This is a genomic window from Halobacillus sp. Marseille-P3879 (assembly GCF_900240285.1).
Taxonomy (GTDB): Bacteria; Bacillota; Bacilli; order Bacillales; family Halobacillaceae; genus Halobacillus_A.
Window position 1 is genome coordinate 747,299 of the sequence record NZ_OESS01000003.1, and the last position, 198,132, is coordinate 945,430.

The 198,132-nt window shown below is 40.9% G+C and carries 203 protein-coding genes, 1 tRNA gene, 1 rRNA gene, 4 pseudogenes, 1 riboswitch and 1 other annotated feature (1 of these 211 running past the window's edge); of the genes and pseudogenes, 142 read left to right on the forward strand and 67 right to left on the reverse strand.

The window, feature by feature from the left end; all coding sequences use genetic code 11:
* Positions 1 to 64 carry the 5' end (the start) of a rod-share determining protein MreBH gene (gene mreBH / locus C1A12_RS18005; protein WP_101846112.1) on the reverse strand. It extends 944 nt beyond the left edge of the window, so only the first 64 of its 1,008 coding nucleotides appear in the window; it begins with the start codon at positions 62 to 64; its stop codon lies beyond the left edge, outside the window.
* A 166-nt stretch (positions 65 to 230) separates the two neighbouring features.
* On the opposite strand from mreBH, the gene C1A12_RS18010 reads away from it, so the two are divergent.
* The 4 genes from C1A12_RS18010 to C1A12_RS18025 are packed head-to-tail and all read left to right on the forward strand — an operon-like array spanning position 231 to position 2,683.
* Positions 231 to 977 carry a YkgJ family cysteine cluster protein gene (locus tag C1A12_RS18010; protein WP_101846114.1) on the forward strand — a complete coding sequence of 249 codons (747 nt, stop codon included), beginning with the start codon at positions 231 to 233 and terminating at the stop codon, positions 975 to 977.
* Positions 967 to 1,608 carry an MOSC domain-containing protein gene (locus C1A12_RS18015; RefSeq protein WP_101846116.1) on the forward strand — a complete coding sequence of 214 codons (642 nt, stop codon included), beginning with the start codon at positions 967 to 969 and terminating at the stop codon, positions 1,606 to 1,608. The genes C1A12_RS18010 and C1A12_RS18015 overlap by 11 nt, the downstream gene beginning before the upstream one ends.
* A 6-nt stretch (positions 1,609 to 1,614) precedes the next feature.
* On the forward strand, positions 1,615 to 1,989 hold the full coding sequence (locus tag C1A12_RS18020; protein ID WP_373420485.1) for a DUF1992 domain-containing protein: 375 nt from the start codon (positions 1,615 to 1,617) through the stop codon (positions 1,987 to 1,989).
* Positions 1,990 to 2,017: 28 nt separating this feature from the next.
* Positions 2,018 to 2,683, forward strand: a complete 666-nt coding sequence (locus C1A12_RS18025) for an SOS response-associated peptidase (protein WP_101846120.1) — start codon at positions 2,018 to 2,020, stop codon at positions 2,681 to 2,683.
* A gap of 114 nt (positions 2,684 to 2,797) precedes the next feature.
* Here C1A12_RS18025 and C1A12_RS18030 read toward each other — a convergent pair whose 3' ends face one another.
* Positions 2,798 to 4,177, reverse strand: coding sequence for a sodium:alanine symporter family protein (locus tag C1A12_RS18030; protein ID WP_101846122.1), 1,380 nt, complete (start codon positions 4,175 to 4,177; stop codon positions 2,798 to 2,800).
* 235 nt (positions 4,178 to 4,412) lie between these two features.
* Here C1A12_RS18030 and C1A12_RS18035 point away from each other — a divergent pair, with 235 nt between their 5' ends.
* Genes C1A12_RS18035 through C1A12_RS18045 form a run of 3 tightly spaced genes read left to right on the forward strand, consistent with a single transcriptional unit; the run spans position 4,413 to position 6,061 of the window.
* Positions 4,413 to 4,889: a low molecular weight protein-tyrosine-phosphatase gene (locus tag C1A12_RS18035; protein ID WP_101846123.1), complete on the forward strand. Its 477-nt coding sequence runs from the start codon at positions 4,413 to 4,415 to the stop codon at positions 4,887 to 4,889.
* Positions 4,889 to 5,218, forward strand: coding sequence for a hypothetical protein (locus tag C1A12_RS18040; RefSeq protein ID WP_101846125.1), 330 nt, complete (start codon positions 4,889 to 4,891; stop codon positions 5,216 to 5,218). Before C1A12_RS18035 ends, C1A12_RS18040 begins: the two co-directional genes overlap by 1 nt.
* A gap of 21 nt (positions 5,219 to 5,239) precedes the next feature.
* On the forward strand, positions 5,240 to 6,061 hold the full coding sequence (locus C1A12_RS18045) for a YihY/virulence factor BrkB family protein (RefSeq protein ID WP_101846127.1): 822 nt from the start codon (positions 5,240 to 5,242) through the stop codon (positions 6,059 to 6,061).
* Positions 6,062 to 6,173: 112 nt separating this feature from the next.
* On the opposite strand, the gene C1A12_RS18050 is transcribed toward C1A12_RS18045, so the two are convergent.
* Positions 6,174 to 8,087 carry a heavy metal translocating P-type ATPase gene (locus tag C1A12_RS18050; RefSeq protein WP_101846129.1) on the reverse strand — a complete coding sequence of 638 codons (1,914 nt, stop codon included), beginning with the start codon at positions 8,085 to 8,087 and terminating at the stop codon, positions 6,174 to 6,176.
* Between the two features lie 217 nt (positions 8,088 to 8,304).
* Between C1A12_RS18050 and C1A12_RS18055 the strand changes: the two genes are divergently transcribed.
* Both C1A12_RS18055 and C1A12_RS18060 read left to right on the forward strand, forming a co-directional pair.
* Positions 8,305 to 9,177, forward strand: coding sequence for a transporter substrate-binding domain-containing protein (locus C1A12_RS18055; RefSeq protein WP_101846131.1), 873 nt, complete (start codon positions 8,305 to 8,307; stop codon positions 9,175 to 9,177).
* A gap of 12 nt (positions 9,178 to 9,189) precedes the next feature.
* A complete protein-coding gene (locus C1A12_RS18060; protein WP_101846133.1) occupies positions 9,190 to 9,885 on the forward strand; it encodes an amino acid ABC transporter permease in 696 nt (231 codons plus the stop codon).
* Positions 9,886 to 9,926: 41 nt separating this feature from the next.
* Here the strand turns inward: C1A12_RS18060 and C1A12_RS18065 are convergent, their stop codons facing one another.
* Together C1A12_RS18065 and C1A12_RS18070 are read right to left on the reverse strand one after the other, a co-directional pair.
* On the reverse strand, positions 9,927 to 10,829 hold the full coding sequence (locus C1A12_RS18065; RefSeq protein ID WP_159462224.1) for a TIGR03943 family protein: 903 nt from the start codon (positions 10,827 to 10,829) through the stop codon (positions 9,927 to 9,929).
* A gap of 11 nt (positions 10,830 to 10,840) precedes the next feature.
* The gene (locus tag C1A12_RS18070; protein ID WP_235001658.1) at positions 10,841 to 11,836 is read right to left on the reverse strand and encodes a permease; all 996 of its coding nucleotides are present in this window, start codon (positions 11,834 to 11,836) and stop codon (positions 10,841 to 10,843) included.
* Between the two features lie 172 nt (positions 11,837 to 12,008).
* Here C1A12_RS18070 and C1A12_RS18075 point away from each other — a divergent pair, with 172 nt between their 5' ends.
* From C1A12_RS18075 to C1A12_RS18090, 4 genes are all read left to right on the forward strand, one after another.
* The gene (locus C1A12_RS18075) at positions 12,009 to 12,785 is read left to right on the forward strand and encodes a metal ABC transporter ATP-binding protein (protein ID WP_101846137.1); all 777 of its coding nucleotides are present in this window, start codon (positions 12,009 to 12,011) and stop codon (positions 12,783 to 12,785) included.
* A complete protein-coding gene (locus tag C1A12_RS18080) occupies positions 12,785 to 13,642 on the forward strand; it encodes a metal ABC transporter permease (protein WP_101846139.1) in 858 nt (285 codons plus the stop codon). Before C1A12_RS18075 ends, C1A12_RS18080 begins: the two co-directional genes overlap by 1 nt.
* The gene (locus tag C1A12_RS18085) at positions 13,639 to 14,049 is read left to right on the forward strand and encodes a Fur family transcriptional regulator (RefSeq protein ID WP_101846141.1); all 411 of its coding nucleotides are present in this window, start codon (positions 13,639 to 13,641) and stop codon (positions 14,047 to 14,049) included. Before C1A12_RS18080 ends, C1A12_RS18085 begins: the two co-directional genes overlap by 4 nt.
* Positions 14,050 to 14,183: 134 nt before the next feature.
* Entirely contained in the window at positions 14,184 to 15,203 is a 1,020-nt protein-coding gene (locus C1A12_RS18090) for a metal ABC transporter solute-binding protein, Zn/Mn family (protein ID WP_101846143.1), read from the forward strand.
* 242 nt (positions 15,204 to 15,445) lie between these two features.
* Here C1A12_RS18090 and C1A12_RS21455 read toward each other — a convergent pair.
* The 3 genes and pseudogenes from C1A12_RS21455 to C1A12_RS18105 form a co-directional block, all read right to left on the reverse strand.
* Positions 15,446 to 15,754, reverse strand: a pseudogene (locus C1A12_RS21455) (transposase); the annotation flags it as partial.
* Positions 15,755 to 15,990: 236 nt separating this feature from the next.
* The gene (locus C1A12_RS18100) at positions 15,991 to 16,191 is read right to left on the reverse strand and encodes a hypothetical protein (protein ID WP_101846145.1); all 201 of its coding nucleotides are present in this window, start codon (positions 16,189 to 16,191) and stop codon (positions 15,991 to 15,993) included.
* A gap of 110 nt (positions 16,192 to 16,301) precedes the next feature.
* The gene (locus C1A12_RS18105) at positions 16,302 to 17,471 is read right to left on the reverse strand and encodes an MFS transporter (RefSeq protein ID WP_101846147.1); all 1,170 of its coding nucleotides are present in this window, start codon (positions 17,469 to 17,471) and stop codon (positions 16,302 to 16,304) included.
* A 160-nt stretch (positions 17,472 to 17,631) separates the two neighbouring features.
* On the opposite strand from C1A12_RS18105, the gene C1A12_RS18110 reads away from it, so the two are divergent.
* From C1A12_RS18110 to C1A12_RS18120, 3 genes are all read left to right on the forward strand, one after another.
* Positions 17,632 to 18,024 (forward strand): OsmC family protein, encoded by a 393-nt coding sequence (locus C1A12_RS18110; protein WP_101846149.1) that lies wholly within the window; start codon positions 17,632 to 17,634, stop codon positions 18,022 to 18,024.
* Positions 18,025 to 18,160: 136 nt separating this feature from the next.
* Positions 18,161 to 18,775: a YitT family protein gene (locus tag C1A12_RS18115; RefSeq protein WP_101846151.1), complete on the forward strand. Its 615-nt coding sequence runs from the start codon at positions 18,161 to 18,163 to the stop codon at positions 18,773 to 18,775.
* 54 nt (positions 18,776 to 18,829) lie between these two features.
* The gene (locus C1A12_RS18120; protein WP_101846153.1) at positions 18,830 to 19,624 is read left to right on the forward strand and encodes a YfkD famly protein; all 795 of its coding nucleotides are present in this window, start codon (positions 18,830 to 18,832) and stop codon (positions 19,622 to 19,624) included.
* Here C1A12_RS18120 and C1A12_RS18125 read toward each other — a convergent pair.
* Positions 19,616 to 20,470 carry a mechanosensitive ion channel family protein gene (locus C1A12_RS18125; RefSeq protein WP_101846155.1) on the reverse strand — a complete coding sequence of 285 codons (855 nt, stop codon included), beginning with the start codon at positions 20,468 to 20,470 and terminating at the stop codon, positions 19,616 to 19,618. The genes C1A12_RS18120 and C1A12_RS18125 overlap by 9 nt on opposite strands.
* A gap of 161 nt (positions 20,471 to 20,631) precedes the next feature.
* On the opposite strand from C1A12_RS18125, the gene C1A12_RS21265 reads away from it, so the two are divergent.
* The 10 genes from C1A12_RS21265 (at position 20,632) to C1A12_RS18170 (ending at position 30,373) form a co-directional block, all read left to right on the forward strand.
* Entirely contained in the window at positions 20,632 to 20,778 is a 147-nt protein-coding gene (locus C1A12_RS21265; protein WP_200816613.1) for an SE1561 family protein, read from the forward strand.
* A 117-nt stretch (positions 20,779 to 20,895) separates the two neighbouring features.
* Positions 20,896 to 22,212, forward strand: a complete 1,317-nt coding sequence (locus tag C1A12_RS18130) for a Na+/H+ antiporter family protein (RefSeq protein ID WP_101846157.1) — start codon at positions 20,896 to 20,898, stop codon at positions 22,210 to 22,212.
* 88 nt (positions 22,213 to 22,300) lie between these two features.
* Entirely contained in the window at positions 22,301 to 23,074 is a 774-nt protein-coding gene (gene pdaA, locus C1A12_RS18135; RefSeq protein WP_101846159.1) for a delta-lactam-biosynthetic de-N-acetylase, read from the forward strand.
* A gap of 66 nt (positions 23,075 to 23,140) precedes the next feature.
* A complete protein-coding gene (locus C1A12_RS18140; RefSeq protein WP_101846161.1) occupies positions 23,141 to 24,007 on the forward strand; it encodes a DNA-3-methyladenine glycosylase in 867 nt (288 codons plus the stop codon).
* Between the two features lie 155 nt (positions 24,008 to 24,162).
* Positions 24,163 to 26,028: an ATP-binding protein gene (locus C1A12_RS18145; protein ID WP_235001679.1), complete on the forward strand. Its 1,866-nt coding sequence runs from the start codon at positions 24,163 to 24,165 to the stop codon at positions 26,026 to 26,028.
* Between the two features lie 444 nt (positions 26,029 to 26,472).
* On the forward strand, positions 26,473 to 27,321 hold the full coding sequence (locus C1A12_RS18150; RefSeq protein ID WP_101846165.1) for a YitT family protein: 849 nt from the start codon (positions 26,473 to 26,475) through the stop codon (positions 27,319 to 27,321).
* A 120-nt stretch (positions 27,322 to 27,441) separates the two neighbouring features.
* Entirely contained in the window at positions 27,442 to 29,016 is a 1,575-nt protein-coding gene (gene mbcS / locus C1A12_RS18155; RefSeq protein WP_101846166.1) for an acyl-CoA synthetase MbcS, read from the forward strand.
* Between the two features lie 10 nt (positions 29,017 to 29,026).
* Positions 29,027 to 29,452 (forward strand): GNAT family N-acetyltransferase, encoded by a 426-nt coding sequence (locus C1A12_RS18160; RefSeq protein WP_101846168.1) that lies wholly within the window; start codon positions 29,027 to 29,029, stop codon positions 29,450 to 29,452.
* A gap of 139 nt (positions 29,453 to 29,591) precedes the next feature.
* Positions 29,592 to 30,020: a hypothetical protein gene (locus tag C1A12_RS18165; RefSeq protein ID WP_101846170.1), complete on the forward strand. Its 429-nt coding sequence runs from the start codon at positions 29,592 to 29,594 to the stop codon at positions 30,018 to 30,020.
* Positions 30,021 to 30,115: 95 nt separating this feature from the next.
* Positions 30,116 to 30,373 carry a hypothetical protein gene (locus tag C1A12_RS18170; RefSeq protein ID WP_101846172.1) on the forward strand — a complete coding sequence of 86 codons (258 nt, stop codon included), beginning with the start codon at positions 30,116 to 30,118 and terminating at the stop codon, positions 30,371 to 30,373.
* Positions 30,374 to 30,409: 36 nt separating this feature from the next.
* On the opposite strand, the gene C1A12_RS18175 is transcribed toward C1A12_RS18170, so the two are convergent.
* Positions 30,410 to 30,682, reverse strand: a complete 273-nt coding sequence (locus C1A12_RS18175; protein WP_101846174.1) for a hypothetical protein — start codon at positions 30,680 to 30,682, stop codon at positions 30,410 to 30,412.
* Positions 30,683 to 31,096: 414 nt separating this feature from the next.
* Between C1A12_RS18175 and C1A12_RS18180 the strand changes: the two genes are divergently transcribed.
* A complete protein-coding gene (locus tag C1A12_RS18180) occupies positions 31,097 to 32,722 on the forward strand; it encodes a BCCT family transporter (protein WP_101846176.1) in 1,626 nt (541 codons plus the stop codon).
* A gap of 46 nt (positions 32,723 to 32,768) precedes the next feature.
* Here C1A12_RS18180 and C1A12_RS18185 read toward each other — a convergent pair whose 3' ends face one another.
* Entirely contained in the window at positions 32,769 to 33,467 is a 699-nt protein-coding gene (locus C1A12_RS18185) for a DUF5694 domain-containing protein (RefSeq protein ID WP_101846178.1), read from the reverse strand.
* 18 nt (positions 33,468 to 33,485) lie between these two features.
* Positions 33,486 to 34,427: a TIGR03571 family LLM class oxidoreductase gene (locus tag C1A12_RS18190; RefSeq protein ID WP_101846180.1), complete on the reverse strand. Its 942-nt coding sequence runs from the start codon at positions 34,425 to 34,427 to the stop codon at positions 33,486 to 33,488.
* A gap of 621 nt (positions 34,428 to 35,048) precedes the next feature.
* Between C1A12_RS18190 and C1A12_RS18195 the strand changes: the two genes are divergently transcribed.
* Both C1A12_RS18195 and C1A12_RS18200 read left to right on the forward strand, forming a co-directional pair.
* Positions 35,049 to 36,842: a M3 family oligoendopeptidase gene (locus C1A12_RS18195; protein WP_101846182.1), complete on the forward strand. Its 1,794-nt coding sequence runs from the start codon at positions 35,049 to 35,051 to the stop codon at positions 36,840 to 36,842.
* A 5-nt stretch (positions 36,843 to 36,847) separates the two neighbouring features.
* A complete protein-coding gene (locus tag C1A12_RS18200) occupies positions 36,848 to 37,144 on the forward strand; it encodes a 4a-hydroxytetrahydrobiopterin dehydratase (protein ID WP_101846184.1) in 297 nt (98 codons plus the stop codon).
* A 33-nt stretch (positions 37,145 to 37,177) separates the two neighbouring features.
* On the opposite strand, the gene C1A12_RS18205 is transcribed toward C1A12_RS18200, so the two are convergent.
* On the reverse strand, positions 37,178 to 38,110 hold the full coding sequence (locus tag C1A12_RS18205) for an RluA family pseudouridine synthase (RefSeq protein ID WP_101846553.1): 933 nt from the start codon (positions 38,108 to 38,110) through the stop codon (positions 37,178 to 37,180).
* A 254-nt stretch (positions 38,111 to 38,364) separates the two neighbouring features.
* On the opposite strand from C1A12_RS18205, the gene typA reads away from it, so the two are divergent.
* The gene (typA, locus tag C1A12_RS18210; protein WP_101846186.1) at positions 38,365 to 40,206 is read left to right on the forward strand and encodes a translational GTPase TypA; all 1,842 of its coding nucleotides are present in this window, start codon (positions 38,365 to 38,367) and stop codon (positions 40,204 to 40,206) included.
* A 199-nt stretch (positions 40,207 to 40,405) separates the two neighbouring features.
* Here typA and C1A12_RS18215 read toward each other — a convergent pair whose 3' ends face one another.
* The 3 genes from C1A12_RS18215 to C1A12_RS18225 all read right to left on the reverse strand — a co-directional run bounded on the left by C1A12_RS18215 (position 40,406) and on the right by C1A12_RS18225 (position 43,002).
* Positions 40,406 to 41,158, reverse strand: a complete 753-nt coding sequence (locus tag C1A12_RS18215) for a FixH family protein (RefSeq protein WP_159462225.1) — start codon at positions 41,156 to 41,158, stop codon at positions 40,406 to 40,408.
* Positions 41,159 to 41,267: 109 nt separating this feature from the next.
* Positions 41,268 to 41,948, reverse strand: a complete 681-nt coding sequence (gene bshB2 / locus C1A12_RS18220) for a bacillithiol biosynthesis deacetylase BshB2 (RefSeq protein ID WP_200816614.1) — start codon at positions 41,946 to 41,948, stop codon at positions 41,268 to 41,270.
* A 64-nt stretch (positions 41,949 to 42,012) separates the two neighbouring features.
* Positions 42,013 to 43,002 carry a TrkA family potassium uptake protein gene (locus C1A12_RS18225; RefSeq protein ID WP_159462226.1) on the reverse strand — a complete coding sequence of 330 codons (990 nt, stop codon included), beginning with the start codon at positions 43,000 to 43,002 and terminating at the stop codon, positions 42,013 to 42,015.
* Positions 43,003 to 43,138: 136 nt separating this feature from the next.
* On the opposite strand from C1A12_RS18225, the gene nadE reads away from it, so the two are divergent.
* Both nadE and C1A12_RS18235 read left to right on the forward strand, forming a co-directional pair.
* A complete protein-coding gene (gene nadE / locus C1A12_RS18230; RefSeq protein WP_101846192.1) occupies positions 43,139 to 43,888 on the forward strand; it encodes an NAD(+) synthase in 750 nt (249 codons plus the stop codon).
* A gap of 6 nt (positions 43,889 to 43,894) precedes the next feature.
* A complete protein-coding gene (locus C1A12_RS18235) occupies positions 43,895 to 44,455 on the forward strand; it encodes an isochorismatase family cysteine hydrolase (protein ID WP_101846194.1) in 561 nt (186 codons plus the stop codon).
* A 61-nt stretch (positions 44,456 to 44,516) separates the two neighbouring features.
* Here the strand turns inward: C1A12_RS18235 and C1A12_RS21550 are convergent, their stop codons facing one another.
* From C1A12_RS21550 to C1A12_RS18250, 4 genes are all read right to left on the reverse strand, one after another.
* Positions 44,517 to 44,651, reverse strand: coding sequence for a hypothetical protein (locus C1A12_RS21550; protein WP_255408430.1), 135 nt, complete (start codon positions 44,649 to 44,651; stop codon positions 44,517 to 44,519).
* A gap of 177 nt (positions 44,652 to 44,828) precedes the next feature.
* Positions 44,829 to 45,143, reverse strand: a complete 315-nt coding sequence (locus tag C1A12_RS18240) for a multidrug efflux SMR transporter (RefSeq protein ID WP_101846196.1) — start codon at positions 45,141 to 45,143, stop codon at positions 44,829 to 44,831.
* A 3-nt stretch (positions 45,144 to 45,146) separates the two neighbouring features.
* A complete protein-coding gene (locus C1A12_RS18245; protein WP_101846556.1) occupies positions 45,147 to 45,497 on the reverse strand; it encodes a multidrug efflux SMR transporter in 351 nt (116 codons plus the stop codon).
* Between the two features lie 3 nt (positions 45,498 to 45,500).
* Positions 45,501 to 46,091 (reverse strand): TetR/AcrR family transcriptional regulator, encoded by a 591-nt coding sequence (locus C1A12_RS18250; RefSeq protein ID WP_101846197.1) that lies wholly within the window; start codon positions 46,089 to 46,091, stop codon positions 45,501 to 45,503.
* Positions 46,092 to 46,269: 178 nt separating this feature from the next.
* Between C1A12_RS18250 and C1A12_RS18255 the strand changes: the two genes are divergently transcribed.
* The 3 genes and pseudogenes from C1A12_RS18255 (at position 46,270) to C1A12_RS18265 (ending at position 48,042) form a co-directional block, all read left to right on the forward strand.
* On the forward strand, positions 46,270 to 46,491 hold the full coding sequence (locus C1A12_RS18255; RefSeq protein WP_101846199.1) for a hypothetical protein: 222 nt from the start codon (positions 46,270 to 46,272) through the stop codon (positions 46,489 to 46,491).
* A gap of 453 nt (positions 46,492 to 46,944) precedes the next feature.
* Positions 46,945 to 47,103: pseudogene (locus tag C1A12_RS18260) on the forward strand (IS5/IS1182 family transposase); the annotation flags it as partial.
* A gap of 195 nt (positions 47,104 to 47,298) precedes the next feature.
* Positions 47,299 to 48,042, forward strand: a complete 744-nt coding sequence (locus tag C1A12_RS18265) for a PAS domain-containing protein (RefSeq protein WP_159462227.1) — start codon at positions 47,299 to 47,301, stop codon at positions 48,040 to 48,042.
* A gap of 35 nt (positions 48,043 to 48,077) precedes the next feature.
* On the opposite strand, the gene C1A12_RS18270 is transcribed toward C1A12_RS18265, so the two are convergent.
* A complete protein-coding gene (locus C1A12_RS18270; RefSeq protein ID WP_101846203.1) occupies positions 48,078 to 48,560 on the reverse strand; it encodes a hypothetical protein in 483 nt (160 codons plus the stop codon).
* A 149-nt stretch (positions 48,561 to 48,709) separates the two neighbouring features.
* Between C1A12_RS18270 and C1A12_RS18275 the strand changes: the two genes are divergently transcribed.
* A complete protein-coding gene (locus C1A12_RS18275; RefSeq protein ID WP_101846205.1) occupies positions 48,710 to 49,114 on the forward strand; it encodes a GNAT family N-acetyltransferase in 405 nt (134 codons plus the stop codon).
* A gap of 106 nt (positions 49,115 to 49,220) precedes the next feature.
* Here the strand turns inward: C1A12_RS18275 and C1A12_RS18280 are convergent, their stop codons facing one another.
* On the reverse strand, positions 49,221 to 49,991 hold the full coding sequence (locus tag C1A12_RS18280; protein ID WP_101846207.1) for an SDR family oxidoreductase: 771 nt from the start codon (positions 49,989 to 49,991) through the stop codon (positions 49,221 to 49,223).
* A gap of 369 nt (positions 49,992 to 50,360) precedes the next feature.
* Here C1A12_RS18280 and trpE point away from each other — a divergent pair, with 369 nt between their 5' ends.
* Genes trpE through C1A12_RS18315 form a run of 7 tightly spaced genes read left to right on the forward strand, consistent with a single transcriptional unit; the run spans position 50,361 to position 56,896 of the window.
* A complete protein-coding gene (trpE, locus tag C1A12_RS18285) occupies positions 50,361 to 51,869 on the forward strand; it encodes an anthranilate synthase component I (RefSeq protein WP_101846209.1) in 1,509 nt (502 codons plus the stop codon).
* On the forward strand, positions 51,866 to 52,888 hold the full coding sequence (gene trpD / locus C1A12_RS18290; protein ID WP_101846211.1) for an anthranilate phosphoribosyltransferase: 1,023 nt from the start codon (positions 51,866 to 51,868) through the stop codon (positions 52,886 to 52,888). The genes trpE and trpD overlap by 4 nt, the downstream gene beginning before the upstream one ends.
* On the forward strand, positions 52,881 to 53,642 hold the full coding sequence (trpC, locus tag C1A12_RS18295; protein ID WP_101846212.1) for an indole-3-glycerol phosphate synthase TrpC: 762 nt from the start codon (positions 52,881 to 52,883) through the stop codon (positions 53,640 to 53,642). Before trpD ends, trpC begins: the two co-directional genes overlap by 8 nt.
* Entirely contained in the window at positions 53,642 to 54,298 is a 657-nt protein-coding gene (locus C1A12_RS18300; RefSeq protein ID WP_101846214.1) for a phosphoribosylanthranilate isomerase, read from the forward strand. Before trpC ends, C1A12_RS18300 begins: the two co-directional genes overlap by 1 nt.
* Positions 54,279 to 55,472 (forward strand): tryptophan synthase subunit beta, encoded by a 1,194-nt coding sequence (gene trpB, locus C1A12_RS18305; RefSeq protein WP_101846215.1) that lies wholly within the window; start codon positions 54,279 to 54,281, stop codon positions 55,470 to 55,472. The genes C1A12_RS18300 and trpB overlap by 20 nt, the downstream gene beginning before the upstream one ends.
* A gap of 1 nt (position 55,473) precedes the next feature.
* Positions 55,474 to 56,274, forward strand: a complete 801-nt coding sequence (trpA, locus tag C1A12_RS18310; protein WP_101846217.1) for a tryptophan synthase subunit alpha — start codon at positions 55,474 to 55,476, stop codon at positions 56,272 to 56,274.
* 25 nt (positions 56,275 to 56,299) lie between these two features.
* The gene (locus C1A12_RS18315; protein ID WP_101846219.1) at positions 56,300 to 56,896 is read left to right on the forward strand and encodes an aminodeoxychorismate/anthranilate synthase component II; all 597 of its coding nucleotides are present in this window, start codon (positions 56,300 to 56,302) and stop codon (positions 56,894 to 56,896) included.
* A gap of 103 nt (positions 56,897 to 56,999) precedes the next feature.
* Here C1A12_RS18315 and C1A12_RS18320 read toward each other — a convergent pair whose 3' ends face one another.
* Complete coding sequence (locus C1A12_RS18320; RefSeq protein WP_101846221.1) at positions 57,000 to 57,341, reverse strand: general stress protein; 342 nt, start codon at positions 57,339 to 57,341, stop codon at positions 57,000 to 57,002.
* Between the two features lie 148 nt (positions 57,342 to 57,489).
* On the opposite strand from C1A12_RS18320, the gene C1A12_RS18325 reads away from it, so the two are divergent.
* Positions 57,490 to 57,562 (forward strand) — tRNA-Ala (locus tag C1A12_RS18325).
* Positions 57,563 to 57,915: 353 nt separating this feature from the next.
* Here C1A12_RS18325 and C1A12_RS21715 read toward each other — a convergent pair.
* A complete protein-coding gene (locus C1A12_RS21715; protein WP_101846223.1) occupies positions 57,916 to 58,050 on the reverse strand; it encodes a hypothetical protein in 135 nt (44 codons plus the stop codon).
* Positions 58,051 to 58,551: 501 nt separating this feature from the next.
* On the opposite strand from C1A12_RS21715, the gene C1A12_RS18335 reads away from it, so the two are divergent.
* The 9 genes from C1A12_RS18335 to C1A12_RS18375 all read left to right on the forward strand — a co-directional run bounded on the left by C1A12_RS18335 (position 58,552) and on the right by C1A12_RS18375 (position 68,726).
* Positions 58,552 to 59,607: an endo-1,4-beta-xylanase gene (locus C1A12_RS18335; RefSeq protein ID WP_306417020.1), complete on the forward strand. Its 1,056-nt coding sequence runs from the start codon at positions 58,552 to 58,554 to the stop codon at positions 59,605 to 59,607.
* A gap of 454 nt (positions 59,608 to 60,061) precedes the next feature.
* On the forward strand, positions 60,062 to 60,754 hold the full coding sequence (locus C1A12_RS18340; protein ID WP_235001659.1) for a FadR/GntR family transcriptional regulator: 693 nt from the start codon (positions 60,062 to 60,064) through the stop codon (positions 60,752 to 60,754).
* A 19-nt stretch (positions 60,755 to 60,773) separates the two neighbouring features.
* Positions 60,774 to 61,703 (forward strand): 5-dehydro-4-deoxyglucarate dehydratase, encoded by a 930-nt coding sequence (gene kdgD / locus C1A12_RS18345; protein WP_101846227.1) that lies wholly within the window; start codon positions 60,774 to 60,776, stop codon positions 61,701 to 61,703.
* A gap of 35 nt (positions 61,704 to 61,738) precedes the next feature.
* Positions 61,739 to 63,205 (forward strand): alpha-ketoglutaric semialdehyde dehydrogenase GucD, encoded by a 1,467-nt coding sequence (gene gucD / locus C1A12_RS18350; RefSeq protein ID WP_101846229.1) that lies wholly within the window; start codon positions 61,739 to 61,741, stop codon positions 63,203 to 63,205.
* 89 nt (positions 63,206 to 63,294) lie between these two features.
* Positions 63,295 to 64,335, forward strand: a complete 1,041-nt coding sequence (locus C1A12_RS18355) for a tripartite tricarboxylate transporter substrate-binding protein (protein ID WP_145997064.1) — start codon at positions 63,295 to 63,297, stop codon at positions 64,333 to 64,335.
* A gap of 72 nt (positions 64,336 to 64,407) precedes the next feature.
* Positions 64,408 to 64,812, forward strand: coding sequence for a tripartite tricarboxylate transporter TctB family protein (locus tag C1A12_RS18360; RefSeq protein WP_101846233.1), 405 nt, complete (start codon positions 64,408 to 64,410; stop codon positions 64,810 to 64,812).
* Between the two features lie 18 nt (positions 64,813 to 64,830).
* A complete protein-coding gene (locus C1A12_RS18365) occupies positions 64,831 to 66,333 on the forward strand; it encodes a tripartite tricarboxylate transporter permease (protein ID WP_101846235.1) in 1,503 nt (500 codons plus the stop codon).
* Between the two features lie 27 nt (positions 66,334 to 66,360).
* Positions 66,361 to 67,710, forward strand: coding sequence for an enolase C-terminal domain-like protein (locus tag C1A12_RS18370; protein WP_373420487.1), 1,350 nt, complete (start codon positions 66,361 to 66,363; stop codon positions 67,708 to 67,710).
* A gap of 254 nt (positions 67,711 to 67,964) precedes the next feature.
* On the forward strand, positions 67,965 to 68,726 hold the full coding sequence (locus C1A12_RS18375) for an ion transporter (RefSeq protein WP_101846237.1): 762 nt from the start codon (positions 67,965 to 67,967) through the stop codon (positions 68,724 to 68,726).
* Positions 68,727 to 68,788: 62 nt separating this feature from the next.
* Here the strand turns inward: C1A12_RS18375 and C1A12_RS18380 are convergent, their stop codons facing one another.
* Genes C1A12_RS18380 through C1A12_RS18390 form a run of 3 tightly spaced genes read right to left on the reverse strand, consistent with a single transcriptional unit; the run spans position 68,789 to position 70,305 of the window.
* Positions 68,789 to 69,295, reverse strand: a complete 507-nt coding sequence (locus C1A12_RS18380) for a hypothetical protein (protein WP_101846239.1) — start codon at positions 69,293 to 69,295, stop codon at positions 68,789 to 68,791.
* Positions 69,292 to 69,765, reverse strand: coding sequence for a hypothetical protein (locus tag C1A12_RS18385; RefSeq protein WP_101846240.1), 474 nt, complete (start codon positions 69,763 to 69,765; stop codon positions 69,292 to 69,294). Before C1A12_RS18385 ends, C1A12_RS18380 begins: the two co-directional genes overlap by 4 nt.
* A gap of 60 nt (positions 69,766 to 69,825) precedes the next feature.
* Positions 69,826 to 70,305 (reverse strand): hypothetical protein, encoded by a 480-nt coding sequence (locus C1A12_RS18390; RefSeq protein ID WP_101846242.1) that lies wholly within the window; start codon positions 70,303 to 70,305, stop codon positions 69,826 to 69,828.
* Between the two features lie 307 nt (positions 70,306 to 70,612).
* On the opposite strand from C1A12_RS18390, the gene C1A12_RS18395 reads away from it, so the two are divergent.
* The 19 genes from C1A12_RS18395 (at position 70,613) to C1A12_RS18485 (ending at position 96,056) form a co-directional block, all read left to right on the forward strand.
* Positions 70,613 to 71,416 (forward strand): DUF2935 domain-containing protein, encoded by an 804-nt coding sequence (locus tag C1A12_RS18395; RefSeq protein WP_101846244.1) that lies wholly within the window; start codon positions 70,613 to 70,615, stop codon positions 71,414 to 71,416.
* A gap of 108 nt (positions 71,417 to 71,524) precedes the next feature.
* Entirely contained in the window at positions 71,525 to 72,133 is a 609-nt protein-coding gene (locus C1A12_RS18400) for a YpjP family protein (protein WP_101846246.1), read from the forward strand.
* 388 nt (positions 72,134 to 72,521) lie between these two features.
* Positions 72,522 to 74,024 (forward strand): tagaturonate reductase, encoded by a 1,503-nt coding sequence (locus tag C1A12_RS18405; RefSeq protein WP_101846248.1) that lies wholly within the window; start codon positions 72,522 to 72,524, stop codon positions 74,022 to 74,024.
* A gap of 15 nt (positions 74,025 to 74,039) precedes the next feature.
* Positions 74,040 to 75,464: a glucuronate isomerase gene (uxaC, locus tag C1A12_RS18410; RefSeq protein WP_101846250.1), complete on the forward strand. Its 1,425-nt coding sequence runs from the start codon at positions 74,040 to 74,042 to the stop codon at positions 75,462 to 75,464.
* A gap of 24 nt (positions 75,465 to 75,488) precedes the next feature.
* Positions 75,489 to 76,979: a UxaA family hydrolase gene (locus C1A12_RS18415; RefSeq protein ID WP_101846252.1), complete on the forward strand. Its 1,491-nt coding sequence runs from the start codon at positions 75,489 to 75,491 to the stop codon at positions 76,977 to 76,979.
* Positions 76,980 to 76,996: 17 nt separating this feature from the next.
* The gene (locus tag C1A12_RS18420; protein ID WP_101846561.1) at positions 76,997 to 77,632 is read left to right on the forward strand and encodes a bifunctional 4-hydroxy-2-oxoglutarate aldolase/2-dehydro-3-deoxy-phosphogluconate aldolase; all 636 of its coding nucleotides are present in this window, start codon (positions 76,997 to 76,999) and stop codon (positions 77,630 to 77,632) included.
* Positions 77,625 to 78,614, forward strand: a complete 990-nt coding sequence (locus C1A12_RS18425) for a sugar kinase (protein ID WP_101846254.1) — start codon at positions 77,625 to 77,627, stop codon at positions 78,612 to 78,614. The genes C1A12_RS18420 and C1A12_RS18425 overlap by 8 nt, the downstream gene beginning before the upstream one ends.
* 76 nt (positions 78,615 to 78,690) lie before the next feature.
* Complete coding sequence (locus C1A12_RS18430) at positions 78,691 to 79,551, forward strand: sugar phosphate isomerase/epimerase (RefSeq protein ID WP_101846256.1); 861 nt, start codon at positions 78,691 to 78,693, stop codon at positions 79,549 to 79,551.
* Between the two features lie 48 nt (positions 79,552 to 79,599).
* Complete coding sequence (locus C1A12_RS18435) at positions 79,600 to 83,721, forward strand: bacterial Ig-like domain-containing protein (RefSeq protein ID WP_101846257.1); 4,122 nt, start codon at positions 79,600 to 79,602, stop codon at positions 83,719 to 83,721.
* Positions 83,722 to 83,791: 70 nt separating this feature from the next.
* A complete protein-coding gene (locus C1A12_RS18440) occupies positions 83,792 to 85,105 on the forward strand; it encodes a multi antimicrobial extrusion protein MatE (RefSeq protein ID WP_101846259.1) in 1,314 nt (437 codons plus the stop codon).
* A 92-nt stretch (positions 85,106 to 85,197) separates the two neighbouring features.
* Positions 85,198 to 86,919 (forward strand): sensor histidine kinase, encoded by a 1,722-nt coding sequence (locus tag C1A12_RS18445; protein ID WP_101846261.1) that lies wholly within the window; start codon positions 85,198 to 85,200, stop codon positions 86,917 to 86,919.
* A gap of 6 nt (positions 86,920 to 86,925) precedes the next feature.
* The gene (locus C1A12_RS18450; RefSeq protein ID WP_101846263.1) at positions 86,926 to 88,488 is read left to right on the forward strand and encodes a response regulator; all 1,563 of its coding nucleotides are present in this window, start codon (positions 86,926 to 86,928) and stop codon (positions 88,486 to 88,488) included.
* A gap of 188 nt (positions 88,489 to 88,676) precedes the next feature.
* Positions 88,677 to 89,975 carry an ABC transporter substrate-binding protein gene (locus C1A12_RS18455; RefSeq protein ID WP_101846265.1) on the forward strand — a complete coding sequence of 433 codons (1,299 nt, stop codon included), beginning with the start codon at positions 88,677 to 88,679 and terminating at the stop codon, positions 89,973 to 89,975.
* A gap of 80 nt (positions 89,976 to 90,055) precedes the next feature.
* Positions 90,056 to 91,042, forward strand: coding sequence for a carbohydrate ABC transporter permease (locus C1A12_RS18460; protein ID WP_101846267.1), 987 nt, complete (start codon positions 90,056 to 90,058; stop codon positions 91,040 to 91,042).
* 17 nt (positions 91,043 to 91,059) lie between these two features.
* Positions 91,060 to 91,899 (forward strand): carbohydrate ABC transporter permease, encoded by an 840-nt coding sequence (locus C1A12_RS18465; protein ID WP_101846269.1) that lies wholly within the window; start codon positions 91,060 to 91,062, stop codon positions 91,897 to 91,899.
* A 24-nt stretch (positions 91,900 to 91,923) separates the two neighbouring features.
* On the forward strand, positions 91,924 to 93,045 hold the full coding sequence (locus tag C1A12_RS18470) for a glycoside hydrolase family 105 protein (protein WP_101846270.1): 1,122 nt from the start codon (positions 91,924 to 91,926) through the stop codon (positions 93,043 to 93,045).
* 36 nt (positions 93,046 to 93,081) lie between these two features.
* On the forward strand, positions 93,082 to 94,374 hold the full coding sequence (locus C1A12_RS18475; protein WP_101846272.1) for a Gfo/Idh/MocA family protein: 1,293 nt from the start codon (positions 93,082 to 93,084) through the stop codon (positions 94,372 to 94,374).
* 48 nt (positions 94,375 to 94,422) lie between these two features.
* Entirely contained in the window at positions 94,423 to 95,058 is a 636-nt protein-coding gene (locus C1A12_RS18480) for a YesL family protein (RefSeq protein ID WP_101846274.1), read from the forward strand.
* Positions 95,059 to 95,135: 77 nt separating this feature from the next.
* Positions 95,136 to 96,056 (forward strand): AEC family transporter, encoded by a 921-nt coding sequence (locus C1A12_RS18485; RefSeq protein ID WP_101846276.1) that lies wholly within the window; start codon positions 95,136 to 95,138, stop codon positions 96,054 to 96,056.
* On the opposite strand, the gene C1A12_RS18490 is transcribed toward C1A12_RS18485, so the two are convergent.
* Together C1A12_RS18490 and C1A12_RS18495 are read right to left on the reverse strand one after the other, a co-directional pair.
* A complete protein-coding gene (locus C1A12_RS18490) occupies positions 96,032 to 96,739 on the reverse strand; it encodes a rhamnogalacturonan acetylesterase (protein WP_101846278.1) in 708 nt (235 codons plus the stop codon). The two genes, C1A12_RS18485 and C1A12_RS18490, sit on opposite strands and share 25 nt — an antisense overlap.
* A complete protein-coding gene (locus C1A12_RS18495; RefSeq protein WP_101846279.1) occupies positions 96,736 to 97,734 on the reverse strand; it encodes a LacI family DNA-binding transcriptional regulator in 999 nt (332 codons plus the stop codon). The genes C1A12_RS18490 and C1A12_RS18495 overlap by 4 nt, the downstream gene beginning before the upstream one ends.
* Positions 97,735 to 97,941: 207 nt before the next feature.
* On the opposite strand from C1A12_RS18495, the gene kduD reads away from it, so the two are divergent.
* Genes kduD through C1A12_RS18510 form a run of 3 tightly spaced genes read left to right on the forward strand, consistent with a single transcriptional unit; the run spans position 97,942 to position 100,686 of the window.
* Complete coding sequence (kduD, locus tag C1A12_RS18500; RefSeq protein ID WP_101846281.1) at positions 97,942 to 98,697, forward strand: 2-dehydro-3-deoxy-D-gluconate 5-dehydrogenase KduD; 756 nt, start codon at positions 97,942 to 97,944, stop codon at positions 98,695 to 98,697.
* A gap of 58 nt (positions 98,698 to 98,755) precedes the next feature.
* A complete protein-coding gene (gene kduI / locus C1A12_RS18505) occupies positions 98,756 to 99,589 on the forward strand; it encodes a 5-dehydro-4-deoxy-D-glucuronate isomerase (protein WP_200816615.1) in 834 nt (277 codons plus the stop codon).
* A gap of 23 nt (positions 99,590 to 99,612) precedes the next feature.
* Positions 99,613 to 100,686 (forward strand): dienelactone hydrolase family protein, encoded by a 1,074-nt coding sequence (locus tag C1A12_RS18510; RefSeq protein ID WP_101846283.1) that lies wholly within the window; start codon positions 99,613 to 99,615, stop codon positions 100,684 to 100,686.
* Positions 100,687 to 100,730: 44 nt separating this feature from the next.
* Here C1A12_RS18510 and C1A12_RS18515 read toward each other — a convergent pair whose 3' ends face one another.
* The 9 genes from C1A12_RS18515 to C1A12_RS18555 all read right to left on the reverse strand — a co-directional run bounded on the left by C1A12_RS18515 (position 100,731) and on the right by C1A12_RS18555 (position 110,219).
* Positions 100,731 to 101,750, reverse strand: coding sequence for an ABC transporter ATP-binding protein (locus tag C1A12_RS18515; RefSeq protein ID WP_101846285.1), 1,020 nt, complete (start codon positions 101,748 to 101,750; stop codon positions 100,731 to 100,733).
* Positions 101,747 to 102,694, reverse strand: a complete 948-nt coding sequence (locus C1A12_RS18520; RefSeq protein ID WP_101846287.1) for a C40 family peptidase — start codon at positions 102,692 to 102,694, stop codon at positions 101,747 to 101,749. The genes C1A12_RS18515 and C1A12_RS18520 overlap by 4 nt, the downstream gene beginning before the upstream one ends.
* A gap of 12 nt (positions 102,695 to 102,706) precedes the next feature.
* Complete coding sequence (locus C1A12_RS18525) at positions 102,707 to 103,810, reverse strand: dipeptide epimerase (RefSeq protein WP_101846289.1); 1,104 nt, start codon at positions 103,808 to 103,810, stop codon at positions 102,707 to 102,709.
* Between the two features lie 21 nt (positions 103,811 to 103,831).
* Positions 103,832 to 104,752, reverse strand: coding sequence for an LD-carboxypeptidase (locus tag C1A12_RS18530; protein WP_101846291.1), 921 nt, complete (start codon positions 104,750 to 104,752; stop codon positions 103,832 to 103,834).
* A gap of 70 nt (positions 104,753 to 104,822) precedes the next feature.
* Positions 104,823 to 106,454 carry a peptide ABC transporter substrate-binding protein gene (locus tag C1A12_RS18535; RefSeq protein ID WP_101846293.1) on the reverse strand — a complete coding sequence of 544 codons (1,632 nt, stop codon included), beginning with the start codon at positions 106,452 to 106,454 and terminating at the stop codon, positions 104,823 to 104,825.
* 40 nt (positions 106,455 to 106,494) lie between these two features.
* A complete protein-coding gene (locus C1A12_RS18540) occupies positions 106,495 to 107,490 on the reverse strand; it encodes an ABC transporter ATP-binding protein (RefSeq protein WP_101846295.1) in 996 nt (331 codons plus the stop codon).
* Between the two features lie 4 nt (positions 107,491 to 107,494).
* On the reverse strand, positions 107,495 to 108,448 hold the full coding sequence (locus C1A12_RS18545; protein ID WP_373420488.1) for an ABC transporter permease: 954 nt from the start codon (positions 108,446 to 108,448) through the stop codon (positions 107,495 to 107,497).
* Between the two features lies 1 nt (position 108,449).
* Positions 108,450 to 109,382 carry an ABC transporter permease gene (locus C1A12_RS18550; protein WP_101846298.1) on the reverse strand — a complete coding sequence of 311 codons (933 nt, stop codon included), beginning with the start codon at positions 109,380 to 109,382 and terminating at the stop codon, positions 108,450 to 108,452.
* A 12-nt stretch (positions 109,383 to 109,394) separates the two neighbouring features.
* Positions 109,395 to 110,219, reverse strand: a complete 825-nt coding sequence (locus C1A12_RS18555) for a M55 family metallopeptidase (RefSeq protein ID WP_101846299.1) — start codon at positions 110,217 to 110,219, stop codon at positions 109,395 to 109,397.
* A gap of 297 nt (positions 110,220 to 110,516) precedes the next feature.
* Between C1A12_RS18555 and C1A12_RS18560 the strand changes: the two genes are divergently transcribed.
* Complete coding sequence (locus C1A12_RS18560) at positions 110,517 to 111,212, forward strand: phosphatase PAP2 family protein (RefSeq protein ID WP_101846301.1); 696 nt, start codon at positions 110,517 to 110,519, stop codon at positions 111,210 to 111,212.
* 18 nt (positions 111,213 to 111,230) lie between these two features.
* Positions 111,231 to 111,398 (forward strand): YqaE/Pmp3 family membrane protein, encoded by a 168-nt coding sequence (locus tag C1A12_RS18565; protein ID WP_101846303.1) that lies wholly within the window; start codon positions 111,231 to 111,233, stop codon positions 111,396 to 111,398.
* Positions 111,399 to 111,449: 51 nt separating this feature from the next.
* On the opposite strand, the gene queE is transcribed toward C1A12_RS18565, so the two are convergent.
* From queE to queC, 3 genes are read right to left on the reverse strand one after another with little or no spacing between them, the layout of a single operon-like run.
* Complete coding sequence (queE, locus tag C1A12_RS18570; RefSeq protein ID WP_235001660.1) at positions 111,450 to 112,178, reverse strand: 7-carboxy-7-deazaguanine synthase QueE; 729 nt, start codon at positions 112,176 to 112,178, stop codon at positions 111,450 to 111,452.
* Positions 112,171 to 112,638 (reverse strand): 6-carboxytetrahydropterin synthase QueD, encoded by a 468-nt coding sequence (gene queD / locus C1A12_RS18575; protein ID WP_101846307.1) that lies wholly within the window; start codon positions 112,636 to 112,638, stop codon positions 112,171 to 112,173. The genes queE and queD overlap by 8 nt, the downstream gene beginning before the upstream one ends.
* Positions 112,638 to 113,303: a 7-cyano-7-deazaguanine synthase QueC gene (gene queC, locus C1A12_RS18580; protein WP_101846309.1), complete on the reverse strand. Its 666-nt coding sequence runs from the start codon at positions 113,301 to 113,303 to the stop codon at positions 112,638 to 112,640. Before queC ends, queD begins: the two co-directional genes overlap by 1 nt.
* 85 nt (positions 113,304 to 113,388) lie before the next feature.
* Positions 113,389 to 113,433: riboswitch (PreQ1 riboswitch) on the reverse strand.
* Positions 113,434 to 113,712: 279 nt separating this feature from the next.
* On the opposite strand from queC, the gene C1A12_RS18585 reads away from it, so the two are divergent.
* The 10 genes and pseudogenes from C1A12_RS18585 (at position 113,713) to C1A12_RS18630 (ending at position 125,319) form a co-directional block, all read left to right on the forward strand.
* On the forward strand, positions 113,713 to 116,763 hold the full coding sequence (locus tag C1A12_RS18585; RefSeq protein ID WP_101846311.1) for an efflux RND transporter permease subunit: 3,051 nt from the start codon (positions 113,713 to 113,715) through the stop codon (positions 116,761 to 116,763).
* A 180-nt stretch (positions 116,764 to 116,943) separates the two neighbouring features.
* Complete coding sequence (locus C1A12_RS18590) at positions 116,944 to 117,561, forward strand: NUDIX hydrolase (protein ID WP_101846313.1); 618 nt, start codon at positions 116,944 to 116,946, stop codon at positions 117,559 to 117,561.
* Positions 117,562 to 117,738: 177 nt separating this feature from the next.
* Positions 117,739 to 118,647 (forward strand): branched-chain amino acid transaminase, encoded by a 909-nt coding sequence (locus C1A12_RS18595; protein WP_101846315.1) that lies wholly within the window; start codon positions 117,739 to 117,741, stop codon positions 118,645 to 118,647.
* A 222-nt stretch (positions 118,648 to 118,869) separates the two neighbouring features.
* The gene (locus tag C1A12_RS18600; protein ID WP_101846317.1) at positions 118,870 to 119,481 is read left to right on the forward strand and encodes a metallophosphoesterase family protein; all 612 of its coding nucleotides are present in this window, start codon (positions 118,870 to 118,872) and stop codon (positions 119,479 to 119,481) included.
* 403 nt (positions 119,482 to 119,884) lie between these two features.
* A complete protein-coding gene (locus C1A12_RS18605; RefSeq protein WP_306417021.1) occupies positions 119,885 to 120,166 on the forward strand; it encodes a DUF4870 domain-containing protein in 282 nt (93 codons plus the stop codon).
* 274 nt (positions 120,167 to 120,440) lie between these two features.
* Entirely contained in the window at positions 120,441 to 121,658 is a 1,218-nt protein-coding gene (locus C1A12_RS18610) for a CHAD domain-containing protein (RefSeq protein ID WP_101846320.1), read from the forward strand.
* Positions 121,659 to 122,041: 383 nt separating this feature from the next.
* Positions 122,042 to 122,276 (forward strand): annotated as a pseudogene (locus C1A12_RS21460) (transposase); the annotation flags it as partial.
* Positions 122,277 to 122,604: 328 nt separating this feature from the next.
* On the forward strand, positions 122,605 to 123,426 hold the full coding sequence (locus C1A12_RS18620) for an ABC transporter permease (protein WP_235001662.1): 822 nt from the start codon (positions 122,605 to 122,607) through the stop codon (positions 123,424 to 123,426).
* A gap of 6 nt (positions 123,427 to 123,432) precedes the next feature.
* Complete coding sequence (locus C1A12_RS18625; protein ID WP_101846321.1) at positions 123,433 to 124,215, forward strand: ABC transporter ATP-binding protein; 783 nt, start codon at positions 123,433 to 123,435, stop codon at positions 124,213 to 124,215.
* Between the two features lie 12 nt (positions 124,216 to 124,227).
* Positions 124,228 to 125,319, forward strand: coding sequence for an ABC transporter substrate-binding protein (locus C1A12_RS18630; RefSeq protein WP_235001663.1), 1,092 nt, complete (start codon positions 124,228 to 124,230; stop codon positions 125,317 to 125,319).
* Positions 125,320 to 125,705: 386 nt separating this feature from the next.
* Here C1A12_RS18630 and C1A12_RS18635 read toward each other — a convergent pair whose 3' ends face one another.
* Complete coding sequence (locus C1A12_RS18635) at positions 125,706 to 127,256, reverse strand: AbgT family transporter (RefSeq protein ID WP_101846323.1); 1,551 nt, start codon at positions 127,254 to 127,256, stop codon at positions 125,706 to 125,708.
* A gap of 464 nt (positions 127,257 to 127,720) precedes the next feature.
* Here C1A12_RS18635 and C1A12_RS18640 point away from each other — a divergent pair, with 464 nt between their 5' ends.
* Both C1A12_RS18640 and C1A12_RS18645 read left to right on the forward strand, forming a co-directional pair.
* On the forward strand, positions 127,721 to 128,293 hold the full coding sequence (locus tag C1A12_RS18640; RefSeq protein WP_101846325.1) for a GNAT family N-acetyltransferase: 573 nt from the start codon (positions 127,721 to 127,723) through the stop codon (positions 128,291 to 128,293).
* On the forward strand, positions 128,290 to 128,592 hold the full coding sequence (locus C1A12_RS18645) for a hypothetical protein (RefSeq protein ID WP_235001664.1): 303 nt from the start codon (positions 128,290 to 128,292) through the stop codon (positions 128,590 to 128,592). Before C1A12_RS18640 ends, C1A12_RS18645 begins: the two co-directional genes overlap by 4 nt.
* Positions 128,593 to 128,901: 309 nt before the next feature.
* On the opposite strand, the gene C1A12_RS18650 is transcribed toward C1A12_RS18645, so the two are convergent.
* Positions 128,902 to 130,122, reverse strand: coding sequence for a dicarboxylate/amino acid:cation symporter (locus tag C1A12_RS18650; protein WP_101846327.1), 1,221 nt, complete (start codon positions 130,120 to 130,122; stop codon positions 128,902 to 128,904).
* A 217-nt stretch (positions 130,123 to 130,339) separates the two neighbouring features.
* Here C1A12_RS18650 and C1A12_RS18655 point away from each other — a divergent pair, with 217 nt between their 5' ends.
* The 3 genes from C1A12_RS18655 (at position 130,340) to C1A12_RS18665 (ending at position 131,766) form a co-directional block, all read left to right on the forward strand.
* Positions 130,340 to 130,711 carry a VOC family protein gene (locus tag C1A12_RS18655; protein ID WP_101846329.1) on the forward strand — a complete coding sequence of 124 codons (372 nt, stop codon included), beginning with the start codon at positions 130,340 to 130,342 and terminating at the stop codon, positions 130,709 to 130,711.
* Positions 130,712 to 130,744: 33 nt separating this feature from the next.
* On the forward strand, positions 130,745 to 131,380 hold the full coding sequence (locus tag C1A12_RS18660) for a FusB/FusC family EF-G-binding protein (protein WP_101846330.1): 636 nt from the start codon (positions 130,745 to 130,747) through the stop codon (positions 131,378 to 131,380).
* 77 nt (positions 131,381 to 131,457) lie between these two features.
* Positions 131,458 to 131,766 carry a hypothetical protein gene (locus tag C1A12_RS18665; protein WP_101846332.1) on the forward strand — a complete coding sequence of 103 codons (309 nt, stop codon included), beginning with the start codon at positions 131,458 to 131,460 and terminating at the stop codon, positions 131,764 to 131,766.
* Positions 131,767 to 131,843: 77 nt separating this feature from the next.
* Here the strand turns inward: C1A12_RS18665 and C1A12_RS18670 are convergent, their stop codons facing one another.
* Positions 131,844 to 132,779 (reverse strand): alpha/beta hydrolase, encoded by a 936-nt coding sequence (locus C1A12_RS18670; protein WP_101846334.1) that lies wholly within the window; start codon positions 132,777 to 132,779, stop codon positions 131,844 to 131,846.
* A gap of 110 nt (positions 132,780 to 132,889) precedes the next feature.
* Between C1A12_RS18670 and C1A12_RS18675 the strand changes: the two genes are divergently transcribed.
* The 9 genes from C1A12_RS18675 to C1A12_RS18710 all read left to right on the forward strand — a co-directional run bounded on the left by C1A12_RS18675 (position 132,890) and on the right by C1A12_RS18710 (position 141,037).
* Positions 132,890 to 133,798 carry an NAD(P)/FAD-dependent oxidoreductase gene (locus C1A12_RS18675; RefSeq protein WP_235001665.1) on the forward strand — a complete coding sequence of 303 codons (909 nt, stop codon included), beginning with the start codon at positions 132,890 to 132,892 and terminating at the stop codon, positions 133,796 to 133,798.
* Between the two features lie 27 nt (positions 133,799 to 133,825).
* Positions 133,826 to 134,221 carry a VOC family protein gene (locus C1A12_RS18680; RefSeq protein ID WP_101846337.1) on the forward strand — a complete coding sequence of 132 codons (396 nt, stop codon included), beginning with the start codon at positions 133,826 to 133,828 and terminating at the stop codon, positions 134,219 to 134,221.
* Complete coding sequence (locus tag C1A12_RS18685) at positions 134,214 to 134,924, forward strand: GntR family transcriptional regulator (protein WP_101846339.1); 711 nt, start codon at positions 134,214 to 134,216, stop codon at positions 134,922 to 134,924. Before C1A12_RS18680 ends, C1A12_RS18685 begins: the two co-directional genes overlap by 8 nt.
* Before the next feature lie 79 nt (positions 134,925 to 135,003).
* Positions 135,004 to 136,218 carry a Xaa-Pro peptidase family protein gene (locus C1A12_RS18690; protein ID WP_235001666.1) on the forward strand — a complete coding sequence of 405 codons (1,215 nt, stop codon included), beginning with the start codon at positions 135,004 to 135,006 and terminating at the stop codon, positions 136,216 to 136,218.
* 226 nt (positions 136,219 to 136,444) lie between these two features.
* A complete protein-coding gene (locus C1A12_RS18695; protein WP_101846341.1) occupies positions 136,445 to 137,833 on the forward strand; it encodes an FAD-binding oxidoreductase in 1,389 nt (462 codons plus the stop codon).
* Entirely contained in the window at positions 137,833 to 138,822 is a 990-nt protein-coding gene (locus C1A12_RS18700; protein WP_101846343.1) for a bile acid:sodium symporter family protein, read from the forward strand. Before C1A12_RS18695 ends, C1A12_RS18700 begins: the two co-directional genes overlap by 1 nt.
* A gap of 104 nt (positions 138,823 to 138,926) precedes the next feature.
* Positions 138,927 to 139,790, forward strand: coding sequence for a manganese catalase family protein (locus tag C1A12_RS18705; protein ID WP_101846345.1), 864 nt, complete (start codon positions 138,927 to 138,929; stop codon positions 139,788 to 139,790).
* Between the two features lie 259 nt (positions 139,791 to 140,049).
* Complete coding sequence (locus C1A12_RS21720) at positions 140,050 to 140,127, forward strand: putative holin-like toxin (protein WP_371925972.1); 78 nt, start codon at positions 140,050 to 140,052, stop codon at positions 140,125 to 140,127.
* Positions 140,128 to 140,374: 247 nt separating this feature from the next.
* Positions 140,375 to 141,037: a diphthine--ammonia ligase gene (locus C1A12_RS18710; protein WP_159462230.1), complete on the forward strand. Its 663-nt coding sequence runs from the start codon at positions 140,375 to 140,377 to the stop codon at positions 141,035 to 141,037.
* 330 nt (positions 141,038 to 141,367) lie between these two features.
* On the opposite strand, the gene C1A12_RS18715 is transcribed toward C1A12_RS18710, so the two are convergent.
* Complete coding sequence (locus C1A12_RS18715; RefSeq protein WP_235001667.1) at positions 141,368 to 141,925, reverse strand: DUF4396 domain-containing protein; 558 nt, start codon at positions 141,923 to 141,925, stop codon at positions 141,368 to 141,370.
* Positions 141,926 to 142,028: 103 nt separating this feature from the next.
* Positions 142,029 to 142,376 carry a YrhK family protein gene (locus C1A12_RS18720; RefSeq protein WP_101846351.1) on the reverse strand — a complete coding sequence of 116 codons (348 nt, stop codon included), beginning with the start codon at positions 142,374 to 142,376 and terminating at the stop codon, positions 142,029 to 142,031.
* Between the two features lie 220 nt (positions 142,377 to 142,596).
* Between C1A12_RS18720 and C1A12_RS18725 the strand changes: the two genes are divergently transcribed.
* Both C1A12_RS18725 and C1A12_RS21465 read left to right on the forward strand, forming a co-directional pair.
* Complete coding sequence (locus C1A12_RS18725; RefSeq protein ID WP_101846353.1) at positions 142,597 to 142,725, forward strand: YpzI family protein; 129 nt, start codon at positions 142,597 to 142,599, stop codon at positions 142,723 to 142,725.
* Positions 142,726 to 142,832: 107 nt separating this feature from the next.
* Positions 142,833 to 142,925: a putative holin-like toxin gene (locus C1A12_RS21465; protein ID WP_235001668.1), complete on the forward strand. Its 93-nt coding sequence runs from the start codon at positions 142,833 to 142,835 to the stop codon at positions 142,923 to 142,925.
* A gap of 5 nt (positions 142,926 to 142,930) precedes the next feature.
* Here C1A12_RS21465 and C1A12_RS18730 read toward each other — a convergent pair whose 3' ends face one another.
* The 4 genes from C1A12_RS18730 to ectA form a co-directional block, all read right to left on the reverse strand.
* Positions 142,931 to 143,350, reverse strand: a complete 420-nt coding sequence (locus tag C1A12_RS18730) for a VOC family protein (protein ID WP_101846355.1) — start codon at positions 143,348 to 143,350, stop codon at positions 142,931 to 142,933.
* 110 nt (positions 143,351 to 143,460) lie between these two features.
* Entirely contained in the window at positions 143,461 to 143,856 is a 396-nt protein-coding gene (locus tag C1A12_RS18735; protein WP_101846357.1) for an ectoine synthase, read from the reverse strand.
* A gap of 41 nt (positions 143,857 to 143,897) precedes the next feature.
* Positions 143,898 to 145,178, reverse strand: coding sequence for a diaminobutyrate--2-oxoglutarate transaminase (gene ectB, locus C1A12_RS18740; protein WP_101846359.1), 1,281 nt, complete (start codon positions 145,176 to 145,178; stop codon positions 143,898 to 143,900).
* 52 nt (positions 145,179 to 145,230) lie between these two features.
* Positions 145,231 to 145,749 (reverse strand): diaminobutyrate acetyltransferase, encoded by a 519-nt coding sequence (gene ectA, locus C1A12_RS18745; protein ID WP_101846361.1) that lies wholly within the window; start codon positions 145,747 to 145,749, stop codon positions 145,231 to 145,233.
* Positions 145,750 to 146,283: 534 nt separating this feature from the next.
* Between ectA and C1A12_RS18750 the strand changes: the two genes are divergently transcribed.
* The 7 genes from C1A12_RS18750 to C1A12_RS18780 all read left to right on the forward strand — a co-directional run bounded on the left by C1A12_RS18750 (position 146,284) and on the right by C1A12_RS18780 (position 155,332).
* Positions 146,284 to 147,756 (forward strand): PTS mannitol transporter subunit IICB, encoded by a 1,473-nt coding sequence (locus C1A12_RS18750; RefSeq protein ID WP_101846362.1) that lies wholly within the window; start codon positions 146,284 to 146,286, stop codon positions 147,754 to 147,756.
* Positions 147,757 to 147,945: 189 nt separating this feature from the next.
* Positions 147,946 to 150,045 carry a BglG family transcription antiterminator gene (locus C1A12_RS18755; protein WP_101846364.1) on the forward strand — a complete coding sequence of 700 codons (2,100 nt, stop codon included), beginning with the start codon at positions 147,946 to 147,948 and terminating at the stop codon, positions 150,043 to 150,045.
* 14 nt (positions 150,046 to 150,059) lie between these two features.
* Entirely contained in the window at positions 150,060 to 150,497 is a 438-nt protein-coding gene (locus tag C1A12_RS18760; protein ID WP_101846366.1) for a PTS sugar transporter subunit IIA, read from the forward strand.
* Entirely contained in the window at positions 150,498 to 151,637 is a 1,140-nt protein-coding gene (locus C1A12_RS18765) for a mannitol-1-phosphate 5-dehydrogenase (RefSeq protein WP_101846368.1), read from the forward strand. It abuts the gene before it with no gap.
* Positions 151,638 to 151,776: 139 nt separating this feature from the next.
* Positions 151,777 to 152,490, forward strand: coding sequence for a metallophosphoesterase (locus C1A12_RS18770; protein ID WP_101846370.1), 714 nt, complete (start codon positions 151,777 to 151,779; stop codon positions 152,488 to 152,490).
* A 27-nt stretch (positions 152,491 to 152,517) separates the two neighbouring features.
* The gene (locus C1A12_RS18775) at positions 152,518 to 153,330 is read left to right on the forward strand and encodes a DUF692 family multinuclear iron-containing protein (protein WP_159462231.1); all 813 of its coding nucleotides are present in this window, start codon (positions 152,518 to 152,520) and stop codon (positions 153,328 to 153,330) included.
* A gap of 358 nt (positions 153,331 to 153,688) precedes the next feature.
* On the forward strand, positions 153,689 to 155,332 hold the full coding sequence (locus C1A12_RS18780; RefSeq protein ID WP_101846373.1) for an aryl-sulfate sulfotransferase: 1,644 nt from the start codon (positions 153,689 to 153,691) through the stop codon (positions 155,330 to 155,332).
* A gap of 54 nt (positions 155,333 to 155,386) precedes the next feature.
* On the opposite strand, the gene C1A12_RS18785 is transcribed toward C1A12_RS18780, so the two are convergent.
* The gene (locus tag C1A12_RS18785; protein ID WP_101846375.1) at positions 155,387 to 156,802 is read right to left on the reverse strand and encodes an MDR family MFS transporter; all 1,416 of its coding nucleotides are present in this window, start codon (positions 156,800 to 156,802) and stop codon (positions 155,387 to 155,389) included.
* A gap of 1,118 nt (positions 156,803 to 157,920) precedes the next feature.
* On the opposite strand from C1A12_RS18785, the gene C1A12_RS18790 reads away from it, so the two are divergent.
* The 4 genes from C1A12_RS18790 to C1A12_RS18805 all read left to right on the forward strand — a co-directional run bounded on the left by C1A12_RS18790 (position 157,921) and on the right by C1A12_RS18805 (position 161,805).
* On the forward strand, positions 157,921 to 158,250 hold the full coding sequence (locus C1A12_RS18790; RefSeq protein WP_101846377.1) for a four-helix bundle copper-binding protein: 330 nt from the start codon (positions 157,921 to 157,923) through the stop codon (positions 158,248 to 158,250).
* Between the two features lie 219 nt (positions 158,251 to 158,469).
* Positions 158,470 to 158,685, forward strand: a binding site (T-box leader).
* Between the two features lie 62 nt (positions 158,686 to 158,747).
* Entirely contained in the window at positions 158,748 to 159,986 is a 1,239-nt protein-coding gene (locus C1A12_RS18795) for an argininosuccinate synthase (protein WP_101846379.1), read from the forward strand.
* Positions 159,979 to 161,349 carry an argininosuccinate lyase gene (gene argH / locus C1A12_RS18800; RefSeq protein WP_101846381.1) on the forward strand — a complete coding sequence of 457 codons (1,371 nt, stop codon included), beginning with the start codon at positions 159,979 to 159,981 and terminating at the stop codon, positions 161,347 to 161,349. Before C1A12_RS18795 ends, argH begins: the two co-directional genes overlap by 8 nt.
* 114 nt (positions 161,350 to 161,463) lie before the next feature.
* Entirely contained in the window at positions 161,464 to 161,805 is a 342-nt protein-coding gene (locus C1A12_RS18805; RefSeq protein WP_101846383.1) for a hypothetical protein, read from the forward strand.
* A gap of 73 nt (positions 161,806 to 161,878) precedes the next feature.
* Here C1A12_RS18805 and C1A12_RS18810 read toward each other — a convergent pair whose 3' ends face one another.
* Positions 161,879 to 163,066, reverse strand: coding sequence for a M14 family metallopeptidase (locus tag C1A12_RS18810; RefSeq protein ID WP_101846385.1), 1,188 nt, complete (start codon positions 163,064 to 163,066; stop codon positions 161,879 to 161,881).
* 116 nt (positions 163,067 to 163,182) lie between these two features.
* Between C1A12_RS18810 and C1A12_RS18815 the strand changes: the two genes are divergently transcribed.
* The 8 genes from C1A12_RS18815 to C1A12_RS18840 all read left to right on the forward strand — a co-directional run bounded on the left by C1A12_RS18815 (position 163,183) and on the right by C1A12_RS18840 (position 169,158).
* Positions 163,183 to 164,352: a DEAD/DEAH box helicase gene (locus C1A12_RS18815; RefSeq protein WP_101846387.1), complete on the forward strand. Its 1,170-nt coding sequence runs from the start codon at positions 163,183 to 163,185 to the stop codon at positions 164,350 to 164,352.
* A 315-nt stretch (positions 164,353 to 164,667) separates the two neighbouring features.
* Entirely contained in the window at positions 164,668 to 165,309 is a 642-nt protein-coding gene (locus C1A12_RS18820) for a class I SAM-dependent methyltransferase (protein WP_101846389.1), read from the forward strand.
* A gap of 3 nt (positions 165,310 to 165,312) precedes the next feature.
* Positions 165,313 to 165,771: an S-ribosylhomocysteine lyase gene (locus C1A12_RS18825; protein WP_101846391.1), complete on the forward strand. Its 459-nt coding sequence runs from the start codon at positions 165,313 to 165,315 to the stop codon at positions 165,769 to 165,771.
* Between the two features lie 22 nt (positions 165,772 to 165,793).
* Positions 165,794 to 166,711, forward strand: a complete 918-nt coding sequence (locus C1A12_RS18830) for a PLP-dependent cysteine synthase family protein (protein WP_101846392.1) — start codon at positions 165,794 to 165,796, stop codon at positions 166,709 to 166,711.
* A gap of 5 nt (positions 166,712 to 166,716) precedes the next feature.
* A complete protein-coding gene (locus tag C1A12_RS18835) occupies positions 166,717 to 167,853 on the forward strand; it encodes a bifunctional cystathionine gamma-lyase/homocysteine desulfhydrase (protein WP_101846394.1) in 1,137 nt (378 codons plus the stop codon).
* Positions 167,854 to 167,976: 123 nt separating this feature from the next.
* Positions 167,977 to 168,156 (forward strand): hypothetical protein, encoded by a 180-nt coding sequence (locus C1A12_RS20960; RefSeq protein WP_145997065.1) that lies wholly within the window; start codon positions 167,977 to 167,979, stop codon positions 168,154 to 168,156.
* Positions 168,157 to 168,218: 62 nt separating this feature from the next.
* On the forward strand, positions 168,219 to 168,371 hold the full coding sequence (locus C1A12_RS21165) for a hypothetical protein (protein WP_159462232.1): 153 nt from the start codon (positions 168,219 to 168,221) through the stop codon (positions 168,369 to 168,371).
* Between the two features lie 139 nt (positions 168,372 to 168,510).
* Positions 168,511 to 169,158 (forward strand): TraR/DksA C4-type zinc finger protein, encoded by a 648-nt coding sequence (locus C1A12_RS18840; RefSeq protein ID WP_101846396.1) that lies wholly within the window; start codon positions 168,511 to 168,513, stop codon positions 169,156 to 169,158.
* Between the two features lie 36 nt (positions 169,159 to 169,194).
* Here C1A12_RS18840 and C1A12_RS18845 read toward each other — a convergent pair whose 3' ends face one another.
* Positions 169,195 to 169,554, reverse strand: coding sequence for a Lin0512 family protein (locus C1A12_RS18845; protein WP_101846398.1), 360 nt, complete (start codon positions 169,552 to 169,554; stop codon positions 169,195 to 169,197).
* A 134-nt stretch (positions 169,555 to 169,688) separates the two neighbouring features.
* On the opposite strand from C1A12_RS18845, the gene C1A12_RS18850 reads away from it, so the two are divergent.
* The gene (locus C1A12_RS18850) at positions 169,689 to 170,543 is read left to right on the forward strand and encodes a VOC family protein (protein WP_101846400.1); all 855 of its coding nucleotides are present in this window, start codon (positions 169,689 to 169,691) and stop codon (positions 170,541 to 170,543) included.
* A 208-nt stretch (positions 170,544 to 170,751) separates the two neighbouring features.
* Here the strand turns inward: C1A12_RS18850 and C1A12_RS18855 are convergent, their stop codons facing one another.
* Positions 170,752 to 171,567 (reverse strand): GNAT family N-acetyltransferase, encoded by an 816-nt coding sequence (locus C1A12_RS18855; protein WP_101846402.1) that lies wholly within the window; start codon positions 171,565 to 171,567, stop codon positions 170,752 to 170,754.
* Between the two features lie 142 nt (positions 171,568 to 171,709).
* On the opposite strand from C1A12_RS18855, the gene C1A12_RS18860 reads away from it, so the two are divergent.
* On the forward strand, positions 171,710 to 172,375 hold the full coding sequence (locus C1A12_RS18860) for an RsiV family protein (protein ID WP_101846403.1): 666 nt from the start codon (positions 171,710 to 171,712) through the stop codon (positions 172,373 to 172,375).
* A gap of 17 nt (positions 172,376 to 172,392) precedes the next feature.
* On the opposite strand, the gene C1A12_RS18865 is transcribed toward C1A12_RS18860, so the two are convergent.
* From C1A12_RS18865 to C1A12_RS18875, 3 genes are all read right to left on the reverse strand, one after another.
* Positions 172,393 to 172,944: a GNAT family N-acetyltransferase gene (locus C1A12_RS18865; protein ID WP_101846405.1), complete on the reverse strand. Its 552-nt coding sequence runs from the start codon at positions 172,942 to 172,944 to the stop codon at positions 172,393 to 172,395.
* Positions 172,945 to 173,424: 480 nt separating this feature from the next.
* Positions 173,425 to 174,543: an amidohydrolase gene (locus C1A12_RS18870; RefSeq protein ID WP_101846407.1), complete on the reverse strand. Its 1,119-nt coding sequence runs from the start codon at positions 174,541 to 174,543 to the stop codon at positions 173,425 to 173,427.
* Positions 174,544 to 174,636: 93 nt separating this feature from the next.
* Positions 174,637 to 175,542 carry a TIGR01777 family oxidoreductase gene (locus tag C1A12_RS18875; protein WP_101846409.1) on the reverse strand — a complete coding sequence of 302 codons (906 nt, stop codon included), beginning with the start codon at positions 175,540 to 175,542 and terminating at the stop codon, positions 174,637 to 174,639.
* 96 nt (positions 175,543 to 175,638) lie between these two features.
* Here C1A12_RS18875 and recX point away from each other — a divergent pair, with 96 nt between their 5' ends.
* A complete protein-coding gene (gene recX, locus C1A12_RS18880; RefSeq protein ID WP_101846411.1) occupies positions 175,639 to 176,451 on the forward strand; it encodes a recombination regulator RecX in 813 nt (270 codons plus the stop codon).
* A gap of 115 nt (positions 176,452 to 176,566) precedes the next feature.
* Here recX and C1A12_RS18885 read toward each other — a convergent pair whose 3' ends face one another.
* Positions 176,567 to 177,358, reverse strand: a complete 792-nt coding sequence (locus C1A12_RS18885; protein WP_101846413.1) for an HAD family hydrolase — start codon at positions 177,356 to 177,358, stop codon at positions 176,567 to 176,569.
* Positions 177,359 to 177,545: 187 nt separating this feature from the next.
* Here C1A12_RS18885 and glcT point away from each other — a divergent pair, with 187 nt between their 5' ends.
* The 3 genes from glcT to C1A12_RS18900 all read left to right on the forward strand — a co-directional run bounded on the left by glcT (position 177,546) and on the right by C1A12_RS18900 (position 180,962).
* Positions 177,546 to 178,388, forward strand: a complete 843-nt coding sequence (gene glcT / locus C1A12_RS18890; RefSeq protein WP_101846415.1) for a glucose PTS transporter transcription antiterminator GlcT — start codon at positions 177,546 to 177,548, stop codon at positions 178,386 to 178,388.
* 251 nt (positions 178,389 to 178,639) lie between these two features.
* Positions 178,640 to 180,679, forward strand: a complete 2,040-nt coding sequence (ptsG, locus tag C1A12_RS18895) for a glucose-specific PTS transporter subunit IIBC (protein ID WP_101846417.1) — start codon at positions 178,640 to 178,642, stop codon at positions 180,677 to 180,679.
* A gap of 16 nt (positions 180,680 to 180,695) precedes the next feature.
* Complete coding sequence (locus tag C1A12_RS18900; RefSeq protein WP_101846419.1) at positions 180,696 to 180,962, forward strand: phosphocarrier protein HPr; 267 nt, start codon at positions 180,696 to 180,698, stop codon at positions 180,960 to 180,962.
* Between the two features lie 265 nt (positions 180,963 to 181,227).
* Here C1A12_RS18900 and C1A12_RS18905 read toward each other — a convergent pair.
* Both C1A12_RS18905 and C1A12_RS18910 read right to left on the reverse strand, forming a co-directional pair.
* A pseudogene (locus C1A12_RS18905) lies at positions 181,228 to 181,500 on the reverse strand (transposase); the annotation flags it as partial.
* Between the two features lie 182 nt (positions 181,501 to 181,682).
* Positions 181,683 to 182,342: an SDR family oxidoreductase gene (locus C1A12_RS18910; RefSeq protein WP_101846423.1), complete on the reverse strand. Its 660-nt coding sequence runs from the start codon at positions 182,340 to 182,342 to the stop codon at positions 181,683 to 181,685.
* Positions 182,343 to 182,439: 97 nt separating this feature from the next.
* Here C1A12_RS18910 and C1A12_RS18915 point away from each other — a divergent pair, with 97 nt between their 5' ends.
* On the forward strand, positions 182,440 to 182,778 hold the full coding sequence (locus C1A12_RS18915) for a YfhH family protein (RefSeq protein ID WP_101846425.1): 339 nt from the start codon (positions 182,440 to 182,442) through the stop codon (positions 182,776 to 182,778).
* A gap of 31 nt (positions 182,779 to 182,809) precedes the next feature.
* On the opposite strand, the gene C1A12_RS21555 is transcribed toward C1A12_RS18915, so the two are convergent.
* Both C1A12_RS21555 and sspK read right to left on the reverse strand, forming a co-directional pair.
* Positions 182,810 to 182,941: a hypothetical protein gene (locus C1A12_RS21555; protein ID WP_255408431.1), complete on the reverse strand. Its 132-nt coding sequence runs from the start codon at positions 182,939 to 182,941 to the stop codon at positions 182,810 to 182,812.
* Position 182,942: 1 nt separating this feature from the next.
* A complete protein-coding gene (gene sspK, locus C1A12_RS18920) occupies positions 182,943 to 183,107 on the reverse strand; it encodes a small acid-soluble spore protein K (protein ID WP_101846427.1) in 165 nt (54 codons plus the stop codon).
* Positions 183,108 to 183,216: 109 nt separating this feature from the next.
* On the opposite strand from sspK, the gene C1A12_RS18925 reads away from it, so the two are divergent.
* Positions 183,217 to 183,483, forward strand: a complete 267-nt coding sequence (locus C1A12_RS18925) for a YfhJ family protein (RefSeq protein ID WP_101846429.1) — start codon at positions 183,217 to 183,219, stop codon at positions 183,481 to 183,483.
* 30 nt (positions 183,484 to 183,513) lie between these two features.
* On the opposite strand, the gene C1A12_RS18930 is transcribed toward C1A12_RS18925, so the two are convergent.
* The gene (locus tag C1A12_RS18930) at positions 183,514 to 184,515 is read right to left on the reverse strand and encodes a metal-dependent hydrolase (protein ID WP_101846431.1); all 1,002 of its coding nucleotides are present in this window, start codon (positions 184,513 to 184,515) and stop codon (positions 183,514 to 183,516) included.
* 62 nt (positions 184,516 to 184,577) lie between these two features.
* Between C1A12_RS18930 and mutY the strand changes: the two genes are divergently transcribed.
* Complete coding sequence (gene mutY, locus C1A12_RS18935) at positions 184,578 to 185,663, forward strand: A/G-specific adenine glycosylase (protein WP_101846433.1); 1,086 nt, start codon at positions 184,578 to 184,580, stop codon at positions 185,661 to 185,663.
* Here mutY and C1A12_RS18940 read toward each other — a convergent pair.
* Positions 185,660 to 185,884 carry a cytosolic protein gene (locus C1A12_RS18940; RefSeq protein WP_101846434.1) on the reverse strand — a complete coding sequence of 75 codons (225 nt, stop codon included), beginning with the start codon at positions 185,882 to 185,884 and terminating at the stop codon, positions 185,660 to 185,662. The two genes, mutY and C1A12_RS18940, sit on opposite strands and share 4 nt — an antisense overlap.
* A gap of 325 nt (positions 185,885 to 186,209) precedes the next feature.
* Between C1A12_RS18940 and C1A12_RS18945 the strand changes: the two genes are divergently transcribed.
* From C1A12_RS18945 to C1A12_RS18960, 4 genes are all read left to right on the forward strand, one after another.
* Complete coding sequence (locus tag C1A12_RS18945) at positions 186,210 to 187,286, forward strand: C40 family peptidase (protein WP_101846436.1); 1,077 nt, start codon at positions 186,210 to 186,212, stop codon at positions 187,284 to 187,286.
* A 177-nt stretch (positions 187,287 to 187,463) separates the two neighbouring features.
* Positions 187,464 to 187,643 (forward strand): gamma-type small acid-soluble spore protein, encoded by a 180-nt coding sequence (locus C1A12_RS18950; protein ID WP_101846438.1) that lies wholly within the window; start codon positions 187,464 to 187,466, stop codon positions 187,641 to 187,643.
* A 177-nt stretch (positions 187,644 to 187,820) separates the two neighbouring features.
* Positions 187,821 to 188,348, forward strand: coding sequence for a DUF402 domain-containing protein (locus C1A12_RS18955; protein WP_101846440.1), 528 nt, complete (start codon positions 187,821 to 187,823; stop codon positions 188,346 to 188,348).
* 66 nt (positions 188,349 to 188,414) lie between these two features.
* Positions 188,415 to 190,187: an ABC transporter ATP-binding protein gene (locus tag C1A12_RS18960; protein ID WP_101846441.1), complete on the forward strand. Its 1,773-nt coding sequence runs from the start codon at positions 188,415 to 188,417 to the stop codon at positions 190,185 to 190,187.
* A gap of 37 nt (positions 190,188 to 190,224) precedes the next feature.
* Here the strand turns inward: C1A12_RS18960 and C1A12_RS18965 are convergent, their stop codons facing one another.
* Entirely contained in the window at positions 190,225 to 191,295 is a 1,071-nt protein-coding gene (locus tag C1A12_RS18965) for an aromatic acid exporter family protein (RefSeq protein WP_101846443.1), read from the reverse strand.
* A gap of 160 nt (positions 191,296 to 191,455) precedes the next feature.
* Positions 191,456 to 192,754: a glutamate-1-semialdehyde 2,1-aminomutase gene (locus tag C1A12_RS18970; RefSeq protein ID WP_101846445.1), complete on the reverse strand. Its 1,299-nt coding sequence runs from the start codon at positions 192,752 to 192,754 to the stop codon at positions 191,456 to 191,458.
* A gap of 139 nt (positions 192,755 to 192,893) precedes the next feature.
* Here C1A12_RS18970 and C1A12_RS18975 point away from each other — a divergent pair, with 139 nt between their 5' ends.
* The 5 genes from C1A12_RS18975 (at position 192,894) to perR (ending at position 196,037) form a co-directional block, all read left to right on the forward strand.
* Entirely contained in the window at positions 192,894 to 193,304 is a 411-nt protein-coding gene (locus C1A12_RS18975) for a potassium channel family protein (RefSeq protein ID WP_101846446.1), read from the forward strand.
* A 64-nt stretch (positions 193,305 to 193,368) separates the two neighbouring features.
* Positions 193,369 to 193,839 (forward strand): thioredoxin-dependent thiol peroxidase, encoded by a 471-nt coding sequence (bcp, locus tag C1A12_RS18980; RefSeq protein ID WP_101846448.1) that lies wholly within the window; start codon positions 193,369 to 193,371, stop codon positions 193,837 to 193,839.
* A gap of 126 nt (positions 193,840 to 193,965) precedes the next feature.
* Positions 193,966 to 194,916, forward strand: coding sequence for a D-2-hydroxyacid dehydrogenase (locus C1A12_RS18985; protein WP_101846450.1), 951 nt, complete (start codon positions 193,966 to 193,968; stop codon positions 194,914 to 194,916).
* A gap of 2 nt (positions 194,917 to 194,918) precedes the next feature.
* On the forward strand, positions 194,919 to 195,476 hold the full coding sequence (locus tag C1A12_RS18990) for a cob(I)yrinic acid a,c-diamide adenosyltransferase (protein ID WP_101846451.1): 558 nt from the start codon (positions 194,919 to 194,921) through the stop codon (positions 195,474 to 195,476).
* A gap of 117 nt (positions 195,477 to 195,593) precedes the next feature.
* The gene (perR, locus tag C1A12_RS18995; RefSeq protein ID WP_101846453.1) at positions 195,594 to 196,037 is read left to right on the forward strand and encodes a peroxide-responsive transcriptional repressor PerR; all 444 of its coding nucleotides are present in this window, start codon (positions 195,594 to 195,596) and stop codon (positions 196,035 to 196,037) included.
* A 54-nt stretch (positions 196,038 to 196,091) separates the two neighbouring features.
* On the opposite strand, the gene C1A12_RS19000 is transcribed toward perR, so the two are convergent.
* The gene (locus C1A12_RS19000; RefSeq protein ID WP_373420490.1) at positions 196,092 to 196,472 is read right to left on the reverse strand and encodes a YgzB family protein; all 381 of its coding nucleotides are present in this window, start codon (positions 196,470 to 196,472) and stop codon (positions 196,092 to 196,094) included.
* A 132-nt stretch (positions 196,473 to 196,604) separates the two neighbouring features.
* Here C1A12_RS19000 and C1A12_RS19005 point away from each other — a divergent pair, with 132 nt between their 5' ends.
* Both C1A12_RS19005 and C1A12_RS21270 read left to right on the forward strand, forming a co-directional pair.
* On the forward strand, positions 196,605 to 197,486 hold the full coding sequence (locus tag C1A12_RS19005) for a nucleotidyltransferase-like protein (RefSeq protein WP_101846457.1): 882 nt from the start codon (positions 196,605 to 196,607) through the stop codon (positions 197,484 to 197,486).
* A gap of 567 nt (positions 197,487 to 198,053) precedes the next feature.
* Positions 198,054 to 198,132, forward strand: a 16S ribosomal RNA gene (locus tag C1A12_RS21270); the annotation flags it as partial.

The window sequence follows — 198,132 nt, forward strand, 5'->3', positions numbered from 1 at the left end:
TCTTCGAATAAATAAGGATATTAGCTGTACCTAAATCAATTCCTATTTCTGCAGTTGATAACATGTAAGTCGTACCTCCAAAGATGACAGATTCTTATACATCTTTCTATCATACTACTTATTTTCTGGGGGTTATAGCAAGAGGAATTTTATGGGCTTTCCTGCGGGTAGTCGATAAGCCTTACTGATGTGTATAATGGTTATAATCAGGTCATTAAGGAGTTTTCTGAATGAACAGGTATTTAACACACCAGGAAATAATCGATAAATCGAATAGAATAAATGAATCTTATGAACTAGATTCTGAAGTGTTTGAGACGATCGTAGATGATTTGCTTAATAGTGAAGCAGATACTGAAGAAGTGATTCTCGATGGATTTCAACGGCTGCTGGCCGAAATTAACCATGAGATCGGACGCATGGAAGACCATGTGTCTATGACGCCCAGCTGCTTTAAAGGCTGTGCCTTCTGCTGCTATTTTCCCATCATCATCAGTAAAATGGAAGCAAAAATGCTGTTTCGCTCCATTGAGTCCTTTCCCGACGAACGTAAAGAACGTATTTATGATCATTGGGCTGACTATTATTCTACCCAATCCGGAAAACTAAATAAAGCTTTGAAAATGGATCACACCGAGGAATCAATTAAATTTGATTACAAACGGTTAAATCTTCCATGTCCTATGCTGGATCCCAAAACGCAAGCCTGCATGGCTTATGAAGTCAGACCCGTTCCGTGCCGGACTTATTTAAATTATGCCGACCCCAATGTTTGCGCGGAGAATCATTTACCAAAAGAACCATTCAGCTATGAATTTCTTTATAATCATTACTTTGGTGCACTAAATGAGCTCATTCAGTTTTTATATGAAAATGGAGAAGAATTATTTGTAGATTACCCGTCCGATGCCTGGAGTTATGATTTCCTGCCGGCTTGGGTACAAAAGTGGAGAGAGGGGACGTTGGATGAATTATAAGCTGCTATCTTTAAATGTTGGGAAACCGGAAGTGTATGAAACGGATAAGGGGGAGTTGGAAAGCGCTTATCGAAAAAAATCGGTTAGTGGACCTGTTTATTTAAGCAGGCTGAATTTTCAAGGGGATGAACAAGCGGATAAGAAAAATCACGGGGGGATCGATCAAGCTGTGTGTCTCTATCCTGCACGACATTATCGTTACTTCGAGGAAGTTTATGGACGTTCTTTTTCATTCCCTTCATTCGGAGAAAACATTACAGTGGAAGGAATCGATGAACAGACAACCAATATAGGCGATATATTTTCAATTGGCCAAGCAGAAGTTCAAGTGACAAAGCCCCGTAAACCTTGTTACATCATTGCCAGAACCCATAGTATTGATGATTTTCCTAAGCGCGTGCAGAAAACCGGTTTTACAGGTTTTTATTTGAGAGTAGTGAAAGAAGGCTTCGTACAAGCGGGGGATGGGATGGTTCTTACAAAGAGGGATCCACATGGAGTTACAGTAGCGGATGTAAATGACGTAAAGTATAACCATCCTCATGACCAGGAAAAGATAAAGCGGATCCTTCAAGTAGAGGCTTTTGCAGAAGAAGACCGATTATCTTTAGAGCGTCGCTTATCTAAATAAAAGGAGATGAGGCCGGTGGATTTCGGTCATTTAACTGAAGAGAAGATCAAGCAATCGATTAAACAGGGAGATTTCGATAACCTTCCGGGAAAAGGAAAGCCGCTTCCGAAAGATGAACTATCTTACGTACCTGATGAGTTGCGAAACAGCTATCGTATTTTAAAAAATGCGAATATGCTACCTGAAGAGATGCAGCTTAAGAAAGAGATTATTCAGCTCGAAGAATTGATCGAAGAGAAAGGGGATGCCTCCTTAGATGAGAAACAACAACTAACGGAAAAAAAGATTAGGTTTAACGTGCTGATGGAAAAAAGGAAAATGCAGAGCAGCCCGGCTTTTAAACGGTACAGTAGTAAGGTTCACAGAAAATTGGGATGGTAGATTTTTTAGAAGGGGAGGGCGTGGAACGATGTGTGGAAGGTATACATTGACGGCACCTGAAGAGGAAATCATGAAGCAGTTTAATTTAAAAATGCCTATTCCTGATTACACTCCAAGATATAATATAGCTCCCGGACAAAAAGTATTAGCTGTGATTGATAATGGAGAACAGCGGCGGGGTGGTTATATGTATTGGGGACTTGTCCCTTCCTGGGCAAAAGACCCTAAAATAGGCTATAAGATGATAAATGCCCGAAGCGAAACTGCCCATGAAAAACCAAGTTTCAAAAAACTAATGACGGCGAAAAGATGCTTAGTCATTGCAGACAGCTTTTATGAATGGAAGAGAGACGGTAAAGAAAAGATTCCCTTTCGGATTAAGTCAAAAAACCGTAAATTGGTTGCATTTGCCGGCTTGTGGGATCAGTGGAGGACTGAAGAAGAAGAACGCTTTACATGTACAATTTTAACGAAAGCCGCTGACGATTTTATGGAAAGCATCCATCACCGCATGCCCGTGATTCTGCCAAAAGATCAGCAGGAAGAATGGATTAAACCAGTTAAATGGCAGCCGGAGGCCGCTGCACAATTTATAGAGAGTTGCGGAACGGAAGAACTTGAAGCAGACCAGGTGAGCACTTTTGTTAACTCTGCGAACAACGAAGGTCCTCAGTGCATTGAGTCTCTTACGTAAAAGATAAGCCGGTTTCTTCCCGGGCGGTGGACAGTTCAGCCGTCTTTTTTTACTTCTATATAGAAAAATAAAAATAACGCCCATCGGCTAAACAAGACCGACGGGCGTTATGTGTTATTGACTATTGTAACGTGCGCGTTTTTCTTCTTCTTTTTCTTGTTTAGCAACCTTTAGGAATTTGTTCGTTTCAGCCGCTACAACTCCGGATAATAGTAGAAGTCCGATTAAGTTTGGAAAGGCCATTAAGCCATTCATAACGTCTGCAAACAACCATACTGTGTCAAGCTGTGCTACCGCGCCCACAAGTACAAATAATACGAAAATGATCTTGTAAAAGGGGATGCCGCGGTCTCCTGTTAGATAACCAAAGCATTTCTCGCCGTAATAGGACCACCCTACAATGGTGGAGAAGGCGAAGAAAATTACGCCGAATGTAACAATATACATCCCAATATCTCCTAAGAAAACCTGGAAAGCGCTCGTCGTTAAATCTGCTCCGTCTCCTGCATAATCTGTACCAAACGCCATAACGATCGTTAAACCTGTCATTGTACAAACTAAAATAGTATCGATAAATACCTGGGTCATAGACACTAATGCCTGACGGCCGGGATAATCTGTCCGGGCAGCTGCAGCCGCAATTGGAGCTGAACCCAGCCCTGCCTCATTGGAAAATACACCACGGGCTACCCCGTATCGAATAACGGTACCAAGAAGACCTCCTCCAACAGCATTAGCAGAAAAGGCATCAGAAAAGATAGTTCCAAACGCGGTTCCAACTAAGTCAAAATTTAAGAAAATAATAATAAGTGCGCCAAGCACATAAAAGATAGCCATGATAGGTACAAAAAACGCCGTAACTCTTCCGATTCCTTTAATTCCACCTATAATAACGAGGGCGGCGAAAACCGTCAGAAGCACGCCTGTTACCCATGGATTGATGTTAAATGTTGAATCCATAACATCCGATACTGTATTGGACTGAACCATGTTACCAATACCAAAGGCTGCACACGCTCCAAATAGTGCAAACAGTACACCCAGCCATTTTTGTTTAAGACCTTTCTCTAAGTAGTACATGGGACCGCCCGACATTTTTCCGTTTTTGTCTGTTACACGGTACTTAACTGCTAAAATTGCTTCAGCATATTTAGTGGCCATTCCAAACACAGCAGTAATCCACATCCAGAACACTGCACCGGGACCACCGAGAACGACTGCGGTTGCAACCCCGGCAATGTTCCCTGTACCAATTGTTGCAGCCAGGGCCGTGGTTAACGCCTGATAATGTGAAATGTCTCCTTCTTCATTCTTTTGCTCTTTGCCTGGTTTGAAAGCCAGCCTGAGTGCATAAGGTAAAGTTTTAAATTGAAGAAATCCAAGTCGGAGGGTTAAATAAATCCCTGTACCCACTAAAAGAATCAGCAGTACAGGCCCCCAGACAAACCCGCTTGCAGCTTCTAAAAAGCTGTGAATTGCACCTAACTGTCCCATCTTAATCCCCCTTTTTTCATAGTTATAAAAGCATGTATATATAAAATATTCCGAAAATTCACGTAAAATGTCAAGTTAAATTCCAAATGTTACTACAAATAATTGGTTTAAAGGAAAAAGATTTAGGATAATCAATATTATAATGCTGACGATAGGTCAGAAATGGTCAATAAGTTTGTTTTCGTTCATGATATAATGGAGTGAAAGGATTTAGGAATGATGGGGGAAGATAAAGATGATTAAAGTTCTTTTCGTATGTCTCGGAAATATTTGCCGTTCGCCTATGGCAGAAGCTGTACTTAGAAAGCTTTTAACAAATGAAGGGCTTGAAGATAAAGTTATTGTTGATTCAGCAGGAATTGGCCATTGGCACATAGGCAAAGTCCCTCACGCGGGGACTCGAAATATACTGGATACAAATCAAATTGCTTATGATGGTATGACTGCCCGGCAGGTCGAGAATTCTGACTGGGACCGCTTTGATTACATTATTGCCATGGACCAGCAGAATATGGCTGACTTAAATGGGATTCGTGAGAAAAATGATGTGGAGATTAAGTTGTTTATGGATTTTGTCAATGAAGAAAGTGCAAAAGACGTACCTGATCCCTATTTTACGGGGAATTTTGATTATGTTTATGAGTTAATTTATACCGGCTGTAAAAACCTATTAGAGGAAATAAAACAAACCAAACTTAAGGAGGAATTATAATGGCGGAGAATAAATTGTTGAAAGGTATTGTGGCAGGAGCACTTATAGGAGGAGCCGTTATGCTGTGTGATAAGAATACCCGACGCTACGTAACCGGCAAATCTAAAAATGCAGCCGTCTGCTGTCGAAGTTATATCGACCAGCCTTCAGAAGCTATTCATGAGATAAGAGTGAGTTATGAATCATTTTCTAATAAATTGAATAATGGAATTGATAATTTATTGGTACTTCTAAAGAAGACTGAGGAAGCATTAACTAAGATAGGGGAGCTGGACGAGAAAGTGAATAATAAACTGGAATCAGTAGACAATTCTAAAGAAGCCTCATAAACCTCACAAAGGGGGGAGAACTTGAAACGTTTTATTAAAGAGCTGTTCAAACAAATAGGAGAGAATGACGTCCCTGGTGCGGCAGCTCAATTATCATACTTTTTTCTGCTATCACTCTTTCCATTTATGATTTTCCTTATTACACTACTGGGTTACTTAAACATTGATGAAGAAAGAGTACTGATATTATTAAGCACGTATGCTCCCCCTGATACTTATGAAATGATTTCCGAAAATCTTACTGCTATATTAAGTGACCGAAACAGCGGGTTATTGTCTGTAAGTATACTGGGTACTTTGTGGGCTGCTTCAAACGGGGTTAACACTTTGATTAAAGCTTTTAACCGGGCTCACCATACACAGGAAAAGCGGTCTTTTCTCGTCTCGAGACTTATTTCGATTTTATTAACAGTGGCCATGATTATTGTGATTGGGATAGCTTTCTTACTTCCTGTCCTTGGTAATGCGATTGGCTTTTATGTGTCTTCATTCTTTGGTTTATCGGAAGATTTTCTACAAGTGTGGGATACTTTGAGGTGGATCATTTCGTCTGTTGTCTTCTTTCTGGTTTTGTCCTTTTTATATTTCATGGCTCCGGATCAGCCTATAAGAATAAAAGAAATTACTCTCGGTGCACTTTTTGCCACAGTAGGCTGGCAATTAGTATCTCTGCTTTTCTCCTTTTATGTAGAGAATATAGGTAATTACTCTGCTGCATATGGAAGCCTGGGTGGTGTAATTGTCTTAATGATCTGGTTTTACCTCTCAGGAGTGGTCATCCTGGTCGGTGGAGAAATTAATGCCCTTGTTCATAAAAAACATAAAGGACGGTTTCCTTATTAATTAAGGGCAGCCTCTAAAAATGAAGTACTTTTGACGAAGCCGGGAGTGCTATATAGAAAGCCCCGATTAAATTCGAATGAATTTTTCGGGGCTCTTGCGCTTTGTTTCAATCTTATTTTAATAACCGCAGTCCATTTAAAATAACTAAGATGGTACTGCCTTCATGACCTATAACACCTAATGGAAGATCCAGCACTTGAAGAAAGTTACTGGTAATAAGAAGTAGAATGACAAGTAATGAAAATATAATATTTTGTTTAATAATCCGATTCATCCGGCAGGAAAGGTTAATGGAATCAGTAAGCTTGGATAAATCATTTTTCATCAACACAAGATCGGCCGTTTCTAATGCCACATCTGTACCCTGCCCCATGGCAGCTCCTATGTCGGCAGCAGCTAAAGCCGGCGCATCATTTACACCGTCACCAACCATAGCGATTTGGTTGTGTTTTTGCTTTAAAATCTGAAGTTCCCGGACTTTATCTTCGGGTAAACACTTTGCGGCATAATCATCAATCCCGAGTTCTGAGGCAATTGCTTGTGCGGTTGAAGAATGATCTCCAGTAAGCATAACTGTATAAACGTTATTATTCTTTAACTTTTTAATTAATTCAGCTGCCTCTGGTCTGATGGTATCTTTTAATGCGAATAATCCGACTGTTTCTTTGGAGTCAGCAGTAAAGACAACGGTTTTGCCTTCTTCTGAAAAACGTTTTGCTTTCTCGGCGATTGTTTCGTCAACTCCTACAAAGTCAGCACTCCCTACTTTCCAAATTTCTCCGTTTATCTCTGCTTCAATTCCTTTTCCAGGTATATCTTTAGTTTGCTGAAAAGATACGCTGCTAAGATTATGCTGACTAAGGTAAGAGACAATGGCTTTTGCTAACGGATGATTCGATTGCTCCTCTATAGATGATGTGATTGAAAGAACCATGTCAAGGTCAGTATTCTCCTTGAACCAGGTATCAGTAACTTCTGGAGTACCTTTCGTCAACGTCCCCGTTTTATCAAAGGCAATTGCTTTTATAGACGATAAACTCTCTAAAAACATGCCTCCTTTAAACAGCACACCATTTCGCGCGCTCGAGGAAATCGCAGATAAAGCAGCTGGCATTATAGAAGCGACCAAAGCACAGGGTGAAGCCACGACTAATAAAATCATAGCGCGATAAATGGTCTCGGTCCAAGTCCAGTCAAATAAGTAATGAGGGAGAAACATCATCAAACTTACTGTAATCAATACTGCTTTTACATAGGTGCCTTCAAAACGTTCTATAAAAAGCTGAGTATGAGACCTTTCGTTTTGAGCTTTCTTTACCAGTTGAATGATCTTTTGGAAGAGTGTATCGCCGGGAACCTTGGTTATTTCTACAAAAAGACTTCCGTTTACATTGACTGTTCCCGCAAACACCTCATCTCCTGTTTTTTTATTTACAGGAATAGATTCACCTGTGATGGCACTTTCGTCCACCGTTGTATCCCCTTGGGTAATTATCCCATCTGATGGAATTCTTTCTCCGGCTTTAATAAGAATAAAGTCTCCAATATTTAAGGAGACGGTTTCCACCTGGGTAATTGTATCGTCTGTAACTTTCCAGGCTGTGTCTGGCTGTAAATCCATAAGAGCCGTTAATTCTTTATCACTTTTATTCATTGTATAAGTTTCAAGTGCACCGCTTAATGCAAAGATAAATATTAATATGGCACCCTCTGACCAATAACCAATCGAAGCACTTCCTATTGCTGCAAAGATCATTAACAGTTCTACATTTAATCGCTTCTCCTGGATCGTTTCTGTAATCCCTTCTTTTGCTTTAGCAAATCCCCCAATGATAAACGCGATAATGTGAAGAGTAATATAGACGGCAGGACTTAATGCACTCGAGAAGATCGCTGCGCCAAGTAAAAGGCCTCCACTGATTAAAGCCGCAGTCAGCTCCAATACAGGAAGAAATGCAGGCGAAATGATAGCGCGTCTTGGTACAAGACTTAATTTGACCTTATCAGAGAGGCTGTTCACAGCCATAAGCTCAACTCCTTTTTACAAAAATCTAAAATATTTTTTAAATAATAATAATTATAATTTAATATATGTTATTATATTAGCACAAGTGGTGTGAAAGTCAATAAAGTTCTCAAAACCAAGTCAAACGAAGTATATTAAATCAGGCAGGAAGGTTGATATTAAGGTTGAACTGTTGCTATATTGGTTAAGTATGAATTTAAGAAAGGTGGACACAAGTATGCGTAAATGGCTTTTATCAATACTTATTCTTACGTTGGCTGTTGTTCTAATGGCTTGCGGTTCAGATGATAATAATGAGTCTTCAAATGAGGACAAAACATCTGATGGTTCAAAATGGGATGAAATTAAAGAAGAAGGAGAAATTGTTGTAGGTACATCGGGTACGCTATATCCAGCGTCCTATTATCCTGAGGATTCAGATGAACTGACGGGTTATGATGTTGAAATCATGAAGGAAATAGCTGATCGTCTTGACCTGGAGATTTCATTTGAAGAATATGGAGTAGACGGGCTTCTTTCCGCTATTGACAGTGGAAGGATAGACGTGGCAGCGAATGACTTAGAGGTTACAAACAGCCGGGACGAAGGCTTTGACTTTAGCGACCCCTATAAGCATTCTTATGCTACAATGATTGTTCGTGAAGACGACTTATCGGGAATCGAAACACTTGAAGACTTAGAAGGTAAACTTCATGGTGGTGGAGCTACGACGATTTTTGCTCAAATAGCGGAGCATTATGGAGCTGAAATCGAGTCTTATGGAAATGTGGCAAATGATGTTTATCTTCGTGATGTTGAAACGGGACGTACGGATTTAATTATTAATGATTACTATCTGCAGTCTCTTGCTCTAGAAGCGCTACCTGATATCGAAGTGACTCAGCATCCAGATCTCCAGTTTCACCCAAGCGAAACAGCAGTAGTTATGGGGGAAGGAGAAGATGAACTAAAAGAGAAATTGGACGAAACTTTGAGTGAAATGCGTGAAGACGGAACCTTGACAGAGTTGTCCGAGGAGTTTTTCGGTGGAAAGGATGCATCGCAAGAGCCTGAAGAAGAAGTAGAAGAGATTGAAGGACTTGATTTATAAGGGTGTCATTTCATGTTTTCCATGGATGTAAGAGAAATAAATATTGAAAAACTTTTTGTACCTGAACGAGCATGGGAGAATCTTCCCTTTGTATTAGAAGGTGTGCCTTACACTGTGCTGGTCGCCATTATAAGCATGGCGGTCGGACTTGTATTAGGTTTTTTTCTAGCATTGGCCCGGCGTTCGAGTTCGCGTATACTTCGCTGGCCGGCACGATTGTATATCTCCTTTATGCGAGGAACCCCTATACTGGTTTATTTATTTGTACTATATTTCGGCCTGCCTGTATTGGGGATTACTTTTTCAGGCCCTGCAGCTGCGATAATTGGATTTGGAACAAACAGTGCGGCTTATATTGCAGAAATTAATCGGTCCTCGTTAGCTAGTGTGGCTCGAGGTCAATGGGAATCGGCAAAAGCTTTAGGTTTCACCTACTGGCAGACGATGAGGAGAATAATTGTTCCTCAAGCAGTTCGAATTGCGATTCCTCCGCTTGCAAATGTGTTCCTTGATTTGTTGAAAGCAACATCCCTTGCGGCTATGATCGCCGTGCCTGAAATCCTGAATAAAGCGCAAATTGTAGCTGGTCGCACAAATGATTCCATGACTCTTTATATTCTTGCAGCGATGATTTACTGGCCGTTAACCATGGTGTTCTCTGCTGTTCAGGATTATTTAGAACGAAGATCCAATCGATATTTGCAATAAAAGAAGCAAGCTGCCCGACTTAAAGGGAAGCTTGCTTCTTTTTAACCTGCAAATTCAAATTCTTCATATACATATGGTTCGTTAGGAATTTCAATTTTATTTATTTCTGTTGGTTCAATCATAGGAAGGTCCCAATTGTTATGTTCAATTTTCTTAATCGTCCCTGTTATCTCCACCCAGGTGTCATCTTTATATTGATTAAAATCTTTTTCATTGCTTTGAACAAGAATTCCATAAACTCCTCCATCAGCAACACAACAGCTGATGCCGAATCGGCCGACAACCATCCTGTCCTCAGGAAATCCATCTTCACGGAAGACAAAGCCGGTCATCGTTATTTCCTTCCCTACATAGTCATCAGCAGACTCCTCTAATAATGAAACAGCTCCGATAAAATTATCCTCGTTTAACGTAAAACTTTCTTTGGAGGAGAGTTCCTTATAAAGGTTCGGATAACGGTCCGTTGTTGATAAAACGGCTGATTCATCTAATTCTTCTTGTTCATGAACGTTCTCTGAAGTCTCGCCGTCGGTTGCTGGTTCTTTAACTTGTGAACGGACGTCATCACTGTTGGCTGAGGCAGATCGGAGTTCATATTTGAAGCCTTTATTTGCTGCCTGCGAGCTGCCAAGTACATGGTCTGAGAAAAGCATCCCTGATACGATAGGAATAATAAATAAGGAATAGATGAGCAGCGAACGGAATATAGAGGAGGAATAATCATGATTGTGACCGCAGTTGCATTCAGTCTCTTCCTCTGTGTCACTTTTAAAGAATTGAATTAGAGCTAGTATCGCGATGACGCCTAAAGCGAAATACATATAAGGCATCATTCTGGGGGCTATAAACTTTTGAATATCCCCTGAAATCACTAGCTTTATAATAAAGAGCCCAAAACCTAATAAGATAACGCTTCGGATGAAGTAATGTGTGTTTTTAGTCAAAATAATCCCTCCTACAAGTAGAGCAAGTCAAATAATATAGTGATGAAATAAGCTGTAATGGTAACTATGGCAACAAATGCAACTACAAATCTCTTTTTGAAGTAGGCAGCCATTAATATGGTATTTTTTAAATCGGTCATAGGACCATACACGAGGAACCCTAAGATGGAGCTGCTTGAGAACAATCCATTAAAGGATGAGGCCACAAATGCATCAGCTTCTGAACAAAGTGACAGGAAGTAAGCAAGCCCCATCATGACCGCTGGACCTGTGAAGAATCCGCTTCCTACTCCTACAAGCAGTTCCCGGTCCATGAATGTTTGAATGACACTCGCAAGCAGAGCTCCAATAATTAAGAACTTACCCATTTCAAAGAATTCGTCACTGGCATGATAAAAGGTTTCAGCAATTTTATTTCGATGATGATGTTCATCGGAGTGGAGCCTACTGCCTTTAGCTTCTTTCAACTGCCAGCTGTTTTTAAATCTGGCATATACTACCGCTCCTACGACTATGGCTACGACAAAAGCAAGCCCCATTCTTGCCCAGGCCACAGTAAGATCTGTCTGGAAGGCGTAAAAAGTGGACAAAAATACGATTGGGTTTAATACTGGAGCTGAAACCATGATGACAATTCCGACATGAAGGGGCATTCCTTTTTGAATGAGCCGTCTGACGATCGGAACAATAGCACATTCGCAAACAGGGAATACGGCTCCAATTGCAACCGCTGGAAACAGAGCCAGAACAGGGTTTGAAGGGATAAAACGTTCGAGTGTTTCTTCTTTTACAAAGGACTGAATTAGAGCTGAAATGAATACGCCTAAAAGTACGAAGGGAATAGCTTCCAGTACAATACTTAGAAAGATAGTGTTCATATCCAGCAGGGAAGGCATGAATTCAGTAATCAGCGCAGCAGGAACAAGGTCCCCATATATAAACAATAGAAAAAACAGGAAAAGTAATATGTAGCCCCATTTGTAGTTGAAAGCTTTCTCTTGATACAAAGCTTGTCCTCCTTTATTATATAGATAGTTGATATTTAATCGTAATAATTACTATTTATTCTATAAACTATTTTTGACGGATTCATTTAAAAAGTCAATAGGTGTTTTACTTCACTATATGTGCGTATTATAATTTAATTCGTAATCATTATTGTTTTGAGAGGAAAATTATATGAAATCAAATAAAATCATAGATATGGAGCAAGTCTCCTTCAAATACGAGAAAGAGTGGGTCGTGGAAAAGGTAGACTTAGTGATTGAACGCGGCCAGTTCTTAGGGCTTGTCGGTCCGAACGGATCAGGAAAATCGACGTTGATAAAGCTGATGCTTGGGATTATCAAACCTGATAGGGGCACGGTTAGATTATTCGATCAGCCCATTAAGCAATTCAACCAATGGCAGGAAGTAGGATTTGTGTCCCAGAAAGCGAACAGTTTTAATTCCGGGTTTCCTGCTACTGTATTGGAAGTAGTGAAAACCGGACTTGTCTCTCGCATTGGAGCCTTTAAATTCTTTAATCGGAAGCATAAAGAAAAAGCTTTAGAAGCTTTAAAGACTGTAGAGATGGATGAATATGCAAATAGTAACATTGGGGAGCTGTCGGGCGGCCAGCAGCAGCGGGTTTTTATTGCACGGGCTCTGGTGAGCGATCCTTCCTTGCTTATATTAGATGAACCGACAGTTGGAGTTGATGCGAAGCACGTGACAGCTTTTTACGATTTATTAAGGAAGCTTAATAAGGAGAAGGGGATTTCTCTTCTAATGGTTACCCATGATATTGGAACAATAACCCAGCATGCCACTCATGTTGTTTGTATGAATAAGACCGTACACTTTCATGGGGCTTCTGAAGAATACAAAGAGTTTGATGACCAGGATCTTAATCGATTATATGGCCATTCTGTGCAGCAGCTGACACATAATCATGAGCACGGGGTGAGCCAATAATGATTGAAAGCTTTTTACGATACGAATTTTTACAAAATGCAGCGATCACAGGGATTCTAATTGGAATCGTTGCGCCGTTACTAGGTGTATTTATTGTAGTCAGAAGACTCTCCTTAATAGCGGATGCATTGTCCCACATTACATTAACCGGGATTGCAGCCAGCCTTTTATTAGAAAAAAGAGTAACAGGCATCAATGAGTTAAATCCAGTTTATATGGGAATGGTCTTTTCTGTTGGGGGAGCTGTTTTAATAGAGAAGCTTCGTAAGCTGTATAAACACTATGAAGAATTGGCGATTCCCATTATTCTTTCTGGCGGGATAGGTGTTGGTGTTATCCTTATCTCTCTCGCTGATGGTTTTAATACGGATTTATTCAGTTATCTCTTTGGCAGTGTAACAGCTGTGAGCAGTTCTAATATGTGGACCGTGTTTTTTATTACCATCGCTGTATTAACCATTGTTGTTTTATTTTATAAGGAATTATTCGTTCTATCCTTTGATGAAGAGCATGCTTCGATTGCAGGAGTGAACAGCCGGTGGATTCATTTATTATTTATTGTCATGGTGGCACTGGTCATTGCGTCATCCATGCAGGTGGTGGGGATCCTGCTTGTCTCTGCACTTATGACGCTGCCTGTTGCCGCTGCTCTACGTATCGCTTCAAGTTTTAAGCAGACCATTGGATTATCGATTGCCTTTGGAGAATTTTCCGTTATTCTAGGTTTAATTTCTTCTTATCAATTAAGTGTGCCTCCTGGAGGAACAATTGTTGTGATTGCTATAGTAATTTTAATTATGACGATTCTTTATAAAAAGGTAAGAAACCATCTTTATGTAAAGGGTGAAACAGTATGAATCTTGAAACTGCGATTCAGCGATTAAAGGAAAAAGGATATAAGAAAACACGCCAAAGGGAACGAATCCTTGAGATCTTTGTAAATCAGGACCAATATATTGCAGCTAAATCTATTTTAAAGCAAATTCAGGAAGATTTTCCTGGTGTAAGCTATGACACGATTTACCGCAATTTGTACCTGCTGACCGAAGAGGAGATACTGGAATCTACAGAACTCAGCGGTGAGAAGCACTTTCGATTGGGCTGTGATACACACGGCCATCACCATCATTTTATTTGTACAGATTGTGGGAAAACAAAGCCAATTGACTTCTGTCCAATGGAAAGCATAAACGAAAATTTACAAGGGTACGATATTGAAAATCATAAATTTGAGATTTACGGAAAATGTCCTGTTTGTAATTGAGGGACAGGACAAGGGTCTAATGCAACGCCAAAGACCCTATTTTCTTTTTATTTTTTAAAATGTAATGATTACCGTTTACAATTAGTAATCATTACTATATACTTTTTTATCGAAGAGCAAGGAGGAGAGACGACGTGAAAAGAACAACGGGACTGATATTATTTGTACTTATTCTTATATTAGGAGCCTGCGGAACGCAGGATAAGGAAGAAGAAACAGGCAGTGAACAGGACGCTTTGACAATTAATACGACGGTTTATCCGCTTCAGTATTTCACAGAGCGTATAGCTGGTGATGCTGCAGAGGTGGAAACCATTCTGCCGCCGGGATCGGATGCTCACAACTATGAGCCATCAACGAAAGAAATGGTAGAATTGGCGGAAGCAGATGCATTTATTTATAATGGAGCAGGACTTGAAACGTATGCTGAAAAAATATCGAACTCGATCGAATCAGAGGATGTTGAAATTGTGGAAGCCGCAAGTGGAATCGATCTCTCACCGGGTTCACATGGACACTCTGAAGAAGAGGACCATGAAGAGGAAGAACATTCCGACCACGAGCATGAGAACGAGGAACATTCTGAGGAAGAAGAGGCTCATCAAGAAGGTGATGGCCATAACCATGGAGAGGAGGACCCTCACATCTGGCTTGATCCTGTACGTTCTGTTCAAATCTCTGAAAATATTAAGAATAAATTGATAGAATTACAACCCGAGTCCGAAGAGCAATTTGAAGAGAATTTCAATGAATTAAAAACTGAACTGGAAGCCCTTGATCAGGACTTTCATGAGCAGGTAGAAGAGCAGGAAAAGAAAGAAATTATTGTTTCCCATTCTGCGTATGGGTACTGGGAAGAAGCTTATGGTATTGAACAGATTGCTGTTTCCGGCTTAAGCCCTTCGAACGAACCTTCTCAAAAGGATTTAGAAAGAATTGTTGCTACAGCAGAAGAACATGAGATCAATCACGTATTATTCGAGCAGAATATCACCCCAAAAGTATCTGAAGTCGTTCAAAACGAAATCGGAGCTGAAGCTCTGCGTGTCCACAACCTGTCTGTTCTGACAGAAGAGGATATAGAGAACGGAGAGGATTACTTCAGCCTGATGGAGCAGAACTTAGAAGTGCTTAATAAAGCCCTCACTGAATAATACAAAAAGAGCTGCGTACATGGGTACGCAGCTCAGCTTGTAGAGAAACCCCGTGTTTTTCTGCAAGCTTTTTTTGTGTGCACGGGCGGGCGAATACCACTCACTTTCCGCGGACGAACGCCTAAGCCTCCTCGTGAAACCCACACTGCGTGGTCTCGGATCGCCCGTTTTTCCGCAGGAGTCTCGCAGTATTCGCCCACCCGTAATTGAAAAAGACTCTCCTTCACCTGGCTAACCCTGACCAGGTGAAGGGCAATCTTTTTCATGTTCTGACAGGCAGTTGTCAGTAATGCCTGTTCCCGGACATTTCCTTTCCACGCAAACGACAATAACGCAGCTCATGCAGTTCTTTGGAACCTGCGAAGCTACGCTCAATTTTCTCTTTTCTCATTCCTCATTCTATAAATCCATTTGACCTCATTGGATAATCGGTTCAAGCGAACTTGTTCTTTAGCTCCTTCCCAAACGTGACGTGTGATGGTCTTCTAGTGTTTTGTATTTTGGGTACATGTCTGAAGTAAGGGACAGGTCACACATATTGAAGGGTTTGATTGACTAACACCGCCTTAGAGAGTTCTTACCTATAGTGTAACGCGGTGTAAAATGAAAGTTCCAGAAGAAATAAAGACTGTCGAGACTTTCTCGACAGTCTGAGCTGCGTACACGGGTACGCAGTTCTTTTTTGGTAAAAAACACCGAATGAAAAGGGATAAAAGCAGCAACTGTAAGAATCAATGCTATAAAGAGTTTTTAAAGAAATGGCCCTAAACAAAAAATAGGGTACCCACTAAACCAAATCCGAGAGCACCGTATAACCATAAGCCAGAGTCATTTCGTTTTCAACAAACTTACGGATCGCACGGATGACGAACGAACCGCGGACAACAGCAAATAAATATTCCCCGTTCAATAACCCGGCGAAATACGTAACAACCGCACCGAGAATAACTACAAGATAAGCTTTATCGATGAGCTCGATGATTTTCATTTGACTTCCCTTCTTTCTTGTATGGAACTTGACTATTCAAACATACATCTCTAAAAAATAAGAGAGATTTCTCACTTGATAACAGGGTTTGGATTTGAAAAATCAAAACACTATCCTTCGACGTGAGACGATTGAGGAAGTGACTTGAAAATAGTAGCAACCAGAACGGTTACCAACAATAAGACAATTGTGTAAAAGAGAGATACACCTGGAAAGAGGTCAATTACAATTCCTGTTAGAAAAGGACCACCAATACTTCCTATACTAAAGCTCATCCCACATAATATATTTCCAGCAGGGAGAAGGTCCTTTGGCAGCAGGTCTGTCATAAATGAAATCCCTAAGGAATAGAGCGAACCGACACATAGACCTCCAACGGTAAAAGTTACAAACAGGCCGATAATGGATGATTCCACGAATGCTGCTCCTGTAAATGCTGCGATACCTCCAGCGACTACAGCGCTGACAATTTTCTTCCTCCCAAAATGATCACTAAGGATACCAAGGGGAATCTGTGATAATAGGCTGGCAGCTGCAAAAGTCGGAATAACAAACGAAAGCAGATTTACTTCATGGCCAATCCTCATTCCATAAACAGGAAAGATCCCATGTAAGGTGGCTTCTAGAAATCCGTAAGTCATAGGAGGGAGAAATGCTACCCACCCTATTTTAACAGCAGAACCAAACCTCTTTATGGAGCTTGTACCATGAGCGGTGGTGTACTCTTTAGGAGGCATTTCATTGCGAACCCACCACATCAGCCCCCAGACCGTCATGCTTAGAAATGCGGATAGAACAAAGGGTAAATAGATGCTGATAGAAAGAAGATTAGTCATTAACGGGCCGAGTGTAAATCCTACGCTAAAAAACAGCCCATAGTATGCAATACTCTTCCCTCTTGTTTTTTCTTCAGCGGTAGCAGTAATCCATGTCTGGGTACCGAAATGTAATATCTGGTCTCCTATGCCGATCATCATGCGTAACATGAACCAGAACCACAGGGACTGCCAAATGGGAAAGAAAGCAAGAGAGATAAAAACCAGAGCTCCTCCTGCGATAATAACAGGCTTGTATCCAAATTTCTGTAGGGGTTTCTCCATAAAAGGCGATGAAATCAGAATTCCTATGTATAAAGCCGTAGCATGCAAACCATTTATCGACGAAGAAACTCCATTTTGCTCAAGGATTACGGCGAGTAATGGAAGTAACATTCCTTGTGAAAAACCAGAAATTGTGACAAGGCCGATGAGTATCCAAAATCGGGTTCCCTTTGATACCATATAAAGACCTCCCCGAACCAATAATATGAATCACACCCTTTTTATCCTAAACGATGACAAGAACTTCTAGCAACAAATATGAGGAATAGGTTAAACTGGAGTGGAAAACGGTTACAATAAACATAAGGGGACGAACTAAGACTAAAGGAGGGGTTAGGGTATGGACTTTTACATTAAAGAAGAAGGTGTACGCACATCCTTTGAATATGGGCAGCTGGACATATCAGGAGATGAAACATTTGGCTTTCGGCCGTATCAGCTTATGGTTGCGTCTGTAGCAGGGTGCAGCGCAGGAGTTTACAAAAAAATTCTCGATAAGCAGAAAGTCCATTACGAAGATATTAAAGTAACAGCTGAAGTTAAGCGTAATCCAGATGAGGCAAACCGGATTGAACGCATTCATCTGCATTTTGTCATTAAAGGTTACCGTCTTAATCAGGACAAAATGTTGAAAAACTTAGATATATCCAGTAAAAACTGCTCAATGGTGCAATCCGTTAAAGACAGTATTGAAGTTGAAGAAACGCTTGAGTGTATCGAATTAAGCAAGTAAAATAATAGAGCATCCCCTGCCAAATGGGGCCATGCTCTTTTTTTTATTGATAATTACGGATGTGCTGAAGATGGTGTCCTACGTCTGCTGCCTTGCTGTAACCGATTGAAAAATTACATAAAACAGGAGGCTTCATATGAAAGCTTTTGCGATTAAAGGATTCTTCTATTTCCTTGGTTTAATTATTATTTCACTGGGGGTCTCATTAACGATCAAGGCAGAATTAGGCGCTGGAGCCTGGGATGCGGTGAACGTAGGATTAACGGAAACCTTTGGCCTTACTGTCGGTAACTGGGTAATTATTATCGGTGCTGTGCTGATTGTGACTAATGCACTAATTGCTTCTGAGCGTCCTGATCTATTGGCGATTATCACGATTATCGTCGTCGGGAAAATGATCGATTTTTGGTTGATTACTGCTTTTGAAACTATGGTAATTGATGGACTGATTTATCAAATTCTTACACTGATAAGCGGGATATTTACCATTGCAGTTGGAGTTGCCCTGTATTTACAGCCGAAATTTTCTTTGAATCCAATTGACAATTTTATGGTTGCTTTGCAGAAACGATTTGGGTTCAGCCTTACAGTGGCTAAAACGTTAACGGAAACCTTTGCTTTTATATTGGCTCTCCTATTCGGCGGACCAATTGGGCTGGGAACAATTATTATACTTTTATGTATAGGTCCTTTCATCCAATTTCTGGATCCCAAAGCAGAAAAAGTTATGAACCGATTGCTCTCCTCTTAAGAATAGATATGACCATTTTTCACAAGATAAAGAAAAAGAAAGGTGGTCAACACTATGAGATTGAAATGGATAGGACTTATTGTATTTATTAGTATCTTCACAGCTGGTGGATCTTTAACAAGTTCAGCTGAGAATAAAGAAAATAAAATACAATCTGAAATTCCTAGTCACGTTCTCAATATATCGAAAGATAACACGTACCCTAATTCAACTGAAGATCAGGAAGTACTGGAGGCAGAGGAACTTACCGACGAATTAATTAACGATTCCGATGTCAGGATTTCAAATCCTGAACTCATTGAGATGCTTAATGAAACATCGATTCGTCCCTCCCCATTTGCAGTAGGCTACCGTGGAGAAATCTTCCTTGGAAGGTGGCCGCTGTCTTATGAATCAAAAGAAAGCAATACGAACTGGGAGTACCAGGAGATCAATATTAACGAACTAAATAATCAAGGCGGGCAGAACACGGAAGAGATGAGTTATGAACAAAAAGAGGAAAAGCACGTAAAAGGTGGATTAACAACAAAAGCAACCCACAGCGATCAAATGATGAAGCTGATTCTTCTTGAAGCTCAGAGTAAAACAAAGCTCCCTTTGTCTTTTCAAAGCGTAATTGGAAGAGGGACAAAGCAGAATAATAAATACTCCGTCCCTGTTAATAAAGTCGGCCAGTTAAAAGCATATGCGCCTGCTATTAATGAAAAAGGCGAAGTGGCATTCGGTGACGTTTATATCCAGTTAAAAGGATCTAAAATGAGTATTGACGTAAAAAACGTAACAAGACAAGGGATTGGAGCCTGGATTCCTATTCAGGACCACGTAAGTTTTTCTTTTGATTTACGATAAGTCTTCCTTTGAATTCAATTCAACGCGCTGCTCTGCCATAGCAATTTTGTGGTCATACATTGCTTCGGCCAGAATGTAGCGCGTTTCCTTTGAAGCTGTCCAATATACCAGATCATGAACCAATCCGATAACTGTGTATTGATACCCGCGGTGTTCATCATTTAATGATGACATGCCATAGACTTGAAACGGCTCGATAATTTCTCCTTTCAAGTCTTTTTTTAAGTACTCATGGAGCTCTTCGTTTAATCTAACGCAGGCTTCCTCGAGTACTTGTACAACTTTACGAGGATCTTCATTAAAATTGGTCGTAATGTGCTCGATCACACGCATGTGTTCAAAATTATAGTTTTCAATCGTGTTGATTTGGCCGTTGCTGATCGTTAACAGCTTACCGCTCCATTCTCTGATTTTTAAAAAACGAAGTCCGATATCTTCCACAATTCCATGATGGTCATTATTAAGAGTTATGAAATCCCCTTTGTGGAGCTGCTTTTCATAGAGCAGGAACAATCCTGAAAAGAAATCCTTAATCAGGCTCTGGGCGCCAAAACCAACGATAATACCAAGGACACCTGCCCCTGCTAAAATTCGTCCAATTTCTATCCACTCTGACAGAACGATAAAAATGAAACTAAGGACAGCAGCATAATTAATAAACGAATACAGCATCGCTTCCATTGTATTCACTTTACGGGCTTCGATAAAAGATGCTTTAGAAAAGAAAGTGTGCAGTAACTTTCTTAAAAGAAAAACTACTATGATAATTGTCACGGCAGCCAGGAGTATTGTACGAACAGGCGGCTCTATTATATAAGAAAGAAATTCAGTTTTAAAAAAATCCAAAATGAAACCTCCTCACTAACTCAGTCGTATTATAGCAATTCTTGTTAAAAAATGCAGTGAAACAATGCAGTGAAACAATAAAGGATAGACAGGAATTGTCCTTTATACTATGATAGGCAAGGTGGAAACAAACGATACCTTTATAAAGGAGTGTCATGCGCTTGTCACAGCAAGAAAAAATGATTGACTTAAAAGCTAAGCTTTCTGCTTTTATGGATCGCTTAGATCAAATAGAACCTGAAGATACATCAGTAGAGGATGTAGATGAATTGATTCGAATGCTGGAAGAGCTGGAACGAAAAATATAGAGGGTAAAAAAGGAAAACTCTCATTGCAAAATGAGGGTTGATTTTTTTGAAATAATCCTTTATTATGGTAAATCGCTAATGTGATAAAAAGAGTTTAACTTGAGAGGAGATTATAGTATGGCACTAGCTGTCATTGTGTCAGTACTTGTACTGATCATATTAAGTTTGGCAAGGGTAAATGTTATCATTGCTATTCTAGCTGCAGGCTTAACAGCAGGCGTGATGAATGGGCAGTCGATTGTTGATTCCCTTGATTTATTAGTGGATGGTATGGGGAAACAAGCTAGTGTAGCGTTAAGCTACATCTTGCTCGGTGCATTTGCGGTAGCCATTACCCATTCCGGGATAACGAGCATTCTTGTTGGATATCTGCTTCGTGTGTTGAAAGATATGCGTACGTTAACCGTTCTTGTTATAGCGGGCGTAGCCAGTTTGTCGCAAAACGTTATCCCTGTCCACATTGCTTTTATTCCTATTTTAATACCACCATTACTTCAATTATTTGACCGGATGAAGTTAGATCGACGTGCTGTAGCGACAGCTTTAACGTTTGGGCTGAAGGCACCCTACATTATGCTTCCGATAGGTTTTGGTTTGTTGTTTCATGAAACAATTCAGGAATCCATGGAAACAAACGGGGTAACCTTATCAATTGGAGAAATTGCTCAATCCTTAATAATTCCTGGGTCAGGCATGATAGTGGGACTTCTTATTGCTGTTTTTGTAACCTACCGGAAGAAAAGGGAACCAAAAGAAAGTGAGGCCGGACATGAAATCAAGTTCGGAGACTCTTTAGAACGGTTAAAAAACACTTCTTTCACCTATAAACACGGATTAACTTTAGCTGCTATTATTGTAACTTTATTTATTCAGGCCTATTATGAAAACTTAGTATTAGCTGCTTTGGCAGGTCTTATCTTAATGTTTATATTTAAAGTCGTCCCATTTAAGTCAGGTGATAAAGTCGTTGCTGACGGTATTGCCATGATGGGCACGATTGCTTTTGTTATGCTGATTTCAGGCGGGTATGCTAACGTTTTAACTGAAACAGAATCCGTCTCAGCTTTAGTGGACGCCAGTTCTAAATATCTGGGCTCAAATCAGCCTGCTATTGCATTTGTATTACTGTTAGTAGGTTTAGTTGTAACCATCGGGATCGGGTCTTCCTTCGCAACGATTCCAATATTAGCAGCTTTATTTGTACCTCTTTGTATAGGAGCTGGATTTTCCCCTATGGCTACTGCTGCTTTAATTGGTACTGCCGGTGCTCTTGGTGATGCAGGTTCCCCAGCTTCTGACAGTACATTGGGGCCTACCTCTGGGCTGAACGCTGATGGACGTCACCATCACATTTGGGACACATGCGTACCAACGTTTATCCATTTTAATATTCCGCTTTTTATTTTTGGGTGGATTGCGTCATTAATGCTTTAATTAGGAAGACGTGCGGTTTTAAAAACCGTGCGTCTTTTTTTATAGCAATTTTTATTATGAACATACTAAGAAAAAGTAGGTGATCTTAATGAAAAAATGGATCTTGTTAATGTCGGTTCTATTAATGTGCTCACCTTTACAGGCTAGTGCAGAAGGCTGGGGGTTTGAAAAAAATAAGCAGGGCGGTATTCCTGATGTGGGTCGTTACGGTCCAATGATAGAGAAGCATGATGGTTTTTACGTTGATCAATCTGGAGAAAAAACGATTTACTTTACCTTTGATAATGGGTATGAACAAGGGTATACTGATGACGTACTCGATGTTTTGAAAGAACAAGAAGTGCCTGCTGCTTTTTTTGTTACCGGACATTACATTAATAGTGCACCTGATCTTCTTAAGCGTATGGTTAAAGAAGGTCATACGGTTGGGAATCATTCCTGGTCCCATCCTGACTTCACAACAAGCTCAAAAGAAAAAATAAAACAGGAGCTCGATAAAGTGGAATCAGCTGTTGCCGATATCACAGAGCAAAAAACGATGACATTTCTCCGGCCCCCAAGAGGGACCTTCAATTCAAGGACGCTGGAATGGACGAGAGAGCTGGGTTATATTCATGCCTTTTGGTCCATTGCTTTTGTAGATTGGGAAACGAATCAACAAAAAGGCTGGGAATACGCATTTGACAATGTGATGGAACAGGTACATCCAGGAGCCGTTATTTTATTACACACGGTGTCTAAAGATAATGCGGAAGCTTTAGAACAGTTAATTATTGAACTCAGAAAACGCGGATATCAATTCGGAAGCTTAAATGATTTATTAGTGAAAAAATTACTTCCGTTTCCAATTGTAAGCTTATAGGTTTCACACAACTAAGATTCGGCTATCGTAATAGAAGCCGGGTCTTTTTTTAATGAGGTGGAATAAATGTGGGAAGAAACGATCAAGTCCGTTCCTGAATATAACTTTGACTACACGCTGTTAAGGTGGTCGTATGACCCGCTGACAAAGTTAAGTTTAGAAGACAGGTGGGTGGAGGTCCCTGTAAAAAGGGACCGGGAATCCTATGTGGTCCGCGTTGAAGCTTTAGGTACTACTGAACGTCCGGTTTTTAAACTTAGCAGTACAGATGAAAACAGGAAAGAAGAACTCATTGAGCACCTTTACTCCTTATTCCAATGGGGGAGAGATTTAACGGAAGTTCAGCATCATTTTCAACGTACGAATTTAAAAGAGTTGTTCACCACTTTTGCCGGCACGCCTATTGTAAAAGATTTTCATCTTTATGATTGTCTGATGAAAGTAATCATTCACCAGCAGCTTAATATGAAATTTGCCTACACGCTTAGTACAAGGTTCGTGAAGGCTTTCGGGTATGAACGAGGTGGAGTTTGGTTTTACCCTTCACCAGAAACCACGGCAGCTTTGCACTATTCTCAGTTAAGAGAGCTGCAGTTCAGCCAAAGAAAAGCTGAATATGTCATTGATACTTCCCGGTTGATTGCAGAGGGAGAGATTAACTTAAAGGAGTTGTCACTTCGGTCAAACCAGGAAGTCATAAATAACCTGACGAAAATTAGAGGGATCGGGGCCTGGACAGCGGAAAACTGGCTGATGTTCGGGGTAGGACGGGAGAATTTACTTCCTAAAGCAGACATCGGTATCCAGAATGCACTGAAAAAATATTTAAATATGGATCGCAAACCAACAATTGAAGAGATGGAATATTTCAGCACAGGGTGGGATCCCTTTAAAAGCTATGCTTCATTGACTTTATGGAGAAGCATCGAGTAGGTGAAATTCAATATAGCTGTGGTGAAAGAGGGGTAATTCTACAATTTTTTCAAGAAAGAAAATGTAATATAATATTCAAAAACTTTCTAATTTACGTTATAATGAAACCCACATTGGAAAATATTGAATAGAATAGAAATGAGGTCATAATTTTGGTGATAAAAGAAAGGTATTCCGATCATCTTTATAGCGGAGAATTGCTTGCCATTCTGGAGGTTAGTAGTACTCCAGCGTGTCTTCTAGATGTTCATCACCAGACCGTTACACTTAATCAAACGTTATCAGCAGAACTCAAGATTGGTGAAACTAAACTTCATCTTTCGAATTGGCTTTCCCTGTTTCAAATCCATAATCGTGGTGAAATTTATCGCATTATTCATCAGTCTTCGGCATGGAATGAGACGGAGTTAAGTGTGTCTATTCAAGTAAGTAACCAGTCAAAAGTGTTCTCGTGTAAGATGCTTCATTTATCCAACGGGAATATTGCCGTCATTTTTTCCTCACCCACCAATAAAACTAATAAATCTTCACAAAGATCTTATCAAGATACAAATACCCAAAATCCTTTACCTTCCAGCAGCGTACTAAATATGACAGAGGCTTTTAACACCCGGGCCAGTACCACAAGGACTTCCCAGGTAAAAGAACGCTTAGTTCAAGCTGCAGATTATTTTCCTTATGGCTTAGCGATGCTGAACAGTAATTGGGAAGTAATTTATGCAAACCCTAAGATGGAGGAAATGGTAGGCTTAAAGCTGTCTGACTATTATCGGAAAAAGCTATGGGAGTTATTTCCTGTAGATGAGTACAATAACTTTTTTCAGCATTACTTAAGAGCGATGGAAACCCAGGAGCCCGTAGACTTCCACGGTCACTTGTACAAAACAGGAATTGAGATGGACATAACAGTTGTACCAAGTGAACAAGGAGCTACGATTATTGCTAAAGATATCAGCCGGTATAATAAACAGCTGGAATCGATGAGGAATGCCGAAGAGCGTTTTAATTTACTGTCAGGTAATATTAAAGAAGCATGCTGGATCTGCTCACCTGACCTAGGAGAGCTGCATTACCTCAGTGACGCATTTACTAATATTTACGGATTAGACAAACAGGTCATTATGGATAATCCTGGTGCGTTCTATGAGCTTATCGACGATGAATATTTGGAAATAGTCAAAGAAGCCGGTATTATCATGACTCAGAAAGAGCATCAGGTGGAATATACCATTACTACACCGGCAGGCGAGAAAAAATGGATCCGCATGAGGGGGTTTCCTGCCGAAGATCAAGGCAGGAAGTATGTTGTTGGAATCGATGAAGAAATTACTAAAATTAAAGAGATGTCTTTACTTGAAGAGAAGTCCCGACAGCTTTCTACTATTACTCAAATGGCAGCAGGCGTAGCTCATGAAATTAAAAACCCTCTCACAGCGATCAAAGGGTTTTTGCAAATAGGCGCAGCTAATCCGGATTTAAGAGACAGTTATCATGATATTATTCTAGATGAAGTGAATAGAATTGAATCTATTGTTCAGGATTTTATGATGCTCTCCAAGCCGAAGTCTTCCGTACAGCTGGAGTATGTAAATTTAGAAGCAATTATTTCTTATGTCAGCCGTTTACTAGACCCTGATTCAAGCAGTAAGGAAGTCATGATTCATTATACGTGTGATTCAAATTTAAAAGGTTTTTACAGTGAACCGAAGAGACTTAAACAGATCCTCATTAACTTAGTTGCTAATGCGATGGAAGCTCTGGGAGAAGACGGTGAAGTACAAATAGAAGCCGTTATCCATCAACAGGAACTGATCATTTCTGTTATCGATAATGGTCACGGCTTATCGGAACAAGAGCTTTCTAAATTAGGCGAGCCATTTTATACCACCAAGGAGAAAGGTACAGGTTTAGGCATAATGGTTACTAAGAAGATGATTGATGATTTAGATGGCGAAATTAACTATCAAAGCAGTAAAGGAGAAGGAACTTGTGTAACTGTCCGGCTCCCATATCGAACGTAAAGAACATAAACCACTGTTCGCGGCTTGTAGAGATACTTTAGTTCTCTGCAAGCTTTTTTTCTGTTCACCCAGGTAATTCAACAGAAACCTTGAGCAAGACTGAGAATATTGCGGGCAGGGAAAGTGGAATTGGAAGTCGTCAATAACTTCATAGTATGCGATAGAGCGTTATAACTAAGGAACAAGCCCAAAATAGAATACGGATCTGGTTTAGCTTTGCTATTTTGGGGTTTGCGTGGGAAATTATAAGCTAATGTTGATAATTATGCATAAATGATCTTTGGTAATATTTGCACTAATCTGTTATCAACCGCTTACATCGCAGTATTTCAAAATTTTTATTTATAATGGTTTACAAGTGCCTAAAAGCCTTCTATAATCCCATATGTCCTGTTTGAGAATCGGATGTATAAACGAATTATATTTATAGAAGGAGGCTTACTGATGACAAATAAACTATTATCATTTCTACTTATGAACCTTGGTGCATTTGCGGTAGCTGTAAACGTCCACTTTTTCCTATCTCCTAATGATTTAGCAACTGGCGGCGTGAGTGGTCTATCAATCGTACTAAACAAATTATTTCCAGAATTGACCCTGGGGACACTTATGATTCTTCTAAATATTGTATTGTTTATTGTTGGTTTTATATTTTTAGGATTTCAATTTGGAACGAAAACAATTTATGCAAGCTTTGCCCTGTCTTTTATGGTATGGGGTCTGGAAACATTCTTTCCGATGCAGCAAGCGTTGAGCGATGATCTCCTTATTCAATTAATTATTGGACAAATCATTGCTGCTTCAGGGATGGCGATAGTTTTTCACCAGGGAGCTTCCACAGGTGGTACTGACGTCATCGCGATGATTCTAAATAAATACTTTTCTATCGAGGTAGGTAAAGGGGTTCTATTTTCCGACATTGCTATTGCTGCTTCTTCTATATTTATTTTTGGCCCGGCCGTAGGAATGTATGCCTTCTTTGGGGTTTTATTGAACGGTTTAGTCATTGATTATGCTCTTCAGCAATTTGATCACAATAAAGAAGTAGTGATCATCAGCCGAGAAAGTGAACAAGTCCGTGAATTTATTGTAGATAACCTGGGGAGAGGTGCCACTATTCACTTTGCAAAAGGCGCCTTTAACCAGGAAGACAAAGAAGTCATCACAACGATTATGAATCGAAAAGATTTTTCAAAATTAAAGAAGTATATGCAGGCTGTAGACGAGCAAGCCTTTATAACGGTGCATTCTATGAATGAGATTCTTGGTCAAAACTTTAAACGGTTAGCGTAAGATTAAAACCCATCAGACTCCTGTCTGATGGGTTTTATAGTATAAATTATAATTTTAATAATTTTCAAAATTTGTTATAATACTCTTAGTGTAAATCGAAAGCAGTAGGAGGAATCGTTCATGAACCGTGAAGAGTTAATAGCACCAGAGCAATATAATATCGTACAAGAAATTGAGAAGTTTACAAAAGATCCAGAGCTAAAAGCATTAAAGTGGCTCGACAGCAATGGGAGAAAAGCAGAAATTACATATGCAGAATTAATGACGAAAGCAAATAAAGTAGGAGAGGCTCTATTAAACAGCGGGCTTGAGAAAGGGGATAAAGTACTGGTTATGATCCCCAGACTGATCTCTGCTTATGAAGTTTATTTAGGAGCTCTTAAAGCAGGTTTAGTTGTTATACCAGGTTCTGAAATGCTGCGTCCCAGGGATTTGTCCTATCGCTTATCCCACGGAGAAGCAAAAGCGGTCATATGCTACCAACCATTTACGGATCAATTTAAAGAAGTTGATGAAATGAATAATGTAACCGCTTTCTCTATTGGGGGTGCTAAGGAAGGTTGGGTAAGTCTTGATGATTTAAAGGAAGAAGAACCAGGCGAGTTACAAATGGCAGACACCACTCATGATGAAATGGCGTTTTTATCTTATACATCCGGAACTACAGGGAATCCAAAAGGAGTCGTCCATACTCATGGCTGGGGTTTTGCACATTTAAAAACAGCAGCTGATCAGTGGCTGGCTATCGAGGATAAGGATATTGTTTGGGCGACTGCTGGACCAGGCTGGCAGAAGTGGGTTTGGAGTCCGTTCCTTTCAGTGCTTGGTACGGGAGCAACCGGGTTCATTTATAATGGAAAGTTCGAACCGAAAACTTATTTGAATTTATTGAACGAGTATAAGGTCAATGTATTATGCTGCACCCCTACCGAATACCGCTTAATGGCGAAAGTGGACGACTTGGAGAACTATAACTTAGATGCACTCCACAGCGCCGTATCAGCCGGGGAACCTTTGAACCGGGAAGTAATCTCTACTTTTCAGAAATATTTTGATGTCACTGTACGGGATGGGTACGGCCAAACGGAAAATACTCTATTAGTAGGAATTATGAAGGACATGGACGTAAGGCCTGGATCGATGGGACGTCCTACACCCGGAAATACAGTAGAAATTATAAATGAATTGGGAGAACCTGTGGAGCCGGGAGAAGTAGGAGATATTGCCGTCCATCTTGAAACTCCTGCGTTGTTTAGAGAATATTACAAAGATCCTGAACGTACGAAAATGGCCCAAAGAGGGAATTATTACATTACCGGGGATCAGGCGTCGAAAGACAATGATGGGTATTTCTGGTTTGAGGGGCGAAGTGATGACATCATTATCAGCTCTGGCTATACGATCGGACCTTTTGAAGTGGAAGATGCATTAGTTAAGCATTCAGCCGTCCAAGAATGTGCAGTGGTAGCCAGTCCTGACGAGGTAAGAGGGAACGTTGTTAAGGCCTTTATTGTTCTGCAGGAAGATGTTAAAGGTGACGAAAAATTAATTCAAATTCTTCAGGAGCATGTGAAGAACCTTACTGCTCCATATAAGTATCCCAGAAAAATTGAGTTTGTGGAGACACTTCCTAAAACAACGTCAGGAAAAATTCGAAGAGTGGAACTAAGAAAACAGGAACAGAGCTTAATATAGGGTAGAGAAAATGATAAGAGAAGCAGTAATAAATGATTCTGATCAAATGACCCGGCTTATGAACACACTAGGTTATCCTACTAGTTCAACTTCGTTGGAAAGAAGGCTCGAGGCAATTATTCCAGATGGTATTTATCAAACTTACGTTTATGAGCAACAAGGTATGCTTGAGGGCATGATCGGGATGATGCATTGTAAAGCTTATCATACCGAAGACACTCATGTCCGAGTTATTGCCTTTGTAGTAGAGCAGCATGCACAAGGCCAGGGAATAGGCCGCCGTTTGATGGACAAAGCCGAGCAGTGGGCAAGAAAAAGGGGAGCAAATAGGATTACGCTGAACAGCGGGAATCGGGAAGAACGCAATCAGGCCCACTCTATTTATGAACACTTAGGTTTTATAGGAAAAGCAACCGGATTTTATAAAGAAATTTAAATTGAACATTCCCTGAGCCTATTTGCTCAGGGATTTTTTTGACAACAGATGTAATATAAGCAAAATATTTGAAAATTAATTGAAACTATCTCCAGTTGTTGGTCGTATATATAAAGAGAGATTAAATAGAGGTGAGGTAATGAAGAAGAAAAGTATTTTTATTATACTATCGATGACTGCACTAATCGCATTCGGGCTCTTTTACATAAACCAGCACTTTTTCTTTAACCCGGTCACTTTTGAACAAGACCAAATTATACACCATGACTGGAGCGATTATGAGAGACCGTTGGAAATTAAACTTTACTCCTTTGAAGATGAAAGAAAAAGCGAAACAATAGATGAAGAGGAAACTATACAGGAAGTACTAACAGAGTTAAAGGAAAGTCCGGATACAGAAGACGCTGAAGCTCCTGCAACGGACGTGAGAGGAGGATTAACACTAACAGCCAATGACCGGACATTATTAGAAGTGCTGTTTTACCCTGAACATTGGGAAGTTCTAAAAACGGACGGTCCTGCTTTTGAGATAACAGATTCTTTAAGAAAGTTAGTGGATCGATTCTAAGTGACCAGATGGCAGCAAAACCATCTGGTTACTTCCCTTTTAATTCCCATTTCTGATATACTTGTTTTTGTTGAAAACAAAAATGAGGTGACGAAATGAATCATCGCCGCTTTACCCACATTTTTAATATATTAGTTGGCGTACTTCTATTTATTGAAGGCGGAGTATATATCTTTATGAATAACAAGGAAGGGGATTTGCATTTACAGAGCATTATTATGACCATTGTTCTGTTAATTGCCTGGGGCATTTCCTATCGTAAACAGACTACAAGTGAGAAGCAGAGTGCATGGCTGATCTTTACCATGATTGTTATGATCCCCATGATTCTGCCGTTCCTTTTCTTTATTTAGTGTTATTTACGAGCAGCACGTACTCTTTTTAGAGTTTTACAGCAACCACCGTATAAGGCCGGAAGCAGCCAGTAGAAGCCCTGCAGTCATATAGAGGTAACCGAAGAATTGATGTTTTCCTTCCTCGCTGCTGATTTCTACTGAGCCTGTGAAAATTAGAAACATAATAACCAGGAAATAGAGAGCTAAGTAAGTACTCTGCCAATTATGATTGAAAAACAGCAGCCACGCTCCAACAGGCAGGACGGTGAACGAAGGCAGATATAATGGATCCATGTCCGGCATTGCCTCTTTAATTTTTTTGAACATAAAAGTCTCCCCTTTTAGATTAAGCGTAACTCCCATGGAGTTGCGCTTTTATTTATGAGCGAATTCGTTACTTCTATCTTAAAGGAATTAAGCTTAAGAATTAAACGACTTTTTTCTGTATCGGAAAACCTATTTTGCCTCATCTTATAAATAGAACCATGAGAGCAAATACTGAATCGGAAGTTAAGTCGTGTAATATGTCATATTTTCTAGATAATTGTCGAAAAGACCGATAGTTTTGATGCGGATAGGGTATTATACTTACTAAGTTAGTTTGTCCTCTGTATTTACATTTGTTATACTTTCACATTGTGTTTGCCTACATCCTCCGGAAATCCTGCATCATTCCCCGTTAAAAAACTAAACAGATTAAATTATTTTTAAAAAAAGAGAAAAAAGAAAGGGACGATTTGGTTGAATACAAAACTTATTGATTGGGGCACGTTTATAGGTGCACTCATTCTCTTATTAGGTGTTACCATTCCACTGATTATCTTTCCTGAGGCTGGTAAGGAAATGGTAAATGAAGCCAATACATTTGTGAGTGGTAATTTTGGTGTTATGTATATGTTTATGGGACTACTTATTTTTGCATTTTTAATTTTTGTAGCTTTTAGTAAAAATGGTCAGGTTAAACTGGGTGATGAAGGGGAAGAACCTGAATTTAATACCTTTTCCTGGGCAGCCATGCTGTTTGCAGCCGGTATTGGGTCGAGTATTTTATATTGGGCGGTTATTGAATGGGCCTATTACTATGAAGGGCCTCCATTTGGTGTAGAGGGTGGTTCACAAGAAGCAATTCAATGGTCCACGGCTTATGGTATATTCCACTGGGGGCCGATAGCGTGGGCTATTTATACACTGCCTGCATTACCTATTGCTTACTTTTATTATGTGAGAAAAAAACCTGTACTTAAGGTAAGTGAGGCGGTCCGTCCTGTACTGGGCCGAAGAGTTGAAGGACCGATCGGTACAATTATTGATGTCCTGTTTATGTTTGGTTTAATGGGTGGGGCTGGAACAACTTTAGCTCTTGGTACACCTATGATCGCAGAGGGGATTAGTGATCTTACAGGCCTGGAAGTTACCTTAGGGATGCAAGCGGTTATTATGTTAATTTGTACCACGATTTTTGCTATTAGTGCTTACTCTGGACTCCGCAGAGGTATTAAAGTATTAAGTGATATTAACCTCTGGCTTGCTATCTTCTTATTGGCTTTTATATTTATAGTGGGTCCTACTAAATTTATTAGTGAAACGACGTTTAATTCATTAGGAATTATCCTGGATAATTTCTTTAAAATGGCAACCTGGATGGAGCCTTTCGCTAATACAGGCGATTTCGGTGAAACGCTATTCCCGGAATCCTGGACAGTTTTCTATTGGGCATGGTGGCTGGTGTACGCTCCGTTTGTCGGGTTGTTCGTAGCGAGGATTTCCCGTGGCCGGACCATTCGACAAATGATACTTGGAACTATGATCTACGGTACACTAGGTTGTATTCTTTTCTTCGGAATAATGGGGAACTTTGGGCTATACATGCAGATAACAGGCCAGTTTGATGTCATAGGGTTCCTTGATACCAATGGAGCGCCTGCAACTATAATTGAGATAATGAATCAACTGCCGTTAGCGAAGTTTATCGTATTAATATTTACTGTGTTAGCGATTATTTTCCTGGCTACTACATTTGATTCTTCTTCCTATATTCTGGCAGCCGTTGTACAGAAGAAAGTAGAAGGAGAGCCGTTGCGCTGGAACCGTTTATTCTGGGCGTTTGCCCTATGTATTATGCCTTTGACCTTAATGTTCCTGGGAGGACTTGAGACGCTGCAGACAGCAAGTATCGTAGGTGGGTTCCCGCTTGTTTTCATTATGCTGCTGCTAGCCTGGTCATTCATGAAAGCGTCGAATACTGATATTAGAGCTTCGGATAATTACGAAACTCCTACCATCCACATCGACCGTTGGAAGAAAAAAGGCAGGAAGAAGAAGCGTTCAGCATTAGAAGTATTAGAAGATCGTAAAGACGAAGATTAATTCTTTTAAAAAAGCAGTCCTTAGCAAAAGGACTGCTTTTTGTTGTTTAAGGAGCATACTGTAGGTAAGAGGATAAGGTGAAATCCTGACTATCATATAAAAACTGCTTGATTAAGTGCAGATGATCTGAGCCAATGATAAGTAGAATTTTATCGTTGGCTTCAGCCAGACGTGACAAATTGGCGGTAATGGCTAAGTCACGTTCATGCCACTGTTTTAACCATTTAACTCCAACCTGGTGCTGCCTGTCACCAACACGCGTTAATTTCATATAAACCCGTTGTAATTGAGAAATATAATGAGGGTCGTTTATTGATTGAAGCGTTGCTGACAATGAAGAGGTGTCTTCTATCTGTTTTAAGTCCTGCTGGATTTTAAGAATTTCTTTAAACAGGGAAGGCTGATGTTCCTTCGCCCATTCAAATACCTGATTTAAAGAAGGACTGGACATATCAACGATTTCATCAACAGGGTAGACAGCTGGATGGTCAAAGTGGTGAGCTAATGGAAAAGCAAATTGTTCAACCTCGTCATAACTTGGGATAAGATCACCTTTTTTATACTGTTGGAACTTGCGAGCTAGTTCCTCTTCAATAAGGAAAGATTTCTCTACCGCGATTTTTGTAGGTTTAAACTCTTTAAGTGCCTCTACTACCTGCTGTATTTGATCCTTCTGATGATTGACGATATCCGGATCCATTGATAAATGCAGAGTGCCCATAAGAAGGATCTCTGGTTTATTCATTGTTTCATACCACCTTTGTTATTGAAAATGAGGAATGACTTCTTTCCCAAATTCGTCTATTACTTCTTCCGTATCCCTGGAGCTTGCTGATAAATTGAACATGACGTGGTTCACACCGGCTAAACGATACTGCTCTAATATTTTAATCAGCCCGAGCCTGCCTGTCCGGTAGCCGGCAGGTATTTTTTGAATAGGCGCGTGTCTGTCTTCCTCAAGGTTAATAGGAAGTGGCATAAGAAAAGGTCGAAAAGCTTTTCCATGGTAATGCTGGACTTTTTTACGATAATGAGTAATAAGTTTCTGTTGTTGAGCCGGCTTTTGAGGATAAAACATCCATCCGTCCCCATGTTCAGCCACCCAGTCAAGCGTCTGTTGACAATACCCTGTCATAAGCATAGGAATTCTTTGATTCGGTTTTGGTACGAGGTTTACTTGTTTCATAGTTCCGTACCTCGAACTGTATTCTGGAAACTCATGATAGAGCGCGGTATTTAAGTCCTGAAATGCATCACGAAACCATTCACTGCGTTCCATAATCGGGATATCCAGTCCTTCAAAGTCCTTGCGCCGGTCTCCTGAGGATATTCCAAGCAAAAATCTGTCCGGGAAGAGACGATCGATACTTGCTGTTTCTTTTGCTGTTCTTAGTGGATGCCTCAAAGGTAAAACTGTAGCCGCCGTCCCGATATTGATCGTTGATGTATGGCTTGCTAAATAAACAGCATAAATGAAGCTGTCAAAGATCTGGCCGGTAGCCGGGTCTTCAAATGTTGGATCCTCCAGCAAAACATCCTGCAGCCAAAGGGCTTGAAATCCAAGTTTTTCCGCCAACCGTGCCCGTTTAATTTGCTGTTCCATAGATGGTACTTGCTTGTGATAATTTTCTATAGGTATAGTCAGTCCGAAACTGATTTTGTTTTCCTGGAAAGCTGTTGTATATCCTTTGTGGTATTTTATCATTTGATCACCTCATTTCGTTCAGTATAGAGGACTGAATTGTAAAACAAAAGTTATTGAATTGTTACATGAAAAAACCCATTTCCTGCTTAAAAGGAAATGGGTTTAAATATGGTGAGTATTTTTTATTAGACAATATAGATTAGTACGTATAGCAGGCCAGTGAGAAATGCGGAACCACCTAAACCATAGATAAAATCTGTAGAATCATATTCAGCTCTGTTTTTCATTTAAAAAAGCCCCTTTCTATGGAAGATTTCCTACTAAGCTAGTGACGGTTGTACTAAAAAAATTCCCCGGTGAAAATGTTCTTAAACTGAAAGACTCATTTTTTTCTTAACTACTTAATAGTCGACAAATTGTTACAAAAATTTCATTTATGTAACTTTAATGTTTCAATTATGTTACAAACTTAGTGTAACACAACTGTGAAAACAAAAAAAGTGTTTTTTTGAGGCTTTTTTGGTACCGGGTACACAACAATGACTTTTGTGTACCCGGTACCCAGAGAAAAAAGAAAAAAAGTAGTCTAGATACTCATGATCAAAAAGGCATGTGAGATATCGATCTTATGGAAAATTCTGATACAATCGAGGTAGTACATAATGAAAAGAGGAATTAAAAATGAATACATACGACCCGACGTGGGACCTTGAAGTTATATTTTCAGGCGGAAGTCAGTCAGAAGAGCTTCGAAACTATATAGGTGTAATAGAGGATAAGCTTGTTGATTTACAAAGCTTAGTGGAAAGATTTATGCCTCCTAAAATTCCTGAACAATCCTCTGATTTAACATCATTGGTAAATCGGATGGAGGATGTTTCAATGAGAATTAGGCAGTTCAGTGCTTTTGTCAGTTGTTTAACGGCTCAGGATACTAATGATAAGCATGCTTCACGCTTGACTGCAGTGCGGAGTGAGATAGGAGCAAAGTTTAAGAATATTCAAACTCAATTTGACCAAAAGCTCGTCCAAATCGAGGAAAGCACCTGGAAATCGCTTCTCCTGGACCTTACCTTATCTGAAATCGCATTTGTATTAGAGGAACGAAGAGAGAAAGCTAAAGACAAACTGGACATTGAGCAAGAGTCAATTATTAATAATCTCGCAGTCGATGGATATCATGGATGGGGTCAAATGTATGATACGATCGTCGGCAAAATGAAAATTGAGCATAAAGGAGAAGAGTTATCGATTGGGCAGGCTTCTAACAAGCTGAATGCTGCAAGCCGTGCGGAGAGAAAAGAAATGTTTGATAAATGGCAGGAGGCCTGGGAGGCACAATCGGATTTATTCAGTGAAACTTTAAATCACCTGGCTGGTTTCAGGCTGCAGACGTATAAGCACCGTGGGTGGGATAACCCATTAAAAGAACCCCTGGAATACAATCGAATGAGTGAAAAGACGTTAAACACCATGTGGGGTGTGATTACAAAATATAAACCTTACTATAAAAAATTTCTCAAGGAAAAGGCTCACTGGCTTGGAGTGGAGAAGCTTAGCATTTATGATGTACATGCACCTATAGGTCAGTCCGAGCAGACGATGGACTACAGCGAGGGAGCTCGTTTTATCATTGATCAATTTAAGGAATTCAGTCCTCTTATGGCTCAATTTACAGAGCAGGCCTTTGAGAAACGGTGGATCGAAGCTGAAGATCGTCCGGGCAAACGTCCTGGGGGCTTTTGTACAAGCTTTCCTCATAGTAAAGAAACTCGTATATTTATGACGTATTCAGGTACACTTTCGAACGTGGCTACGTTGGCCCATGAGCTGGGCCATGCCTATCACCAGCATGTAATGAATGACCTGCCGATACTCAATCAGGGTTATGCGATGAACGTAGCAGAAACGGCTTCCACATTTGCTGAAATGATCGTAGCTGACGCAGCTGTGAAAAAAGCTCAAGATCCTCAGGAAAAATTAACCCTCCTTGAGGATAAAGTTCAGCGCAGTGTAGCCTTCTTCATGAATATCCATGCACGCTATCTATTTGAACTGCGTTTTTATAATGAAAGAAAATCGGGTACAGTATCTAAAGAGCGCCTTAATGAGCTGATGGTGGAAGCACAGGAAGAGGCTTATCAAGATATACTTGAAGAATATGATCCGACGTTCTGGTCGTCAAAATTACACTTTCATATTACGGGTGTTCCTTTTTACAATTTTCCGTATACGTTTGGATATCTTTTCAGTCTTGGTATTTATGCCGAGGCATTGAAAGAGGGGGAGGGATTCGAAGAAAAGTACATTGCTCTGCTGCAGGATACGGGAAGTATGAAGGTAGAAGACTTGGCAATGAAGCACCTTAAGGTAAACCTTGAAGAAGAAAAGTTTTGGGATCAGGCTTTGCAGCAGTGCTTAGCAGATGTAGATGAATTTATCGAACTTAGCAAACATTTAAGAGCCGGGGAGTGATTCAAATGGCGGAAAGAATTCCAGAAGAGAAGAAACGAGAACGAGTGGATTCACTGGATAATTGGAAGCTCGAGGACGACAAATTTATAGTAAAACGGTATCGTTTTAAAGACTTTTTAAAAGGAGTAGAATTTGTAAACAAAGTAGCTGAATACTCAGAAGAAATTCAGCATCATCCTTTTATCAGCATCGATTATAAAATGGTGACAATGAAACTGACCTCTTGGAGTGCCAAAGGGTTGACCGAGCTCGATATTAAATGTGCAGGAAAATACGATGAATTTTACAATCAAATGGATTAAAAAAGTGAGCCGCTCCAGTCAGCGGCTCACTTTTTACGATCCCGAAAGAGACTGAACATGTTCATTGAAAAATAAGGGTGAGTCTTCAGGCGGCGGTGCTAAACATTCGATTTGTTCTTCCGTGAAAGGATGGACAAAGGTAAGTTTAGCCGCATGCAGGGCCTGCTTATAGGATACATCCTCTTTCCCGCCATATAAAACATCTCCTAATAAAGGGTGGCCTATGTAGGCAAGATGAACACGGATTTGGTGTGTTCTGCCTGTGTTAAGCTGAAGTTTAAGGAGCGAGGCTTTCCGTTTAGGGTCATATTGTATTACTTCAAAAAGGGTTTCAGCGGCTTGTCCATTCGTGGATACTCTTCTCCGGACAGGATGATGCCGGTCTTTTCCAATCGGTTTGTTTATCGTACCTTTTGTACGTTTAATCGAGCCGTGTGCCCAGGCGAGATAAGTTCGCTTAATATCTCTGTCCTTTAGCTGCTGTCCCAGTACAGCGATAGCAAGTTCGTGCTTGGCAAAAAGAACTGCCCCCGATGTGTCTCTGTCCAGCCGGTGAACGTATTTAGGGGAGGCTTCAATCCCATTCATTTGAAAATAAAAAGCGACCGCATTTACAAGTGAATTCGTCTCCCCTGGCTGATTGGGGTGGGTATCAACGCCGACGGGTTTGTTTACCACTAAAAGATGGTCATCTTCATAAATTACATCTATATCCATATAAGCAGGTGTTACTTCGAGTTCCTGTGGAGCGAAAACTCGAATTCTCAGCACGTCTCCCGCTTTGACAAAAGTTTGCTTCCAATGCTTTGATTCCTTATTGAGTGTTACGCTGCGCTCTGTGCGGTATTTGTGAAGAAGCTTTCGCGGTACGAGAAGCTCCTTTTTCATGATCCGTTCGATTGAGTAGGCATCCCATTTTTCAGGAATAATAAGTTCAAGCCATTCTCCCGTTCGTTTAGTCTTCATGCAGGCTTCCTTTCTTCGTTCAGGCAATTAGCAGGTTGCTCCTGCTGTATTCAGGGCCCTTCGTGTGTTGGTGCAATTATCCATATTGTACAAGGTTCGTCCAAGGAACAAAAGGAATTGTCTTATCTAATGGTATGTTTTACTGATTGTGTGTAAAAAATGACAAATAAGTGTACATTACCTATTGTTATCTTTTTAATTATGTTATACTAGATAAGTTGAATAATTAGCATTGTGAAAGAGGTGTGTGCTTCATGCAACACAGAAACGATATTCGTAACATCGCGATCATCGCACACGTTGACCATGGAAAAACAACGTTAGTGGATCAGATGCTTCACTATTCCGGTACTTTCCGTGAAAACGAACATGTCGATGAGCGAGCAATGGACTCTAATGATTTAGAAAAAGAACGTGGAATTACTATTTTAGCAAAAAATACCGCCATCAATTATAACGATGCGCGTATTAATATTCTAGACACACCGGGTCACGCCGACTTTGGTGGAGAAGTAGAGCGTATTTTAAAAATGGTGGACGGCGTACTTCTCGTTGTAGATGCGTATGAAGGCTGTATGCCGCAAACGCGTTTTGTTTTGAAAAAAGCCCTTGAACAGAAGCTTACACCAGTCGTTGTGTTAAATAAGATTGATCGTCCAAATGCTCGTCCGGAAGAAGTAGTGGACGAAGTGCTGGATCTATTTATTGAGCTTGGAGCCGATGATGAGCAGCTTGATTTCCCAGTTGTATATGCTTCAGCATTAAATGGAACCTCAGGTGACGAGCCAGAAGAACAAACTGAAACAATGGACCCAATCTTTAAGCTGATCATGAACAATATTCCTGCGCCTGTAGATACGAAGGAGGAGCCTTTGCAGTTTCAGGTAACATTACTGGACTACAATGATTACCTCGGACGTATTGGAGTTGGACGGGTGTTCCGCGGCAGCATTAAAGTCGGCCAGCAGGTATCACTAATGAAAAAAGACGGAAGTGTGAAGAATTTCCGTATTTCCAAGCTGTTCGGTTTTATTGGCTTGAAGCGGATTGAAATTGAAGAAGCACAAGCAGGAGATATCATTGCGATTGCTGGATTAGAAGACATTAACGTTGGGGAAACAGTCTGTCCGACAGACCATCAGGAAGCGATGGAAATTCCTCGAATTGATGAACCTACACTTCAGATGACGTTCTTAGTTAACAACAGTCCTTTTGCCGGACGGGAAGGTAAATATGTAACAGCTCGTCAAATTGAAGAGCGCTTGCTGACTCAACTGGAAACAGACGTAAGCCTGCGGGTAGAACCTACTGATTCACCAGACGCATTTATAGTTTCTGGGCGTGGGGAACTTCACTTGTCAATTCTTGTGGAGAACATGCGCCGCGAAGGCTTCGAATTGCAGCTATCCAAGCCGAAAGTTATCCTGAAAGAAATAGACGGAGAAACATGTGAGCCGGTAGAATACGTGCAGATTGATACACCTGATGAATATCAAGGGGCCGTAATGGAATCCATCGGACTTCGTAAAGGTGAAATGCAAGACATGGTGAATGATGGAAATGGCCAAGTCCGTCTCGAGTTTCTTGTGCCTTCCCGTGGTTTAATCGGCTATTCAACTGAATTTATGACTCAGACACGCGGCTACGGAATTTTAAACCATACTTTCCATGGCTATGCACCAGTAACTAAAGGTCAAGTGGGAGGACGCCGTCAAGGAGTTCTTGTTTCTCTTGATAAAGGAAAAGCTTCCACTTACGGAATTATGAACCTTGAAGATCGTGGAATTATCTTTGTAGAACCAGGAACAGAGGTTTACGAAGGAATGATCGTAGGGGAACACAATCGTGATAACGATCTAACAGTAAACATTACGAAAGAAAAACACTTAACAAACGTACGTTCAGCTACTAAAGATAATACGACTACTATTAAGAAAACACGTCAGCTCACACTCGAGGAAGCGATCGAGTATTTAGATGACGATGAGTATTGCGAAGTTACACCTGAAACTGTTCGTCTTCGTAAGAAATTCCTAAATAAAAATGAACGTGAAAAAGCGGCCAAGAAGAAAAAACTTCAAAATGCCGACGTTTAATAAAGAAGCAGACTGCTAGCTACAGGCGGTCTGCTTCTTTTATACTTTAGGAATGATTCACCTTGTTATGGACCTAAGAACGGCGCTTTCCACGATGGACTTAATGGTAAGCAGCTAATGAAGAACTATAGGACTAGAGGCAGCATTTGTGAAAACTACCCATTAAACTCGATTATAAAAAAACTGACCGTCATTACGGTCAGTTCACTTGAATTTCTTCTTCTTTATGTCCATGAATTTCTTCCTGGGGTTTTTCGTAATGGATATTGATGAGGTAATCTCCACTCTCAGGAAAGTCAAAATCTGCCTGATATGCTCCCGGTTCAACTTCTTCTGCCTCTATAAATTCATTCTTGTCTAATTGACTGGAGCTGATTTCAAAGCTGATCTCTCCGCTTTCAAAAGGTTCACCGTTCTGTTCTATATGAGTTGTTAATTCAGCTTCTTCCTCACTGCTGAATTCCTCCTCCTGCACGAGGTGGACAGTGAACTCTCCATCTCCATGGTCATGAGACCCTTCTGCGTCTTCACCATGTTCGTGACTGTGCGAGTCACCTGCCTGTACTTCTACCTGCGGCATCGTATGAACCCCTTTAGCCTGGGTATGTGCAATAACTTGATAAGTACCCTCGTCTTTAAAATTATACATGATTTCATAGGCACCATCTTCAGTATAATCGGCCTCGATCGTTTCAGAAGCTTCTTCTCCTTCTGCTTCATTCCAAATTTCAAAATCTACATATTCCGCATCCTCAATTGGCTCCCCCTCCGCTGTCACGATGGCTTGGACGGGGGTTTTCTCATCTACAGGCAGCGGTTCCTCTTCAAAAACCACCTCAACTTCAGGCTGTATAACTTCTTCTGTTTCCGGGGAACTCGAGTCATTATTCTCATTAGTTCCACACGCCGTCAAAAAAATTATTCCTAGAACAATAAATAGTTTTTTCTTCATATACATTCTCCTTTTGCTTCACTAGGAATAGAGTATCATGTTTTTAACCTCTTCGCATAGAACGCAGCGGTGGCTATTTAATGACAATAAAAAAAGCCGACTAATATAGTCAGCTTTCATCACCCCATTTATACGTATAGAAATTTTCATAGTGTACCCATTTTAAGGCTTCAGGGTCATCACGCTCGATTCCTTCTTCTAACATTTCAAGCATCCGGGCGGTTTGTGAAATGTGGGCCCGCATAGCATTTAACTTATCTTCCTGCACATGGCGGATATCATGTATAACATCAGGTTTTCCTAAATCTTCTTCTGTGTTGTTGGCAAACGCAACAGCATGCAGTGTCGGACGAATGTCGGGTTCAATTTCACCTAATGCCTCAACGACCGCACGGGCTGTAGCTTCGTGGTCCGGATGGACGGCATATCCAGGGTAAAAGCTGATGACGAGAGAAGGTTTGAGTTCATCGACTAAATCAGCGACAAGCTGCTTCATATCTGCGTCATCTTCAAATTCAAGCGTTTTATCACGTAACCCCATCATGCGGAGATCTTCAATTCCCATTACTTCCGCTGCTTTTTTTAATTCTTTTTTTCGAATAGAGGGCAGGCTTTCCCTGGTGGCGAAAGGGGGCATGCCAAGATTCCTGCCCATTTCTCCTAGGGTTAAACAAGCGTAAGTAACAGGGGTCCCCTGTTTAATATAAGAGGTGATTGTCCCTGAAACACCAAAGGCTTCGTCGTCAGGGTGAGGGAAAACCACTAGTACGTGCTGTTCATTATCAATCATGTAAGGTCACTCCTTGAGAACGGTTCTACCTTCCATTATTACGCAAATAATTTGTTAATGAAAGCTATTTGTTTTTCTTCATAAAACGTTCGATGTCCGTTTTATCCCCAAATAAAATAAGCACATCGTCTGCCTTTAGTGTCTCATCAGCATCTGGGTGATGAATAAAATCCTCGTTGTGCCTTTGAATTCCTAATAAAGTAAGGTCGAATTCTTCTCTAAGCTGCAGGTCATCCACTGTATTTCCTTCTAAATCTTGTTTTATGTGATAATCATCTAATTGAAAAGACTCATTTTCAGCGTGAATCATAGTATCTATATAATTCATACTTACCGGTTTTATCAGGGAGAGAGCCATTCTTCGACCTCCGAGGTCAGAGGGGTTAACGACCTGGTCAGCACCTGCGCGTTTTAATTTTTTTTCAGTCTCATTTTGTTCTGCACGAGCCGTAACTTCTACGTCTGCATTGATCCCTTTTGCTGTTAAGGTAATAAAAAGGTTTAAAGAATCGTCTGATGTAGTAGCGACGACTCCTTTAGCACGGTTGATACCCGCTTTTTCCAGCACATGATTTTGTTTGGCATCATCGATGATATAGGGGACATCTTCAGGAATTCTCTCAGTTACACCCTCATCAGTATCAATGACTACTACCTCGTATTCATGAGTTATAAATTCCTTTAATACTTCTTCTCCGACCCGCTCGTAGCCGCAGATAATATAGTGGTTTTTCATGGAACTGATTTGTTTGTTCATTCTCTTTCGCTCCCATTTATTTGTTAAGTTTCCTTCGATTAAGATCGATGCTAAATAAGTTAGTAAATACGAGCTTAATCCCAGTGTGATGGGAATAAGAATCATTGCTGTAATCTTTCCGCCATTTGTATTAGGAACATAATCTCCATATCCTACACCTAATATTGAAATGATGGTCATGTATAAACCGTCGAATAACGGAAGGTTTTCTGTCCACATTAGTCCAATCAGGAATATAATCACAAAAAACAGTAGAACCGAAGAAAAAATCAATATACTTTTATTTCTTTTATTCATCAGTAACGACCTCTTTATGTTTTTTCTTATCAATGCATAACCTGAATCCATTTACGTTAAACACGTGTATAGGTTTACTGCCATAATTTTTCAGGAACATAAAACAAGAAGCAATCAGATGAGAGGAGTTTTGATAATGGAGGAACGAGTTCAACATTTAGTAGAATGGATTAGAAGTAAAGTTCGTGAAGCTGGAGCAGAAGGAGCTCTAGTTGGATTGAGCGGGGGCATTGATTCAGCAGTTGTGGCTTATCTTATAAAAAGGGCATTTCCGCATCACTCAGTCGGAGTCCTTTTACCGATTAATAAAGAGGTCGAAGATCAGGCGGATGCGTTAGCAGTAATCGAAGATATCGGGTTGGATTATGTTGGGATTAACCTGACTAAATCTTATGAAGAAACGATGGGAACAATAGAAGGTGAGTTAAGAAACAAGGGAGATTGGAATGAAGATAACGCTCAGCTGAGAGGAGCGAATCTTCAGGCTCGTCTAAGAATGAGCGCTCTTTATACAGTAGCTCAAAATTACGGGTATTTAGTTGTAGGTACTGACAATGCGTCTGAGGATTACACAGGTTATTTTACTAAATTCGGTGACGGTGGAGTGGATATTGTTCCACTTATTCATATGAGAAAAGAGGAAGTCAGGGAAATGGCGGCCTTCCTGGGAGTGACAGACAAAATTATTAATAAGAAACCGAGTGCTGAATTGTGGGAAGGTCAATCAGATGAAGAGGAAATGGGGATCTCTTATGATGTTATTGATGCATACTTAAGAGGAGAAAGCATCAGTCCAGAAGATGAGGCGACTCTTAGAAATCTTCATGAAAAAAGCGAGCATAAGCGTCAAATTCCAGCAGGACCTCCAAAGTTTAAAGAGGAGTGAAATAAATTGTCAAACAACACTGCGCTACTCATCATCGATATCATCAACAAAATGGATTTCGAGGGAGGAGAGGATCTTCTTAAACACTCTAAGAAGATTGTTCCTTCAATTAACCAATTAAGGCAGCAGGCAAAACAGAACGGGATGCCGGTTATCTATGTGAATGATAATTTTGGTCTTTGGCAGGACAATGCAGATGAAATTATCGAAGAATGCATGAAGGGTCCAGGTAAGTCGATTGTGAAGGAAGTCCTGCCCGAAGAGGATGATTATTTCATTATTAAGCCAAAGCATAGCGGATTCTTTGGCACGCAGCTCAGCATTTTGTTAGAGCAGCTCCAAATAAAGAATCTAGTGTTGACTGGAGTGGCGGGGGATATATGCGTTTTATTTACGGCCAATGATGCATATATGCGTGATTATAACCTGTGGATACCTAAGGATACTACGGCGTCTGAGCTGGTGGAGGATAATAACAATGCGTTGCAGATTATGAAGCGTTCATTGTTCGCTAATATCGAAAGTACAGCAGAGACGTCACTGGAACGTGCATTTTTAAGCGAGTAAAAATGCACTTCTCTTCTGTTGAAATAGGAAAAGCCTCCTGAGTCTTTAGCTCAAGAGGCTTTTAAAATTGCTGCTCACTCGTATTGTCATCGTTAGATGTTTCCTTCGGAGCAGGATTAGAATCAAGATCAGAATATCCTACATAACTAAAAGCTAGTACAATTGTTAACAGTATACCGAATAAAAATCTTCTCATTAAAATCCCCCATGTTGTTCCATTTCACTAGTATAGACGAATCCCCTTCAAGCTTAGTGTGAACATATTTACTCATATCATGAATGTCGAATTTTGTCTAAAATTAGGAAACGCAACTATCATTTTACTGACTTTCCTCCCATAATGCAACAGCCAAACAGTTATTTATTCATAAAATTATGAAACAAGTTTCAGGCCGATTACCCCAGTGATAATGCAAGTGACGAAGAAGATACGTTTCATGTTTACTTGTTCTTTGAAAAATAAAATTCCTAACAGCACTGTCCCTGCTGAACCGATTCCGGTCCATATCCCATATGCCGTACCAACGGGAAGTTCTCTTAAGGATAGTGAGAGGAAATAAAAGCTTAAACTCCCGCACAATAGAGCAAATAGACTAGGCTTCAGCTTTCGAAGTCCGTCGGATAATTTTAAAAAGAACATGCCAAGCATTTCTCCCATTCCTGCAATTACTAAAAACATCCAAGACATTTTTTATCCCTCCTGAACAGTGTGTGTCGTTTCTTTAGAACCATCCGACAATTTAAGACCAATTACCCCGAAGATTAAAAGAACAATAAAAAAGACCTTTCCCGTGCCTGTTTCGTCACCAAGAAATGTCATGCCGATTACGGCTGTTCCAGCTGCACCTAGCCCTGTAAATATCGCATAGCCCGTGCCAATATCGATCAAACGCAGTGCTTTTGTAAAAAAATAGAAGCTGATGAAAATAAAAATGACGGTCGCCACTGAGATGAAGGGTTTAGAAAACCCTTCGGATAGCTTTAGACCGACTGCCCATCCTACCTCGAATATAGCACCAATTAATAAATAAACCCATGCCATCATTTATTCCTCCTGACTCGCTGCTTGGATACCAAGCCAGAAAATTTTAAAACTCGCCTTCTGACGTTCAATTAGTGTTTCTTTATCATAAAAGTTTTCCTCTAAAAACAACCCATCGATTATGGTGTAAAACGTAGAAGTCAGTTCACTCAATTGAAGAGGGCGGATAACTCCTGTATCGATCCCTCTTTGAAAGATAGGTCCAATAATTTTAATAACCTGCTCTTCTGTACGTAAGAATACTTTAAGGATTTCTTCAGCAAACTCTTCTGGAGGGAAAAAAGTAAAGCGTTTAAAAAAAGCTCCCTCCGTTGAATAGGACATATGGTCAACATACAGGTTAAAAACCTCATGAATTTGTTCTTTTATTGAACGATCCTGCGTATATTCAGTAAACCCTTTTAAGTGGTTTAATTCTTTGTGTGCTACTTCTTCCAACACGCGGAGAAAAATAGCTTCTTTACTGGAAAAGTGATTATACAGTGAAGGTTTTTTAATACCTACTTTATCTGCAATATCGGAAAGACTGGTGTTTTCGTAACCAGACTGAGCAAAACATTCCAGACTTGCTTCAATGATTTTTTGTTCTGTCATACCTTCACCTCCAAACGGCTAACTAACGGTTGTTAGTTTAAATGTAACACCATTTATTTCTGTTGTCCAGTGTTTGTTTACGGATAGCTACGTTTATTTTTACAGGATAAGGGAAGTGTCAAAGTAAGAGTGAATATGTCGGAACATTCCGCTTACTTTTTATAAAGGATGTGTCATTGTGAACAGGTACACGCTTGATCGTTATGAAGGGATTCACGCCATACTGATTGAAACAGATAAGGAAGAAAACGAATTACAGGTATTTAAAGAACGGCTGATAGAATTCGCCCATCCTGGAGACACAATAGCAATTGAATTCGATCATTTGGGTAACCTGAAACATGTAGAAGTAGTTGAAAGACATAATGATACGACTTTAAGCGACCTTGAAGAAGTCTGAAAAACACCTAAAATACACAGGCCACTGAAAAAGTCCTTTCTAATCTAGAAGAGCTTATAAAGTTTGTTGTTGCTTCTCACGAATCGCTTATCGGTGGATGCTTGCCGCGGGCACGGCCTCAGCTAACTTGGTCAAGAAGATAACTTGTCCAAGTGGATCTTCGGCTCGCGCTGTTCCCGCGACGCACCGGACGTGCTAGTGTCGATGTTGGCAACAGGACGTGGCCGGTTTTAATCGACCAGGCCTCACCACCGAACGCTCATCGTGGCAAAACGAAAAAGAGTGATTTTCTTTGATGGATAAAAGAAAGTCACTCTTTTTTCTTGGACAATGAAAGGAATACATAACAGGGAGGGATTGGATGTTAGATCGACAATTATCCATGAACTTCAGACTATAATGAAATCAGAGGAACACTAAAACCAACTAGCATCCAGAACAGCGAATCCTTTAAAAGAACGATATAAGATTGAAGCGAAGAAGAGCGAGTTGAAGCATAAACACGGATGTGAGACTGCCTCATCTTCGGTCTCCCGAGGCATGCGTGTACAAGGAGCGATGGCGATATTCACCGTTAATCTAAAGCGAATGATGAAGCTCATGGAGGAATAAGAGGGGAAGTACCCTCTTAAGATTAGGCGGTTTGAACGATTTCTTCGTTCAACTGCTTATATTTTTACACATCACTTGAAATCGTGCAGTTCTTCAGTGACCTCAAAATACAGGGTGTTTTTCTTATTTTATATTGATTTTCTCTCAGGAACAGCCATAATAAATAGTAAGAATATTTCGACAGGTGGGATGAGGGTGCTATTAAAACATGCGGTAGATCTATTAGATGAAGGTGTTGTAATAACCAATGAAGAATATATTGTCACTTACGTAAATCCTGCTTATATAAAAATGTTTGATCTTCACCAAGAGGAACTGATTGGGAAAAGTCTGCAAGAGTTATTTCCAGAAGAAGAGAAATCTAAACAGATTACGATTCAGTCAATAAAAAATAATAAAGAACTGAGTGTAGATCGTCTCTATTATCCATGGAAAAAGAAAGAAATGGTTCTGGAGGTCTATACGAAATTTTTTGAACACGAAGGGGAAAGGTATGTAATTACTCGAATATTTGATCAAACCAGGAAGGCAAAGGAGGAGGAGCAGCTTGTTCATATGATCGAGGAAATGACGGCGAATGTAGTTACCATTGCTAAGGGATATGCCCTACTGCCGCTGCAGCCTATTTTACGAGAAGAACAAAAACACATTCTCCTCGAACGTGTACCTGATCAATGCAGGGAACAAAGCATTAGCAGACTGGCGATTCAGTTTTCCGGAATTACAGCAATCGATAATGACTGGGCTGTTCTCCTTAAGAACCTGGTTATGAACCTGCAAATGTTGGGCATAGAAGTTGTACTGGCAGGAATGCGGCCCCGTGTAGTGATGCAATTTACACAAAATGGTATTGAACTTTCCGATGTAAAATCATTTATGAATATTCAGCAGGCAACTAAGTATTTTTTAGAAAACGGATACCGTCCAAATTTTAAATAAAAGCCTGCGAGAAGTTGTTCTCACAGGCTTTTCACTTAAATTGTATTAGCGATATCGAGTCCTCGTTCTAAACGATCTTCCTCTTCCATTGGGGTATAAGTCATTTGATAAACGACTTGATCCTCATCGTCGTACCATTCAAAAAATACAGCAGCGTCACCTTCTGTAACGCCTGCGATTACTCCTGAATCGAGGGTCATCCTTGTATCGGCTTCCTTAAGGTTGTTCTCTGGATTATATACGGTGATTACTTTCACCTCATCCCCGCTTGATGAATGATAATTCACTTCTGCTTCATTTTCCACAGAAGAAGCTTCCACTTTCTCCACGTTAAAAGGAAGCTCCGATGGCAGACCAAGCACTTTCTGCTCGTCCTCAGACAAGGAATCTTCAATAGGTTTTGCGAATGCTTCCGGGTGATTTTCTTTTAGCGAATCTAATGAAAGATCTTCGCCGGATGAACAGCCGGCTATCATGAAAATTAGAAGTAGTAATGTTACGGTGATCGATTTCTTCATGTTTGTCACTCCTAGAATGGTACTGCAATCTGCTCGAATTTATATTTTAGCACAATCCCTGTATTAAAGTAGATAAAAATGAAACGAACTCAAGGGCCAATTCGTTATTAATAAGAAGATTGAAAATTTAATACGAGGGGGAGAAGCAGATGAGTGGCAATTATTCCATTCGTTCGTTTCAAGCAAAAGATTTTGATGTCATCCATGATTTAAACAAACAGGAAGGGTGGGACCAGCTCGTAGAAAAAAAGGAAGAAACCTTTCACGGCTGGGTTAATTCTGAACCGGCTCTTGTATTAATGCACAATGATGAAATTGTAGGTTACTTAAGAGGACTAACAGATGGATCGGTCAGTTTGTTTGTGTGTGAGTTACTGATTCGGAGTGATTATAGAGGCCAGGATCTTGGAAAAAAACTTATAGAAAAAGCACACAGTTGTTATCCGGGTACTCGGGTTGAGTTGTTAGCGACAAGTAAATCTGAGGGGTATTATTCCCAGCAAAGCTTCAGACCGTATTACGGTTTTAGAAAAACTGCGGAAGAATTTGTATGAATTAGTCACAAACACAAAATGCTCAGTGCATAAATAAGATATGTACTGAGCACTTAAATTTTTGGGAGCTTGGTCAAAATTCGGGGTAAAGAATGAGCATCGCGTCTCAGGTATCCAAATAATGAGCCAATTTAGCTGCAAGTGAACGAGGTACAAGTCTAGTGGAGAAAGCGATGGACTTGTTAAGCTTACCAGGGATGATGACACGTTTCCCTTTAACAAACCCCATAAAGGCCTGATCGGCTACTTGTTTCGGGCTCATTGTGTAATTGACAAGCTTAGTACCTTCAGCTTTGGCATTTTTAAAGAAATTTGTATCCGTGGCTCCTGGACACACAGTGGTAATGGTAAGATCCCGACCTCGAAGCTCTTCGTGGAGAGCCTCTGTAAAGGAAAGGACATAAGCTTTAGAAGCGTAGTACACAGCCATCTTGGGCCCTGGCTGAAAAGCAGCTATACTGGCTATATTTACAATTCCTTTAGGAACTCCCTGTAATTGAGTTTCTTTTATATCCGGCAGAAAATAGTGGGTAAGTTCCGTGAGGGCATGAACATTAACCTGAAGCATATGTTTCTGCTCCAATAAAGGTAAATCTTCAAAAGCCCCGTTCAAACCAAATCCTGCATTATTAACGAGTACTTCTACTGTTCTTCCTTTCTCTTTTACCTGGCGATAAATATCACCGGCGCTGTCAGGTCTGGACAAGTCCTCAGGAATGATGGTTACAGAATGGTCCTGTAATTCGGATTTTAATTGCTGTAGTTTGGTTTCCGAACGTCCTACTATAATTAACTGGTAGCCGGCTTTTGCTAAAAGATGGGAAAATTCATAACCGATGCCTCCTGAGGCACCCGTGACTAATGCTGTTGGTTTCACAACTACTCTCTCCTTTTTGAATGGGGCTGTCGATTTTATACCCTTTATAAATAATATTGAACCTTTTCTTTTACATTCTATCTGTATCTTAACGTATAGCTGCGCTGGTACAAGGAACACACATTTAAAAAGAAAGTGTTCAGAGGTTGACAATATTATCAGAATTTTATACACTGTTCGAAAGCATGAAGAGTAGAGAATGAGATTAGATGAGTTGAGGAAGAAGGATGAGCTGAGTGAACTAAGAAGCCGGCGGACGAAGGAGTTGCCAGATGGTCTTAGTCAATTTTTACTACCCTTTTTTCATCCACATAGAAAACCCCTCAACGTCTCATTTTCCATAATGAATTATGGAGAGGTGAGCGATTTATGAGTTTAACAACAAAGGAATCATTCCTTAAGGACGCTGAGGAATACCACACGATTCCTGTTTCCCAATCATTTTATACAGATACACTAACCCCCATTCATATGTTTCACGCATTACGCGATGAAGCGGTTTATATGTTAGAAAGCCAGGACCCTGAATCGCCATGGTCTAATTTCTCATTCATCGGTTTAGATCCCATGATTGAAGTGAAACAATTAAATGGCACTTTTGTTATTGATGATTTTCATGAAAATAAAAGCTGGTACGCAGATTCGTTTAAAGAAGCATTTGAGCAGACGGTTCATGATTTAAAGGTTAAACAAGCTGATGTCCCTCTTCCTTTTAAAGGGGGAGCTGTAGGCTACATTGCTTATGATGCGATTTCTGACTATGAACCGGTCCCATATGCAGATCCAGACCATATTGATCTTTCGAATTATCATTTGTTGTTTTGTAAAACGCTGATCGCGTATAATCATAAAACGAAAGAAACGACAATTTTAACATTTTCCCGGATCAACGATGAGAACGCCGAGAGTAAATACGAGCAGGCTCTCCAGCGGTTAAAGAATGTCAGTCAGCGTTTAAAGGAAAACAGCTTCCTCCCGGATCTTATGCTGACGGACGAGTCATCCGACCATTCAATTGAGCTTATCAGCAATTATAATAAGGAAGACTTCAAGCGAGATGTTGAAAAAATTAAAGAGTATATTTTGTCGGGTGATATTTTTCAAGCCGTGTTGTCCCAACGATTTCACACAAGAACAGAGCGTAGTGGATTTGAGCTTTACAGGATCTTAAGAAAAGTGAACCCTTCCCCTTACATGTTTTATTTACACTTTAAAGATGTAGAAGTAATGGGAAGTTCTCCTGAACGGCTTCTCGAAGTTCAGGACGGTGAGCTTGAAATCCATCCAATTGCCGGTACGAGAAAACGAGGCGCAACGAAGGAAGAAGACGATGCCCTGGCAGAAGAACTCCTTGCAGATGAAAAAGAGCAAGCCGAACACCGGATGCTGGTGGATCTGGCCCGTAACGATATGGGCAGGGTAGCTGAGTTTGGCAGTGTAAAGGTGTTCGATTATATGACGATCGGCCGGTTCTCAAAAGTCATGCACATTATAAGTAAAGTAACAGGACAGTTGAAGGAAGGCGTATCTCCAATTGATGCTCTTATTTCAGCTTATCCGGCAGGAACGTTGTCCGGAGCCCCTAAGATCAGGGCGATGCAGATTCTGCGTGACTTAGAACCAACCCCGCGTCATTTGTACGGAGGCGGAGTCGTCTATTTGGGCTTTGATGGCAATATTGATTCCTGTATCACGATCCGCACGATGACTAAAGTAGGCGATCAAGTATATGTGCAGGCAGGTGCAGGAGTAGTTGCAGATTCAGATCCAGAATCTGAATACCAGGAAACAATTAATAAAGCAAGTGCTTTAAAACGTACGATAGAAATAGCTGAGCAGGCATTTGAGAAGAGCAGAGAAGGAGTCGAGACAAAATGAAAAACCTTTTAAGCGAAGTTGTAGAAGGCCGGAGATTATCAGAAGAAGCTGCCTTTGAAGCCATGAATGAAATTATGCAGGGGAACGTGACGACAGGACAGCTGATGAGTTTATTATCCGTTATCCGTCACCGTGGTGAAACGGTAGAAGAGATGACCGGTTTTGTTCGTGCGATGCGCGCGAACATGACAAAGCTGGACGTTGATCATGAAGACATTGTGGATACATGCGGAACAGGCGGGGATGGAAGTTCAACTTTTAACATTTCCACCGCAGTATCTATAATATTAGCTTCAATGGAAGTTAAAGTAGCCAAGCACGGCAACCGTAAAGTTTCTTCAAAAAGCGGAAGCGCAGATGTATTGGAAACGTTAGGAATCCCGATTGATACGACCCCTGCCGAAGGCGTAAAAGCGATTGCCGAAAAAGGAATGACCTTTATGTTTGCGCCTAAGTATCATCAGGCGATGAAGCATGCCGGACCAGCACGCCAAGAATTAGGCTTCCGTACGGTCTTTAACTTATTAGGCCCTATGTCCAACCCGGCGAACGCCAAACGTCAGCTTATTGGAATTTACGATACAGCTTATGCAGAGAAGATGGCTGAAACCCTTAACAAACTAGGCTCAAAGCATGTACTTCTAGTTACAGGTCGTGATGGACTAGACGAGATCACCATGACAGGCACTACAGATATTGTTGAGCTGAAAAACGGAGAAATTACACGTTTTACGCTTACTCCAGAGGATCTGGGACTAAAGAGCGGTAAGCTGGAGGATATTCAAATTAATACAACGGATGAGAGCGCCCGTATCATTGAACAAATATTACAAGGGTCTGCGAACGAAAGTGCCTCTACCATTGTAACGATGAACGCGGCAGCCGGTTTATATATTGCAGGTAAAGCCAAAGACCTTCGTCAGGGCGTAGAGCTAGTACAGCAAGCGATTGGAAGCGGCAGAGTGTATAATTATTTCTCATCGATTCAGGAAGAAAGGGAGAGACGTCAGTATGCTTGATACCATCTTAGCGATTAAACAGCAGGAAATTGAACGACTTTATTTACCGGAAGCAGCTGAAGTGGACCATTATTCTTTTGCTGACTCTTTACGTAATACACCGAATAAGGCCGGTTTGATAGCTGAAGTAAAAAAAGCTTCTCCTTCAAAAGGGATTATTCGTGACGACTTTAACCATGTGATGGTGGGAAAGCAATATTACGATGCAGGTGCTGAAGCAATATCTGTTTTAACGGATCAGCATTTCTTTCAAGGTCACCGTGACTTTTTAACCGACATTAAAAAGTTTGTGCAGGTACCTGTAATGCGTAAAGATTTCATTATCGATCCTTTGCAGGTCGAAGAAAGCAAGCTTATGGGGGCTGATGCCATTCTTCTGATAGGAGAGGCGTTAGAACCGAAGAAGCTGCATGAATTATATTTACAGGCGTATGAGTCAGATCTTGAAGTACTTGTTGAAGTTCACAGTGAAGAAGTCTTAGAAGGCGTTCTCGGCCAATTCACTCCTGAAGTATTAGGCATTAACAACCGCAACCTTCATACGTTTGAAACAAAGCTTGAACAGACAGAACGAATGGCACGATTAGCACCAAAAGAGTCCCTGCTCGTCTCAGAAAGCGGGATATTTACACATGAAGATATTGAAAAAGTCGTGGATTACGGAGCGAAGGCCGTATTAGTCGGCGAGTCTCTAATGCGTCAGACAAATATAAAAAAAGCGGTGAAAGATTTAGTTAACGGGGTGAACGTATAATGCGGGAACCTTTAGTTAAGCTTTGCGGCAATCGTTCAGCAAGCGACGTGGAGAAGAGCGCCAATTCTAATGCAACACATATAGGCTTTATTTTTGTAAGAAAAACAAAGCGCTATGTACGCCCTGAACGTGTTGGGCAATGGGTACGTCACACAAAGCCTAAGCAGAAGCTTGTTGGTGTATTCGTTAATCCTACCATTGAACAATTGGAAGAAGTGCTGACTTTCGTTTCATTAGACGTAATTCAGCTTCACGGAAGCGAAACCGTATCTGAAATCTTAAAGGTTAAAGAAGCATTCGGACTTCCTGTGTGGAAAGTTGTTCATCACAGTGATGATGCCATTCAGCAGATGGAAATTTTTAAAGGAGTAGCAGACGGCTATGTAATTGATTCTAAAGTTAAAGGGGCACACGGCGGTACAGGGGTGAGCTTTGACTGGAGCACGGTGAAGGAGTACGTCAAGGTTGCCAACGAGCAGAACGTGTCTTGTTTTATTGCTGGAGGAATTACACCTGAGAATGTAGACCAACTGCTCGATCACGAGCCGGAAGGTATCGATATTTCCAGCGGCATCGAAACAAATGCACAGAAAGATTTATATAAAATTCAAGCAATCATGAAAGAGGTGGGCCGACATGTTACAAGCATTTCCTGATATAAAAGGACGCTTCGGTGATTTCGGCGGTAAATATGTCCCTGAAACGTTAATGGGACCACTGCAGGAATTAGAAGAAGCTCTCGATGAAGCTATGAACGACCAAGCATTTTTAGACGAATATCATCATGTACTAAAAGAGTATGCGGGACGCCCGACCTCATTAAGCTATGCAGATCAATTGAGTGAACATCTTGGAGGCGCGAAGGTTTACTTAAAGCGCGAAGACTTAAACCACACCGGTGCCCATAAGCTTAATAATGCACTCGGTCAGGGGCTGCTTGCTAAACGAATGGGCAAAAAGAAAATTATTGCAGAAACCGGTGCTGGCCAGCACGGGGTAGCCTCAGCTACTGTGGCCGCTAAATTTGGTCTTGAGTGTAAAGTGTTTATGGGCGAAGAAGATATCCGCCGTCAGGAACTGAACGTTTTTCGCATGAAGCTGTTGGGAGCAGAAGTCGTATCTGTATCAAGCGGAAACGGAACATTAAAGGATGCTACAAACGAAGCCATTCGTTACTGGGTAGCCAATTGCGAAGACCATTTTTATCTCATTGGATCCGTAGTTGGACCTCATCCTTATCCTCGTATGGTCCGTGATTTTCAGCGTGTGATTGGGGACGAGTCGAAGAAACAGTTTTTAGAAGCGGAAGATGAATTACCTGACCGCATTTACGCATGTGTGGGTGGAGGCAGCAATGCCATGGGAATCTTCTATCCATTTTTAGGAGACAATTGCGAGTTGATAGGGGTGGAAGCAGCAGGAAAAGGCATCGATACACCCGAACACGCAGCTACTTTAACAAAAGGAACGCCAGGTGTAATTCACGGATCTATGACGTATTTAATGCAGGACGTAAATGGACAGATTACCGAACCTTACTCCATTTCTGCCGGCCTGGACTACCCTGGAATCGGCCCTGAACACGCTCATCTTTTCCAAACCAGGCAGGTCCGCTATGAGTCCATTACAGATGATGAGGCTCTCGATGCATTAAAAGTACTGACACGTCAGGAAGGAATCATCCCTGCTATTGAAAGTGCTCACGCTTTAGCACAGGCCTTTAAGGAAGCTGCAGAGATGTCCTCTGAGCAAACTATTTTAATTAATTTATCTGGACGCGGTGACAAAGATATGGCAACCTTGATGGAACACCTGCAGGAGGAGGACTAATATGCTGACACAAACATCGTTTCAAGGAAAGCTTACAAAAACTGAAGACTTATTCATCCCGTTTGTTGTAGCAGGTGATCCTTCTCCTGAGCTGACCATTCAATTTGCTTTAAAGCTGCAGGAAGCCGGTGCGGACATTCTAGAATTAGGGGTGCCTTATTCCGATCCACTTGCCGATGGACCTACCATTCAAAGAGCCGCTCAGCGGGCATTAAAGCAAGGGATGTCCCTCACGAAAGCGATTGAGCTCGTACCGAAACTGCGTGAAGCAGGAGTTAAGATTCCTGTGGTAATTTTCACCTATTATAATCCAGTACTGCAGCTGGGGTACGACCGTTTCTTTGAAATGCTTGAGGAAAATGGAGCTGAGGGAGTACTCATCCCTGATCTTCCTTATGAGGAAAGTGAAGAAATTCGTGGCCTGGCTGAAGAAAAGGGCGTGGAGTTTATTTCGCTTGTAGCTCCTAATTCTGATAAGCGGATCAAGCAAATTGCCGAGCACGCCAAAGGGTTTCTATACTGCGTATCTACACTAGGGGTTACCGGTGGAAGCAATCAAATGTCAGCTGAAACCTTATCGTTTATTAAAAAAGTAAAAGAACATAGCAAGGTGCCGGTAGCTGTAGGATTCGGTGTTTCAACTAACGAGGACGTACAGCTAGTGAGAGAGCATTCCGATGGTGTCATTATTGGAAGTAAAATTATTCGATTAATTGAAGGTGAATTAGAAGCGTTTGATAATGGAAAAGAAAAGGAAGCACTCGAACGCTTTCAACAAGAGATTCATGAACTTGTGAAATGAATCTAGAGTAGAGGAGCTGAGCAGAGTGATTTATATGATCGACCATTACGATTCCTTCACCTACAACCTTGTCCAGTACTTAGGTGAGCTGGGAGAAGAAGTGATCGTTAGACGAAATGATGAAGTTACATTTGAAGAGATTGACGAGCTGCAGCCGGATCTTTTGTTTCTTTCACCGGGACCATGCTCTCCGGACGAAACAGGGATAACTCTGGAAGTGATCGATCGATATAAGGCAAGGATCCCAATGTTTGGTGTCTGTCTGGGACACCAATCCATCGCCCAGGTTTTCGGAGGCAAAGTCGTGCGTGCCGATCGTCTGATGCACGGCAAAAGCTCCGAAATTTTCCACGATGGCCGTTCGATTTACAAAGGCTTGAATAACCCTATGGAAGCAATGCGCTACCATTCTTTGATTGTTGATATACAAGACGTTCCTGAGTGCTTTGAAATTACGGCGGCTACCGTTGAAGGAGAAATTATGGGTATACGGCATCTGGAATACCCAATTGAAGCTGTTCAGTTTCATCCTGAATCCATCGGAACTAATGATGGGATGCAGCTGTTGAAGAATCTGGTGGAGCAGCTGAAAGAAGGGAAAGAGGAAGCTATAGCAGAGTAGTTACGGAGTGAACCTATCTTTTGATCTCACACTGAAGTGAGGTGGGAAGATAGGTTTTTCTAAGGGGAGAAGGATAGAAAAAATGGCCTATTATTAAAGGCCATTAGAAATTAACTTGGTCATGATTGGTTACAATCAACAAGGATTTTCCTTTATCTAATTCTTTTTCCAGCTTCTGCGCTTTATCCTGTTCAAAACCTATTTCTTTCATTTTTGATATTAATTTGTCATCTTTTCCTCTAAAAATATTCTTTGTCGCCGTGCCAAGACCCGTTTCTTTCACACCAATTTTATTGGCATCTGTTTTTCTTTTACTACGTCTTACATGGTCGTTATCGTGAGCCAGAATGTAAATGTCATCATCATTTACTCCATCTTTACGGATCTTCTCAATAGATTCACTCAAATGCTCGTCATCGTGAAAGACTTTAAATTTGGGTTTCATAAGATCGCCTCCTTAGTGCACGAGTTTCCCGGTATGAAGAAGACCTAAACGGATGTAATCGAATTGAGATATTGGAAAAGAGAATGAATTTTTCTCTTGATATTTTAAGAGTATTCATTATATAATAGTTCTTGTCGAGAAAACATACGGGGCATTAGCTCAGCTGGGAGAGCGCTACACTGGCAGTGTAGAGGTCAGCGGTTCGAGCCCGCTATGCTCCACTACTTCAAAACCCTTGTGCTGCAAGGGTTTTTCTTATGTCTATTAAATGGATTGCAAGCCCTTAAATACAACACTTTACCTGTTCTGTGGTGGAAAAGATACTCCTGCTTCACCCTCCCAGAAATCCATCATCTTCATTATTTCTATCTTCCATTGTTTATGATATTCCTTTAAAAGTTGCATATACCATTCTGGCATAACTACAGATGCTTTTTAGGCCCTTATTTTTGGATCCTTGACTATAGACTTTCCCTTATGAGTACCTACAATGTTATTAACAACTTAAATTTCATTAGTTTCGAAGTGAATATTAGACCATTCTAGCGCAGTGAACTAACCTCTTCTAAATCCCCTAAAAAGAGCGCCTAAGCAATAAATTTTCCACATAACTTTTATCATCTAAGAATCTAATAAATTGAATGGTTTTAATGTTTACAATTCTTTTTGAACCGAAAACAGGCAAGATGTGATTCCTTAGACTGCTCAACTGCTGATGTAATTTTTAACTATCGTAGGGGAAAGCTCCTTATGCAAGGCTAATGGGTCAGGCAACGAATTCCTGATCCCGCTTTATATTTACAAAATAGACAGAAAAAACCCTTCCTCTTGTCAGTTTTATTTAAAACAGTCCATATGTACTATGTTACTTACGAAAGGAATAGTTCCGTTTTCTTAATTTTCTTAAAACTTAGTTTGTATACTGTACGAACTAAGTTAATGATGATATGATTTTCTATGAAAGGGCTACTTACATATGCGGTTACCTAAAATTGAAAGCCCTTCCAAAACGACTATTATTAAAAGGAGGTTATGAAGAGACTTTTAAAGCTTGAAAAAATCTTTTAAAAGGAGAGATTAAAACATGTTAAAAGTCTTACGTAAACCAATTATTTCGGGACTAGTTTCTGGACTAGCTTTGGCCCTGTTACTGCCTGCAGGAGTTGGCAGCGCTGCATATGAAAACTCCTGAAACGCGATGGGTGCCCCTGTGGAACTGGATGAAAGATATGAGGATTCTTTTAAAATTGGCGCAGCTGTGGAACCTTACCAGCTAAAAGGAAAAAGCGCCCAGGTTTTAAAGAAACATTACAACAGTATTGTAGCTGAAAATGTAATGAAACCAATTAATATTCAGCCTGAAGAGGGCGAATTCAACTTTGAAGAAGCGGATAAGATCGTGAAGTTTGCTGAAGAGAATAACATGGACCTTCGTTTTCACACATTGATTTGGCATAGCCAGGTACCGGACTGGTTCTTTTTAGATAAAGAAGGAGACCCGATGGTCGATGAAACGGATCCAGAAAAACGTGAGGAAAACAAACAGCTTCTGCTGGAGCGGGTAAGAACTCATGTTAAAACAGTCGTTACACGCTATAAGGATGTAGTAGATTCTTGGGACGTTGTTAACGAAGCAGTTGCGGATGGGTCCTCTCCAGAAACCGATGGCATGCGTGACAGTGCTTGGTACCAGCTTACTGGTACAGACTATATTAAAGTAGCATTCGAAACAGCCAGAGAGTATGGCGGGGAAGATGCCAATCTTTATATCAATGACTATAATACAGAAGAATCGACAAAAAGAGAGAATTTATATAATCTTGTGAAAGGGTTGTTAGATGAAGGTGTGCCGATTGATGGTGTCGGTCATCAAGCGCACATTCAAATCGGATGGCCTTCCATCGATGATACTAGAACTTCTTTTGAAATGTTTTCCAGCCTCGGATTAGATAACCAGGTTACTGAGCTGGATGTAAGCTTGTACGGCTGGCCGCCAAGTGGCAAGTACAACACATATGAAGAAATTGTAAACAGTGAAGAAAATATTCTTGAAGCACAGGCTGATCGCTATGACCAGTTGTTCAAACTATATGAAGAATTAGATGCTGACATCAGCAGTGTAACGTTCTGGGGTATTGCCGACAATCATACATGGCTGGATGACCGTGCAAGTCAGTACAGTGATGATGGCCTCGGCAAAGATGCACCATTTGTTTTTGATCCAAACTACAAATTAAAGCCTTCCTATTGGGCTATTATTGACTAAGTACTTTTTAGAAATCAGCTTCAGAATAGTGAAGCTGATTTCTTTCTTGCTTTTTTATTACGAGGGATAGTTGATAGGTTAATGTTTAAGAAAGGACTGGTGTTTGGGTAATTGCTTCACTCAAGAAGGAGAACAGACCCGTCAGAAGTAAATCAGTGGAGTCGCGATAATAATGTCCTGTTCTTCCTTACTAAGATGATGGTTTAAATAATTGTTTAATACTAGGGGCTTTCGCTCCTAACGGCAACAAAAAAGCCCTGACCAGGTCAGGGCTTTTTTGTTTTCTGAAATATTATAGACGATTCGATCGCTTCTATATTTTTCTGCAATAGGACATAACTATAAGTTTATTTGTAAGACAAATAAATTTTCCTAATATTTTAAATTGACATATAAATTTATTTGTCTTACAATTTGACCATAAGATAATTAATAAAAGAGAGGAGGAAGCGAATTGGAAGCAGAAAGCAGCAAATTTCCAATGAAAAATATCAAAAGAAGAACTTTATCCAATCAAGTAATTGAAGAAATTATTGATTTATTGATGAGCGGACAGTTGAAAGCGGGAGACAAGCTGCCTTCCGAACATGAATTAATGGAGATGCTTGAAGTAAGTCGTCCAGTATTACGAGAGGCCTTGATTTCTTTAGAAAATCTAGGAGTTGTTCATCGAAAAACTAGAGAAGGAACGTTTTTTACTAAACGGGTAGGTAGTGAACCCTACCGTATTATGCTGGCCTTATCGATAGGTGATATTCAATCGATCATTGAAACACGTCTTTCACAAGAACTCGGTTTAGTAGCGATAGCAGCTGAGAAAATAACGGAATTGGATTTGAAAAGGTTGGAAGAAAACATCGAAGAAATGGAAAAAACTGAAGGAGATTACTTAAAGATCGATAAAGAATTCCATCGAATCATTGCTTTTAGCGGAAGTAACCCTATAACTGAAGGAATCATTGATCCACTTCTCAATATGTATGACAAAACATTAGAAAACATCCCTATGAAAAATCGAAACAAAGAGGTAACCATTCAACATCACAAAGAGATTTACGAAGCTTTGAAAAACAAAGACCCTTTAGCAGCCTATCAAAGGATGTATCACCACTTGGACCATGCACGGAATAGGCTGGATCATTACTAATTCATAAAGGAGGAGTTTAATGAGTATAGAAAAAAGAATCCCTCAAGGAATTGCTGGCTTTCCAGTAGCTCCTTTTAATGAGGGTGGCGAACTGGACGTTGATGCGTTAAAGGTGAATATTGAATTTCTTTTAGATGAAGGATTAGAATCTATCTTTATTGCTTGTGGTTCGGGAGAGTATCAGAGCCTGAATCTACAAGAGTATGAACAAATGATTGACACTGCTGCTGATGCTGTTCGCGGAAGGGTGCCCTTATATACCGGGGTAGGAGGAAATATACAAGAAGCCATAGTCAAAGCAAAGCTATCAGAGAAAAAGCAGGTGGATGGTTATTTAATTCTTCCCCCTTATTTAATCGAAGGAGAACAGGAAGGGGTTCTGCAGTACTATACATCGATTATCACCTCTACTAATTTGAATGCTATTATTTACCAGCGAAATAACGCAATTTTGAAAGCGGATACAGTAGAAAAACTTGTTGACTATCCTCAAGTAGTAGGGTTAAAAGACGGACATGGAAATATGGAGTTGAATATTGAATTGACTCATCGTTTTGAAAACAGGCTGGAATTTTTAAATGGCATGCCAATGGCTGAAGTGACTATGCCAGCTTACCATCCTCTAGGATTTCATGGTTATTCTTCTGCAATTTCCAACTATATTCCACATATTTCACGCAAATTTTATGATGCGCTAAAAAATGGAGATCAAGAAACAGTCAAGGACATCTATCAGGAAGTTATTTTTCCGATTAATAATATTAGAAAAAAGAAGAAAGGGTATGCAGTTTCGCTTATTAAAGCAGGTATGGAAATTGTTGGACTTCCGGTAAACAATACAGCACGCCCTCCTGTACTTCCTGTAGAACCGGCTCACTATGAAGAATTTAAGGATATTCTTCAAAAAGCATTAAAGAAATATCCATCAAAAAGGCGTCTCTATAGCTAAGGCTACCCAAGATTAAATGGAAGGAGAATAGTGACATGACAATTAAAACAGATCAGCGTAATAATTTTAATAATTTTATAGATGGTGAATGGGTTGAGGGATCATCTGGAAATGTAATTACGAATTATAATCCAGCGAATATTGAAGAGGTTGTCGGCAGTGTACCTGAATCTACAGAGGAAGATCTAGATCGTGCAGTTGAGAGTGCAAAACAGGCTCTTTCTTCATGGAAGGGACTTACTGGAGCTGCACGTGGTCAGTATTTGTATAAAGTGGCTGATATTCTCGAGAGTCGGACGGAAGATATAGCAGAAACGATGACAAGAGAGATGGGAAAGACCTACCCGGAAGCAAAGGGTGAAACTGCTAGAGGTGTAGCTATCCTGCGTTATTATGCCGGAGAAGGAATGAGGGAAGTGGGAGATGTTATTCCTTCGACGGACAAAGATGCTTTAATGTTTACTACACGAAGTCCTCTGGGCGTTGTAGGAGTTATTACCCCGTGGAATTTTCCGGTTGCTATTCCTTTGTGGAAATCCGCTCCAGCATTAATCTACGGCAATACGGTGGTCATCAAACCTGCTTCAGAAGCTGCGGTGACGTGTGCCAAAGTAGTGGATTGTTTTAAGGAAGCGGGTGTTCCGAAGGGGATCATTAACATGGTTACAGGACCAGGATCTGTGATTGGAGAACGAATTGCCACACATAAAGATGTAAAAGGAATATCGTTTACTGGATCCAATAAGGTTGGAAAACATATTGGCCAGCAAGCTCTGAGTAAAGGTGCCAAGTATCAACTCGAAATGGGAGGAAAGAATCCTGTTATTGTAGCGGAGGACGCTGACCTGGATCTGGCCGTTGAGGCCACGATAAGTGGAGGGATGAAGTCCACCGGCCAGAAATGTACGGCCACCAGTAGAGTAATTGTTCATTCAAGCGTTTATGAAACATTCAAAGAAAAACTTTTACACAAGGTGCAGGAGATCAAAGTAGGCAATGGAATGGAAGACGATAGTTGGATGGGGCCGAGTGTAAGTGAGAACCAGCTTCATACTGTGTTGCATTATATTAATGAAGGAAAAGAAGAAGGTGGAAAACTTCTCACTGGCGGCCACCGTTTGACAGACGGTGATTATGCGCAAGGTTATTTTGTAGAACCGACAGTATTTGAAAATGTGAGTTCAGATATGACTATTGCCCAGGAGGAGATTTTTGGTCCTGTCCTCGCATTAATGAAGGTGGATAACTTAGAAGAGGCTATTGAAATTGCCAATGACGTAGAATATGGACTTAGTGCTTCAATATTTACGACTAATATCCAAAAGATGTTAGCTTTCATGGAACATATGGATGCAGGATTGGTAAGAGTTAACGCTGAGAGTGCAGGCGTGGAGTTACAAGCCCCGTTTGGCGGCATGAAGAGTTCCAGCTCTCATTCGAGGGAACAAGGACAAGCTGCTAAGGAGTTTTTTACAAATATTAAAACAGTATTTGTAAAGTAAATACATTAAGAAAGCAGGAGCAGTTCCTATTGCTCCTTCTTTCTTCAGCATTATTGAAAGCGCTTAAAATTGGAGAGGAGTGGTGTGTAATGAAAAAAATTTTAGTTGTCGTATTGATTTCTATTTTAGCTTTGGTTCTGGCTGCATGTGGAAGTTCTACTAGCGGCAGTGAAAACAGTGGAGAAATTCCTGACCGCGTTCGTGTAGTGATTGGATCAACATCTACAGGCGGGGACACCTTTCAAAATGCTGAAGCTGCTTCCAGGTATTTAGAAGATGAGATGTCCACCAACATGAAGGTCGATGCTATCGGGGGAGTGCAGGCTTTTGATGAATTAAGCAAAGCGAAAGATGACGGAAGCACTGTCATGTTCTTTCACGATATGGCTTATCTGGGCGTGGAGTACGGAGCCTTTAATGAAGAAAATAAACTGGAAAATTGGGAAATTGGACCTGTTGTCTCTATTAACCCGGGGAACGCTTTTCTAACCAGCGGGGACGCTCCTTATGACACGATGGCGGAGTCGGCGGAATGGCTGAGTGAGAACCCTGATGAAACAGTAACGGTAGCTATTCAGGCTGGCGGGGTTTCCGAAATCATTTTTGATGGCTATTACCTTTGGGCGAAAGAAGAATTCGGTACAGAAGTATCGGATCGAATCAAAGTATATGTAACAGGCTCTCAGGAAGATAAGAATCAGGCTCTCTGGGATGGAAATGCTGATATTATTCATGGTTCTATAGGAGCTAACGCAGAGTTCACCAAAGAGGAGGTTGAAGATAAGGTTAAGATGAAGTTTCTAGGTCTCTCTGCAAGTGAGCGTGTAGAAGGATATGACATTCCTACGTTTGCCGAGCAGGGAATCACCGTAAATGGAGAAGAATTTACGTTCGATAAGGAGTTCTTCTACCTTATGCCTAAAGATATTGAGGACAGTTATGTAGAGCAATTAGATCAGTCGCTTGAAGAAGTGGTTAGTAATGAGAGCTATCAAGAGGATCTTTCGAAGAATGCTTATATCACTAATTACATTTCTGCTGAGGAATCAACAGATTATCTTTTAGAAAAAAGAGAAGAGGTAAACAAAATTATTGAACAAGCACCAGACTTAGATGATATTTCTCATTAGTCCTGTTGCAGATGAGAAGTGCACCCTTTGCACTTCTCATCCCCATTATTCTATAAGAAGGAAGGTGTATACATGAAAGATCTGTTAACTTTAGAAATGTCCTACAGTGAATATCACCTTATCTTTCCGAAGATTGTACTTATAGCTCTTGGTATTACAATCCTCATGTTGATTGGTCGTTTTGTCCTCAAGTTTATAAGGGAGAGAAAAGGGTTTATCTCAATGAAGAGATTATTATCCAGTGATTTTAACCGGTTAAAATTTTTCGCTTCCTTAGGGTTACTGTTTGTGTACCCCTTACTCATGAATGGTTTAGGATTTGTTATTTCCACGGTAATTTTTATGATTGTGCTTACCCTTATTTTAATGGGAAGAGTAAATAAAAAAGCGTTAATGGTAAGCGTTACAAATTCTTTAACAACGACCATCGTTGTCTGGTATGTATTTGGCCGGGTTTTTGATATCACTCTGCCTTAATGAAAGGAGGTATTCCAGATGGAGATCTTAGGAGTACTGGGACCAACTTCAATTCTTCTTTGTTTTCTGGGCGTCTTCATAGGAATGATATTCGGTACAATCCCGGGTATGACGGCAACAATGGCTATAGCGATTTTTCTTCCGATCACGTATTCGTTGGAAATGATCGATTCCATTGGACTTTTAATAGGCCTTTATGTTGGAGGGATTAGCGGAGGTTTGGTTCCTGCTACATTATTAAATATTCCTGGTACGCCTTCCTCGCTTTGTACTACGTTTGATGGCTATCCTATGACACAGAATGGTGAAGGAGAAAAGGCTTTAAAAGTCGGAATCACGGCTTCTATTATCGGAGGCTTTTTCAGTTTACTCATTTTGTATTTCTGTGCACCTTTTTTGGCTTCGGTCGCTATCGACTTCTCCGCTGTTGATAAGTTTCTAATTATCATATTTGCCCTTACCATTATAGCTTCTATTTCTCAAGGGAGTCTTTTGGGAGGCATGTTCAGCGGGCTGCTCGGGATATTTATAAGTCTGATGGGGATATTCCCGGATAACAATGAATTAAGACTTGTTCCCGGGTTCTGGGAGGAAGAGTTGTATTATGGGTTTACTCTGCTACCAGTTTTAATTGGACTCTTTGCCATTGGCCAGATGTTAAAAGAGGCGGAAGAAGGGATGAAACCAGCCGCTCATCAAGATATAGATCTGAAAAAGGGGAAAAAGAGTGGATTTAGTTTCGGCATCTTTAGGAAGCAAGGCGTTAATTTAGTGAGATCTTCTGTATTAGGGACTTTTGTCGGGATGCTTCCCGGGGTAGGGGGCAGCGCGGCCTCCATTACCGCCTATTCTCAAGCCAAAAACTTTTCTAAACAACCGGAAAAGTTCGGAAAAGGGGAACCCGAAGGATTAATATCCAGCGAATCTGCAAACAACGGGCTTATAGGTGGAGCACTTATCCCACTCCTATCTTTAGGGATCCCTGGGGACAGTACTACAGCTATATTAATAGGTGCCTTTCTACTGCAGGGAATTGAAGTAGGACCTCTATTTATTACTTCAAATCCAGACTTATGGAATGGTATCATCTATGCTTTAATCGTCGCCAATATTGTAATGTTTATCTTGATGTTTTTCTCTATCAAATACTTTGCCAAGATTGTGTACATCCCTAAATATATTATCTTCCCAATTATTGTTGTAATGTGTGTGGTCGGATCCTATGCCATTAACAATGGAGTAATGTTTGATGTATGGACATTGCTGTTGTTTGGTCTCGCGGGATATATATTTATGAAAATTGGGATACAGATTCCTCCATTTTTAATTGGATTTATATTAGGAGCCCAGTGTGAGAAGTATTTTATTGACAGTTTAAAAGGAAGTAATGGGGAGTTAACCGTATTTTTTACTGACGGTCCTATGGCTGTCTTCCTTTGGGTGCTCATTCTACTGGCTCTCGGGTATTCTCTCTTTGGTAATAAGAAGAACAAAAAAAACATTAATCAAGAAGCCGCTTAATTTAGTGATTACGGAGGAGTGAATGAATTGGAAATTTCGTTACACACAAAAAATCAAATTCCAAGTATTGAACAGATAAAAGTTTATACTGTAGCTGGGGAAGACAGCATGCTGTTAAACTTAAGCGGCGCTCATGCCCCTTATTTTACAAGAAACGTCGTTATCATCAAAGATTCACATGGAAACATAGGAGCCGGGGAAGTCCCGGGGGGAGAAGAGATTAAGGAAACGATTGAAGAGGCGGCTCTTCTTCTAAACGGTAAATCGATTGGAGAATATAAGAATCTTCTTTCTAAGGTGAAAAAAGAATTCTCCAGCAAGGATACCGGGGGGAGGGGGAACCAAACATTTGATCTCAGGGTCACTATTCATGCAGTTACTGCCCTGGAAGCAGCTTTGCTCGATTTGCTGGGGAAACACTTAGGGGTCCCTGCAGCCGCCTTACTTGGAGAAGGAATCCAGCGTACATCAATCCCAACTTTGGGATATCTGTTCTTTATTGGCAACCGTAACAAAACGAATTTACCTTACCGTGATGAATCCCATGCAGAAGAGGAATGGTTTCGTTTAAGGAATGAAGAGGCTCTCACCCCGAAAAAAATAGTTAGACTCGCAGAAGCCACTTATGAAAAGTATGGGTTCCAAGATTTTAAATTGAAAGGCGGGGTACTGACAGGTGAGGAGGAAATAGAGGCAGTCACTGCTTTACATGAGAGATTCCCGAATGCCAGAATAACGCTGGATCCAAATGGAGCCTGGTCTCTTAAGGAAGCTGTTCGATTGTGTAAAGGAAAAGAAGATGTACTGGCCTATGCGGAAGATCCATGCGGAGCAGAGGGCACATATTCGTCACGAGAAGTGATGGCTGAATTCAGGAAAGCTACAGGGTTGCCTACGGCTACAAACATGATCGCTACAGACTGGAGGGAAATGGGGCACGCCGTGCAACTTCATTCAGTAGATATCCCGCTTGCTGATCCACATTTTTGGACAATGAGTGGTTCTGTACGAGTTGCTCAAATGTGTAATGAGTGGGGTTTGACATGGGGATCTCATTCTAATAACCACTTTGACATTTCTCTCGCTATGTTTACTCATGTGGCTGCCGCTGCTCCGGGAGAAATTACTCCTATCGATACCCACTGGATTTGGCAGGATGGTCAGCATCTTACTAAAAACCCTTATCAAATTAAGGACGGAAAGGTTGAACTCCCTGAGAAACCTGGCCTGGGCATAGAGGTAGATTTAAAGAAACTGGAAGATGCAGCTCAATTGTATAAAGAAATGAATTTAGGTGCCAGAGATGATTCGGCAGCTATGCAATATCTAATTGAAGGTTGGAAGTATGATCCTAAACAACCTTCCTTAGTAAGATAAGAAAAATCTAAGTAGAGGCTTTGTCCGAGGACAAAGCCTTTTATATGTCTGTGTTCAGCAGACCGCTTTTATTTGTTATTTTTTAGTAGTTATATTCAGCCTCACCGTATTCTGGAATCAGGAAAGTAACTCTACTAAAGTTGGAGGTTATTTTTGTACAAAACTTCTATTCCATAATAAAATAATTAATGAACGTTAAAAAATCCGCCTTGATTTAACCCTGGCAAATAGTTGATTAGAAAGTAGGAAAGAAGTTGAAGCTGCAAAGTTTTATTGAACATCCGTGGTTTTCCAGATTTATATTGACTGTTATTCTCATTAATGCAGTTCTTATTGGTTTAAGTACAGACTCGTCCCTCTATGAAAACTATGAAACGATGTTTATAGGTCTGGATGTCCTTGTTCTGGCGATATTTACTATTGAGATTGTATTAAAGCTGTGGGTATACCGCCTGCATTTTTTCAAGGAAGGCTGGAATGTTTTTGATTTTGTCATTGTGGCTGGAAGTTTAGTCTTATATAATACCCATCTTGTAAGTGTATTGCGGATTCTTCGAGTACTCAGGGTTTTGAGAACCATTTCTGTGGTCCCATCGCTTCGCAGGTTAACTGCTGCTCTATTTCTGGCTATTCCGGCAATTGGGTCAGTTACCATTCTTATGGGGATCATCTTTTATGTGTACGCGATTATTGGGACAAGCTTTTTTAGAGATGTGGCTCCCGAATACTTTGGAAATATTGGCTTAAGTACGTTGACGTTATTTCAGGTATTTACGTTGGAGAGCTGGGCCAGCGGTGTTTTCCGTCCGATTTTTGAAGAAGTGGTCTGGTCCTGGTTTTACTTTGTATCGTTTATTATTGTTTCTACCTTTATCATTTTAAATCTAATCGTAGGTGAAATCGTAAATAATGCTCAGAAGCTCTCAGAACACTCGGAGCAGGAGAGTGAAGATACGAGAAAGATCATGAATGAACTGAATGAGTTAAAGAAATTGGTTAAAGAAAAGCAGGAATAAAGGAACAAAAAAAGGCCGTCTTTTTATTGTAACTAGAATCAATAAAATGGCGGCCTTAATTATTATTTCGTTTTAGGTAAAAGCACTTTGGTTTTTGATTTAACTAACTCGTAATATAATCCAGTAATGGTCTGGGTCATTAAGAATACAGGGAATGAATAAAAAAGTTCGTACCCTTCTTTAAATTGAATGATACCCATATTCGTGAACACCCATTGCATTCCTGTACCAATAAGAGCCCAGACTGCGATGTACCATATAAAAGTTTTTTTATTGATTTTAAATGAATCGTATAAATAAATGAAAATATAGCTGAAGGGACCAAATAAAAGATAATATAAAAAGTCGAATACCTCGTATTTATCGGTATCATTCAGGACGTAATAATCCATCAATCCTCCACCAATAGTAAAATCAAAGAGGACCCCTATCGTAAACCCCCATAGAAAAAATAAAGCTGTGATATGCCGATAGAACTTTCTTGCAAGAATAAACACAATAATGTAAGCCACAGCAAGCATGACCAATATCCATATTTCATTTTTATCAAAGTTTTCCCACAAATTCACGTGGATCTCACCTCACTCAGCTCCAGCTTTCTAAAGATTAGAAGGGAGGCATAGGATACTAAATAGAGAAATATATAATATAAAGCATCGTAACCGAGGTTCCAGTTTGTAAACTCCGTTATTTTAAAGATTTGTGAAAGCAGTGACATCAAAAGAAGGAAGCTGAACGACATAAGGATAGTTAAAACCACCCGGGTGACAGAAGTTACTGCATAAACCAGATTTAACTGCGTGATAAAAACAAATGGAATGATAATACTCCTTGATAAAAGAAACGCTGCATATTCCATAGGTTCTTCTGTTAAATTCACAAGCTTGAACTCTTCATAGATAATCCATGACCAATTAATACTAATGATCAATATAATCATAAATACGAATGTATTTTCTATAGTCGATAATTTTTTTGGGATGATTAAAAATAACGCCGTGATCAACCAGGATGCAAAGAAGAAAATTGCAAAGGTCATTGTGTTACCCTCCTTGTTTCATTATTATGTGTATCAAGAGAAAACTTATACGATTGGGGGTCACATTGAACCTCTTTGACCTCGTTGAATGATTTTAAGCAGTAATTGTCTTATAAGTAAACCTACAATCACCCCTGGAATTAAGGAAAGAATAGGCAGCCAAATTGGTCCTAATAATGTCCCCATTACAGTAAAGTCGGAAGAAAACATTAACCCGGTGGTAACCGTGTAAGCCGAAAAGGCAAATGGCAGGAAAGAAAAACTCGGTACATCAGAGTCAGAATGCTTATAAGCATCCCATATTGCGAACATATACAAACATGGATAAAACATCAGCCACTGATAATCCACGACGTCAACCGCTTTTTGGGTCTCTCCTTTAAAGCTTAAAAGAATTGCTGTATTAAAATTGCTGTATAAATTAATAATTATTTCTAAAACAATAAAGAAAAAGCCTTTGAGATAATGATGGTTCAGCAGCTGGCCAAAGCCCGGAAAAGCGATGCTCCATAGAAATACCTCTAATTTTTTTGTCTTCATTGGCATTTTCTCCACTGGATTATATTTAGGAAATAACTGATCCCAAGGAGCAGTTCTTCTACGGTGGAATTTTCAAGCATAATATCAGAACCTTCCCTAGATAATTACTCAAGAGTGCTTGCGAGGCTGTTCAGTGAATAGCTTGCCCTTATTTTTAGTTTTTACTATATTTTCCTTATCCATAAAATCCCTTTTATTGGGATAATAAACCAAATGGGAGCTGGAGATGCTTTTGGAATAAACCCTTCCCCCTTACTCATACAATTCTAAAGTGCGGAGTTTAGACTGATAGGGGGAGTGTGTGTAAATGTTTAAAGATAGCGCAGATTTTGAACATACTTTTTGGCTGCAGATACTTGGGGATCATGCAAGGTTTATCAGGGATGCTTTATATCCCTCTGAAACGGAAGATATTCATCAGGCCAGCGAATACGTAAAGGCATTTGACCAATATTTACAAATGGTTAGAAGCGGAGAAACAGGAGACCTGCAGCAGTTTACCAAGAGCATTAAAGACCTGGTGCTTCAATTCCGCCAATTTAAGTTATCTTTACTGGAAAGACAATTAATTGGGAAAATCGGATTTCATTTGTCTCCTACTTTTGTTAATCATATGGTCAATGAGTTAGAGGAATATTTATTAGTCATCAGCTATTTGGAAAAAGGTGAACTCCCTCCTGTTTTTCATGAGTTACATCACCATTTGCTGTGGTTGTTGGATGCGAGCGGTCACGCTGGTGCCATAAATGATGAATTAGACGGAGTAGAAAAACGTTTAAAGAAAAAGAGTGATGAATTTACAAAGCATTTTGAGCAGTTTTATTTGAAAGCAGTGGAATTAACAGGATATTTGCGAGCTAACTTGGAAACGTTTCCTGCTCTGTCGAAATTTAATAATGATGTAGAGGTTGAAATGCATTTGTTTAAAGGTTTTTTACATGAACTTGAAGAAATGGAGTTATCAGAAACGGTCTTAGGTACTTTCTCAGCACTTATGGCAGATCATATGGCAAGGGAAGAGTGTTATTATTTATATAAGCTTGCGGAATCAACACAAGGAGAACATCCGGAATGTGATCCTACAAAGCCACGACTTGTGGATCGTTCTTAAACAGCCAGAATAAGGCTGTTTTTTTGTTAGCAAATTCGTACCGACATAGACATCTTCGAAAAAAATGGTAGAATCAAGATAGAGGACAAGCCGAGGGAGCTTTTATCTATGAAACTATGGTTTAGAAAGATATTTGTGGTTTTAATCGCAATTATGACTTTAGGGTTATACATTCCTCCTGCTTCTATTGAGTTAGATGCATCAGAGAAGAAAGAGCTTTCTTCTAAGGAAGATACAGGAGACCTGAAGTTTTCTGCTGAAGAAGCTGGAGATCCGGAACCGGACGGGGAATTTTCCTTAAGCGAGAACTTCGAGGATGACTACGTCCATAATATAACGGAAAAGGCAAAAGAGCAGATGGTATCTAAAATGGGCCCCAGGATTATAAACAAAGTGGAAGCTGACTTTGAACGTGATATTCTTCCTAAAATGACTGCTGTAATCGATGAGATTTTAAGTGAAGCCGGTGAAGAGAAAGTTCCGTATTATGAGATTACTGAGGAGTTGACTCCGGGTTACGGTGAGAAAATATTCACCCTTTACGATGCCCGTACAAAAGAGGAGATTGCTCGATTTGATGTAAGGCGAGATAATCGTCCAGGTGAAGGATATTGGTTTAATTTTCATTATCATTTAAGTGAAGACCAGTTTGAATCACACCATTCCCTCGGGGAAATATACTGGGATAAAAATACACCGCCGAAATGGATGTCGTAATAAAGAAGTGGGACAAAACTGAAGAAAGCATTAAATAATCCGAACGATTTTATTGAAATTAGTTCGGATTATTTATTTTCTAAGAAAGGAACTAACCATCGTCCCCGTAAAAAACACTGCTGAAAAGTTTCCTACTGTATGATCAGCTCGCGTTATTTCAACTAGAGTCCAGGTAAGATAATGTGAAGTATAAGAAAATATGGATGTAATCCACTCTTTTCTAAATTTGAATTTTCAGATATAAAGAAGATTTACCATTGACATTTCGTGTTAAACTCCATAAACTTATAAATAACAACGTTGTTACATTTCCTCTTTTTCCCTGTGAATATTTTTTTGATCAAAAATAACAACGTTGTTATTTTGGTAAGGGAGTGTGGTGATATTCATGCCTTCATTAAATAAAGAAACTGCACGAAAGTTGACAAAAGATGCTGATAAGTCCCAGCTGGAGAAAGAGCTTCCTGAGAAAGTCATCCAATTTGGAGAAGGAAATTTTCTAAGAGCTTATATAAACTGGATGCTGCAGCAAATGAACAAGCAGCAGCTGTTTAACGGAAGGTCTGTGGCGATTCAGCCGACGCCTCATGGGAAAGTCGTTCCTAAGCTTAACAAGCAGGATGGACTTTTTACAACGATTCTCCAAGGAATAGAAGACGGTAAGGAAAAACAGGAGATTGAAGTAAACTCAACGATTTCAAGAAGCATTAACCCTTATGAGGACTGGGAAGGACTGTTGAAGTTAGCAGAGTCTGAATCAATCGAATTTATTTTTTCTAATACGACTGAAGCCGGCCTGGCTTATAAGGAAGAGGCCTTTCCTGAGAGCGAATCACCACTGTCTTTTCCAGGCAAATTAACGGCTTTACTGTATCGTCGTTTTACTCATACAAATGGCGGAGCGGGCTTTACGATTATCCCTTGTGAACTGGTCGAGGATAACGGGAATCTGCTCAAATCCATTGTGCTTCGCCTTGCACAAGAATGGAAGCTTCCGGAAGCTTTCGCAGAATGGGTGGAGAACCGCAACATCTTCTGCAACACACTTGTCGATCGAATTGTTCCAGGCTATCCAAAGGACACAGTAAAGGAGTGGGAGAGCAGACTAGGCTATGAAGATACGCTGATGGCGGTAGGAGAGCCTTTTCACCTTTTCGTGATAGAAGCTGATTCCTCACTGGAAGAAAAACTTCCTTTTCAAAAAGCCGGGCTCAATGTGAAGTGGGATGAAGTAAAGCCGTACCGTGACCTGAAAGTCAGCTTATTGAATGCTCCTCATACTCTGCTTTTCAGTGTTGGATTCTTATCCGGACTCAATACAGTCAGGGAAGTGATGGAGGACAATACGATATCTTCATACGTCCGCCGGGTGATTTTCGATGATATACTGCCTCACCTTCCCTTTGATCAGAAGGAAAAAGAAGCTTTTGCTACTTCTGTCATCGAGCGCTTTCAGAATCCATTTGTGAAGCATCAACTGGTCGATTTAGGCTTAAATGCGGTACAGAAATTGAAAAGCCGTGTTTTTCCTTTATTAAAATATCAGGAGCATGTCCCTGTTTCGTTCAGCTACTCTCTCGCTGCTTTACTTCATTACTATAAGCCTTACACGCTTCACAGCGGTCATTTAATGGGACTTCATAAAGGGAGACAATATAAGGTGCGTGATGATGAAATTGTACTGAACGCTTTTACTGAGTTTTGGAAGTACAAACAACAGAACAAAGAAGATATTGCTGATCTGTTGAGCAATCAAAAGATATGGGAGCAAGACTTGTCGTATCTTACAGAAGACGTGTTTCACTACTTTGAAAACATTGGGCTAAGCGGGGCGAAGGCAGCGGCTGAGATGATGCTGCAGACAGTCTCTCCTGTAGAAAATCAAAAATAAAAAGGATGGGATACAATGAAAAATTTTATGGATGAAACATTTCTGCTGAATAGTGAAACGGCTGAACGATTGTATAACAATTATGCCAAAGATATGCCGATTATCGATTATCACTGTCACTTAAGTCCGAAAGAAATCTATGAAAACAAGTCATATAAAACCATTACGGATATTTGGCTGGATGGTGACCATTATAAGTGGCGTCTGATGCGGGCGAATGGGATTGACGAGAATTTAATTACAGGGGATGCTGACCCTTATGAAAAATTCCTCGCCTGGGCCCGCACCGTTCCTAAGGCAATTGGGAATCCTGTGTATACGTGGACCCATCTGGAACTGCAGCGATATTTCAATATTTACGTTGCGCTAAATGAAAATTCTGCACCAGAAATCTGGGAGCGGGTCAACGAGCAGTTAAATAAAGACGGTTTCGGAGTGCGAGATTTAATTAAAGCTTCTAATGTGAAAGTGATTTGTACGACGGATGATCCAGTAGATTCGCTCCAATATCATAAACAGATTAAGAATAGTGATTTTGAAACGACAGTTTTGCCAAGCTACCGTCCGGATAAAGGGCTTGAGATTAACCGAGAGGGCTACCTGACCTGGATCGACAAGCTGGAACAGTCTTCAGGTGTTTCGATTAACAGCTATGAAGATTTCCTGGCTGCCCTTGATGCACGTGCCCGTTATTTCCATGAAGTTGGAGGCAGAGTGTCTGATCACGCCCTGGATGAAGTGGTTTATGAAGAAGCAACCATGGAGGAAGTTTCCAAGATTTTTAAAAAAGCGAAAAAAGGTGAGAAAGTCACCAAGGATGAAGAGGCGAAATACAAATCGTTTACGCTTACCTTCTTAGGAAATGTGTACGCTGAGCTTGGCTGGGTAATGCAGTATCACATTAGTGCCCAGAGGAATAACAATACGAAGATGTTTCATAAATTAGGACCTGATACAGGTTATGACAGCATGAATGACGGGCAGATTGCTAAGCCGCTTTGTCAGCTGTTGGATGCACTTGAACGGGAGGATGCACTGCCAAAAACGGTGCTTTATTCATTAAATCCCAAAGATAATCCGGTGCTTGCTACAATCGCAGGCAGCTTCCAGGAAGGCGGAGTACCAGGGAAAATGCAGTTCGGGACAGCCTGGTGGTTTAATGATACGAAGGAAGGGATGCTCTCACAAATGAAAGCGCTTGCTGATATGGGGCTGCTCAGTCAGTTTATCGGCATGCTGACGGATTCAAGGAGCTTCCTGTCGTACACGCGTCATGAGTACTTCAGAAGGATATTGTGTGATTTACTGGCTGGATGGGTGAACAATGGTGAAGTTCCAAATGACGATGAGCTGCTTGAACCAATTATTCGTGGGATTTCCTATGAAAATGCTGAACAGTTCCTGGGGTTTCAGCCACAGTCTCAGCAGCTCAACGTGTAAAGTATTCTGCGAGGAGGATAAACCGTGGAAGATATATTGAAAATTAATGAACAGGATAATGTTGCAGTGGCATTAAAAGATTTGCCCCGCGGCACGAAGGTCCAGGTAGAAGCTGAAGAGATTGAATTGACTTCAGATGTACCAAGAGGTCATAAGATTGCATTAAAACCGATGGATAAAGGGACAAATATCCTGAAATATGGTTTTCCGATCGGACATCTTGAAAAGCCGGTGCAGCAAGGGGACTGGGTGCATACTGACAATACGAAAACGAATCTTGAGGGCGTTCAGGATTATCAATATGAACCGAAGTTTGCAGACAATCCTTTTATCAAGGAAAACTTAACGTTTAAAGGCTTTAAGCGTGAGGATGGCCGTGTCGGCATCCGTAACGAGCTGTGGATTGTTCCTACAGTCGGATGTGTCAATGGGATTGCGGAACAGATCATTAAGATTTTTCAATCTGAGGTTGGCGACATAACCCCTTTCGATAATATTCAGGTTCTAAAGCATAACTACGGCTGTTCCCAGCTGGGTGATGATCACGTAAATACGAGAACAACCCTCGGAAATGCTGTGAAACACCCAAACGCAGGAGGGGTGCTGGTACTGGGGTTAGGTTGTGAAAATAACAGCGTCAATGAATTTGAACAGTCTCTCGGTGATTATGACAGAGGCAGAATCAAGTTTCTTACCTCTCAGGACGTTATGAATGAAATGGAGGAAGGCGTCAAGCTTCTGCATGAAATCTATCAGACAGCCAAAGATGACCATCGGGAAGAGGTACCGCTGTCAGAGCTGAAAGTCGGACTTAAATGCGGCGGATCAGACGGATTCTCTGGTATTACAGCAAACCCGCTGCTTGGCAGACTCTCTGATTACCTCGTCGCTCAAAACGGGACGACTGTTTTAACAGAAGTTCCTGAAATGTTCGGAGCAGAAAAGCTGTTAATGGAGAGAGCAGTTAACGAAAAGGTTTTCCATAAGACAGTCGATCTCATTAACGATTTCAAACAATATTTTATTAAGCACGATCAGCCTATCTATGAGAATCCATCTCCAGGTAATAAGGATGGGGGCATTACGACTCTCGAGGATAAATCGCTCGGTTGTACGCAGAAAGCGGGTACGTCAGTTGTTACCGATGTACTGAAATACGGCGAAAGGCTGGAAACGAAAGGTTTAAATCTGCTCAGCTCCCCCGGTAATGATTTAGTTGCTTCTACAGCCCTTGCAGCAGCCGGCTGTCAGATTGTTCTTTTTACAACAGGCCGAGGGACCCCGTTTGGATCCTTTGTACCGACGATGAAAATATCTACTAATACACAAATCTATGAAAATAAGAAACACTGGATCGATTTTAATGCAGGCAGTCTCCTTGAGGGGAAAGCGCCGGATGATGTGCTTCAGGATTTTATCAACTATATTATCAGCGTGGCCAGCGGAGAGCTTGTCAACAATGAGAAAAATGACTTTCGTGAAATTGCCATCTTTAAATCGGGAGTGACGCTCTAATGAAGGAGGAGCTTGGAATGGATCAGCTATTAGACGAGAAAAAAATTATCGCAATCATCCGCGGTATCCCTTTAGGTACAGGACAGCAAACAGCGCAGGCTCTGTATGACGGAGGGGTACGCTTCCTGGAGATCACGTTGAATACAGAGGGGGCGCTTGAAATGATTTCGGAATTGAAGGAGTCATTTCAAGGGCGAATGAAGATTGGGGCAGGGACGGTTTTAAGTGTGGAGGATGCAGAAGCTTCCATCGAAGCAGGAGCTGAATATATCGTGAGTCCTCATTTTGATGAAGAAGTAGTCACCTACTGTCTTTCAAAAGGAGTTACGGTGTGGCCGGGAACGATGACACCGACAGAAATGGTACGCGCAACAAACCTTGGAGCTCCTGCGGTTAAAGTGTTTCCAGTCGGGGCTCTCGGAATGAATTATATTAAAGACGTACGCGGCCCGCTCAACCATATTAAAATGATCGCCACAGGCGGTGTGAATTTAGATAATATCCAAGACGTGATTCAAAACGGCGTCACAGCTGTTGGGTTAGGAGGAAACCTGGTAAACAATAAGCTGATTGCGGAAGGAAAATACAGTGAAATTACGAAACTGGCTGAGCAGTACACCGCCAAAGTAGAGGAGGCTGCTGTTCATGGGTAATTACGCGGATGTCGTAACGATCGGGGAAAGCATGGTCCTTATTCAGCCTTATAATGGCGGGGGAATTAAGTACGCTCCTTTATTATCTAAGTCGGTGGGAGGAGCAGAATCAAACCTGGCATTCGGTTTATCCCGGCTGGGAAAAAAAGTGAGATGGATCAGTCGTGTAGGCAGTGATCCTTTTGGAGAGCTTATCCTCTCTACCATTGCCGGAGAAGGAATTGACGTGTCTTATACGGAAAAGGATCCAAATGAACCGACAGCTCTTTATTTTAAAGAAGCCACAACACCTGGAGATCCAAGCGTGTATTATTACCGCAGGAACTCAGCAGCGAGTCAATTCGCAAGGGAGCATATAAAGCCTGAATGGTTTGAGCAGGCAGGACATCTGCATGTCACAGGAATCACTCCTGCTCTAGGGGAGCACACGGTGGAGTTCATGAAAGAAGCGATGAAGCAGGCGAAAGCACAGGGATTAACTGTTTCCTTCGATCCTAATCTGCGCAGAAAGCTTTGGGATGACCACACCGCAAGAGAGGTGCTTCTTGAGCTGATTCCTCTTTGTGATATATTCCTGCCGGGGCTGGAGGAGGCAGAATTTCTGTTAGGAGAACAGTCTCCTGCTGCTCACGGTGCGGAGTTTCTAGAAATGGGTCCTTCGATAGTAGCCATGAAGCTTGGAGAAGAGGGATCTATAGGTTTTACGAAAAATGGTTTCTATGAGGAAGAACCTTATAAAGTGACACAAGTGGTTGATACCGTAGGAGCGGGAGACGCCTATGCTGCCGGTTTTCTGTCAGCATTATTAGAAGAGAAGAATTTTCTAAATGAGGAGAAGTCAGCGGAAATACTGCCAAAAGCATTAAAGCGTGCCAATGTAACAGGAGCATTAGCGACACAGTTCCATGGGGACTGGGAGGGAGCTCCAACACTGCAGGAAGTGAACCAGCTGATGAATGATCAGCAGGCCGTTACCAGGTGACAATGAGGAAGCCTTACTCAGCTGAATAACTGATGAGGCTTTTTATACATCAATAAAAATATAAGGAGGTTATTGAATGAGTATAGGGGTGCTGGCCCATTTATTTGGGAAAATGTCGTATAAGGAGCTTGCTTCCAAGGTGGGGGCAAAAGGGTTTCCTCATGTACAGCTCGCCCTTTGGAAGGCATTTAATGATTATGATTTTAGTAAGCCGGGATTACTAAGTCCGGGACTTGCGGAAGACATTGGGGAAGAGTTTGATAAGCATGATGTTTCCATTTCTGTATTAGCTTGTTACCTTCACTTTTTTCATGAAGATGTTCAGCAGAGGCGGGAGAACATGGAACGCTTCAAAGAATTGATTCGTCATGCGAAGTTCTTCGGTGCACCGATTGTTGCCTGTGAAGTAGGAAAGCTGCAGTCAAAGGAGCTCACGGGTGATGAATGGTTAATATTAAAGACGAATATTGAAGAGCTGGTAGAGGAGGCCGAGAAATGGGGTGTCTATATCGGCATTGAGCCGGCGAATGACCATTTAATCGGCTCAGCAGAACAGCTGCATCATATGCTTGAGGAAGTACCGTCTTCTAACATTGGAGTCGTGTTGGACCCAGGGAACTTAGTGCATAATGGAAACTTTCATAAGCAGGATGAAGTGATTAGAGAAGCCTTTGATTTACTAGGAACACGTATCATTGCCGGTCATGCTAAAGATCGTATCATCGGTGCTGACGGGCAGATCAAAACCGTGGTTCCAGGAAAAGGTGATTTGAATTATGAATTGTATATGGAGCTGCTGGAGCAGTATAAGCCGCAGGCAAGAATCATTATGGAAGCTGCGAAAGATTATCAAATGCTTGAAGCTAGAAGTTATATAGAGAAAATGCGTGAACAGGCTAAAGTTAAAGCGTCTGTAACACACCCACTAACCAATTAGGGAAAAGCTTTTTTAATGGGGGGCATTAAAAAAGGAGAGATGTGGAGAATGAAGAGATGGACAAGACGATGGGCAGTCATAACAATTCTAATCTTATTGTTTACAAGCTTAAATGTAACCGCTTTCGCTGATGAAGGATCTGGTGAAGATTCTGAAGACTGGGAGTTCGGAGCTTTTGGTTCCAATACGAGCGAAGATAGTAACCCACCTCCGTCATTTAACGAGGATGGCTCTGTTACGATCGAAGCCTCAGGGGGAAAAATAGCCAGCAGTGAAGAAGGATTGTCTTATTACTACACGAAGCTGCCGGCCGATTCTAATTTTGAAATAGAAACAACGGCTTACGCTGATTCTTACAGTCCTGACAGCCAGCGTTCATTCGGCTTGATGCTGAGGAATGGGGTAGGAGAAAATGGAGACAGTGGCAAGCAGGCCTCTGAGTATGTAGCTGTCGGTGCTTTACATGATGCAATAAGAGGTTTCTATAGTCAGGGTGGATTAAGTAAGCTGGATGTTTTCTCAGATAATACAGCACCAGGCCCGGGCGAGACGTATGATTTGTCCATTAAAAAGTCAGGAGATACGTTTGTTGTTACCTCTAATGGACAAAGTGAGACAGTGACTTTAGATGAAGCCTTTTCTGAGGACCTTTATTTAGGGTTTTATGTAGCACGTAATGGAACTGTGACATTTAGTGATACAAATGTCGAGCAGTCAGCAGAGGTTTCCGATATAGAAGTGAATGCAGAGAACATGAAGACGGAATACTTAATTGATGAACAACTGGATTTAGAAGGTCTGGAGGTACAGGCCGTCCAGGAAGATGGCACCACGGAAACGTTAACGGAGGAAGATTATATTGTTACAGGGTTTGACAGTAGTGAACCAGGTACAAATACCATAACAGTCAGTTATAACGGAATTGAAAAAAACATTGATTTAACCATTACAGAATTGCAGCTAACTGATATGTATATCAATTATTACCCTGCAAAAACGGATTATTATGTAGATGATCATTTTGACCCAGAAGGACTGGAAGTGATCGGAGAATACGAAGATGGTTATAAGGAAGAGGTGCTGACGAGTGACCAATACACCTTTTTCATCGACGGGGAAGAAATAGAAGAGGGGGCGCAGTTAACGGAACCAGGGACTAAATCAGTCACTATTCAATCTTCTCAGAAGTCTGATGTGTCCGCTTCATTTGATATCGAAGTGAAGGATGAGCAGGTTTCAGCACTTGAGGTCATTCAGCCGCCTACAAAAACACAGTATTTTATAGGGGACGAACTTGATCTGGATGGTCTTTCGGTCGAGGCTTCTTATAGTGATGGGACGACCGAGCGATTAACAAAGGATCAAATTGATGTCTCTGAGCTTGATACAAGTACAGAAGGAGACAAAGAAGTAACCTTATCCTATAAAGGGGAAGAGACTGATTTTACAGTTAATGTAAAAGAAAAAGAATCAGAGGGCATAAAGGTTACCGAATATCCTAAAACCACATACGACCTCGAAGAAGAATTTGATGCTGAAGGACTCGAAATATCCAAAGTCTATGATAACGGCGATGAAGAGCCGTTAGACCAAGCTGATTACGAACTTGATAGTTCTGAATTAAATTCTTCTGAAGAGGGTGTGTATCCAATTACCGTCACCCCTGCTGATGACTCAATTGAACCCATTACGTTTGATGTAACGGTTCGCGATCAAGGGGAAGTAGATTGGCAGACGATCCAGTTCGGCCAGTCTACAGGAAGTGATACAAATTACATTACAGATGAAGATGACTCAGTCCGAATTGTAGCTGAACCCGGCGCGGGAAAAATTACCGGGGATCATGATGGAATCACATACTACTATACAGAGATTGATGCGGAAGAGGACAATTTTGAACTTTCCGCTGATATTAAAGTCAATGAATACGCCAAGAGTCCAAATCACGATGGGCAGGAGTCATTTGGAATTATGGCGCGTGACGCAATAGGAGAAGAAGATAATTCAAGCGTATTTGCGTCTAATATCGCTGCTGTCGGCGGCTTTAGCGGCGGAACTCAGGAAAAGAATGGCACCCAGTTGTTCATTCGTGACGGAGTAGAGTCTCCGGACGGTGCTGGCAGTCAGGGAGTGCAAAAGACGATGCTGAACGATGTGAAACCCGAAACGGGCAACACATACCCGGAACAGGATTATCGTTTAACATTATCCAAAACGAACAGTGGCTACACTGGCAGGCTGAACGATGGGGATGAGGAGATTTTCTTTGAACCTGACATCTTAAATGTACAGGATTCCAAAATCTATGTTGGGTTCTATACAGCTCGGCTTGCAGATATTGAAGTAAGCAATATTGATTATTCCGTTACAGCTCAAGATACGGATCCTCCAAAGGTAGAAGCACCTGAAGAGCCGGTGGAGCCTGAATTTAGTATCGAGTCCCGAAGTAAAACATCTGAATCTGAGTATGACCTGCTGCTGGACTCCAATGTAGATGGTGTCGTCAGCGTTAAGCAGGAAAATGAAGAAATTGTTAGTAATGAATCTGTTGAACAGGGAGAATTAACAAGTGTTCCCGCAGAGTTAGCTGATAATGATGAGACAAATTTCAGCATTACTTTCCTTCCCGATGATACGCAGAATTTAACTTCATACGGGAAACAAGTAAAGAACTTTACCGTTTCGATGAAAACGTTCAATGAAGAAGGGGATATCCATGTCACTCCATCAGCATCAGGTGACGGAGACGGTACAGAGGATCATCCGGTTGATCTGGATACTGCTGTAGAATATGTTCTGCCTGGTCAGAAAATCGTACTAAGCGATGGCGATTATGTCCGGGACTCTAAATTGGAAATCGCAAAGTATAACGATGGAGCAAAAGACAGCATGAAATATTTAGAGGCAGAGGATGGAGCACGCCCTGTAATCGATTTTGATAAAAAGTCTGAGGGTGTTGTATTAAGCGGTGATTACTGGCACGTTAAAGGCATCGACTTTGCTCGATCTGCCGGAAACACAAAAGGATTCACCGTAGGCGGTAATGATAATATTGTTGAAGAAAGCCGCTTTTATGAACATGGTGATACAGGACTGCAGATCAGTCGTACCGATACAGATGCACCAAAAGAAGAATGGCCGTCAAACAACTTAATTTTAAACAGCGAGTCGTTTGATAACCGTGATCCTTCTGATAATAACGCCGATGGTTTTGCTGCCAAGCTGACATCCGGTGAGAACAATGTATTCCTTGGCTGTATTGCCCACCATAACATTGATGATGGCTGGGATTTATACACCAAAGCCGGTACGGGAGCCATAGGTCCTGTACTAATAGAGGACAGCATTGCTTATGAAAATGGTGCTCTTACAGATGGAACAGTCGGTGACGGTGACAAGAATGGCTTCAAGCTTGGCGGAGAAGGGATCCATGTTCCTCATATTCTGCGTGACAGTATAGCGTTTAATAATGGGGCAGATGGAGTCACCAGCAACAGTAACCCAGGTGTTATTGCTGAAAACACTGTTTCTTATAACAACGCCGGACGCAACTTAGCGTTTACCACGTATTCCAACATCGAAGAAGACTTTACAGTGGACAAGTTTATTTCATATCAAAGCGACCATTCAGGTGAGGACCAATATCCGGAAGAAGCAGTGTCTGGTAACAACTTCTTCTTTGACGGCAGTGTGAGTCAAAATGAATCTGGAACGAAGCTTACAGATGAGAACTTTGTAAGCCTTACACCTGAACTGCCATACGAAAGAGACGAGGATGGAACCACTATAAAGGGAGATTTCCTTAAGTTCCAGGTTTCTGCGAATGCAGAATGGAAGCCTCCGGTTATTAAGAAAAAAGAAAAAGGGAAAAAGCATAATGACCATAAAGGCCCGAAAGCCAAAGCGTATGTAAGCCTGCAGGATGGGTTTGCTCTAGAAGACATAGATTTAGAAACCCTTCGTGTAAATGGTGAACTTGAACCGATAGCAAAGCAGAAGAAAATGCAGATTGATGACTTTGACAAAGATGGATCGAATGAATATGAGGTTCGATTCTCCCGTGATCAGTTAGCTTCCATTCTTGAAAAAGGAGAGCAGGAGGTAGTGCTCACAGGCGAGTTAAACTCAGGAGTACCATTTAAAGCTGTTTCAGTAGTTACAGTGAAGTGATAAAGAAGAGGGGAGCCCCTCTTCTTATTTTTCATGATGGTATGAAAATTATTAGAAAGAAGGACGAATCGTGGATGCTGGAAAAGGTCGTTTAACATATAAGCAGCTTTGTGCATTTTTTATCCCGTTAGGATTTTCAGCCAGCTTAACGTCAATTACCCATGTCATTATTAATGGGACATTAAGCCGTGGGGAGAACGCCGCTTTTATTATTGCCTGTTATGCAGTAGCCTTCGCGTTGTTTGGCATTATAGAAAGACCGATTATCGTTTTTAGACAGACCTGTTCAGCGCTTGTAAAAGATGTTCAATCCTTTAAAGCGCTTGCTGTATTTATGGTAATTCCTATGGCAGTCATTATAGGATTCTGTCTTTTAATGGTATATAGTTCATTTGGCGGCTGGGTGTATGTGAATTTATTTAATGCAGATCCCAATATGGTTCAAACCATTTCTGATGCTTTTGCGATTATTTTGTTTGTCATTATTTTTTCCGGCATCAGAGGAATCTATCAAGGAGTGATCATTAACCACCTGGAGACAAAATGGCTGACGATTATGGTGGTGATTCGGTTATGCGTTATGTTCGCTGCAGCCTATTTATTCGTCTATTTTGACTATATTACGAGTGCTGCTGGCTCGATTTTATTTTTACTCGGAATGCTCATCGAGTGTGTCATCAGTGTATGGAAGGGACACCGGATATTAAACGCTTCTTATCAGAAACAAGTAACAAAATTACGTAAAAGAGAGATTTCCAGCTTCTATCTGCCTTTAGCTTTTTACTTTGTAATTCAGACAGTACTCGTTCCTGTGATCTATGTATTTTTAGCGAAGACGAATAATATCGAAATGGGCATTGCTTCGTTTGCTTTAGCTTTCAGCATCACTCAAATGCTCCTAAGCTTCTTTATGTATACGCACCAGTTAGTCCTTCAGCTTTATGAGGTGAATAAGGAAAAAGTCATACGGTTTATTGTATTTATAAGCATGGTCCCTACTCTCGCTCTTTCAGTTTTATGTTATACACCTGCAGGCCTGTGGTTTATGGAAGAGGTTATGGGGGCAGATGAGGAGCTGACCTTAACAACAATTGCTGTTCTCAAGTTTTTTATAATTAAAACACTTGTATTTCCCTGGGTTGATTTCTTAAACGGCTTCCTAATGCTCCACAGAAAAACGAAACGAATGGCCGCGGCCCAAATCGGAAACTTAATAACAGTGGTCGTGTCTATCTCCCTTCTGGTAACTTATTTCCCCGCTTGGAATGGGGTGAATGGTTCCATAGCTGCATCCCTGGGGGAACTTGCAGGGTTAGTCATCGTTCTTTCCATTGTTCTTAAAATGGTGGCAAAGGAGAAAAGAAATCTTTCTCAATCGGCATAAGGAAAGAGTATACAATAACATTCCTAAAATAAACATTTATAATTTTTTCAATTGTGATATAATTCGATTAAAAACGGCAGGGGGAGGGAGACATGAAACTTAAGCCTTTTTACAGTCACTTTAAAATTAAAGATAAAATATTTTCTATCTCGCTCCTTCTTTTAATGATTTTTGGACTTCTTGGCCTGATCACTTATCATTATTTTACTTCTTTGTACGAGGAAAGAATTTATGAGGAATCGGCAGATATGCTGCAGCTTTCATCTTCAGTTGTTGATAAAGAATTAAACGTTATAGAAGATCTTTCTTTTCAGGTGAGTACAGACGCCGTAATTCAAAGTTATATGGAAACCATTAATACAAATAAATATACGTTTGAAGCTTATGAAACGGAAGCCAAGCTGCTTGAGCGCCTGCTTAACTATGCTTCCACCCGTAAGTATATTTCTTCCATGCAAGTGATTGATCGACATGGAGAAAAACATACGACAGGTTATAATACCCAAATTGAAAATGACTCCCGGAAGATACGCAGACTGCTAGCTGATACTCAAGGGTCTAACATTTGGACGAGAATAGATGGTGAAAACGGAATTTCGTCAGCACGGTTGATTAGACAAAAAGAAAATTTAAGTCTGGAAAACATAGGTACTTTAATTATTTCTATCGATATGAATGAATTCGTAGAGCAGACCCTCAACTTTTCTCCTGACAATAAAGATTTCGTTATTACCAGCGATAATGAAATCTTTTACCAGAGCAGTGAGGGAGAATGGAATATTAACGATTTTTCTAACAACAAAGATGGAAGCGGTTACAACAGAAGTGAAATAAACGGAAAAGAATACCTACTTTCCTACTCTCATTCCCAATTTTCACAGTTAACTTACCACCATCTCCTGCCGTATGACAATATAAGCAAGCAAACCGATGCTATCAAAATTATTATGGTGCTCTGTTTTTTACTGATGCTTACTTTAACGATACTTCTCAGCCGACGTGCGGCCCAGAATATTTCGAAACCGCTTGAGTCTTTATCTGCACGGATGAAAAAGGTTCAGGAAGGAGACTTTGAAGAGTCTATCCCTGAAGAACATTATAATGATGAGATCGGAGAACTGCATGACAATTTTCGGCTTATGCTCAATCGAATCAATGAACTGATTAAAGAAAATTACACGAAGCAATTAATGATTAAAGAAACTGAATATAAAGCATTACAAGCTCAAATTAACCCTCATTTTTTATATAACACCCTTGATTCCATCAACTGGCTGGCTAAGGTAAATAAACAAGAGAAGATTTCCGTAATGGCTGACGCTCTTGGCAACATGATGAGAAACATTATTAGCAAAAAGGCTCCGATGATCACGATTAAAGAAGAATTAGAAATTGTCCGCAATTATATTACGATCCAAAGATATCGTTATGATAAGCGTCTGGATTTCACTTTAGATATCCCTGAACAGTACCACAATAGCCAGATTCCTAAGCTGTCCATCCAGCCAATTGTAGAAAATGCGATTCAGCATGGACTTGAAGAGATGATTGATGAATGCCGGATCACTGTCAATATTTTTGAAAAAGAAGAAGGAATTGAACTTACGGTTACCGACAATGGGCCTGGGATAGAAGAGAACAAACTTGAGGGGATTTATCGTGGAGAAATTCGTTCGAAGAGTTCGGGAATTGGACTCAATAATATTAACGAACGTATAAAGATGATGTTTGGTGACGCTTATGGAATAACGATCGAGAGCGAAGTGGGCATAGGCACGAAGGTCAAGATTCTACTACCTTATATGACGGAGTGAGGCAAGGTGTATAAAGTATTATTAGTCGATGATGAAATTAATATCTTAGAAGGCATAGCAGCTATTGTAGATTGGAAAGCCTGCGGAACGGAATTAACAGCGAAAGCTAATCATGGACAAATGGCATTTGAGATGATTAATAAAGATCAGCCGGATATCGTAATTACAGATATTAAAATGCCCGGTCTCAATGGAGTGCAGCTCATTCAAAAGGTACACAGCCTTTATCCTGATATACGGTTCATTGTGTTATCTGGACACGATGAATTTGAGTTTGCTAAAACAGCAATGGAGTGCAATGTGAAGCATTATCTGCTGAAGCCCAGCAATGAAGAGAAGATTGAAACCGCTTTAAAACAAGTGGTTGAAGATCTGAATGAAGAGGTCGAGAAAGACCAGTTCCTGAAAAATATGCGGGACCATCTGCAGCAGGTGATGCCAAAAGCGAAGGAGCAATTTTTAAAAGAGTATATTACCAACAAAAAATATGGTGTTCAGGAATGGGAACATTATAGAGCGTTATTTGAAATTGATACAAACTCAAAAGAATTCAGACTGGTCGTAATCACAATGGATGATCCCTATGAGTATGAACACTTATTAGCGTTGAAAAAAATTGTCGTAGAAAAGCTTGGTGAAGAGCAGGTCCCTTTAGAAACGACAATCGGTGATAAGATTGTAGTGCTTGCTGAAATGAATTCATTAAATACTATTATTGAAAAGGTTAAAGAAGCAAAGCAGGATTTTACAAGCTTTTACCCGATGGATTACACGGCTGCCATCAGTGACAGCGGAAGTATCAGCGATCTGAGAACGTTATACAATGAAACATTAAATTGTTTAACTCAGCGTTTTTACGTTTCAGGAGGCAGCATAATCACCATGCAGGATTTAAAAAAAGATCATACGAGTATCGACGAACTGCAGTACGATCATGAGGATCTGATATTTGCGATTCGAAGTGGCAATACAGAGGCCGTGCTTCAAAATTTGAATAATTTCTTTGAAGAAGTAAAGCAGAAAAAGTACGAAGTCAGCCTTGTCCAGTCCCACTGTCTGGAATTGTTTATGTCCATTATCAGACAGGCAGGCAAGGATGGGATGGCCGAGTACTTTAAACAGATCATCATTTTTCAGGAATACGATAAATTTCATGAAATTAGACACTTTATTGAAAAAGCAGCGACTGAAATTTCTCAGCATCACTACGAACGGACGAAACAGACACAAAGCAGCATTATTAACCGCGTAGTAGAATTTGTGGAGAAAAACCTTGATGATCCTGAGCTTTCTTTGTCTAAGATTGCATCAGAAGTTCTCTACATGAATTCGGATTACTTAGGAAAGCTTTTTAAAAAAGAAAAAGAAGAGCGGTTTTCTAACTTTCTTATCAATCGGCGGATTGAAAAAGCGGTTGAAATGATTGAGGAATCGCCGGATGAAGTAAAGATATTCGAAGTAGCTGAATCGGTTGGTTTTGGTAATAATCCGCGTTACTTCGGGCAGGTTTTTAAGAAATATACAGGTGTAACCCCAACAAGCTATATCAATAATAAAACGAGCGGTTAGCTTATAGAGTACGGGCTCTATAAGCTTTTTTCTGCTATAAATCTTCCTTATTCGATCTCAATTTCAGGAATGTCTGTTTTTTATACATTGATATCTGAAAATTTTATTTATTATAAAAACGATAAACTTTATGATAGATTCATGAAACAGAAAGCGCTTTCAAATATTGCGAGGGAGGTTATCAAAAAGTGAAGAAAAAGTTTTGGGCAATTAGTTTAGCAGCACTTATGTTAATTGGCGTTCTTACAGCTTGTTCAGATTCAGAAGGAGCTTCAGGAGACAGTGAAGAGGAAGATGGGGTAACCACTCTAAACATGACATGGTGGGGATCACAAAGTCGTCACGACCAGACCCAGGAAATTATTAAGAAATTTGAAGAAGAAAATCCGGATATCAAAATCGAATCAGAATTTACCGGTTTTGACGGCTACTTCGAAAAAATGGCTGCTTCTGCTTCCGGGAACAACCTGCCGGATATCATGCAGCAAAACTTTGGTGAATACTTAAATCAATATGCTGATAAAAATTTATTGGCCGATCTTAGTGAGTTTGTTGAAGATGGAACAATTGACGTAGAAGGTGTAGACGACACCATCATGGAATCAGGTATGAAAAATGATAAGCTGCTGGGTATTCCAACCGGTACGAACGCTTTGACTGCTTTTTATAACAAAGATATGACAGATGAAGCTGGAGTGGAGATCACTGACGGCGAGTGGAGCTGGGAAGATTACGAGGAATATGCCACTCAGATTAGTGAAGAAACAGGTGAATATGGTGCAAGACTGATGGAACCGCAGAACTTGTTTGAATATTACTTAAGGGAAAAAGGTGAAAAGCTGTTTAACGAGGATGGAACAGCTCTAGGCTATGAAGATGATCAGCTTCTTGTAGATTACTTTGAAAGGAATCTGGAGCTTCATGAAGCAGGTGCTGTTCCTGGTTATGAAACTATTCAGCAGATTAAAGGTGTAGAGGACGAGTTAATTGCACGAGGCGAAGCAGCTTTTGACTTTAGATGGTCTAACCAGGCTACGGCTCTTGATAGTGCAGCCGATGGCAATCCTCTGGAAATGACACTGCTGCCAGGCTCCAATAATGATCAGGGTATGTACTTAAAACCTGCGATGCTCTGGTCTGTAGCCGAAAACTCTGAACATAAAGAAGAAGCAGCGAAATTTATTGACTTCTTTGTAAATAACATTGAAGTTTATGAAATTGGCGGTTCTGACCGTGGTGTTCCAATTAAAGAAGATATTCGAGAAGAACTATCTGCTGACCTAAGTGAAACAGACCAAAAAGTATTTGAGTACATTGAAATGGTAACAGAGAACAGCTCTCCAATCGATTCGAATTTCCCTCCTCAGTCTTCTGAAGTGCTGGGTGAATTGGCAAAAATCGACGAAAGGGTTATGTACGGAGAACTATCTGCAGAAGAAGGCGCAGAACAGTTTAGAACTACAGTTGAATCAATTCTGGCTCGATAAAATTTTACGGGAAGGTGGCCCTGGGGACAGCATTCAGGGCCACTTTCTTATCATAAAAGTTTGCGAAAGAGGTGAGTGCGATGATACCGAAAAAAGATGGACATGAAAAAGTGGAACCCCAGCATCCAGTGAAAAAGCCTAAAGATAAGAAGCAAATTAAAGTTGTACCTCCTAATAAAAAGATTAAATCAGGCAACAAAAACGTAACAGGCTATTTATTCATATCGCCTTTTATAATTGGATTCTTATCTTTGACTCTTTTCCCTATCTTGTATTCTTTGTATTTGTCGTTTACTGATTTTGATTTAATGGGTACCCCGAATTGGATTGGATTTGAGAACTACGAAAGAATGTTTACAAATGATCCGACCTTCTGGCAGGCGATGAAAGTTACATTTTTCTACGCGGGGATTGCCGTGCCTGTACGTCTGATTTTTGCCCTGCTTGTAGCTTTAGCGCTTAATAAAGTAGTTGAAATGGTTGGACTTTATCGTACGCTGCTCTATCTTCCATCTGTAGTAGGTGGCAGTATCGCTGTTTCCATTATGTGGCGTCAGTTGTTCGGGGATGATGGGGCATTTAACTCTATCCTTGCGACTCTTGGACTGCCGACTCACTCCTGGTTAGGAGATCCGGACACAGCGATTTGGACATTGATTGTTTTATATGGATGGCAGTTTGGATCGTCCATGTTGATCTTCTTAGCGGGGCTTCGTAATATTCCAAAGACATTCTATGAAGCCTCCAGTGTAGATGGAGCCGGCCCGCTTCGTCAGTTCTTTATCATTACGATCCCGTTGCTGACACCAGTTATCCTGTTCAACACAATTATGCAGGTTATCCAAGGATTTATGGCCTTTACTCCAAGCTTTGTTGTTACTAACGGCGGCCCTGTTGACAGCACCTTATTGTACGTCCTTTACATGTATAGACGAGCATTTGAATACTTTGATATGGGCTATGCTTCCGCGATGGCGTGGGTCATGCTTGTAATCATTGCGATATTCACAGCTCTCATCTTTAAAAGTTCGGAACACTGGGTGCACTACGAATCAGATGCCAAATAAAGAAAGGAGAAGGCGATATGAAGAACAAAGCAACAAAAAAAATTATTCAACACGTGTTAATGGCCACTTTCGCTTTAATCATGATCTATCCGCTCATCTGGATGGTGAGCAGCTCTTTAAAAGAGAGCTCGAGTGTCTTCGTTGATTCGCACTCTCTTATTCCAGAGGGATGGCACTTTGAAAATTATATTGATGGATGGAGCGGGTTTGCAGGGATTACATTTGGTACGTTTTTTTGGAATTCCTTTGTGATCACGATCATCGCGACAGTAGGCAGTATTGCTTCATCAACATTGATTGCGTTCGGGTTTGCCCGTATTAAATTTGCCGGCAAGAAGATCTGGTTCGTGTCGATGATGCTTACTATGATGCTGCCGTTCGAGATGGTTATGATTCCGCAGTATATCATGTTTAATGGATTTGGCTGGATTGACACCTATTTACCGTTAATCCTACCAACATTCTTTGGGATACCATTTTTCATCTTTCTCATCATGCAATTTATCCGTACGATCCCTATGGAGCTCGATGAAGCGGCTAAAATTGATGGGTGTAATACATTTGACATCTTTTTCCGCATTATCGTTCCGTTAATCATCCCGGCCATGATGACTTCAGCGATTTTCTCTTTCTACTGGAGATGGGATGACTTTATGGGACCGCTGATTTATCTGTCAACACCTGAGAAATACCCTGTTTCACTAGCATTAAAACTATTCTCAGATCCTAACTCAGTAACAAACTGGGGAGCGATGTTTGCCATGTCTACATTAAGTATTTTACCTATATTCGTTATTTTCTTTGTGTTCCAGCGCTACATTGTAGATGGCATCAGCTCTACGGGGATGAAAGCCTGATTATTTAAGTAAGGAGAGATTTGTATGACGTTAAATCAACAAACCAATATTAAACAAAGCTTACACACACCCTTGGACTGGGGGAAAGCCGCGTGTGATTCATTGATGGCTGCATTTGAGCCGTCTGAATTACCACCTGATGGAAGATGGCATTATCATCAGGGAGTCTTTCTAGAAAGCATGCGTCAGCTTAGGACTATTGTGGGAGAAGGAGAATATTTAAACTATATCAAAGCATACGTTGACCACAATATCGATGAAAACGGAAATTTCCTTTGGAATCGTAAAGAGCTGGATGCCATTCAAGCAGGTCTGCTCCTGTTTGAACTCGATGAAAAATATGAAGATACCAGGTACCGAAAAGCTGCTAAGAAACTAAGAAATATGTTTCCAACTTTGAATACTACCTCTGATGGCGGATTCTGGCATAAAGATGGATACCCTTACCAAATGTGGCTGGACGGTTTGTACATGGGCGGCGTATTTTCCATGAATTATGCAAAGGCGTACAATGAGCCTGAACTGCTTGATATGGTACTTGAACAGGAACGTTTGATGCGAAAGCACACCCTCGATGAGGAAACTGGCTTATACCACCATGCCTGGGATGAGAGCAAAGTACAGCAATGGGCAGATTCTGAAACAGGGAAGTCTCCGGAGTTCTGGGGAAGAGCGATAGGATGGTATGGCATCACATATAATGAAATACTAGACTTTCTTCCGGAGAACCATGAATCTCGTCAAGAACTTATTTCAGCACTCAAGAATTTGGTAGAAAGCCTTGTAAAGTACCAGGATCCTGATCATGGGCTTTGGTATCAGGTCGTCAATAAAGGGGAGAGGAGCGATAACTGGATTGAAACATCCTGTTCCGCACTGTTTGTTTATACAATTGCAAGAGCTATCCGGAACGGGGTCGTGGACGAAAGCTACAAAGAACAAGCTATTAAAGGATATCGAGGATTGTTAGAAAGAATGCAGTTTAATGAAGACGGTCATTTTATCATGCCGGAAATTTGTATCGGGACCGGTGTTGGAGATTATGAGCATTATATTAATCGTCCTAAAACCGAGAATGACTTACACGGAGTGGGCTCTTTTGTCTTAGCTAGTATAGAAATGCAACACCTCCTGCCTAAACTCTAAAGGATGAAATAAATAACAGAAAATGGAGTTGGAACCATGAGGAAATTTGCAGTTTGTGGAGTAAGTAAGCGGGCAAACGATATGTTTATCCGTCCGATGATTGATACTTTCGGAGCTACAAGTAAGCTGGTTGGACTTCTTGATCATGATTCAAAAAGGTTTGCTGTATGTAAATCTTTGTTCCCAAAGATTGAGCAGGTTCCTGAGTTTAATGAAAACGAATTTGATCAAATGGTTAGAGAAACGAATCCGGATGTTATTATTGTGGCCAGCCGCGATGATACCCATGTAGAATATATCTTGAAGGCACTTGAACATGATCTGGATGTCGTCACGGAAAAACCGATGACGACAACCGCACATGACAGCAGACGTGTTATGGAAGCAGAGCAGAATAGCAGAGGGAAAGTGACGGTAACTTTTAATTATCGTTACAGCCCTTATCACATGAAGATAAAAGAGATGATCTTATCTGGAAAGATTGGCAGAGTAACGTCAGTAGACTTGAATTGGTACATTGATACTTATCATGGTTCCAGCTATTTTCAGCGTTGGAATCGAATGAGAGAATTCTCAGGTGGACTGTCTATTCATAAATCGTCCCACCATTTCGATCTAATAAATTGGTGGCTGGATCAAAAACCGGTCCAGGTTTTTGCTTTTGGAGCTTTAAACTATTACGGTCCTGAAAGTGAGCATAACCCCTTAAAAGAAGACGGCCGGCATTGCAAGACGTGTCTCGTCAAACACAATTGCGCGTATTATACAAGATGGAATTCAAGAAGCAACAGTGCGGTAGTTAAAGATGACCATATTGATTCAGATGAAGCCAGAAAAGATGGTTACACAAACTATCGCCCGGATCAATGTGTATTTGATTCGGATATTGAAATTGAGGATACGTATACAGCAACAATTCAATATGATAAAGGGGCGCTTTTAAGTTACTCAATAAACTTTTCACTCCCTTACGAAGGATACAGACTGGCGATAAATGGTACCAAAGGAAGGATCGAAACCACCGAATTTCATGCTCCTTCGCGAGTCCCATTCCCGGTGCCCGAACAAACCATTGATTACTTTCCTTTGTTTGGTTCAAAAGAAACCATTCACGTATTACAACAGGAAGGCGGCCATGGTGGCGGTGATCCTGTGATCCAGGAAGATATTTTTCTTGGAGAAGATCCCTCACGTCCCTATCGAGTATTATCAGGAAGTGAGGATGGGGCTTATGCTGTTACTACCGGAGAAGCTGTCTGGCGGTCAGTCAAAGAAAAACAGCCGATTAACATAGAAAAGTTGCTGCATGAGCCGTTATTCAGCAGCTGAAAGAAAGCGGCCCATTGACGTGCCAGCTGTAAATAGGAGGTTGACCCGATGAACGCAGGACGTTTACTAACAGGTGTACTGGCTTTATGTAATTGGATTACGCACTTTGCTCTGTTAAACTTATTATGGATCGTATGTACTTTATTAGGAGGAGTTGTTTTTGGCATCGCGCCAAGCACAATTGCTTTATACACCGTTTCACGAAAAGCAGCCAGAGGGCAAACCGATTTCCCTTTAGCCAAGACTTTCTTCAAAACGTTTAAGAAAGAGTTCCTCCGGGCGAATGGTCTGGCCGTCATTTTACTCTTTATTGGAGTAGTATGCTTTTATGATTTGCATTTCTTCCGACAAATGGAAGGGGGTCTCTATGACTTTATGTCTACTGTGGCTCTCGTATGCTGCTTAACATTTCTCATTGTGATGGCGTATATTTTTCCTGTGTATGTGCACTACGATTTAAAGGTTTTACAAACGATAAAGCAAGCGTTATTGATTGGATTCTTAAAGCCTAGTAATCTGCTTCTCATGATTATTACTACGGTTTCCATGTACTACTTCTTTATCTCTTTTCCTGGTTTTATTCCCATCTTCGGGTTTACGATCTTCGCCCATTTAAACATGTGGATGGCGCTGAAGTGTTTTGAGAATATCGAAGAAGTGAAGGTGGCAGCTGAAGCAGCTTAATGCATAAAACAAGGTCCTCAACACTTGAGGGCCTTGTTTATTTAAATAGGAAGTTACTATTGCAGGGGGAATCGGACATGGAAGTTCTCTTTATTTTTCTAAACATTATTGTACCTGTCTTTATTCTAATAGGTATCGGAGCACTCATGCATAAAGCATTTAAACTTGATTTATTTACACTGGCGAAGCTTAATATTTATTTCCTCAGTCCTGGTTTTGTGCTGGTTAACTTATATGAATCTTCCTTTTCTATTGATTTACTGGGGCAAGTAATCGTATTTTTTGCCTTATTTATTTCTGTGCTATATGTGGTCGTTCGGCTTGTTGCCCGGATAGGGAGGTATAAAAAAAGCATAAGGGGTGTATTTGCTAATAGTGTCCTTCTGTACAATTCAGGCAATTACGGGATCCCGGTTAATGACCTGGCTTTTAAACAGGACCCTTTTGCAGCCACGATTCAAGTAATTGTGATGACCCTGCAAAACGTTTTCTCCTACACGTTTGGTGTCTTCTCGTTACGAGCAGTAGAAGAGGGAAGGGTCCGCGCGCTGATCGGGCTTTTGAAAATGCCGGCCATTTATGCCATGGCAGCAGGTATTCTCTTAAATGTAAGTAATGCAAATGTTCCAGAGTTTATCATCAAGCCCGGAGAATATATCGCTGATGCGATGGTAGGTATTGCTCTAATTACATTAGGTGCCCAAGTAGCTCAGCTGACGTTTAAATTTAAGCTGCTGGTCGTTTATCTGAGTATCGTAATAAGGCTTCTCCTTGGGCCGGCGCTTGCAGTACTGATTATTTGGCTGCTTCAGTATGAAGGCATTCTCGCACAGGCTTTACTTATTTCTTCAGGTATGCCAAGCTCCGTGAACAGCGCAATTATCTCGCAGGAATTCCGAAATGAACCGGAACTCGCTGCTCAAATTGTGTTAGCATCTACGATTTTTAGTATGTTTACGGTAACTCTTACGATCTATTTCTCACAATTGCTCTTTTGATGAGGAAGTTGTACATAATCGGCTAACCGAGTCGGCAGGCCGGCAACTGAAATTGCGATAAGTTCAGCCACTTCTTTAGCGCCATCAAAGTTAAGGTGAGTATCGTCCTGGGCCCCTTCTGGAAAATTAGGGGAAACGTTTCTGTCTATCCACATAAACAGCTTTTTGGAGTTTTCTGTCCCGAGATTATGGAGCAGCCGGGTTGATTGTTCGGTTAAATCGATTAGATGAACTCCGTAATCCGAAGCGATCTGCCTCATAGCACTAGGATACTCTCCGTGTGTCTCATTAATCGAACCGTCAAGGTTAAATTTACGACGCTGAATAGGAGTTACGAGTATAGGTACAGCATCGTTCGTCCTTGCCGTCTCAATATATTTTAAAAGATGCTCTTGATAAGTAGTATAAGGGTCTGTACGTCGTTCTTTCTCTGGTTTGCTGTCGTTATGCCCAAATTGAATAAAAAGGTAATCGTTACGTTTTAGCTGTTTGGCAATGGTGATCAGCCGTCCTTCATCAATAAAGCTCTTTGAACTTCTTCCGTTGACTGCCTTGTTCCATATAGATACTTCTTTCGAAAAAAAGTGAGGGAGAAGCTGTCCCCAGCCTGCTTGAGGGGAATTGGCTGATTCATAATTGGCTACAGTAGAGTCACCTGCTAAATAAACATTTATTCGTTTCATCGATTCCCTCCATTTATGGGCTGGCATGATTCGGTTATTTTTAATTCCGGCTCAAGAAAAATATAATCCTCTGTTTTTTCCTCGTTGATGACGGACATTAATACTTCTGCAAGCTTTTCTGTGATCATCTGCAGCGGAACTCCAACGGTAGATAAAGGGATTTCGAAGTTTTCAGTAGCTGGTATATTGTCATAACTGATGATGGATATATCATCAGGAATCGAAAGTTCACTCTCGTAAATGGCCCGCAGAATCCCTTTAGATAAATCGTGACTTCCACTAATTATAGCGGTAGGACGCTCTGGGTCATGAAGCAGCTTTTTCGCAGCTTCATAGCCATCGTATTGCTCAAGGTCCGATACAGAAATAACCCTTGAATAATAAGGATCTAAGCCAAATGATTGGACCGCCTGCTTGAACCCATTTACTTTCTCCTCCTGCAGCCGGTCTTCCTGCAGCAGATCACCTACATAGCAGATTCTTTTGTGGCCGATCGATATAAAATATTCCACTGCTGAACGAATAGCTTGTCTGCGGTTTACGTCCACTGTTGGAAAAGGAGAGTAATCATCCGCGATACCATAAGTCACCACAGGTACGGTAGAATTGGCTGGCTCTCTGGAATTACGATCGTCGAATGCAACAATCGCATCCACCTGGTAACGGTTAAATGTATTAATCGCAAATTCCATTTCATTAATAGAAATCAGAGTAGTGTAGGAAAGCTGTTCTAGCTGCTTGTTAAGCCCCGTAATTAATGCTGAATGTGTTACCCGTTCAATCGTTGGCCAAATGACCCCGATCGTATGAGACTTCTTAGATACTAAACTGCGCGCAGCAACATTAGGCTGGTATCCAAGCTGTCGGGCAATCTCGATTATTTTTGTTTTTGTAGGTTCTTTTACGAGCGGGCTGTCTCTTAATGCTTTAGATACGGTAGAGTAGCTGACCCCGGCAGATTTAGCAATATCCTTAATAGTTACCCCCATAGTCATCCTCCATCTTTTTTTCTCAATTATAATAAATATAGGAACTAAAAACAACGTTGTTTTATTAGGCACATCTTTGATTGTATATAAATTATCATGTTCTGCGTTGACAAAGAAAGCCTTTACATATACAATAATAACAACGTTGTTATTAAGAAATCAATTCATATGTGTCAAGATGGATTAAAAGCAGTGAAGGAGGCGTTTACATTAATGAATTCGTTATTTTCTTTAAAAGGGAAAACAGCACTGATAACTGGGGCGAGCCGGGGACTTGGGCAGGGTATTGCCATAGGACTTGCTAAGGCAGGAGCCGAAGTGATCGGTGTAGGGACAAAAAGTCTTGCGGACACTAAGAAAGAAGTAGAAGCCGTGGGTGGCACTTTTTACGAGCTCATTTCCGATTTGAGTGAAAAAAATGCAGCCGAGAAGCTTGCGGCTGATGCGGTCGCTGTTAAAGGGAAAGTTGATATTCTCGTTAACAATGCGGGGATTATCCGTCGGGCGGATGCTGAAAATTTCTCTAACGATGATTGGTTCAACGTCATTAACGTCAATCAGCACGCTGTCTTTCAACTAAGCCGTGAAATCGGTAAACATATGCTTGAAAATAACTCCGGAAAAATTATAAATATTGCCTCGATGCTCTCCTATCAGGGAGGTTTAAAGGTTCCAGCTTATACAGCTAGTAAACATGCCGTTGCAGGTTTGACGAAATCGTTGGCGAACGAGTGGTCCAGCAAAGGAGTTAATGTAAATGCTATCGCACCAGGTTATATGGCAACAGACAACACCGCTCCTATAAGAGAAGATGAAGCGAGAAATGCTTATATCACTTCCCGTATTCCTCAAGGCAGATGGGGGACCCCTGAAGATCTGCAGGGCGCAGCAGTATTTCTCGCTTCAGATGCTTCTAATTATGTGAATGGGCATATTTTAAATGTGGATGGTGGATGGATGAGCTCTTAGTAAGAAGCATTTTTATAAGAGACTGTAATAAATGATAAAAAATGAGAGGAGAATGAACATGGAAGTAAGATATGCGACCAACCCGACGGATTTTAAAAATTACGATGGTGAACGAGTAAGAAGCGAGTTTTTAGTAGATTCACTATTTGTAGAAGGTGAGCTCAACATGGTGTATTCTCACTATGACCGTGTGATTACGGGAGGTGCTGTCCCGAGTGTTAAACCATTAAAACTTGAAGACCAGGAAACTTTGAAAACAGAATTCTTTTTAGAGAGAAGAGAAGCTGGAATTATTAATATCTCAGACGGACAAGGAAAAGTAACGGTTGATGGAGAGAGTTATGAATTAAATAAACGCGACTGCTTGTATGTCGGATTGGGGAATGAAGAAGTTACGTTAGAAAGCGTTGACGCCTCACAGCCTGCAAAGTTTTACTTAGCTTCCGCTACAGCACATAAACAATATCCTACTAAAAAACTGCCAATTGAGGATGCCACACCGACGAAACTTGGCTCAGATGCAGAGTCTAACAACCGTACGATATATAAATATATCCATGAAGATGGTCTGCAAAGCTGTCAACTTATGATGGGTATGACACTGCTGGCTCCCAACAATATGTGGAATACTATGCCGCCTCACGTTCACGACCGACGTATGGAAGCTTACCTGTATTTTGATATGGATGACGAATCGCGAGTCTTCCATTTTATGGGCAAACCTGATGATACGCGGCACTTGGTCGTTAAAAATGAACAAGTGGTCTTATCTCCACCGTGGTCGATCCATTCAGGTGTAGGGACGAACAACTATACATTTATTTGGGCAATGGCTGGAGAGAATTACACCTTTACCGATATGGACCATGTAAAGATGGAAAACCTTAAGTAATTAAAAGGAGAGGAAGGGCTGATTTGACAGGAAGGACTGTTGAATCGGTCTTTTCTTTTTGGAACTGGCTGTTTATGGTTAATGGAGGGAAAATTCCATGGAATGGAAGGGGTACACATATGCAGGAGGTTGATTATTATTTAAGAAAGCTGTATGAAGATGCCACCAATAAAAAGCTTATTAATAAGCGCCGTATGGTTCTTGAATTACAACAGATGCTTGGTTCCTTTCCACAATCAAGGAGAAGTGGCCTGGTTCAAATGGAAGAGCCTGTATACTTTGACGACTACCGGAGAGAACGTATTAAATTTAACACAACTAAAGGGTTATTCTGTTCTATGTATGTTTTAACCCCAAACAGCTCTTTTGCTGATTCGAAGTTCAGTCCTGTATTAGCTCTACACGGGCATGGTAAAGGGAGTAAAGAAGCAGTAGGAATGATAAATGAAGCCACTGCTCATCGGGACTTTGGCCTTGATTTGGTTAAAAAAGGTTTTAAAGTCTTTGTACCCGAAATCGTGGGGTTTGGAGAACGTATGCTTGAAGAAGATTTAACGAGCGGTAAGAGGAATTCGTGCTATTCTTTAGCTGTCCAGCTTCTTATGAGCGGAAAGACGTTAGCCGGTTTAAGGGTTTACGAAGCAAGATGTGCGATCGATATTATCGAAAAGTATGAGGACGTTAACCGAGACCAGCTCGGTGTGGTGGGTTTCTCTGGCGGAGGACTGATCGCTGCTTTACTATCGATCCTTGACCGAAGAGTAGAAGCTACCGTATTAAGTGGTTTTGCGAATACTTATAAAGGCAGTATATTGAATTCACCTCATTGCATCGATAATTACATTCCACATTTATTAAAGCTAGGAGAACTTCCATCGCTGATTGGTTTAATTTGCCCGCGTCCTCTTTTTATTGAATCAGGTGATAAGGATACAGTTTTTCCCCGGGAGTCGGCTGGAGAAGCCATCGAATATATTGAGTCCATCTATAGGGAATTTGAGTGCCTGTTTTCCTTTGGGAAGGATTTCTTTGATGGAGAGCATGAGGTACACGGTAAGGCAGCATTTGAATGGTTAAAGAAACATCTGGAAATCTAACATTAAACGCCGAATCCTGTAAATTACCAGATTCGGCGTTTTGATTATTTATTCACAATTAAAGCAGGCTGATCCTTAATAGGTGTTTTATCCTCGATATCCTCATTATATAAATGGCAGGCAACAAAATGGTCTGTTTCCACTTCCTGCCACAGCGGTTCGATCTCAGCACACGCTTTCATAGCGAGCGGGCAGCGCGTTCGAAACACACAGCCGCTTGGCGGATCAATAGGACTCGGGATTTCTCCTTCAATAATGACCTGTTCCCGGCTGTCCTCAACATCTGGATCTGGTATGGGGATAGCGGATAAGAGAGCTTGAGTATACGGATGAAGCGGCTTTTCATAAAGCTGTTCACTGCTCGTCAGCTCAACCATGTGACCTAAATACATTACACCGATTCGATCAGAAATGTGTTGTACCATAGAAAGGTCATGAGCGATAAAAAGGTAAGTAAGTCCTTTATCCTCCTGAAGCCGCTCAAGCAGATTTACTACCTGAGCCTGAACGGACACATCAAGAGCGGAGATAGGTTCGTCCGCAATGATTAATTCCGGCTCTAAAGCGAGCGCACGGGCAATTCCGATCCTCTGACGCTGACCTCCACTGAATTCGTGGGGATAGCGGTTGGCGTGGTCACGGTTAAGTCCAACTTCTTCAAGAAGCTCATAGACTCTTCCCATTCGCTCTTTTTCTGTCTTGTACAGCTTGTGAATGATCATTGGCTCTGAAATGATATCGGCTACTGTAGAGCGGGGGTTTAAAGACGCGTAAGGATCCTGGAAAATCATCTGCATCTGTCTTTTGAGTTGAAAGTCCTCCACATCAGATAATTCGTGAACGTCTTTGTTATTAAACAAAACTTCTCCGTCAGTACGATTGTACAGGTTCATAATCGTTCGTCCTGCAGTTGACTTCCCGCATCCCGACTCTCCGACAAGACCGAATGTTTCTCCTTTATAAATATCAAAGCTGACGCCGTCAACTGCTTTGAGGGTCCGGTCTTTTCCAAGCTTAAAATGCTTTTTTAAGTTACGGACTTGTAATGTTTTTTCATCCTTCATCTGCGATCCTCCGCTTCCTTCCAGTACCTCCGAGCCGAACACAGTTCTCTTTCATAGATAGTTCCTTTTAAAGTAATGATTTCTACAGTTTTCCCTGTTTTCGGGGAGTGGATCATTTTCCCGTCTCCATAGTAAATACCGACATGATGGATAGTGCCGCTTCCATTATCATAAGCAAAAAACAACAGGTCTCCAGGCTCTACTTGATTTAATTCTATTTTTTTTCCGGATACGGCCTGATCTGTAGCATCTCTTGGGATTTGATACCCATTGGCTTTATGCATGTTATAGACAAAGCCCGAACAGTCATATCCATAAGAACTCATACCGCCCCAGAAATAAGGGAGGTCTACGAAAGTCTCGCCAGCTTTTATAATAGCGGCTCCGTCTCCTTTAGGGATATCTTCCTTAGATGGATAAACCGAAACGTCTTGTTCTGGAATATATCCTATCCCGTGAGGAGTACGAACTTTTATAAACTTTTCCTCATGGGCGAGAGCAGGAAGGGAAGTAAGATAACTGAGCTCAAACATCGGATCTTCCTTCTCGTCAATAAGAATGGTTGTGTTTTTGCTGACAACCGCTACCCCCTGGCCAATCCATTCGTGTTCAGGTACTTCTTTAACATGATCCACAGGTAAATACCCAGGGTATCCACGCTCATCTTTTTTCGAAGGCTGGGTGGGGATAACGACCTTGGCCCATTTTCCTTCTACATCGTCTACTATAACCTCTTCTCCATATAGAAGCTGTGACTGAACCAGGTTTTTATCGCTTAATGCCAACCTCGTTTCGTACGTTAACCCATTAAGCCACTCTTTAATTCGGGTGGGGTTGGATACTCCGGGTAAATCAATAGTTCGAGGTGATTCCTGTGATGTCCAAACAGTTGCTACCGGGACTTGAACTACCCACGTTGTTCTTGTGGCTTCTGCTTGTGTCATTTATGCTCCTCCTCATGTTTGCTGTGAAAGTATATCTTCCAATTGAATATTGCTAATACCTAAACCATTATCTGAAGAAAATAAGATATGACAGCCGTTATAGGTGATGCCGCCTTCTAGCGGATCTTCTGCAAGCATAAGCGGCGCATCGAAATCATAACGTATAATATTTCTCTGACTTGCTGCAAAATGGGCTGCAGCGGATATTCCCAGTTTTGTTTCAATCATACTGCCGACCATACAAGGTACTCCATAAGCCTCTGCAAGCTGGTTAATTTTTCGGGCCTGATAAATGCCGCCAGACTTCATCAGTTTAATATTGATTAAGTCAGCACTCTCAGTTTGTAAAACCCTCCTGGCGTCTTCTACAGAAAAAACACTTTCATCGGCCATGATTGGAGTAAAAGTATGCTCTTTTACTTTCTTAAGACCTTCGATATCCCAGGCCTTGACCGGCTGTTCCACAAGTTCAATGTTTAGACCCATATCCTCCATTTTTTGAATGGCGTAGATTGAGTCCTTAACACTCCATCCTTGGTTGGCATCAAGACGTATCAAAGGTTCAGAGCCGACACGGTTTCTAACTGCTTCAATCCGCTTGATGTCTTTTTCAATATCATCTTTTCCCACTTTGATTTTTAATACATTGAAACCATTGTCAATGTATTGACCAGCATCAGCAGCCATTTGCTCGCGGGTGTTTATACTAACCGTATAATCCGTTTCAATGGAATGATTGTACCCCCCTAGGAATTGATAGAGAGGCAGACCGCAAATCTGGGATAGACAGTCGTGTAAAGCCATATCCACAGCAGCTTTAGCACTGGTATTGCCGACAGCAGCTTGATGCAGGTTTTCAAATAACCTTTCTGTTTCTATTACTCTCTTCCCTAGAATCACAGGTTTTAAAATACTTTCTATCGTATATTGTATGCTGGCTAAACTTTCACCGGTGATTACATGAGTAGGAGGTGCTTCTCCCCATCCAATGGTCCCGTCCGAACAAGTCAGTTTCACATAAACAGATTCAGCAACAGTGACGGTTCGAAGTGCAGTTTTAAAAGGTGTATGTAATGGGACAGCAATAGAATATGTATCAACAGCTTGAATGTTCATGTCATTCTTCCTTTCCGTAAATTAAGATACACCGGGCTGGATACTTAATGATCTTGAAACACTCGATAAGGCAGCCTTACTACCGAGGGGCACAGCGTAATGAGGCAAACAGTGCCCAATTTTAAATCCAGATAGGACTGGTATATCTAAATCTAAGAAATAGTGGTCTAAAACCTCTTGTAAAGAAAGAGACTTTTCCCTCTTTTTAGGAGCAGCCTCATTAAAATCTCCGACGACTACACCTGCTGCTTCTTCGAATTTACCGGCGAGCTTAAGCTGACTGAAGAAGGAATCGAGACGGTAAGGTTCTTCACCGGTATCTTCTATTAATAGCAGTCGGTTCTTTGTATCTATTTCATAGGACGAACCAATCGAATTGACTAGCAGGGATAAGTTCCCACCTACTAGTCTTCCTGTAGCTTCTCCCTCAGCAATTACTCGTAAGGGAGAGATAGATTCGGTGTAGTGAAGGAGTGTTGGTTGAAATAATTGTGTGAACATCGATTTAGAAAAAGAATCAAAATTGTCTTTGCCAATATCGGAGCTAAGCATAGGTCCGTGAAAGGTAACAAGGCCTGTTTTCTGTCTTATGGCCGTGTGCAGATAGGTAATATCACTGTAGCCCCAAAAGACTTTAGGGTTCTTTTTAATTAAAGAAAAGTCTATAGAATCAACAATCCGGCTTGTACCGAAACCTCCGCCTGCGCAAATAACAGCCTTGACTTCTCTATCTGCAAACATCATGTGTAAATCCTGCAGACGATCTTCATCGCGGCCGGCTAAATAACCGTATGTACTGGACACATGCGGAGCAATTTTGACATGAAGTCCCAGTTCATTTAAGAAAGGGACTGCCTTATGTAAGAAATGCAAATCAGGAGGACTTGCGGGCGCAATTACCCCGACTGTATCGCCTGGTGTTAAACGTTTGGGATAGATCATAGGTTTACCTCCATTTGATAAAAAGAGGGGAACCCATACGAAAGTGTATGGGTTCATCTCTAATCTTAATTTATTCTTTTGTAGCCCATTTTAATTCAAGATATCCGACAGGGTGACGGACAATACCATCGACATTATCCTTTTGCAGGAAGACCTGGTTGTAAAAGTGGACAGGGAAGATTGGCATTTCATCGAATAAAATCTCCTCGGCTTCATACATATATTCGAAGCGCTGCTCTTCATCTGTCTCTTCTTTCGCTTGAGCAATCAAGTTATCATACTCTTCATTTGACCAACCAGTACGGTTCATAGTTGAATCTGTCGTGAAGCTTTCAAGGAAGTTGATCGGATCTGCATAGTCTGCAAGGAACGAACTGCGGGAAAGCTGATGCTCCAAAGCTTTCTGATCCTCCAGGAATACGTTCCACTCTGTATTTTCCAAACTTATATCAACATCTAAATTATCACTATACATTTCCTGAATGGCTTCAGCAATGGCCTTGTTCGTATCATCAGTATTGTAGGTAAGTGTTACGTCAGGCAGCTCATCGTAGCCTTCTTCTTCCATACCTTCTTCTAGAAGCTGTTTCGCTTCTTCAGCATCAAATTCTACTAGGCTGCCGCTCTCTTCACGGAAGTCATTACCATTAGCATCATTGAATCCCGGAGATACGAATCCGTTAGCAGGCTCTTCTCCCATTCGCGTTACATATTGAACGATGTCTTCCTGGTTCACAGCCTTGGCGAAGGCTTTTCGAATTTTTTCGTTCTGGAATGGCTCTTCTTCTACATTAAAACGGTAGAAGCTGTTTCCTGCCTGGTCTTCAATTGTCACTTCCTCACTATCCAAAAGTTCATCAGCCATATCGGAAGGGATTTCAGAGTTATCTAGATCACCGCTGTCATACATTTGATACTCTGTGTTCGAGTCATCAATCATAGCAAAATGTACCTCTTCTAATTCTACGGTGTCCGCATCCCAATATTCCTCATTTTTCTCAAGCAGCATTTCACTGTCGTGCTCCCATTCTGCGAGTGTAAAAGGTCCGTTACCAACAAAGCTGTCTGCTTCGGAATACCATTCTTCATCTTCTTCAGCAACTTGATGATTAATTGGGAAAAACGCAGGGTTAGAAATGATGTTTAAGAAATAATTTGTAGGAGCCTTAAGTGTTACGTGAAGTTCTTTATCATCTACCGCTTCCACCATCACATCATCCTCAGACCCATCACCGTTGTTAAACTCTTCTCCGCCTTCAATAAAATAACCAAGGAAAGCAGCAGAGGAAGCTGTTTCAGGGTCTAACAGCCGTTTCCAGGCAAATTCAAAATCCTCAGCAGTGACATCGTCACCGTTTGACCATTTAGCATCATCACGAATTGTAAATATATATTCGGTCCCATCTTCAGATACTTCTATGTTTTCAGCTGTGGCTTCTTCCGGTTCATGCTCCTGGTTTAGTCGTGTCATTCCTTCCATTAAGTTGTTTAATACATTCCAGGAAGCTGCATCAAAACCAATGGGTGGATCAAGAGAGGTTGGTTCCACCCCATTGTTTAAGAGAAGTGTACTTGTGTCCTCACCAGCCGATTCTTCGCTGTCGTTTCCTCCCTCTTCTTCTCCCGCATCCTCATCAGCAGTACAAGCTGCTAAGACAACCACGAGCAAAATGCCAAGCAACACGGTTAACCATTTTTTCATGATTTCTCTTCCCCTTTCAAATTTAAATGGTGTTCCCTTCTTACGGTGAAGCTGTATATTTTTTAGCCCTTTCATCCTGAAGCCAGCAATCCACAGCATGTGTACCGCTGAGCTCTGTCTGAAAAGGATAAACGCGCGAGCATACTTCCATAGCTTTAGGGCACCTGGCGGTAAAAGGGCAACCTTCAGGTGGTGAAAATAAGTCGGGAGGGGTCCCTGCGATAGGAATTAGTTTTTCTCCTTTCTGGTCAAGACGAGGTACAGAATTTAACAGTCCCTGTGTATAAGGGTGATTTGGCCGGTAAAAAATCTCCTGCCTTGTCCCCGTTTCAATGACCTTACCGGCGTACATGACAGCGATTCGATCAGCTATTTTAGCTACCACTCCTAAGTCATGCGTAATTAAAATTATTGAAACGCCGGTCTCCCGCTGGATTTTTTGGAACAGCTGCAGAATTTGAGCTTGAATCGTGACATCTAACGCAGTGGTTGGTTCGTCAGCAATAAGGAGTTCAGGTTCACAAATTAATGCCATCGCAATCACGATACGCTGCCTCATCCCACCGCTGAATTGGTGGGGATATTGCTTCATCCTCTCCTCAGGATTAGGAATCCCTACTAACTTGAGCATATCAACCGCTTGCTTATTAGCTTGAGTGGAGGAAATATTGCGGTGCTGTTTCAATCCTTCTGTCAGCTGATTTCCTATTGTTAAGGTAGGGTTAAGGGCTGTCATAGGATCTTGAAAAATCATCGAAATATCGACACCGCGTATCTTTCTGACCTGCTTGTTCGACAGTTTGGTCATGTCATTTCCTTTAAAATGTATCGAACCTTTTTTGATCTTGCCGGGAGGGGAAGGGATCAGTCTCATAATACTGTTTGCTGTTACGCTTTTTCCGCAACCGGATTCGCCGACGATCGCAAGGGTTTCTCCTTTGTATAACTCTAAATCAACTCCACGCACAGCCTGGACTTCACCTCCGTAAGTAACGAAGGAAACGTGGAGGTCGTTAATATCAAGAATTTTTTCCATAAGGTTACCTCCTTAACTTCGGATCGAGTGCGTCCTGTAGCCCGTCACCTAATACGTTAAAAGCAAACATAGTAGCTGATATGAAGAAAGCAGGAAAGAAAAGCCGCCACCAGTGTCCTGAGAGAATGGTACCCAGAGCATCATTAGCCATAACTCCCCAGCTGGCAAATGGAGACTGAATCCCCAGCCCGAGAAAACTTAAAAAGGCTTCAGCAAATATAGCTGTAGGTACAGTTAACGTCATTTGAACAATAATTGGTCCCATCGTATTTGGGAGAAGGTTTTTTCGGATGATCCGCTTTGTTTTCGCTCCAAATGACTGGGAGGCGAGCACAAATTCATTGTGCTTGATCTGCAGCACCTGCCCGCGTACAATTCGTGCCATTCCTACCCATCCAGTAACCGTTAATGCTACGATTATGGTTAATAAGCTTGGCCCCATAACGACCAGGAGCAGGATAACAACGAGTAAGTATGGCAAACCGTATAGAATTTCAATAATACGCATCATCACGCTGTCTGTACGGCCGCCTTTGTAGCCTGATATCCCTCCATAGGTAACCCCTATAAAAAAATCAATTAAAGCCGCCATCAGCCCAACAAACAAGGAAATGCGTGCTCCGTACCATGTTCTCGTAAACACATCCCTGCCCATATCATCCGTTCCAAACCAGTGGGTGGCGGAAGGAGCCTGGTTTTGGTTGGATAATATTTGATCAGAGACAGAATGAGGGGAGAGGATCGGCCCGAAAATCGACATCAGCCCGAGAAAAATTAGAAAGACGAGTCCAGACATGGCTAATGTATTTTTTCTAAGACGGCGCCACGCGTCCTGCCAGTAAGATAGAGAAGGACGGACGACGGTTTCTGCTTCTTTTTCATCTCGTTCGATAGGTTGAAACCAATCATCAGGTATATCTTTTTCTTGAGGTTTCTTTTGTTTGGTTAATGGAAGCAAATCACCCACCTCCTTCATCGTGAAGTTTTATTCGTGGGTCCAATAACCCGTAGGCAATATCAACTAAGAACAGCATAAAAACAAGAAAAGCACTATAGAATACGGTCGTGCCCATAATGACAGGGTAATCCCTCTGATTTATACTTTGGACAAAATATTTGCCCATGCCTGGGATAGCGAAGATTTTTTCGATAACAAAAGTTCCGGTAAGAATTCCGGCCATCAGTGTCCCTAATATAGTGACAACGGGCATAAGGGCATTTTTTAAGGCATGCTTCACCACAACTTTAACAGGAGAAAGTCCTTTGGCACGCGCTGTTTTAATGTAATCCTGAGTTAATGTTTCAAGCATACTCGAACGGGTAAGACGTGCGATGATCGCCATGGGTCCTGTAGCAAGCGCAAGGATAGGAAGGACCATGTGGGCAGGTGAACTCCAGGTTGCTGCAGGGAAGATGCCTCTGTTCACAGCAAGTTCCTGAATCAGCATTGTAGCAAGGACGAAGTTTGGAATCGAGATTCCAAGCACCGCAATCGTCATGGCAATGTAATCGATCACTCCATTATGTTTCAATGCCGCAAATACGCCGAGGGCGATTCCTGATACTATAGCAACTAAAATCGTCCAGATTCCAAGTTCTGCAGAAATGGGGAATCCCCGTCCTAATAGCGAATTCACCGTTTCAGTCGGTTGTTTAATCGATGGCCCGAAATCAAAAGTAGCGATCGATTTTAAATAAAGCCCATACTGTACAATTAAAGGTTCATCTAAATTGAAGTGGGCTTCGAGGTTTTGCTGAACTGATTCATTCGTTGTCCGTTCCTCGTTTAATGGTGAACCAGGCAGTAAATTCATAAGAAAAAAGGTTAAAGTCGCAATGATTAATACGGTTACGACCATTAGTACGAATCGTTTCATTATGTAGCGAGCCATCTGTGGTCCCCCTTAACTAAATGTTGTCCGCATGGCAAGCTCCGTCATCACGAGCATAGCCTGATAGGCTTCCAGTATATCTTTTGCCTGAAATGAAACGATAGTAGAATTGGGTTCAAGTTGTGTTCCAGGCATCAAGTTCGCCCATTCTGCCTGACCATAGTTTGCAAATTCAATTCGCAGCATTGGAGAAGGCGGCGGGGTTAACGGTTTGATATTGTTTAAGTTATGTATGGCATCAACGGTTTTAGCCTGCAGCAGTTCTCCTGCCTTTTTCGGGGACAAGGTTTTTACAGACGACCTTGAAATGCTTTCTTTTACAGGGGCTGTCACTACATTTGAAATAAGCTGTTTTGCCTCATCTGCTACACGGTCATCGCCTGCGACCATGATTAACGGGACGTCGTAATATCCGGCTACATATGCGTTTAATCCTAATTCACCTACGGCTGTATCGTTTATGTAGAAGTTTCGCACCCCAAATGTCATGGAGTGAGACATAACCCCTGGTTGATCAGCACGGGCATGATAACCCAGGAAAATAGCCCCGTCACAACTATCATCAAGTCCCTGGACCATTGAATAAGGCTTAACATCTCCTGTAATAAGGAGGGCTTCAGGATGCAGCTCGTCCACTAGAAGGTTATTCATTTTCGAGTGACTATCGTTTATTAACACTTCAGTGGCTTCCAGATCAAAAGCGGATTGAATCACGGCATTGGCTTCATTGGTCATAATTCTTCGAGCTCGTTCGTAGTTATGTTTGTCGGAATCAACAAAAGTCGCGTCAGGTAATCCTGTAATTCCTTCCATATCGACAGATAGATAAAGCTTCATGTTGCTGCGCCCCAATCTTTATGTAAAATTAGTAATTTTCTAATAATTCTATCAACATTTAACAAAAAAGGCAATCTGAATTGAAAAAATATGACGAGAAAACGTTGTTAGTAATGAAAAAGTTTTTTAATGTGTTATTTACGTTGTCTGGATACGGCGGAAAATTCCTTCCTAAATGGATCGTTGTGAAAAGACAGTACCACCGTTTCAGAAAATATGATTTAGGGAATAGATTTGAGGTGAGCAGCTTAAGCTATAGATAGCTCACAGTTTTATTTACGGTGAGGAGGAGCGGCCGTGCTGTTTTCAGGGACCAAAGTATCGGACCTCTCTAAAACGTCAATCATCATTATAGTAGTGGGATTATTAATTGTAGGTAGTGGTGCTTACCTTTTTACGGAAATTGGCGATGAAGTTCTAGAACAGGAGAAATTCGCAGTAGATGCTGTAGCATCAGATATAGTAAACGAAAGACAGTCCCCCTGGCTGTCAACTGCTATGGGATGGATTACAGAAGCAGGTTCCGTGAAAGTGATTACAATCCTGTCTATCATCTTATTTGCATGTTTACTGTTCGCGGTGCCTATAAGCAAATGGGCAGCTGTCTATTTCGCTGTCAGTATGATAGGGATCAGCCTCCTTACTAAAGGATTAAAGGCATCATTTGGACGTGAAAGGCCTGACTTATTAGAACAATATGACGGAACGGGGTTCAGTTTTCCAAGCGGCCACACTACTGGATCGGCCGTCTTTTATGGATTTATGATTTACCTGGTCGTAATTAGTCCTTTGTCGAAGACAGTTAAATGGCTTATTAACGGATTATTAATACTTGTTATTTTATTGATCTCACTAAGCCGTGTATATTTAAGTGTCCATTATTTTACCGATATACTCGGAGGACTAGCATTAGGGTTCTCCTGGCTGCTTATATGTATTGCTGCATTGGAAATTATGCTTTGGCGGGGAAGAAGAAAGAGTCTGACGAAATAACAGAAGGGAGATGATGTTATGCTTTATATTTTAGCCATATTTCTGCCGCCCCTGGCTGTATTATTTACAGGACAATTTGGAAAAGCCTTATTAAACCTGTTACTTACAATGATTTTCTTTGTTCCGGGGGCCATTCACGCCGCTGTGGTGGTCAAAGATCATTACGATAAAAAGAAAGCACATTAGGCCTAAGCCCAATGTGCTTTTTTAAGTTCTATCTGCAGCTTTGTTTTGTACTTAAACTCCACGTTTGTTTCCCCATAATAAGGCGTGAACCTGAGGGAGCACCCTAACATGATTGAGTGAAGAGGAGTCCATAACTTTGTCGATAAGCCACTCATATTTTGTCAGCAGATCCGCAGCTAGCTGCTCCGGTTGTTCCTCTGCTAAATCGTCATTACCAACTTGGAGGAAAAACGGAATATGAGGGTAACGCTGGTGAACATATTCAGCGTATTGTAAGTCCTCATCGTTAAAAATGACAACCTTTAAGCTGGTGTGATCAAGACGCTCGAAATCACTAAGTCGATTTAAGATATCATCGAGCACTTCCCAATTCGTTTTAATCTTTGAACTTGGCGGTTTTGGTGAAATTGTTAAATCATCAATTTCTGTAAACCAATCCTGCCAGCGGCTTCCCTGAGTCTCAAGGGCAACTTCAATCTGATGCTCATGCAGAGGTTTAATGAGTTCGTGTAAATTTTTCAGTAAAGCGGGGTTGCCTCCTGAAATTGTAACGTGGTCAAACTTATCGCCGCCGGTTTCGCGAAGGTCATTTATAATCTCATCTGCAGTCATCCTCCTGACTTCTTCTTTTGCACTTCCATCCCAGGTGAAAGCAGAATCACACCACGCACAGCTGTAATCGCATCCTGCTGTACGAACAAACATCGTTTTCCGGCCGACGACCATTCCTTCACCTTGAATAGTTGGACCAAATATTTCAAGCACAGGGAACTTATTCACTTTGCATCCACTCCCTGCGCACTTCGGCATAACTGGTAGGAGTTTCGTAAAGTTTTACGAATTCCACCCGGTAATCCTCACGTTCATTACTTAGTGCTTCCTGCATTTTTTCGTAAATCCAAACCACCATATTTTCTGCGGTGGTGTTCATGTTCGGCAGGGTATCATTTAAATATCGATGATCAAGGTAAACTTCAATCTTCTCTTTCCAGATTGATTTGATATCGCCAAAATCTATCACGAGACCGATATCATCTGTATATCCGCTGATTCCAAAGACTACCTTATACGTATGACCGTGAAGGTTTTTACATTTTCCTTCGTAGCAATGGAGGTGGTGAGCCGCATCAAATGTGAATTCTTTGCTAACGAGAACCCGTTTGTTGTGATACTTAAGCTCATGCTTTTGAATATCTTCGTTTATTTTCTGTAAGTTCTCAACAATGGTAAACCCAAACACTATTCAGACACCTCGGCTTTCTGCTGAAGGTAAGTTTCTAAACCATTTTGACGGAGTTTACAGGCAGGGCACTCCCCGCAGCCGTCCCCGCGTACCCCGTTATAGCACGTAAGCGTATATTCTCTGACGTAATCAAACGCATTTAAATCATCAGCTAATTCCCACGTTTGGGCTTTATCAAGCCACATTAAAGGAGTATGAACGACAAACTGATCATCCATAGAAAGGTTCAACGTGACATTAAGTGATTTAATAAATACATCACGGCAGTCTGGATAACCGCTAAAATCTGTCTCACATACGCCGGTAATAACATGTTTAGCTCCGACTTGCTTAGCTAAAATGGTAGCAAAAGATAAGAAGAGCAAGTTTCTTCCTGGAACGAATGTAGAGGGAAGTTCTCCATCTTCTCCATCTTTGACTTCAATATCATCCCGGGTCAGCGCATTGGGAGCCAGCTGGCTGAGTAAAGACATATCAAGCACGTGATGCTTTATATTTAGATCGTTTGCAATTTCTTTTGCTACTTCAATTTCCTCATTGTGACGCTGGTTATAATCAAATGTCACTGCTTCAACTTCTTCGTATTTATCGAGGGCCCAGAACAAGCAGGTTGTACTGTCCTGACCGCCGCTGAATACAACGACTGCTTTATTATTATCCATAAAAAAATTCCCCTTTCAAGGATGAAAAAGAGAATTCCAGTAACCCAAAAACATAAAAAAACCGCACCTAAGGCAAGGTCCAGTTCCATCCTTAGTTTTTTATAGAGGGTGTAGCTAGAACCTCTCCTGCTTCTACTGCAGACTTTTATTTATTTCCTTAAAACATTATAACATATAGTGATTTGAGTAAAAGACTTCTAATTAAAAAATTTGATTCATATATAAGTCTGTGGTCTTAGAAAAGTTAGGTCCCAGGCTCAGTGTTTAAGTAACGCAGGAAAGGTATGATTAAATCATAAAAAGTTTTCTCGAAATTTTCAATACAATAGATATCAGATAAGCTATAATAATTGTTGTACTGTAAAAATATAACATAATTATAATTATTTTGATATGGGGAGGTTATTTTGTGAATTGGTTAAGGTTTATCGTAAACAGAAAAATCCTGGTTGGTTTAATGGTTGTTTTAATTTTAATGGTAGGCAGCTATTCTTTGCTTAAACTGGATCAGGAGCTGATGCCAGACGTTACCATGGATGGCGCATACATAGAGATCTACGCGGGGGACACATCAGCCATTGAAGTCGAACGGTCAATTACAACACCTTTGGAACAGCAAATGACAGGGGTGGAAGGCGTAGAGGACATCAACTCTACTACCAATATGGGAAGAAGCTCTTTTCAACTTACCTTCGAACAAGGTGAAGGGGATGAAGTCTATAAAGAGGTCGAATCCATAGTTAATCAGACCGCCTCTGAAAATAATGTGATAGACGAAGTTGAAGCCGGTCAATATGCAACCTCGCAGGGATATGAATTTTATATGGATGTTTCCGGCGGAGACGCAGAGGAAATGAATAAATTTGCTGAAGAAGTGCTGGAGCCAAGGCTTGAGAGCCTTCCTGAAGTCCGTGATGTGGCTGTATCCGGGCAGGCTGAAAATGAGGTAACGATAGAGTTTGATAGAGAAGAATTAAATGACCGGGGTTTAGACGTTAACCAGGTAATGGGATCAATTGAAGAAGCTAATAGTGAATCAACACTCGGGGAACTAAATGAAGAGGATAAAACTGCCTCACTCCGCTGGACAGCACAGCTTAGCAGTATCGATGACGTAAAAGAAATTGAGATTCCATCCGATGAAGGTCTGGTACCTTTAGAGGACTTGGCTGAAGTGTCCGTACAGCCAACAGAAACATCGTCCTTTGTTTGGAAAAATGGCACAAGCGATTTTCTTTTTATAGAAGTGGGGCGTGTTTCGGAGGCTACCCAGATTGAAATGGCTGAAGCAGTCAGGGGAGAGGTACAGGAAATTCGTGATGAAGGTCTTGTTGATGGATTTGAATTAAATGAAATGGTAGCTCAAGCTGATTATGTAGAAGAATCTCTGGATGGAGTAACTACAAATATTATTATTGGTGGAATATTAGCGGTTATTATCCTGCTTCTCTTTTTAAGAAATATAAGAGCAACGTTTATAATAGGTCTCGCCATTCCAACATCTATTTTACTTACATTTGCATCTATGTGGCTGTTTGACTACAGCTTTAATATTCTAACGCTGATTGGTCTCGGGTTAGGGATTGGAATGATGGTAGATTCCTCGATTGTTATTCTGGAATCCATTTATAGAAAGAAAGAATCAGGTTTACCAAATATGGAATCCGTATTAGAAGGAACTAAAGAGGTTGCAACGGCTGTTATTGCTTCTATGCTTACAACAATTGTAGTATTTCTTCCGATCGGTTTACTCGGCGGTGAGACCGGGCAGTTTATGATTATGCTGTCTGTAGTTGTTGCCATTACGTTAATCAGTTCCGTGATCGTATCATTTACAGTGATCCCCTCCTTATCTGAGAAATTTCTTAAATTAAGAAAATCGGGCAAAGCGAAAAGGGATAGCAGGATCATTAATAAGTATAGTAAGCTGGTCGGCTGGGTAGTCAAAAAGAAGCGTCATAGTTTTGCGGTAATATCAATATTTGTACTTATGTTCGCAGGTTCATTATTTCTGGTGACCAAAGTACCAATGACAATTATGCCTGACATGTTTAACCGTTACTCTGAATTAATGGTTGAGTTAGAGACTGGTTTAACAAATGATGATAGAGAAGATATTGCCCAGGAAATGAATGAGACACTGTCTGACATTCAGGATGTTGAATCAAACTATGTGATTGATATGGGCGGAATGTTCTATACGATGATTAATATGACAAAAGATGAAGAAATCACCCGGGAACAGGATGAAATAAATGAAGAGATACTGAAATCACTTCGGGAGCTGGAAGACGATCAGCCGGTTAACTCTGTTGAAAGTGTGATGTCAGCAGGGGGAAGCGGCGCTCCAGTGCAGGTTAATATTGAAGGTGAAAGTTTTGAAGAGCTTGAAATGATTTCTGATCAGTTCACCAAGGAACTTGAAGGGATAGACGGAATAGTAGGAGTTACCAGTTCGAATGAACGAACCTCAATTGAACAAGAAATTGTACTCCAGGAAGATGAAATTGAAGATGCCGGTCTGACTAAAACACAGATAAGACAAATTATAGAGCAAGCGTTTATGGAAATTCCTTTGGGTGAAATAACTATAGAGGAGGAAGATGTCCCTCTTACTGTTAAATGGCAAAATGAAACTGAGTCGGAATCTGCATTGATGGACTTAGAGGTGATGACACCGGATGGAGAAGAGAAGTTATCCAGCTTTATTGAATTAGCTGAAATCGAGACTCCAAATGAAATCACTCACTCCGATGGGGAACGTTATGTCTCGCTTACAGCTGATATTGAAGATACTGATTTAGGGACAATAAACCGAGAAGTTCAGAAGCTTATTGATGATTACGAGACTCCGGCGGGATACAATTTATCCGTTGCAGGGGACCTTGAACAGCAGCAGGAGCTGATTCAGGAAATGCTCATCATCTTAGGGATTGCGATCTTTCTCGTGTACCTGGTCATGGCTGTCCAATTTAACCATTTAGCTCATCCACTAATCGTTATGTCAGTTATACCGATGACAATTGTAGGAGTGATCTTAGGGCTGTTTATTACTCAGCGTGAATTAAGCATTATGTCCGGGATGGGGGTCATTATGCTGATCGGGATTGTGCTCAACAATGCGATCTTGTATATTGACCGTACAAATCAGCTGCGTCAGCAAGGACTTGGCGTGGAAGCTTCCCTGGTTGAAGCTGGCAAGAATCGTATACGTCCTATATTTATGACGAGTTTAACGACAGCAGCAGGTATGCTTCCGTTAGCGTTGGCTACTGGTTCTTCAGGGAATTACCAGGCCCCGATGGCTACCGTAATTATTTCAGGGCTGCTGTTTGCGACAGTAATTACTCTGCTTCTCATTCCAGCTGTATATCGTTTGTTTACAAATGCAAGAATTCGATTCTGGAAATCAAAGAGTAAGCAGAAAGAACGCCTTGAAGAGAAAGAATCAGTAAGCTAGATTGAGATACGAACCCTTACAGCTGCTAAGGGTTCGTTTTTTTACGTACAATAGAAACATAAGCTCTTTTGAAAGGTTTTTAGTAAATGTTAAGACAAAAGGTCAGTAAAGATTATAATTTAATTTATTTCTGGAAAAAAGAAAAAGCTGGACGAAAACGTATAAAGGAGAATGAAAGATATGACTGAGAAATGGTTAGAGTGGGCGCAGCAAATCCAATCTACTGCCCAGGCAGGGCTGACGTTTTCAAAGGACAAGTTTGATCTAAAGCGGTATCGTCAACTGCTCGAATTAAGCGCAGAAATAATGTCTTCCTATTCCAGTACTTCTATGTCTACTGTTATGGATCTGTTTCACAAGGAAGAAGGTTATCAAACTCCTAAGATTGATGCCCGTGCAGTTATATTTAAAGAAAACAAAATATTGCTCGTTCGGGAAAAGGTGGATGGAAAGTGGGCTCTGCCCGGCGGTTTTGCGGATGTAGGAGTATCTTTAACGGAAAATGTAATTCGTGAAGTGGAAGAAGAGACAGGATACAGGGCTTCGTATAAGCGGCTGATCGCTGTTTTAGATTATCTCAAGCACCCACATCCGCCTCAGCCGTATCATTACTATAAATTCTTCCTTGAATGTGACGTCACTGGTTCTCCTGCTGATCAAACGTTAGAGACAAGTGATGTGCAGTTTTTCGAAAGAAACGGCTTGCCTGAACTTTCACTAAATCGTAATACAAAGTCACAGATTGATCTCTTGTTTCAGTATTTAAATAATCCTTTTAAACAGCCTTACATAGATTGATAGGTAAAAATCATATAACGAATCGTTGTCGCGGCTCTCGAAGCATCCCAGAACAAAAAGCACCCTTAGCCCGGAGGTTTGATTTTTTCCTGCAGCAGATAGATAGGGTTCATTTCTTTACTTCTAAGACTATCTAACGGCCCGAGGCATATAGTCTGTATAAAGGGGCGTGAGAACATGGTATACATGTTTGATAAAGAAAGGTTTATTGAAGATACGACTCTTAGTGTCAGTGTAAAAAATAAAGGACTGAATTATGGGTTAGGAGCCATAGATGGTATACGGGCTTTTTGGAACGAGGAGCAAAGTCAGCTTTACGTCTTTCGACTGGTCGATCATATTAACAGGTTTCACCGCTCCTGTGACAGCTTAACTATACAAGTACCTTATTCTCAGAAAGAGATGTATAACCTTATCTTAAAACTTCTCGTAATAAATAATGTGACCCAGGATGTATATATACGGCCTATTTGTTTTAAAGGGGAGTCCACACTTCGTCCTAATTTAAGCGATCCGTATAACCGCTTATCCATCTACCTGGATTTTACGGAGTATGAAGCAAAGCCGTATTTAAAGGTGTGTCTATCTTCCTGGACTAGAATTGGAAGTAATGCCATTCCTCCACAGACGAAGTCTAGTGCTGGTTATTTAAATTCCGGACTTGCGATTCAAGAAGCGGAATCTAATGGTTTCGATGAAGCGATATTTTTAACGGAAGAGGGGCACGTTAGTGAGGGAGCTACAGAAAATGTCTTTATTGTTCGTGGCTCCACGCTTGTTACGCCGCCGGTAGCTGATGATATTTTTCCCGGCATTACTCGTAATACTGTATTTCATATTGCAGCTAAAGAGCTCGGTTTACCAGTTGTAGAACAGAGCTTTACTAGAATTGAGCTTTATGAAGCTGATGAAGTTTTCTTTACAGGCACAGCTATAGGAATTAAGCCTGTAATAGAAATTGATCATCGAGTGATCGGTACTGGAAAAACAGGGATAGTGACACGGAGAATTAAGGAGTTGTATGAGCAGATGATAAGAGGAAACCTTGCATCGTATTTGAACTACTCTACTCCAGTCTATGAATGACGGATAAATAGGTTAGAAGAGATGAACGATCTAATAAATTATAATAAGAACTAATAAAGGAAGAAGGAAAGAACAAAAGGACTTAAGGAAGAACTGGTTTTATCGGTAAAACTGGGGATAAGAATTTAAACCTAACTATGAGACAAGAAGTGTAAGCGATGTTTAAACTCCTTTAAAATAAGAAATAGATAAGTATGAATCATGGAATAACTGGAGGAGGAAATGATGAGGTACCTTGTCGTGTCGGATATTCATGGAGATATTAACAAGTTTGAGCGCGCTCTGGAAAAAGCTGAGTATCAACCCGATAAGGATCAGCTGATTTTGCTGGGAGATTATGTGGACCGTGGTCCTCATTCGAGGGAAGTAGTTAAGAAAGTAAAACAGCTTGTAGAAAATGATGGGGCTATCGCGTTGAAGGGTAACCATGATGATTTGTTTATAAGGGCTGAATACGAAACGGAAGCTATGGAACTATGGAAAATAAATGGAGCCTCGACCACCTTTCAGTCATACAGGGGAAATATTGATGAGGTGAAGTATGATCAGGAGTGGATGAGAAGTCATTTAATTCTGTATTACGAAACACAGGAATATATTTTTGTGCATGCTGGACTGAAGCCGTTTACTCCTCTGGAAAAACAGGAAAAACATACGATGTTATGGACAAGGCATACTGAGGAAATAGGACTTGGAAAAACTGTAGTTCACGGTCATACTCCTGTTCCGGATATTGCTTATTATGAAGACCAGATCAATATTGATACAGGGGCGGTGTACGGTGGAAAGCTTACTCTCTTAGAACTTCCATCTCACGACGTCTATACGGTGTAAAGGCACGCTGATCCACTCGCGTGCCTTCTTTCTATTAAAAAAGAATTCACCTATAAAGACTTTAACGGTAAGAATAATTGCGTATCTTATAGTTCCTGATAGACACAAGTAGTTGAGGGATGGGATTTGGTCAGTTTAATACACAGAGTGTTGAGATCTTCATTTCTTATTGACGTTAGAAATAAGGAATTATATAATTAAAATACAGAATAGTTTGACAATTTCGTTTGTTTTTTCCTTTTCTTAAAAGCGGCGGATCAGTTTTTTACTACAAAGTCTTAAGGAGGAATCAACAACATGGAGCAGGACCCTAACAAAGGTACCACCCGCAGAAGAAAAAAAGACCGAGGAGGAAAAATCGTCAACAGGGCTGGATCAGAATGTAGGTGGTCTGCTTGCGTACTTGCTTGGAGCTGTGACCGGAATTATTTTTTTGATTATCGAGAAAGAGAATAATTTTATCCGTTTTCATGCGATGCAGTCAGTGCTTGTGTTTGGCGGGCTGTTTGTAATCGGCATAGTTGTCAACTTCATTCCAATTATCGGCATTTTAATTAACTTAATCATTGCTCCTGTTTCGCTTATTTTGTGGATTATTCTGATGATCAAAGCTTACCAGGGAGAAAGGTATCATTTAGTAGTGGCTGGTAAGATGGCAGAGGAGCAATTAGAAAAATTCAACTAATATATATAAGCTGTGCAGCCCAATGGCTGCACAGTTTTTATGAAAGCCTCTGCCAACTTTCAGGGAGAAACTTCTAGTTACATCTCCTGCATTTCTGAATGAGGGGCTTGTGTTTTAAACAATTTTTTCATCTCATATAATGGGATATTCCTTCCTTTGAAAGGTCCACACCAATATACACTAGTGGCATTTGAAAAAGAAGTTTAGGGTTAATAATGCAGGGAGGAAGGGAAAGTTATCAGAAAGATACTTCCAGAAGGTGGATGATAACGTAATGGCTGCAAAGTATATGAGGCAATTGGATAAAATGGGAAGGGTTGTTATCCCTAAAGACATTCGAGATGAACTTGATTTAAAAGGAAATCAATTAGGGGTGTATGAAATCGGTAATAACCACGGGTTAAAAATAGTGAAGGAGGAACAAAAAGAAGAAGCCAAAACTTTGGACCGTTACGGCCGGGTGGTTATACCAATCGAACTGAGGCAGAAACTGAAATGGCAAGAAGGCAAACAGGTAGAAATTAAAATTGTTAATGAAGAGGTTATTATCAATGATGATCTTCAGGGATGTGCCATTTGTGAAAGGGAGCAGTCTCTTCTCCAGGTAAAAGGAAAGTATGTTTGTGAGGAATGTCTCGGGATATTAAATACCAGAATTGTCGATCGGTGGGCAGTGGTATTTCACAACTTATTGGGAAAGTATCGCGAGTACGGCAGAAACGCACTTACTTTTAAAGATCCAGAAGACATCCATCAAGCCCGGGTATATGGACGCCGTTTGAAAGCTATGCTTTTATTTATAAATGTGTCCCGTAACCATCCTCTTTTGGCTCCACTCAAAGAAGCTCATAAGCTTTTAGGAAATGTTAGAGAACTTGACGTTTTTCTTAGTGAATTTATTGAACGGACCAAGCTTGAAGAAAATAACAAATCACTCTCTGTATATGCTCAGTTGCAGGAAGTAGTGGCAGATAACAGAAAGAAACATAAACAAAAGCTTGAAAATAAGCTCCCAGAGATCATAAGTGATCATTATTACGGCCTGTGGGAAGAATTTATAAAAGATGAACTTCGACAATACGTGGTTCCTTTATCCGTAGAGCAGCGTTTAAGCTCCAAGGAACAATCCTTTCAAAAAGCTGTGGATGAGTTTGAGGAGGCTGTACGGAATTCCAGTAGAGATTCCGGGGAATCACTTGATGCATTACACAGAGTAAGGATTGAAGCCAAATACCTGCGCTACGTTTGCAGGTATCTTAATCAAATGTTTGAAGACAATTATAAAAAGCAGGCTGACTATTATGAAGGCATTCAAGACCAACTTGGGGTTATTAATGACCTGAAAGATTGGCTGAAGATAATTAACAAACATCAGAAACGGATAGATGCAAAGAAGAAGCATATAAAGTCGGTTAAGTTAAATCTAAAGAATGAATTGGCCGGACGAGTGGAAGAAGTGAATATAATGAAGATTGCTGATAAACAGCTCTGATTCCTATGAGGCCACTGAAAAAGTCCTTTCTAAACGAATCGCTTATCGGTGGATGCTTGCCGCGGGCACGGACTCAGTTAAGTTGGCCAAGAAGATCGCTTGACCAAGTGGATCTTCGGCTCGCGCTGTTCCCGCGACGCACCGGACGTGCTAGTGTCGATGTTGGCCACAGGACGTGGGTGGTTTTAATCGACCAGGTGTCACCACCGAGCGCTCATCGTGGCATCAAGAGAGGTAAAACGAAAAAGAGTGATTTTCTTTGATGGATAAAAGAGAGTCACTCTTTTTTTGTACAATGAAAGGAATACATAAAAGGGAGGGATTGGATGATAGATAGACAAAACAATTATCCATGAACTTTAGGCAATTGGAGGGACTATAATTCCGTTTCCATAAAATCAGAGGAACACCAAAACCAACTAGCATTCCAGAACAGCGAATCCTTTATAGAAAGAGCAAAAGAACGATATAAAATTGAAGCGAAGAAGAGCGAGTTGAAGCATAGACACGGATATGAGACTGGCTCATCTTCGGGTCTCCGAGGCATGTGTATACAAGGAGCAATGGCGATATTCAGCCTTTAATCTAAAGCAAATGATGAAGCTCAAGGAGGAATAATAGGGGAAGTACCTTCTTAAGATCAAAAGATAGAGGCGGGTTGAACGGTTGCTTCGTTCAACCCGCCCCTATCTTTACACATCACTTGAAAACGTGAAGTTCTTCAGTGGCCTCGATTCTTATTGGGCTGTTTTTTTTGTTCTAAGGAATTATAAAATCCCAAGCTGTGGAGAAAGACACTCGACATAAGCAATTTGACCTGCAGCAGGGAAGAGCGCCTTCCTCCTGCCGTTTTGCTTATGCGTGGCGTGTCTGGCCAGCGTCTTTGTTCTTTTCACACTTCTAGGCATTCGCACATATGATGACTTGCATAAAGAGGTGGTGAAGCATGAAGAAGGAAATGAGAAAACATAACCAGGATCCGATGGCAATCGAACAAGAAGAGTGGAGAAAAAGACAGATAAAAGGACGAATGAAACAAGTACTTACAATTTCTTCACCGATTTTCATTTTACTGCTTTGGGAGTTTTTGTCTCGCACGGGTCTCGTTGATGCAAGATTTTTTCCGCCACCGACAGAGATCGTAGGCACATTCTTAACGATGGGCACAAGCGGAGAATTATTTGATCACATCGGTATTTCTTTATTTCGAATTTTTGCAGGGTTTTTGCTTGGGGTTATTCCAGCTGTCATATTAGGGCTGATAATGGGGCTTTATTCACCTGTCCGTCATTTTTTCTCGCCGTTAATTATGGCTCTAATGCCAATTCCAACCCTTGCGCTGCTTCCTATAATTTTAATTTTATTTGGAGTAGGGGAAGTTTCAAAAATTGTAACGATTGCAGGCAGTGTGTTTTTCCCTGTAATCATCAATACAGTCGCGGGGGTTGTTAACATAGATCGTATTTACCTCGATGTGGCAAAGAATTACGGGGCAGATTCGAAGAACTTTTTCTTTAAGATTGCCCTGCCAGGTTCACTTCCTGTCATGCTTGAAGGAATACAAATGGGGCAGGCGATTGCACTTTTGACCATTGTGGCAGCGGAGATGATGGGAGCTAATTCGGGAATCGGTTATTTAATATGGACTTCTTATAAAGCCTTTTTATTACAAGAGATGTATGTAGGACTCGTGCTTATCTCGTTCTTTGGCTACTTGTTCTCACTTATCTTAAGAGGATTTCAAAATAAACTGCTGCCCTGGAGGTGAACTTAAATGGCAAGTTCAAAGATTTCTATTCGACACCTCACTAAAGTTTTCTATAAAAAAGGAAACAGTGTAACGGCCTTGAAGGATATTTCGATCGATATAAAAGATGGTGAGTTTATTTGCCTGATCGGTCCGAGCGGCTGTGGAAAAACAACACTGCTTCGTATCCTTGCTGATTTAGAAATGCCGAGTATTGGTGAATTTACGATTGATCAACATAAAGAAGGCCGTCCTCTTCAATCCATGGTATTTCAGGAGCGCGGCGTTATTCCCTGGCTGACCGTTGAGGAGAATGTAGCGTTTGGATTGAAGATGCGGCATTTGCCAAAGAATTATATAAAAGAAAGAACGACTTACTATTTAGAAAAAGTAGGGCTTGATCGATTTGCAAAATTATACCCAAAAGAGTTATCAGGGGGGATGAAACAGAGGGTCAGTATTGCAAGAGCGTTTGCTAATGACCCGGAAATATTATTAATGGATGAACCATTTGCTGCGTTAGATGAGCAAAATAAATTTATTTTACAGGAAGAACTGTTGAATATATGGTCTGAAACAAAAAAAACAGTGTTGTTTATTACTCACAGTATTGACGAGGCTTTGCTGCTCAGTGATCGTATTCTGCTTATGAGTTCTCAGCCAGGTCAAATTATTGATGAAAAGGTGATTGATTTACCCCGTCCAAGAAACATGGAGCAGGTTCGTGCTGATCCTGCTATGGCAAGGCATTTTGTTGAGATATGGAAGCATCTTCATGATGAGGTGCAGGCATCACGAGTAAAAGAATAAGGGTGAGTTAATATGATTAAAAGGCAGATGGTGTGGTTTGTTCCCCTTCTTTTCTTTGTTTTCCTACTAGGGGGCTGTTCGGCCAGTCAATCTAATAAAGATGTAGAGGAAGAGGTAAGTGACAAACATCCTTCAGGCGATTTAGCGCCTTTAGATAAGAAGGCATCCGTTTTTATTGCTGAAGATGGAGCCGCTTCAGGCGCCGGGTTTTATATTGCGAAGGAAAAAGGATATTTTGAAGATTATAATATAGAGGTTGAATTCACGCAGTTTGCCAACAGCGATGATATGCTGCCCGCGTTAGCAGCCGGTGAAGTAGACATTGCCGGCGGAGTTTCCACTTCCTCCTTCTTTAATGCCATTGCCCAGGGGATCGATGTGAAGATTATTGCTGACAAAGGTCACTATATTGATGGTAATTCCTACTTCTCGTTTGTAATAAGAGAAGACTTGAAGGAAGAAATTAAAGATTACTCCGATTTAAAGGGTAAACGTATAGCCGTTTCGTCTAGAAATGCAGTAGATGATTATATTTTTCAGGAAATGCTGAAACACGCCGGGTTAACCGAGGATGACGTGGAATTTGTGCTTATGTCTGATTTCGGAAACATGCTTGCTGCTATGGGAAATGGGTCCATCGATGCCGCCCTGCAGATCGAACCTTTAATTACTCAGGGAATTGAGCAGGGACTCCACGTACGATTAGGAGATGCAACTGATTTTGCCCCGAATGCTCAGATTGCGATGGTACTGGGTTCTCCTCGCTTCATACTCGAAGAAGAGGATGTCTCGCTTCGGTTTATGGCTGCTTATTTGAAAGGGGTACGTGATTATAACGACGCGTTTGTAAACGGTGAAGGAAAAGAAGAGGTTATCGATATTATGACGAAGCATACGGCATTAAAGGATCATGAAATCTGGGAAAAGGTTTCGATTACAGGATTGAATCCAAATGGCGAAATGTTTATCGATGACATTAAGAATCAGTATGAAATGTATGAACGAAATGGAGCTACACGAGGAGAATTTGATTTTGATAAATCCATTGAAACGTCAGTGACAGAAAAGGCAGTGGATATTATCGGGGAGTATGAAACTAAATAAGAGTGTAAGAGGCAGTTAGCAGTCTACAGCGATAGCTTCTTACAATGTGTAATTGCGATGTTCAGACAGGTAGAATTGTAACTGAACATCATTTTTTTTATAAAAAGAGACAAGCTATAGAGTGAGAACATAAAGATTGGAGGGTGACAGATGGGAAAGAAAGCGAAAAATAAAAGTAAAGAAGATTTAAACGCGTTAAAACGAGAAAAAGGTGATAAGAAGCTGCATGATGCCAATACACCGACAAAATAATAGAAGGAAAGAGGATCCGTTTCATGCGGATCCTTTTTATTAGGGAAGGAAGCAGTCATACACAAGCTACAGAGTTTTTTACACTCAACAAAAAAGAAACTATCCATATTAAGATAGTTTCTTTTGAGAAAAGTTTATTTATTATATTCAATCGGAGACCCTGGGCCAAGGTTTGGCTCAAATGGCAAGAAATCCAGATATCCAATGGACATCCAAAGGATTAAGAAAATTGTCCAGGAAATCAAGAAAACAATTGAATAAGGGAACATGACTGAGATAAGTGTACCGATTCCCATTTTCTTATCATACTTCTGTGCGAAAGCAATGATAATCGCAAAGTACGTCATTAACGGAGTGATGATATTTGTGGCTGAATCCGCAATACGATAAGCCATTTGGGTTAGTTCAGGAGAATAACCAAGCTGCATCATAATCGGCACGAATACGGGAGCCATCATCGCCCATTTTGCAGAAGCACTTCCGATAAACAAGTTAATAAATCCGGCCACCAGAATGAACATAATAATTAGAGGTATTCCTGAGAGGTTAATGGATTCTAAAAATTGAGCTCCAAACACCCCAAGAACAAGTCCCATATTAGATTCCGTAAAGTAAGCAACAAATTGACCAGCTGTAAAGGCAAGAACTATAAACATCCCCATAGATGCCATCGTGTCTGAAAGCTGATTGGCTACATCTTTATCATTCTTAATATTCTTTGTCACTTTTCCATAAACAAGGCCTGGAATAAAGAATAGCAGAGCAATGATTGGAACGAGTGAGCTCATGAAAGGCGACTGGACAATTGAACCATCTTCTCCACGCATAATTCCATTTGGAGGAACGATGAGTAAAGCTGTAGCAATAAGACCTACCAATAATGCGATACCAGCTGCAATTAAACCTTTCTTCTCCAAAGCATCAAGACCGTTTAAGTCTTCAGTATGTTCTCCAGTATATTTGCCTAAGCGCGGTTCTACAATTCTTTCGGTCACCCAGGCACCTACAAAAGTGAGTAGGAATGTGGAGGCAATAATGAAATAATAGTTCATCGCAATGTTCATACCTTCAGCATAGGCAGGGTCGACAACGGACGCAGCGTCAATCGTTAATTCCCCAAGCATAGGATCCGTGGCTGATAAGAATAAGTTTGCACTAAAACCTGCAGATACGCCGGCAAATGCAGCAGCTAAACCTGCAAGCGGGTGTCTTCCAAGTGCGGCAAAAATAACAGCACCCAGAGGAGGAAGGACGACGTAGCCTGCGTCGGAAGCAACGCTCGACATAATACCTGCAAACACTAAGCCAAGAGTAACCAGTTTCTTAGGTACTGATAAAACAAAGCCGCGTAAACAAGCGCTGATCAGGCCGGTTCTTTCTGCAAGGCCAATCCCAAGCATCGTTGCGAGCACAACACCAAGCGGAGCAAATCCAATGAAGTTATCGACCATACTTTCAAAGATGTATTGAATCCCTTCCGCATTTAATAAGTTTGTGACTTCTACCATTTCGCCCTCTTCGCCTGGATGTTCTACACTTATCCCTGTTGCAGAAACAATGGCAGATAAGGCAAGTACAGCAAGGGCAAGAATAGCAAATAACGTTACAGGGTGAGGAAGCTTATTTCCTAAGTACTCAACCCCGTCTAGAAAACGCTGGAACAATCCTTTTCGATGATTTTCCATGTTTTCACCATCTCCTTTCTCTTCAGAAAAATAATTTAAGTTTTATATAATTTTCTGAAAATTTCATATAAAATAGTTTAAAAATCGCAAATATTATTATATTAGATGTTGTGAAAATTTAAATAGATTTAATAAAAGAGTAAAAAATGAAAAGATTTTGTCATCTTATAAAGAAGTTTGTCATTCGTTGATATGACTGAGGTCGAAAAGGGGACCTTTTAATGATTTAGATTGGTAAAATGAGTATTTTGATGGATAAGAAGATTCAGGTCCGAAGAAATTTTTGGGAAAAAATGAGATTAGTTGTATTATGTGTTATATTTTTTACAAGGAAAGAAGAAGAAAAGCTGGGGATTTATTATGTATGTAAACAGCTGAAAAAAATAGAATTGATAAATCGAGGCTTGACGAATTAATGAGAGAAAAAAGTTAGAATCATTATGCAAAGGAGCTGTTTCATACATATGGACCCAATACTTATAGATTTTCCACACGAATTTTACACAGACCGATTACATATTCGACTTCCGTTGCCGGGTGATGGGAAGAAAGTCTATCAATCTATACAGGCTTCCCTTTCTGAAATCAAGCCGTGGCTTCCGTTTGCCCAGCATCCACAGACAGAAGAAGAGACTGAGGTTAACGTAAGGAACGCTCATATACATTTTCTAAAAAGAGAGGACCTTCGAATGCTCGGTTTTCATAAAGAAACAGGAGAACTCGTTTGTTCGACAGGACTTCATCGAATGGATTGGGAGGTTCCAAAGTTTGAAATCGGCTACTGGGTGGATTCAAGATATAGTGGAAAAGGCTACATTACTGAAGCTGTGGATGGGTTAACTGAATTTGCTTTTCGTGAGTTGAAAGCAAAGCGGATAGAAATTCGGTGTGATCTTTTCAACGATAAAAGCCGGGCCATTCCAGAAAAATTGGGTTATGAGCTCGAAGGTGTGTTGAAAAACGATGACCTTTCTGTAGATGGGCTTGAGGTAAGGGATACATGCATTTATGCAAAGATAAGAAGGGGTCAAAGTTGATAAGATTGATAGTAGAGTTGTTGAGGATCGTCCTTATATTTGGCATTCTTGGAAGTTTTGCATGGTCCTTGGTTAGTAATTTGTATACTTGGAATGACCGTGTATTCCAATTTCAATGGCTGGCAGCTCTTGGCATTTATGTCCTGTTGTTTATTTTCTATCGTAACAAGTGGCAGTTCACCGGTTGGTATAGAGGCAGAGGAAGGGAAATGCTTCCCCGGAATGTCACTGTTTGGCTTTCAGTTGTCTCTGCTGTTTTAATGGCAGCTCCATTTCTGCTGAGTTTATTTCTTAGCTGATCAAAGAATAAAGAATAGCAGGTTCAGACCATCCTTTTCTGTCGCTAATAGCAAGGGGAGTTGAACATAAGTAACGCAGTGATGTCAAAAAACGGACATTCATATAAACGCAGATGATTAGCGTAGTTAAAATGCGAAGACTCCTGTGGGAACAGCACGAGTCGAAGCGTTTTGACGGAGCGATGGTGTAAATTCTCTTTAACATAAATAATCCGAACTGATTTCTACAAAATCATTCGGATTATTTATGTTTATTCAGTTTTGTCCCAGCCTCTTGTTAATTCCAACTATGCGTCCGTTATAATTCTCTTATTCAGAAACTCTCTTTTCGGTCTTGTTAATGATGGAAGTACCAACCAGATCTCCAGTTACATTTAATGCTGTAGCTCCCATCCCCACGAGCACGTCAACAGCAGTTAATAAGGCTACAGCTTCCATTGGGAGTCCCACTTGAGCAAAGACAGTGGCGATCATTATAATCCCGGCTCCCGGCACACCGGCCGTACCTACAGAAGCGAGAGTACCAACGATGACAACCTGCAGTACAGCAGCAAAACTCAATGGTTCGTTTATAACATTAGCTGCGAATACAGCGGATACAGCGATTCGGATCGCCGCTCCATCCATATTAATGGTGGCTCCTAACGGCAGACTAAATCCATACAAGCTTTTCTTTAATCCTAAATTATGGGCTGCATTTAGTGTCAGTGGCAGAGTACCTGAACTGCTCTGGGTAACAAAGGCTGTAACCATGGGCGTACGGGCTTCTTTAAAAAATGATAATGGTTCTACTTTACTGAAGTATAATATAACTATATAAATCGCAAGCTGTACCAAAATGGCAATATAAAGAACACCAATAAACTTACCAAGCTCCGTTAAAGTATTCATCCCCTGGCTGCCTACCACATTGGCAACAATGGCAAAGATGCCAATCGGAACATATTGCAGAATTCCTTTCATCACAGTAAGCGTCGCTTCATTTAAAGCATCAACACCCTGGAAGAGTTTTTCCCCGGCTTTATGATAGTCTATTGTAGAACGCAGATATGATATGGCTATCCCGAAAGCAAGAGCTGTAAAAATAATTCCCAGTAAATTTAGTTCTGAAAAGGCAGTAATTATATTATCCGGAACGATACTCATCAGTACTTCAATTACGCCTGGGTTATCTGGTGTGTCAAAGCTTTCGTCTCCACTTAACGACGCCCCCGTACCAGGGTTAAACAGACTGGCTATCGCTACTCCGACTAGAATAGCTAAAGCAGAGGTCGCTAAATAATATAGAAATACTTTTCCTCCCATACGTCCCAGACTTCCTATATTTGTTTGATTGACTCCAACAATTAAAGTGAAAAGAATAAGAGGAAGAATAATAAATTGTAATAAACGAAGTAATAAATCACCCAAAGGCTGTAGAACTTCTGCACCATCTCCAAATACCAATCCGACAATGATACCAAGTCCAAGCGCAGCCGTTATCTTTTTGATTAAAGACACATCGGAATAGGCTTTCAGAAATTTCTTCATTTCAATGCCTCCTTTTACTTTATAATCCTTATCGTTTTACTCCGAATTTGAATTTATCACTCTACACGATTACCAGATCCTTGTCAATTGTATGCTCTTTTCTACAAATGTTCCCGATTTGCAAGTTATTAGACATATTAGCTGGGGTGACATTTTATATGACTTTTATCGGCGTGGTATAGTACGATAAAGATAATAAAGAAAGGGGTGGCCGGCTATGTATGAAGGTTTACATCATGTATCGATCATTGTAACGGATATTGAACGAGCGAAGCATTTTTATGGAGAAATTCTAGGGTTTGAAGAAAGTAAAGAAAGACCCGATTTTGGTTTTCCAGGTGCATGGTATCAGGTGGGTACGACTCAAATTCACTTAATTGTCCATGAAGAGGGCGGTACGCTGCGGGGAACCACAGAAATTGATAGTCGTGACGGGCATTTTGCTGTCAGAGCAGAGGACATAGACAAAGTCATTGAGAATCTGGAAAAGCACAATGTAGAATTTGTCAATAAGCCGCATAATAAAACAGAGTGGCACCAGGTGTTTATCAGTGACCCGGATGGTAATTTGATTGAATTTAATAAATAAAGCTCTCGAGTTCCCCAAAAAGGAGGAATGACCTTGGATGCATTTATTCGAAGTGATCAATTTAATTTCATAAAAAGTCAGACCTACCACTTAATCAACGGACATTCTACTGTAAACGATACGGGAGTCATACAGGCGCTTAAATCTGTTTCTAAAGAAAAAGTACTTGCTGTATTTAAAGAACTATCCGATTCTCAATCAGAAATGGTGAAGCAGGTGACAGAGATTAAGGATCAGGCAGATGCCGTCCTTGTTCTTTCACAGCTGAAACACTATGTCATTCCATTTCCGGAGATACCCGAAAACAGGATGAAGGAATTATTCCCAAAAGTGAAAAAACTGAAAATTCCTGTTCTTAAAGATATTGACCGACGTGACCTTTCTTATCTTGGCTGGGATGATATGAGCGCGCATAGGAAGTTTATCATATTTCCAGAAGCCGGGCGTTTATCAGGGGTGGCCGGCGATTTTATGAAATCTAATACCAAAGGGATCTGTTCCATCTGCAATGAATATGAAAAGGTAGGAATGTTTACTACTACGATTAAAGATTCCGAACAGCATACTATTAAACGAGGCAATTATATTTGTCAGGACAGCATGACATGTAATCAAAAGATGACTTCATTGGATCCTTTGGAAGAGTTTATGAATCGGTTAAGAGCTTAACTTTTCACGCACATTCTTTTGTCACTCCATTCTTACAGGCATAAGATAAAGCAGAACCTATAAAAGAAGGGGATCTAATGAGTGCTTTTTACGAAAATGGCAGGGATGGAAACAACAATCTCAAGAATGAATTTTATCAAAACAATTTTGCCGATCTACTCCAATTTTTCGGGCAATGGCTGGTAACAGCAGGGGATGCTATTACCCTTGCAGGCCAATCCATCGCATTAGCCCAGGCAAAACAAGAGGAACTTCTCGACCAGCAAGAAGAAGAACAGGAGAAAAGTGAGCAGCAGAAAATGCAGCGGCAAATAGAGGAGCTCCAAAATCAAATAAAGCAGTTACAGGAACAGTACGATAGGGAACCTTCCCGCCAGCGGTATTAATTCCTGGTTTATATATTTTTACAGACAGGTAAAGGCTTTCCGAAATGGAAAAGCCTTTTTACGTAGAATAAAAAATTTCATCGGGCTAAAAAATCCCCAATTTTTTGAAAGACAGTCTCTCGAATATGAGGGAATCCGTTAATTAATTCATGAGGTCCTTCATCCACAAGAACAATAGAAGCATTTGGAAACCTTTTATTAATAAAGGAGACGTTGTATTCCCATGCTACTGTATCATCTTTGTTCCCCTGGATGACAAGTATTTCCTCCCCGAGTGGAGGATAGCATGGAATTGATTTGTTCCAGTCCATCAACGCTTTAAGCCAGCTTAAGGGGATGGCTTTTGGTTGAAGGGGGTCCTTTTTTAGAAAAGCAACGTATTCTTTACTCAACGCTCTTTTTTTAATTTGTCTTCTCACTTTTTTAATAAAAGGGATCAGCTTCACAAGCCTGTAGGCTATATTTGTTAAATGCCAGTGATTTGAACGGACAAGCGGGGCAAGTAAAATAATTTTATCAAAGGGATGAGTACGGTGTTTTAATAAATAATCAATTATAATGGCTCCGCCTGTACTGTGACCGATGACGAAAAATGGATCAGGCATTTCTGCTTTTACCTTTTCCATCAGCTTCTCCAAAGTGGTCACATAATCGGCAAAGCATGATATGGAAGCGCGCTCTCCATTTGATAATCCGTGCCCCTGCAGGTCATAACTGATTACTCGGTATTGAAGATCTGTTAAATGTTTAATGATTTTATTTAAATGCCCCACATGATTAAGGTATCCGTGCAAAAGGAAAACCGTTGCTTTCGTTTGTTCAGGTGTGAAAATTTGGACGGAAATTTCCGTTTCGTGAATTACGAGTTTTCCTAAGTTGAACTCTACCTCTTTAAAATCGAGACCGTAAAATTTTAAGTAAGCTGCAATCTCATCATTTATTTCGATGGGATGATCAAAATCCAACTCATGTCCCAGGTTTGTTAAATTATTTATAATCTTATCTATACTCATGTGAGCAACTCCTACTCAGTGTGTATTTCTATTATTAACGAACATCGAAGAACTATTTCTTCATTAGTAAATTGTTTCGAAGAGGGAAACGTAAAGGAAATTATGAAGAAATGGGGCAGCTGACGATGATTTATGACTGTATAATTATAGGCGGAGGAGTTGCAGGTCTGCAGGCTTCTATCCAGCTTGGAAGATATATGAGAAAAGTGGCAGTAATTGATGCAGAGGAAGGGCGGTCCACTCTTTGTCAAAAATATAACAACATCCTTGGGTTTCCGCACGGTGTCAGCGGGCATACATTACGTCAAGCTGGTGAAGAGCATGCCAGGCGGCTTGGGGTGCATTTTTACAATGATGCCGTCCGTCATCTACATAAAAATGGAGCCACGTTCGAAGCTTGCGGCCAGCTCAATATTAAAGGAAGAAAGGTATTATTGGCAACAGGAGTAAAAGACCATATTCCAACTATTAAAGGTGTGGAACCCTGCCTGGGTCTTTCCATTTATGTATGTCCAGATTGTGACGGATATGAAATCAAAGGTAAAAAAACAGTAGTCATGGGGTCAGGAGATACAGGGGCTGCGCTTGCTGTAATTCTGACATACTGGAGCTCCAGGATTACATTTATCAACCATGATCAAAAACCGCTATCTAAGAAAATGCTGGAGAAATTACAGGCCAGCCAGGTCGCCCTTAAAGAAACAGAGATCTGTGAAGTTAAAGAAGAAAATGGACAAATTCAAGCTGTAGAAACTGTGGAAGACGGTATAATAGAAGCTGAGAAGGCTTTCGTAGCTTTTGGCGGGAATATCGTCCGCTCAGATCTGGCGGCCCAGCTGGGAGCGCAAGTAAGAGAAAATAAACATTTAATTGTAGACCCTCAAACGAAAATGACCACTGTAGAAGGGCTTTGGGCGGCCGGGGACGCTGTAGCCCATTCGGAATTAGTGACAGCAGCAATGGGGGAAGCCTCAATCGCTGCATTATGGGTTCATAAATCCTTGTTAAAAGAAGAGTAATACTTCAGTTCGAAGGGAGAATGAGAAATGAAACAACAATTAATGAGAGTGGGGACCACGTACCTTCCAGTGAATAACGTAGAAAAATCTGCTCACTGGTATAGTGATAAATTAGGGGCGCATTTGACTTATATGGATGAACATAAAGCCATTGTGAATATGGCCGGTCAAAGTTTTTTTCTCGTTAAAGCAAAACAAGGAGAGACGTCTAATTTTACAGATGTTAATGGCAGACGTTGTTTTGCTATTACATTTGAAGTAGAAGGAGAAGAGTCATTACTAAAAATTCGTCAGCAATTTATTAATAACAGAGTTCAAGTAGGCGAAGTTGAAGACCGTGGGCATGCGGGACGCAATTTTGTATTCTACGATTTAAATGGCAATCAGTTTGATGTTTGGAGTGAATTAAGCAACAATGGCTGATAACCAAAAGAAGCTGCCTTTATATACACAAATAAAAAATAAGATGGTTAGAAATATCAAGGAAGGAAAGTGGAATGAGGGAGAAACGATTCCTTCTGAAAGCCAGCTGATGGAATACTATAACGTGAGCCGTACAACGATTAGACAGGCCGTTCGCGAGCTTGTTCAGGCAGGAATTCTAGAAACACGAAGAGGCGCTCCTACCAAAGTACGGCTGCGTCCGAAAGTCGATATGAATAATCCTGGAATTATCCATCATGAACAAGGTCATAACTTGACGGTAAAGGTTCTTCGAGCTGAGGATACTAACCGTCACTACTTTGCTGCGCGGCAGCTAAAGCGTCCTGACGAGGAAGAATTATTCTCCTTAGATAGACTGCGCTTTGCTGATGATCGACCGATAGCTATACAACAAATGTATTTACCAGCGGAGATCGGAGAAAAGATAAAAGATACAACAGGTACAGATTTTGATCTTTTTCCTCACCTCGGTCGTTTCAATATTCATTATACGACGATTAAAGAAAATGTATCCGCATGTAATGCGACGCGTTACGAAGCTGATTTATTAGGAATTTCACCAGGGGAAGCATTAATTGTTATCGAACGGGTAACATTTGGGCTCGACTATCTCCCAATGGAATACAGCAGAACAAAATATCTTCCTGCCTCTTTTCAATACAAAATTGAAATAGGAAACTAACTTGCTTTACCTTATTGTAACAAGTTTTCACTTATAGTAACATGTTATACATGTACGATATTAACAAGGGGGAACGATTATGAGCAAGTTACAAAGTATCCGCCACGATAAAACACAGATCGACCTTGTACGTATGCGTCAGTACAGGTTAGGAAGAGTGAGAGAGCAATTGAAGAGACTAGGATATGGCGGCATTGTTATTTTTGATCCTGTTAATCTTCGGTATGCAACAGGCAGCAGGAACATGCAAGTATTTATGCTGCGTAATCCAGCACGGTATGCCTTTATTCCTGTAGAGGGACCGGTTACGTTGTTTGATTTCCCAAACTGCGAACATTTGTCAGATGGGATCGAAACTATAGATGAAGTCCGGCCGGCAATTACATTGTCCTACGTAGCTTCTGGTGATCATTTGTATGACAATGCCAAGCAATGGGCACGGGAAATAGAGGATCTGATGAAACAGCTTGCAGGAAACAATAAGAAGCTGGCGGTTGACTACATTCCTTCGGTAGGTGCGGTCGAGTTGGCAAAACTGGGAATAGAAGTAATGGACGGTCAGGAACCGATTGAGCATGCCCGCAGCATTAAAAATAAACAGGAGCTCGAAGCGATGAAAATATCTGTCCGTACGGCGGAAGAAGGTATGATTCGCATGCAGGAAGCCTTAGAACCTGGAATTACTGAAAATGAGCTTTGGTCCTATCTTCATCAAACCAACATTGCTCAAGGAGGCGACTATGTAGAAACAAGGCTTTTAAGCTCAGGAACCAGGACAAATCCATGGTTTCAAGAGTGTAGTGACAAAGTCATTAATGAAGGGGAATTAGTAGCTTTTGACACTGACATGAATGGACCATTCGGTTATTTTACTGACATAAGCCGTACATTTTATTGTGGAATGAGCGAGCCTTCAGATGAACAGAAAAGGTTATATCAAACAGCCTTTGAACAAGTTCAATATAATATTGAACTTTTGCAACCTGGAATGACATTTAGAGAATATGCAGAGAAAAGCTGGAAGATTCCTGAAGAGTTCTTTCCTAACCGTTATTTTACAGTAGCGCACGGAACAGGGCTTAGTGGTGAGTATCCATATATTGTGTATCCCCAGGATTTCGAAGAAAAAGGATATGATGGGGTGATTGAGGAAAATATGGTGCTTTCTGTAGAAAGTTATATAGGTTCCCCTGGTGGCAGTGAAGGAGTAAAGCTTGAGGAGCAGCTTCTTGTTACTAAAGACGGAGTCGAGAACTTTTCTGATTTTCCTTTTGAACCAAGACTTCTTAAATAGAAAAAGAGAGCTGTTAAGAATTCCTTAGACTGTCGTAACTTTCACGACAGTCTTATTAGTTTTTTAACCAGAGAGTTTAGGTTGGTACCTAAATTCAAGCTCAAGCTGCCTTTGAGTGTTAGGTGTATGAGTACCCCGTTCACGACCCTCTATTCATTGTGTTGTAATTTTCCGATAATTAAGTATAATTCTAATCACCAGAGGATTAGACAAAGGAGAATTACATATGAACAAAACGGAAAGTCTTTATGAAGAACTAAGAAACTCACTTAAAGAACATCAGGTATCCAGGAATGAAACATTACGTGAACAACATAGTCATGATGAATCCTACCATAAACCGAGTCCGCCTGATCTAGTAACTTTTCCTGAAAGCAGCCATGACGTAGAAATTATTGTGAAGATTGCAAACGCTTACGAAGTTCCTGTGACACCTTATGGTCTTGGGACAAGCCTTGAGGGGCACGTCATCCCCTATCATCAAGGAATAACGATTGATTTCTCAGAGATGAATCAAGTACTTGAAGTCCGGGAAAGCGACTTTCTCGTTAAAGTGCAGCCCGGTGTAACCCGATCTCAGTTAAATAAGGAGCTTAAAAAATATGGGCTGTTTTTTTCGGTTGACCCGGGAGCCGATGCAACTCTTGGCGGTATGGCAGCGACAAACGCGAGTGGGACTACATCGGTAAAATATGGAGTAATGAGGGATCAAGTGCGTGATTTAGAAGTGGTGCTTGCTGATGGGAACGTAATTCATACCGGAAACCTTGCCCAAAAGTCGGCATCGGGTTATAACTTAAACAGTCTGTTTGTAGGATCAGAGGGTACGCTCGGATGTATCACTGAATTAACCTTAAAGGTATACGGCATTCCTGAACATATTGTCGCAGCACGAGCTTCTTTTCCTACCGTAGATGATGCAGTCAAAGCGGTGGTATCCGTCTTGCAGGCGGGGGTACCTATTGCCAGAGTAGAACTTGTGGATGAGCCTTCTATGAAGCAGGCTAATATTTTCAGCGACACCAGGTACAAGGAACAGCCCACGTTATTTTTAGAGTTTCACGGAAATGAGCCCGGTTTAAAACATGATGTTACATTTACAAAGGAAATTGTAGAAGACCATAATTGTGAAGAGATTTATTTTGAAGAAGACAATGCAGCGAGAAATCGGTTATGGGAAGCAAGACACAATTTAGCCTATGCCTACATTCATGGAAACCCAGGCAAAAAGCTAATGGTGACTGATGTCTGTGTTCCTATTTCAGAGCTCGCAGGAGCAATCAAGCATGCAAGAGAAGCAATCGATCATCTGAACCTTGATGGAGGGATCCTTGGACACGTAGGTGACGGGAACTATCATATTCTCCTCATGCTGAATATGGATGATTCAGAAGAAGTTAACAAAGCAGAACAGTTGAATGAACGAATAGTAGGATATGCTTTAGAAAGGGGAGGCACTTGCACTGGCGAGCATGGAGTAGGTGTAGGTAAGATGAAATATCAGCAAAAAGAACATGGACACGCCCTCGAGGTTATGAAAAATATAAAAAAAGCACTGGATCCTGATGGACGGCTGAATCCGTATAAGCTCGTTCACAACAGGGAGGAGAACTGATGAGAATATTAGAAGCGATTAGTAAGACAGCGGGTAAGTACTTCGCGTTCTGGGTAGTGGGGATTGCCGTTATCGCTTATTTCATTCCTGATCCCTTTTTGTTTTTAAACAATTACATTACGCTTCTTCTAGGGGTCGTAATGTTTGGGATGGGGTTAACGTTAAAACCGGTGGACTTTAAGTTAGTGGCGAGTAAGCCTGTCCCTGTCATTATAGGGGTAATGGCTCAGTTTCTAATTATGCCTTTAGTAGCGTTGGTAATCGCTTATATCTTACAGCTGCCAAGTGAATTAGCTGCAGGGTTAGTATTGTTAGGAGCTGTGCCGGGCGGGACAGCTTCAAACGTTATGGTTTACCTGGCTCGTGGCAACCTTGCTTTATCTATCGCTATGACTTCATTGTCAACCTTGCTGGCTCCGATTGCCACTCCGCTTATTTTATTGGCATTAGCCGGACAATGGCTGCCGGTGGATCCTATGGCCATGTTCTTATCAATCGTACAGGTAATTATTATTCCCATATCCTTAGGAGTCGTGATTCGAAGAATTTTTCCAAAAGCGGTTAACAAAAGCAGTACTGTGGTGCCTCTCATCTCAGTATTGGCGATTATTATTATCGTTTCAGCTGTTGTCGCAGCGAATGTTCAAAGTATTGCTACATCCGGTCTCATTATTTTCTCGGCAGTAATGATGCATAACTTAATGGGTCTGCTTCTAGGTTATGCTACTGCTATGTTCATGAAACTGGATGAAAGTAAGAGACGAGCCATATCTATTGAAGTAGGTATGCAAAATTCCGGACTGGGTGTAGCACTCGCTACAGCTCATTTCGGTCCTCTTGCTGCTCTTCCAAGTGTGATCGCAGCCGTAGGGCATAACATTTCCGGGCCGATTCTTGCTACTTACTGGTCGAAAAAACCAGTAGAAACGAATGAAGAGGCGCCAGTAAACCCAGTTAAAGAAAGAGTACAACAGACAGGAAGTAATTGAAACCTTTATTAATGGCCGCTTTGATCGAGGAAGATATTGCCGGTGTTAAAGTGTCCAAGGAAGTTAATGATAATGAGGACCTCTAAAAAAAGGAGTTATATTAGATGTTCTCACATATGAAGGAATTACAATATAATGCTAAACCCACTCAGCCTGATCCTGTTTATGCCAAAAAGCTTCAAGAAGTGCTAGGCGGCCAATATGGTGAAATGAGTGTAATGATGCAGTACCTTTTTCAGGGATGGAATTGCAGGGCTGATAATAAATATAAAGATATGATCCTGGATATTGGAACAGAAGAAATCGCGCATGTTGAGATGCTGGCAACTATGATTGCTCAGTTACTTGATGGAGCACCTGCTCATGATCAGGAGGAAGGCGCTAAAGATCCTGCAGTTGAAGCTGTGTTAGGAGGAATGAACCCGCAGCACGCTATTGTAAATGGGCTAGGAGCACAGCCGAATGACAGTGCCGGATATCCATGGAATGCACGCTATACGATTGCGAGCGGAAACCTGCTCGCTGACTTTCGCGCCAATTTAAACGCAGAAACCCAGGGAAGACTTCAAGTAGTACGTTTGTACGAAATGACAACGGATCCTGGAGTCAGAGACATGCTGTCCTTCCTTATTGCAAGGGATAAAATGCACCAGAACCAGTGGATGGCCGCTATTGAAGAACTAGAGCAGGCAGAAGGAGCTGTTGTACCAAGTACATTCAGCCCGGAACATGAAAAACAAGACGTTGCTTATGCTTTTATGAACTTTTCACAAGGAGAAGAAAGCAGCCAGGGAAGCTGGGCAAATGGTCCATCCTTTGATGGCAAGGGGACGTTTAAATACATTCAAAACCCTTCAGCGACCGGTCAAATTCCTGAGTTGCAGCCGGCACCGCCTTACATGCACGGAACTCCGCCTGCACATCCAGGTTTACTGCAAGGCAATGAAGGCATCCAGCCTCCTCATTAAAATAAAAAAAGCAAACTCTGGCTGCAGAGTTTGCTTTTTTCAAAATTTAAGGAAATATGTAAAATATTGTCCATATCCCACAAAAAAAGACGGTGTCCCGTCAGTAGTTTTCGTGAATTTAGTAACTAATAACCAATACTAATTTATCAATTTTCAGAAAAATGGAAATTATTACACGTATTATAACGAACGTATGTTATACTCAAATCGCAGGACCTGTATCAGAATGAGTTAAACCTCTAAGAGGGAGGTGATAGCTGTGACTCCGTTTGAAGCAATAAGCGTAATGCTAAGCTTTGGGATGCTGATAGCGGTTCTAATACACAATAAACAGTAGAAATAATCTAACTCATTCTGAACTCTTCCAAGGTGTTGGGGCACCTTGGTTTTTTTATTTTCATAACAATTATATGCTAATTTCTACATGATATCAAGTAAACGAAGACCCATATCTAAAATACATTGACTTATCCTGACGTTGAAACAAGATTTTGATTGACTGTTTATACTATGATATTAATGTTTGTGGATAGAACTGAATTAAGAAATATTTTTTATAACCTGAGTTAATGGGGGGAGTAATAGTGAAAGAAGTTATTGTTTCATGGAGTGGTGGGAAGGACAGCGCTTATGCTCTTTCCCAGCTGCTGGAAAGTAAGGACTACAAAGTAAAAGGTTTATTATCAACAACTTCGGAGGATACAGGACGATTACCGGTTCACGAAGTTAATAGGGATCTTCTCAGAGCTCAGGCAGAATCGCTTGACCTCGCTTTATTTGAGGTCCAGCTCCCTGCGGAAGCGGATAACATCACGTATGAGCAAGCTCTTTCCGGACAATTTAATAAGTTTAAAAGTGTCGGAATCGATACAATTGCTTATGCTGATTTGTATCTGGAAGACATTAAACATTTCCGTGACAGCCTCCTGCAGCGTTTAGGCATGAACGCTATATACCCATTATGGAAAAAAGACACTATGGCTGCTGCAGTCGGATTTTTGGAGGCAGGGTTTCAAGCTGTCGTCACTACTATAGATTCTCAGAAGCTTCCCGATAAGCTGACAGGGGAAATATTTTCGAAGGATTTTGTACAATCGCTGCCAGGCAATGTGGATCCGTGCGGAGAAAATGGCGAATTCCATACATTTGTATTTGACGGACCCATTTTTAATCACAAAATCGAGTTTGAAACCGGAAACCACTTTAAAACCATGAACGGCCGATTCATCCATTGTGAGCTAAAGTGAAGAATGGATATTGATGTGTGTACCGGGTACAGGCAGGGGATTTTTGTGTACCCGGTACACAGGGTTAATTTTGTGAACCTGCTCCCATCTAAACTAAGAGACAGTTGATATATGGCGCGTTGAGTAGTGATTTGTAAGGGGAAAAATAAAGTGAAAAGATGAAGGGAAAAAGATAAAATTAGGAAGAAATAGCGATGAAAAATTGATTTTAATGGTGATTTTGGTACCAGGTACAGAAAAGTGGCAGAGGTGTACCTGGTACCACTCTTTTCATTTTGTGTACCTGGTACAAAAATAGGTGCGAAAATTGAATTTTACTTGTCCTTTAGCTTACATTTCTTCTTTTATTCCTTTGTTTACTAATATCCAATTGGCTGGGTAACTTGTAATAAATCCAAAGATCATAGCTAACTGCATCATAAACCAGTAGGTAGCTTCGTTAGGTTTAGGGGGCTCTTGAAACAGCCAGAAATGGACAATGGCCATCCACCCAAACATGCCAATTTCAAAAGCAATTAAAGAAAGGGAGTCTGCTTTAATTGCTGCTTTAATTGAGCCGGCGATCCCTTGTTCTTCAGCCATGGGATAGATAGCATAAAACTGGAAGATAATACCGAATATATACGCTAATATGAATTCAACTACATAGTGGGCAAAAAGAACGGAGCCAGCGATCGTCATTGCAGTTAAAGCTACAATAGGCACGCCAATTATATCCCCGAGGGTGCAACCTGAGGAACAGTGGCTGGTGGAAACAAAGACTTTTGCATGTTTTCCTCGAGTATCTTCTTTCTGGGAATCGTTCGTTTTTAACTTCCCCCATTTAAAGTAAGTGTAGAGGGCAAATGGTCCAAAAAACCATCCATTTATGGGCCAAACCACATTCATGATTTTCATCATCTGCGGGTGTCTGTAAACGTCTGCTGTGATTATCAAGGAACAGATTATACCGATACTTAAAGCTGTCCAAGAAACTATCGTAAGCAAGGTATCACCTCGATTTATCTTCTTTATTGGTAAGATTTTGTTGCGACTTATATTCTTCTTTGTAATGATTTCGAGCTCTAAAATCGTGGACTAATCGAATAGTTGGTCGAATAATAAATTGAATACTGGCCAGCACAAAAAGGGTAACGCCCCAGTTTTTCAGGGATTCAAAATAGAAAAAGCAGCTTCCTATTAAGAACCAAAGCCCCATTAAAAAGTCATTAATTGTATATAAGACGTCGTACACATTCTTATAGAAGCGGGAGTGTTTGTTCATTTGTTGACCTACATACTGGTCTCTTTTAACCTCGTCTCTATCCCAATTTGATCTGGCAGTATGAGATTGTGCCATTGTTAAACCCCTCCTCTTCTCATCACTCCATACTTAATCTCTAACCTTTTTACACTTTTATAAAACATGCATAGAAAGCTGAAGTGTACCCCTTACAGAACAGAGATAAAGGTGTACCCGGTACACAAATAGTAATCAGCTGTACCTGGTACCGAGAAAAAAAAGAATTAAACTTGCTTTTTTTCTTCATACTATGGATGGGTAGAAGGGAGGGTTGGTAATGGGTAAGGATCGGCAGGAGAAGAAGTTGAAGGAGTCTGGAAGAGTTGAATCCGACCGTGATCAGAGCCTGGGCTATCCTGGAGCAACAAAGATGGAAGGTCCGGAAGAAGCACGTAAACGAAGATAATCCAAATGCGTGCCGCTGTATATAGAAGCGGCACGCATTTTTTAATGAACATCGCGTATAGGACAAACTTGGCACAGGAAAGGCTAAGGTTTAAGGAGGGATTTCTGATGATGGATACTTTCGAAGCCTTATCTTTAATGATTAACTTCAGCATGTTAGTGATTGTCCTATTGAAATTCCATGACCGCGATCATGAATAACCAAACTAAAACTTTACGTCTTGCAGCTTTTTAATTTGGTTCTTGTGAAAAGGAGAATCAGGATGTTCTATAACCGCACTTAACGTGTTTCCATCCGGATCTGTAAAATCAAACTTCTTCATGAACCCAAGGTCTTCTATCTCTGTCGTTTCCACGTTGTGATTCCTTAACTTTCGCTGTGCTTCTTTAATATCATCGACGCTGAAATTGAAGTACACATTTTTCTTGTCATCTGTAATATTAAACTCCGAGGGCTGTTTCTTTTCTACTTTGATCAAAGCTAAGGTCATATCACCTGCAGGGAACACATATCCTGCACCTTCACTCCATTCATCTACTTGAATCAGTCCCAGATGACGTTCGTACCAATCTTTAGCCTTCTCTAAATCTGTGACCGGCACAAATACTCCATTTAATTGATACATTTAACCACTCCTTTTTTACACTATTCTCTCTTTAGGTTTAAGACTCCTTTAATTTCATAAAAAAAAGCCTCTCCAGCGATGTAGAGAGGCTTTTTAGAATATAAATAATTTTATTGTTCCTGTTCCTCAACGAGTGGATAAACACCGTTTTCGTCATGAGTTTCCGCACCTGTAATTGGTGGGTTGAAGACGCAAACCATGCGCATGTCCGTATTAGCACGAAGGAGGTGCTCATCGTTTTCGTCAAGTGCATAAATTTCGTTTGCTTTAATCGGCCAAACCTTACCGTCTTTTAATGTTTCTACTTCTCCATCGCCCTCGATGCAGTAAACGGCCTCCAGGTGATTTTGGTACCAGATGTGTGTTTCAGTGCCTGCTTTAATCGTTGTGTCATGGACAGAGTAACCCATTCCGTCTTTTTTAAGGAGTAGACGGCGAGAGGTCCAGTTTTCACCTTTAACTTCATTTTCAGTTCCTAGTACATCTTCTAATTTAACGACTTTCATTTTTTGAGCCTCCAGTTCCTGTTGTATGGTTTAATAGTGGATTAAGAAGTAACTAAATCTTTCTCTTTGGCAATAGATTTAACTGCTTCTTCAATTATTTCAAAGCCTTTATTAAGGGCTTCTTCATCAATATTGATTGGCGGGAACAGCTTAAATACTTCATCATCTGCACCAGCTGTTTCCATAATCAGTCCTTGTTCAAATGCACGGGCGGCCACTTTTTCAGAGAATCCTTCTACATTTGAAGAGATTCCTTGCATAATGCCGCGGCCTTTGCGGTATCCATCCATTTCAGGATACTTTTCTACAAGACCTTCAAGGAAAGAAGTGATTTTCTCTGCTTTTTCCTGAATGCCTTTTTCAAAGCTTGGATCATCCCAGTAGTTCAGAGCTTCTGTGGCTGTAACAAACGCCATGTTATTTCCGCGGAAAGTTCCATTATGCTCACCTGGTGCCCAGACATCATGCTCTGGTTTAATGAGAGTAATGGCAAATGGAAGTCCATATCCGCCGATAGATTTGGATAGACACACAACGTCTGGTTTAATTCCTGCTGGTTCAAAACTAAAGAACGTGCCTGTACGTCCAACACCAGCCTGCACATCATCTATTATTAGGAAAATGTCCCAACGATTACAAATCGTTTCAAGCTTCTTCAGCCATTCTGGACTTGCAGTATTTAGACCGCCTTCACCTTGAACCGTTTCAAGGATAACAGCTGCCGGGATTTCAACACCGCTTCCGCCATCTTCTAAATAACGCTCTAAATAATCCAGCGAATCTGAGTTTTCGTCAATATAGTTGTCATAAGGCATGGTTACGGTATTGTGAAGCGGGATACCGGCACCTTTACGTTTAAAGGAGTTCCCGGTTACTGATAATGCTCCAATAGTCATTCCGTGAAAACCATTCGTGAAGCTGATCACTTCTGTACGACCTGTTACTTTACGTGCAAGCTTGAGAGCACTTTCTACCGTGTTTGTGCCAGTCGGTCCTGGGAACATGACTTTATAGTCAAGATCTCGAGGTTTCAAAATAACATCATTTAATTTTGTTAGAAAATCTTTTTTTGCAGTTGAAGCCATGTCTAAGCTGTGGGTGATTCCATCATCCGTAATATATTCAATCAGCTTTTTCTTCATGTTTGGATCGTTATGCCCGTAGTTTAGTGCTCCAGCTCCACTAAAGAAATCTAAATATTCTTTTCCGTCTACGTCCCACATTTTATAACCTTGTGCTTTTGTGAAAATCGTAGGGAAGCTGCGGCAATACGAGCGTACCTCTGATTCCAATTGTTCGAATACGGTTAGATCGTTTTTCATTTTCTAAAATCCTCCTTAGAATGATTCATTCTTCTGAATAAAGTTCTTGGTTCTATTTGGAAAATGGTCCGATTCTGTACGTTAGTTCTTCTTCATGTTCGTCCCCAGGAAATAATTCCTCTGCAAAACACTCTGAGACCTTACAGTTTGTTTCGTGGTCCCGGGCTAAGCGTTTAAATAAGGCCTGGGAAGCTTTGTTGGATGGAGTAACGGTTGCTTCTACGTATCGAACACCCTCACAACCTTCGCGTTGCAGCAGGCTGTTTAACAGTCGGGAGGCTACACCTTTCCCTCGCTGCGATGCATCTGTGCCAACCTGCCAGATAAACAGTACATCTTCCTTTTCTGGAGGGATGAAAGCTGTTACAAACCCGACAACTTGATCATTTTGCTTGGCTACTATGCAAGTTTCCGCGAAAAATTCACACATCATAATGTATTTATACGGTGAATTTTGATCGAGGGTTGAGTTGTCAACAAGCTCCCACATGGAAGAGCCGTCTTCAACAGTTGGTTTTTCAAAGGATAACGTATCTTCAGTTTTAGTGATTGTGGCAGTATTAGGATTCATTAGAAATCACCTGTTTCATTTCCAATAGTTTAATGACATTGGCCTCCTTTAAGAATTCTAGTGACTTAACGACAGTTGCCCAGATCATTCGTTAATAATGAATGCTTCCGATTGAAGATCCACTATTTGGAATAAATCTGGAATTGTTAACGTTTTTATAATAGGGGGATGCGTAAATTTAATCAAACCTGCTTAATCTCGATAAATTGGCATTAATCTTTATAAATTGGAATGGCACACACTAAGTGGCAGTTCCTTCTAGTTTGCTTATGTATAGTTGAATATACAGAAGATTTTAAGATATTTGGAAATTTGTTGGTTTTTAAAATACGGCTTCATCCCATATGTGGCAAAGGGTTTGGAAGAATGGCGCGGGGAGCGCGTTTTCAGCAAATAAAATTCAATTACGAAATCAAATTTTGGCAACATTCTATGTGCCAAACATGCGTTTAGATTGTATTGATGCCAGTGATGTAACCGTTTTATCATTAGGTTTATAAAGAAATAATTAATTTTGAGACGAGGAGTGAGATAATGTCTGAGAAAAATAAATCAGGCTTTAGAGCAAAAGTTCAAAAATTCGGTAGCTTCCTTAGTGGAATGATTATGCCGAACATTGCCGCTTTTATTGCTTGGGGTATTATAACTGCATTATTTATCGAAAGTGGATGGCTGCCAAATGCTGATCTTGCAGAAATGGTAGAGCCGATCTTATTTTATCTATTACCTATTCTTATTGCTTTTACCGGCGGCCGATTGGTTTATGGTCTCCGTGGTGGAGTTGTCGGTGCGATATCTACGATGGGAGTGATTGTATTCTCAGAGGATGCGCCGATGTTTTTAGGAGCTATGGTCATGGGGCCGGCCGGCGGTTATGCAATCAAGCAGATTGATAAACTGTTTGAAGGCCGGGTCCGTCAAGGATTTGAAATGCTTGTTAACAATTTCTCAGCAGGTATTCTGGGAACCATCCTGACGATTCTTTCTTATTACGTGATGGGTCCGATTATTTCAGGGTTGACAAGGGCCCTTGCGGTCGGGGTTGAATTTTTAATTGATGCTGGACTTCTTCCTCTAGTAAACATATTTATAGAACCGGCCAAAGTTCTGTTCTTGAACAACGCAATTAACCATGGGATTTTAAATCCGATTGGTGCCAGCCAGCAATCGGAGCTTGGCAAATCTATCTTATTCATGCTTGAATCCAATCCGGGACCGGGATTTGGTGTTCTGCTTGCCTTTATGATTTTTGGAAAAGGGGTTTCAAGACAGACTGCACCCGGCGCTGCTATTATCCAGTTTTTTGGCGGAATTCATGAAATTTATTTTCCATATATTTTATCCAAACCTGCGCTGCTATTGGCAGTTATCGGCGGGGGTGTAAGTGGTACAGCTACATTCGCTGCCTTTGGGGTTGGTTTAAGTGCGACGCCTTCTCCCGGCAGTATCTTTGCCTATATGGCCTTAACACCAAGAACGGATTATGTTGGTGTTATTCTGGGAGTTCTTATTGCGACAGTTGTCTCTTTTCTTATTGCTTCTTTCATTTTGAAAGTAAGTAAACAGGAGGAAGAGGGAGATCTAACACAAGCCACTGCTAAGATGGAAGACATGAAAGGTAAGAAAAGTAGTGTTTCTGACAACCTTTCCCATGAAGAGCAATCGGAAGAAGCTGCACCTGTCCAAGAGCGTTCAACTGACGAAGTCCCTGCCTTAAATCGGGAAAATGTAGAGAAAATCATCTTCGCCTGTGATGCAGGAATGGGGTCAAGTGCGATGGGGTCTTCTTTATTAAAGAATAAGTTTAAGAAGGCTTCCATAGATATTGACGTAACGAATATGGCGATTAATGATCTTCCTTCTGATGTCGACGTCGTTATTACCCATAAGGATCTGACAGAACGCGCTATTCAAAAAGTGCCTGATGCTTATCACATTTCAGTAGAAAATTTCTTAAATAGTCCAAAGTATGATGAACTTGTAGAAGAATTAAAATCTGATCAATAGTTAAAGAGGAAAAGAGTCTGAGTCATTTCAGGCTCTTTCTTTCGATAATATTATTAAATTTTGGCAACATTAAACGTGCAGGATTTTGCTTTTCTTACTATTGTTTTGAAGGGATAGAAAGGCATATGATGAAAGGGAAGATTGGTTGGTATTTAAAAAGTGTCATTAACAGGAGGGGGTGGAAGCGGTATGTATATTACCGGAAGAGAACGTAAGATACTGCAGCTGTTAATCGATGCGAGAAATGAACTAACAGTAAAGTCGGTGGCTGATGAATTAGATGTAAGTCCTCGTACGATTCATCGTGACTTAAAAGGGGTAGAGGAATCTCTTAAGTCCTACGGGCTTACACTTAAGAAGAAATCAGGAAGCGGTCTGCTGCTGCAGGGTGACCAGGAAAAGCGGCAAAAACTCCTAATGGAGATCAACCAGCAATCCGCTATTGATTATACACCGGAAGAACGGCATCTCATGATTTTATCTCGATTACTTGAAGCGAAGGAGCCTGTTAAATTGCTCTCTCTTTCACATGAACTCGGGGTGACCGTAGCTACCATTAGTAATGACCTCGATAAGATTGAAGGCGAACTTTACGGCTTCCACCTCACTCTTATACGAAAACGAGGATATGGTGTTGAAATCCAGGGGGAAGAAGCAAAGATTCGTGAAGCCATCGGGTTTTTGATCATGCGGTATATGGACGAGCTCGATCTCTTGAATATCCTGAGAGAAAATATCGGAGGGATAGCTGAATCCCCTGTCGACACTGTTTCAGATCAATTACTTGGGCTCGTGGACAAAGATAAGCTGGCGTCTATAGAGCGGCACGTGGAAGGGATTAGATCTTCTCTAACTTATGACTTGGCAGATAGTGCATACCTGGGTCTTGTCATCCACCTTGCTTTGGCGCTGGAACGCATTCAAAAGGGTGAAATAATTGAGATGGCAGATGAATATCTAGAAGATCTTCGCCATTCTCAAGAGTTTGAAATTGCCAGAGAGCTCATTAACCGTCTGGAAAAAACGTTTGAATTAAACATACCTGAAGCGGAAACGGGCTATATTACGATGCACCTCATGGGGGCGAAGGTACGTTACACCCAGGATGCTTTCTTAGAAGCCACAAGTTTAAGTGTAGCTTTTAAAGCGAAACAATTAATCGAATATGTTTCCAGCCGGATCGATGTGAATTTACATGAATCCAGTCACTTACTGAATGACTTAGTCGTTCACTTAAAGCCTAGTGTTTATCGGATTAAACAGGAAATGGACATACAAAATCCATTAGCAGATCAAATTGAAGAAGATTATAGAGAACTTTTTTCGATTGTGGAAGAGGCTGTCCGGCACGTTTTCACAGAATTTCGCTTTCCGAAAGAAGAAACTGCATTTCTCGTCATGCATTTTGCTTCCGCGTTACTGCATAACACCTATTCAAAAGGTTTAAGAGTCCTTGTCGTATGTTCAAGCGGGATTGGTACAGCTAAGATGCTAGCTGCAAAATTGAGCCAGCAATTCAAAGAAATAGAAGCAGTGGAACATGAATCTTTGTTTGATTTAAAGAATATTGATCTATCCGTCTTTGACCTTGTCGTTTCCACGGTAGGGCTTGCAGATCATGATCAATATATTCTGGTCAATCCAATGCTCCCTCCCGCTGATGTTCATAGAATTGAGCATGCAATCCGCAGAACAAAAGTGACAAAACAAACAAGTAAACAGGGACTAGGATCTGTGGTCAAGTCTAAGGATCAAACAATAAAAAGTATTCAAGATTCAGTGCTAGCCGTCCAGCGTTACGCAACGGCTGTCCATCAGATTTTGGATTCCTTAAAGGTCGTCAACGTTTCAGGAGAGAGTTCAGATGAAATGATAAGAGCAGCGGTTATGCCGTTGGAAGAAATTGAATTCATAACCGATGCGGAGGCTGTCACGCAATCTCTTTTGGAACGTGAAAAAGCCGGCGGGCTGGGAATCCCTGACACTACTCTTGCTTTATACCACTCGCGGTCAGAGCAAGTAAAGCAGCCGCTGTTTACAATAAACATCCTGGAGCATCCCGTCTGCGTTCCTGGTATGGGGGGCATCGATATAGAAATATCTACTATTCTCCTCATGCTTGCCCCGCAGTCTATTAACAAAGAAGGACTGGAAGTATTAAGTTTTCTAAGTTCTTTAATTGTTGAAGAACCAAGAGCTATCGAGACCCTACAGTCGAAAGATAAAGAAGCAATTGTGCATTATGTATCAAATCAACTGCATCAGTTTTTTCAAAAAGAATTACATTAAAAAGGAGAATGACAATGTCTGATAACATCCTAACTACTAATAACATTGAGCTTAATGCAAAGCTGGACAACAAAGAAGAGGCCATTCGCTTTACAGGGAAGATTCTTTATAATCAGGGTTATGTAGCAGCCGATTACATTGATGAAATGCTGAAACGAGAAGAGTTAACTTCTACATTTATGGGGAACCAAGTCGCGATTCCACATGGTACAGAAGATGCGAAAAAATCTGTAAAGGAAACAGGTATTTCGATCGTAACAGTTCCTGACGGTGTGGATTTTGGAGATGGCAATATTGTGAAATTGCTGATTGGAATTGCCGGAAAGGGAGATGATCATTTAGAAGTTCTTTCCCAAATTGCTATTGTATGCTCTGAAGAAGAAAATATTGATAAAATTCTTGCTGCAGAAACGAAAGAGGAAGTACTGGCGATCTTTAGTGAGGTGAGCTAAATGAAGGCAGTTCATTTTGGAGCAGGTAATATAGGGAGAGGGTTTATTGGTGCTCTGTTGAATCAATCAGGCTATGAAACGATTTTTGTTGACATTAACGATGAGGTTATTGAAGCACTTAATAGTAAAAATTCGTACAAGGTCCTTCTTGCTGGCGCTGATGATTTTTTATATGTAGAGCAAGTATCAGGGTTAAATAGTAAAACGGCTGAAGAACAAATTATTCATGAGATCAGTAAAGCTGATCTGGTTACGACGGCAGTAGGTGCAACGATACTCCCGGTTATCGCTCCGGTGATTGCCCAGGGTTTACAGCAGCGTGTAAATGATCAACAAGGCCCGCTGAACATCATTGCTTGTGAAAACGTGATTGGAGGAAGCTCGCTTTTAAAAGAAAGTGTATATGAACATATTCCATCCGAACACAAAAGTAAATGTGAGACGATGTTTGGTTTTCCAAATGCAGCGGTCGATCGAATTGTTCCTGACCAGAATCATAAAGATCCTTTAACTGTAGAAGTAGAGCCGTTCTATGAATGGGTTGTTGAAACAAAAGATATAAAAGGAAAACGTCCGGACGTAAAAGGGATTCATTATGTAGAAAATTTAACTCCATTTATTGAACGAAAGCTGTTTACAGTTAATACCGGCCATGCAGCAGCTGCTTATTTAGGCAGAAAGCACGGCCATTCCACAATAAAAGAGTCAATGGATGATCAAGCGGTCCTGGATAAAGTAAAAGGTACATTAGAGGAGACAGGGTTCGTTCTAATCGGGAAATATCAATTTAATCGTGAGGGTCATCATGATTATATTAATAAAATAATTGATAGATTTAAAAACCCTAGTATTTCAGATGAAGTAACTCGGGTAGGGCGAGGCCCGATCCGTAAATTGGGGCCGAAAGATCGGCTGGTTAGACCGGCTGCTGAGTATGTTGACATAGCAGGTGAAGCGCCTCGTCACTTACCTGAAGTCATTGCAGCAGCACTCTTATTTAACGACCCTAATGATGAAGAATCTCAAAAGCTTCAACAATCAATTAAAGAAAATGGGGCACTGAATGCTCTGTTAGAAGTAACAGAGCTTCCAGCAGACCATCCAGTGATCAAACAAGTGAAAGAATATTTGAGTCATTGATTAACAAGGCAGGGGAGACAGTTCCCTTGCTTTTTTGTTTAGAAAAAAGCAGGAAAAGAACAATGGGCAAAGAATTGTACTCTAATAGGTAAGATTTTAAGCACTTAGAATATACATGAGATAATAAGGTGGAGTAAACGTGACAAAAATTGCAGTAATATCTGATATTCATGGAAATAAGACAGCGTTAGATGCAGTAATGGACGATATCCGTCAAAGAGGAATTGAACGAATTGTGTGCCTGGGAGATCTTATTGGAAAAGGGCCGCAGGGATCGGAGTGTATCCAAGTTATTAAAACAAAATGTGAAAAGGTTGTAAGGGGCAATTGGGACGTTTTTATTCAGGACTCTTCTGATGACGACTTTATTCAATGGTTCAAGGACCAGCTTTCTAGAGAGGATTATGAATATTTAGCTTCTCTTCCTTTCTACTTTGATTTAGAAGTAAACGGACAGGTAATCAGGTTCTTTCATGCGTCCCCGAGGAGTGAATTTGAACGAATTCTTCCTTTTCATTCACTGGAAAAACGACTGACAATGTTTGAAAATAGTGAGCACACGGGAGCAGTGCGGCAACCTGATATCGTCTTTTATGGTGATATACATACTGCTTTTTTACATACATATGAGTGCGGTATCTTGTGCAACACCGGAAGCGTCGGCAATTCACTGGATTTAACTTCTGCTTCTTATGCGATTATTGACGGCTCTTACTCGACTAATTGCATACAATTTATCCGTGTAAACTACGACCGTGAAGCTGAACTGCAAATCTCAAGAGATCGGGATCTGCCTGAATATGAAAAGTATCGAGATGAGCTCTTGTTTGCCAAATATCGTAACGCACAATAATATATGACTTTAGGAAGGGGCAGTCAAATGAAGTTTGCTATGAATTACTCACCAGAAGCTCAGAAGCTGATCAGTCAATCACTCATTGATTTAGACTTATTTAAATGCCCTGATTTTGATCCATTATTAGTTCAACAAGCGGAAAAGAGTAAACCCTCTTATATTCATTTTGATCTTGATGCGGGGCATGGTGAACTTCCCTCGGTGAACTGGAGTCAAATTGCAAAGCTGGCTCAACAGACGCAGACTCCTTTTGTTAACTTGCATTTAGTTGCTTATTCCAAAGATTTTCCCTCCATTCCGAGTGCAAGTCTGGCTAAGGAAGATGTAAAGGTTATTAAAAAGCATATTATTGATGACATTCAGCATGCGGTAAATCAATTTGGAGCAGAAAAGGTTATTCTGGAGAATGTGGTTTATCGGGATCATAACAGTGACATGCTGCGGGCAGTTGTTACCCCGGAGCTAATCTCTGAAATTGTTTATGAAACGAAGTGCGGCCTGCTGCTGGATATTGCTCATGCTCAAATGACCTGTTACTACTCTGGAGAAGATGTATACAACTATATCAGCCGTTTTCCACTTGATCAGCTCAAAGAACTTCATATTACTGGAATTCAACAGAAAGACGGGAGTTATAGAGATAGTATGCCTATGAGTAAAGCGGATTGGAAACTGGCTGAATGGGCATTATCCAATATTAAAGAAGGAGTATGGAGCGAGCCATGGGCTGCTTCTTTCGAGTATGGAGGAGTCGGCCCTATTTTCGAATGGCGTACTGATTCAGGAATTATTGAAGAACAGACACCCCGTTTATATAAACTAGTTAAAAATATATAAGTATCAGCCAAGCACAATTTTTTGTGCTTTTTTTGTTTTTTAGAAAATTATAAAAGTCCAGGCCGTGGATACTTTTTTGCAGAGCAACATCCGGCGTCTTTGCTCACACACTCGGTGCATAATCCATCCTTCGGCCGTTTGGCTTCTGAGTGTCGTACCTGCCAGGGCGCGAGCCCCCTTTGTTCTTTTACTACATCAGAATAGATTTACCAAGATGTTAAGAAAGAGGGAGTTTAAAGTGTCGAAATTTAGGGTTAAGTAAAGTATCTAGTTATCTATTCCTATATCATTCTTATCATTAAATCTACATAACAACTGGTGGTAACTGGAGAAGTTTTAATAAAGTGGGGGAGATTATTTGAAGAAACTAATCATGGGCGTTTTACTAGGCGCCGTTGTCGCCGGAGTCGTAGTGTTTTTAGCAAACGCCGACGGCAAAGAATTTGGTTATGGTTCAGGCGGAGAGGAAGAAGAAGGTGAACGTACAGTCGAGGGAGATTCGGAAATGATGACTGAACAAGAAGGAATAAATGAGGTCATTCAGTCCTCTTATAGTCAAGGAGAATATGATTTGAACGAGCCTCTTGTGATTGAAGATCCTTATGGCGCAGCTCCTTTAACAGCTTTAGCTAAGTTTGAGACTGAGGAAGCACAGGAAATCACAGTAACCGTTCAAGGTCAGAATGGAGGGGGAAATATCTCCCATACATTTGATGGTTATGAAACAGAACATGAGGTTCCAATTCTCGGTCTTTATCCGGACCACGATAACACAGTAGTACTGGAAGCTGAAAACGAAGACGGAGATACTTCTGAAACGGAACTGACGATCACTACAGACCCGCTACCTGACAATTTTTTAAATACAGAATTGATCGAAGCCGATAAAGAACGTATGGAAAATGGTTTAACGTTCGTGGTCCCTAGTGGTGAATATGCATACGGTGTCGATTCAAATGGGGATGTCCGCTGGTATTCCTCTATGCCGAACAGCCATGTCTTTCAACGTCTTGAAAATAATAAACTTGTATTTTTAACTCAAAAGGTAGAACAATCGGGTCAGTATAATCTTATTCTGGAAATGGATATGTTGGGACAAGTATCATTTGGATCTTATATTGACGTAACTAATTTTGAAAATTGGGGTGTCGTCCACCATGATGTGATTGAACTGCCAAATAATAATTTTCTGGCCACTGACCATGATGGTTCTGGCTATATTGAAGATGATATGGTTGAAATTGACCGTGAGTCAGGTGAGATGGTCGATGAATTAAATATGAAGGATATATTCCCAGAAGAGATGTATGAAGATTATGACGGTCCTTCTTCTGATGAAGGAGACTGGTTCCATCAGAATGCGGTCTGGTATGACGAACATGATGAAGATATTCTAGTTTCCAGCCGCCACCAGGATGCGATTGTTGATATGAGTTATCCTGATGGAGAGGTTGAATGGATTCTGGCTGATCACGAAGGATGGCCTGAAGAGTTCCAGGATCATCTTCTTGAACCGCAAGGGGAAGATTTTAAATTCCCTGGAGGCCCTCACGCTGTTATGACACTTCCGGACCAGGATGAGAACCCGGATACTACAGACGTTTTGTTATTTGATAACAACATTGCTGTTGTCAGAGGAGATGAAAATCAGAGTGAAGAATTCAGCCGTGCCGTTCAATACCGTATAAACACTGAAGATTTTACTGTTGAGGAAGTATGGTCTTACGGAGAAGAACGAGGGGAGGAATTTTTCTCAAATATTGTAGGTGATGCAGATTACCTTGAAGCCACAGGTAATCGATTAATTACTTCAGGACATGCCTTTGGAGAAGGAGATGATCTCCACAGTCGTATTGTTGAAACCACAGACGACGAAGAAGCTGAAGTTGTATATGAACTTAAAGTTTCAGGTTTTGAAGAAGGAGAAAGCCGTCAAGCTTATCGAGCAGAGCGTATGCCTCTTTATCCTGAGGAATGGGAGTTTAACTTACAGAATGAATAATGTAAAAGCACGAAAGAACGAGGGGGTCCTCGTTCTTTCGTGCTTTTCTCTATCTTATGACTGCTTAGCGTCCCACTCTTCATCTGTGGGTGGAGAGGTGCGTTTTACAAAGATAGCTAGAATTAATGCTACAAATGATAAAGCAGACACCACCATAAACGCAACGTTCACACCAAATATATCGGGTGTTTCTGTCGTCTGCTGCTGTTCGGCGGTCATAGCAGTAGTTGTCATTATTGTAACCAGGATCGCAGTACCAACTGAAGCAGCAATTTGACGCATCGTATTATTCATCGCTGCTCCGTGTGGAATGAGTTTAGGCGGCAGTTCGTTTAATCCTGCTGTTGTGACAGGCATCATAACCATAGACAACCCAAACATCCGGATCGCATACGCGATCATGAGGTAAGACAATGAGGTCTCAGTATCGAGCAGCCCTAGTGCTATGGAAGATGCGGTCATAATGGATAACCCTGTGATTGCCAGAATACGGGCTCCAATTCGGTCAAAAATCCTTCCGGTAATAGGGGACATAAAACCAGAAATAAGCGCCCCAGGCAGCAGCACCAGCCCTGATTCCATTGCTGAGAAGTCTCTCATATTTTGCATATACAATGGAATTAAGGTTTCCGCTCCAATTAATCCCATAAAGGATACCATGCCGATGGCAGTTGTAATTGTAAACGTTCGTAATTTAAACACTCTAAATTCCAGCATAGGATGACTTTGTTTCAGTTGACGGATGATAAAAATAAACAATATAGCAGCACCAGCAATCAATACGCCAATCGTAATGGGACTGCCCCAGCCGTTATTTCCGGCACTGGTGAAACCGTATAATAATCCACCGAAACCAAAGGACGATAATAATATAGATATAGGATCTACTTTAGGGTTTTTAAGTTCAGTCACATTTCTAAGGATCTTATACGCTACAATGATCATAATAATCGCCAGCGGGAAGATAAACCAGAATAAGTAGCGCCACGTATAATTTTCTGTTACCCAGCCAGATAACGTTGGTCCAATAGCAGGGGCGAAGGAAATTACAAGTCCGATGTACCCCATGGCTGCTCCTCTTTTTTCTACTGGAAAAATGAGCAGAAACACGGTTTGCATGAGCGGCAGCATTACGCCTGCTCCAGCTGATTGAATTACCCGGCCAAGCAGTAGTACAGGGAAGTTAGTTGCAATTCCTCCCACGACCGTTCCTAGTGCAAAAACACTCATCGCCGCCATAAACAGCTGTCTGGTCGTGAATTTTTCAATCAGAAATGCGCTGATTGGAATCATGATTCCATTGACAAGCATAAATACGGTAGTCAGCCATTGTGCGGTATTCTCTGAAATATTCATTTCCTCCATAATAGGAGGAATAGCTGTAATCATTAGGGTTTGATTTAATATAGTAACAAATGAACCAGCGATAAGCAGGGCGGCGATAAGAACTTTGTTGTAGTTTTGCGGCATAGCCAGTCCTCCTCTATGTAAAAAAGAAATCTACAATTCTATTATTTAGTGACCTAATGAAAAATTATACTCTTAGATGATAAGCATGACAACTAAGTTGATTTCTTTTTTAAAAGAATTAGAAAGGCAGCAAAACGATTGGTGAATAAATTAAAAACATGCATAAGAAGGGGGGATTTCAGAATGTAAAGGCGATGCTGTTTACGGGGCAAGACAAGTTTTTTCTTCCTATTTAAATAGAAAGAATTGAAAAAGGAGGCCAAATCAATTATGGAGCTGGCAGAAGATGCTCAAGGAATTTTATGCTTTTTATGAGGGACGAGAGATTGTAGAGATCGGTAAGGGATGAAGATGCACCATGTGGAGAATAAAAAGACGAGTAGAAATTTCATTAAACGCGTATATTTAAAGAAGAGAAATAATAGAAGAAAAAGGGGTAAAATCAGGGAGATGGGTTTGGTTCTATACTAGGAAGCATTCATATTCATTCAATCTATTTAATAGTAATTTTTCAAGGTGTTATTAAGTATTAAAAATCTTTCGCCTTAATGATATTGAAAACCCATCTTCCTATTCCTGTTTTCCTTAAGCATAAACAAGTGATAGACGACTTCCTTTCCAATAGGGATTGCCCATTATCGGTTAACGAGCGGCTAACAATTTAGGCTGCTGGCTGATCTTGCGTAAGATGTAGAGTTGATCCTGTTTTGATAACATCCTCCAGCTGCTTACTTTAATTTTCACTTAAATCTCCTCCATGGATAGATTTAATTGCTGTATATTAGCTTATACCGTCATTTTAAACATTTTAAACAACAAAAATTTCTACAATGTTCGCATAGAGAGTAAAATGATATGATGATTGGTCAATGAACACGGGCCAGATATGACTCAGGAAGACTGCGCAAAAAGAAAGAAGGCAGAAGTGATCGGACGTTATTATCTGTCGGAGTCCAAAATATTGCTGTAACGGGTCTGCTTAATTTTTAAAAAAATATCTGGGAAATGCATAATATCTGCACATTTCCCGGGGAAGCATAAAGTAGGGTTTAACCTATCCCGTTATTGGAAAATGTAAAATAGGTCGATAAAATTACTCATATCTAAGGAGGATGAATATGTCTCACTTAAAGTATCAATCAACAATTGAAAAGCTGCATGAATGCATGGAAGCCTGTAACCATTGTTACGATGCTTGTCTTCAGGAAGATGACGTGAAAATGATGGCTGAATGCATAAGAACAGATCGGGAATGTGCTGATATCTGCAGTTTTCTTGAACAGGCATTAACTAGAGGTACTCCTTTCGCAGCTGAACTGGCTGAGGCTTGTGCAAAAATTTGTGAAGCATGCGGGAATGAGTGTAAAAAACATGACCACGATCACTGCCAGCAATGTGCCGAAGCCTGCTTTGCCTGTGCAGAGGAATGCAGGAAGCTTACTGCTTAATAATGACACTATGGAGAAGCGATGTGCAGTCACATCGCTTCTTTTTTACTTTAAGAATTTTGTTAAAGAATGCTGCTTCCTCCATTAAACTTGGTGGTAAGCCCATTTTATCTAATGGCTGTATGAATTTAAAAAAATTAGAAAAAACCCGTTGACTTTTAAAAATAGCCATGTATAATTATAAACAATTAGTAATAAACATACAGAGAATAAACACAAATTGATTCTACGATGAAGAGAGTAAATGTAATCAGAATCCAAGCGAATCAGGGTTGGTGTGAGCCTGATATTCGAACTGCATTGAAACGCACTTCGGAGAAGTTCTGGTGAATATCCAGTAGTCAGAGCCGGGAACGCCCGTTATCAGTATACGAGTTGGTCTATATTGTAGACAATTAGAGTGGTACCGCGGATGATACAAAGTCCGTCTCTTATGTTAGAAGAGGCGGACTTTTTTTAATGGAAAATATACGGAAATATACAAGGAGGCATTTGCTATGTCAAAACCAAAAGTAGTATTAGCATATTCAGGTGGATTAGATACCTCAATTTCAGTGAAATGGATTCAAGAGAAATATGGTTACGACGTGATTGCGCTTGGACTTGATGTGGGAGAAGGAAAGGATCTTGAGACCATTCGTCAAAAAGCGCTTGATGTAGGAGCTATTAAGGCGATCATGGTAGATGCAAAAGAAATGCTTGCTAAAGACTACCTTATGCCGGCACTAAAAGCGAACGCGCTTTATGAAGGAAAGTATCCATTGTCTTCTGCATTGTCTCGTCCATTAATTGCAAAGCTGCTGGTCGATATAGCTGAGCAGGAAGGGGCAGTTGCTGTAGCTCATGGATGCACAGGTAAAGGAAATGACCAGGTTAGATTTGAAGTGTCTATCCAGGCACTGAATCCTGATTTAGAAGTAATAGCTCCTGTAAGAGAATGGGGAATGAATCGTGATGAACAAATCCAGTACGCAGAGGAAAAAGGCATCCCTGTTCCCGTTAATCTGGATAATCCTTTTTCAATTGATGCCAATATCTGGGGCCGTGCTTGTGAAGCGGGTGTTCTAGAGGATCCATGGATGGAAGCACCAGAAGCAGCATACGCGTGGACGAATCCGATCGAAAAAACTCCAGATACCCCTGATACAATTGAAATTGAATTTGATCAAGGGATTCCTGTCGCACTCGATGGGCAGCAAATGGATCTTGTACCTCTGATCGAAAAATTAAATGACTTAGGCGGAATGCATGGTGTCGGACGTATCGACCATACAGAAAATCGTCTTGTCGGTATCAAATCCAGAGAAGTATATGAGAATCCGGCAGCGATGATATTAATCAACGCTCATAAAGAACTTGAATTTATTACTCTTACAAGAGAAGTTTCTCAATATAAAGTGAACGTTGAACAGCAGATGTCTAAAATGATCTACGATGGACTGTGGTATTCCCCGCTTCAGCCTGCACTTCAGGCATTCGTGGAGGAAACTCAGCAAGTAGTAACAGGAACTGTGAAGGTGAAGCTGTTTAAAGGTCACTACAATGTCGTAGGCAAGAAGTCTCCTGTAAGCCTGTATAACGAAGCGCTTTCCACTTACTCTAAAGACGATGCCTTCGATCATGATGCTGCTGTGGGATTCATTAAGCTTTGGGGACTGCCGACAAAAGTAAATGCTGATGTGCATAAATCGAAAGAAATTAAGGCAAAGAAGGAACCGGTGAGTGTGAATGAGTAAGCTTTGGGGCGGAAGATTTACGAAACCAACCGATAAGCTGGTCGAAGAGTACACCTCTTCGATCGGTTTTGACGTTAAACTGGTATTGCAGGATATTCAAGGCAGCAAAGCTCATGTTAAAATGCTTGGCAAGTGCAGCATTATCACTGAGGAGGAAGCTGCTCAGATCACAGAAGGGTTACAGTCAATTGAAAAAAAGATTGAAAATGAGGAAGTAGAATTTTCCGTAGAAGATGAAGACATCCATATGAATATCGAAAAGCTTCTGATTGAGGAAATAGGCCCGGTGGGAGGAAAGCTTCATACCGGAAGAAGCCGTAATGACCAGGTTGCGACTGATATGCACTTATATTTAAAGGAAAAAACAAACCAGCTTATAGGGTTAGTGGAGGCTGTTCAAAAAGCACTTGCCGATCAAGCAGAACATCACGTGGAAACGATTATCCCAGGCTATACGCATCTCCAGCGTGCCCAGCCTGTTTCATTCGCTCATCACCTGCTTGCGTATTTCTGGATGTTTGAACGTGATAAACAACGTCTGCAGGACAGTATCAAGCGAATTGACTGGTCTCCGCTTGGAGCAGCTGCGCTTGCGGGTACTCCTTACCCGGTCGATAGAAAGATGACAGCTGAGGCGCTCGGATTTGAGAACGTTTATCCCAACTCATTAGACGCCGTCAGCGATCGTGATTTTATCCTGGAATTTTTGTCAATCTCTTCCATTTTAATAACCCATATTTCCAGACTTTCTGAGGAGTTAATTCTTTGGAGCAGTCAGGAGTTTGATTTTATTGAACTGGATGACGCGTTTTGTACAGGATCAAGTATAATGCCGCAGAAGAAAAATCCGGATGTACCGGAGCTGCTTCGCGGGAAGACAGGACGTATATATGGCAACTTAATGGGTCTGCTGACACTGCTTAAAGGTCTTCCTCTCGCATACAACAAGGATATGCAGGAGGATAAAGAAGGCATGTTTGACACAGTAGAAACTCTGGACGGAGCCTTATCTTTACTTGCTCCAATGCTTGCTTCCATGGAAGTAAAGGGTGCTAATATGCGTCAGGCTGTAAATGAAGACTATTCTAATGCCACAGATATTGCTGACTATTTGGCTGTAAAAGGGATGCCTTTCCGTGATGCTCACGCGGTAATTGGGCAGGTTGTATTGTATGCGATTGAGCAGGGGAAATATTTGCTTGAATTGAAGCTTGATGAGTACCAGCAGTTCTCCGAGTTGTTTGAAGATGATATTTATGAAAAACTAGCTCCAGATCAAGTGGTTGCCGCCCGCAGCAGTGAAGGCGGAACAGGTTTTAAACAGGTGAAGGAACAACTTGATCTTGCTAAAAAGCATATATAATTAAGAAGCCTCTTCGATTAAAGAAGGGGCTTTTTATCGCTTTTAAAAAGTTATAGTTCAGCTTAAATAGGGAATAGTGTAAGTACAATAAAAAACAAGGAGAGGGTGGTAGCTGTGACGAAGCATATTGAAGCTTATTTTAAAACAGAAAACGATGCGGAAAGTGCCAGAGCAGAGCTGCAGAAGCTGTCTGTATCAAATGAAATGGTGGAAGCTATTCCCGAAGAGTCCCGTTTGACAGGAATTGTCCCTATCTTGAATCAAAGCCAGTCAGCGGGCGTAGCTAATTTCAGTGATGTGATTAAGCCCGATAAAGCAACTTCCCGGGAGGACACGCCGCCGGAAACGAATTATCTTACTCATTTGCTGCACTTTGATGTCGATCGCGACGAATACAATGATGCACTGGCAATCTTGACTACGCACCAGGGGCATATGGATCAGGATAAATTGTAGAAGGTTAAGCGATGCTCTCGTATGGAGGGCGTCGTTTTTTGTAAGGATTAGTTCTTATACACGGAGTTTTTCCTTACATATACATACTTGCTAAAAAGATTCCGAGTGCTTTCTGGTAGATTTCATCAAACTGTCTGATAGAAAGGGGATTGATGCCCTGACCAAGCTCTACGGTGAATCCCGGCTTTCGAAAGTCTTGAATAAACCAGTCTTTGTAACCGGCAAAGCTGTAAACATAGCGAATAGGTTCAAAACTGCTGACGCGGGAGAATTCATTTACAATTTGCCTGGAGCGTGGAGGTTCACAATTTTCATACCCCCAGTAAATTACTTCTCCCTGTGTATGGAAGGCAAGCATCGTTTCATAGTTTAACTCGCCTGCTAATTCAGCCATAGCTTTGCTTTCCGGCTCTGTCAGAGGGCTATAACCGGGGAAGTCTCTCGGTTTTGGCTCTTTTGGTTTACGTGCGGCTTCCATCTCCCAATTCGCGGGGTATTGATTATTTAAGTCGACACCTCTAATATTAGCCTTCCAGCCACTAAAGTCAGTACTGCCATTATTTATTTGTATCGCTGATTCCCCATATGACCCATTTGGAGGTCCGTTTAAGACAAGATCGACTCCATCCGGATTAACCATGGGAACAATGGATAAAGTGATTTCGCTGTAAAAGGGGCCCATCACTCGGCCGCGGATGGTTTCATTATTTGTCAATGCCAGAAGGTAGCTGTTGACAAACTCCATAATGACACAAGTGGTAATCCATTCCTGTGCGTGAAAGGAACCGTCCCAATGAATAACTTTATCTCCATCGCCTATCTGAAGTTCAATAAGACTTTTTCCCATTACGCTTTTTCCAATTGCTCGTGTTTTCATAAATGGATACAACTCAGTGAGGTTTTCTAAGTCAGAAGTCATTGTTTGATAGTCGTACTTTTCACGTGGGTGTATGATGGCTGATGTAACTCTAGTTGGGATTTTAACCGTTTGGCCGATTCGAAGCCCATTTGGGTTCGAACGGGGGTTGACCAGAAGTAAACTATCTATTGATAATCTTCTGTTCGTAGCAAGTTTGTAAAATGTATCTCCTGGCTCTATGGTATAATTTTCTAAGCGGTAACCGGGAATATGAATGGTCTGTCCACGAGATAAAGAAGCCGGATTAATGTTAGGATTAGAGTGAATGATGAGAGGGAGTGGCACGTTAAAGGTATTGGAATAGTACCATAACGAATCGCCGTTTCTTACTTGTACGTCCACTTATAGCCACCTCCTAATATGGAGTATCTCTATACTATATGGTACTTTAAAAATAAAAATGTCAACGCTCGCTTACTACAATCAGGGGAAAGTAAACTAGAAAGAAGTGAAGTAAAATGCAAGATTTTAAAGATATAGGAATTAATGAACCTTTCCTAAGCAAATTGAAGAAAAACGGGCTTACCTCACCTACGCCTGTTCAGATCCAGGCCGTCCCTCTTCTTCTGAAGGGAAAAGATGTGGTGGCAAAAGCGCAGACAGGGACGGGGAAAACACTTGCTTTTCTGCTGCCGCTTTTACAAAAAATCGATTACGACCTTCCCTTTATTCAAGGGTTAATCGTTACCCCAACCAGAGAATTGGCACTGCAGATTACTAATGAAGTAGAGAAACTTCGTACAGAAGATACAGGAGTACTTGCCGTATACGGAGGCCAGGATGTAGTTAAGCAGGTGAAAAAGTTAACTGGGAGAACTCATATTGTCGTTGCTACTCCTGGGAGACTTCTAGATCACTTACGCCGGGAAACCATTTCTTTAAGGGATGTTCGTCATGTGATTCTTGATGAAGCAGATCAGATGCTCGAGGCAGGTTTTCTGCCCGACGTTACTTCAATACTTGAGGAGACTCCGGGTGATAGACAGACGAGCGCATTCTCAGCTACGATTTCTCCTCAAGTGAAGAGCTTGGCCGGCAGCGTTATGAAAACTCCAGAAATAATAGCGGTTCAAGCTGAAAAGGTAACGTTATCGGAAATCAAGCAGCTCGTTTATGAAACAACTGACCGGGCCAAACAGGACCATTTAATACAAATCATGAATGAACATCGTCCTTTTTTAGCTGTGATTTTCTGCAGGACGAAACGAAGAGCAAGTAAGCTGAACGGGGCGTTAAAAGCACATGGTTTTGAAGTGGATGAACTTCATGGTGATTTGTCTCAGGCCAAGCGAGAAAAAGTAATGCAGACATTTCGTGACGCCAAAATTCAATATTTGGTCGCTACTGATGTAGCTGCAAGAGGGCTGGATATTGAAGGGATAACTCACGTGTTTAACTATGATATTCCACAAGATGCAGAAAGCTATATCCATCGGATTGGAAGGACCGGACGTGCTGGTGGAAGAGGTCTTGCCATTACTTTTGCAGCCCCTAAAGATAAACAGGCCCTGCATTCAATTGAAAAAGGTATCGGAGAAAGACTTCACCGTCGTTCGATAAGTAATTTGTCACCTGGAAAAAAAGATAAAAAACCTGATTATGACCGGTCTGGGAGAAAACGAAAGTGATAATTAAAAAGGGGCAGTTAACTAGCCCTTCTTCAGGCTGTCGAGAAAGTCGACAGCTTTATTTATTTCAATAGCTTTAAATTAGATAGCTGCCTTGTTATCCCTTACTATTTGAAAGATGCAATGAAGCTCAGGCTGAGAGATCCTTCGCTTCTTTTTTATAATTTAAGAATCATTGGAGATTGCGATAAGCCAAGTTTTCAATGCAGATTTGCACAAAACATTAACATTGAGCAGGCTTATGAAATATGATAATGTAAAGCTATAATTCCGAGTTAACTCATAGGAATTATTAATTATAAGGAGATGAAGGAAATGGGCATAGAGTTTGTCGACCTTTTTAATCAATGGGCGAGCTCTTATGACGATACGGTTTCTGGAAGTGATCCAGAATACAAGGAAGTGTTTGAAGGCTATGAAGATATGCTCCAGGAACTTGCTGATTTATCGATCTCCCCTGTTCTCGAATTTGGGGTAGGGACGGCTAATTTAACACAAAAAATGGTTGCTCAGCATAAAGTAGTGGTTGGTATAGAACCATCAGAAGAAATGAGACGTATTGCCAATGTGAAATGTCCGGAAGCTGCTGTGTATTCAGGCGATTTTCTTCATTTTCCAACCCTGCAGATGCCGATACGGTCGATTGTCAGCTCCTTTGCTTTTCACCACCTCAATGAACAGGAGAAAAGGTTAGCCTTAAAGGAATATTGTGATAAACTGGAGCCAAATGGAGAAATCATTTTTATAGATACGCTGTTTAAGGATGAGAACTACAAACAGCAATTAATTGACGAAGCTGAACATAATGGTTTCATGAACTTAGCCCAGGATCTAAGAGAGGAGTACTATCCATACTTGAAAGATCTTGAGCAGATGTTCCAACAGTCAGGCTTCGAGGTAACATTTAAACCGATGAACAAATTTGCCTGGCTGATCCGGGCGAGAAAAGGAGAATGATGTATGCCACAAATGAACGTTGAAAGCTTTAATCTTGATCACACTAAAGTAAAAGCACCTTACGTAAGACTGGTAGGAGTCACCGAAGGGGAGCACGGGGACAAAATCTATAAATACGATATCCGTTTGAAGCAGCCGAACAAAGAGCATATGGAAATGCCTTCTCTTCACTCTCTGGAACACTTGCTGGCAGAGAAAAGCCGTAATCATCACGATCGTGTAATTGATATTGGGCCTATGGGCTGTCAAACCGGATTTTACCTTGCAGTTTTAAATGATGACAGCTATGAGAACGTACTGAACGTACTGGAAAAAACACTTCAAGACGTACTTGAGGCTGATGAAGTGCCGGCTTGCAATGAAGTTCAATGTGGCTTTGCGGCCAGCCACAGTTTAGAAGGAGCAAAAGAACTGGCGCGTGAATTATTAGATAAACGCGATGAATGGACTGAAGTTTTTTAATTATAGAAGGTGAGGAAAACCGATGGGATACGTGACGAACGTTCAATCACTTGTTGGCCGGACGCCGATGATTGAGTTGACCCACTCTGCGATTCCAAATCAGGCGCGTATTTTTGCGAAGCTCGAATTTATGAACCCAGGCGGCAGTGTGAAGGACCGTCTGGGTTTAAAACTGATTGAAGATGCATTAAGCCGAGGTTTATTGAAGCCGGGGAGTACCATTATTGAACCTACAGCTGGCAATACGGGCATAGGGCTTGCTCTTGCAGCTATCGGAAAAGGGTTTAAAGTAATATTCGTAATCCCGGAAAAGTTCAGTAAAGAAAAGCAAGCTCTCATGAAAGCACTGGGGGCTCAGATTGTGCACACCCCTACAACAGACGGAATGCTTGGTGCAATCAAAAAAGCCAAGGAGTTATGTGATGAAATTCCTGATGCTTTTAGTCCTCAGCAATTTCACAATATGGCAAACCCGAATACGTATTACGAAACACTGGCTCCGGAAATATTCTACGATTTAAATGGGGAGATTGACATTTTTGTGGCAGGAGCAGGTACGGGCGGCACCTTTATGGGCACAGCTCGTTATTTAAAAGAACAGGACGCTTCTATTAAAACTGTCATAGTCGAACCTGAAGGCTCTATTCTAAATGGGGGGAAATCGGGTCCTCACCGAACAGAAGGGATAGGGATGGAGTTTCTGCCTTTTTATATGGATGAAAGTTTTTTTGATGAAATTCATACAGTTTCAGACGAAGCAGCTTTTATCCGACTCAAAGAACTCGCTTTAAACGAAGGTCTGCTTGTAGCGAGTTCATCTGGGGCTGCATTTGAAGCTGCTTTACGAGAAGCAGCAAATGCTGAGGCAGGCTCACGTATTGTAACCATTTTTCCTGACAGCAGCGAACGTTATTTAAGCCAAGGAATTTATGAGGAGTGAGAGCAATGAGGAAAAAGACACAGCTCATACACGGCGGGATTACAGGTGATGAAAAAACGGGGGCCGTATCTGTACCCATTTATCAGGTGAGCACGTACAAACAGGAAGGAGTAGGCCGGCATAAAGGATATGAATATTCTCGGACCGGGAATCCGACACGCTTTGCACTTGAGGAATTAATAAAGGATCTTGAGGGAGGCCATGCGGGATTTGCTTTCGGTTCCGGAATGGCAGCGGTTACTGCAGTGTTAATGACTTTCAACCAGGGAGATCATATCATTTTTACAGATGATGTTTATGGAGGGACGTACCGGTTAGTTTCTAAAGTCATTAATCGTTTCGGATTAGACGCTACCTTCGTGGACACAAGCGATGTAAAGAATATCGAAGCAGCTTTAACGGAGAAAACGAAAGCAGTGTACGTAGAGACACCGACAAATCCGCTCTTAAAAATAACGGATATGAAAAAAGTCTCTGAACTGGCAAAGAGAAATAATTTAAAGTTTATTGTAGATAACACGTTCAGCACACCTTACTGGCAGAACCCAATTAACTTTGGCGCTGATCTTGTCCTCCATAGTGCCACTAAATATTTAGGGGGGCACAGCGATGTTGTCGCAGGGTTAGTTGTAGTCAATTCTGAGGAATTGGCAGATGAGGTTCATTTTGTTTTAAATTCTTCCGGCGGCGTGCTGGGACCACATGATTCGTGGCTGCTCATGCGTGGAATTAAAACTCTCGGAGTCCGGATGGAAGAAATAGAAAGCAACACAAAGGAATTTGTTGAATTTCTACAGGGTCTCCCGGAAGTAACGAATATTTATTATCCCGGTTTAGATGCTCATAAAGGACGGATAGTTCACGAGCAGCAGGCGGGCGGTAACGGAGGGATGATTTCATTTGATGTAGGCAGTGGGGAGAGGGCTGACCAAGTGCTCCGCAATGTAAAATACTTCACATTGGCGGAGAGTTTAGGAGCGGTTGAAAGTTTAATCTCAGTTCCAGCCATGATGACCCACGCGTCTATTCCTGCTGATCGCCGAGCCGAGTTGGGAATTACTGATGGCCTTGTTCGTGTTTCGATAGGGTTAGAAGATATTGAAGATTTAAAAGAAGATTTTCTGCAAGCTTTACGAAAATGATGACAAAAAAGCGGCCCGATGGTGGTGGCCACTGAAAAAGTCCTTTCTGCTTTTAAAGTTTGTTGTTGCTTCGCACAAATCGCTTATCGGTGGATGCTTGCCGCGGGCACGAGCTCAGCTAACTTGTCAAGAAGATCACTTGACCAAGTGGATCTTCAGCTCGCGCTGTTCCTGCGACACACCGGACGTGCTAGTATCGATGTTGGCCACAGGACATGGCCGGTTTTAATCGACCAGGCTTCAGCACCAAACGCTCATCGTGACCTTAACAGAGGTAAAACGAAAAAAAGTGATTTTCTTTGATGGATAAAAGAAAGTCACTTTTTTTTGTACAATGAAAGGAATACATAAAAGGGAGGGATTGGATGTTAGACCGACAATTATCCATGAACTTCAGTCCATTTGAGGAACTATACGATATGGTGGTTCCAAAAGACCACCTGCTTCGAAAAATAAATGACCTTGATTTCCCTTGCAGAGCGACTTCCAGCGCAAGCACCCAGACACTCGCGCCATAGTTCAGACCACCTTCATCCGGCCGTTTTATATGCGTGGCGTGTCTACCAGAGCTTCTGCGCCTTTGTTTACATGGCAGAATGAATACAACAATTCTCCTAAGCCAAACTATAGGTAAGTTCGGAAACAGGAGGAATGACGATGGATTATGCTCACTTTAAAGCTCAACTTGAAGAACGAAAGCGAGAAATTGAACAAAAAATGATGGATAACAATCAACATGGATTAGAACGTGGATTTGCAAGTGATATGGCATCAGGGGAACTGTCCCAGTATGATAATCACCCTGCAGATTCTGGAACAGAACTTTATGAACGAGAAAAAGATATGGCGTTACTGGAACATGCAGAGCAGGAGTTAGAAGACATCAGTGATGCATTAGATAAAATCGAAAAAGGAACCTATGGAGTTTGTGAAGTCTCAGGTAAGAACATCCCTGTCGAGAGACTTGAGGCTTTGCCAACAGCTAGAACATTAAAAGAATATTCCACTCCTCAGCGTGTCCCTGATGATCGAAGTATCGAAGAAGAAGTTTTAAGGGAGATTGACCAGGAGGACAATCGAGAGCCCAACCCTTATCAGCAGGCAGCCTCTTTCAATGAAAACAGCATGACATATGAAGATTCCTCCTTACAAGAAGAGGATGAAGGGTCAGGCTATACGGAAGAGTTTGAACCTTTCATATCTACTGATATCCATGGTTATACCGGCGCCGATAGTGTTCATCTTGAACGTAATCTCCACTATGAAAAATATAAAGAAGAGCACGAGGATGAGTGGGAAGAGTAATTAAAGTCTGTTGGGACAGGATCCCAACAGACTTTATTAATATCCCACTTCAACAGAAGCATTTACGATATACATTTGATCATTTGAATCATTTTTTTCTTCCAGTACAATTCCGCTCGTAGTTAACATTCCGCCCTCACGTTTTTCTACGGTTACTTCCCCGTATGGGATGGTCTGTTTAACTTCTTCTTCATCTAATTGATCGAGATCGGCTGGTAACGCAAGTTTTACGTTAACTTTCATATTATTCAGGTCATGATCCGGAAGAGCTTCCCGGATTCCCGGCATTGAATTTGAATTAATAGCATTTTGGATGGCACGTACAGAAGCATGGGTTACGTTTTGTCCATGGACATCAATTCCCATACCTGTTTGAATGAACATTAATTTTTCCATAACTTTGACTCCTCCTCATTTGTTGTTATAAAACCATACCCGTAAGGAGTGAATGTTAAAAGTCATTTTGGTTGTTCTTTGAAAACTAATGAAATACAATTAACTTACAAAAAGTAAGTTAGGGTGGTGGTGTCTTGAATGATTCAACAATAGAATCTCCTCACATTCAAACAGTGTCAATTCGCGTTACTCAATTAAAGGAAGCAAAAACTTTCTATACAGAAGTGATTGGGTTAAAAATCTTAGCGGAGTCGGAGGACGAGCTTAAACTGGGAGCCGGGGGGCGGGTGCTTCTTCAAATCTATACAGGAGCTTCCTCAAAGAAGCTGGCAGGAAAAGCTGGACTTTATCATTTTGCTTTATTAGTACCGGCCAGGGAAGATTTAGGAAGTGTACTTCATCACTTGATGGAGGTACATGCTCCGCTTCAGGGAGGTGCGGACCACATCTTTAGCGAGGCAATTTATCTAAATGACCCGGATGGTAATGGCATCGAGATTTATTGTGACCGTCCTAAAGATCAATGGCAGGTGCAAGAGGATGGATCACTGCCTTTAGCTTCCGATCCTTTAGATGCAGAAGAATTGTTGAAGATAAGAAACCAATGGCAGGGCCTTCCTGATCAAACAGTGATAGGGCATATTCATCTCCATGTGGCAAACATAAAAGAAGCTTTTCATTTCTACCATCAACTTCTTGGATTTCAAGTGAAAATAAGACTTGGGAACCAGGCGTTATTTTTAGCTGCTGATGAATACCATCATCATATTGGACTAAATACGTGGGCCGGGGAAGGCGTTCCTCCGAATCCTGCTGAAGCTGCGGGGATGAGAGAATGTGTCTTTCATGTAAACGAGGAAAGAGAAATTCTTCAATTAGCGATGCGTTTAAAGGGGGATGGCTATTCTTACAGCCTTACCTCTCATGATTTAAAAGTAGTGGATCCGTCGGGCAACCATTTACGTTTTACACTAAAAGGTCAGTACTGAGACATAAGTAAGACAATTGAGCAGATCATTAGTCAGTCAAAACGCTTAAGACTCCTATGGGAACAGTGCGACTCGAGTATCTTCAGGAAAGCCGAATTATGTTGACAAAGCAATGCTAAAAGTCCTTTCCAGACCCATAAATAATCCGAACTGATTTCAATAGAAATCGTTCGGATATATTTATGCTTTATTCAGTTTGATCTTAGTTTTAGGAGGTCGGCTGTTTAATGGGTTCAAAGATATTCATAGTCCATATCCCAATATCTTCAAAACCAAGCCGTTTATAAATTGATCCGGCTTCAGGATTATCATAAAAGAGGCAGAGCATTTTCCCTTCATCTAGAAGGTCTTCACACAGCTTCTTCATACAAGAACTGGCGTATCCTCTACGTTTAAAGTCAGGGTGAGTACAAACACCGACGATCATTGCCGACTTAGAGTTTTCAGCCGTTGTAGAAGCACTTGACACCATTTGATCGTCATCTTTCACATAATAAATACGTGTAGATTTGCCTTCTATACCCTTAATCATGCTGCTTTCACGGCTGTCATCCTGTTCAAATTCAACAATCTGGTTGTGAAGGTTGAGGATTTCAGGTACATCTTTTACTGAAGCCAGTTTAACTTGTGATGTATCAAGCTTCAACCCGAGCTTTTCCTTTGATTCACATTTGGCATAAAAGAGCGCTCGTTTCTTCTTAGGTAAATGTTCAATGTACGGAAGGATTTGATCGGTTATCGTTTGAAGACCAGATATCTGCATAAATTCGTGATCCCGATTAATAATAGCTGCAAAGCCTTCAGCGTCAAACGACTTACTGGCATAAGCAATAAAGTTGTTGTGGTATTTAAGCAGTACGGCACGCAGTCTGTCCTTCTGATCAAAATCCCCCCACAAAGTTTGAAAGTCCTGTTCATAACCAAAGTTTTCAATATCGCCAATGATGAACAGATTTTCAGCAGGTTTCTCTCCCAGTAAGCGCTGACAGTCGGGGTCATCCCGCTTATTAAGCTTACGAATCATCCCCATCCCTCCTTTATGTAAATTGTATTAATTTTACCAAATATAATGAAAATTTCAATAACCATTAGAATTTTTTTCAAAGGCGATAAGTTTATCGTAATCTGGCCACACTAAAAAAGACGTAATAAAGGGGGACAGTCTTATGAGAATAATACTTTTAGTCACTACCGCTATGATGATTATGGCTCTGCCGGTTCAGGCTCAGAGCGTATATAGTATCCAACATAAAGATCAGGTCAGAGAAGATTATGAAATTCACATTGATTTCCCGAACTTCGACGGGCTTATTAATAAGAATCTTGAACAAGAGGTAAATAAAGGGATCAAGAAAGAACTTGAGAAGATGATGTCTGAGGTGAAGAGAGCAGGAGAAGAATCAGTGGGTATTCCTGTGTTGTACTATGGGGAATCATCTGTTGTAGAAGACAAAGAGTTTATTTCTGTAATCCTCACTTCAAATATTACGAAGGGCGATTTCTATGAATCCTCAGTACGCTCCATAAATTTTGAGAATGAAGAAGACGGGATTTTCTTAAAGCTGGAAGATGTAGTCCATATGGATAAATTAAATAAAGAAGTAGAGAAGAAACTGGCAAAAGACCCTGAAACCTTCAACCTTCAAGCTTTTCAAGAAGTGAGAAAGGATACTGCTTATTATATACAAGACGGGAAACTTACTCTGGTCTTTGATAAATATGAAATCGCGTCAGGGGTTTACGGAACACCTGAGATCACCGTACCTTACCAACACGTAAAAAAAGATAAACCGCTGCATAAAAAAAGTATTCCTGTCCCTAAAAATGTTTAAAAAGGAAGCATAGCTGTCTATGCTTCCAACACTTCCTCTTCAGAATGCTGACCTCCATAATAATGAAATAGGTACTGTTCTTTGGAAATCATATACAAATCATAAATCTGTTTATCCTCGTTAATCCAATGGTGAACCTCCGGGTATAGCTCATTTGCTTTCACGACATAAGGAAGTTTTAATGCAGCTTTTAAAGAGCGTAGATTGGAATGCCGGATCTTCATAAAAATACCTTCAATATCCAGCTGGAAAAATAATTCTTCAAAGAATGCTTCTTTTGCAACCTTGTTGTATCCCTTACCAAAAAAAGGCCTGCCAAGCCATGTAGCTAGAAATCCTTTGTTTTCCTTAATATCAAATAAGTTGATTGTACCAATAGGATGGCCCCACTCATCAAGGATCGTCCGGGAAATTAACTTACCGTGTTCTTCGGCTTCTATCGTCTGTTTAGTTATAAAGTAATACTCATCGGTGGTGTCCGCTTTATCGCGAACATACGGATAAACTTCAGGATCAATCATTAAATCAAACAGTGCCGGCACATCGTGTAAGTCACGCTTTTTCAGCATAAAAAATCCCTCCTTATGGGTAGAGGAGGGTAATTTGAACAGTGGGAACTAACGTTCAGCAGGTTCAAATCACCCTCGAATTTTTATCAATTGCTCACAAAAATTCGGGGTGGGAATCGAACCCACTAGAACCAGCTTGCTGGTGGCGCACCATTTGCCTTCCCTTTGTCCGTGTACGATACTATATATTATAGTAAGATTATCTTAATCGATTTTTTAGTAAAAGGGAATAGGCGAATAACAAATTTTTATTGTTAAATTTTGCTCTCAGTATGCACCCTTTTCATCTACTGCTTATCCTTGTACAGGAGTCGTTTTAGAGCAGCTTTTTCCTTTGTTTGGAACAACCATCTCCGCCTTTTAGTTAGAAAAAATATTATTTCAGAATAGTGAAAAGCGTGATATTAAATATAAACATAACGTATAAGTTACGAACGAATGCCGCTTTTCTTTTTCATGTTAAGAAAATTGAATTAGGTATTACTTTTTATAAACGATTTTTCCATTGATCATTGTCCAGACCGGCACCGACATGAATTCGAAGGGATGCCCATTCCACAATACAAGATCTGCATCTTTACCTTTCTCAATTGAACCGACACGCTTATCAACTCCCAGGTTTCGGGCTGGAGTAATCGTGATTCCCCGTAATGCATCCTCTAACGGAAATCCTTCACGGGCGGACAAAGCCGCGCAAACGTTTAAGTATTGTATCGGTGTGTAAGGATGATCAGTCGTTACCGACACCTGGATACCGTGTTCATGTAGTACCCTATAGGTCTGCCACGTTTTGTTACGCAGTTCAATTTTAGACATGCGTGTAAGAGTAGGTCCGACTGAAACTTGAAGATTGCGGCCGGCGAGCTTATCGACAATTAAATGTCCTTCTGTACAATGCTCAATTCTTAAGTCCAAATCAAATTCATCAGCAAATCGCAAAGCTGTAATAATGTCGTCTGCTCGGTGAGCGTGAATACGAACGGGAATTTCTTTTCTTAATGCTTGTAATATAGGTCGAACCCGCAGATCTTCGGGGTCGGACTTGGTAGCACGATAAAATGTTTCCCTTAAGGTTCCCATTATTCCGAGCCTTGTTATTGAGGCATTTCTTGAAGGAGAATGAACACGCTTTGGATTTTCTCCTAGTGCCATTTTTAATCCTGCGGTTTCCTTGATCACCATATCACTAATTGAGTGACCGCTAGTCTTAATAACGGAAGTAGTCCCGCCGATAATATTAGCGCTCCCCGGCATAATATGAGCTGTCGTCACACCAGACTTTCGAGCATGAAAAAAAGCAGGATCGAAAGGATGAGTGCCGTCCACGGCACGAAGGTGGGGAGTCGTTGCTTCGATTGTTTCATTGGCGTCGCTTCCTGCCCAGCCTGTCCCTTCATCATACAGCCCCAAATGAGTATGAACATCAATAAATCCTGGAAACAACCACTGTCCTTTACCATCAATAATTTCAGCTTCTTCAGGGATGGACAGATCTGTTCCAAAGTCATCGATTCTGCCATCAGTGATAAGAACGCTGCCTTGTCTTACTGGTGGAGTGGTAATTGGATGAATATGAACATTTGTAACAATCGTGTGCACATGAGATCCTCCTCATTTTGTCTTATATATAGTATACTTCCAAAATAAATAACTAGATCATAAAAAAAGAACGGGAGTAGTTTTGCCCGTTCGTTAGTCAGTCAATATAGATTGTAAAGCAGGTTTAAGTTCAGGGTATTTAAAAGCATACCCGTATTCCGTAGCTTTTTTGGGGACGACAGATTGTCCGTCTAAAAGCAGGGTGCTCATATCTCCAAGAGCAGCTTTTAATGCAAAAGCTGGAGCAGGAAGCCAGTGAGGCCGATTTAAAACTTCTCCTAACGTCTGGCCGAAGTCTTTGTTTCGTTTAGGGTGAGGAGCCGTCCCATTAAGAGGACCTTCTATGCTTTTTTCCTTAACAGCTAATTTTATCAGACCCACTACATCTTCTACATGTACCCACGACATCCACTGTTCCCCGGTACCGAGGTTACCTCCTGCCATCAACCGGTAAGGGATAACCATTTTAGGAAGCGCTCCTTCCTCTCCCAGGATAATACCAAAGCGGATAAACGCTGTGCGAACCCCCAGGTTGGCTGCCTTTGAGGCGCGCTTTTCCCATTCAGCAACTACGTTAGCTAAAAAGTCATTCCCGGGCTCTGTCGTTTCTTCGGTGAATGTTTTTGTCTTAGATTTACCGTAAAAACCTACAGCAGATGCATTAACTAATACATTTGGTTTTACGTGAGATTTTTCGATAATTTCAAGGACGCCTTCAGTTGCATCAATTCGACTGTTCATGATCGATCTTTTTTTGTCTTCTGTCCAGCGGCCGCTGTTTAATGATTCACCTGCAAGGTTTACAAATGCATCGATTTGAGGTAGCTCAAGCCATGGAGAATAACCATCCATCAGCCACCCTATATAGGTGGTATGATCCGTATCGTGGTACTTTTCAGGGCTTCTTGTCAATATGTACACATGGTGACCTTCTTCAATCAATTCACGGGTCAGCTTCTGGCCCACAAATCCTGTGCCTCCAGTAATGGCGATATTCATCAAAGCTGCCTCCTTAAAATTAGATTTAAAACGATTCTCTGGCGTGACCGAATGATAGCAAGCCGTGCTACAATAGTGGGAAAGGGGTGTTGTAAAATGGCAAAAATCACTCGGGTCACGACTCAGAAAAAGAGTAAGAATCGGTACAATATCTATCTGGATCGAGGTCAAGGGGAGGCCTACGGTTTCAGCGTTGATGAAGACATCTTAGTTAAGTACACCCTCCAGAAAGGCAAGGAACTTGAAGAGTCTACCATCGAAGCTTTAATCCAGAAAGATACCATACATAAGGTATATACCCAAACAATAAATTATTTAAGCTATAGAATGCGTTCAGAAAAAGAAATACGTGATTTTTTAGCGAAAAAAGAAACGGACGAAGAGCATATTGAAGAAATCGTTCAAAGATTGTACAGGGAAAAACTTCTCGATGACCTTGAGTTCGCTAAAGCTTTGGTAAGAACGAGAATGAACACCGCAAGTAAGGGTCCTTTAGTGTTAAAAAAAGAGTTAATTGAAAAAGGAGTTGACAAGTCAGTGGCTGAGGAAGCTATACTTGAATTTCCTTTTGAGCTGCAAGTGGAAAAAGCGGTGAAATTAGCCGAGAAAAAATTGAGAAGTGATCGTAAAAAATCTCAGAAGCAGCAAATTCAGAATGCCCAACAGCATCTTATGCAAAAGGGTTTTAACAGCGATGTTATAAAAGAGGCACTGTCTCAACTTCCGGAAGAAGAGAGCGATCAGGAGTGGGAAGCGGTTGTCTTTCAAGGGGATAAGCTGCTGCGTAAATACGAGAGAAAGGCGGAAGGGTTTGAATTAAAACAAAAAGTGAAATCGGGGTTGTATCGAAAAGGGTTCTCGTTCGAAGAGATCGATCGTTTTATTGATGAGTATATAACTGAAGAGTAAATGTGCATAAATTTTGCTGCAGGAAATGTTCATAGACCCTGCACGTGGTCATATTTCCAAAAAGAAGTTTATAAACAAAAAGCGCCCCTCATACAGTCAGGGGCACTCTTCTTCATCAGTGTAATCCTTTTGTTTTTAAATCCTCTACGGCTTCGTATACATGGTCAACCACGAATGCTGCTTTTTTCTGTACATCCGGATGGGCCGTAGACATCGCATAACTGTGCGGTGTAACTTCAAACATGGGCAGATCATTAAAAGAATCTCCAATACAGGCTGTTTCGTTAGGTTCCACTCCGATTGAGTGAAGGAGTGCTTTTATTCCGTTCCCTTTATTGATCATCTGCGGCATAATATCTACACAGGATTCATGTGAAATAAAACTGTCTAGTTTATTCCCAAATTGCTTCTGCACCCGGCCGTGGGCAAGAATAACATCGTCTTCTTTCCCATGTAAGGTTATTTTAGAAGGGGCAATGTGACTTCCAAATTGAGAAGTGAGTGCAGGCTCGATAATAATATTCTGAAAGAGCTGAGTCGAAATTAAATCGACCCATTCATTATGCTCGCTTGTATAAATTTTATCTTCTGTCGAAACCGTTTTGACCATGGGCTCCTCTTCAATAAAATTCATAACTTCCTTTGCCATAGCGGCTTCAAAAAATCTTGAATGAATGGAATTATCATTGACATCATATACGAAAGCACCGTTTTGGCTGATACGGTGGCCTGTGACACCGACTTTATTAAGGACCTGTGCTATATCATGATCCATCCGGCCGGAAGCTACAGCTAATTCTACTTTCGCTTGATTTAATTTTTTTAACGATTCTATATCTTCTGGCTTAATATAGTGATTCATACCTAATAAAGTTCCGTCCAAATCACTAATGAAAAGTTTAATCATTTGTCTGCTCCTTTCAGCTGCGGAGGCGTTTACAGCCACGATAACGATTGTACAATGAAAATAAGGGCATACCAAACACTTTGTTTTTCCTAAGACGAAGGTTGTCAAATTTGAAAGTCAATTATACGATAGAATATACTGAGATATTGAAACCGTTTTTTTTGTCAAAATACGTGGGGGAGCAAATATGGACGAACAAATTACGATAGATAAAGTGTTAAATAATAATGTGGTCATCGCTAAGCATCCGTCCTATCAAGAGGTTGTGCTTATAGGGAAGGGCATTGGATTCAATAAGAAACGAGGGGACTCAATTTCGTTTAATAAAGCGGACAAGACATTTTTATTAAAAAATGAAAATGAAAAGCAGCAGTATGTCAATTTGATCCCCCACATTGAAGAAGGTTTTATCGATTTCATGAATGACCTGCTATATCATATTGAAAATCGAATGGGGCAGGAACTAAATGAACATATTCATGTAGCTTTAACCGATCATCTCGCTTTCGCTTTAAAGAGAACACAAAAAAACATGCAATTCACGAACCCTTTTTTACCGGAGATCGAATCACTTTATCCAAAAGAGTATCAAATCGCATTAGAAGTGGTGACGATGGTGTATGATCAACTTGGCGTCCAATTTCCAGAAGGAGAAATTGGTTTTATTGCACTGCATATCCACAGTGCAGTAACAGATAAAACTTTAAGGGAGATAAACCGTCATAATCAGCTGATCACCAATCTTGTGGAGCTGGTAGAGGAGACGATGCATGTTACCATCGATAAACACAGCGTTGATTATCACCGCCTGGTACAGCATTTGCATCGGGCGATCGACCGGGTTTACCAGGATGAAAGCATCGGTGACGAAATTCGCCTCGCCAACATGTTGAAAAATGAATATCCCATGTGCTATAATTTAGCGTGGAAGTTAATTAAAGTGATGCAAAAACAGCTAAATAAACCAGTTGATGAATCAGAAGCAATCTATTTGACGATTCATTTACAGCGATTAACCAAAAAATCTTAACGTTACGTGTTACTGATACGATCAGGCATGAGTATCGAAGGATCAAATGGTTACGATATAAGGGAGTAGTGTACCCTGTTCGTAATGATTGAACCTTTGTACTCATGCCTTTTTTGTTGGCAATAAAGCATAAAGGCCGGGGCAATACTGTTCCCGTTCGCCTTTATTTTTCGTACTCATGAAACCGTTTTATTTTTCTGACAATTGCTGTTTTTGTTTCACCACAATATAAAAATAGGGAGGAATTACTTATGTTTAAGAATGCTTTTGGTACTTTGCAAAAAGTAGGTAAAGCGTTGATGACACCTGTTGCCTTGCTTCCAGCTGCCGGTATTTTGCTGGCATTTGGTACGAGCTTTGCACAGGAAGACTTTACTGATAAAGTGCCATTCTTCACCACGCCATGGGTTCAGACATTACTGGAAGTTATGGCTGAAGCTGGTGGAATTGTCTTTGATAACTTGCCGCTGCTCTTTGCAGTAGGTGTTGCGATTGGGCTGGCAAAAGGTGATGGAGTTGCCGGTCTGGCTGCTATTATTGGGTACTTAATCATGAATGTAGTTATGGGAGTACTCGGCAATGTGGATGGTGATATGACCTCAGACCCTGCCTATGCTGAAGTATTAGGGATACCTACCCTGCAGACCGGGGTCTTCGGCGGTATTATCGTCGGTATATTGGCAGCCTTTATGTATAACCGATATTTTAAAATTGAATTGCCGCAGTTCTTAGGATTCTTTGCAGGTAAACGGTTTGTTCCGATTATTACCGCATTTTCTGCGATTTTCTTAGGTATGATTATGCTTGTTGTGTGGCCATTTGCACAAAATGGTTTAAATGCTCTTTCTCATTTGATGCTTGAGGGGAACCAGACGATTTCCGCGTTCTTCTTTGGTGTAATCGAACGTTCATTGATTCCATTTGGACTGCACCACATTTTCTATTCTCCGTTCTGGTTTGAATTTGGTTCTTACGAAAATGCAGCAGGAGAACTTATTCGTGGTGACCAAACAATTTTCTTTGAACAGCTAAAAGATGGGGTTGATTTTACAGCCGGAACGTTTATGGTTGGTAAATTCCCATTCATGATGTTTGGACTGCCAGCTGCAGCTTTAGCGATTTATCATACAGCAAAACCTGAACGTAAAAAAGTGGTCGGCGGTATCATGCTTTCAGCCGCACTGACTTCTTTCCTGACAGGGATTACAGAGCCGCTTGAATTCTCATTCTTATTTGTTGCTCCTGTCTTGTTTGGTATTCATGCTGTTTTTGCAGGATTGTCCTTTATGACGATGGAAATTTTAAACGTTAAAATCGGTCAAACCTTCTCTGGAGGATTGATAGACTTTATTCTCTTTGGAATTATGCCTAACCGTACCGACTGGTGGTGGGTTATCATTGTTGGTCTCATCTTAGCTGTGATCTACTACTTTGGTTTCCGATGGGCCATTCTAAAATTCAACCTTGCGACACCAGGGCGTGAGGATGAAGCGGCTGATGCAGGTGGAACAACCGGTGAAGGTGATGATTTACCATTTGAAATTCTTGAAGCTATGGGCGGCGAGAAGAACATCAGTTACCTGGATGCGTGTATTACCCGTCTAAGAGTGTCCGTTCACGATAAAGGAAATGTAAACAAAGATCGTCTTAAGCAGCTAGGTGCTTCTGGTGTAATGGAAGTTGGCAATAATATTCAGGCGATTTACGGACCAGTTTCAGATACCCTCCGTGGGCAAATGCAGGATATTATTGATGGCAAGACACCACGTAAGCGTGAGGAAGATGTTAAAGAAAGTGCCGGTGAATCTGGTGCCGTAGCACCTGTATCTGACGGTGATCTGGAGTTTGTGAGCCCGATGAAGGGTAAAGTATTACCAATTACTGAAGTACCTGACCAGGTGTTTTCTGGTAAAATGATGGGGGATGGCTTTGCAATTGAACCGATTGATGGTAAAATTGTTTCGCCTATTAATGGTAAAGTACTCAATGTATTCTCTACTAAGCACGCAATTGGACTGCAAGCTGAAAATGGTATGGAAATTTTGATTCACATCGGAATCGATACTGTGAAGCTTAAGGGTGAAGGGTTTACTTCAAAAGTTGAAGAAGGAACTGAAGTCAAGCAAGGTCAGACTTTAATGGAAGTAGATCTTGACTATGTCAGCGAAAATGCGACTTCCATTATTACCCCGATTGTCTTTACGAATCTTGAAGAAGGTCAGCAGGTCGAAATTACGGCTGCTGGCGAAGTGGATCATAATACAGAGAATATTGTTACCATAACAAAATAAAAGGAGAGATTTAATCATGGCAGAACAAGCAATGACAATTACAGCAGCAGACGGCGTACACGCTCGTCCAGCAACAGCCCTTGTACAAGTGGCAGGGCAGTACGAATCTGATGTGAACATCGAATACAAAGGCAAGTCAGTAAACATGAAGTCAATCATGGGAGTTATGTCTCTTGGGATCCCTAATGGTGCAGAAATTAAGTTTACTGCAGAAGGTTCTGATGCAGATGAAGCTGTTGAAGCACTTGCCAAAAAAGCTAAAGACGAAGGTTTAGGCGAATAAGAAAAAGGAGCAAGCCGCTTATAAGGGCTTGCTCCTCAGCTTGTAGAGAAACCCCGTGTTTTTCTGCAAGCTTTTTTTGTGTGCACGGGCGGTCGAATACCGCTCGCTTTCCGCGGACGAACGCCCGAGCCTCCTCGTGAAACCCACACTGCGGGGTCTCGGATCGCCCGTTTTTCCGCAGGAGTCTCGCAGTATTCGCCCGCCCGTAACCGAAAAAGACTCTCCTTCACCTGGCTAACCCTGTCCAGGTGAAGGGCAATCTTTTTCATGTTCTGGTCAGTAAGGCCTGTTCCCGGACATTTTCCTTTCCACGCAAACGACAATAACTCAGCCCGTGCAGTTCTTTTGAATCTGCGAAGCTACGCTCAATTTTCTCTTTTCTCATTCTATAAATCCATTTGCCCTCATTGGATAATCGGTTCAAGCGAACTTGTTCTTTAGCTCTCTCCCAAACGTGACGTGTGATGGTTTTCTGGTGTTTTGCATTTTGGGTACATGTCTGAAGTAAGGGACAGGTCACACATATTGAAGGGTTTGATTGACTAACACCGTCTTAGAGAGTTCTTACCTATAGTGTACTAAATGAACGCGGTGTAAAATGAAAGTTCCACAAAAAAGGAGCAAGCCGCTTATAAGGGCTTGCTCCTTTTTTGTGTGAGTAATGGATAAGTAAATCAATTAAAAAAGTCCAGTAACCTGGAATTTCAGTTCATGTATTTGTTAACGGTCCACAAAGATTTCTGGGCGTCCATCATCCTCGTTAAAAATCTGCTCTGCCACCCCTTCAGGTCCTTTAAGAGAATGTGGATTGCTCACGTGGTCACTTTGATCCCAAAAGGGTGTATTCATGCCTCCCATGTACACAGCAGTTGCTTTCATTGATTCGCTTTCCCATTCTTTATGCAGGCTTTCTGTGAAGCCGCGCACGGCAAATTTAGATGCGCAGTACACTGTTTCCTCTGCTTTTCCCCTTAGTCCGGCCGTCGATATTATATTTAATACTCTTCCGTTGGACTGATTCAGTAAAGGAGCAGCTTCCTGTGTCATTAAAATAGTACCTCTAACATTCGTATTGAGCATCTTATCGATATCTTCCGGGTTATAGGAGTCGAGTGTCCCAAATATTCCTATTCCTGCGTTATTAATTAATACATCTAAATGGTCGAGCTGCTTAAAAGCTTCCTGAACCGAAGCAGGCTCAGTTACATCACAAATAAGCACTTCGGATTCACCGCCGAGTTCTTTAATTTCTTGCTGTACGAGCAGCAGTTTTTTTTCTGTTCGACCTGCCAGAAAGACGTTGTAGTTGTTTTGAGCGTAATGAAGTGCCAGGGCTCTTCCTAATCCGGTTCCTGCTCCGCTGATTAATACTTTTCTCATATGATAACCTCCAAAAACGATAATATTTATATTGTGACAAAATACTGCTAAAATGAAAACAGCAACATGGTGAGATGTCACTAAAGGGGATGTAACAATGGAAAAGAGATACAGTGAATATAGTTACGAGGAATTACGCAGAGAAGTAGCTCAATTGACTGAGAAAGCACAAAAAGCAGAGCAAATGGGAATGATTAACGAATATGCGGTTTACGAACGTAAAGTTGTTATGGCAAAGGCTTACATGCTCGACCCAGAGGACTTTAAGGCGAAGGCCGCATATCAAATTGAAGGAGATCCCGGCCACACCTTTCACATTGATTATTTAAACGGAGTTTTTGCATGGGGCTATCGTATAAATCTAACAGGTAAAGCGGCAAGTGATAAAGAAGAAGCTTTACCTATCTCCATGCTAGGAAAAGAAGTCCAGGAATAAAGCGCAGTCACCGTTATGACTGCGCTATAATTTACTGCCTTTGTCTCACCTGGGATTCAGTGATTTGTTGAGATTGAGTTTGGGCTGTTTCACCGTTCACTCGATGGTTTAAATGCTTCGTTCCTCGATGAAGGGACTTCTGGGTAAGGTTTCTTTTGCCCATTTTAGTATTTGCCTCCTTGATTCACGTCGCGTTCTCTGGAGTGTGCTGCCCGCTCCTGTGGTCTTGAATTGATGGTACCATTGGGGCGCAGCGCTAAATATTCACTTTGATCGTCAGGGGAGTGTGTCATTTTTCTGTTAGGAAAGCCTTTTGCTTTATTTCGCATCAGATATCCTCCTAATGCCACTATGTTGTGGCTCTATTAGTGTGTGTAGAAGAAGGTGTCATATGTGGTAAAATGGTGTGTAAACTTTTCCATTAAAGGAGGCATTGAAATGCAGGAAATTCATCAGCGATTAGCGGAAAAATTATATGAAAAAAATGAATGTTTAACTATAGATGAAGCACGTACATGGATTGAATTATTGTGGGAAGACTTTGAATCAACGCGTGCAAAAGCAGGATATGATTATAAAGGAAAACAAATGACTGAGCAGATTGTGAACAAATGGATAGAGTTTTATGGACCGAGGCTTCATGAATTTGCAGCTGCAAACTCTAAATATAAAGGATTGCTGCATAAGAGTGGACATAAGCATTAAAGAATCCGGACAGCTTCAAGTCCGGATTCTTTATTTGGGCTCAGCCGCTACGGTTAATTTATCTTGAAGCTTCTCTTCAGTAAACACCCAGCCAGTATAGGAATTTATAATCTTCAATTCTTCTCCGTGCTCATCATCAATCTGAACAAGAGCCACGAACGGATATCGGCCTTTAGAACGGTAGCGTAAATCCGTAAATCTTACTTCTGTAAATTCATCAAAATAATAAATGTCATAGCGATAGACCGGTGAGAACGACAGAAACGCTTTAATATTGGGATCTGTCAATGCTGTTTGTACGATAGGATCTTCATAATCAATTTCCTTGTAATCAAACTGATCGTATATGGTTATATGCCCATTTTCCGCCCGGCCTACGTAGTAATTGGTCTTAGTTTCAATGGCAATTCTCCATACACTTTGCCTGATGGTAGGCGACGTTGCAATCTGCACGATATCGTCAAAGTGCTTATAAACGAGTTTAACGAGTTCACGTTTGTCGAAATATCGTTTAACATAATAAAGAGAGATTACAAAATAAATGACGAGCCACATATAAGCAGGATCAGCACCTAAATTCCATGCTACAATACCTGCTAAGTGCATGGTAAAGATATAAGGGTCAAACGTGTTAATAAATCCATAGGCTACCCATCTTTTTGTGAAGGGGCGGTATGCCTGTGTTCCATAAGCGTTAAATACATCAACAAACACGTGCAGAATGACAGCGAGGAATGTCCACAGCCACAGATGCAGAAAGTTGACTTCAGGGACGAAGAGGTAAATAAGAGAAGCTAATCCTCCGCCCCACAGAATGACAGCTGGAATGGAATGTGTAATCCCTCGGTGATGCCGAATATAAACGGCATTGTTTTTTAGTTTCAGGATCGTATCAAAATCGGGCGCCTGTGATCCAACCATTGTTCCTACGATTACAGCATTTGCAAGCGCAGGATCTGACTGAACGACAGGATCAAGCGTAGCTAAACCGCCAAGAGCTACACCCATGACTACATGAGTGCCAGTATCCATGAAATGCTTCCTCCTTTGGCCGACAACAATAGAAATTGTGTAATAGTTAGGATGAGTGAAGAATGAAACAGCAAGAAAAAGTTCAATCTATACTTAATGAATTCGATATAGAAAAATTCCGCAGTCAGTTAATTGATTGGTTTAATAAAGAGCAGCGTATCCTGCCATGGAGAGATAACCAAGATCCTTATCGTGTGTGGGTATCAGAAATTATGCTCCAACAGACACGTGTTGATACGGTTATTCCTTATTTTAATAATTTTATGGAGCAGTTTCCAACTCCAGAGGCTTTAGCAAACGCTAAAGAACAAGACGTACTTAAAGCGTGGGAGGGTTTAGGTTACTATTCCCGGGCACGTAACTTACAAAACGCTGTAAGAGAAGTAGTAGCACATTACGAAGGCAGAGTCCCTGATAATAAAGGGCAGTTGGGGGATTTAAAAGGCGTGGGACCTTACACTCAAGGAGCCATATTAAGTATTGCCTTTGATCAGCCTGAACCAGCTGTCGATGGGAACGTCATGCGTGTATTGTCCCGGATTCTAATGGTGGAAGAAGATATCGCAAAAGCGAACACAAAAAGTTTGTTTGAAGCTCTGGTGCGTTCATTAATTTCTACCGATAACCCTTCTGCTTTTAATCAAGGGCTGATGGAACTTGGAGCCATTATTTGCACACCGAAGTCACCCTCCTGCTTGTTGTGTCCTGTGCGGAGTGAGTGCCGTGCATTTAACGCAGGCCGAGAGCAGGACCTCCCTTATAAAACTAAAAAGAAAAAACAGAAAAAGCAACCTTATATTGCATTATTTATTGAAAACGAAAAAGGGGAAGTTCTGATTGAGCAGCGTCCGGAAGAAGGTCTGTTAGCTTCTTTATGGCAATACCCAATGGCCCCGCTCAATGAAGTATCAGAACAGGATATTCCTTCATGGTTTTATGGAGAATACGGTTTGAAGATTAATGTCCAATCAACAATTGATCATGTTCACCATGTGTTTTCCCATTTAATTTGGGATATGCAAGTGAAAAAAGCCCATCCCACTGATGGCGCCTTAGATAGAAAGAGATCTCGGTTTGTAAGTAAAGAATCCATTAAGGAATATCCATTCCCGGTTTCCCATCAAAAGATTCATAAGCATTTAAGTTAATCTAGATTTGCTCTAGACTCATTTTCCAATGAAGCTTCGCGCTGTGTTAAACCACCGCGGAGCTTTATTTCGTTGTTAATTTCACGTAATAAGGTTACACCTTCCTGATTTAAATAAGGGGCGGTTTGTGACAAAGCGTAATGAAAGTAGCCTAATTCTGTATCTTCCCAATTTTGCTTAGACTCCATACTAAGTTCTGACATATCTCGACCGGAGTACATTTAAACCCCTCCTTTCTCCTGTTATTATAGGGAATTCGACAAATTTTATGCATGTAAAAAGTCCTCGAAATTCAGTGGATTTCCGATTTGTAACCGAACTGTAATGCAACTGTAACGAAACATGCTGAACCTTGTCATATCAGGCGATTTCATAGATTAATAGGGATTTTCCAATGTTTAGCTATATAGACAAGACATAGAAAAATATGAATAATAGGTAACAGAGCAAAACAACAGATACATAAACGTAGACTTTTCGTACTAGTGAAATCTAATAAACTCTGAAATCAAATAAAAATGATATATAAAAAGAGAGGGTAATACGATGAATAAAAAACGTGTAGCAACAACAGTTTTCGGAACAATTGTCGGTGCGTCGCTTTTTGGCGGTACAGTAATGGCGGATGAATCACACGAGGTTAAATCTGGAGATTCTTTATGGAAGTTAAGTAACAAATACAACACAAGTGTTTCAGATCTGAAATCATGGAATGATTTAAACAGTGATTTGATTCGCGTCGGACAAACTTTAGTTGTAGATAAAGACAGCTCTTCCAATTCTTCCAGCAGTTCAAATGAAAGCAGTACATACAAAATCAAGAGCGGTGACACTCTTTCCAAAATCGCTTCTAAGCATGGTGTGTCTGTAAGCAATTTGATGGATTGGAACAATTTAAATTCTTCTTTGATTTATGCAGGTGAAGAACTTAAAGTTAAAGGCTCGAGCTCATCAAGTTCAAGCTCATCAAGCTCAAGTTCTTCCAACAGTTCAAGTTCCTCCAGCAGTTCAAGTTCAAATGCAACAACTTATACAGTTAAAGCTGGTGACACTTTATCTAAGATTGGAAGCAAGCATGGTGTAAGTGTGTCCAACCTTCAAAGCTGGAATGACATTTCCGGTCACTTGATCTATGTAGGGCAAAAGCTTGATCTTAAGAAGACGTCCAACAGTTCAAGCTCATCAAGTTCAAGTTCATCAAGTTCAAGCTCATCAAGCTCTGAGAAAGAACAAGTAAAAGGTACATCTACAAGTTCTTCAAGTACAGGTGTAGTAAGTGAAGCTAAAAAACACATTGGTACCCCATATTCCTGGGGAGGTACTTCACCTTCAGGCTTTGACTGCAGCGGATTCCTGCAGTACGTATTTAAGCAAGCTGGAAAGGACCTTCCGCGTACAGTCGCTTCAATGTATGCTGACAGCCGTATGACTTCTGTAAGTAAGTCTAACCTTCAAGTGGGAGACCTTGTTTTCTTTGAAACGTACAAGCCTGGTGCTTCCCACGCCGGTATTTACGTAGGGGATAATCAATTTATCCACGCCGGGTCGTCCCGTGGAGTTGAGATCAGCTCCCTTTCTAATACGTATTGGAATCCGCGCTACATTGGTGCAAAACGTCTGTAATATAAATGTTCGTAAGACGCTCTTATGATAAGGGCGTCTTTATTTATATTCTTTTCACGGAAATGCCTGATTTTAAACTTGAATTTTTTTATCTCAAAAAGCTTCTTGAAAAATGATGTTTTTTAGTGAATGTTTTTTTAAAACCTGCGCACAATAATTTTTGCGGAGGTGATACAAATGGCTAAGCAACCGAAACAAGGTAAAACTGCAGCTGGTACAGATAAAAACCACGTAAAACAACAAAACCAACAAGCTGCTAAAGGTCAGAACCAATTTGGTGCTGAATTTGGCGCAGAGCAAACTGACGCTCAGCAAGTACGTCAACAAAACCAAAAATCTCAAGCTAAGAAAAAGTAACGCTTGAAATTTAATCTGTACAGGCTTGCATTTTAGCCTGCATCAAACTCCCGGAAGCCGTCCAGATTTGGACGGCTTCTTACATATGTGTAAATTCTATTATTTTCATTCATAACCATAAGTCGTTATAATGGGTAAAGGTGACTAACGGGATTATAAAGGGAAGGGGAGATGATGATGCCCGGCCCGGACTCTGGAACTCATACAGAAATACAAAGTTACAAGCATAACGGCAAGCTGCATCGTGTATGGGAAAGCACGATGGTGCTAAAGGGAACGAAGAACATCATTATTGGAGCAAACGATCGTACACGAGTTCAAGAAAGTGATGGGAGAACCTGGATAACACGTGAACCCGCAATTTGCTATTTTCACTCTAAACACTGGTTTAATGTAATTGGAATGCTTCGTACAGACGGGGTGTATTATTATTGTAATATCAGCTCTCCGTTTATTTATGAAGATGGAATTATTAAATACATTGATTATGATTTAGACGTAAAAGTGTTTCCAGATATGACATTTAAGCTTCTGGATGAAGACGAATATGATCTGCATAAGAAACAAATGAATTATCCGCATGTTCTGGATCGTATTCTTTACAATAATGTCGAAGTGCTGATTCGGTGGATTCGTCAGCGTAAGGGACCTTTCTCGCCTGAATTTATTGACCAATGGTATGAACGTTATTTGACGTATAGGTGACGAAGCATGCGCACTGGTAAGGGGGTGCGCATGCTTACGTTATATATCGAAAGGGAGGTGGTCTGATTGGAAAGTATTAAGCGTTATTTATCCTTTGTTAAACCTTATAAAGGGAAAATTATTTTAACGGTACTAATCGGGGTTATAAAGTTCTCCATCCCATTATTAATGCCGCTGATTATAAAGTATGTCATTGACGATATTATAAACGAAGATGCTCTGACACAGGCGGAAAAGATTGATCAACTGCTTCTCCTCATGGGAGGTGCCTTTTTTGTTTTTATGATCCTGCGCCCTCCTGTCGAGTATGCGAGGCAGTATCTTGCACAATGGATAGGCAGCAAAGTTTTATACGATATTCGCGATAAGTTATTTGACCACATTCAACGGCTGAGTCTTGGGTTTTACTCACGAACGAAAACCGGTGAAATTATTTCTAGAGTGATTCATGATGTAGAACAAACGAAAACTTTTGTTATAACAGGATTAATGAACATCTGGCTCGATATGTTTACCATTGTAATTGCTATTATTATTATGTTGACCATGGATCCATGGCTCACTTTAGTCGCTGTTGCTTTATTTCCATTCTATGGCTTTGCCGTTAAGTACTTTTACGCACGTCTGAGAAAGCTGACAAGAGATCGATCACAGGCGCTTGCTGAAGTTCAAGGCCATTTGCATGAGCGGGTTCAGGGCGTACCTGTGACAAGGAGCTTTGCACTAGAAGATTATGAGCAGGGGCAGTTTGACACGAGGAATTCTAACTTTCTAAACAAAGCACTCAAGCATACGAATTGGAATGCGTACACGTACTCGATTACGAATACCATAACAGATTTAGCCCCACTGCTCGTTATTGCTTTTGCAGGATATCTTGTTATTTCAGGTCCAATGACTGTGGGAACAATGGTGGCCTTTACCGGGTACATGGACCGCGTGTATAATCCGCTGCGCCGGCTTGTTAATTCATCGACGGTGCTCACTCAGTCTATCGCATCAATGGACCGTGTATTTGAATTTATGGATGAACGCTATGATATCGTAGACCGTAAAGATGCGAAACCGCTGGAGCATGTGAATGGGGATATTTCTTTACGTAATGTTTCCTTCAGCTACGGAGAAAATGATCCGACCGTATTAAAAGATGTGAACTTAGAGGTTAAGAAAGGTGAAACCATTGCTTTTGTCGGTATGAGTGGAGGCGGAAAATCTACGTTAATCAGTTTAATCCCTCGTTTCTACGATGTAACGAGTGGTCAAATCTTAATTGACGGTAAAGATATACGTGATGTAAAGGCGCGTACACTGCGGGATAAGATTGGTATGGTGCTCCAGGATAACATTTTATTTAGTGATTCGATTCGAATGAACATTCAAATGGGGAATCCTGAAGCGACCGAGGAAGAAGTAATAGAAGCGGCTAAAGCTGCCAATGCTCATGATTTTATTATGGATCTCCCAGACGGATATGAGACGCTTGTAGGAGAAAGAGGCGTTAAACTTTCAGGAGGCCAGAAACAGCGTGTGGCTATTGCAAGAGTATTCTTGAAAAATCCTCCATTGCTTATACTTGATGAAGCAACTTCAGCGCTTGATTTGGAAAGTGAAAGCTTAATCCAGAACGCTCTCGAACGTTTAGCATCGGATCGTACGACGTTTATTGTTGCTCACCGCTTAGCTACAATTACGCATGCAAGCCGAATTGTTCATATTGAAAATGGAGAAATTGTTGAAGTGGGGACTCATGAAGAACTGATCCGCCGTAAGGGTCATTATTATGATCTATATCAAGTTCAGCAGCTGGACGATAATAAAACAGAATACATGGGAACATAAAAAGGGGCCTCCCTGAAAGAGGCCTCTTTTTAAAAGGTTATTTTTCGTTGGTCTGGATATAAGTGTTAGGGTGATATTTCTGGTAACTCTTTAACAGCCGTTTTAACTTTTCGAGCTGATAGTAATATTCCATCAGCTGGGAAGCAAGTGGCAGAAAAACTAGTTTATCTGGGTGATGGTTGCTCTCTTCATAAACTTTCATTAATCGCTCGACAAGTAAAGGAATATTTGGTTCTTCAATTTGCCGTAATGACTTTTTATGAGTTTCCCGGATCCGCCCCTTAAGACTGAGGATAAGCTTTTCATGGGCGTTAATTAACTTATCTAACTCCGCTACCAATGCATCTTGAAACTCATAAGGGATGTGCTCGATTTTGTTTTCCAAACGATAGAAGGCTTTTAACACATCAAATGATTTTTTAGTGGTCGTAATTAACTGCCTGAACAATACAAGCTTACGTCCCTTTGAAAAACGGGAGCCTTTGAAATAAGTACGCTCTTCCGAATACAGGAGATAAGTGTGATCCAGCCAGCGGATATCATCCTGAATCCGGGTAATTTCATATTTTAAAGCAGGTTCATCTGATAACTGACGTGTCATGACGCGCAGCCATTGTAAAATTTCATTGGTAGCCGTATCCACTTTGGTAAATAATCGTGTTTCATACTTCGGCGGCACAAAAACAAGATTTACAATAAACGCTGCTAAAATACCGAGTACCATCGAAGTAAATCGAGACGCCGCAAAGTAAATAAAAGTCTGGTCAGTTGAATCCATGAGAGCAATTACAGCCACGGCAGCTAGAGAAATGGTGTTCTCATTCATCTTCAGGTTCATCGTTAACCCGATCACGACAATAATCGCGAACGCTACAATAAAAGGATCATTCCCTAAAGTGAACACTGCAATAATAGCAACTACAGCACCGATTATATTGGCTTGAATTTGTTCAACGATCGATTGATAAGATCGATAAATCGATGGCTGAATTGAAAAAATGGCTGCAATTGCAGCTAATAGCGGATTGATAAATCCAAGCAGACTTGCTGCATATAATGCGACAGCAACAGCCAGGCCTGTTTTCATCATACGAGCTCCAAGCTTCATGCTTTATCCATCCTATCGTATAAGATTTCTCTTTCATTATATATGATTAATGCAGAAAAATTATAGAATTTTGTGCACCAGGACATTCATTTCCCTTATCTTGTCCAATTTAATCTTCTCATTAAAAGCGCACACCAAAGAGACGGTGTGCGCGAAATAGTTACTGGTTTGCTGCCATTTTCTTAAACGTGCGATCGACAGCTGTAATCGTTTGTTCAATATCTTCCTGGGTATGGGCGGTGGTGAGAAACCATGCTTCATATTTTGAAGGAGCCAAGTTGATTCCCTGTTCGAGCATAAGTTTAAAAAATTGAGCAAATTTATCGCCGTTTGTATTCTCAGCTTGCTCGTAATTTTCTACCTTTTCATTGGTGAAATACACAGTTAAAGCGCCTTTTAGACGGTTAATCGTAAGTTCGATGCCGTGAGCTTCGGCTTTTTCCAGTATGCCCCGTTCAAGCATTTCACCGAGCCGGTCCATCTCCTCGTATATTCCTTCTTGCTGCAGCACCTCTAGACAGGCAATTCCCGCTGACATAGAGGCAGGGTTGCCAGCCATCGTTCCGGCTTGATAAGCAGGGCCGAGTGGCGCTACTTGTTCCATGATATCAGCACGACCACCATAAGCGCCGATTGGTAAGCCGCCTCCAATAATTTTACCCATAGCCGTCATATCCGGTTCAATGCCTAATAATTGCTGGGCGCTGCCATAAGTGAATCGAAAAGCTGTAATAACTTCATCATAAATAACAAGTGCGCCTGCTTTATGAGCGAGGTCATTGATTTGCTGCAGGAATCCAGGCTTCGGTTCAACGATACCAAAATTACCTACTATTGGTTCAACGAGTACGCCGGCAATTTCATCACCGAATTTTTCAAGTGCGACCTTAAATGGCTCTATATCATTAAAAGGGACTGTAATTACATCCTGGGCAATGGAAGCAGGAACTCCGGCAGAATCTGGTGTACCTAAAGTAGAAGGTCCTGACCCTGCTGCTACCAGCACGAGGTCCGAGTGACCATGATAACAACCGGCAAATTTAATAATTTTATTTCTGCCGGTGTAAGCTCTAGCTACTCTTATCGTGGTCATCACCGCTTCGGTCCCTGAATTGACGAATCGGACTTTATCCAATGATGGAATAGCATCCTTTAGCATTTTAGCGAAGCGATTCTCTAATGAAGTAGGAGTTCCGTAAAGGACGCCTTTTTGAGCTGCTTCGGTTATTGCTTGTGTAATATGAGGATGGGCATGTCCCGTAATAATTGGTCCGTAAGCACCTAAGTAATCAATGTATTTCTGTCCATCAACATCATAAAAATGCGCCCCGTCTCCTTTTTCCATATATACAGGAGTTCCTCCTCCTACGCCTTTGTACGCTCTAGAAGGAGAATTGACACCTCCCACAATATGCTGTTGGGCTTCTTTAAATAAATTTTCAGATTGTGTAAAGTTCATTAATATCCCTCCAAAAAACATTCAATTTTAATTCTAACATGAATAGGAGGAAGCAGAGACGGCTTCTCATTCATAAAGCAGGAGATTTTTGCATAGTTAGGAAGTAAGCTTGTCTATTTAATAAGGAGATTTGACGCCAATGGCAACGATAATTATTGCAATCGTATGTGTACTGCTAATCGCAGGAAGCATCAGGCAGTTGTTTACTTCTCTTGAGATTGAACACCATATGTTTTCATTTCACATATTTATAACCCTTGTAATGCTGTATACCGTTGTGATGATTGGCTTTGGTCTCATATATGCTTCTATGTCAGTGCAGGGAATAGAAATGTTTATGCGGACCGTTCATAATGACCCTCCTTCCTGGGGACATGAATTATCAAAGGGAATCTATTTTAGCGGTGTAACCTTGTTTACAGTTGGATACGGTGACCTGATGCCGATAGGATGGGGACGGTGGATTGCCCTTGTCGAAGCTATGATCGGCTATACAATTCCTGCTGCTTTAGTAGCAAAAGTGTGGCAAACCTCTAAAAAAGAAAGCTGAGATTGGAAGTTTATCTCTATATACGATACCCTTACATTAGAAATGATTTAGGAGGGATTAAAGTATGACAGTAGAAGTAGGACAGCAAGCACCAGATTTTGAATTAACTGCCCATACGGGAGAAAAGGTTAAATTATCGGATTATAAGGGCCACAATGTAGTACTATACTTTTATCCAAAAGATATGACACCTGGGTGTACAACGGAAGCTTGCGATTTTCGTGACCACCACGAAAGCTTTGCCGACTTAGATGCAGTTGTGCTCGGCGTAAGTCCGGACCCGGTGGAAAGTCATCAGAAATTTATTGATAAACATGACCTTCCATTTCTGCTGCTTGCTGATGAAGATCATAAAGTAGCTGAAGATTACGGCGTTTGGAAGCTGAAGAAAAATTTCGGCAAAGAATATTACGGAATTGAACGTTCCACTTTTATTATTGATAAGGATGGGAATCTTGCAGAAGATTACCGGAAAGTGAAAGTGGATGGTCATGTAGAATCCGCCTTACAATTTATCCGCGAAAATTTATCGTAAACGTTTAAACCGTGATGGGAGGCTATCACGGTTTTCTTTATAAAAAATCCTTCTCATTAAAAGAAAAAGTTGCGATTAATCTCAAATGCATATAATAATAGAAGAAAGAAGGGAAGGAGTAGGATTATGCTTGTATTATCCGCGATTAAACGAGTTCCTGAAGAGATAAAGGAACACTTTAAAAAAACATTTAGTCAGGTAGAGTTTCTTTTCTGTCATGGAATTGAAGAAGCCGAAGCACATCTTCCTAAGGCAGATGTATTTGTTACATATGGTGAAGATTTAAACAGTGAAAGAATAGAAGCGGCCAAAAATCTAAAATGGATTATGGTATTGTCTGCAGGAATGGACCGCATGCCGTTTAATGCCATTCATGAACGGAATATTCTCGTCACCAACGTCAGAGGGATTCATGCTAAGCCGATGGCTGAATATGCTCTATCGATGGTGCTGCAAGTGGCCCGCAATGCAAAAGTGCTGACTGAAAGAGAGCGTGCTCACAAGTGGGACCGCAGAGTGCCGATGACAGAAATCAATAACAGTACGATGGTGCTGCTCGGCACCGGCGCCATTGCCCAGGAAACAGCGAGACTTGCAAAAGCGTTTCAAATGAAGACAATCGGAATCTCAAGGTCAGGGAAAGAGAAAGAGTTTTTCGATGAAACATACAAAGTAGAAGAAATGGATACAGTGTTACCGTCAGCTGATTATTTAATTGCTGTATTACCAAGCACCCCGGAGACAAGTTACCTGTTAAAGAGAGAGCATTTTGCAAAGCTTCCTTCTCATTCAGTTTTTCTTAATATGGGAAGAGGAGATCTGGTAAGCACTGAAGACATTCTGGCTGCCATTCGCTCAGGGGATCTGGCTCACGCCGTTTTAGATGTATTTGAGGAGGAGCCCCTTCCTGAGAACCATGAATTCTGGGAGGAAGAAAATGTTACGGTAACCCCACATCTGTCCGGGATATCGCGGCACTATGTACCAAGAGGTTTTGAATTATTTGAACGCAACTTAAAATCATATTTAAAAAGGGAAGAGATGGAAAATTTCATTGATCCTAAACGGGGGTATTAAAGATGCGTATCTATACAAGATCAGGTGATAAGGGACAGACGTCTTTAATTTACGGTGATCGAGTGGCTAAAAATGATTTGCGAGTAGAAGCTTATGGAACGTGTGATGAAGCAAATTCGTCAATTGGTGTTGCGTTAAGCCATTTAACCAAGGAAGAGTGGAACGGAAAAGATTCATTTATTGGAGCCATGCATAAAATCCAAACGGTGCTTTTTCATGTCGGAGCCGAACTGGCTACTCCTAAAGGGAAAGAGGTCAAGTGGCAGCTGAAGAAAGAATATATCGAATGGTTAGAGCAGCAAATCGACAAATGGGAGGCAGAACTCCCCTCTTTGAAGAACTTTATTTTGCCTTCAGGTCACGAAGCGTCAGCTGCGTTTCATATGGCTCGAACGATCGTCCGCAGAGCAGAGCGCGTAGCTGTGGGCCTGGTGGATGAGATTAACAACCCTTTGGTAATTAAGTACTTAAATCGATTATCGGATTTATTATTTGTGGCAGCTCGTTACGTGAATCACCATTTAGGCGGAGAAGAAGTCACACTAAAACCTGACGTATAATCCTCGATAGATCGTCCTAAATTGTTTGACAATAGATTAACAAGCGGGTTAAACTGTTTATAAGGATTCTAATTTAATAATTTTCTAATTCAAGAATCAGTTATGAAAGCGAGGTGCATGACGGTGTCAGATCATCGACTTCAAGAAGCTATAGATACACTTAAAGAGTCTGGGGTAAGGATAACACCACAACGTCATGCGGTGCTTGAATACCTGCTGAATTCTATGACTCACCCTACAGCTGATGAAATATACAAAGCATTAGAGAGCAAATTTCCGAACATGAGTGTCGCGACAGTTTATAACAACCTGCGTGTGTTTAGAGAAATCGGCCTCGTAAGAGAATTAACGTATGGCGATTCATCTAGCCGTTTCGATTGTAATACTTCTGATCACTATCACGCGATTTGTGAATCATGCGGCAAGATTGTTGATTTCCACTATCCTAGTTTAAATGAAGTGGAATCATTAGCTGAACAGGTGACTGGATTTACTGTAAGTCATCACCGCATGGAAGTGTATGGTACTTGTTCACATTGTAAAGCTAAATCAGCCCACTAAACATGGGCATAAAAAAAGTCCTGCTGAGTCAGCAGGACTTTTTTTATGCGGTATTTATGTTTTTTGATCGGCTTCCTGCTGTTTCTGGTAACGTTTTGAATTATATTTCTCATCAAACTCTTTACCCTCTAACGATTTATCCAGAGTGAGCGGTTGTTTACAATGCATGCAGGCATCTACACGCCCGAGCATTTTTGTCGGTTTCTCGCAGCCTGGACACATGATCTGTATTGTCTTTGTCGAAAGCATTCCAATCCAGAAATAAACCACGGTACTTAATCCGATGAACCCCATTCCTAAAATCATGAAAATAGCCATTGCCCAGGCCGTTTCCTTGAAAAGGAGCCCTATGTACATGACGCCAAACCCGACAAAAATCAGCCAAAAAGCAAATGAACGGATTTTGTTAATTTTACTTGTATATTTTAACGCCAACAATATTCCCTCCTAGTAAGCTTACAAAAGTAGTATAGCATTTTTCATAAGAAAAATATATTTATGGAAAGGAATTTGCTAATATATATCGAATTACATAATGTAGCGAAATACGATATGGGGGAACTATTAATGGAAGATCTTTTACGGCCCATTTACCAGGAAAGAGCCAGCCAGGTGAATACTCTTGGCATTTTAATATTAGAAAAGAAAAAACCAGTGAGTCCTGTGACTGATAACTTTGATGTCATTTTGTTTATCATTGTACGAGAAGCCAAAGAACCCTGGTATGTGAAACATTACGAATTTGAAGGAAAAACAGCAGCTATGCATATAGTGGATGAAGAGCTATTGCAGCACTGGATTAATACTAGTTCCTTCCGCCGTTCAGTAGAGTGGGTTATAAACGGCTCTATTATTTTTGAACGAAATGAATATATTAGTGAACTTAAAGAAAAGCTTCGCACATTTCCTGCTCATTCCAGGGATTTAAAGAAGGCGATTGAATTCTCTAAATTAATCCGCAGTTATAGTGAATCCAAAGATTTATTTGAAAATGGTCATCACCTAGACGCGTTTAGTCGAATGGTTCACTCACTTCACTACTTGGCCAGGCTGGCGATTATTGAAAAAGGTTTCCATCCCGAAGTAACGGTATGGAATCAAGTGAAAAAGATTGAGCCGGAGATCTATAAATATTATGAAGAACTAATAATGAGCAAAGAATCTACATCTAAACGAGTACAGCTGATGACTTTGGCGGTTGAACATGCAGTTAGCATACGAGCAAAGACGAGTGCCAAACATCTCTTACATTTAATGAATGAAAGAGATGAGCCCTGGTCTCTTGGAGAATTGAAAATTCATCCTCAGATCAAAGAGTATGCTCTGGATCTATCCTCAATGATAGAATATTTAGTAGAGAAAGAACTAGTAGAGATTGTTCGACAGGAAACAAAAGGCATGAATATTTATCATCGTTTGTATAAAACTGCATCTATTGAAGATTTGTAATAACATTTGTGATTGGCCCTTTCTTTAAATATAAGAAAGGGTGTTTGTTTCTTTAAACTGTTATTGGTATAGAGTAGGTAACTCCAGCTAAATAACCGCAGCAGTAACAGCCAGGTAAGCATCTTTATCAAAAGAGGGACCTCACTTATTCCCTGCGGAAAGCGGAATGTACTTGAACAGGAAGACAGGAATAAGCAGGAATGAATTCGGTAAGGATTATTTTTTAAATAATTGTTGACTAAGATTAAATAAGCATGGTATATTATTAAACGTCGCAACAAGAGACGCGGCATTACAGCAAAACAAAATTAATAATCACAAAAAAGTTGTTGACTTAAACTTGAATGCGTGATATATTAATTAAGTCGCCATTTTGAAGCGGCAAACGAAAATTTGATCTTTGAAAACTGAACGAACCAACCAGTACGTCAATTCTTTCTTTCTATAATATAGAAGGAAGTAAAACAAGCACATTCGGTGTGCAGAGCTAAAGGATCTTCAACGAAGTTCGCAACGTCCTGTTGCAACGTTGAAGTCAGTGCATCCGTGCACAAGTCATTCTCAACTTTTATGGAGAGTTTGATCCTGGCTCAGGACGAACGCTGGCGGCGTGCCTAATACATGCAAGTCGAGCGCAGGAAACCAG

Coding starts and splice junctions, on each gene's coding strand:
- C1A12_RS18010 (WP_101846114.1), top strand. CDS start 231: ATGAACAGGTATTTAACACACCAGGAAATAATCGATAAATCGAATAGA.
- C1A12_RS18015 (WP_101846116.1), top strand. CDS start 967: ATGAATTATAAGCTGCTATCTTTAAATGTTGGGAAACCGGAAGTGTAT.
- C1A12_RS18020 (WP_373420485.1), top strand. CDS start 1,615: ATGAGGCCGGTGGATTTCGGTCATTTAACTGAAGAGAAGATCAAGCAA.
- C1A12_RS18025 (WP_101846120.1), top strand. CDS start 2,018: ATGTGTGGAAGGTATACATTGACGGCACCTGAAGAGGAAATCATGAAG.
- C1A12_RS18030 (WP_101846122.1), bottom strand. CDS start 4,177: ATGGGACAGTTAGGTGCAATTCACAGCTTTTTAGAAGCTGCAAGCGGG.
- C1A12_RS18035 (WP_101846123.1), top strand. CDS start 4,413: ATGATTAAAGTTCTTTTCGTATGTCTCGGAAATATTTGCCGTTCGCCT.
- C1A12_RS18040 (WP_101846125.1), top strand. CDS start 4,889: ATGGCGGAGAATAAATTGTTGAAAGGTATTGTGGCAGGAGCACTTATA.
- C1A12_RS18050 (WP_101846129.1), bottom strand. CDS start 8,087: ATGGCTGTGAACAGCCTCTCTGATAAGGTCAAATTAAGTCTTGTACCA.
- C1A12_RS18055 (WP_101846131.1), top strand. CDS start 8,305: ATGCGTAAATGGCTTTTATCAATACTTATTCTTACGTTGGCTGTTGTT.
- C1A12_RS18060 (WP_101846133.1), top strand. CDS start 9,190: ATGTTTTCCATGGATGTAAGAGAAATAAATATTGAAAAACTTTTTGTA.
- C1A12_RS18075 (WP_101846137.1), top strand. CDS start 12,009: ATGAAATCAAATAAAATCATAGATATGGAGCAAGTCTCCTTCAAATAC.
- C1A12_RS18080 (WP_101846139.1), top strand. CDS start 12,785: ATGATTGAAAGCTTTTTACGATACGAATTTTTACAAAATGCAGCGATC.
- C1A12_RS18085 (WP_101846141.1), top strand. CDS start 13,639: ATGAATCTTGAAACTGCGATTCAGCGATTAAAGGAAAAAGGATATAAG.
- C1A12_RS18100 (WP_101846145.1), bottom strand. CDS start 16,191: ATGAAAATCATCGAGCTCATCGATAAAGCTTATCTTGTAGTTATTCTC.
- C1A12_RS18105 (WP_101846147.1), bottom strand. CDS start 17,471: ATGGTATCAAAGGGAACCCGATTTTGGATACTCATCGGCCTTGTCACA.
- C1A12_RS18110 (WP_101846149.1), top strand. CDS start 17,632: ATGGACTTTTACATTAAAGAAGAAGGTGTACGCACATCCTTTGAATAT.
- C1A12_RS18115 (WP_101846151.1), top strand. CDS start 18,161: ATGAAAGCTTTTGCGATTAAAGGATTCTTCTATTTCCTTGGTTTAATT.
- C1A12_RS18120 (WP_101846153.1), top strand. CDS start 18,830: ATGAGATTGAAATGGATAGGACTTATTGTATTTATTAGTATCTTCACA.
- C1A12_RS18130 (WP_101846157.1), top strand. CDS start 20,896: ATGGCACTAGCTGTCATTGTGTCAGTACTTGTACTGATCATATTAAGT.
- pdaA (WP_101846159.1), top strand. CDS start 22,301: ATGAAAAAATGGATCTTGTTAATGTCGGTTCTATTAATGTGCTCACCT.
- C1A12_RS18140 (WP_101846161.1), top strand. CDS start 23,141: ATGTGGGAAGAAACGATCAAGTCCGTTCCTGAATATAACTTTGACTAC.
- C1A12_RS18150 (WP_101846165.1), top strand. CDS start 26,473: ATGACAAATAAACTATTATCATTTCTACTTATGAACCTTGGTGCATTT.
- mbcS (WP_101846166.1), top strand. CDS start 27,442: ATGAACCGTGAAGAGTTAATAGCACCAGAGCAATATAATATCGTACAA.
- C1A12_RS18160 (WP_101846168.1), top strand. CDS start 29,027: ATGATAAGAGAAGCAGTAATAAATGATTCTGATCAAATGACCCGGCTT.
- C1A12_RS18165 (WP_101846170.1), top strand. CDS start 29,592: ATGAAGAAGAAAAGTATTTTTATTATACTATCGATGACTGCACTAATC.
- C1A12_RS18170 (WP_101846172.1), top strand. CDS start 30,116: ATGAATCATCGCCGCTTTACCCACATTTTTAATATATTAGTTGGCGTA.
- C1A12_RS18175 (WP_101846174.1), bottom strand. CDS start 30,682: ATGTTCAAAAAAATTAAAGAGGCAATGCCGGACATGGATCCATTATAT.
- C1A12_RS18185 (WP_101846178.1), bottom strand. CDS start 33,467: ATGAATAAACCAGAGATCCTTCTTATGGGCACTCTGCATTTATCAATG.
- C1A12_RS18190 (WP_101846180.1), bottom strand. CDS start 34,427: ATGATAAAATACCACAAAGGATATACAACAGCTTTCCAGGAAAACAAA.
- C1A12_RS18195 (WP_101846182.1), top strand. CDS start 35,049: ATGAATACATACGACCCGACGTGGGACCTTGAAGTTATATTTTCAGGC.
- C1A12_RS18200 (WP_101846184.1), top strand. CDS start 36,848: ATGGCGGAAAGAATTCCAGAAGAGAAGAAACGAGAACGAGTGGATTCA.
- C1A12_RS18205 (WP_101846553.1), bottom strand. CDS start 38,110: ATGAAGACTAAACGAACGGGAGAATGGCTTGAACTTATTATTCCTGAA.
- typA (WP_101846186.1), top strand. CDS start 38,365: ATGCAACACAGAAACGATATTCGTAACATCGCGATCATCGCACACGTT.
- C1A12_RS18215 (WP_159462225.1), bottom strand. CDS start 41,158: ATGAAGAAAAAACTATTTATTGTTCTAGGAATAATTTTTTTGACGGCG.
- bshB2 (WP_200816614.1), bottom strand. CDS start 41,948: ATGATTGATAATGAACAGCACGTACTAGTGGTTTTCCCTCACCCTGAC.
- C1A12_RS18225 (WP_159462226.1), bottom strand. CDS start 43,002: ATGAATAAAAGAAATAAAAGTATATTGATTTTTTCTTCGGTTCTACTG.
- nadE (WP_101846192.1), top strand. CDS start 43,139: ATGGAGGAACGAGTTCAACATTTAGTAGAATGGATTAGAAGTAAAGTT.
- C1A12_RS21550 (WP_255408430.1), bottom strand. CDS start 44,651: ATGAGAAGATTTTTATTCGGTATACTGTTAACAATTGTACTAGCTTTT.
- C1A12_RS18240 (WP_101846196.1), bottom strand. CDS start 45,143: ATGTCTTGGATGTTTTTAGTAATTGCAGGAATGGGAGAAATGCTTGGC.
- C1A12_RS18245 (WP_101846556.1), bottom strand. CDS start 45,497: ATGGCATGGGTTTATTTATTAATTGGTGCTATATTCGAGGTAGGATGG.
- C1A12_RS18250 (WP_101846197.1), bottom strand. CDS start 46,091: ATGACAGAACAAAAAATCATTGAAGCAAGTCTGGAATGTTTTGCTCAG.
- C1A12_RS18270 (WP_101846203.1), bottom strand. CDS start 48,560: ATGAAGAAATCGATCACCGTAACATTACTACTTCTAATTTTCATGATA.
- C1A12_RS18275 (WP_101846205.1), top strand. CDS start 48,710: ATGAGTGGCAATTATTCCATTCGTTCGTTTCAAGCAAAAGATTTTGAT.
- trpE (WP_101846209.1), top strand. CDS start 50,361: ATGAGTTTAACAACAAAGGAATCATTCCTTAAGGACGCTGAGGAATAC.
- trpD (WP_101846211.1), top strand. CDS start 51,866: ATGAAAAACCTTTTAAGCGAAGTTGTAGAAGGCCGGAGATTATCAGAA.
- trpC (WP_101846212.1), top strand. CDS start 52,881: ATGCTTGATACCATCTTAGCGATTAAACAGCAGGAAATTGAACGACTT.
- C1A12_RS18300 (WP_101846214.1), top strand. CDS start 53,642: ATGCGGGAACCTTTAGTTAAGCTTTGCGGCAATCGTTCAGCAAGCGAC.
- trpB (WP_101846215.1), top strand. CDS start 54,279: ATGTTACAAGCATTTCCTGATATAAAAGGACGCTTCGGTGATTTCGGC.
- trpA (WP_101846217.1), top strand. CDS start 55,474: ATGCTGACACAAACATCGTTTCAAGGAAAGCTTACAAAAACTGAAGAC.
- C1A12_RS18320 (WP_101846221.1), bottom strand. CDS start 57,341: ATGAAACCCAAATTTAAAGTCTTTCACGATGACGAGCATTTGAGTGAA.
- kdgD (WP_101846227.1), top strand. CDS start 60,774: ATGAGTATAGAAAAAAGAATCCCTCAAGGAATTGCTGGCTTTCCAGTA.
- gucD (WP_101846229.1), top strand. CDS start 61,739: ATGACAATTAAAACAGATCAGCGTAATAATTTTAATAATTTTATAGAT.
- C1A12_RS18355 (WP_145997064.1), top strand. CDS start 63,295: ATGAAAAAAATTTTAGTTGTCGTATTGATTTCTATTTTAGCTTTGGTT.
- C1A12_RS18360 (WP_101846233.1), top strand. CDS start 64,408: ATGAAAGATCTGTTAACTTTAGAAATGTCCTACAGTGAATATCACCTT.
- C1A12_RS18365 (WP_101846235.1), top strand. CDS start 64,831: ATGGAGATCTTAGGAGTACTGGGACCAACTTCAATTCTTCTTTGTTTT.
- C1A12_RS18385 (WP_101846240.1), bottom strand. CDS start 69,765: ATGACCTTTGCAATTTTCTTCTTTGCATCCTGGTTGATCACGGCGTTA.
- C1A12_RS18390 (WP_101846242.1), bottom strand. CDS start 70,305: ATGAAGACAAAAAAATTAGAGGTATTTCTATGGAGCATCGCTTTTCCG.
- C1A12_RS18395 (WP_101846244.1), top strand. CDS start 70,613: ATGTTTAAAGATAGCGCAGATTTTGAACATACTTTTTGGCTGCAGATA.
- C1A12_RS18400 (WP_101846246.1), top strand. CDS start 71,525: ATGAAACTATGGTTTAGAAAGATATTTGTGGTTTTAATCGCAATTATG.
- C1A12_RS18405 (WP_101846248.1), top strand. CDS start 72,522: ATGCCTTCATTAAATAAAGAAACTGCACGAAAGTTGACAAAAGATGCT.
- uxaC (WP_101846250.1), top strand. CDS start 74,040: ATGAAAAATTTTATGGATGAAACATTTCTGCTGAATAGTGAAACGGCT.
- C1A12_RS18420 (WP_101846561.1), top strand. CDS start 76,997: ATGGATCAGCTATTAGACGAGAAAAAAATTATCGCAATCATCCGCGGT.
- C1A12_RS18425 (WP_101846254.1), top strand. CDS start 77,625: ATGGGTAATTACGCGGATGTCGTAACGATCGGGGAAAGCATGGTCCTT.
- C1A12_RS18430 (WP_101846256.1), top strand. CDS start 78,691: ATGAGTATAGGGGTGCTGGCCCATTTATTTGGGAAAATGTCGTATAAG.
- C1A12_RS18435 (WP_101846257.1), top strand. CDS start 79,600: ATGAAGAGATGGACAAGACGATGGGCAGTCATAACAATTCTAATCTTA.
- C1A12_RS18445 (WP_101846261.1), top strand. CDS start 85,198: ATGAAACTTAAGCCTTTTTACAGTCACTTTAAAATTAAAGATAAAATA.
- C1A12_RS18460 (WP_101846267.1), top strand. CDS start 90,056: ATGATACCGAAAAAAGATGGACATGAAAAAGTGGAACCCCAGCATCCA.
- C1A12_RS18465 (WP_101846269.1), top strand. CDS start 91,060: ATGAAGAACAAAGCAACAAAAAAAATTATTCAACACGTGTTAATGGCC.
- C1A12_RS18470 (WP_101846270.1), top strand. CDS start 91,924: ATGACGTTAAATCAACAAACCAATATTAAACAAAGCTTACACACACCC.
- C1A12_RS18475 (WP_101846272.1), top strand. CDS start 93,082: ATGAGGAAATTTGCAGTTTGTGGAGTAAGTAAGCGGGCAAACGATATG.
- C1A12_RS18480 (WP_101846274.1), top strand. CDS start 94,423: ATGAACGCAGGACGTTTACTAACAGGTGTACTGGCTTTATGTAATTGG.
- C1A12_RS18485 (WP_101846276.1), top strand. CDS start 95,136: ATGGAAGTTCTCTTTATTTTTCTAAACATTATTGTACCTGTCTTTATT.
- C1A12_RS18490 (WP_101846278.1), bottom strand. CDS start 96,739: ATGAAACGAATAAATGTTTATTTAGCAGGTGACTCTACTGTAGCCAAT.
- C1A12_RS18495 (WP_101846279.1), bottom strand. CDS start 97,734: ATGACTATGGGGGTAACTATTAAGGATATTGCTAAATCTGCCGGGGTC.
- kduD (WP_101846281.1), top strand. CDS start 97,942: ATGAATTCGTTATTTTCTTTAAAAGGGAAAACAGCACTGATAACTGGG.
- kduI (WP_200816615.1), top strand. CDS start 98,756: ATGGAAGTAAGATATGCGACCAACCCGACGGATTTTAAAAATTACGAT.
- C1A12_RS18515 (WP_101846285.1), bottom strand. CDS start 101,750: ATGAAGGATGAAAAAACATTACAAGTCCGTAACTTAAAAAAGCATTTT.
- C1A12_RS18520 (WP_101846287.1), bottom strand. CDS start 102,694: ATGACACAAGCAGAAGCCACAAGAACAACGTGGGTAGTTCAAGTCCCG.
- C1A12_RS18525 (WP_101846289.1), bottom strand. CDS start 103,810: ATGAACATTCAAGCTGTTGATACATATTCTATTGCTGTCCCATTACAT.
- C1A12_RS18530 (WP_101846291.1), bottom strand. CDS start 104,752: ATGATCTATCCCAAACGTTTAACACCAGGCGATACAGTCGGGGTAATT.
- C1A12_RS18535 (WP_101846293.1), bottom strand. CDS start 106,454: ATGAAAAAATGGTTAACCGTGTTGCTTGGCATTTTGCTCGTGGTTGTC.
- C1A12_RS18540 (WP_101846295.1), bottom strand. CDS start 107,490: ATGGAAAAAATTCTTGATATTAACGACCTCCACGTTTCCTTCGTTACT.
- C1A12_RS18550 (WP_101846298.1), bottom strand. CDS start 109,382: ATGGCTCGCTACATAATGAAACGATTCGTACTAATGGTCGTAACCGTA.
- C1A12_RS18555 (WP_101846299.1), bottom strand. CDS start 110,219: ATGAAGCTTTATCTATCTGTCGATATGGAAGGAATTACAGGATTACCT.
- C1A12_RS18565 (WP_101846303.1), top strand. CDS start 111,231: ATGCTTTATATTTTAGCCATATTTCTGCCGCCCCTGGCTGTATTATTT.
- queC (WP_101846309.1), bottom strand. CDS start 113,303: ATGGATAATAATAAAGCAGTCGTTGTATTCAGCGGCGGTCAGGACAGT.
- C1A12_RS18590 (WP_101846313.1), top strand. CDS start 116,944: ATGACTGAGAAATGGTTAGAGTGGGCGCAGCAAATCCAATCTACTGCC.
- C1A12_RS18595 (WP_101846315.1), top strand. CDS start 117,739: ATGGTATACATGTTTGATAAAGAAAGGTTTATTGAAGATACGACTCTT.
- C1A12_RS18600 (WP_101846317.1), top strand. CDS start 118,870: ATGATGAGGTACCTTGTCGTGTCGGATATTCATGGAGATATTAACAAG.
- C1A12_RS18610 (WP_101846320.1), top strand. CDS start 120,441: ATGGCTGCAAAGTATATGAGGCAATTGGATAAAATGGGAAGGGTTGTT.
- C1A12_RS18620 (WP_235001662.1), top strand. CDS start 122,605: ATGAAGAAGGAAATGAGAAAACATAACCAGGATCCGATGGCAATCGAA.
- C1A12_RS18625 (WP_101846321.1), top strand. CDS start 123,433: ATGGCAAGTTCAAAGATTTCTATTCGACACCTCACTAAAGTTTTCTAT.
- C1A12_RS18630 (WP_235001663.1), top strand. CDS start 124,228: ATGATTAAAAGGCAGATGGTGTGGTTTGTTCCCCTTCTTTTCTTTGTT.
- C1A12_RS18635 (WP_101846323.1), bottom strand. CDS start 127,256: ATGGAAAATCATCGAAAAGGATTGTTCCAGCGTTTTCTAGACGGGGTT.
- C1A12_RS18640 (WP_101846325.1), top strand. CDS start 127,721: ATGGACCCAATACTTATAGATTTTCCACACGAATTTTACACAGACCGA.
- C1A12_RS18650 (WP_101846327.1), bottom strand. CDS start 130,122: ATGAAGAAATTTCTGAAAGCCTATTCCGATGTGTCTTTAATCAAAAAG.
- C1A12_RS18655 (WP_101846329.1), top strand. CDS start 130,340: ATGTATGAAGGTTTACATCATGTATCGATCATTGTAACGGATATTGAA.
- C1A12_RS18665 (WP_101846332.1), top strand. CDS start 131,458: ATGAGTGCTTTTTACGAAAATGGCAGGGATGGAAACAACAATCTCAAG.
- C1A12_RS18670 (WP_101846334.1), bottom strand. CDS start 132,779: ATGAGTATAGATAAGATTATAAATAATTTAACAAACCTGGGACATGAG.
- C1A12_RS18675 (WP_235001665.1), top strand. CDS start 132,890: ATGGGGCAGCTGACGATGATTTATGACTGTATAATTATAGGCGGAGGA.
- C1A12_RS18680 (WP_101846337.1), top strand. CDS start 133,826: ATGAAACAACAATTAATGAGAGTGGGGACCACGTACCTTCCAGTGAAT.
- C1A12_RS18685 (WP_101846339.1), top strand. CDS start 134,214: ATGGCTGATAACCAAAAGAAGCTGCCTTTATATACACAAATAAAAAAT.
- C1A12_RS18690 (WP_235001666.1), top strand. CDS start 135,004: ATGAGCAAGTTACAAAGTATCCGCCACGATAAAACACAGATCGACCTT.
- C1A12_RS18695 (WP_101846341.1), top strand. CDS start 136,445: ATGAACAAAACGGAAAGTCTTTATGAAGAACTAAGAAACTCACTTAAA.
- C1A12_RS18700 (WP_101846343.1), top strand. CDS start 137,833: ATGAGAATATTAGAAGCGATTAGTAAGACAGCGGGTAAGTACTTCGCG.
- C1A12_RS18705 (WP_101846345.1), top strand. CDS start 138,927: ATGTTCTCACATATGAAGGAATTACAATATAATGCTAAACCCACTCAG.
- C1A12_RS18715 (WP_235001667.1), bottom strand. CDS start 141,925: ATGAATGTGGTTTGGCCCATAAATGGATGGTTTTTTGGACCATTTGCC.
- C1A12_RS18720 (WP_101846351.1), bottom strand. CDS start 142,376: ATGGCACAATCTCATACTGCCAGATCAAATTGGGATAGAGACGAGGTT.
- C1A12_RS18725 (WP_101846353.1), top strand. CDS start 142,597: ATGGGTAAGGATCGGCAGGAGAAGAAGTTGAAGGAGTCTGGAAGAGTT.
- C1A12_RS21465 (WP_235001668.1), top strand. CDS start 142,833: ATGATGGATACTTTCGAAGCCTTATCTTTAATGATTAACTTCAGCATG.
- C1A12_RS18730 (WP_101846355.1), bottom strand. CDS start 143,350: ATGTATCAATTAAATGGAGTATTTGTGCCGGTCACAGATTTAGAGAAG.
- C1A12_RS18735 (WP_101846357.1), bottom strand. CDS start 143,856: ATGAAAGTCGTTAAATTAGAAGATGTACTAGGAACTGAAAATGAAGTT.
- ectB (WP_101846359.1), bottom strand. CDS start 145,178: ATGAAAAACGATCTAACCGTATTCGAACAATTGGAATCAGAGGTACGC.
- ectA (WP_101846361.1), bottom strand. CDS start 145,749: ATGAATCCTAATACTGCCACAATCACTAAAACTGAAGATACGTTATCC.
- C1A12_RS18750 (WP_101846362.1), top strand. CDS start 146,284: ATGTCTGAGAAAAATAAATCAGGCTTTAGAGCAAAAGTTCAAAAATTC.
- C1A12_RS18755 (WP_101846364.1), top strand. CDS start 147,946: ATGTATATTACCGGAAGAGAACGTAAGATACTGCAGCTGTTAATCGAT.
- C1A12_RS18760 (WP_101846366.1), top strand. CDS start 150,060: ATGTCTGATAACATCCTAACTACTAATAACATTGAGCTTAATGCAAAG.
- C1A12_RS18765 (WP_101846368.1), top strand. CDS start 150,498: ATGAAGGCAGTTCATTTTGGAGCAGGTAATATAGGGAGAGGGTTTATT.
- C1A12_RS18775 (WP_159462231.1), top strand. CDS start 152,518: ATGAAGTTTGCTATGAATTACTCACCAGAAGCTCAGAAGCTGATCAGT.
- C1A12_RS18785 (WP_101846375.1), bottom strand. CDS start 156,802: ATGCCGCAAAACTACAACAAAGTTCTTATCGCCGCCCTGCTTATCGCT.
- C1A12_RS18790 (WP_101846377.1), top strand. CDS start 157,921: ATGTCTCACTTAAAGTATCAATCAACAATTGAAAAGCTGCATGAATGC.
- C1A12_RS18795 (WP_101846379.1), top strand. CDS start 158,748: ATGTCAAAACCAAAAGTAGTATTAGCATATTCAGGTGGATTAGATACC.
- argH (WP_101846381.1), top strand. CDS start 159,979: ATGAGTAAGCTTTGGGGCGGAAGATTTACGAAACCAACCGATAAGCTG.
- C1A12_RS18815 (WP_101846387.1), top strand. CDS start 163,183: ATGCAAGATTTTAAAGATATAGGAATTAATGAACCTTTCCTAAGCAAA.
- C1A12_RS18820 (WP_101846389.1), top strand. CDS start 164,668: ATGGGCATAGAGTTTGTCGACCTTTTTAATCAATGGGCGAGCTCTTAT.
- C1A12_RS18825 (WP_101846391.1), top strand. CDS start 165,313: ATGCCACAAATGAACGTTGAAAGCTTTAATCTTGATCACACTAAAGTA.
- C1A12_RS18830 (WP_101846392.1), top strand. CDS start 165,794: ATGGGATACGTGACGAACGTTCAATCACTTGTTGGCCGGACGCCGATG.
- C1A12_RS18835 (WP_101846394.1), top strand. CDS start 166,717: ATGAGGAAAAAGACACAGCTCATACACGGCGGGATTACAGGTGATGAA.
- C1A12_RS21165 (WP_159462232.1), top strand. CDS start 168,219: ATGTTAGACCGACAATTATCCATGAACTTCAGTCCATTTGAGGAACTA.
- C1A12_RS18840 (WP_101846396.1), top strand. CDS start 168,511: ATGGATTATGCTCACTTTAAAGCTCAACTTGAAGAACGAAAGCGAGAA.
- C1A12_RS18845 (WP_101846398.1), bottom strand. CDS start 169,554: ATGGAAAAATTAATGTTCATTCAAACAGGTATGGGAATTGATGTCCAT.
- C1A12_RS18855 (WP_101846402.1), bottom strand. CDS start 171,567: ATGATTCGTAAGCTTAATAAGCGGGATGACCCCGACTGTCAGCGCTTA.
- C1A12_RS18860 (WP_101846403.1), top strand. CDS start 171,710: ATGAGAATAATACTTTTAGTCACTACCGCTATGATGATTATGGCTCTG.
- C1A12_RS18865 (WP_101846405.1), bottom strand. CDS start 172,944: ATGCTGAAAAAGCGTGACTTACACGATGTGCCGGCACTGTTTGATTTA.
- C1A12_RS18875 (WP_101846409.1), bottom strand. CDS start 175,542: ATGAATATCGCCATTACTGGAGGCACAGGATTTGTGGGCCAGAAGCTG.
- recX (WP_101846411.1), top strand. CDS start 175,639: ATGGCAAAAATCACTCGGGTCACGACTCAGAAAAAGAGTAAGAATCGG.
- C1A12_RS18885 (WP_101846413.1), bottom strand. CDS start 177,358: ATGATTAAACTTTTCATTAGTGATTTGGACGGAACTTTATTAGGTATG.
- glcT (WP_101846415.1), top strand. CDS start 177,546: ATGGACGAACAAATTACGATAGATAAAGTGTTAAATAATAATGTGGTC.
- ptsG (WP_101846417.1), top strand. CDS start 178,640: ATGTTTAAGAATGCTTTTGGTACTTTGCAAAAAGTAGGTAAAGCGTTG.
- C1A12_RS18900 (WP_101846419.1), top strand. CDS start 180,696: ATGGCAGAACAAGCAATGACAATTACAGCAGCAGACGGCGTACACGCT.
- C1A12_RS18910 (WP_101846423.1), bottom strand. CDS start 182,342: ATGAGAAAAGTATTAATCAGCGGAGCAGGAACCGGATTAGGAAGAGCC.
- C1A12_RS18915 (WP_101846425.1), top strand. CDS start 182,440: ATGGAAAAGAGATACAGTGAATATAGTTACGAGGAATTACGCAGAGAA.
- C1A12_RS21555 (WP_255408431.1), bottom strand. CDS start 182,941: ATGGGCAAAAGAAACCTTACCCAGAAGTCCCTTCATCGAGGAACGAAG.
- sspK (WP_101846427.1), bottom strand. CDS start 183,107: ATGCGAAATAAAGCAAAAGGCTTTCCTAACAGAAAAATGACACACTCC.
- C1A12_RS18925 (WP_101846429.1), top strand. CDS start 183,217: ATGCAGGAAATTCATCAGCGATTAGCGGAAAAATTATATGAAAAAAAT.
- C1A12_RS18930 (WP_101846431.1), bottom strand. CDS start 184,515: ATGGATACTGGCACTCATGTAGTCATGGGTGTAGCTCTTGGCGGTTTA.
- mutY (WP_101846433.1), top strand. CDS start 184,578: ATGAAACAGCAAGAAAAAGTTCAATCTATACTTAATGAATTCGATATA.
- C1A12_RS18940 (WP_101846434.1), bottom strand. CDS start 185,884: ATGTACTCCGGTCGAGATATGTCAGAACTTAGTATGGAGTCTAAGCAA.
- C1A12_RS18945 (WP_101846436.1), top strand. CDS start 186,210: ATGAATAAAAAACGTGTAGCAACAACAGTTTTCGGAACAATTGTCGGT.
- C1A12_RS18950 (WP_101846438.1), top strand. CDS start 187,464: ATGGCTAAGCAACCGAAACAAGGTAAAACTGCAGCTGGTACAGATAAA.
- C1A12_RS18955 (WP_101846440.1), top strand. CDS start 187,821: ATGCCCGGCCCGGACTCTGGAACTCATACAGAAATACAAAGTTACAAG.
- C1A12_RS18965 (WP_101846443.1), bottom strand. CDS start 191,295: ATGAAGCTTGGAGCTCGTATGATGAAAACAGGCCTGGCTGTTGCTGTC.
- C1A12_RS18970 (WP_101846445.1), bottom strand. CDS start 192,754: ATGAACTTTACACAATCTGAAAATTTATTTAAAGAAGCCCAACAGCAT.
- C1A12_RS18975 (WP_101846446.1), top strand. CDS start 192,894: ATGGCAACGATAATTATTGCAATCGTATGTGTACTGCTAATCGCAGGA.
- bcp (WP_101846448.1), top strand. CDS start 193,369: ATGACAGTAGAAGTAGGACAGCAAGCACCAGATTTTGAATTAACTGCC.
- C1A12_RS18985 (WP_101846450.1), top strand. CDS start 193,966: ATGCTTGTATTATCCGCGATTAAACGAGTTCCTGAAGAGATAAAGGAA.
- C1A12_RS18990 (WP_101846451.1), top strand. CDS start 194,919: ATGCGTATCTATACAAGATCAGGTGATAAGGGACAGACGTCTTTAATT.
- perR (WP_101846453.1), top strand. CDS start 195,594: ATGACGGTGTCAGATCATCGACTTCAAGAAGCTATAGATACACTTAAA.
- C1A12_RS19005 (WP_101846457.1), top strand. CDS start 196,605: ATGGAAGATCTTTTACGGCCCATTTACCAGGAAAGAGCCAGCCAGGTG.